The sequence below is a fragment of the Staphylococcus arlettae genome, from assembly GCF_025560845.1.
Taxonomy (GTDB): Bacteria; Bacillota; Bacilli; order Staphylococcales; family Staphylococcaceae; genus Staphylococcus; species Staphylococcus arlettae.
This window is the reverse complement of the sequence record NZ_CP094803.1, coordinates 1-230,686: the sequence shown is the minus strand read 5'-3', so window position 1 is coordinate 230,686 and position 230,686 is coordinate 1. Positions and strand designations below refer to the sequence as shown.

Genomic DNA, 230,686 nt, shown 5'->3' with positions numbered 1-230,686 from the left:
ATAGAGTTGATTGTTTTTAATTTCAACTTCACGAACGCCAACTTTTTGTACAATAATCTCCTCAGCAGTTTTAATTCTCAGCTCATACAAATCAGGTTGTTCTGCTGACCACAACAATGGGTGTGCTACATTAAAATGAACTGACTCATAAACTTCTGTTTCACTTAATAACTGTCCATTAGGATCATATAACTCAACTGTAGCATGCGTTAATCCTTCATATTTTAACTGTCCAATATTAATATGTGCATTTGCCAGCGAGTCATCTACTAACGTTTCTATTTTAAAATCAACGACATGCTGTGTTGCTCTTTCTAAAATATACACATCTCTAAAAATACCTGAATGTCTAAACATATCTTGATTTTCAAAATAAGTTCCATCTGACCATTTAAGCACAAGAACTTGTATTTTATTATCATTTGCCACTAAAACATCTGAAATATCAAATTCAGAAATAGAGTGGGAAATTTGACTATAGCCTATAAATTTATCATTAATCCATAAATAAAATGCACTATCTACACCTTCAAAATTTAAATGATACTTTTTGTGAGCATTATAATTTGCTATAGTAAAATGCTTAGAATAGAAACCACATGGATTCGTTTTAGGTACATGAGGTGGGTTGAAAGGTATAGGATATTCAGTATTTAAGTATTGCAATGTATCATATCCATGCAAATTCCACACTGATGGTACAAGTATTACATTAGTGTCCTGCTGTAAATATTTACGCTTTGCTTCAAATGTTTGTAGCGACTCAAAAAATTCAAAATTCCAATCCCCATTTAAGTTAGTGACACTTTTTCTCTCTAATCTCTCTGTGTGCTCACTCATATTTTCTCCATGCTCAAATGGTATATAATAAGCTCTTCTCGGCATTACATTAACATTTTGAACTGCCATATTTTCATGATAATTTTCTATAATCATTTTGTACCCTCACCTTCATTTTCATTCAACTTTTGTTGTAATGATTTTTGTCGTTTTAACTGTAATGTTTGCTGAATATCGTATAAAAAATCGCCTTTCAATTTGAATGCTTTATGATAAAGAAAGGCACTGATCACAATAAACACCACAGGCGCAATAATAATCATAATACGGATACCATTCACCGTAACGTCTGATTGAGCAACATTAGGCGTAAACCCTAAAATTGATAACCCTACACCAACAATTAAAGAAGCTACTGCTTGCGCTGTTTTAGTTAAAAATGTATTTGTGGAACTAATAACACTTTCATTTCGTTGTCCAAATTTTACTTCCCCATAGTCAATAACATCAGCTAACGCTACCGTTGAGATACCAATAATAAAACCTGAACCTATTCGCAACATGCCGCCACCTATAATAATCCATATTGCTTGTTTCGGATCAATATAACCAAAGAGTAAAATAATTAGTAAGCCGCTGACAATGAGTGTAATAGCAATACTAAACACCTTACTTCTATTCAATAAACTAATTGCATACGGTAATAATAATAATCCTCCCATTTCCGCCAAAATCATGGAATTAAATATGGCAAATAAATGTTCCGCATTTACGACATATTTAAAGTAATAAATAATCGTACCATTAAGTGTCTGTATACATAGATTAAACGTTAATAACACTCCCATAACAGCTAACAACTCTTTGTTGGAGAATATAATACGTTTCAAATCTTTAAAGCCTACTTTAATACTATTTTGTTTTTCCATTTCTTTATCTTCTGGGACAAAAAAGATTGTTACCGCTATAGTTATAATAAAAGTGAGACTACATAAAATAGCAAATACAAATATTCCAACAGAATCGCTACCATTGCCTAAACCGTCTCCTAATTTATGAATAAACATTAAGCCAAAAGTTCCGACTACAAATGCCGCTAGACTAGCAAAAAATCTAGGAATGACCGAAATTACTTCCCGTTCTCTAGGGTTATTTGTTAAATTAGGTAACCATGACCAATACGGAATATCCATCATTGTATAACTCATACCCCAGGCAATATAGATTATAGATATGTAAATATGCATAGCGACTGTAGGTAAATCAAAGTTAGTGAATAGTAAAATAGTAATAATCGCGTTAATGAATGTACCTATTGCTAACCACGTTTTAAATTTACCAAATTCATTTTTCGTATTATCTACGATCAATCCCATAACCGGGTCATTCAGTGCATCCCAAATACGAGCAACAAATAACAACACCCCTATAAAAGCTGGTGATAACCCTAATATATCTGTGCTGTAGAACATAAAATAAATACTTACTATATTAAATATTGCATCTTTGCCAACAGCACCAAAACCAAATGAAAATTTTTGAAAACCTGTTAATTGTCTTTCCATATGTGGCAGTCCCCTTCCTAAATTAAGCGCTTTCAATTGATGTATTAATACAATATCAATCTTAATAAAGGCAGAAAATAGACAAATGATGCTATTATATGTATAAATGTTTCCAAAGTTAATTAAAAATGTATTTTAAAAAACAGTTCGAAGTATTAACTAAATGCTGGAGGTAACAAATGCAACTTCTATGGAAAAAATTTAAAAAGATACATATTGACGCTAACGTTAGTGAGTGTGGCATTGAAGAAGGTGTGCCAAATACTAAATATCAATACCAAGTACATCAAGATGCTGTAGTGCATATTATTACAGAAGGTAGCGGTTATTTTTCATGCGGTGGTAAAACATATGAATTGCAAAAAGGTGATTTATTTTTACTGTTAAAAGGAGAAGATGTAGCATACTACCCTTCATATAAAGACCCGTGGACATACTATTGGGTTGGCATGAGTGGTAAACAAATATTAGATTATTTAAACCGTAGTCTATTATTTGATCAAAAAGTTATTACAAACTCAAATACACACGCAATTGAATCTATTATACGCAAATCTTGCGAACTCTCGAGTAGTATAGAAAGTAACAATTCTAATGATATTTTATTATTACAATATTTATACAAACTCGTATATCAATTACAAGAACAGTTCCCTAAAAACTATACGACTTCAGTAAACATTATTAATAAAGATATGCAAAAAGCGATTCAATATATAAATAACAACTACTATAAAAACATTCAAATTACTGATGTAGCGCAGCACGCCAATTTAACTCGCAGTTACTTATATAAATTATTTAAAAAGAACTTGGATGTTTCACCCAAATCATATTTAACGTATATTCGAATGTATCACGCAAGTGAATTATTAAAACAAACTAACCTATCAATTAAGCAAATTGCAGAAAATATAGGTTATCAAGATCCCTTGCTATTTTCCAAAAACTTTAAACAACACTTCGAAATGACTGCTACCAATTATAGAACGTATCACTGTTAACAATATCAAAAGAGAATGTTCAGTTACTCAATAATAGTGCTATGATGCATTTTGGAGTATCAGCCATATATTATAGTCTATGGTCAGTTGGCAACATTTATTAAATGATAATCTTATTAGTGCAATATTGGCAGTACTTTGGGCCGACTCCTGTGGAAATAGCACGTGCCGAAGACTACAGGCTGAGACAGTGCCCACGGAAAGCGTGCACAAAAAAACTGCCAACAAAGTCAGTAACCTTGTCGACAGTTTCAAGCTACCATCAATTAGTAAAGTAGCTCATGATCTTTATTTATTTGTCTGAATCTTGTTGGTCATTTTTACCTTCGATTTTCTCTGAGAATTTATTTAATTGTTTCTCAGCAAATGATTTACCACCGATACCAAATGCAATCGCAAATGCTACCGAAACTGCACCCAAGATTAATAAGAATGCTACATTTACTATACTTTGCGCAAAGTTTAACTGGTCTAATGTCATAAAGACAGATACGATAATCACTAAATATTTAACAATTTCAGCTAACATCGCATTGCCTGTAGACTTGTTAATAAGTTTAGCTAATAAATTACCGCCAATAAATCCTAATGCTAAAATAATTGCCCCGGAAATAACTAAAGGTAAGTAACCTATAATAGCTTCACCAATTTGGTTTAGCACTGATAAATTAACCGTGTTCAATGCTTGAACCGTAAAGAATATGCCGATTAGTGTTGTAATAACCCAACCTACTGCTACTGGAATATCAATACTTTCTTTATTATCGCCAAAATTAACATATTTGTTAAAGCGACTAACATTGAATCCGCTAAGTATATTTTTCACTAAAGTGCCCAACACTTTGGCAATAAAAATACCTAATACTAAAATAATTACGGCAACGATAATTTTAGGTGCAAATTCAAAAATACTAGTCATCATACCCTTGATTGGGTTTGATACAGACTTCATATTTAATTGATCAAATACAGATGGTAAAAAGAGTAAAAATACTAAGAAATATGCTAATTTACCAAATGTTTGAATAATCCCTTCGGACTCAGATTTACCACTATCGGCATCTACCAGTCCTTTCTTTTGTAACCAAGCTTCAAAACCTAAGGCACCTAAAGCTTTAACAATTACTTTCTTCACAATTACTGCAATAATCCATGCAATAAGTAATAAGATAATGGCACCTATCAGGTTTGGTAAAAATGCTATGATGCTATCTAAAGCACCCATTAAAGAATCTATTATTTTACTCATGAGAATTACCTCCTTTTTAAGACAAGATACCCTAGCAAGAAATAATTAATCATACAATTATAAAGTTTTTTACCCTTATTTCATTAATTATATAAAAATAATGGATTATGTTTATATTTTCAAACTTATATTGTTTATTTATATAAATGGATATTGAAGTTTAATAACTTGTTTGCTATTATCATATATTAATGCAATTTTAAATAAAACCTACTTTGTTTTTATAAAAAAAATAAAATAAAACAGTATTTTTATATAGAGCGTATGTCACAAGGAGGTATAACATGGATATTGATGTGCTTTATGAGGACAATCATTTATTAATGGTAGAAAAACCAATCAATGTGCCTGTACAAGCTGATAATTCGAGAGATGAAGACTTATTAACTATATTAAAAAAGTACATTAAAAATAAATATAATAAACCAGGCGCCGTATATCTTGGATTAGTCCATCGTTTAGACCGCCCAGTAGGTGGCGCTATGGTATTCGCTAAGACCTCAAAAACCGCTTCAAGATTAGCAAATGAACTAAGAAAACAAAAAATTTACAGAACTTATTTAGCGATTATACACGGTCAACCATTACAACAAACTGGCAAATTAACGGATTACTTATGGAAAGATCGTACTAAAAACATCGTCTATGTAAGTACACCGAAAAATAAACAGGCGAAACAGGCAATACTCGATTATCAATTGTTACGCACAGTCAACAATAAAAGCCTAGTAAAAGTAAAATTACATACGGGTCGATCCCACCAAATAAGAGTACAATTTGCGAACCAAGGGTTACCTTTATACGGTGACCAAAAGTATGGTCAACACGTCAATAAACACGGTCAACAAATTGCGTTATGGGCATCCGAACTTAGTGTTAAACACCCTACCAAAGATGAAATTATCACAGTAAACTCACGACCTTCCGGAAGATTGTGGGAACAGTTATTATAAAAGCGTATGTACAACAGTAAATGTTTGTACATACGCTTTTCAGATTGTAGACAGCCGTTAGCCTTCGTCAAGAGTATAACGGCAAGTCAATAACCGTATTTGTGGTGTGCTTTAGCCGTTTCTCAACTGTACTTGACTGTTAGAGATACGCTTCAAAGAACTTTTGACCTATAAATTCATTAAAATTTGGATAATCGCAATAACTATAAATACAATAATTATTAAACTTTGGATCTTACTTGGTGTTTTTTGGCCGACTTTCATACCAACTTGAGCGAAAATGATACTTCCGATAATTAAACCAAGTGCTTCCTCAAAAGGGATAAATCCTTGAAATAATTTAACCCCAAAGGCTCCGATTGAAGAAATAAAGGCAATAACTATACTATTAGCAACAACTTGTTTCATTGGCAGTTTAAAAATAACAAGTAATACTGGAATAATAATAAATGCGCCACCTGCACCAACAATACCTGAAATAAGTCCGATTACTCCACCTAAAAACATTAATAGTAATTGGTTATAAGACTTATGATATCGATTATGTTTAGGTTCTATAAACATTAAACATAACGCTAGCAAAGCTATAATAATGTAAACGATATTCACAAAATTTTCGTTTAATAAATTGGCACAAATCGCTCCAACGGTACTTCCAATAATCATACCCACACCCATCTGTAACACTAAAGAAGGTGTGAAATCGGGTCGTGTCGCTGCTTTAATACTGCCACTAAGTGTGCTAAAAAACACTTGGACAGCTGTTAAACCTGATGCTACATAAGCACTGTATTCAGGTAAGCCTAATAATGGTGGAATAAATAACAAAATAGGATAAATAATAATAGCGCCACCTATGCCCACTAAACCAGAAATAAATCCACCAAACGCACCTATAAACAACATCACAAGTATAATGGTCATTTATTGTTCACCAAAGATTGAATTGAGCTTTCCGATATACGTAAATGGGTCACAGTAATTTTATTATTTAATTGTTGATCACACTTCATTACTGTTCTCCTTTCTATATTGTTTCTAACATTACTTTAATTATATTAAATTGCCGGCACTTCATCAAATGCACACAGATTATTTTCAAATACTTTCGTGACACACAATAAAAGGGAGTGGGACAGAAATCTGATTTTGAAAAAATTGATTTCGTCGTCCCACCCCGGCAAGGATGACTAGCGTTGAAAAAAGCTTGGTTTGAAGCGCATTTTCAATGCAGTCAGCTACTGCCAATATGACAAGAGACTAGGACGAATCAATCTTGTCCCAGCCTCTTTTCTTTATTAGCTTTCATCATTCATATTGAATTTAGCATAAATATGTGCACTAATTTTATTTTCGCATTGTCTAATTTTATTAACTCGTAAAATACTGCTTGCTGTATTCACCGGTTTATAAGACTTCCAGTAATTTAATTGCTGAAATAGCTCGTTCAATGTAGACATGTTATTACCACCTAATTATAAATTAATAAAAATAGCTCTTCTATTAATAAGAAGAGCTTTCCACACATCTTCTTATCATTCAGGTTACTACCTGTTGGATTTGGCACATCGCATCAAATAATGCTGTTGCCGGAGTATCATAGGGCCAATTCCCTTCACTCACTCTCAATAAGACGAACTATATTTATTTATATTTAGCTTACATGAAATTTTATCTTTATGTAAGTTATTTGCTTGTATAACGCATTTTTCTATGCTTTACTCTACAGTTTGTAATCGGTGGTCTCCGTCTTTTATCCAATTTCGGCGCACACAAATAGAATAAATTGTATAGCTCACGATGATTGGTAAAACAATGTGAAATGCTAGAATTAATACCCATGTATTTAGTGAAGAACCCATCGTATGTATCGTCATAATTTGTCCTATTAAACCACTTGTCCCCATACCTGCACCTGCTGCATTATTTGTCATTGGAAACCATAAGGTCATGAGTGGAGCCACGATAGCACTCGCTAATGTTGGTGGTAATAAAATCATTGGATTTTTAATAATATTTGGTACTTGTAGCATACTCGTACCTATGCCAACAGAGATAAGTCCACTCCAGCGATTATCTTTAAATCCATTAACAGCAAAACCTACCATTTGTGCAGAACAACCAATCGTCGCTGCGCCCGCTGCCAATCCGCTCAAATCAAGCATTAATGCTAAAGCCGCACTAGAAATTGGAGCAGTTAACGTCAAACCAAATATTACAGCTACAATAATTCCCATCACTAAAGGTTGCTGACCTGTAGCAATATTTATAACTTTGCCTAATGATGTCATAAATTCATTTAAAGCTGATCCTAAAAATTTAGCTACCGCTCCTCCTATAATGAGTGTTAATAATGGAGTAATGATAATGTCAATTTTTGTTTTACTAGCATAAAAACGACTTATTTCTACTACTACCAACGTAGCAATATACGCTCCTACTGGGCCACCGCCAAATGTATCATATCCTAATGTACCTACGATGACACAAGAAAATATTACTAGTGGCTTAGATTTCAATCCATATGCGATGGCTGCACCAATAGCGCCCCCCGTCATACTCATTGCTACATCACCAATTTGTGCTAAAAAGCTCAAATCTACTTGTGGCCATACTGTCTGCTTACCAATTGTATTTAATAGTAAGCCAATGATGAGTGAGCCGAACAACCCGAGTGTCATATAGCTCAATGCTTCAATAAACCATCTATTTAAATATGCTTTCATTTATAATCCCTCTTTATTTATCTTAGACTGTATCTACGATTATAGCCCAAATCATCAATCAAAAGTGTGTTTTTAATGAAACGTAATTAAATCATAATATGTATAACTTTCGTAGGAAGTGACCTCTAATATTTCAACGAATTTTTGACAGAAACGTGGAAACATTGACATGTTGCTAACTCTTCAATAAACTTAAATAAGTGAGAATCACTATCATTAAAATTAGGGGTAAAATATTATGAAGTTGTTAAAACCACTATTATTAGTCCTTGGTATTTTGTGCACAATTTTAGGCTTTTTAGGTTCTATATTACCCTTATTACCTACCACTCCGTTTATTTTATTGGCTGTACTATGCTTTGCCAAAAGTTCAGATAAATTCCATAATTGGCTCGTAGCTACAAAAGTTTATAAAAATTATATACAGAGCTTCAAAGAGAATAAAGGTTATACGATGAAACAAAAATTGAAAATGCTCATAAGTGTCTATATTGTTGTTGGATTTTCTATTTTTGTCATAGACATTACACCGATTCGTGTCGGTTTAGCATTTATGTTACTGTGCCAAACGGTAGTCTTATTTGCATTTATTAAAACACTCCCTAAAGAGTATAATACTGATGACTAAACACAACAGTGTGCTTATTATGACCACCGTTGTGTTTATTTATATTTCAACATTAATGTCTGAGGTATATGACAATAATCATTAGGATATTTGGCCAAATGATGTTGATGTATTTCAGCACTTTTTACATAATTACTGAGTAATTGTACTTCCACTGCAATCTCCGCATAATCTGCTCTATTAGTGAGCCACTCAGTAGCACTTTGTAAATGGGTACTATCTTCACTATAGATACCTGTACGATATTTTTCACCTATATCATCACCTTGTTGGTTTACACTATAAGGATCGATAATTTCAAATAATTGTGAAAGTAAAGTTTCGACTGATGTTTTTGTCGGATCAAACGTTGTTTTTACACATTCGACGTAGCCATCATACGGGCTGTCTAACGTTTGTGTAGTGCCATTTGCGCGGCCCGCTTCCGTCTCAACGACTCCTGGTAATGTTTGTACAAAAGCTTGTACACCCCATAAACAACCACCCGCTAAATAAACAACTTCCAAATTGCCGTCCTCCTCTTAAGTTACTATGGTATATCTCCAAACGTTAAATGTTTGTTGTAAACTGTACTCAACTATTTCAACTTATTGTAAACTGAAATACATGAAAATCAAAATTATAGATGCTAGAGTAATAATTGTTGATAATGACGAATTTTTGTAATATTCGCACAAATTAGCATAAAAATTTCATCACATTAAACGAATAAAACTCCAAAACTATTCGTTATAATATATGATGACACAATTTAAAGAAAATGAGGTTTTAAACATGGATGATTTAAAAATCAACAAGAGATTAATTATGACTCCTGGACCTGTAAGCGTTGACCCAAGAGTGTCTCAAGCAATGTCTAATTCTATATTAGGACAATTTGATTATGAATTCGTAGAAATTATGAATGAAACGATGGAGCTCATCCGTCAGTCATTTTTAACAACAAATCAATGGTCATTTCCAATTGATGGCACGAGTCGTTCAGGCTTAGAAGCTGTTATTTCAAGCATCGTGAAACCAGGCGATGAAGTACTTGTTCCAATCATCGGCCGTTTTGGCTATTTGTTTACAGAGTTAGTTACCCGTGCTGGCGGTATTGTACATAATATTCACAAGCCAATGGGTGAAGTATTCGCTCAAGAAGAGATTATTGCAGCGCTTGATAAGTATCAACCGAGTGTGTTGGCAATCGTTCACGGCGAAACATCTACAGGTCGCTTACAGCCAATCGACAAAATTGGTCAAGCGTGTAAAGAACGTGGAATCTTCTCTGTCGTTGATGCTGTAGCTACCTATCAAGGTGCAGTCATTCCTGTTGATAAATGGCAGCTTGATGCTGTAGTTGGTGGTGCTCAAAAATGTTTATCTATACCTTCAGGCATCACACCTATCACTTTTAATGAACGTTTTAGTGAAGAAATTAATAAGCGTAAACGTGTTGAATTAGGTATTCGCTCTGGTGAAACTACCGAACAAGATCATTTTATACGTAGCAACTACTTAGATTTAACACAATTACAAGACTATTGGAGCCCTAAACGTTTAAATCATCACACAGAAGCTACCACAGCCATTTATGGTTTGAATGTTGGGTTAAAATTAGCATTAAAAGAAGGTGTTGAAGCACGTGCACAACGTCATGAATACCACCACCGTGGCTTAAAAGCTGCTTTAGAAGCATTAGGCTTAGAAATATTTGGTGATAGTGACAACGAAATGAAAATGGTCATTTGTGTCAATATTCCTGAAGGCATTGATGATGCTGCTTTTAGAGATGGTTTATTGCGTAATTATGGCATCGAAATTGCCGGCTCATTTGGCGACTTAACTGGTAAAATTTGGCGTATTGGCTTAATGGGGTATGCCGTAAACAAACAAAATATTTTAACATTCCTTTCTGTATTTTCACTGTATTTGAGTCAACAAGGGGTTACAGGAATTGACCCAACTAAAGCGATGGATACTTTAATAAACTACTACGACAATCATTAATTATTTAAACACACACTACATCAATAAAAGCTCAACTATAACTAATATCGTTGCCCTCAGAACGTAGACACCCCTTCGCATTAATTTGCGAAGGGGTTGTTTATTTTCTATATATAATTTTTTGTTAGTAAGCGACCTTAAATATTAGTTCACCTTTCTATAGATTAGCAGTAATTTATGCCAACTCCTGCGGGAATAGCACTAGCCGAAGACTACAGGTTGAGTCAGTGCCCTCGGAAAGCGTGCATAAAAAAACTGCCCACAAAGTCAGAGACTTTGTCGACAGTCTGAGCTCAACCATAACTAAATGTATGGTTGAGTTTTTTTCATTTCAACTCATTAATTATCTTCAACTACTCTATTTTTTGAGGCAGGGTAACCAAAGATAAAGAAACACAATGCCATTATTAATAAGGCGATAATGCCTGAATTCCAACCACCAGTAACGTCATGTAAATAACCTATAAAGAAAGGACCAATTGCCGCAATTAAATAACCGACAGACTGTCCAAATCCTGATAAGGCAATACTGCCATCACCTGTACGTGCTCTAATAGAGAAGAACGTCATACATAAACTGAAACAAGCACCCATTGCAAGACCTGCAATAATTATACCTATAACTAATAATACGAGCGACTGCGTAAAGAATAAGCTAAAGCCTATTAAGAATAACAACGTAATAATGACAACTAAAATACGTTGATCCTTTAACTTAGAGGCAATGATTGGGAACGTAAACGTCATAGGCACTTGTGAAAATTGATTGAGCATAAACAAGTAACCTGCTGTAGATGGATCAAGACCTCTATCAATTAAAATAGATGGTACCCACGCCACTACCGTATAAAAAACCATAGATTGAAAACCCATCGTTAAAGCAACCATCCACGCCAACTTAGAACGTGCAATATTGACTTTATGCGGTTTGCTTGTAGTAGTATGGTCTACAGTTGTGCGTTCCAACTTAGCACCATTTTTTGCTTTAGGTATCCATAAAATAATCGCAATAATCGCTAAGATTATCCAAAATGATAAAGATAATCTAAAGCCTAAAGGAGACATGTCTGATAATGGAACACTTAAACCACCACCTAATCCGGCAGTGAAATTCATCGTGCCACTATAAATACCTGTAGCTACTCCAATTTGTAATGGAAAATACCACTTCACATAGCTCGGTAATACTACATTACCAAAAGCAATAGCAATCCCTAATAATATTGTGCCAATAATAAAGATATTAATATCGCCTGCAACACGTAATATTAAGGCAATGATTAATAAAATCGTAGAGAACAATATTGTGCGAGACATCGTTAAACGTGCAGTTACTTTCGAAACCAGTGGTGATACAATAGCAAAAATAAGCAACGGGATGGTGGTTAAGACGCCAGCAACACTGTTATTGATGTCCAACACATGTTTTATTTCTCCAACAACTGGACCAACAGAAGTCAAAGGTGCACGCAATGTGGACGCAATAAAGATAATTGCTAAAATCACACCCCAATTTTCTTTTATTCTATGTACTTTATAGGGTTCACTCATCTTATACCACCTTTCTATAAAATATTACATTATTTTTTAACACTGCTAATAAAAGGCAACGAACCGAACAAACAAAAATGTTGATCGATTCGTAAGCTGCCTATATAAATAACTTAAACTGTTGCTTTTTCTAAGACAATACGTGTACCTGCTTTACCTTCTAAAGCTTCAATAGCTTCGTCTAGTGAGCAAATGATTGCCTCTTTACCCATTTCAGCAAATTGAATCGCTGCTTCAATTTTTGGTAGCATACTACCTGCTGGGAATTGATCTTCACTTACGTATTGTTTCGCTTCAGTAACTGAAATAGTTTCTAATTTTTGTTCATTTTCTTTTCCGAAATTAATGTATACATTCGAAACATCCGTTAACATCATAAATGTATCAGCTTCGACTTGTTCAGCTAATTTCAAGCCAGAACGGTCTTTATCAATTACAGCTTCTACACCTTGGATGGTACCATTGTCATCGCGATAGACTGGAATTCCTCCACCGCCAGATGAAATAACAATTGCTTGGTCAATAAGGTTTTTAATTTGTCTTACGCCATGAATAACAAGTGGTTCTGGTGAAGGTACTACACGACGATAACCTCTACCAGCATCTTCTACCATGACAAAGCCTTTCTCATTTTCCAAACGTTTCGCTTCAATTTCATCGAAAAATACACCAATCGGTTTCGTTGGATTATCAAAAGCAGAATCATTTTTATCTACTTCTACCATTGTTAACAATGTTACTACATCGCTATCCATATCTAAATCATTTAAATGATTTTTTAGAGCTTCTTCCATCATGTAACCAATAAATCCTTGTGATTCTGCGTTACATGCATTGATCGGCAATGGATTTACAATATCTTTAGCTGCTTCATTTTGGGCAATAATATTACCTACTTGTGGTCCATTACCATGAGTGATCACTACATTGTGACCAATTTTTTTCATTTCTGCCATTTTACGTGTAGCAGAGAACACATTATTATATTGATTTTCGTATGAAGCTTCTTGTTTTGGTTGTAAAATTGCGTTACCACCTAAAGCAAGTACGACTCGCTTATCCATACGTTTCACTCCTTAAAGTTAATGATATATAAATGCCATACAAAGTGTCTTTACCAGAAGATGAACCAACTTCAAGCAGTTGGTTCAAACGGACGATAGATGGCTCATCTTGTAAAATTTTGACTTTCGAACTAAATAATCCATTGAGTGCACAGTGTAGAAATGTTTCTGAAACGCGTGTCGTTAGTGATTCATCCAATAATTGCCTTAACGTTTCTAAATGAAGCGTTTCTATATACGGTTGGATGGAATGGATGAATAAAATACCTGTTAAAATATCATCACCAGTAGGAGTTAGCCCTTGGCCTCTTCCAATAACATAGCGTAACATTTGTTCAACAGTCATTTTATCTGTTGTTGTTAAGGCGTTAATGAATCGACGCATCGTTGCAAAATCAAAATCCGAATCTTCATACTCCGAAAAATAGAAAGTAGTTATATTTTCTGTGAGGTCTTCTAAATATTGATTGTGGGGTGGCTGTTCACTTAATATCGTTTCGAGACGCCAAAAGAGTTGGTAGGCTGAATTGAATTCTAGCGTACTATAGCCTACCTTAATCTCTTGTCCTACAACAATTTGGGCGAGGAGTTCATCTCGCGTTTGGCTATCCACGACAATGCCAAACGGAAATGTTCCATTTTCTGTTGTGCCGATAAATATTAATTGATTGTTTTTAGTAATTATATTAAAACCCTTATTGAAAATACTATGCACTGTCCATGTATTACGTTGTACTAAATAATCATAAGCTACTCGTCCAATTGATTGTGCGCGTAAAATCACACACTAAGTCCTAACTTTTGTGCATAGGCTGTGATTGCTTTTTCGAAACACTCAATTGGAGGATGTACTGTACCTGCTCCAATTTGACCGTAACCAGCAATTTTATGTGCAATACCTGTATTGATTACAGGAGTTATTCCAGTTTCAACAACTTTGCGTGCATCAATACCTAAACATGCACCTTTAAAGTTCCATGTTGGGATTGAGAAGTTAGGATTTTCACCGATACAAATTTCAGTCATTTCGTTACTAATACTTAATGCATCATCAAATCCACCAGTACCTACAAAGCGTGTTACTGCAGGTGCTGCAATCATAGCCATACCACCGACACCGATTGTTTCAGTAATTGCTGAATCTCCGATATCCGTATTAGCATCATCTGCAGAGTAACCTGTAAAGTATAATCCTTCTGGTGTATTAACAGGTGCAGTAAACCACTCATCACCCATACCTGCAATACGTACACCAAAGTTTTCCCCATTACGACACATAGCTGTTACTACAGTACCGTGTTGGATTTGTCTTGCTGCATCCATCATTGCTTTACCAGTTGCCATTGCAACATTTAAGAAGAATTGATCAGTATCAGCTAAGAATTGAATAACTTCGGTACGTTTTGTTGGTTCAACGTCTTCTAATTCTGAAATGATAGGTGCTAATTCTTTAAGGAACGCTAATGATGCAGCAATATTACGTTGATGGAATTCGTCTCCCATAGCAATTGCTTTGGCAATTAATACGTTAACGTTTAAACCACTTTCCATTTGTGCTAATGCTTTACTCAACACTGGACCTAAGACATCTTTCATCCAATGCAAACGATTAACTACTGTTTCGTTATAAGCACCGAAACGTAGCACAGCACCAATACCTTCATTCATTTGGCAATATGCTTCGTTGCCACTTTCTCTATTCTCTACTACTAGAACAGGCATATTAGCAGATGTAATACCACCCATTGGCCCTACTGCATTTACATGGTGACATGGGATAAAAGTAATATCGCCATTTTCCAATAATTTACGAGCTTCTTGTTCATTGCTTGCCCAGCCTTCAAATAGGATTGCACCTACACATGAGCCTTGCATTGGGTCTGTCATGTTCTCATATTGAATTGGCGGACCAGCATGTAATAGTACATGGTCAGTAAGTTCAGGAATTTTTGATTTTGCTGGTACCACATCTACTAAAAATGGCGCTGCAGCAATCATTTTGTCGATAACAGCCTGATTCGCTTCATCTATAGTTTTGTATCCCATGTTAAACTGTCTCCCCTTCATAGTTATTTAAAAACTGTAGTACTTTCATTAATTTTTCGTCTCCACCGGCAATTGGACGCCAGTTAAATTGCACTACTTCTGCGTCACTCGCTTGAATCGCTTCTGTGAAACTTTGTAATCCAATATTGATAACACTTGGTTTCGTATTAATTAAGTTCATTACTTTTTCATCCACAGTTAAGTCTACTGACTGTGCTTCAAATGAACGTAGTTCACGTTGTGGTTGTGCCACATCTTTACCGATTAAGTGTAATGCAGTACGCACCATTTCATCGTTTGTTGCACAAACAACAGCGCCTGCTTCTTTTAAGATATCAATTTGGTCTTGGTAGCCTTGTTTATCATGCTCTGTACCAACTACTGTAGCTAAAATCGCAAGTGATCTTCCTGCTTCTTGAACTTTTGCAAGCACACTCTTGATTGTAGGTGCTAATTGACTTGCCATATCATCATGACTGCCATAACCTATTACATTATCCAACATAATTACTGCAGTTGCAGGATCGTCAGATGAAGTTTCTAACATTTCGATACGCTTAGAAGGATCAATCATAGGGTGTGGTTTACCTTGAGTGTACATGTCATCACCTAAGTCGATAATTTCATGATTACCACCTTTATAAGAATAACCTTCTGGTGTTTCACCTTCAGAAGCGTCTCCTAACGTATCTTTAACTAACATTGCTGCTTCAGATGCTAATGTTCCACCTGAATAGTAGCCTTTAATGCCATCTTGTTGTGCAGATAAAGTTAAAGAAATATTATCTAATACTGATGGTTTAAAGCTTGGTGTTTCATCGTTAGCTAATTGTACAGATACTTGTGCTGCTTCATCTAATGTATATGCGTGATAAATATTTTCTTCAGTATATGTTGGTTTAGCACCTAGGAATAATGTCACTACTGGTTTATCAATATTTCTTAAAACATTTAACACTTTTTCTTCCACTTCTTTAGCTGGTGGCTTAGAAATAACTGTAATAACTTTAACTTTAGGGTCATGATTTAATGCTTTAATACTATCTAGCATCGTAATAGCACCAACCTCAGTAGATAAGTCTCTACCTCCAGTACCTAGAGCGTTTGTAACACCTTTATCCATACGGTCGATAATTGTTGTTACTTCTTGAATACCTGTACCTGAAGCTCCTACAACACCAATATTGCCTTCATTCACAATGTTTGTGAATGCTAAAGGTATACCGTGAATAATACCTGTACCACAGTCTGGACCCATAACTACTAAACCTTTGTCATTCGCTAATTGTTTTAAACGAACTTCATCGTCTTTAGCTACATTGTCACTAAACATAAATACATTTAAATTATTGTTTAAAGCATTTTCCGCTTCCATTGCTGCGTATTGACCAGGTATAGATATCAATGCCAAGTTAGGGTTTTTCGCAACTTCTAAAGCACGTTTCCAGTTAGATACTTCGTCTTGCTTTTGACCACTATCTGCACTTTCTGCTTTACCTTTTAATTCAGCATCTACTTGTTCATTGACCTCATCAACTTTAGCCGCATCTTCAGTATCAACAACGATAATGATGTCGTTTGGTTTAGCTGCAGCCATTTCATCTGTACCTAAACCAGATGATTTGAAAATATCTTTATTTGCTGGTGTTCCCATCATAATAGATACTTGATTGATACCTTCAATTGAAGATAATTTGTTAGATAACAACATTAAAACAATTGAATCTTGGTACGTATTTTCTTTAATTATTGTGTGTAACATATTGTTCCTCCAATATTATTCTGCAAATCTATTTTTTCCATGATAACGATCGTAGTGTACATCCTCAGAAATCAGATAATCATAAATATCCTCTACAATTTCGATGCCTTCTTTATCATACTTTTCACTACGTAAACGTCCGCGTTCTCCTGGGTAGAAAATTTCTCCGTAACCTTCTGCCGCTGGTTGTGCTTTAAGTTCATCTAGCATTGTAGTCATTTGTTTTTTGAATTGAGTCAAATCAGTGAAATATGCAGGATTGATTACTATGTGTAACTGACCTAAATCACGACCTTTAGTTAAATCTTTATACATAGAAGAAACGTGAACACCGTGTGGTACACCTAACAAACTACCTGATAAAATGTCTACCATCATCATTAAACCGTAACCTTTAGGACCAGCAACTGGTACTAATGCATGGACATCTCTTGAATCTGTTGTAGGCTCACCGTTTGCATTAACAGCCCATGTATCAGGAATCGCTAAATGTTTCGCACGAGCGTCTAACACTTTGCCCCATGCTTGCACTGTTGTTGCCATATCAAAAGTAACGATACGATCGTCATTTGTCGGTGCACTAAATGCAATTGGGTTAGTACCAAAGTATGGTTCAGTACCTCCAAATGGTACGACCATTGGATCTGATTGACACATACTTAAACCAACCATATTTTCTGCGGCTGCCATTTCTACAAAATAGCCTAAAGCTCCACTATGTGAGATGTTTTTAACACCAACAACAGCAACACCATTTTCTATAGCCATTGCAATTGCTTTTTCCATTGCTTGTTTTGCCGCTTGATGACCCGGGCCATTATCGCCTTCAAAAACGGCAGTAGATGGACCTGTTTGTTCAAAGTGGTAATTCGGATGTGCTGTAATACCACCTTTGGCGATACGTTCAGAGTAATATTCAACTCTCACAGCACCGTGTGAATGAATACCGCGATGATCAGCAAAAGTTAAAACATCTGACACATCTGCAGCAGCATCTTCATTTAAACCAGCTTTGACTAGTTTGTTTTTCATTAAATCAAATAATTGTTGTTTTGTTACACGCATATCCATTCCTCCTTAGTTGTACTCAATAAATGTTGCCAAATGCTAAATCATCAGAAGTGTTATGCATGGTACTAGATGCAATTTACATGTAGTTTCGAGTCTTTACTCTGCACTATTAATAAATATCATCTGACTGTAAATAGTCATATATACTTTGAGCAACTGGAATGCCACTCTCTTTATACTGTGCTTTCACTTCTTCTTGTATTTCACCTGGGTAGTATACTTGGTCAAAACCTTTAGCCGGTTTAATCGCATGTAATTCTTCTACCATTTCTGAAACTTGTTTTAAAAATTGGTCTTTATCACCAAAGAATGCCGGGTTGATAACGATATGGAATTGTCCTAATCTTCTATACTCAGATAAATCTTCATACATAGAAGTAACGTGCTTACCAAATGGTAAACCTAGAAGGCTGCCGGATAGAATATCAATCATCATCATTAATCCATAGCCTTTAGGTCCTGCCACTGGCAATAATGCACCAACTTCAAATGGATCCGTTGTAGGCTCTCCATTTTTGTCTACAGCCCAAGTGTCTGGGATTGATTTATTTTTAGAACGTGCGTCTAAGATTTTGCCCCACGCTTGCACTGTTGTTGCCATATCAAATAAGATAGGTTCACCATTTTCACGAGGTGCGGCAAATGCAATTGGGTTAGTACCAAAATACGGTTCTGTACCACCAAATGGTACGACCATTGGGTCTGATTGACATACAGTTAACGCGACCATACCACGTTTTGCTGCTTGTTCTGCAAAGTAACCAATGGCACCACTGTGGCCAATTTCTTTCACACCTACCATGCCAATACCACTGTCTTCTGCAAGGGTAATTGCTTTTTCCATCGCTTCATATGCTACATAATGACCGACAGTATTATCACCAAAGTACGTACCTGTTGAAGGACCTGTTTGCTCGAAGTTAAATTGTGGATCAAGGTTCAGCCCTTTTTTAGCAATACGTTCAGCATAATATTGCGTGCGGACCGAACCGTGTGAATGAATACCACGCTCATCAGCAAAAATCATTAAGTCAGCAGTCTTATCAGCTAAATAATTAGGTAGACCCGCATTGACTAATTTGGTTTTAAATAACTCGCGTAGTTCATTACGTTCGACATATACTAATGCTTCTTCACTCATGCTTAACAACCTTCCTTAAATTTCGATATCTCTATTAGCATCTTTTGAGTAGATATACGCAAATGGTTCATCAAGACCTACAGCATAAGTTGCTTGTGGTGCATAAGCTCCCATAAAGATATAGTCGCCTTTATCTACTGGTTGCCATTCGTTATCTAAATTGTACATGCCACGACCGCTCAATACGTAAGCACCATGTTCTTGTACGTGAGTTTCAATATAGCCATGTGAAGCTCCTGGCTCAAATGTTAAAATATGAATGTTCATATCATATGCCAACTCTTTTGGTAATAAGTCTAAAATACGTACCTCTGCCATACCTTCATATGGTTCTTGTGTCATTTCATTCACGTTACCTGAAACAACTTCTGGTGTATAACCTTCAAGAGGTTGGTAACGTTTTTTGTATAAGAATACACGGCTATCTTCATTTTGGTTATTGTTTTCAAATGTCATTACTTGATGTGCTGGCACATATAAATAGCCACCTGCAGATAATTCGTATTTTGTATCATCTGCATACGCGTTAATATTTCCATATTCAACATAAATAAATGTTTGAACACCATCGCCACCAAATCCTTGAGTATTACCACCTTGGTTTTTTAATGTAACGATGTAATCTACGAAACGTGCACCTAATCTAGGCGTACCTAAAATTGTTACATCACAGTCTTCAAAACCTGGAACAACATTATTAACTAAGCCATCTGGCGTAATAACAGCATAGTTGTCCTTTTTAATAACTGAACGTGTTTCTAATAATCCTTCTCTATATCCTTGATTATGATTTAAGTAACCCATAAATATAATGCTCCTTTATCTTATTATTTATTATTGTTGCATTAAAAATTTGTGTATTAGTAGCTCAAACTCATGCGCTAACTAATTATTCTTCGTAAGCCAGTTTATATAAAACGTGTTTTAACACTTCTACACCTTTGATTAAATCTTCAATACGTGTCTCTTCTTCAACATTATGACTAATACCATTAATTGATGGCACAAACATCATAGCTGTCGGCACATATTTGGCAAAGATTTGTGAATCGTGACCTGCACCTGAAGGCATTGTTTTATAGTCTGTTTCACCTACAACGTGTGTTGCAGCGTCACCAATTGTTTGCACTAACTTATCATCCATAAGTGTTGGTGCTTCGTCCATCCATAAGTCGATGTCAAAGTTGACGCCTTCTTGTTGTGCAACATCGCTAATACATTTTTCTATTTCTTCTGCAAATGCATTTAATGCATCTTGGTCGATATGACGACAATCAATCGAGAATGTAACTTCACCAGGGACAACGTTAACAGTATTCGGTACTGGGTCTACACGTCCAAATGTTAGTACTAATGGATCGCCAATTTCTCTTACTCTGTCTGTGAGTTGGCTAGCAATTTTACTAAATGCTACGACAGCATCGTTACGTAACCCCATAGGTGTAGTTCCAGCATGATTAGCTTCACCTTTTAAGTTCACCGTATAACGCTTTTGACCTACGATGCCATTAACTACACCGATAGATTTTTCTTCTGTTTCAAGCACTTTACCTTGTTCAATGTGCACCTCAACGAATGCTTTAATATGGTCGTAGGTGTTGTCTGTTGAACGGAAATCAAAACCACATTGACGCATTGCATCTACAAAACCGACGTCATTACCATCTTTAATTGTTTCGACGTCAGCATTATTAGCTAAGTTGAAAAAGTTTTTACTTCCCCAAAAAGCGTATGGGAATCTGCTACCCTCTTCTTCTGCAAGTGCTAAAAGCTCTAATGAACGTAACGGTTGACCATACTCTGCTTTCAACGCTTGCATTGCTGTCAATGCAGCAAGAACGCCATATTGCCCATCAAGATGTCCACCTTCTACTACAGTATCAATATGAGAACCTGACATGATTGTTTCTTCAGGGTACTTACTTCCAACCAATTTCCCTTTTAAGTTCCCAATACTATCGAATTCTGCTTCGAATCCGTCTTGCTCTAATGTTTCTTTTAATGCTTGTACAGCATTTGACCATTCAGTTGAATATAGGAGACGTGTAATTCCGCCGCCTTCTAAACCACCAAATGCAGTAAATTTTTTATCTAAAGCTTCAAAATAGGATTTGATATCCATCAAATTCAACTCCCTTTCTATTGCATATTCTATTATAAGCGTTTACATTTTAGTTATCATTCACATAATTAACAATAATAGATCCTAGTTTTATTCGAATTACACAAATACTTAGAAAATTTAATTTGAGATAATAAATTTAACAAAATCTATTTAGGAGGACTTGTTGTGTATCATCAATATATCACTACAAAAGATAACTTTGAATTACCTATCACTATCATAGAAGCAACAGGCTCACAAGCTAAAGGTGTCGTCGTCTATTACCACGGTGGCGGATTAATCTTTGGACAACCCAATGATTTACCCCAAGCTTATCAAGACCTAATTACAACTGACTATCATCTCGTTATGTTGTCTTATCGCTTAGCACCAGAAAGTAATATCGATACGATTATTGCTGATGCGCTTGCTGGTCTAGACTTTGTAGCACAACTGTATCCTGAATTACCTCTAATACTTTTTGGGCGCTCTGCTGGTTCCTACCTTGCATTACAAGTTGCAAGTCAACGTCAAGTCGCTGGTATAATGGACTTTTATGGTTACAGTCGAGTCCATGTACCTAGTTTCTTAAGACCACATCCAACCTATCAAACACTATCAACTCAAGTGTCAGCTGATATGTTGCAGCAACTAATACAAGATTCACCTTTAGTAACTGGACCTATGCAAGCACGTTACCCTATTTATCTACATGCACGTGGTGCAGCTCAATGGCTTAACTATTTAGGAATTCAAACCTCTACAGATAGTGCCTATAATTTAGCACCAAAGCAATTGCAACAATTGCCACCAACATTTATTGTGCATTGTTCTGGTGATCCTGATGTACCAATAAGTGAAAGTGATTATCTCGCGCAGCATATCCCAGTAACACAAGTTAAACGATTAGCATTAGATGAGCATGATTTCGATCGCACTGTGAATGATTACAATATTGCAATTTATCAAGAATGTTTGGATTTTTTAGCTACTTTAACTAATTAAACAAAGAGGTGATGTGTCATGGATATACAAAATGTCATGGCAAACTTTAAAGGATTTAATGATTTCGGCCGTAATCCCGTAAATGGAGGGATTAATCGTTTAGCATTTACACATCAAGAACGTCTTGCTGCTTTAAAGTTTTCGATGCTATGTCAAAAAGCTGGACTTGATGTCTATTTTGATTTCTTTGGTAATGTTATTGCACGACGCGAAGGGCGTTACCCTGAATTACAACCAGTCATTGTTGGCTCTCACATTGACACCGTGACAGACGGTGGTCAGTATGACGGACTACTTGGAGTTATCGCTGCACTAGAAATGGTAGAGCATCTCAACCAGCATCAAATCGAAACAGATCATCCTATTGTTATTATTGCATTTGCTTGTGAAGAATCTACTCGTTTTAATGAAGCTACTTTAGGTAGTAAATATTTAACCGGTAAAATGACAAGGGATGATATGAAAGATATCCAAGACAATGACGGTAATATTTTATATGATATCGTTCAACCACTTGCTCAAGATATGCACGGTAAAGCTGCTTTATTTGAACGTAATAACATTAAAGCATTTTTAGAATTGCATATTGAACAAGGACCCATTTTAGAAAACAAAGAAAAAGACATCGGCATTGTCACTCATGTAGCAGCACCACATCGTTTCAAACTTACGCTTCATGGTGTCACAAGCCATTCTGGTTCCACTCCTATGCCGATGCGTTCAGACGCCTTAACAGCTGCGGCAGAAATCATTTTACAAATCGAAGCCATTGGCAACATGTATCACAATCAAGGCATCGTCACAACTGTCGGTTATGCTAATGTCTATCCTAATTCTATGAATGCTATACCTGGTGAAGTATCATTGCTTATTGATATACGAGGGAAAGAAGTAGCTATACGTGAAAAAGTAGTAACTAAAATCCAACAACAAATTACTGCCATCTGTGATAATCGTAATATCACTTATGACCTTAATGATTTAGGTCAGGATCAACCAGGTACCTTTAACAGCACTATTGGTGCTATTTCCGAAAAACATTGTGAAACATTGCGATATAGTTATCGTTATATGTATAGCGGTGCTGGGCATGATGCGATGAATTTTGTTGATATTTGCCCTACTAGCATGCTCTTCATTCCATGTAAGGCAGGTATTAGTCACTCACCAGATGAATCTGTCACTACAGAACAAATTGCTAAAGGTATTGATGTTTTAATCGCAACTACAATTGAATTAGCACAAGCAGACACACAGTTGATTTAAATTTATATATAAACAAAAAACAGCTTTCTATGACTTACATCATAGAAAGCTGTTTTGCTTTAAGTTATATTATTTTTTAAATAAAGCGACCAATTTTGTTGTCTGAAATGCCATTTTCTTTGCTGTAAATTTCTTGGCCTCTTAGAATTGTTCTTGTTACTTGCGCACCAATTTCACGGCCAATATAAGGACTCATTTTATTACGATAAGCTAAATCTTCAGCTTGTAATGTATAAGCGTCATTTTGTTTAATAAATACGAAGTCAGCATCTTTACCTAAAGCAATACTTCCTTTATCAGTTAAGCCGAAGCGTTTCGCTGGTGCAGTAGCAATAATATCAGCAAATTTCGCTAATGACATATTACGTTTTTGCACACCTTCATCAAATAACACATCTACGTTATTTTGTAATCCTGCAATACCGCCCCATGCTTCGAAAGCATTTGTAGTATCTTTTAAATCAGGCGTACATGGAGAGTGGTCTGATGTTACAAAACCGATGTCACCGTTAAATACGCGTTCCCACATACCTTCTAAGCGTGATTGTTCACGAATTGGTGGAGAACATTTAACAACTGGACCAATGGCATCTAATTCTTCTTTGTAGAAGTATAAGTAGTGTGTACATGTTTCACATGTAATATCGACACCTTCTTGTTGTGCTTTGACAATTTCATCTACGCCTTCTTCACAAGCAACATGTACGATATGTACACGACAACCAGTTTCTTTAGCAAATAAAATAATTTTACGGATAGGTTCTACTTCAGTAAATACTGGACGGCTATCTACATAAGCACTCAATGAAGTTTCACCACTTGCTTTAGCAATTTCACCTAAACGATCTGTAATTGTAGCATTTTCAGAGTGAATAGATAAAATTTTGCCTGTTTTCGCAATTTGTTTCATACCTTCGTATAATGAATAATCATCAACGTTTTCAAAATCACCTTCGATTGAACGGTCTCCACAAGTAGCTAAGAAGGCTTTATATGCAACAACACCCGCTTCATCTAATTCTTGGATACCACCGTTTAAGTTATATGGTACTAAACCGCCATAACTTGCAACGTCCACAGATAATTCATCTTTACCTGCATCAAATTTTTCATCAATTGACGCTTTATCTGTTGTAGCTGGAACTTGGTTTAAAGGCATTTCTACAAATGAAGTTACGCCTCCTTTTGCAGCTGCACGTGTACCAGTATCATAGCCTTCCCAGCCATCACGATAACCTCCACCTGGTTCAGTAATATGCACATGCGCGTCAACCATACCTGGAGAAACAATTTGATTTTCAGCATCTATAATTTGAGTAGCTTCGCCTAAATCTTGTCCGATGGCTGCTATTTTTCCGTCTTTCACACCAACTTCAACGTTTTGAGCACCATCTTCTAAAATGACTACACCGTTTTTAATTAATAAATCATACTTCATGATACTTCACTCCTTTTTTATTTTTAGGAAAATTCTTTAATGCAAAATGCAATACAATATACACAATGCTAGCGATGATAAATCCAATAAACCATGAGAAATCTGAAATCACTGTAAAGCCAGGTAAGAAACCAAGCAGTGAAATTGCTACACCGACAATCGTTGCAATATATGCTGAAATATTAAAACGCTTTATTTTTATGTTTTTATCATAAAGGTCAAAATACAACGCATCGATATCGATCTGGCAACGTTTGACGATAAAGAAATGGACAATCATCACACCAGCAACTGGTCCTAGTATCGCTCCGATTGCATTCAAGAATAGGAAGATACTATCTTCTTCTTCCATTAACTTCCATGGCATTATCAACACACTTGCCACAGAAGCAATTATTACTCCGCGCTTGTAATTCACCAATTTTGGCATTAGTGCACTCAATTGATAAGCAGCTGGAATAATATTACTTGTCGCATTGGTAGAAATAGTTGTCATTAATAGTACACCCGTTGAAATTAAAATTGCCCAGAAGTTATCCCATTCATTAATAATAACTAGGATATTCCATTCTTGGTGTCCTAAATAAATCGAGCCACCTATAATAATAAACACACTCGCTACGGCAAATAAAATATGTGCGACTACAATACCTGAAATTTGCCCAACGACTTGTGCTTTAGTCGATTTCGCATTTTGTGTGAAATCAGCAACACTTGAACCTGGTCCTGCCCAAACACCCAATAATGAGTTAAAAATTAGGAAGAACGATAAAATAGCTGGATAAATAATGCCTGTTTCTTTAGTCGCAATATCATAATCCATAATATTGTTCCAACCGCCAGCTACCATAAAGCCCCATATTGCCATACCGCCAAAGACGATATATATTAATGGGTTTAATACTGCAGTGAATTTATTTAAAATATCTCCACCGCCGAAACCGATTACAAAACTAATCGCCCAAAAAATCAAGAAAGCAATTAATCCTGGAATTGAAATACCGAGAATTTGTGCACCGTTACCAATATCACTAAATCCCGGAATCATTTTATTTAACAAAATAAGTAGTGCTTGTGACCCAGCAAAAGTTTGTAAACCAAACCAGCCGATACCAGCAATAACACCACGTAAAATACCTGGTAATTTTGCACCGTACTCGCCGTATGTTTCACGTAATTGCATCGCAAATGGTATGCCATATTTTGAACCAGCATAGCCATTAACCACGAGTAATAATGCAATAATAAATGAACTGAATATTAAAGCAAACATCACCTGAAGTGGTGATAGTCCAATTAATAAGAACCCTCCAACAGCGGTATAGTTAGGTATATTATGTACTGCTCCCATCCATAACGTGAAGAAGTTAAAAGCAGAGTTATTTCTTTGATCAGCCATTTTCGGCATAATATCCTTGTTGTAGCCACGACGTTCGAAAAACGCTTTATCGTAGCGCTCTTGGTTCCCCTGTCTTTCCATTAGCTATATCTCCTTTGCTTTAGCAAGCTATTGACTATATAATCTTTATCTATTAGTTTATTACGATTGTAAGCGCTTTTCTTTGTCCGCTTTGACATTTCTTTGAAAGAAAATTATGTATTTCGAACAAAACAGGTGTAAAATTCATTTTATATAGCATAATTTTTTATCAGTTCTCACAAATATGGTATATAAATTATTTCATGATTAAAATTAATAGTGGAATATTGCAACATTAAAGTATATAACTAATAGAGAGGTTTTATTAGACAAAGTCACAAATTATATTCGTAAAATATTTCTACGTTAAATCGCTGTTATAACATACAACTTTAGATTTAAGTGGAATTCTTATACTGACAATTACATGCGTTTGCGCTAATTTATTGTTAAAATTACACAAGTTAACAGGGAGGGCTAGTAATGACTACATTAGAAGAAATTTTAACAGTCCCACAGTTTGAAGGGCTTAAGTTAATTAATCATAAAGGCGACTTATCTTCAGAAGTAACAACGTTGGATATTACAGAGAACGATGATATTAAAAATTTTACATCAGCACATACCTTTATTCTTACAACAGGCGTACTGTTTCAAGAAAGCCAAGAAGGTTTAAAACAATTAATCAAAGACTTACACGATATACGTACGGCTGGACTAGGTATCAAAGTATCACGCTTTTTACATCAAATTGACCAAGATGTAATCGATTATGCGAATAGTTTAGAGTTCCCTTTGATAGAAATACCTGAAAATTGGAATTTAGGAGATATCACACATCATATATCTGCTTACGTGTCCGACTCTGAAACGGGTAAATTAAATTACGCTTTAAATATTCAACAAGAGCTCAATCAACTCATTATGAAAGGTTTTAGTGTTTCTACAATGATTGAACGCATGAGTAAATTATTAGGTGTACCGATCATTTTATTTGATCCATTTAAAAAACCAGAAGCACAAAGTCATCATTATCAACAAAATAAAGCATTAGCCGATGAGCACATTGCGTATTTCCAAAACCATCATCAAGAAGCAGAACGTTATGAAAAAGACAAACAAACTTTTGAAAGTGAAAATCATGTTATTTTCAAAGTGCTGAGCTATACTTATTTTCCATACTATCTAATGGTGTCAGAAGTGAATAAATTATCATATCCTTTCAGTTTACTGACGATCGAACAAGTCGTTAGCGTCCTAGGATTTGCAATTTATAAAAATATTAAAATTGATGAAGCTGCACAAAATGATATTAATCGCTTTTTCGAATCATTGGTTAACAATCAAGGTGATCAAACACTATCAATCAAAAAACATTCAGAGTTATTAAAGCAATATTATATTTACCGCTCAGATTATTATCAAATTATCATCGGTGATCTGGATGCCCAAGATACGCTACAAAACAGTCATTATTTGAATGAACGTCATCAACTTACTTATTACTGGCTAAAAAATGAATTTGCATTGCTAGATCCTGCCATTAGTGTTTATAAATTACTCAGTAGTAATCGCTTTGCGATATTATTACAAAATAAAAATGATCATTATATGGATGATTTGCAACACATTCAACAAAAATATAACACTTACTTTGATGGCACCCTATCCTTTGGTATTGGTAATGAAGTAATTGAATTCACGCAACTAGCTTCTTCGTTCTTTGAAGCTAATGAAGCTTATGAAAGTTCGGTGCAGGAAGGTCAAAAATCGTTTATTACATTTTATCAATCTAAAAATATCAATGAATTATTACAAATGATTCCACAGGAAAAACTTTTACCATTCACTAAACATATTTTAGGAAAATTGTATCAACCAAAAACTAAAAAGGATTCTGAACTTAAACAGACATTGAAAGTATATATGGACAATCAGTGTGACATTACTAAAACGGCTGAAAAAATATACATTCATCGTAATACGGTAAAATATCGTATCAACAAATGTAGTAACATTATCGGCTCAGAAATTGAAGATCCAATGAACTCACTTAACATTCGTATTGCTTTATATGTATCTGAATCTATAACTTTTGATTAATAACAAACAACGGTTAACCTCTTTAAGAAGCTAACCGTTGTTTTTATGTTTAATATTTATATGGATCGTCGCTTTTACGTCGCTCTACCTCATCTAAGCTTTTCATTGATTGATGTTCACTATCATTATTCTCAGTTGGAATATCATTATGATTATTAGCAGTGTGCTCAGCTCTTGATATATCACTAGATAAGTTCGGTGCAGGCTTTCTAACTAATAGCATAATACCTGCAATAATCCACAGAATTGCACTAATCCAATTAAAAATTAACGAAATAATACCAAAAACTAATAATAAAATTCCTGCTAATTTGTTACTTTTACCAATTTTAATAGCACCAATAATAGTTCCAATTAACACAATCAAACCAATTGCAAGACCTACACCCATGATTATAAAGAAAACATTAGCTGATTCGCTTGCTTGACTTGGTGAAAGCGTTGGATTATCTGCACGTAGTTCTTCTTTAAACCCAGATGAACCCATGAATAGTAGCAAACCTCCCCATATTAAGACACCAAGTAGCTGGATGCCTACGCCAATCCACGCTAGAACACGTTCTCCAGTACGTTTTATCATTATATAAACCCCTTTCTAAATTATTAAACTTTCAATAGAGTTTCTTTGTAATATTTATTTTTATATTACTATATTGCACTTTGCATTAATAGTGTTATTTAGTAATTTACATAGACTTCACTTTTAATTTTATACTAATTATTTTATTTACTATTTTACACTCTTATTAGACAGACTATAACTTTCATTCTTCTAAAAATTCCACCCTTCTCTAGAACGTTTATATATCAATTTAATAAATCCTGTTTGCCTATTGTGTTAGTCTTCAGTTTTATAATTAACTGCATTTCAACAAATCAAACATTCTTCATTACATTAGCAATGTAATGACACTTAAAAACATAGCATCTAAAATTAAAAGAAAATATATATCTTAATTTAACATTATTATATTGTGCAATTTAGTGTATAATTACTAATAACATGACTAGAAAGGGAGATATATTACTTATGAACAATAAAATCATTGTAGCAACTATTTTATCAGCATCCTTATTTTTATCAGCATGTACTATCAATATTGGCACCGACTCAGAAAAAGATAATGATAAAGATAATAACAAAACACAATCTCAAAAGAATAATGAGTCTTCTAATAACGACCAAGATTCTACAAATGATGATTCAAATCAAGCAAATAATCAAAATGAAAATACTCAATCAAAAGAACATTATGCCAAAGTTTGGATTACTGGCATTGAAAAAAATGGCGGTAGTACAAATGATGTTTCAGACACAGAGCTAGAGCACGTCGATGTTTCTGGTCAACCTATTAATCCATATAATACCTCTGCTTCTAAAACTTTACCTGAGGGAACACAACTAATAGCAGCTTCTCCTACTGCTGCTGGCAGTGTTTATTATAAAGATAATGATGATGGTACTATTACAATTTATGATGTCCCTAGTCATTTTCAAGATAGTAGTTGGGATGAAGATGATTTTACTGTGAAAGAGACTTCTAAAATTTTAAATAATGCCCAAACAGTAACATTAAAAAATCCGTCTCAAAGTAAAGTTGATAACGTAAAATATATTATCTCCGAAGGTAATCCTGAAGACTACGAATTTGATGCCAGTGACAGTACGGCTGACGAAGAAGTTACACGTGATAATGTTATTGATAAAGTTGAAGAGTATGAAGGAGAAACACTTGATACTGATACTTACACATTCAAAGAACCAGAAAAAATGGAGGATGGACGTTGGGGCTTCTCATTTGAAGATAAAGACGGTAATTTAGCAGGTTCGTATATTATTGATAGTGACGGAACAGTAACCAAATACGATGAAGATGGTGAAGAAATATAATATAGGGATTTGTCCTTAAACCTTTGCAACTCAATATATTATATTAAAATACTCAATTAAACATCCCTTTAGTTTAGGAAAATTAAAGGGATGTTTTTCCATAGTTTAATATGTAAATTGATATAGATTTGTTCAAATTGAATTATGATTTCGATTCATTTTTATATGTCGTTCTACTATTTGTTTTAACAACTTCAACTTCTTTTAGATTAGGTTCAAAAATTTTATGATTATATCGTTTGTTTGCAAAATTTTTCAACTTATTGATAAATTCATATACTTCTTTATCTAATGTAATTTTAGACCTCACAATGTTAGCCGTATCATGCTTTTCATCTCCATAGCAATCCACATAAATATTATAAGCAATTTTAAATGTATTAAAATGACCTTCAAAAGGTTCATATCTTCTCAGAAAATCTTGTATCGTTTCATTTGAACTGTTGCTATGGTGACTTGTAGTTAAAATAAAATCTTGTATTTGTCTATCCAATGAATGAAATGCATCCTGAATCTCTTCAAAAATCTCAGTTGTTCGTTGTTTATTTAAGAACGCCGTATTTTGATTTAATTTAATATTTCTAATGCGAGCTACTTTATAAACTATTAAATCTATCATGCTGACCAAGTCATTTTCATAATCTTGCATCTTTTCCTTATCTTCACGTTTGAATTGTAACCAAACACCTAATAATGCAATACATCCACCTGCTAATGCTGCAATAAACTCCGTCATTTGAATACACCTCTTTTTATTTATTAAATTATTATAAATATCATACAATAATTGTCAAAAAATTAAAATATAATTCATTATTTTTTTAATATATATTATTTTTTATTACATAAATACAGATATTACTATTTGAAAGATACTGCGGTGTACTTAACTAACTTATGATTGACTTCTAGTTATATAGGGAACAATATAATTACAGTATTGAGGAGGAGATAAGATGCCAAAAGTAAATAATCGTATGCATAAAGATTTAGTAGATAAAGAGTCACGTATTGAAGCTAGTGTAAGTTCTGAAAAAGAAATAGAATTAAATGCTTTTGAACGCTTAGGCAAAGACGTCGTCATTATTGAAGTATTAGCGATTATGAATATTATTTTTGCTGTTTGTACTGTTGGTCTTATCGGTGCTTTAATCTATAGTAATCAAAAATAATACAAATTTACATTTTATATACAAAAGCGATGGTGTTATAACCATCGCTTTGCGCTTATTCTTGCTTATCTATTATCAAACCAAACTTGACTTTGCAATGGTAAATCGTTACATTGAAGATAATTAAATACACGCACTAGGGGTGTTTTCAGACTGAGATGAGCTGTAGCTCAAACCCTTTGAACCTGATCTAGTTGATACTAGCGTAGGAAAGTGTGAATCAACACATGTATGATATCAAGGGGTTAGACTACCCTATTATATATTTGATTTTATTTACACAACTTTCCTATGGAGGGTTGTGTATTTTTTTATTTAAAAAGGAGTGAGCACGTATGACAACAACAGTACTTATTACAGGTAGTAGTAGAGGTTTAGGTGCAACTATTGCACAAACTTTAGCAGCACAAGGTTTTCAAGTCGCCATCAATTATCATAAAAGTAAAGATGCAGCATTGGACTTAGTAAAAAGCATTGGGGAATCACAAGCAATCGCCATCCAAGCTGATGTCACACAACGTGATGAAGTCGATCGCTTAGTTGCTACTGCAACAGAACATTTCGGTCAAATTGATGTAGTGGTCAATAACGCATTAGTTGGCTTTAAATTTGATCCCAACGCACAAAAAGCTTTTACTGAATTATCTTGGTCAGATTACCAACAACAAATAGATGGTACTTTAAAAGCCGCTTTCAATACTACACAAAGTGTAGCCCCTCAATTTATAAAACGTCACCATGGGGCAATTATTAATATTGGAACGAATCTTTTTCAAAATCCAGTCGTACCTTACCATGAATACACGACAGCTAAAGCAGGATTAATTGGTTTCACACGTAATATTGCTGCCGAATTAGGCCAATATGGTATACGTGCCAACGTAGTGTCCGGCGGTTTATTGAAAACAACGGATGCCAGTGCTGCCACTTCTGATGAAGTGTTTGATTTAATTAAACAAACTACCCCACTCAAAAGTGTCACATCTCCTCAAGACGTCGCACATATGGTGGCCTTTTTGGCAAGTGAACATGCAACTGGCATCACAGGTCAAAACTATACTGTCGACGGCGGTCTAACAATGAATTAATCTATTCTATAACAACTGAGGTGTAAGTACATGACACAAACAAAACAACTTAATATTGGAGTCTTACTGTATGCTTGTGGACATCATCAAGCTGCTTGGTTACAGCCAAATTCTAGTGTTGAGCGTATTGGAGATAGTAGTTATTATCAATCATTAGCACAAATAGCTGAACGAGGCTTGTTTGATGCAGTCTTTTTTGCTGATAATCAATCTTTCCCAGCGCAATCTGCAAGTGATATGCCAGCATTTTGGTTTGATCCGTTGATCAATTTGGCGGCTATCGCACAAGTAACACAACATATCGGTCTTGTTTCTACAATTTCTAGTACTTTTGCTAATCCTTTCACTGCAGCACGACAATTACTAAGTTTAGATCATTTATCTGGTGGTCGTGTAGGTTGGAATCTTGTGACTTCGATGACTGATAATGAAGCACAAAACCATAGCTTGCCACAATTACCTGCCCATGATGCACGTTATGCCAAAGCACGAGAATTTGCAGAAGTGATGGACAAATTATTAAATTCTTGGAACACTTCTAATTTTATTCATCAACGTGAACAACATGCACTTATTGAACCAGAACACATACAATCCTTTAATTATCGTGGGGATTATTTTAATGTGACTGGGCCATCAACTACACCCAGCAGTATACAAGGCGATCTTGTAGCAATGCAAGCCGGTGCCTCCGAACCAGGTGTGACATTGGCTGCCGATTTTGCAGATGCAGTTTATGCTGTAGCTTGGAATATGGAGCAAGCACAAAAATATATTCAACGTTTACATGAAAAAATAGCTCATAGTTCACAACCGACAAGAACAATCAAAGTGTTTCCAGGTTTAGTCACTTATGTAGGTGAAACATATGAAGCTGCACTTGCAAAGAAACAAGCTTTAGATGACTTACTCCCTATTGAAACTGCACTCAATCAACTGAGTGGTTTTATTCGGCAAGACTGCTCTGAGTGGGAGCTTGATGCACCAGTACCTCCCCTTCCACCAGTAGAAGATTTTACCGGACCAGTCGGTCGTTACGAGACAATATTGCAAATTATTCAAGATGAACAACCTACTGTCAGAGAACTCTTAGGTTACTTAAATGCCGGTGGTGGTCATTTGACTTTAATTGGTACACCATCCATGATTGTCGATGAAATGGAGCGTTGGTTTGAAGCTGGTGTTGCAGATGGCTTTAATTTAATGCCACCTACATTACCTAATAGTTTGGACGATTTTGTAACGTTAGTCGTTCCTGAATTACAACGTAGAGGTTTATATCGTACTACTTATACAGGACATACTTTTCGTGAACACCTCAATTTATCTTAGTTATCCGTTTCATGTTCACATAATAGTGAGCTTTATCACTCGTGACAAAGTATTTTTATAACATCGTATCATATTAACATATGTAAATTTTATTACTTAACTTCTTATCTATAACTTCTTATCTTTCTCAAACTAACATATTGAATAATTTCCCTTTTTTGTTAGAATATAGTATGGATTGTTTTGTCGTAGAACTAATGAAAAACGACATATAAACTTAACTTATCACTGAAAGATTAGCTAGTGCTTGCACTGACTATTTCAGTCTTATATTTCAATATGATGTACTAAAAGACTATATAGAGGAGAATCGATTTATGGATTATCAAGTATTATTGTATTACAAATACACTACCATTAATGACCCCGAAACATTCGCATCAGAGCATTTAGATTTTTGTAAAGACTTAGAACTAAAAGGGCGTATTTTAGTATCAACTGAAGGTATTAACGGTACCGTTTCAGGTACAACAGAAGCGACAAACAAATATATGGAAGCAATGCAAGCTGATCCTCGTTTCAAAGACATTACGTTCAAAATAGACGCAGCAGAAGGTCACGCATTCAAAAAAATGCACGTACGTCCACGTAATGAAATAGTCGCGCTTGATTTAGAAGAAGATGTAAATCCAAATGAACTAACAGGAAAATATTTATCACCCATTGAGTTTAAAGAGGCACTAGAATCAGACGATACAATCGTAATCGATGCACGAAATGACTATGAATATGATCTAGGTCATTTCCGTGGTGCCGTTCGTCCTAACATCACTCGTTTCAGAGACTTACCAGACTGGATTAAAGAAAATAAAGAACAATTTATGGATAAAAAAATTGTTACGTATTGTACAGGCGGTATTCGTTGTGAAAAATTCTCTGGTTGGTTATTAAAAGAAGGCTTTGAAGATGTTGCACAATTAAAAGATGGCATCGCAACATACGGCAAAGACCCAGAAACACAAGGCGAATTATGGGATGGCAAAATGTACGTTTTCGACGAACGTATCAGCGTAGAAATTAACCAAGTTGAAAAAACAGTAGTCGGTAAAGAATGGTTTGATGGTACACCATGCGAACGTTACATCAATTGCAGTAATCCTGAATGTAATAAGCAAATTTTAGTTTCTGAAGAAAATGAAGCGCGTTATTTAGGCGCTTGTTCACACGAATGTGCAACACACGAAAGAAACCGTTATGTTGCCAAACATAATATTAGTGAAGAAGAAAAAGCGCAACGTTTAGAAAACTTTAAACAATTTGCACATTAATTTTTATAACAGAGCAAGAAGATCAATCACTTTACATAGGTGATGACTTCTTTGCTCTTTTTTTATTGCACAATATGCCATATTGCCACCTAGCGACTTACTATAATTGCATTTGTTCAAGCAATTGGCAATTAATCAAAAATAGTCAAACTTTAATGTTGACTAACTTTGACCATTGTCTTATAATATAGTTGTAAGGTTAAAGAAGAGATCAGTGCTGAAGTCATTGCATATCTTCAATACTGGTACTTCGACCTAATTTATTATGATTAAGGAGAGATGTATGATGGCTTTTGATATGAGACCATTCAACAATTCATTTTTCGATATTAATCAAGGTGATTTCATTAAAGATTTAGGACGTCAAGTTTTTAACCAGTCCCCTTTTAGTGCTTCTAGTATTACAACTGATATTAAAGAATTAGACAACGCTTATGTAGTAGAAGCAGAACTTCCTGGCATGGATAAAGAAAATATTAGTCTAACATTTGATAATAATATTTTAACTATCGAAGGTAAACAATCTATCGAAAACAACCAAGAAGACGAAGAAGGTCGCGTAATTCGTAAAGAACGCGGTTACAGCAATGTCCGTCGTCAATTTACTTTTAATGGTGTAGACCAAACAGCAATTAAAGCTTCTTATGATAATGGCATGTTAAACGTTACACTGCCAAAATCAGAACAAGATAACTCAGATAGTCAAATACAAATCGATTAATTACTAACAATCACTTATATAGAGGTAGAACAGAAACCTATTTTTAATCAATAATTTTCATTCTCCCACCCAATCAAGGGTAACTGAACTAAAAAAGATGCTAGGACGAAGCAATTATGTCCTAGCATCTTTTTTTATATTATTGAAATTGGTAACTGTGATGTCCTGATGCAAAGCCATTCACTGTATATATCCATGATCCACCATTTTGTTCAATGTCGTTGGCACATATTAATAACTGATTGGTCTCTGGAATAAATGCAGGATGTGTTGAACGTAACATATGACCCTCGTCACGACCTGGAATTAAAATTTGACCTATAGGATAACCTTTTTTATTAAATACTAACACTCTACCTTGACCATACATCGCTACATATAAATTATCATCACTATCGATACAACAAGAATCCGGACCTTCATGACCTGTAAAATAATATGGGATAGTAGCTCCAAACGGCGCGATCGTTATGCCATCTTCTAATAATTCAATACGATGCAAACGATTGGTTGTCGTTTCTGTCACCCACAAAATACGTTCATCTGTACTAAGTGCTACACCATTGGCTACCGCTATATTTTGAATCACTGGTGTTACTGTCTTGAAATCGGGCGAGACATAATACACGCCACCTTGTGGATTAGTGGAATACCCTCTAAAGTCAGTAAAATAAAATCCGCCTTTACTGTCAAAGACTAAATCATCTACACAATATTCTGATGTAATATCAGAAATAATCGTTTCAAAGTTCTCCCCTTGTTCATCAGACGCAAATATACCGCCCGTATTTTTAAAGTCCCCTAAATAACAAATAAACAACCGTCCATCTTTATGTATCTTAACCGCTGCCGGATTATCTTTAGTAGACTGAAAAGGATTAGTAATCGTTTGTGTTGCCATATCTACTTTAAAAATGTTGCCCCCAAAAACTTCGCATAAAAAAAGATTTTTTTGTCTATCAAAACACAAGCCTTCTAACTGTAATCCCTCATCCGATATTTTCAACCACGGTTCTGCTGTCACTGTTTGTAAATCACTTTCACTAATAATAGGTACCGCACTCTTTGAAGCACCTGTATACGTTAATGTTGGTAAATTATTATTTGTCATAACTAACTTCCTTTCTGTTATAAGTTTATTTATCCATTGTATGATAGCGTTTTCTCAAATGAAAGTAAGAACACGTCACACTTTTTACATAGTATTCCTACGACTGTAGCATAAAATCTTACTATTCAGTCTGACCTAATACTAGTGACGCATCGTCATCATATGAAATTGCTGTGATAGCTGCTGTTAAACCTGTCACTATAGTAGCTAACGACAATGACGGTGTAGCTGTTTGTACATTGCATTGTTCAGATATGTAGGGCACATGAATAAAGCCAAATAACAATTGGGGATATTGTGTTGCTTGTAGATAACCTGATTGATAAAAAATATGATTACAAACAAAAGTTCCTGCTGTATTTGATAACTTTGCCTCCACGCCACTTTGTTGAATTGCTGCAGTCATTCTTTTTACTGGCATATTTGAAAAATAAGCCGGTGCACCGTCTTGTTGAATAGGTGTATCAATAGGTTGCTGCCCTTTATTATCAGGAATACGTGCATCGTCTATATTTATTGCTACGCGTTCTGGTGTTAATGCGCTACGGCCTCCCGCTTGCCCGATTGTTAATATCGCATCAATATCTTTTTGTTGTACACATTGAATCAGTACATCATTCGCTTCATAAAATACTGTAGGTAATTCTAATTTAGTTAACTTATGCTTCCCTATTTCATGTGGTAATTGTCTCAGTGCTTCTAAAGCTGGATTTAGCACTTGACCATCAAATGGTTCAAAAGCTGCAACTAAGATGTTCATAAACTATCCCCCTTCTTATTTCACTCATTAATTCTACAGCGTAATTTAATGAAAGTTCAAAATCTACAGTTCGTTTTTTAATTCTAAACTCTTCAACAGCTCCATTATAATATATACATTAAATTTTATAGAAAATAAAATTTCTAACCTTAATTATTTCATTTCCATACACTTTAGAATAAAATTACAACACTTAGGAAAAATGACACACAATAAAATATACTTATTGCGTAAAACCAAATAACATTAAGGGAGTGGGACAGAAATCTAATTTGATAAAAAGATTTCGTCGTCCCACCCCGGCAAGGATGACTAGTATTGAAAAAAGCTTGATTTAAAGCGCATTTTCAATACAGTCAGCTATTGCCAATATGACAAGAGACTAGGACGAATCAATATTGTCCCAGCCTCTTGTCTCATTAATTTGATACTAAATCATTTTTGTATAAGCAATATTTTCAACACCATATCGGCAGGAATTGGGGTCGGCTTCTGTGGGAAGAGTACTAGCAGGAGACTACAGGCTGAGGCTGTGCCTGGGAAAGCGTTCATAAAAAAACTGCCAACAAAGTCAGAGACTTTGTCGACAGTCTTATTCCTATCTCAAAAGAGGTAGGGATATTAGTGTGGGTTTAAAATGAAATGCTTAAATTAAGCAGTTACCCATTGTGAAGCACCTTCAGTTTCATAAAGTTCCATTGCCGCTGCATCTTGTACTGATTCTGGTGCAGATGCTGCTGGTTGACCTTGATATTCAGCTGGTGCTACTGAATCCCATGTACTTTGTAAGAATTGATATTTACCTGAAGCACCTGATGAAGGGTTAGTAGCATGAATGTCGCCACCTGATTCACGTTGTGCGATTAGTTTTAAGTGATCGTTCACTTCTACTGATGAACCACTTGAAGCTTCACTTGAGCTAGTGTCTTCAGAAGATGCTGAAGTAGACTCTTGTTGTGGTTGTTCAGTTTGCTCAGTTTGTGGTGCAGCTGTTTGTTGTGGCTCTTCAGCTTGCTCACTTTGTTCTGTTGAAGCTGTTTGTTCTGTATTATTAGTTGCTTGTTCAGCTGGTGCTGATTGCTCAGTACCTTGAGTTGATTGAGCACTAGTGTCAGCTGCTCCTTGACCATAGCCATTGTAACTCCATGACCAATAAGTACCATCTGAATCAAAGTTATAATCTACTTTATCATGATTAAAATCATAGTTATAAGAACCTTCATGAACTGGTGCATCATTTAATTGTTGAGGGTTATTTTGTGCTGTATTTGCTAATTGTGCTTTATCTATATTTTGTTCTGATGCGTCTGCTTGTCCTGACGCTACTCCTGTAACTCCTAGTCCAACTGCTAATGTTGATGCGATAATTGTTTTTTTCATTATTAATATCCTCCTAAAAGGTGAATGTTTTAAGTTTAATATAAATTAAAATCGTTTTTTGCTATCAATTTCAACTACAAGAGCCACTTTAACACTTATAAAACCCTAGTAGGTTACAGTGAGATAAAAAAAACAAGCTTTTTTTTACATCCCAATGACATTCAAAATGACCAAATCCCCTTCATTAAGCTCATTTATAAACTGGCACTGTCCTTTATAGTTTAATTATTTGCAATTCAACTTTGTAATATTCATGTAATTAGTGCGAAAATAATGCATGTTAACACCTTTATATAACTTTATTTTTAGCATTATTATATAAATTATTTTTAGAAAAGTAATAACTAAATAATTAGGATAGTTTTGTCTGTTTTTATTGTGCTATCCGTACTTATTGTTCATCTTCAGTTCATAAATAGACATTATAGTAAAACTATTCAATTAACACATAGGAGGATAGTACAATGAAAAAGTTAATGTATAGCTCAGCATTTTATACAATTTTAGGCTTACTTAGTGGCATATTTTATCGAGAAATGACAAAAGCAGAAGAATTTAGTGGTTATTCGCAATTAAATGTAACACATACACATTTACTCGTTTTAGGAACTATCATGTTTTTAATATTTATGATTATTGAACTTCAACTCAACATAACGAAGCATAAAACTTTATTTAATTACTTCTTTTATCTCTATCATTTAGGATTATTAATCACTGTTGCTATGCAATATGTTAATGGTATCGCAACAATTAAAGGATTCAGTGCAGGACCAGCTATTGCAGGTATTTCTGGATTAGGACATATCACATTAGCCATAGCACTTATTTGTTTCTTCAACTTATTGCATAAACGTATAACTAATGTGACTAATAAATAACATTACTATATAACAAATGGGTCAGAAATCTCCGTACTCAAAATAAAGGACTAATCCGTATTAAATGGATTAGTCCTTTTTATATAAAAACCAAAATCAATTTATTCTATACTTAAGAATTGGTTTGTCCTACATTATTTGGATAATGTTCAGGTGCTTTATTTTCTAATTTCTTCATTTTAAATGGTGCATAAATTAAAACACCTATTAACACTAATCCTAAATAACCAATAACAGGATAGAAAAATGTCATGAGATCTTTAAATCCTGCAAAACTTACAACAAACCCAATTAATATCATAATCGTATAAAAAGCTTTGAATTGCTTCGTATCGTTTTTAGTAAATCGTGTTGCTAATGAATAAAACATACCCAGGCATGTATTAAAAATCATGAGGTAAATGACGATCGACATAAAGATTCCAAAAATTGGAGAAATATCATTAACAAGACCTAACATTGGTAAAGCTAAATGCCCAACAGTATCAATATTCGTTAAAATAGCAAAATGACTAAGCATAATCATGATTCCTAAGATTAGACCACCAATTAAGCCACCCCAAGCAGCTATTTTTGGGTTTTTCTCACTACCACCCATTACGATGGACATAGAAGCACCTAAACCGACATTAAGTGACACATAGTTGACCCCTGCTAAAAACCAATTAGGCACAGCAGGTTTATGACTTTGAGCGAGTTGGTTCAACTCACTAAATGAACCTGACATAGTTATGATACAATAACCGGCAATGATTAAAATACAAATAATCAATAGCGGTGTAATGTTACCGATAACTTTGACAACTCCATCAATTTTCATCATACCAAATAAAAAGACTAAGATTGCCATTAATGCTGTACCGAAAAATGCCGGGATGCCAAACTGCTGTTCAAAACTTGATCCACCACCAGCAAGCATAACAACACCAAAGCCAAATAAAGCAATGATTAACACAATATCTACAATTAAAGCTATTGCTTTACCAGCCACACTGTCTCCAGTAATTTTGCGAATGACGACAGTATGACTTTCTGCTTTTAATTTACTGCCTAACCACACTAACATCATCCCTACATATGCAAATAAAATAGTAGAAACAACAGCAGCTAAAACCCCTAACGTTCCAAAACTCGTAAAATATTGTAAAATTTCTTGTCCTGAAGCAAATCCTGCACCAACGATAATACCAATAAATGCACTTCCGATTAACATTATTTTCTTCATTATAAATCCCCTTTATTTATCACGTAACCACAAAAAATTGAATTATTTAATGCATGTTTACAACATTATGTATGCTAGCAATTGCCTGCAATCATGCAAAACAGTACTAAATACGCCAAAAATGAAAACGCTTGCACTTTCTATGCTAACTTATATTACTAGAAGAATCAATAAAACCTATAATATGAAGTCCGATATAGACCGAGTCATAATAGTGTTGCAGTCCCTATTTTTACACAAAAAATCCTGCTTCTCACTAATAGAAGCAGGATCGTCATTCAATTTATCGTGTCTTTTGTTGGAGCTGAAGTACTTAAACTTAAGCAGTTACCCATTGTGAAGCGCCAGCTGTGTTATATAATTTAACTGCTGCTGCATCTTGAACTGATTCTGGAGCTGAAGCTGGTGATTGTCCCACATATTCTGCTGGTGCTACTGAATCCCAAGTGCTTTGTAAGAATTGATATTTACCTGCTGCACCTGAGCTTGGGTTAATTGCAGTAATGTCACCGCCAGATTCACGTTGAGCGATTTGTTGTAAATGAGAATTAACGTTTACTGATGAACCGCTTGAAGCTTCAGTAGATGTTGTAGTTGTTGTTGTAGAAGTTGACGTTGTAGTCGTTGCTTCTGTTTGTTGTGGCGCTGATTCTTGTTGTGGTTGTTCTGCTGCTACTGATGCTTCTGCTGGAGCAGATTGTTCAGAACTTGATTGTGAACTTGCGTCTGATGATTTTTCACCTGATCCTTCACCATAACTCCATGAGAAGTTTTGACCATCTGATTTGAAGCTATAGTTCACACCATCAACTGTAAAGTTATAATTATAAGCACCTTCTGCAATTGGAGCTGCATCTAATTGTGCTGACCCAGATTGTGCTAATTGTGCTAATTGTTCTTTATTAATATCTTGTTCTGCTGCGTCTGCTTGTCCTGACGCTAATCCTGTTACGCCTAATCCTAACGCTAAAGTTGAAGCAATTACTGTTTTTTTCATAAAATTAATACTCCTCCTAAAAAGATAATTCGTCGTAATGATTGATTTGCAATACAGGTAATACTGTAACATGCATAAATCCTTAGTAGGTTACAGAGACATGAAAAAAACAGGTGTTTTTTTACAACTTAATTACAAGAAAATTCTGAATAAAAAAGCAAAAAAGTGCTAAAAACACGATTAAAATAGTAAATCAAGGGAATGTGATATATGTATGTTTGTAATATTCGTGTAACTTAATCACAAAATGTGCAGGTTTTTACCTTTTTAAAATTCTTTTTGTTTTTAAATAAAACAACAAAAGAATTATTATTCAATATTTATTTTCCTCATCTATTCAATATCCACTTTAGACTATTCAATCTGACTTGCTACGTTGATATTCCTGAAATTCATAAAATACTTGAAATAATAGTAGTAACATTGCTGGATTATAAACACCACTTTGAATATCGATATCATGACGTGACGCAATTTTGAATCTTTCTGATTTGGTTGTCATTAACGTTTGATTTTGGTCATTCGTAACATTGACACTTCGTGATATAAATCCGGACTGGAATGTTAAGGCATCACCTTGTACACCTTCAAAAATCATTTTAGGTTTAAACCCTATCTTTGTACGAAACGTACCAATGGCTTCATTATTTTTTTCTACTTCCCATACCGTCTTAAATGGCGTTTTAATTTTACCACTGACTGAACGTTCTTGACGCACACGAAATATATCTTGACCATCGGTGATTTCAAAATTATGTTTCTTTTTACCTAACCAAGCAAAAGTTTCTTGTGCCGTAGACGCATAATATAATTTCAATGCAAAAACAGCTTGATTGTGCTCATCATAAATATCGATTGCTGTCGTTGAAGTACTAAAAAAGTTTTCTTTAAAAGAATATTTAGTCATATTGTTTAGCTCCCATCACTTTCTTTTCTATTATTGTACCCCATCTAAAACTGTAACTACCATTATATAGTGTCTCATTTAACTGTACATTTTTTGTCTTATTAGGTTCTGTTAAATACATTTCCCATTGTTATCAAGAACAATAAAATCATTCAAAATTAAAATAACTTTGAATGGTTTTATCCTTATTGTGATAATGCAATTTTAATATGCTCTAAATGATGTGCTTCGTGCCAAGCCAATTTTGCCACTTTTGTAGCGACATCGATTTCCCCACTACCTTGTAACGTAAAGACACGTGTTAATTGTGCTTCTGTTAAAGTTTGACCAAGTGCGACGATACGTTCATTAATGCCTTCTAACATACGGATAGACGGTTCAACCGCTAAGTTGGTATCTGGTTGTACTGCCCATTCATCTTGAATAAATGGTGTCACCTGAGGATTATCATCGGTTAACGCCAACTTTAAACGTTGGTACATATTTAATTGTGAATCAGCAATATGATGGACAAGTTGACGCACATTCCAACTACCATCACGATAGGTTTTCGCCAATGCTTCATCATCTAAGCCATCAACTACAGTACGTAATTGATAAGTATATTCCTTAATATTATCTAACCATTGTTGTACATCGTCTAATGTCACATCTTCCGGTACTGCTAATTCACCAATTGGAAATCTAACATCCATATAGCTTCACCTATGCTTTCTTTTTAAATAAAGTTGTTATGTTATTAATATTCTCAGTTTTTACTATATTAAACATAGTGTGCTGCTATATGACACTATTATAGGTGCTCTGATGTGGTATTTAATATTTCTTATATTTGTTGTGTTGTATTATTAAAATCATCCAACATCATGTTCCACGCTTGTTCGATATCCGAATCTAAACCGAACAATCCGCTTCTACCTAGTATATATATGTCAGGGTTAGCCTTTTGTATTTTGTTAAATGTATGTTTATTAGAAGAACCATCCATTTCAATCACATAGTTATAGTCATTGCTTGCCCTTAATTCACGTAACGTCACGATTTTATCTAACGTACTATCAATAAACTTTTCTCCTGCGAACCCCGGATCGACTGTCATGATTGTTACTTTATCTACTAATTCAATGTATGGAAATATTGCTTCTAGTTTTGTTTCTGGATTTAACACTACTCCAAACTTCAAACCCGCATCTTGAACTTTATTAATTAAACGATAAGCTACTCCATTCATGACTTCAGCGTGAACACAAATCCATTCACTTTTAATATCTATCAGTTGGTCAACCCACTGTGCAGGATTGGTAACCATTAAATGTGTTGAAATTGGCGCGTTTGAAATTTTCTTCACTTGTTCTACAAACCAAGGTGATAATGTAATATTTGGCACATAATGACCATCCATAATATCAATATGATACGAATCTACATGATTATCCAAAAATGAAATTTGCTCCTTAAATTTATCTAAATCCATGGTCATGAGTGACGGTGAAAATCTTGTTTTGGTCATTCTTGATTCCTCCTATGATATTTTTAAATCACTTAAATCGATATCTTCTTCTTCCATTTCATCTGTCATTTCTTCAGACTTATCAACTTGTTTCTTCAATATTGCTAACATAAAGGCTGTAACAACCATATTTGCTAACACCGCTAGGACAAAGACAAGTGGTTGTGACATTGTAGGTAAGACCAGGAAACCTCCAAATGGGACTTGTGCATTGCCACCGAGTACCATAGAAATAGCACCACCGACTGCACCACCAACACCTGTAGCTATAACACATCGTACAATGTCATTTAAGACAATCGGTAAGACACCTTCTACAATTTCAATAAGTCCCATTGGAAAGGCAGTCTTTAATGTTTCTACCTCTACTTGTTGATAAATTTGTTTTTTAAATAATTTACTGACCCAATGCGCCAAGGCAAAACCGAGTGGCGTTGCAGTGTTTACAACAATCAATGCCGTAATAGGTTCATGGATTCCTTGTGCTTGTAGTGTTAACACAAAAGCAAATACCGTTTTATTAATTGGTCCTCCATAATCAATACTGGCTAACACGCCAATCAATATCCCATATAATAGTTTAGAAGTACCACTAAGCGACTGTAGGTATTCTGTTAACCATTGTGTAAACAAACCTATCGGAGCACCAACGACGTAAACCATAATTAAACCTCCAATTAAAGAAGCAATAAATGGTATAACTAACATAGGCATTAAGCCCTTTGCCCAGTTTGGTAATTTCACATACTTGATAACGCCTAACACTAAATAACCAGCGATAAATCCACCGATTAATCCTCCTATAAATCCTGCGCCCACCCCATTAGCTGTCAATCCTATAATCACACCTGGTGCAATACCTGGCTTATCAGCAATTGAATACGCTATTCCAGTAGCAATAATTACAGGCAATAAACCTAATCCTAAACCACCAATAACTGCTAAGACATCCCAAAAACTATATCCTGCTTTTGTTAAATCTGCAGAACTATCTCCACCTAATGCCATACCAATAGCTATTAAAAAACCTGCGCCACACACTACAGGTATTAAATAGGATATCGCCGTTAATAAGTGTGTTTTTAAATTTAATTTATTCATTATAGATATCATCACTATTCATCCCCTTTAAGACGTTAGTATTTGAATAATTTGTTGTGTATTTTGAGCCTTTAAGAGTTGGGCATTTATCTCATCATCGCTTAATTTCCGTGCAATTTGTGCCAATAATGACAAATGTGCTTTCGAATTTTCAACCCCAACTGCGATCAAAAATACTATTTGTGCGCCCTCTTCATCGAGAGACTCCCAATTTACTTTATTATTTAATGTAGTAATCGCAATGCCTGGTTTTATAACGTGTTCACTTTTACCATGAGGAATAGCTAATAAATTGCCAATGCCAGTCACGCCTTCATGCTCTCTTTCATACACTGATTCAAGAAAATCAGCTGAACTATCTATATAGTTTTCTTTATTTAATAGCTCCACCAAACCATTCAATACTGCTTCCTTAGTGTCAAAATTTGATCTAGGATATATAATGTTCTCATCTAAAATATTTATCAGTTTCATGTCTCCACCCCTTTTTAATTTTTAGTGGCAGATATTTCTGCAATTTTTTCCATTAATTTATTAGGTGATTTGATGGCTATATCTGTAGGGACTTCTATTGTTTTTTTGCCTTCAAAACGCTCTTTATTAGCAACTTTCACATCGACTGCCAATAAGACGACATCTGACTGCTTAATGTCCTCAACAGTCAACTCATTCTCAACACCAATTGTTCCTTGAGTTTCTACTTTAATATTGTGTCCATTTTTGCGTGCTGCCTTTTCTAGTTTTTCTGCTGCGATATAAGTATGTGCGATACCAACTGTACATGCACAAACGCTAACGATATTCATATTACATAGCTCCTTTAGTAATTAATTTTTGTATATACGCTTCATCTGCTAAAGATTTGATAAAGTTTCTAATATATGTCTGTGCTTCTTCTGAAACATCCATTGCGACTACAACAAATATGATGAGTTCAAAGTGTTGTTTATGCTGAATGGCTATGTCAGTAGATCGAGTTATGACTATAATCTGAGATGTATTAATGTAACTTTGTTTTAAGTGCGGCAAGTATACTGCTGGATATATTTCTAAATCTCCTTGCTCACTGCGACTGTGAACATCCTTGATAAACGTGTTGTTTTCTTTTAACACACCATTACTTTTCAATAGTTCTACAAGTTCTTCTGTGACTTCAGCAAGAGTCAATTTATTCGTTGCATAGTCGTTAATTATTTTTTTCATATTAAACACCCATTTTTTCAATCAGCTGTTTCAACTTTTGCTGATCACTCTTATTAAACATTGCACTAACAATAATTACTGGTGTGCGTTCAAATTTTTCTATATTAACTGTAGAAATAATTAAATCTATTTCTTTCAATCTTGTTTCATCTACAAAATCCGTCGATATAACATCCACAACTTCAATTTCAGGTAAATTCTTTTCTACTTTTACTCTTAGAAGTTCAGATGTACCAATACCAGTTGTACTCGTAATTAGTGTCTTTACCTTTTTAGGATTTCGTTCTATTTCTTTGGCAAAATATAAAGTTAAAAAGCCAATTTCATCTTCTGAAATAGCTGGAAGCATTTGTTGCATTACTTCTGTAAGATTCATAAAAATATCATAATATTCATATTTTATTTGGTTCAACAAAGTATTTTTTATCACAATGCCATTATTTAAACGATTGCTCATGGGTTGTATATGTTTCATTAAATCAATATAAAATTTTGGATTATCAAAATTTTGATGCATTGACTTACTCATGCGTTTGAGCAACTGTTTCGTCAACATTTGAACTTCTGTTGGAAAATTTTGTTCTTTATAAATATCATCTACGTGCTCAACTCTGTACGAAATTAAATACTTGTATAGATGCTCTTTTTCCTTGTCGTTAATGTCTGATGATAAATATTGTTCAAAGTTTTTAATTATCATGTCACACACACGATAATAGCTGTGGTCAAAGCTGATATTAGTAAGTTGTTTATCACTTTTTTCTTGCTTTAATTCGGCACCATGTTTTCTAAAACGCAGAATTAAAATATATAGATGGGAAACAATATTTACATTATATGGATACGTAATTTTTACGTTCATGACCTTTTCAATAATATTGAATTGCTTATGGACAAAATTCAGATCCTTTTCTTTTAAATTTTTAGGAATGCTATTTGAACTGTCCATTGCTATATTTAATGATTCCATATATTGCATTAATGCTGTTCTAATATTATTTTCATCGCCTACAATAGACAAATTTCTATTTTCTCTTATAAGCTGTAAGTCAAAGCACTTAATAGCTTGAATGATGTATTTTTCGTCAGACGTCAAAATACTTTCACTAATATAATGTTGATGAATAATGTTATTTACCGTTATTGGCTGTGGTGAATTTATTAATAAATCTTTAGTTATTTCATTTCTTCTTTCAATAGGAGAAATCGACGGTCTATGTTCATCATTATTTTTGGCTAATAATGCATCCTGTCCACTAAATTGTGGATTAATGTAAAATCCTTTGCCTCTCTCTGCACATATCTGATTGACGCTGGCTCGACTATTTATTTCTTTGATTAACCGATAAATACTTTTCGTTGATGTTGTTAATAGTTCTGCCATCTCTTCTGCTTTGATGTAGCCCGTATTATTTAATAAGTGATTAATGATTAAACTTATTTTGTCCTCCTTTTCCACATTGCATCCCTCCTAACAATTTCAGTATATTACACCAAAATGTAACCGCTTCACTAAACTTTGTCCATTACATAGGACAATTATGAATATGAATGAGGTAGAAAATAAAAAGATTTCATTGGCCCACCCCGACAAGATGATTAAAATTAAAAAATTTAATGCGAAGTGCATTTTCAGTGCAGTCATCTACTGGCAATATTAAAAGGCTAGGACAACGTAATGCTGTCCCAGCCTCTTATCATAGTATTCTTCTTTTCTTAATCAGTTAAAACGGACTGCGATTTAACCAGGCACCACCATCCATTGTGATGCATTCGCCATTAATGTATGCTGCTTCATCAGAGAACAAGAAGTGTGCTAAACCAGCAATTTCTTCAGGTTGTCCCATACGACCGACTGGTACACTGTCTATCGTTTGCTGGCGTGCCTCTTCTGATATCGTCAATTTCTTGGAGCCACCTGTATGTTCAATCGGTCCAGGTGCAATGGCATTAACACAAATCCCATATTTAGACCCCCACTCTACTGCGAGTGTTTTAGTCATTGATAGTACACCTGCTTTGGCACTTGCAGAATGAATAACGCCTGGCCCTGCCGTCCATGCGTATGTTGCGGCCATATTTAAGATTCTTCCAGATTCTCCACGTTCTATCCATGTTTTTCCGACTGCCTGTGTACAATACCATGTACCATTTAACACAATATCAATGACCGCATTCCAACCATTAATCGATAAATCCTCCGCCGGACAAATAAAGTTACCTGCTGCATTATTGACTAAACCGTCAATTTTGCCAAAAGTTTCAATTGCATAATCTACAGTGTATTGTACCCGCTCAGGATCACGTACATCCATATCTACACATAACACTTGTCCCGCATAACATTCGATTTCTTTTTTGGTTGCTTCCAATTTATCCATATGTCGTCCAGTAATCACTACTTTTGCACCTTCAGCTGCAAAGCGTTTCGCCATTGCCTTACCCATACCACTACTACCGCCAGTTATCATAATCACTTTATTCTTCATTTGCATGCTCCTTCATGTTAATAATAATCTAACTCCAAACAGAAAACGCTTACATTCTTATTGCAAGTATAACAAAATAGTACAATTATCTGGAAGTAACAATACTTTTAAAACATAAAATGCTAAGTCAGTTTCTGATACCATAAACCAAGCGCCCCTGACTCAAATGTTTGGCTATGTCTCAGTGTTAAGTTTGTTTGATCAGCAATATGTTCAAACAAGCGTAATCCTTGTCCAACTAATACTGGTGATACTGTTATTTTAAAAGTATCAACCACGTTTAATTGCATCAAATGATGCGCAAATCGTGGACTACCAATCACCACAATGTCACCACCGGGTTGTTGCTTCAAATCTGCAATAGCTGCTTCCACCCCATCATTAACGAGACGAGTATTGTTCCAATCTACGGATTCTAAAGTCGTTGAAAAGACTACTTTTTCTACTTGTTCAATCCATTGAGCATGATTTCGTTCGTGTTCTGATGCTGTGGTCTCTGTTTTTACCGATGGCCAATAATCATGCATCATTTCATATGTTTTGCGTCCCCATACTACGGTATCTGCCGAGCTTAAAACTTTATCAGCAAATTGTTCTAACTCTTCATTATAAGCAATCCAACCTATATCCATAGCACCATTCGGTCCTTCAACAAAACCGTCTAATGATGCATGTAAAAATACTACTAAATGCCTCACATCTAACAGCCCCTTCACTTTAATAGTCATTACATTAATTAGTATGAACAATACTTCGTTTTGTTATACCCTATTTTGTAATATATGTTAATTTTTTCTCTTTAATTTAACAAAGCAAATGTACTATTAATATAGATCAACAGCTGTTTTATAGTTTGAAACTATTAATAGTTAGTTTATTAATATTGGTTGATAACATTTTACCCTTTTACAATAGATATAAGATATCTTACGTAAGTTGATGTTCACTTCTCTACAATAAGTCATATAGGGGATGATATGATTTTGTATAATTTATGGTGTATCTTTCAACTACGTTATTCATATCAAACAAAGGGGTGTCACTATGATAAAAGAAGAAGCGATTGCAGTTGGCAATAAAGGGGCATGGCGTTTTTATATTTTTAGTTTAATCGGCATATTTTGTTTCTTCGTACCTATCACTATTAATGGAACAAATTCAATTTTTGTTGATCATGTCCATTTAGCGATTAGAGCAGTATTAGGTGACGTTATGCCATATATAGCGTTATTAATGATTTTAGCAGGAGCCATCTTGCCTATTATGAGACAAACGTATAAAAAGTCAGCCACTGATTTTATAATCACACTGTTTAAAGTCATCGGTGCGGTTATTGGTGTGATGTATGTTTTTAATTTTGGCCCAGCACTATTATTTAATAAAGATTATGGTCCATTTTTATTTGATCAACTGATGATGCCATTAAGTGTACTTATTCCTGTCGGTGCCATCGCACTGTCTTTACTTGTCGGTTACGGTTTGCTTGAATTTGTAGGTGTCTTTATGGAGCCAGTAATGCGTCCTGTATTTAAGACACCGGGGAAATCTGCAGTTGATGCCGTAGCTTCATTTGTTGGTAGTTATTCTTTAGGGCTATTAATTACCAATCGAGTTTATAAAAAAGGGATGTACAACAAGCGTGAAGCAACGATTATCGCTACAGGGTTCTCTACAGTATCAGCGACTTTTATGATTATCGTAGCGAATACGCTCGGCTTAATGCCACATTGGAATTTATATTTTTGGGGAACGTTAGTCATCACATTTATCGTGACCGCTATTACTGCTTGGTTACCTCCTATCGTCAATGAATCTACAGAATATTATAACGGACAAGAAGGAGAGCAGGAGGTAGCTATTAAAGGTAGTCGTTTACAAACAGCTTATAATGAAGCTATGAAACAAAATGCTGCCACACCATCACTATTAAAAAATGTGTGGGATAATGTTAGAGACGGTGTTGAAATGACCATCGCTATACTACCTTCCATCTTATCGATTGGATTTTTAGGTTTATTATTAGCGAACTTCACACCACTTATTGATTGGCTTAGCTATATTTTTTACCCAGTCATTTATCTATTCCCTATACCTGATCAGGCTTTATTAGCTAAAGCCTCAGCCATTTCAATTATCGAAATGTTCTTGCCATCATTACTTGTAGCTAAAGCAGCATTAAGCACGAAGTTTGTCGTTGGAGTTGTCAGTGTATCTGCGATTATCTTCTTCTCTGCTTTAGTACCATGTATACTAGCAACAGAAATTAAAATACCAGTGTGGAAACTCATAGTTATTTGGTTCATACGTGTCGTTCTTACGTTATTAATTACTATACCATTAGCACTATTACTATTTTAAAAGGGAGTGGGACAGAAATCTGATTTTGAAAAAATGATTTCGTCGTCCCCCCGGCAAGGATGACTAGCGTTGAAAAAAGCTTGGTTTGAAGCGCATTTTCAATGCAGTCAGCTACTGTCAATATGAAAAAAGACTAGGACTCCTAGCCTCCTAATGTAAACAAATCCTTCGCATTAATTCGCGAAGGGTTTGTTTATGTTCTATTTATATAGTTTTGTCAAAATAGTAGTGCATTTTCGCTACATTTACTTAGTAGGAGATAATGTCGACCTATCAAATGATCTGATACGTAAAATCTATATCCTGTTGGCAGTGATTTATGCCGACTCCTGTGGGAAAAGCACTAGCCGAAGACTACAGGCTGAGTCAGTGCCCACGGAAAGCTTGCAAAAAACTGCCAATATGAAATGAGATTGGAACAACTCAATATTATCGCAGCCTCCCCTTATTTTAAGTATCAGGATTTATATTCCGTCCTCTTGTATGCGAATTATTGATTGTAACTATTTTCCTTGTCTGATTTACGCTCTTTCCACATATTATAAATAAAATAAGCTGTGAGACTTAAGTTGATTATGATAAGCACACCTGTTGAAATCAAAATCACTGTATCTTTAGACGAGCCACTTAAACTAAAAACTAGTCCTATCAAATTAGGCAAACATATAACAAACAAAATTACCGCGAATAATTTTTGTTTAATGATAATACAACCGATACTGACAGCTATCAAAATGCATAAACCTATAATGACACTTTGCGTTTGATTCAACGTTACTATATTGTAAATTGGATATTTCCGTCTTAAAAATTCGCCCAAAATAATTAAACCAAAGATGGCAATACCTAAACTTATGAGTAGTATGTATGTTATTTTTTGATCGCCATACCTAATAATCGTTTTCTTCCATACATAAAGTTGTAATACGCCACCGATAATAATAATGAAGCCTATATAAAGCAATAAGCTAACAGATATCGTAAACGAGTCATCAAACATACGTGGCACGATGATCAATACAAACAAAAACACAAACAAGTACATAATGTATTTATAAATACCTTGAGTAATATTGAGTTGTTGGGCAAAATGATCTGCATATTCAGCAATAGGTGTATTAGTAATATCCGAAACGTCTTCACCATTTTCTTCAGCTATAGTTAAATGATCACGTAGTTCATCATCAATTTCATTAACCTCCTGCTCTTTCTTGCCTCTAAATAATAACTCTACTCTTAACTTCGTTAAAAATTGTTCTGATTGTTTACTGAGCATTGTTCCCCTCCTCAAATAAATTGTTCATACCTACATTAAGGTAGCTCCACTTGTCTTTAAACACTTGCAATTCATGTTCACCACTTGCAGTAATAGCATAATATTTCCGTTTAGGACCGCCATTATCTGATTGACGTACAGTTGCTGTAATGTAACCTTTTTTATTTAAGCGTAGTAATACTGGATAAATACTACCATCGCTAATTTCTGGAAATTGATGCGCTTTTAATTTCTCTAAAATTTCATAACCATACGTTTCACCCTTGGCAATCAACCCTAATATTGCACCATCTAATAACCCCTTCATCATTTGATTGGAAACTGACATTAAATTCTCCCTTTCAACTATCTTACTATATAAGGTAGTTGAAAATTACAATTATGTCAAATCTATTTTTTATAAATTTTAATTATCTTTTAAACATTAATTTGCACTCAAAAAAGACAGAGCATACTTGCCCTGTCTTGCGATTTTACTGTTCTACTAAATATACTTTCTCTGCATAACAACGAATGCTATTGATTTTATCAGCTAAAAAATTATGCCATTTCATCATTCTCACATGTACTGTTGCTTCTGTTAAGATATGCAACGGCACTTGTAAGTTTAAACAACGTCCAGAAATATTGAAACGTGTCACACCTGCTGGTACTGTCTCACCTCGTGCCACAACGGCTTCAATTTCTGTAATATTGAGTGGTTGATATTTTAACAACACTTCTTCATCAGACAACTCATTTATTTCTCCCTGTGCGATACGTTCGACTGTGTAGCTCTTACTATAGCTGGCAACGACTTTAGACCAGGCAGCTAATTTAGACTGCCTTAAGTCATCGGCGTATAAATATTGTTCATGGTGACGTTGGCATACTGTAATGAATGGTGTTTCTTGTCGTGCTTCAGTAGTCCAAGGCAAAGTCGGATCTTGTTGTAAGTTCTGCCACCATTTACCAGCCGACACACAATGATGCCACGTCGTGATCCCATACTTACTCTCATCAATGACTTGAACAGGAATAACATTACAACCTAAAGCTTTTAAACTCGTAAAGCGATGCACCCCATCTATAACCATATACCTTCCTGATTGCAGTTGCACTACTAGAATCGGATGTCTAATAAATTGATCTGCTGCAATTTGTGCTTGCGTTTTAGTTAATCTACTAGGTTCAAAGTCTTCATGTAAATCGATGCGTTCGACGGGCACAAGCTGCAACTGTTGATACACTTCCTGCATAAAACTCCTCCTTGTTATTCAGTTAAATAAATAAATGTTGGATGAGGGTGGCTTAAAAAGTCATGATGTGAAATCGACCAACCATAAGCACCAGCATAATTAAAAATAATGACATCACCTGTAGTTAAAGAAGGTACTGTTATGTCTTTAGCTAAGACATCTTTTGGTGTACACAACTGTCCGACAAAAGTGACTGGTTTTTGAGCCACGCTAATACGCTCAAAAGCATAAGGATTATGGCTTACAGGATATATTTCAAAAGGATGATTGTGTTGCCATGATACTGGCAGTCTAAATTGTTGTGTCCCTCCTTTAAGAATCGCATAATATGCTTGGTGCACGCGTTTAATATCCAACACTTCCGTCACATAGTAACCAATATGCGCCACTAGATAACGACCACATTCAAAGTTTAATGACACATCATGCATTACTTCGTCATCGATGACTTGATGAAAGCCATCGATAAATGTTTGCCAGTCAAATTGCTGTGTCAAATCTGCATAATTGACACCAATCCCACCACCTAAATCAAGGTGCTGTAAGCGAAAATCATGCTGTTGTGCCCATGATTTAGCTTTTTGGAAATACAAGCGCATTATTTCGACGTGTAACTGTGCGTCTAAATTATTTGATATAGAGTGGAAATGAAAGCCTTCCAACTGAATATGCGGTAGCTCCAATGCTAAAGCTATCGCTGCATCTATCTGATCTTCTGAAATACCAAACTGTGTTGGTCTACCTGCCATGTGTAAGGTTGCATTAGGGAATGGCCCTGCTAAATTCACACGTAATAACACTTTCATCTGTTGTTGTCGTGTTGTTAATAGTGCATTCAAACGCTGTAATTCATAAATACTTTCTACGTGAATACGCTGAATAACTTGATCTATAGCATAAATTAACTCATCATCAGTTTTTCCAGGACCACCAAAGATAATGTGTTGTGCTGACTTATGGGCCAAACCTTTAGCAATCTCACCTTGAGAGGCTACTTCAAAGCCAGTTACATCTTCACTTAATGCTGCTAAAATAGATGTTTCGCTATTCGCTTTCATCGCATAATACATGTCACAATTTGCTGGTAATGATGCTGTTATTGCTTGTACATGTTTGTGTAACGCTGGTAAATCATAGATGAAATGGCACATTGTTGTGCCGTTTGTTTTCAAATGTGCTATTGTGTCATGTAATCGTGTCATGTTGTATGCGCTCCTTTATGTACAGATAATTCTGACTTTAAATGACGATACAGTTTACCACGCTCATCACCCAAGACAAAGGCGTTTACACCTCGTTGTAACCACATCTTTTGTTGTGCTGTATCTCTAGGTAAGGCACAGAAATATTTATCAGCTGCTTGTGTCACATCATGCATATAACGTAGTGCAGATTGTACGGTATCACTCGTCGTTTCCCACGGAATACCGAAAGATTGTGAAAGATCTGCAGCACCTTCGATAATCATATCTAATCCTTCAACTTGAACGATATCTTCTAATGCTGCAATACCTTCTTTATCTTCAATCATCGCAATCACTAAAATGTCATTATTTGCATCATTCATATACTCAGTTAATGGAATCTCGCCAAATTTCGCCATGCGTCCACCATTCAAACTGCGCAATCCCTGTGGGTAATAGCGACTTAATTGTACGACTTGTTCTACCTTTGCTTTATCAGTCACGTGTGGCACAACAATACCACGTGCCCCCATATCTAATACTTTGATAATATCGCGTTCGATAGCTTGCGACACTCTTACAATTGGGGTTATCTGTGCCGCTTCAGCTGCACGAATCATGTGTTCTAATGTTTCATCATTAATGGCAGTGTGTTCACTATCAATGATGACAAAGTCATAGCCACTCGCGGCAATAATCTCAGTTACCAGTGGATTGGGTATAGAGTTAAACATGCCGTATAATTGAGCGCCTTGTGCTAATTTATTTTTGAGTGATAATGTCATCATATGCAATCACTCCTAACGGGTTTGAGACATGGTGAATTCTAAGTTCCGTATCTTCTAACAAACGACGTGTCGTTAGTTTTTCTACTTGAATGGTTGTTTCACATAAATCAAAATGCGCATAGTTTGGCAAATTGGGATGCTGACGCTGATATGTTTCCAACACTGCATAAACATATGCCCATTGACTGTGTTCATCTAAAGCGTAGTATTTCTCAATAAACATAATGATTTCCGAAATGTTAATAAAGAAAAATGCATCTAATACGAAGTCGCGTACTAAAGCTACATTCTCGGTTTCAATAAACGAATTGCTATTAATCTTTTTATGTTCTTCTGGCGTATCTTGTAATTGTGGGTCACTCGCCATATCACTCAGTAAATCTCGCTTAAAACGTATACCATCATGAAAATCCTTAATAGCAACACGTGTCGGCCAACCATCTTCATGAATCAACATCATATTTTGCGCATGTGATTCTAACGCAATGCCGTGATAGTACAACATATGAATAATAGGTTGTACTGCTACTTTGATAAATTGTTGTGTCCATGTTGCTACACCATAGCGTTGCATCCATTCATCAATGAGTGGTCGCCCGTTTTTCTCCTTACTATAAAGTGCATTAAAAGGAATCGCGTCTTCTTGTGCACTTAAATAGTGGTGTAAATTCTCACGCCAAATCACAGCTAACGCACCGTACGTTGCTTGTTGTTTAGCAGTATTAGCTGTAGGTGATTGATAAGACATACCCATAATTTCACCTAAAAAGATAGTTTGTAAGTCATCTTGTAAATAGCTATCTACTGCTTGAATTTGTTTTAACCAGTCCGTAATTTGAGCTGCATTTCCAATCGTATGTGGCGCTAAAATTCGTTTCGTTGACGTATTAGTAATGCTTAATGGTACTTTAATATAGTATTTTGTTGTGTCTACGGGTGCTAAAGTACGTATCGATTGTTGTGGTCTATATTGTTCTACGGATTCACCTAAATAAATAATGTCTCCATTTAGCCATTCCTCTGCTAAGTCAGTGGCGATAATGTGTTCAAATTGCCATGGATGTACAGGTAGCCATCCATAGTCGGTAGTTTCATTCCCCTGTGCTATGATTGTTTGTTGAAATTGTCTAAACGTTGCTGCATCCAATTGTTGTGCTAATAACTGTTCAGGTTCTATTCCTGTAGCTATTGTGCGTTCAATATGTTGATGTGGAATAGCTAGCCATTTAACATTGAATTCGGGTTTAAAGTCTGGACCATAGCGCAAGTTGTCTTCTAAAGTAAAGCCGAGACGCGACTTATAACTTGGATGATATGGATGTCCTTCACTCGCATATGATTCTAGAGCATCAAACGTTAAAGTTACATCTCCCTCAGATGCCTCCTTATATTGAAGCGCTTGACGGTCCTTCAATTCTGTCTGTAACAACTCTTGAATAAACGCTTCAATTTTTTCAGTGTTTTTGGGGAAGGTGTATTCCACTTCGCGTAATAATTGTGCGTAATTCACAGTTGCTTCATATTTACCTTTAGCATTACAACGTAACACTGATGATTGTAAGGTTAAACGTTGAAAACTAAATGCTTCCTTCACAGTAGCATGGTACGTAATATCTCCAGCGTCAATAATTATCGTTGCTTTTTGGTCATTTTGACTCACTTTATAATGCACTATATTTTCGTATATTAATGATGTCACCAATTGATTCATAATACGTTGTTTCACTAGCTGTTCAGTGTTAGGTATCATATTGTACCTCCTTAGTCATTGCGATTGGGTTTGGTATATCTGTATAAATAGGGTTTTCGCCACAATCATGAATTTTACTAATTAAGTTAGCTTTTGCCGCGAACACTGGACTATTATATAAATCCATAACATAAGCAGACCATGCTGCTGATGTTGCCTCTTCTTGTGACCATGATTGTAAAATGTCGCGTACGTAAGACCATAACGTTAGTTCTTCACCATTATGTTTTCCAACAGTCGCTACAAGATGCCCTAAATGATTGACAATAATGTAATATTTGAAACGTTGCCAAGCAGCCTCATCACTGTAGACTACTGGACTGTTGTTTGCGACTACTTGTGGGACGAGCTGTGCTGCTTCTGCTTTCTTACGTGATAGACATACACCTTCTAAGTCACGCACATAATAGGCAATAGGACGACCGTCTTTTAGTTCAATCAAGGAATTTTGTACATGACCTTCTAAACTAACACCTGTATTTACAAACAGTTGTAACATCGGTTTTAGTGTTAAGTTCAAATAGTCTGTCAACCATGTTTCTACCGTTAACTTACTCAACGTTATTTGCTTACTTAATAAAGATTCACAGCTATGTGGCATAGTCTCAAATAGACTTGCTAATACATGAATGTTTTTCTGTGGTTGATAATTTTCTATACCTTCACGCACGATCATGGCACTGTTCGCTAACAGGTCAAAATCCTCTGTTGTCTTGCGCGGTCTAAGGGCACGATAGCCTTGTTCAAACATTAATTTAAATTGTGCGGATTCATACTCTGTTTTAATAGCTGCAATCACTTGTGCTGCATCAATTGTGCGTTCAACTTGTTCGTAATCATTCGTTCTGACAAAGTTAGTAATTTTTACTTGGATCGGTAATTTCAAATAAATATTTAACTCTTTAGCAAAAACGGTCCTCACAGATGACGTCGGATATAATACATGACCGCGCTCTCCTATAAGTTTAATTAACCCTTGTGTAACCCATTGTTGAAAATCTGCATTATCTTGTAGGACAATAAGTTGAAATGGGTGTAGCGGTAATAACGTATAGCCTTCAGTCAGTTCAGACGTTGATAATTTAGCCAACGCTAAGAGTGTGTCATTGACACTAACTGCTGTGCCTGTCACATAACGCTCGACGATGAGTTCATTTGCGACTTCAACATAATAAAGCTGGAACTTAGCTTGGCATTCAGGCGCATAACGTTGTAAATCCGCTTCACTAAATCCTACTGAACTCTTTGGCGTTGGATGAAATGGGTGCCCTAAATATAATGATTGTTCAGATAGTATATACGGGTTGAGCGACTGTTGTTGCTCTCGATATGCTAAATAATGCGCTGTGCGTGCTATACTGTTTTTAATATCGTTACTAATTTCAGACATGCGCTCACTTAACACCGCATCACCTTGTCCTAATTTGTCACATAGTTTAGTAATAACTTCTAATGGTGCTAATGACGTCGTCACAGCTGTTTGTTGTAGTTGTATCTCTGGTTCATACGCATGATGCCCCATGGCTGACCAATAGTGAAATTGGCCAGTTAATTGTTGGGAGTCATCAATGGTAATGTGCCACATATTGTCTTCTGGCTGTCTATGATATAACTGATGTTCTCTAAAATAGACATTTAACATTCGTTCTACCGCAGCATGCGCTGCTATATTTTTATTTTGCACGTCTGTCATTCAACTCCCATAACTTCATTGATATTTGATATTCTGACATTTCATTGACTCGTGAAAAGAGTAAGATTAGACTACTGCCGATAAAAATAACTCCCATTACTATAAAAGTTATGCTCGGGTTATAACTACTTGTCACCACAGCACCAAACATACTACCAATCACTTGTCCTACCACCAACATGCTATTGGTTGAACCAACGAACGTACCTTTTAAATCACGATGACATGCTTTAACAACTACATACATCACGCTTTGAATTAAGGCACTGTACGTCAATCCTTGAACAATTCTAAAAATCATAAGCATCCATATATTAGTAGCCAAACCTTGTAGCACTACACTGAAACCGCAAATTAATGCCGTTAGTAAATAAACTTGTTTGACATAATTTTTATCATTTAAGCGTCCCCATAACGGCGCACTGAGAATTGATGCTGTCCAAAATACTGACTGCACTATACCGACAGCTGATTTGTCATCTAATAGAGTTGTATTTACACCTGCCGTTAAAGGCGCTAACGCTGTCATCATGCCATACATGGCTAAGTTGGCTAAAATACCTACGATAATAAAACGGCATGTCGCTTGTGTACCAAGTAAGCAGTGAAAAGATTGAATAACGCCACATGATACAGGTGTTTGCTGCTTAGTACGTTGCTGATGTGACGTTTCAACTAAAAATTTCACACCGACCATGCATACAATAAACGTGATTATCGCGATAATAAGTAAGAGTGATTGAAAGCCAATCATCGCTGCGACTATCCCACCAATTAATGGTCCTACTAAGGAACCTGCACTAATCGCGCTTTGTAATCTTCCTAGCACTTTACCACGCATATCATCAGGTGCTTCACTCGTCGCAAAGGCATTTGATGCGTCAACGACACCGCCAAATAATCCTTGCAATAAACGCACTACAACAAATTGTAATGGCGTTGTACAAAGTGACATCAAAAACAAGCAAATCGCTAAGCCTAGTAGCGCACGTAACACCATCCATTTACGGCTAATTTTATCTCCTAATTTCCCCCATAGGGGTGACGAGATCATAGTGGTAATTGCTGGGGCGGCAATTGCTAATCCACTCCATAATTGAATTTCAGTAACTGATAACGATTCAAGTGAGGCAATGTAAATGGGTAACAATGGCACTAAAATCGTTAAACCGGCAATAGAAATAAATTGACTCAACCATAAAAGTCGAAAATTACGATACCAAACTGCTACATTAGTCATAACGTTTCATAGGGTTCGCTATAGTCCCAATACTAGAAGGCATGCTTCCACCACCAGAGCCTTGCTGTTGTAATAACGGTAAAAGTATCCGTTTAAAAGGCCAAGTGTCTGCTGTAAACAATAATGTAGTTATTTGTTGTTTGGTATCAGGGGCAAAATTAAGCGTTTCGACTTGCTGTTTCATAGCGTGTTTAATGCGTGTCATCAATTGAGCTTCTTTAATGTTAAAAGTATGATGCAGAGCATCGACAATTGCATATAAATTTACTGAAACACCCAACGTTTGGAAGTACGTAAAAAATGTTGCTAAATCATCATTAATCAACGTATTCGGTGAGTTTTGACTAATTGTGTACTCTGGTATATTGATGTCATTGGCTTGCATCAATGGTGGATAAATACGCACAGTATCATGATCACGTAACACACACTGTTGAACGTGCCCCTCCTGAAATGATAGTAAGACATTTTGTCCATGTACCTCTGGCAACACACCATACTGCATAAATGTCATAACCGTTTGGATAAAATGTGCCACAATATCATCAAATAATGCTAGGACATCATCTTGTGTAATCTCTTTGACTGGTTTATCTATGATTAATGCATATAATTTTGTGTCATGTGCGGCAAGTGCTGCCATAGACACTAACTGTGTATGATCTGCCATTACACTCTCAGGATAACTTCTGAGCTGTGCGGTTAAATGCCCTATTTTATCTGCAAAAATATTGCCATCAGCCTGCATAAATGACCACCATTGCCGTTCATTGCATAAAGTTACCGTATTGGCTAAGTTCTTATCTTGTGCTATCACTTGTCTTAAAAGCCCTTCTGCTTTTTCGCCATTTAATAGATATCGCGTAGGCGTCAGTCTGAGGGCACCTAATGACTGCATGGCAAAAGGTACTTTAAGATGATGGAACGGGTCTTGCACATCAATGAGTGAACGTATCGACGATGATGAGACGTAATTTCCAAACTTATAATTGAGTGGCACGATAACACCTGTAGCTAATTCCCCTTGGAACATAGGTCGAATAATATGTTCCCATTGCCATGGATGTACTGGAAACACCATATAGTCAGCTGCCGTCACCTCATGTTCTCTTAACAGTTGTTTCACTTGAATATCGGTTAATCCTAATGTCTCCATCAATGCCGCTTCTTCCGCGACATCACCTGCAATAAGGTAATCGCGATGAATAGCTACAGTTTGTAGTGCAAACGATTGACAATATTCGGCTTGATAACGCTTATAGTCTGTTTCTGACAATCCACGTTTTTCCTTTGCTAAAGGATGAAATGGTCGATCCTTTAAACTGGCTAACTGTTCTGCTTGGATGAACGTATTATCAGCTAATGTTAAGTGCGTCAATTGGTCTGCTAATTGTTGTTCGGCAGTCATCAATCCTTCTGCAAAACGTTGCACATTCAAGTTGTCGCAGCGTGCTGCATTCATTGATACTAGTGCCTGCCATAAAGTCACAGCATCAGCTATATGCTGCGCTGTCTTTGAATGCAATACCACAGTGTCACTTGCCAAGCGATATGTATTCAAGCCACTTAAATATACAGGTATCGATAACGTTTGAGCTGCCTGCTGATAATGTAAAATAGTTGCAGTTGGTGTCTGTTCTAGTCGACTTTTGGACCATAATTCAAAAATATCTTCACACAACATACTATCTACCAAATCTCGCAGTATGTGTAGTTGTGCTTTCTGTTGCTGTTGTTGCGCTGTAACTTGCATCATTGCATGACACTCCTTAATACAGGTTTAATGTTGTACCAATCTGTTGTTGTTGCGCGCGTTTGTACATATGGTAGGCACTGCTAATATCTTCAATTGCCATCCCCATAGGATTAAGTAAGATAATTTCATCATCATGTTCACGTCCAGGTTTGTCTCCAGTCAACAATTGTCCTAACTCAGCATGCAATGCATCTTCACTAAAACGACCTTCTAGTACGAGTTGATTCAACGTCTTTTTCTCTCTATTTGCTTGCGACCAATCATCGACAATGACTTTATCAGCTTGAACAAAGACTTCTTTTTGAATATCCATAATCGAAATATTACTGATAAACACGCCTTTTTGAAGCCATTCATATTCAATATAAGGCTGGTCTGTCACAGTACAAGTAATTAATACTTCCGCATGTTCTACTGCTTCACGCGCTGTACTGGCCTGGACAAAATTCACATCAGGATATGCAGCTGCCCATTTACTCACAAACTTATCGCTCGCTTCCGGAAATTGATCATATACATAAACTTGCTGTATATGGTCAAATTGTTCCAACATACTTTGTAGTTGGCGATCACCAATTAAACCACAACCAATAATTGTTAAATCTGTAAATCCTTCTTTTGCCAAGTGTTGTGCTGCAATGACAGACACTGCCGCAGTTCTCATACTACTAATTAAACTTGCTTCCATTACGGCAATAGGATAATTCGTTTCTGGATCATTTAAAATAATAACGCCACTTGCACGTTCTAATTGTCTTTTTGCTGGGTTATCATGTTTACTGCCAATCCACTTAATGCCTGATACTGGATCTTGTCCACCAATGTGACTAGGCATAGCTATGATACGATCTGCAATGTGACCCTCTTTGCCTTGTGCACGTAGATACGGTTTTAGTGGTTGGACAAAATCTTGTTTTGCATGTGCAGTTAAGGCTTCAGATAATGCTGCGACATAGACATCTGAATGGTCACCCCCTGCTTGTGCTACATCTGTTCTGTTTAAATACAATAATTCTCTATTCATCGTAATAATGCTCCTTTGCTCTCTTTTATATGATTAAACCAGTCGTCCGAATATACTAAATCTAAATAACGGTCACCACGATCCGGTAAAATTGTAACGATTGTTTTATTGTGGTCGATACTATCGATAATTTCGGCGATAGCCGCAATAATTGAACCAGTTGAACCACCAGCGAAAATGCCTTCTTCGTCAACTAAGCGCTTACACCCAAGCGTAGATTGATAATCATCGACATGAACAACTTGGTCGATTTCTTGCTTATTTAATATTTCTGGCACTCTACTCGCACCAATACCAGGTAATTCTCTATTTGTAGGTGTATCACCAAAAATGACTGAACCTTTTGCATCAACGGCGATAATTTGTGCTTGGGGATGATGTTCTTTGATCTTACGACTCATCCCCATAATGCTTCCTGTTGTACTTACAGGAGCAATAAAATAATCAATCGCTTCTGTTATTTGGTCAACGATTTCAGTACCTGCACCATGATAATGCGCCTGCCAATTCAAATCATTAGCATATTGGTTAATCCAATATGCGTTTGCTGTTTCATCGAGCAACGTCTGTACCCGATTAATACGCGTCATTAAATAACCGCCATTTTCATCCGGTTCAGTAACCATATCGATGTTTGCACCATAACTTTTAATAATTTTTAAATTCGTTTCAGAAATTTTAGGGTCAACGACACATGTTAGTGTTAATCCTTTTATTTTGGCTATCATTGCCAAAGCAATACCTAAATTTCCAGAGGTACTCTCAATTAAATGCGTATCTGATGTAATTGCTCCACTTCGCAAGCCATCTTCAATAATGTATTTGGCCGGCCTGTCTTTCATACTACCGCCTGGATTCATATATTCTAACTTCGCGTAAACATTATGCTTCGGAAATAAGTGTTTGAGCTGAATCATCGGTGTATTACCTATACATGAAAGTAAAGAATCATTGCTGTTCTTACGTGCTTCGTTCAATTGAATTCCTCCTACAATAATTTAAAATGAGTAACACAATCAATTGATAACGATTATCATTATCAATGGCTGTATTATATTTTTTCCGACAATATATGTCAACTCACAATTTAATCATTTAAAAAATCTAAAATTTTTATTGACTTATTCATAAAGTTATAAGATATTTATATATGAGAATGATTATCAATAGCAAATGGGAGGTCTCATTCAAAACGATGAAACATTTAACAAAATTATTAGTAGTTGCTTTAGCATTAGTTGTGCTATTAGCAGCTTGTGGGAATAACAGTTCAGATAAATCTTCAAATAATAAAGAAGATAGTAAGACAGTCGAAGTGAAACATGCTATGGGGACGACTGAAATTAAAGGAAAACCAAAACGTGTCGTGACATTGTATCAAGGAGCAACGGATGTCTCTGTCGCGTTAGGTGTTAAACCTGTTGGTGCCGTTGAGTCTTGGACACAACAACCCAAATACGATTACTTAAAAGAGGACTTAAAAGATACAAAAATAGTCGGTCAGGAGCCTTCTCCTAACTTAGAAGAAATTTCTAAATTGAAACCTGATTTAATCGTGGCGTCAAAAGTACGTAATGAAAAACAATATGAGCAATTATCAAAAATCGCTCCAACAATTACGCATGATACTGTTTATAAATTTAAAGATACGACTAAAATGATGGGGAAAGCATTAGGGAAAGAAGACAAAGCTGATGAATTATTGAAAAAATACGATGATAAAGTAGCTCAATTTAAAAAAGATGCACAAGCAACATATGGAAAAGAGTGGCCGTTATCCGCTTCTGTTGTCAATTTCAGACCGGATCATGCACGTATTTATGCGAGTGGCTACGCTGGGGACATTTTGCATGATTTAGGTTTCAAACGCCCAGAAGAACAACAGAAACAAGTAGACAAAGGAAAAGACATTATCCAGTTAACTTCTAAAGAAAGTATTCCGTTAATGGATGCTGATCATATCTTTATGTTTAAATCCGATACAACAGCAAAAGATGCTAAATTGACTGACAAAACTAAGCAAGAATGGACGAATAGTAATCAATGGAAAAACTTGTCAGCTGTAAAATCTGACGATGTTTCCGATAACGTTGATGAAATCACATGGAATATGGCTGGCGGTTACCAGTCATCACTCAAATTAATTGATGATCTATATCAAAAATTAGATATCGAAAAACAATCTTAATGCATAAGGAGTTACATCATGTTACTTAAACCTCAGTATAAGTTAATGCTCACTGGTTTATGTCTAATCGTTGTAACCATCTTAAGTTTAATAGTTGGGAATACGCTTGTACCACTATCTCAGTTGGTACAGGCGTTCTTCCACTTTGATAGCTCAAACGATATACATATTCTCATTATCGAATCACGTGCATCCAGAACTATTATCGCATTATTAACTGGTGCAGCATTAGCAGTTTCCGGATTACTCATGCAAGTTTTAACACGTAATCCCATCGCTTCTCCAGGCCTTTTTGGTGTTAATGCTGGTGCTGTCTTTTTCGTCATCGCAGGCTTAACATTATTCAGTATTCAATCATTTGAAGCACTCATTATACTAGCATTTATAGGCGCTATTTTAGTCACTGTGGTTGTTATTATGTTGGGAATGTTCAAACAAGCACAATTCTCACCTAAACGCGTTATCTTAGCAGGCGCAGCAATCTCTGCCCTCTTCAGTGCTTTTACACAAGGTATAATGATTATGAATGAAAATAATTTACAAAGCTTTTTATTTTGGTTAAGTGGTTCTGTTTCATTTCGCAATATTTGGGAAGTCCCATGGATCATTCCACTGATTATTATCGCTTTAGTAGTCGCATTGGCCCTATCATCCCGTATCAATATTTTAATGACTAGTGATGATATTGCGACTGCTTTAGGTCAAAATATTAAAGTAACGAAATTTATAATGATAGTATTAATTAGTGTTTTAGCGGGTGTATCAGTAGCCATTGCAGGTTCTATTATGTTTGTAGGGTTAATCATTCCTAACATCAGTAAAAAATTATTACCGCCTAATTATAAATATTTAATACCATTTAATGCTATAAGTGGCGCGATACTCATGTTATTATCCGACATCATTGCACGTATCATTATCCAACCACTTGAACTACCCATCGGTGTAATTACTGCAATTATTGGTGCCGTGACATTGATTTATATTATGAGGAAGGGAATTCAAAGCATATGAATGAGTCACTTACAAAACAAGATTCTCAGCGTTTAATCTTCGCGGTGGTGCTATTATGTGTACTGGCAGTCATTAGTTTAATGTTGGGTTCGACGTTTATTTCACCCATGAAGATCGTCTCTTATATATTTGATCCTGCAAACAGTCCCGACCAATTTACGCTTGAAGTTTTGCGGCTACCACGTATCACTCTTGCTATCGTTGCCGGTGCAGCATTAGGTGCTAGTGGCTTAATTTTACAAAATGTCTTAAAAAATCCTATTGCCTCTCCAGATATTATCGGAGTAACTGGTGGCGCGACCTTTGGTGCAGTAACTTTTATTGCCTTTATCAGTAGTTTAAGTATCCAGTGGTTACCACTCTTTTCTTTAGCTGGTGGTGCCATAGCTATGTCGCTGCTTATTAGCTTTCAACATAAAGGAAATATGCAAGCAACAACGATTGTCATTATAGGTATCGCTCTACAGACTTTATTTACAGCGTTAGTTAACGGTGTACTCATCATGACGAAACAATTGTCTGCCTCTAAAGCCTATACTTGGATCGTCGGTAGTTTATCTGGGGCAACCTTTGATAGTAGTTTAATTTTAGCGATTATCATACTTTGCATGGTGCCACTGTTCGCTATCGTAATTCCTCGTATGAAGGTATCTATCATGCATGATGATGTTGCAACTGGCTTAGGTTTAAATGTGAATCAAACGAAATTAATTCAAATGTTAATTACAACTATTCTGGCAGCGTCAGCGATTAGTTTTGTCGGTAATATCGGCTTTGTCGGTTTAATTTCACCGCACATAGCTAAAACGCTTATTAAAGGCAGTTATTTAAAACGCTTAGTCATGTCAGCGATTTGTGGCGCTGCTTCCATTTTGCTTGCCGATTTAGTTGGGCGTACGATTTTCTTACCTCAAGAAGTGCCTGCGGGTGTCTTTATTGCCGCATTCGGCGCACCATTCTTCATCTATTTATTATTAACAGTTAAAAAAATATAAACTATATGTGAGTTCTAGGCTGGTACATTTATTCATGTTCCAGCCTTTTTATTTACCCCTGTATTTTCACAGTCATTACAGTTTTGTCACTTATTTTCGTCTTTCACTGTCTTAATGGACGACAATTGTCATCTTTTTTTGTTATTAAAGTACATTTTTTACTTGGTATGTTCATGCTATTGCTCCAATGTTGAAAAAATTATAACTTAGTTAAGATTAATGAACTAATTGGAGGACCTCAATGATTATACTTATTGTTTTCGGTTTTTTTATTTTACGCTTATACAGCTTAGTCATTTCAATTCGTCATGCTAAGCAGTTGCAACTTCAAGGCGCTACTGAATACGGCAAACGTAATTCAACATGGCTCGCACTTACACATATCGCCATTTATGTTAGTGCTACTATCGAAGCATGGTTGCAACAAACTACAATGAATAGTCTAAGTGTTATCGGTCTAATACTTATGATTTTCGCTTATATTATATTATTTATGGTAATAAAGACGCTGGGAGCAATATGGACGTTAAAATTATACATTTTGCCACAACACCCGATTATCAAAAGTGGATTATTTAAAATTACCAAACATCCAAACTATTTTTTAAATATCGTACCTGAGCTATTGGGTCTATTACTGCTAACACAAGCTGGTTTCGCTACCCTTTTACTGCTACCATATGCTTATTTATTATGGCAGCGCATTTGTCAGGAAGAACGTCTAATGCATATTTAAATACCCAAACTACTAATAGTTGTTGATAGTGAAAAAGCACCTAGAACATAAAATGATGTTCAGGTGCATTTTTCTTATCAAGAAACTACTTATCTATATGGAAAATGCTGATATTATGCCCAAAATCAGACTGCCGTCATAGTTCGTTCAGACAAACGGAAGCCTACTTGATGTTATTTGTGTTGGGCAATTTGTAAACCTCGGTAACGATTAAGCGCAGCATAAAACTCTTGTGGTCGTGGTAACGCTAAGTTTCCTGGATGACCTTGATATGGTGATATAGCAGCTAAACCATGCGTATCAATGTGTTGATATAATTGCCTAACAGCTTGAGAAAGTGTTGTTGTATCATTCAACAAATGCCGTTGATAATAAGCTAACATTAATGCTAAACAATTTGTTTGGCTCGTATCCACTAACTGTTCAACAGCTGCTAAATCGATCTGTTCCTTATTGTATAAAATTGTTGTACGACCTTTCACTTTAAAACGCCCATCCTTACCTTTACTGTTAAAACTCGCAGTTAATGGCGTACGTTGAGTTATAGTGTCAAAGTGTTCTGAATGATGATACGGCTTTTGTACACCTGTATTCTTGGCTATGTCATGCGCTTTGGTAGTCACATCTTGTAACACGTATTCGTCCATCATTAAGACATGATCTGCTACATCAAAATAATCACCCGATCCACCAACAATTAAAATAGTCGACACTTGGTAGTCATCATAAAGGGGCTTCACTTTATGTGCAAAAGGAGTAATAGGTTCTTTTTCCGGTGCAATAAGCTGTTGCATACGGTCATCGCGAATCATAAAATTTGTGGCAGAAGTATCTTCATCAATAAGTAACACCGAACTACGTGCCTCAAGTGCTTCCATAACATTTGCTGCTTGTGACGTACTACCACTCGCATTTGGCGTAGTAAATTGAGTAGTATCTTTATTTCCTGGTAAATTATCGATAAAGGGCTGAATATTTACTTGGGCAATACTTCGTCCGTCCTCAGCACGGATTTTCATCGCGTCATCACGGGTTATAACGTATTCACGGCCATCGCCTACAATATGAGGATACACACCCCGTTGTAATGCCTCTAGTAATGTCGATTTACCATGATAACCTCCCCCTACAATAAGAGTAATTCCCTCAGGTATAACCATACCTCTTACTTGTTTGCCACTAGGTAAAGTTAAAGCCTGTTCATATGTTGCTGGGCTAGTAAATGATACAGCGTGTGTTAATGGTTGCTGTGACACCCCACTTTGACGAGGTAATATTGAACCATTAGCCACAAAAGCGATATAGCCTTGTTGTACTAAAAATTCACGTATATAATGTTGGTCTTCCATTAATGTCACTTGGTCAGCTAATGCTACTTGATCTATATTTTTATAAGACAGCGCTCGCGCTACAATTTCAGGCACTAATGTTGTAAAAATATGTGTTGCTGTTTTACCTAAAATCTTTCGTCCTTTAGCAGGCAAGCCTATTTCTAAGCATACTTCAATACTGTTATCCGTAATCGTAACAGCGCTACGCTCCAATATTTCAGGACCACAGCTATCTATCATAATATTCGAATGCTTATGTCCTTGTTGCTTAGTCAGATTATGAATTTCACTATAAATATTGCGTGTTAAAAAATCTGACACTGCGATACGTTTTAATTTACTATCGACAAGATGTTCAGGTATGCCTGTAGTTGCTTTATCTTGGATAATACGTACTTTAGATGGTGACGCATAAGGATCTGCTTGAATGTGATCTATTGTTAAACGAAAATTATCATAAGCATATGTATCTGTTAAACGTTTATACGCGCCGTACTTTTGACCGTCTAATGATTTCAAAATCTGAAAAAGCGTGTGAGCTTGTTTCATGGTACAACCTCCTTGTAAGACATTTCTTATACTCATTATAGTATCTTTAATACTTGTCACACAAAGAAGAGTAGTTAAAATATCACTTAGAATAACTAGGATATCTAACCACTCTCTTTACTGTTATAACCTTATTGTTGCTATTTGAATTACTACTATCTTATGCAAAAATAACGGTAACAATACGTAAAAATGACTCTATCAATTGTGGAATCGTGCCTGTCATCTCGCTTCATCCTTTCTTTAAATATTAAGCTTGTGCAGTAATATCTTCATTACGTACTAAATCTGCAGCAATACCATGCCAAAATTGCTGTAATTCTTCTGTTGTTACGACAGATTGCGTTACATCTGAACCGATAAAGTCTTCATGATCCCAACCGTGTTTGACTGGTGTAACTTGCCATACACCTTTTTGGACGTCATCCGTAGCTGTCACGAAATCTTGGTTAAATGGATGTTGCGCTGAGACAACAGAAACAAGACCATCGTTTTCTCGCCATTCAGTTTCAGCTGCTTTGCCAATCACATTACCTGTAAGTCTAAAAGAAAGTTTCATATTAATATCTGATACTTGTCGTCCTGTAATGCTAGCACGAGTGGATTCCCCTGTGTATGTTTTATACACTACGTTTGGATCAAGGGAAGTTTGTTCATTTAATGCTGCGGCACCTTTACGTGTCAAATCATAAAAGCCATTATCATCTGTTAACCAAATGTTACTTTCCGCTTTAACACGTTTGACATAATCGATATATGTTTCATTCGGACGTTGTTTTAAGCCCCATTGAGAAAAACCATAATCTACTTGTGTTAATTTATTATTTTGAAATTTACTATAATCATAGGCGACTTGGCGAATCAATTGTTCGTTACCAAGTTGATCTGCAGCATGTGTACCATTATGAGGTGTCACTATCGTTGTCACGGAAGTTATCATATCATCATTACCACCTTGATATAATGGCGAAATTTCTCCGCCATGTTGCTGATGATACGCAATTTCTTCTTGATTACCTTCACGTAACATTGTGTCTAATAAACGAATCGTTTGTCCACCCATACTGTGCCCTACTAAATGTACTTGTTGACCCGGTTGCCAGTCTTTGTAGACCCCTTCATACGTTCTACCATAACGCTCATGCCCATATTTATTCGCATGCGCTGCACCATAATCTACTGTTCCACCTTTAATATAGTAATACAATTCTACCGCACGATCATAATTACTACTTAAAGCACCAACACTTGCTTCATAGGTTTCATAGCCGCTATCTCGTAAATCTTGACTAATACTAAGTTTATCTCCGCCCCAGTAATTACCTTCAGTTGTTGGTTTGTTGTCTCCAGTAAAGCCATTAAAACCATGTACCAGTATAATAGGGTCTTCATTTTTAAATTGTCCTTGTTTCGCAACTTTTGTAGGCTGGTCATCTGTTATTGGCGTGGCTTCTTGAATTGTATTGTTTGTACGTGTCGCTTGGGTATTACCTTCTAAAGCAGCTAAACTTTTTTGTTCTTCTGGTGTCGAGTTACGTGAAGAACCATGCACTAATAATGGCGCACCTATTTCTGCTAATGATGTAGTTGTATTATTTGTAGTAGCTACTGACTGATGATCTGTATACTTCTGTTGTTGAGTAGTAGCATCGGTATAAGACTGGTCTGTCACTTCATTTATTGTTGCTTTCGTTGGTTTGATTGTGTTATTACGTTGTTGTTCAGGCAGTGTAGACCTTTGTTGTCGGTCTGGTTTAGGTTGCACTTTCGTCCAATTATGTTGTGTTGCTTTTGTCTGTTTGTCTGTAAGTTGGTGGTCAGACAGTATCTCAGAAGACTGATGATGCGCCACAGGTTCCCTTTGTTGAGCTGCTTTTACTGGTGATGGCGATGTTGTTGATGACGTTGTATCATCAGTAGTCACTGAATGTTCAGCTGTAGATACAGACGCCTTACTCTGCACCTGTTTGTCGCTACTTTGCTTCTTACTAGCAGTTTGTTCAAATTGATTATGTTGTGTTGTGTCAGTGGTAGTTGCTGCATTTGATTTGTCTACAGTTGCTGACTCTATGTATTGTTCACTGTTGTTCTTTTTGTTTGTTGACTTGGGTGAATTATTATCAACCTCTGCTTGCGTAATTGTTACCTGTGCATCTTCACTAGTTTTAGGTCGCTCGAACTGCCCTGTGTCACTTTTCTGGGTTGTACTCTGTTTATGATCTTCAGTTGATGTCACTGACTTTTCTTCAGAATTTTGTGCAACAGCCTCAGTACCCTGTTGTTTTACTGAAGCATCAGGTTTTTCAGAGTCTTGGGCAGTTGTACCCTTATCCTTCACCTCTGTAGTCTCAGTTGTAGCGCTGTTTTGTTGTTCTGCTGCATGTGCCGAATCATGACTTACAAATAACAATACACCAACCAATGCAGAAGCTGCCCCTATGCTTAATTTACGAATACTATACTTCGGTTTCCTTGTGTCCATTTCAACCACCCCTTATTTTGTTTTCACTAAGATTAACCGACTCATCAATTAAACGATACAATTTATTTATGACTTGCACATGCTGTTATTTTATCTTTAATATATCAAACTATTTAATTTTTTCAATATTAATTTTGCGCAACTTATGTAAATATTATTAATTATGCTGGAATATCTACTCCAAATGTTTCATATGAAACACAAAAATGGTAATCAAGAAAAATATTTAGTGCAACTCTGAATTAAGTTAGTCGTTGAGTCTAACATCGATTTGTATACCATATTAGTCTTTTTGACTACTATACTTGTCAAATTGACTACTTTATTATATATTATGAAGAAGGAGTTGATATATATTGCGCAATCGACTAAAAGAACTGCGTGCACGTGATGGCTATAATCAGACCCAACTCGCTAAAAAAGCAGGTATCTCTCGACAAACTGTTTCTTTAATAGAACGCAATGATTTTATGCCATCTATACTTACAGCAATTAAAATTGCACGTATATTTAATGAACCTGTTGAAAAAATATTTATCATTGAGGAGGAAGAAGTATGAAAGTAGGTCGATACCTATTACTTATTTTACTTGGTGCAATAGTTGGTGGTGTCATTGGAGCATTTTTTGGAATGTTTGAAGACCGTAATTTATTTTCTATCATTCAATTTTCAAATAGTAGTATTGAAATTACGATTATTACATTAGCATCTGTCATCAACATTGTGCTTACATTTGTATTATATCGAGTGCAACGAAAAGCATTACAATACAAAAAGCAAATGAATAAAGAAATAGCAGATCATAGTGCAGATGACTTAGAACAAAAAGCCAATTTAAATTTCTTAAGAACAAGTTTTATTTATTACACTCAAGTATTAGTCAGTTTATTGACTTTATTTTTCATCGTGTTAGGCAATGGTACTAATCAATTAATAATTTTCGTCTTGCTTCCTTACATCATTACTATCATTCCATCTATAATGATAGGCTTCTTTGTCCGAAAATATGATGCACGTTACCCTAAACAAGGTGAAGCAAAATATACTGAAAAGGTATTAAATCTTATGGATGACGGAGAACGCCATATTACGCTAGTTTCAATGTACAAAATTTATAATATTAATATGGCAATAATCATAATTGGTGGGATGCTATTAGGGTTATTTTCACTCATTTCTGGCATTAATCAAATCTTAGGTTTAGTCATACTCATCGTGTTGTTCATTTATAACGGGTTCGGTTATTTATTCAAAGTTCGCAAGTTTTATTACTAATTTATACAATGAAAGCTAATTTTAATATATAAAGAGAGGTTATGTATGGAACAATTATTAACAGTTAACGATTTAAATAAAAGCTATAAAAAGTCTGAATTTCAACTTTCGAATATTTCATTTTCTATAGATCCACAAGAAGTTGTGGGTTTAATTGGAAAAAATGGTTCGGGCAAGTCCACTTTAATCAATACTTTAGTTGGTAATCGCTTTAAAGATAGTGGCAGTATCAAATTTTTTGACCAGGACATATCTCAAAATAATAATCATTATAAAGAATATTTAGGCGTGGTATTCGATGACTTGCGCGTACCTAATAAATTAACGATTACCGAAATGGATAAAGTTTTTTCCAATATTTTTACAACATGGGATCAACAGAAATTTTTTGATACTATACGGTATTTCGATTTACCACTAAAACAGCAACTCAGCTCATTTTCACGAGGTATGCGGATGAAAGCGGCACTTGCTATCGCCTTGGCCCATGATACTAAATTATTAATCCTTGATGAAGCTACAGCGGGTATGGACATTTCCGGACGTGAAGAAGTGCTTGAACTTTTAGAAGATTATATCGCTCAAGGTCATGGTGTTATGATGTCATCTCATATTTCAGAAGATATTGAACAAATCGCTACAAAGTTGATATTTATGAAAGACGGCGAAATCGTTTTAACAGAAGACAAACACCGCTTGTTAAACAGTTACGGTATTATAGAACAAACTGAGGAAACAGTAAATATTCCAGATGACATTGTAGTTGCGTCTAGAGTTCGAAACAATACACGTACTACACTCATTAATGATCGCTCTCGTGTATTAAATGCTCAATCACTTCAGTCTATAGATGATGCAACGAAATTAGTTATGCGAGGTGATATCTAATGAAAGGCTTAATGTTAAGCACATTCTATGCATCAAAAAAATCAATGATCACATATTTTATTGTCTCTATATTTGCGAGTATTTTATTCGCCATGATAAACCCAATGATGACATGTTTTCTACCTATGATGTTTCTCATTTCACCTATCACAGATAATTTCAAGAATGAAAAAGAATCCAAATGGATGCATTATATTTCTACATTACCTACAGGTAGAACGACTTACATCAATAGTTACTTTGGATTATATGGTATTGCATTATTACTTGGCTTAATTATAGGCATTATTGCAGTCGGTATTGCTACACAAGTTTTCAGTATGGTATTAATCTCTGCACTAGTAGGTATTGGTGCTGCAGGTACTTATGCTTTAGTGTTTCCACTAACATTTAAATTTGGTCCTGAAAATTCCAATGTCATCTTAATAACCACTTCAATCTTTGTTATTGTGTTATTCTTTATAGTATTCTTTGGATTTTTAACACCTGCTATGGCAACTGCAAATTCTTTTACTGCAGCAGCCAACATACAAAGCATTATTGTTACGACGATATATGGCGCAGTGGGACTATTGTTACTCTTAGGATCCTATTTAATGTCACTTAAAATATTTAATGGTCAAGAATTTTAATCATCAAAAAGAGGGCTAGGACGACTTAAATGCGTCCTAGCCTCTTTACATATTGTGGGTTGGTTATCGAACTAAAAATACGCTTCGAATCAATCTTTTTTCAATGCTCAGCATCCAAGTAGATTTCTACCCCACTTCTCTTAATTTTATGATGGTACTTCTGTACGTTTTGTACTATGTTTTCTCAATGCTGCAGCTATAAGTGCTGATACTGCACCAAAAATCATAAATCCAATAAGCATCCACATTGTTGAGTCTAATTGGATACTACCATCCAAGTAAAGTATCTCTTTGAGTGAATTCGCATAGTGTGCAAATGGGTTCCAACCAACGATATATTTTTGGTAGAACTCTGGTAACATTTGTTGTGGCAATGTTACTAATTGCATGCTGAAAAACATTAATATAAAGAAGATTGGTACAGATTTCATACCTAACCATGTCATCGTTCCTAAAATCAAGCCGACAAATCCCATAATCGCAAATGCGATAAACAATGCTGTCATATTGGCATCATTGAAATCAAATCCTAGTGCTTCTTTCATAAAATAAACATAAGCAAATGCGCCTATTAAGGCAGTAACAATAGTCATAGCTATTTGACCTAGCGCCGCAATGAGACGATGGTGAATGGCAATGTTATTACTTGTTCTAAAAGCAAAAAATAAGAGCACTGAAATAACAATTGAACCCATCCATACTGGCATAAACATCAAGAATGGTCCATTACCTCCAGCCTGATGATCTCCAACTTTATTCGCTTGTTGTGTATCTACTTTTACCGGTTGTGTTAGTTTTTGAATGTCTTTAGCTGGCACATCTACATTTTGTTTTTCTAGAGTTGTCAAACTTTGTTTCGTAATGTTTTGATTAACATTGTCCCCCATACCATTCAATACTTGAGACACAATTTGTGAGGCTTGTGTACCTGCACCTTGGTTAACGATTGTTTTAAAACTTGCTTGTTCAGGTTTTTCCGTGTTGTTACTTCCAGCTTGTGCCATTTTTTGTTGCATTTGCTTAGCTTGAGCTAATGGCACCTCACCAGATTTTACTTTATCTTCCATTTCTTGCTTTTTCGCAGTCATCGCAACTTGCTGTGTTTTACTCATTGCATGTTGCGAAAAATCTTTTTCAATTATTGCTGCTCCAAAGTATTTTTGGTCTTTCATACCTTGTTTCAAATCATCTTCATCATCAACTTGAATCCATTTTACAATGTCTTTATCACTATTCAGTAACTTATCTTCTAATTGCTTTCCTATATTGATATTTTTCCCTTGTATGTCAGTGCCTTTGTCATGATTAACGATAGCAATTGGTATATCTTGAGGTTTAGGATTAAACGCAGGATAAAAGGCGATTGAAAATATCAAAAATAAAATAATCGCAACTATTGGTGCTAACCATAATAGTTTATTTTTAAAAATATTCATTCTTTATACCTCCTTATTCATGAACACAGTGTTGCATATCCATTACTCAGTCTATTATAATAGGTGGTATAAATTATACAATATGCAATATACAGCTATTCGTCCTTTATTGAACATGTAGTTCGGAATTGTCTATTAACTACAAAGAGGTGTTAACTATGGCCGAAGATAGACGCGTCAGAAAAACACGTACTGCCATTAAATCAGCCTTTATCGACCTATTACGTCACAAAGACTTAGATAAAATTACAGTACGTGATATTACCACTGCCGCTGATGTGAATCGTGGTACATTTTATTTACATTATGAAGATAAATATTTATTACTGAGTGATATGGAAAATGAATACTTTGCTCAACTCTCTTCAACATTACTTACTACCGACGACTTTTATGTAGGTATGGACGTTACGGAATTTGCGCGCGTCTTTACAGAAAAGAAACTCAAGAAAGTTATTTACCACATTAATGATAATGCTGAATTTTACCAAACCCTGTTCCGACTCGAACGCCGAAGTCAGCTAGAAGAGAAAATAAGTCAACTGATGTATCACAATATGTCCACTAACCTCGCACCGAATGGCAATATCGACGGTATTCCTGTCGATTACTTTCACAGTTATGTGGTTGGCGCTTTACTATCCTTTATTAAATACTGGGTGCAAGACGATATGCGCATGCCACCCAATGAATTAGTAGATAACCTATTTAAAATGGTCTTTAATGGACCATTACGACTGATGGCTAAAGAACAATTCAAAATTGATGGTATTTAAAAACACGTTATGTAACATTAAAAGACTTAAAACAATTAGGAATTGCAGATAAACACGGCTTAATAGACTATCAAGAATTTAATAAATTTAAGCTAGAAAATAAAGATGAAGGAGTTAATTTAAAAATAGGTACAAACAACATATTTAAAAGAGGTATAAATGTTATAGATAATAGCCCAATTAATTACAATGGAAAGCGTTACGATAATAAAATTGGTATAATTGATGAAAATAAAAAATATAAAGGAGCAAGGATATGTTTACAATTAATGACTATTATAAAAGTTTATCTGATGAAAATAAGAAAGACGAAATTATTAATTTAGAAGATATTATTAACACTTTGAAGTTATTAGATGTAATGGGCTATGATGAAACGTTTATTAAAATAATTGATGTTATTATTATTGATAAACTTAAAGACATAGACACTTCAGATAATATTCATCTTAAAATTCATTATGCAATCGTTAAGGAAAATGATATCCAAAAAGAAGATTTTGAAATTATATTACCGCTAGAAATTATTAAAGTTGAAAAAGGAACAGAAGTAATTAAGCCTCAAAAAACTTTTGTATCAGTTGAAAATATAAATATGATAATAAGTAAATTATTTGAAAAAATAGCGGAATATAAGCGTTATTTAAAAACAATAATAGACATAAGTAATATTGATGGTTTTCAACATACTGGGCTGTATGATGAAGAACATAGAATAAATACAATTAGTAAATTAACAGTGATGAAAACATTAGATGGCGATATTTTAACACGCTATATTTTTGGTAATGAAGATTATGAGATAGAGCGGTCGGTTATTTATAGAATATTTGAATTAGATAAGCAGATTTTTCCTGAAAATATTATCGACGAATTTTTAAATCATGTAAGAAATGCGACGATTAAATTAGGCATAAAAAGCCCACAAGAACTTATGCAATCTTTAAGATATAATGGCAAAAATTCTATAACAATAGCACCCTCAAAAGATTTAGAAGGTGCAGAAAGTATAGAAATTAAATTGCCATAAAAAAATAACCCCGTTTTAACGGTGTTATTTCAGAACGTGGACAAACCCTTCGCAAGTTAATGCGAAGGGTTTATTTATTTTCTTTTTTTATAGTTTTTTTCAAAATTGCAGTGGTCTTTCAGACCATTACTGGGCCTTTTATTAGCCACATTGCGATTTTTTTAAGATTCATGGCAGCACAAATTAGCGTGGTATCCATGGAAACTTTGTCATGTCCTCTATATCTCGTCCATCTCATACCATGCTGTTCTTTTGCATCGCCAAATTTTCTCTCTATTGTTTGACTTCGCATTTTATATTGTTTTTTAATTGTATCCACAAACCTTAAATCTTCAACTATATCTAAATCATCTTGCCAAACATGTCTTCTAATTTGTTTTATGGCATCTTTACTTTCAGTACATTTATTTAGTAGTGGACAGTCTCGACATATTGAAGCATCTGATACATATAATCTGTGTCCTGTTGGCATTGTTCTTTTATATAGTAAAGTTTCATCATTAGGACAAATATAAGTATCATAATGTTCATCGTAGATGAAATCTTTTGTTCTGAAAAAACCAGGTTTTCCTTTAGGTCTCGTATATGGCATTGCTGGTACAATTGCTTTTTCAAGCAAAAAGTGTGCATTAAAAGGTGTTTTATAACCTGAATCAATTGCTAATGTGATAGGCAACATCTGCTTGGTTTCCAATCTTTCAATCATTGGTTTGAGTTGTGTACTGTCGTGAATATTACCAGGTGTCACGTGCTTATCAATAATATAACCATTTTTATCTACACATGCGTGTAAACTATAAGCAAATTGCTTTTCTCGTTCACCTTTAACGTAGTACCCAGCTTCTGGATCAGTCGTACTTACTTTTTTGGTTTTATATTCCTCCTTGCTTTTATTTTTTATTGGCTTTTTTCCTTGTGCTCGCCTTTGTTCATTTATTTCATTATCCAATTCTTCTTGGAAGTGAAGTGTATCTTTTTTTACAATTTTTTTGATGTATTTATTCTTATTTGCATTTGCTTTAATATGTGTAGAATCAATGAATAAAGATGAGTGATCTATTAAGTTATTTTTGATAGCTATTTCTAGTATTTTCTCAAATATTTGTTCAAATAAATCTGTATCATGAAAACGACGTGTATAGTTCTTACTAAAAGTTCCGTAATGAGGTACTTTATCTAAAAAGCTATATCCTAAATACCAACGGTAAGCTACATTTGTTTCTATTTCTTTAATTGTTTGTCTCATTGATTTAATGCCAAACAACCTTTGTATGAGTAATATTTTTACTAAAATAACAGGATCTATAGATGGTCTACCATTATCAAGGCAATATTTGTCTTCGACAAGTTCATACACAAAATTTAAATCTAATATCGCATCGACTTTACGTAATAAATGATTATTAGGGACTAATTCAGAGATAGAAATCATTTCATATTGATCTCTTTTATCAATTGATTTATTCAACATAATAAACACCACCACTGTTTAATTTACATATATTATAATGTTTTTGTGTAATATTGGCAGTAATTTATGCCGACTCCTGCGGGAATATCACTAGCCGAAGACTACAGGCTAAGGCAGTGCCCGCGGAAAGCGTGCATAAAAAAACTGCCAACAAAGTCGGAGACTTTGTCGACAGTCTGAAATAACCCCGTTTTAACGGTGTTATTTAATCAATACTATATATATGAGGTAGCGGAATGACTATCATATTATTTTTATCATTGTAGATGTATAAAGTATTATCTTTAGAATTTATTTTATGAATAGTTCCTGAAAAATTTTTTATTGCCGTTGTGATAATATTTTTTGCGCTAGGTTTATTAAACATTTTTTCTATTATAGTATTGTTAATATCAAGTATTTGATCTTCACTTTGAGAAGGCTTAGGCACTTTACTTTGATCTTTTATGAATTATTCAAGCTGTTCATATTGTTCAGGGATTGTGGCCATAGGTAGCCATTTTTTCATTCCTCGTCCTTGTCGGGTATTAGGGTTTAAATACTTACGTGGTATTTTTCTATAATCTGTTTCATTAGCATAGTTTTCAGGTAACATTTCAACACCTCCTTAATATTACAGGACATATATTCTGTTTTGTGAAGAAGGAAGGGATTATATGAAATTAAATTGCAACGATTATTCTTTGTATACCTTTAATTCAAAAGTAATGGATTATAGCAGTATTTTAGAGAAACTAGACATAAGTAAATATGAATATGTATCAAAACTAAATAATGATTGGGTTAAGGTTATATCAAATTTAAATGAATTATATGATGAAAATACATTGTTAAGTGAATTAGACAAAATAGATGAAAATGAGGTTTACAGTGTTCCTCGTGGTAATCATTGGGCTTCGTTTATTTGTGATATTGCTTTTAATGTTGGCGCTATAAATGATTATGTAAAAAAGCGTGGCACTGAACCTATTAAATTGAGTTATAAAATTTTTGGTTCTGAAAATAATGATTTAGTTAATTTCAGTTATGAAGGAAACAAAGATGTTAAATTATCAAAAGATCCTATTATAGTAGTACCAGATTATGTTACTACCAGAGGTTCATTTTACCCTAAGCAAGAACCTTCACAAGCATTATTAGTAGTCGACGGTAATCATAGAGCTAGTAAATTAATTAATGAATTTGATGAAGAAATTAAAGCTTATTATGTGTCGTTAGAAGAATTACTTGATGAAAATTTGTTCATTACTAAATTAGATGGTGCTTTATATAGTCAATTTGCAGATTTTACAAATATTTTCAGGGAAGTTCAAAACCCTAAATTGAAGCATATTTCAAGAAAATATTATAGAAAAAGCTATTTAACAAAATACTTTAGTGAGTTTATATAATGAGGGGGATTTTTATGTATAGTATGAAATATGAAGAAGAAAAAGAAAGTTTAATAGAGTTACTTTTGTCTAACTATAGCCAATATAATGAAGAATTGAAATCGTTATTAGAACAGATTAAAGCAGACAAAAAAATGTATGTAGATAGTGGTAGAGATGTAACTAAAAATAAAAGTGCTGTTAGAAGTTACATAGACAATGTAAATGGTAAGAATAGAACGAAAGACGAAGAATTTATGATACAGTGCAAGAATATAAGTGATCGTTTTAAATATATTCAAACTTATCAAAATAAATATAATGAGGTAAAAACACGCTATAATAATTTAATAAAAAGTGTCAAGAAGCTATCAAGCTTTATAAGTATTACAAATGACGGTCTAGGATATAGTAAAAAAGGCGATAAAATATTAAAACCAATTTACACAAATAAATTTACTATACATTCTGAATTTCATTCTATGAATTTATTAAAGTCAAATATTGATACTTATATAAAACATGAATTTTTAGATAATAATAATGGCTTTGCATATGTAGAAGAAAATAATAAATATATAGATAATAACAATTTGAAGCAAAGAGAACGTGAATTTTTCGAAGATTTAATACATGTAATGGAATTTCAATTAGAACAAGTAAAGAGTATAGAGCAGAATATAGATATAGAAGACGTGCAAAGTTATTTAAAATACTATCTATTTTATAAATAATAATAGAAGGTAGTTATATGGAAAATAATAATCAATATAAAAGAGCTGATAAATATAAGTATCATAAAAATATGCTAATAATCGTACCTATAATTGTTGTAATGCTTATGTTGGCAGGATTAATATATTACTTTATAACAAGTAATAACGCACAAGCGCAACTTGATGAATTAGAGCAAGTTATAAAAAGTAAGTAATATGAAAAAGTAGATAATATTTTATCTAATAATAGTACAAAGGTATCAAAAAAAAAAGAAAGAAATAACATAAAAAGTTATATCAAAAATAATGATAGTAATACGGTTGATTTTGGCTGTATAACGGACAAACAGAAACGAAAGCTTATAGAAGTAACTATGAATGACAACAAGTTTATATTTATTGGTAAATTGGCGTTTTAAACCTATATTTCATTATATATAGAAAATTAACTCATATTCAAATGCTAAATATGAATTTAATAATGTTGAAGATAAACAAAAACAGAATTACAGCCCCTAAATAATAATATACCAAATATCAGAAAGTTTTTTGTAGATAAATATAATTTAGAAGCCGAAAAAATTTTGATGATGATAATTCATTGATTAAAGGCAATATTCGCTTTGATACAAATAACCAAAATAATGATTAAAAAATCATTGCACATGCTAGTTTTTAAGGACACGAATTTTAAAGTGAATTTAATAAGCAGTGAAAAAGTAGATGACTATATAAAACTTTATATCAATAATAAGGCTATTGAATATAAAGATAATAAAGTATATGGTGCATATTCAGTAAATAAACCTTTAAAAGTTTATGCTAAAGGTAAAATAAGTGATAAAAATTTTAAAACTAATACGGTTACTTTAAATAGCGATTAGGGGAAAACTCAAAAGATAAGTTTGAAATTTAATGAAGGTACTATTAATGACTATTTAAAGAGTATCAACGATATTGAACTAGGTGCTAAATCGTTTATGAAAGACTATACTAAAGATTTGAATAAATCCTATAAAAAGAGTGATTATAAATTCATAGTCAAATATATTGAAAGTAATAGTGATCTATCGAAATACATACGTTCAACGGTTAAAAGTAAGAAGAAAAAACAATACAGACGACCAAAATTTGAAAGTGTTAATTATCAAGATGGAAACGTTAATGTCACTTTGAAAAAGGAAAATCAGAATAAAGATAGCATAAAATCTAAATATGTACTGAAGTATTATAAAGCAGATGAAGGTTATACAATACAAAGCCATGAAGATATAAAAAATTTTACAAACAATAATAAAGAGGATATACTGTAAGTAAGTTGAGAAATAATTATTTCAACAGACATGTTGAAGCACCAAACGCCATCTACTATTGCCGTAGTAGATGGCGTTTTTTAGTGCTTGGTTATTTAAAGCCATCAACGCTTACGCTTATTCAACCAATGTTTATAAGTCGTAAGAACTATGCCAATAACTATTGGCGCAATAAGTGTTGAGTAAATAATTGTTAATACAGTCATGTTGTTAGCACCTCCTAACTTGTCCAATTTCAACAGTTAGGTTTGTTGATGACATAAGTCATTATATCATCAAAGATAGTGTATAATTAATAATAAAAAAGCTTATGGTAAGGGGAAAATAAATTGATAAACATAGAGCAATACCAATACAATGACATTGATGATTTAATAGAAAGTTTTAAAAAGACGCTTGAACCAAAATTTGAAAAAGCTAACCGTTTTAGATATTCAGATTTTACTATTGCAGATGAAAAAGAGTACAAAGTAATTTTAAAATGGCTATTGAGTAATGGTTATTACATTAAACAATTTCCTAATGTAGTAAATAAACAAACCCCATTAAATAGATTTGCTTATGATGAAATAAAGGCCAAAATAAGAGCAAATAAAAAATACAATACTGACGACAGTATACCGTGGGCTGATCGCAGGGAATTAATTAATGAACTGGAGATAGTTAAAAAGACTAATGATAATTTTTTTGAAGTTAAGAAAGATTTAAATATCACTATTAATGAAATTGCTAATGGTAGGGGTGGCCTTGAACATCAGACAATAGACGATCAATTGGCAACTTTGAATAATTGTATAGAATACTTATTGAAAGAAGAAGGTAAGTTTAATGATGTATCAGCAAGTGTATTTTATGGTTTTATTAACAACGAAGATATAATAAAGTATAGAAAAGATACACATATATTTAGACATTCGAGTACTGAAACGTTAAAAGAAAAGCGCAAATGGAGTAAAGAGAAAAAGCAGTTTTATATTCGGTTAGGGATTATTATTATTACAGCAATATATAATGATATGTATTGGTTTTAAATATATTGTTAAATCAGAACATACCCTAGTCAAAAACGATAGTATTTAACACTAACAACTTTCGATAATGATTTCGTTACCGAGAGTTGTTCATTGATACCTTTCAAAAGTGTGAACGTAATTAACAATAAAAATCACTAAATCCACTAGACCATATAGATGACTTGTTAGTAGCCTTCTATAACTAAAACTTCTAACTGAATAACGTACTTATGTCACCTTAACTTTTCCACTACATGTAACTCTACTAACACATAGACTCATTTAACATGTATTACTTATCAAAATTTTTCTCTTGCAAAATGATTCTGAAACATTTATTATAGACATTAAATATCTATAATAGTGAGGTATACACATGAAAATTACGAAAGGTTCAGACTATGCTTTACACGCACTAGCCTATTTAATTACTACCCAATCATCACAAGCAGTCAATGTACAAACATTAGCAGAGAAATTAAATGTATCGGTAACATATTTATCTAAAATACTGACACAACTAACAAAAGCTAATGTCATTAAATCATCATCTGGTGCTAGAGGTGGTTATTCGTTAGTTCAGCAGTGGGAAGATATTTCGATTTATACGATTATCACTGCCATAGATGGCCATCAAAGCGCCTTTGAAGACAGTTTTAATCATGGTCCTGAATGTAAGATTCAAAAAATCATTGTCTCTGCAGAAGATGAAATGACTAGAGCATTACAAGAAAAAACTTTAAAAGATTTAATATAGGTTAAATCTTTTTTACCTCTATTATAGATATTAAGACTCTCTAATATATAAAAAGGTGGTTATACAATGTTTGATGTTATTATTATAGGTGGTGGCCCTGCAGGTTTAGCCAGCGCGCTCACTTTAGGTCGCGCCTTAAAAACAACATTAGTGATAGACAATAATAATCCTAGAAATAAAGTGACGCAAGCATCTCACGCATATCTTACTCAAGACGGTATCTCACCGGAAGCATTACGCAGCAATGCCGAGCAAGATGTTGATAAATATGAACATGTACAACGTGTATTAGACACTGTGACACATGTCGAACAAGTAACTGATTATTTTATAATTCAAACTGAATCAACAACATATTATGCACGTAAAATTATGTTAGCCATGGGCTTAAAAGAAATATTACCTGATACCCCAGGTACACAAGCGTGTTATGGCACATCTCTATTTTACTGCCCTTGGTGTGATGGCTATGAATTACGTAACCGTTCACTAATTGTTTCTGTGCCAGCTGCTCAAGTTAAACATATGAGTAAGCTCGTGCTCAATTGGTCTCAAGATGTTGTAATACACGTAGCTGATAATGCTTCCATAGATGATGAAGATAAAGCTTATTTAGATCGTAAAGGTATCCGACTCATTACTAGTGCTATAACAGAATTCCAACATACTGAAGGTCACCTTACAGCTGTTTCGTTCGCTGATGGTACGTCAATCAATCGTGACGGTGGCTTGATTAGTATTGAAGTTAATTCCTATTTCGACTTTTTACACCCACTACAATTACAACGTGAAGACAATGGCCGTCTCACAACTAACAATTTCGGTGAAACTTCTGTTCCCGGTGTTTTTATAGTAGGCGAATCTAAAGACATCATGCCATCGCAACTTATTGATGCCGCTTCGAGCGGTAATACAGTAGCCAAATTCGTAGCAATGCAATTGATTGAAGACAATGATTAATCCCGCTAAAAAACCAAGACAGACACAGTTCATGTGTTTATCTTGGTTTTGTTCTACTATAATGATTATCACCGCGTGAAACAATATCTAAGCAACTATATATATCAAACTCAATAACGAAGCATATCATTGTGTCGATGATTTATATTTATAATAAACTAATACTATATCAATTCAAAAACACTATAAAAGAAGGTAAAACAATGCAAATATTAGATAATTATTTCAAGCTTTTTGACGAAGCACGTTACAATGAAGAAAGTTTTCAACAACTAACTGACTTGTTTAGTGACGACATTGTTTTTGTATTAAACGGTAAATCATTTCAAGGGAAAGCAGCTTGGCAAAATTTCGTCTGCAGTGTCTATCAAACCAATGAAGATTTAAATCACATGCACAACGGCTGGGTCAAACAAGAGGACGGCTCATTTCAAACCCAGTGGGCGATTTGTGGTAAGCGTTTTGAGTCAGGTGTCTATACGCAGGAAGGACTCGATATTGCCCGTATCAATGAAAATGGAAAAATTGCCTATTTAGAAAATAAACCAAATGACACACAATTATTTTCTGGGCAATAATACAGTTATAATTATTTAACTACATAAATGAGGTGTGAAACTGTGAAAAAACATATTGAAGTGGTAGCGGCTGTCATTATCGCTGACCAACAAGTACTTTGTGCCCAACGCAGTGACTCGATGTCTTTACCCTTATTATGGGAATTCCCAGGTGGCAAAGTCGAACCTGGAGAATCTAAAAGTACTGCTTTGAAACGTGAAATTAAGGAAGAGCTATTATGTGACATTGTGGTCGAAGATAAGATTACCACCACTACTTATGACTATGATTTTGGTGTTGTACATCTCCATTCATATCATTGTACTTTACAAACACAAGCCCCTACTTTAACTGAACACAAAGCGATGAAGTGGCACAATACCACCGAACTTCAACAATTAGCATGGGCACCCGCAGATATTCCAACTGTGAATATGATCAGTCAGTTTTATTAGGTTGTATATGTTCATCGTATTAATATTATCTTGCTATAGCAAAAGACTGGGACAAAATGGATTCGTCTCAGCCTCTTTTCATTTTGGCAGTAGCTGACTGTATTGAAAATGCGCTTCAAATCAAGCTTTTTTCAATGCTAGTCATCCTTGCCGGGGTGGGACGACGAAATCTTTTTATCAAATTAGATTTCTGTCCCACTCCCTTTGTTCAGTCTATAATCACATCTTTACCTGCTGCACGTAATGCTTCTAAACCTGCTAGCATCTTATTGATTTCTTCATCAGAGTGTCTTTCCCAATCAGCTAATTCAGCTACAATTTTAAGTGGTGCTGTTGAACGATATGAACGAGTTGGGTTGCCTGGGAATTTTTGATCAGTCACATTAGGATCATCTTCAAAATCTCCCAAAGGCGTTACAATATATATCCGTTCTTGGTCTTCTTCACCTATAGTCGTAGCTAATTCTGCTCCCCACTTTGCTGCTTCCAATGTGCCAGTAAAATAAATATGCTTTAAGGTAATATCTTTAAAATTCGACTTAAATCCAGGTTGCAATAAGTCGCCGACAGCTAACCTCGCTTTAGTTCCGTGAAAATACAGCGTGTTTTCAAACGCTTTAAGTTGCTCATCCATAGCACCACTCCTTAATACTAGATGGCATCCAGTATAGTATGTAACTGAGACAAATAGTAGACTGCAACTTTCTACATATTTATAGTATAATTAAAGTGAGGAAAGATACCTTTTATTTATTTGATAATTTGTAACCATTTTTGATAGTCGCAACAATGTATATTAGCTATGACTGGAATGCTCTACTTCCGTCATTACTACGTCTTGCGCTGCCACGACTTGGCAACTTCCACCTGCTCCATATCTATTTGGCTTTTTATTCCCACGCATAATCAATACTATCCATGTATAAAGTGTAACCACACCTGCAAACAACGTACCAAACACACCAGCCAACATTATAGCTTTAAGCACACCCATTGTTTCAGTTTGAGTTGCAATTGTGATAATGATTAACCCAAAAGCTATAGTTCCAACAGCTGTAATTAAACCACTGATATGTGAAATTATAGCTAACAGCATAGTACGATTGGTGTCATGTAACCGTCTCACTTTTACTGTGAAAGTTGGAATAATTAAGAAGAGTGCAAAAACACTACTGAGTGTGCCAACTGAAAATATCCCTAACAATGAAGTTATTAAAAAGTTAATCCAAAAAGGATGCCAAAAATCAGAACGTGATGCTCTCCCTTTAACATCTAAAAAACGTGTCCAAAATGCTGTGTAACTTTGCATAATTTGCATTGGTAAACTGTTCATCGCTTGTCTCCTTACAACTTGTTAGTAACAGTATACAAATAATAATTATTCATTACAAATTAATTTAAAAATTTTTATATTTTAATAACAATTAAATTTAAATTCATATTAGCATGGGGTAATCCTTCAACATTTTAGCTTGGTACTGCTTTATTTTTGTCTGTAATATTTTCACATCATTTTCTAAGTCTAGAACATGCATTTTTCTATGACATGTAGGGTCTAAAGCAACGGCATTATCAATACTATCCTCGCCTTGGTTTGCTAACCAAGTTACATGATGACATTCCAAATAAGGTTTGCCATTTTTATCTTTAAAGGGCGCAGGCTCTCCACACAAATCACAATAACCTTCTGCACGTTCTTTCACATGGGCAGCAACATAGTTATTTCGTTCATATACAGTCGTATATGCTTTCCTCTGGCCGACCTTTTTAGCTTTTTTCGCACGTTGATATAATTCTTCACTTCCTAGCTTATAGGCCTGTTTTTCTTGGCGTTCCTCTTTTTCTTTATACAGTTTTTCTGATATAACATATTCATTGTCGTTGAAAGAGAGTGGAAAAATATAAACCATTCTGCCGTTTTGTTGCTCTGTATAAGGGCTAGCACATAATTTTACTTCACCTCGAAAAGTATGCTCACCTGCTTTAAATGTTTCAAATAAATACACTTTTGTACTGAGCTCATTTGAATCATATAATGTTCTATTTTGTTTTTTAAGTTCTTGATCTTGATTTCTCTTTTGTCCCTCACCTGTATAATGCATTATTTGGTTTCCATATTTATCTATATAACTTTTATCTTCATAAATAGGTTCTTTTTTTAATTGATCTGAAAATAATACGAGTGAATTTGTTAAATGTCCGCGTCTCATACCTCCTTGACCAGAACATTTAAAAGTTTCTTGAATCGTTTTATTATTGTATATATTTCCAACTTGCATTTTGCTTATTGCTTTTCTGTTCTGTTCTAGCCACTGATTAATTTCTTGTTCATCATAGTAATACTTACGTGATTTGACGGTTATAATTTTTCCATGTTCGTTCCATTTTTTAAATGCCCCATCATCAATTTTTAAAGCTTTTTTTACTTCTTGTTTCGTTAGCCATTGTTCCACACTATACGCCCCTTTATCTATAAAACCATCAATTGTCACCATTTAATTAATCGAACTTCTAAATGATTATAATAATATTTAATTTCATTTAAAAAGTCTTTTATTACTTAGGATTTTAACATATAATTTAACACTTTTTTCTACTTCTAAATATAATACTTAATGTCATGGAAAACTTTTATCTTATTGCATAGAACTCAGGGTATACACATTAACATTGCCCCTCACATAAAAAAACTAGAATACTTATCTCCTGTATAAATCTGGAAATAAGTATCCTAGTACTTGGACTCTTTATGAAATTATTTGTCTGTAGAGAATTACAGCGCTCCATTTAAGAATTGGGCTTCACCATTAAAGAAGCTCCAATCATCATCTGTATTTTCTACTAGGCTAAACATAATATCTTCTTTACGTATGCCTAATTGACTATGCAGTTCAGTTACTAATGTTTCGTAGAATGCTAATTTTTGTTGTTGTGTTCTAGGTCTAGTAATAATAGTAAAAACAACAATATTATTTGTACGTGTTACGCCTAAGCCTGTATCCAAAATTTGCATTTCGTATGGTTCATGTTGATTTACGATTTGATATCTGTCTCCTACTGGGGCATTAAATGTTGTTAGCATGACATCATAAGAAATATCTAGTATTTGTTGAATTTCTGTTTGTGTGCGACCTTTTATTAAATCAATTTTCATTAATGGCATAGGGCACGTCCCTTCATTTACAGTTTTTATACACGATTTTGTGAAGTGCATTTATGGATAATAGATTTAACTGTTGCTTTTATAACTTCTTTGCTGGGATTTAAAATTTGTTGTGGGTTAAACAACGATGTATCATCATTTAGTGTTTGTCTTAATTGATTACTCCATGCAATATTAATTTCAGTATTAAAATTAATTTTGGCATGACCTAAATGTATGGCTTTTAATAAATCTTCATCTGAGATGCCTGACGCACCGTGTAATACTAAGGGTAGATCTAACGCATTTTGTATTTCTTTCATTTCTGCAAAGCCCAAATTGGGTTCACCTTGATACTTTCCATGTACAGAACCTAGTGCTGGCGCCAACGTATCTAGCTGTGTTTCTTTTGCCAATCTCAAACAGTCATTAAAATCTGCATATTTAACATTGCCAATAACACCATCTTCATTACCACCAATTGCCCCTATCTCACCTTCAACTAGAACATTATGTTGATGTGCATAATCGACAACTTCTTTAGTTTGTTTTATATTTTCTTCAATCGGTAACTTCGAACCATCAAACATGACGGAATCATAGCCTGCATCTACTGCCTTTTTACAGTTGTCTACGGTTAAACCATGATCTAAATGAATAATAACAGGGACAGTTATGTTCATAGCCTTCACTTTGTCTTTAATGACTGAACATATAAATTGATATCCACCTAGAAATTCAATAACTTTATCGGTAGTTCCTACAATAATAGGTGAACGTGTATCTTCAGCAGCTTGCAAAATACCTTCAATCCAAATTAATCCATTGACATTAATTTGAGGTATCGCATATTGTTCATCCTTGGCTTGTTGTATAAATGACTTCATTTATGAGCGTCCCACCTTTCTACCTGTTTATAATTTTTGGGGTTGATTCGTTTTTAGTGACTCTTGACATTTTAAAGCGATTTGTTGTGCTTTATAGCCATCTTCAATTGAACATAAAACGTCTGTATCATTGAGAATAGCATCTATAAAATCATTCATCTCTACTTTATATGCATCGCTATATCTTTCTAGGAAGAAATAAGGTGGACTATCTCTTCTAATACCATCTACACGATGATAATTTAACGTTGAAGATTGCTCGTTTCCTACATCAATCGCGCCATTATCACCTAAAATTTCGATACGTTGATCATAGCCATAAACGCTTCTACGACAATTTTCAATCATAGCAATTGAACCATTTTCGAATTTCAGTGTAATTAGTGCCGTATCAATATCGTCATATTCTGCAATTTCAGGATTAACCAAGGCGTCACCAGAAGCATACACTTCTACTATTTCTGATTGCATTAAGTATCGTGCCATATCAAAGTCATGAATCGTCATATCCATAAACAACCCACCAGAACGCTTAATATATTCAATTGGAGGGGGCTCTGGATCTCTAGACGTAATTCTTAATGTTTGAATTTGACCTAATTCACCATCACTCAATATAGAATGTAGTTGTTTAAAGTTCTTATCAAACCTTCTGTTAAAGCCCATTTGAAGCTTAATATTAGATTGCGCTACCGCTGCTACCGCTTCTTCTGCTTCTTCCAAAGATAGACTGATAGGTTTTTCGCAAAATATATGTTTACCTTGTGCTGAAGCCTCTTTAATAATATCAACGTGTGTATCTGTCGGAGAACAAATAATTATCGCATCAACTTCTGGATCATTAATAATGTCTCTATGATCTTTAGTTTTATTTTCAATACCTGCTTGTGCAATCCATTCTGACATCTTGTCGCAGTTTAAATCTGAAATCCATTTAATCTTTACATCGTTGTGTGTCTGCAAATAGCTGATATGCAACTGTCCAATTCTACCAGCACCAATTACTCCAAATGTAAGTGTCATAATTTTCCTCCTTTTAAGCTATACCTAGTGGTGAAAATAAGATATAAGTACCAATTACTACTATTACGATAATCGCACCAACTACATATCTATATTTCCACGGTGTAATATCTACTTTTGCGTAATTTACATTGAAATCAAATTCATCCGATGGTTTCCATTTGTTAAATAACAGAACGATGAATAAATCAATAAAGAATAATACACTTAATACATATAAGTAGTGTATGTCTGTTAACAATACTTTTGAAAGCGCATACATAATAATGTGTAAAATAAACATCACTTTAGCACCTTGCTGTGATGTCCGCTTAACGAAAAATCCTACTAGTATCAATACTAATAATGGCATATTGTAAATACCGTTAAATTCTTGAACAACAGCGTATAATCCTTGTGGGAAGATTGAAATCATTGGCGCTATGATTACTACAACAACGCCGACAATTATCGTTACGATTCTACCCATTCTAGACACTTGCTTATTTGTAGCTTCCTTATTAATAACTGATTTATAAAAATCTAGAGAGAATAAAGTTGCTGTACTATTTAAAGATCCTACAAATGAACTTAGAATTGCACCAAAAATCACTGCACCAAACAACCCATAAGCCCAACCTGGTAATACTTCATTTACTAACATAGGATATGCATTATCAGGATTTGTAACTTTATCGCCTAACATGTTGAACGCAAGAACTCCGGGGAATACTAAGAATAATGCACCAAAAATTTTAAATATACCGACAAACATAGCACCTTTTTGCGCTTCTTTTAGATTTTTACCTGCTAATGCTTTTTGAACTATCATTTGGTTCGTACACCAAAAGAATAAATTATTGAAAAACATACCAAAGAATAACGTTGGCCAAGGTACGATATCAGAGTCTATTGCACCTAGTGAATTTAATTTCTCTGGTGTGTTTTGCACAACTTTATCAAATCCATGTAACAGACTACCATTACCAAAGAGAATCAAACCTAAGACAGGTATGGCGAGTCCTCCTATAATGAGTCCAATACCATATATAGAATCACTGTGTGCACTTAATGACAGACCACCGATAAACAAATAAATTATTCCGAAAATCCCGATAAATGTTGATATAAGTACCACAGCCGTCATATCACTTATATTTAACATTTCACTAATATTGAATATTTTATTAAATACAAGTGCACCTGAATATAAAACAACTGGTAAAAATGACACAACATATGTAAATATGAATAATAATGATACCAATCGCTTAGTAAACGTATCAAATCGCAGTTCAATAAAATCTGATATCGTATCTACACCGTATCTAAAATACCTTGGTAAAAATACCAGCGCCAATATTACTATGGCTACTGCTGCTGTTACTTCCCATGCCATAACTTCCATACCGGCCATAAAACTTTGACCGTTTTGACCGACTATTTGTTCTGTAGATAGATTTGTCATAATGATAGTAGAAGCAATTGTAAAACCGGTTAAACTTCTACCACCCATGAAGTATCCATCAGAGTTTTTAGTGTTAATTTTTCTACTTCTTAAAGATGCATACAACCCTACTAACAGTATTACTACTATAAATGAAATCCCTGCAAATAAACTCACGGCAATTTCCCTCCCTTGAGGTATAGATCACTCTAACCTGTTATATAACTACGTTATTACAAATATTAGACATGTATTCTTTTGCTTTTTTGGCGTATTTAAATGGATTAGCTATTGATGGATCTTGTTCGGCTTCAACTACAATCCAACCACTATAATTTGAGTTGTATATTTTATTTAAAATGGGTTCAAAATCAATAATGCCGTCTCCTGGTACAGTGAACATACCTTTTCTTACACCTTCTAAAAAACATTGTTGTTCTTTTTCTATTGCTGCTTTTACTTCTTGTCTCACATCTTTAAAATGAATATGCTTAATTCGATCTTCATGCTTGTTAAATATTGCTAGAGGATCTTCTCCAGATACCAAAAGGTGACCAGTGTCAAATAGTAGGGAAACATTATCTTTGCTTGTTCTCTTCATTAACTCATCAATTTCTGCTGTTGTTTGTATACCTGTCCCCATATGGTGGTGATACACAATTTCCATATCTTTCTCATGAGCTAATTGTCCTAATTTTTCCAAACCGTCTATCAAGCGTATCCATTCTGCTTCAGTAAAAATCGGCTTATCTTTAAATAAGGCTTTATCTAACTTTCCTTGAATACTGTTACCTTGCTCTGACACTACGATTACTTTAGCACCAAGTGCATGTAAGAAATCTCTATGCTCAATAAATGCCTGTCTCGTTACTTCATAAGGAGCAGATGTTAAATATAAGCTAAGCCACGCACTTGCTACTGATAATCCCCGTGCCTCTAAATAATCCTTTAATACTTCGGCATCTTTCGGATATTTATTGCCTATTTCAGTACCTTCATATCCTGCTAATGCCATTTCGCTAATACATTGTTCAAAGGAATTTTCGTTGCCTAATTCAGGCATATCATCATTTGTCCATGCGATTGGAGCACATGCATAACGAATGTCTCTAGTCATTCTGTTCACCTCATAACGTAATAATCTGCTTAGTTTCAAATGATTCCTGCATAGCAATGGCAACTTCTGTACTTTTCAATCCATCCACACCAGTAATCGTTGATTGTTCTTTATTGTTAATTGAATTAACAAATGTATTTAATTCATTCACGAAAGCAAATCTAAATCGTTCAGGAAAATGTTCTGAAGTCGGTCTGACAACACCATTTTTGTCATAAAGTGTTACCAAGTTTTTTTCCGGTGCATTACCAATTCGAATCATACCTTCAGTACCAATAATTTCCGTTTCGACATGATAACCGTGCTGCGCATTACAACCAGCTAAAAAGTAAGCAATGGTTCCATCTTCAAGTTCTGATAAACATGCTCCTGTTTCCAGCTCTTCACAATCAGATAATTCAGGTGCGGCGATGTTATTTCCTAGGGAATAAACGCTTTTAAATTCCGATCCAGTGAACCATCTTACTAAATCGATATCATGGATCGACATATCTAAAAAGATCCCACCACTGACACTGTTTTTGGCAAATTGAATAAAGCTATCAAGACCTGCACTTGGGTCAATACCATAACAGCGCATTGCTGTAATTTTACCTAGGTCACCATTGTCTACAGCTTCTTTGGCATATAAATACGATTCATCGAAACGGCGCATAAAGCCTAATTGAAAGACTTTATCTGGATGCTTATCAATCTCAGTTACGACTTGTTTAATATGTTCTAACTCTAAACCAATGGGTTTTTCAGAGAACACATGCAAACCTTTTTCAAGTGCTTGCGTGATTTGCACGGCATGAAAACCACTCGGTGATACTATAACGACAGCATCTAATTCATCATTTTCAATCATTTCATTGTATGATTTATAACAATGTTGAACACCTAATTGATCTTTTGCATATGCGAGTTCCGCATCCACTACACTTGCGACGGCATATAATTCCGCATTTTTAACATGATTTACTATATTGGAAGCATGCACTTGCCCTAACCTACCAAGACCGACTTGTCCTATTTTTATCTTTGTCATAGTTGTACCACCTATCTTAATAATGTTTCGCTGTTTTCATTGTTTGTGCTTTTTGTGAAAATGCTTCTTTTATTGAAGGCTTGTCACTATGCTCAGAAACTCCGACATTCCAAAAGGACTCATAGCCATCTGTCATAGTTTTAGGCAACGTTTTAATGTCAATCAACGTAGATTTAGTCTCTTGCTTAGCCTGCTCAATCGCTGTTGCTAACGACTTCGTATCATTCACCTTATAAGATTTGGCACCATAACCTTCAGCCACTTTTTGATAGTCTATATTTAGTGGTTGACCGTTATAATCTGTGAACTCTGTGCAGAAGCTTTCACTTCCGTTGCCCATTTGTAAGTTGTTAATACAGCCAAAGCCACTATTATCAAATAAAATAATATTGATTTTATAGTTATACTGCAGTGCTGTTATGAGTTCGGTATGCAACATAAGGAAGCTACCATCTCCGACAAGCGCATAGACTTCTTTATTAGGTTCTGCAATCTTTGCACCTACTGCGGCAGCAATTTCATAGCCCATCGTCGAATACCCATATTCCATGTTATACGTGTTGAACGTATCTGTTTCCCACAATCTTTCTAAATCTCCTGGCAAGGAACCTGCTGCGGCAACAATGATTGCGTCTGGTGCAATCGTGTTATTTACTTCAATTAATGCATTTGTTTGTGGCAATTCAGTTTGTAATGCTTCCACATATTGATTCATTTTGGCTTGGTCAAACTGATCCGCAATTTCAGGTGTAAAATCCCCACTGTTAATATTGACAGTCGCCAATCTTGCACGTTCATTTGACCATTGCTGTTTAATATCAGAAACTGTGTCTGTGACATCGAATTGATGGTCGTTTAATGCGTCCTTGAGTTTAGACACCGACACTTTCGCATCACCGACGACTTGTGTTGCATCTAACTTGTATGCATCCACCCTATTGATGTTAATATTTATCAATTTTGCAGTGTCGAAATTAATAGCAGTCTTGGAACTCGTAGTAAAATCAGAGTATCTCGTGCCTATACCAACAATGACATCAGCCTCTTTAGCATAGACATTAGCCGCTAAATTACCTGTCACACCTAATCCACCTAAATTTAATGGATGAGAAGCCTCAATTGTTGATTTACCAGCTTGTGTTTCAGCCATAGGAATGTTGTGCGTTTCAATCAGTTGTTTGATTTCTTTTTGTGCTTCTGAATACTTAGCACCACCGCCAACGATGACTAATGGCTTTTTAGCAGTTTTCAATGTGTTACTAGCAAGATCAATCGCTCGTTCAGACGGCTCTAATCTATCTACATAATGGACACGCTTTTCAAAGAAGGTTTCTGGAAAATCAAACGCTTCACCTTGCACATCTTGACTTAAAGCCAATGTAACTGGTCCTGCCGTCTGTGGGTTGGTCATTACTTCAAATGCTCTAATAAGTGCTGACATAATTTGTTCTGGTCGTGTAATGCGATCAAAATATCTAGATAATGGTTTAAGCGCATCATTTGTTGTTATACCAATACTTTGAGGATTTTCTATTTGTTGTAATACTGGGTCTGGTTGACGTGTCGCAAACGTATCTCCAGGAAGAAATAGTACAGGGATATGATTGGCAGCCGCAGTACCTGCAGCTGTTACAACATTGGCAGAACCAGGACCAACAGAACTCGTCACTGCAAAAATTTTCTTTCTTAGCCTTTGTTTACTAAAGCCAATCGCCGTATGTGCCATACCTTGTTCATTTTTACCTTGTATAATTTTCAATTCTTGTTGATATTTTGATAAACCTTCACCCATACCAAGCACATTACCGTGTCCGAAGATATTCATTACACCTTCTACAAAGCGTGTTTCTTCGCCATCAACATAAATATATTGTTGTGTTAAAAACTTAACGATTGCTTCTCCTGTCGTTAATCTCACCGTATTGACCATGTTTGCACCACCTTAAGATTGTTCTTTAATTAAGTCTTCGATTTTTTCTACAGTAGGCATAGCTTCTGATGAACTGTGACTACTAACTACGATTGCTGCTGATGCGGCACCATATTGCAGTGCTTCCTCTACACTTTTGCCCTTAACGTATGCATAAATAAAGGCTGCGGCATATGAGTCTCCTGCACCAAACGTTTTGACAACATTTGCTTTAAAGGCTTTACCTTCATATATATTTCCGGCTTTATCAAATGCATATGATCCTTGTACACCATGTTTGATGACTACTAAATTAGGGTTTTTAGTGAATAGCAAGTTGCTAATCTCTTGGTCTGACAATGCTTGATAACGTTCAACCATGTCGAATTCATCTCGCGTACCAATCACAACATCTGCTTGTTCAGCAATTAATTCATAGTAGATTGACGTTTCTTCTGTATTTCTCCAATTATATGGACGATAATCTAATTCAAAAATCACTTTAACATCATGTTTTTTAGCAAGTGCTAGTGCTTTTAACACAGATTCTCTCGAAGGTGATTGTGCTAAAGCCGTTCCAGAAATGAGCAAATATTCCGAATTTTTGATGTATAACTCATCTACATGTTCTGGAGCTAAAAATAAGTCTGCAACTGCTTCTCTATACATTAAAATGCTAGATTCTGTAGGACTTTTAATTTCAGTAAAAGTTAAACCAATTTTATGTCCTTCTTCATCGACATGAATTTGTGATGTATCAACACCGACTTCATTAAAGTAATTTGTGACAAATCGACCATGTTGGTCATCAGAGACATTGGCAATCATGCCAACGTCTAATCCTAGCTTTGCAGCACCAATCATGATATTTGCTGGAGAACCACCCACATATTTACTAAATGTTGATGTTTCTTCCATGGGTCTATTAATTTCTTTTGCATTTAAATCGACTGCAGCACGACCTATTGCTACGATATGTTTCTTATTAGCCATTTACGAGCACCCCTTTTATTTACGATCAATAATCCATTCATGGTCTGGTTGATTATAAAATTTCCAAACCTTTTTAGGCCCTGCCATAATATTTAAATAATAGCCATCATAACCATCTGGGACAGCTACTGGATGATAGCCTTTAGGAACTATCACTACATCACTATTTTCAACTGCCATTGTTTCATCAAGTGATAAATCATCTGTATACACTCTTTGAAATACAAAACCAGTACGTGGATTCATTTCATGATAATAGGTTTCTTCTAATAATGACTCATTAGGTAAATTATCCTGGTCATGTTTATGTGGCGGATAGCTAGACCAATTACCTTGATCTGTATACACTTCTACAACTAATAATTTCTCACTCGCTTTATGTGTATCTGGTAAAATGTTGTGTACATGACGTTTGTTGGAATATTTCCCTCTATCTTCAATTGAATTTTCACTTGCAGGTATCAATTGTGTCTCTCGAACTTCATCCGCAGGTGCATAGCATAAAATGACTCTTGCATCTGTAACAGCCTCTATTGTTATATTATGCTGTTTTGAAATGTAGACACTATCTGTTGGAATTTTTTCAAATACAGAATCTCTCGTGCCGATATGTTCAAATGTATTAGTACCATCTGACACTGTAACTTTACCTGTTAAGGCTACAATGCATAATTCAAAATCTTCTGTTGCTTCCTCATAATTGCCACCGCTTTTAATATCTAGTACTTTCAAGCCGATATAATCTAGATTAATATCATTTGGTTGCAAATCGTGAATGACTTGTACATCATCACTTAATGGATGATGTACAGGTTTATTTAATAAATGAGCCATTTCTATCTTCACTCCTTAAAATTGTGGTTCTCCGTGACGTGCTGTAACAACTTTTCTGTGAGTATAAAATTCAATACTATCCTTACCATTAGCATGTAATGAACCGTAGAACGAAGATTTCCAACCTGAGAATGGGAAAATCGCCATTGGTGCAGGGACACCTAAGTTAATGCCTAACATGCCTGCATCAATATTTTCTCTAAAGTATCTGATTGATGAAGCACTATCAGTAAATAAGCAAGCACCATTGGCAAATTCAGATTGATTAGCTAAAGCAATGCCTTCTTTTAAACTATCTACTTTAACAAGCGATAATACAGGCGCAAATATTTCATCCTGCCATAACTTCATATCCGTTGTAACATCTTCGAAAATGGTTGGTTTAACGAAATATCCATCTTCATTGTTACCATCTCTACCATCCAGCACTAATTTAGCACCTTCTTTTACACCCTCATCTACATATTGTAATGTCTTCGCTTTATTTTCTTCTCTGATAACTGGACCTAAAAATACATTGTCCTCAATGCCATTACCAATGACAATATCTTTAGATGCCTGCACTAATTTTTCTTTAAATTCATCATAAACATTAGATTGTACTGCAATGACAGCTGCAGCCATACAACGTTCACCTGCTGAACCAAATGCTGCACCGATAACATCTTTAACAGCTGTATCAATATCGGCATCGTTTAAGACAATCGTATGATTTTTAGCACCTGTTAAACATTGCGCACGTTTTAAGTTCTCTGTTGCTTTTTTATACACATACGCGCCAACTGGTTTAGAACCAACGAATGACACGGCCTTAATATGTTCATTTTCACAAATGCCATTAACCACATCATGTGCGCCATGAACAACATTGAATACACCTTTAGGGAAGCCTGCAGCTTCAACTAATTCAGCTAGTTTGTTAACTAATAACGGTGTTTTTTCTGATGGTTTAATTACAAAGGTATTACCTAACGAAATCGCCATCGGGAACATCCAACATGGCACCATCATTGGGAAATTAAATGGCGTAATTCCACCAACAACCCCTACAGGATATTTATAGCTTGTACCTTCAATATTCGTTGCAATACTTGATAACGAATCACCCATCATTAATGATGGTGTACCTGCTGCAAATTCAACATTTTCAATACCACGTTGTACTTCACCTAATGCTTCAGTTGTATTTTTACCATTTTCTTTAGTAATGATTGCTGCGAGTTCATCTTTATTATCTATGAGTAATTGTTGTAACTTAAATAGCAAACGCGCACGTTTCGGAACAGCAACTTCTTTCCATTCTTGAAAAGCCTCATGTGCTATTTGTGCCGCTTCATCTAACTCTTTACGTGTAGATACGGGTACTTTTGCAACAACTTCTTTAGTTGCAGGGTTTAATACATCCAAAGTTTCTGTACTCTCACATGTTTTCCACTCACCATTAATATAGTTCTTTAAGATTTCTGCCATTATAAAATCCTCCAATCATTTTATGAGTAACCGCTTACAAAAATAGTCAGACAATAAGTACTTTTGGGTTAACTATTGGTTACTTGTTGAAAATATCTTATAATAACGTTAGAATAATGTCAACTTTTGAGTAACTGTTTTAGTTTTAGGTTGTTTATACAACTTAAATTGGGTATATTGTAATAAATGGGGGAATCATATATGAAATCTAAACGTATTTATGAAATTGAAACTTTCATAAAAAATAATAAAACAGCGTCAATAGATGAGTTGCGTGAGACTTTTAATGTTTCAACCAACACGATTCGACGTGACATTAATCAACTTGTGGATATGAATGTCGTAAAAAAGGTATACGGCGGTATCGAATTTATTGAAGAAAATCATAGAACTGTGGATTATTACCAACGAAATGTTAAAAACTATAAATCTAAAAAACGTATCGGTAAACTTGCAGCTAAAGAAATTGAAGCTTATGACATTATCTATATTGATACAGGTACTACAACAATACATATATTAGATTATGTCGATAAAAACTTACCGTTTACGATAATAACTAACAGCTTAGACATAATGAATAAAGCATCACAGTTTGAGTACGTCACATTATATATTATTGGTGAGAAATACAAACCTATCACGCGATCCTTTATAGGTATTAGCACTAATATGCTGTTAGAAAAATTCAACATTAGTAAGGCCTTTATGGCAGCAACGGGTATCAATGTCCAAAATGGACTATCCAATTCTGAAATGGAAGAAAATTTAATCAAACAATATATTACAGGTAAATCAAAAGAAACTTATGTCTTAGCTGATTACAGTAAAATGGGAAAATCCACTTTATTAACCTACTGTCCTTTAAATAGTATTAGTAAGATTTTCACTGATAAAATCCCTCCCAATGATATTAATGATTATTGTCACGACCAAAACATCACAGTTCACTTTTAGTCCTAATAATTTAAATACTTTAAACGTTTGTAACTATAGGGTTTTACTATTACAGAATTTTAGTCACTTTTCAAAATTTTAACTATAATACAAGTGAACAATAATGATAGTTGTTTCTCATGAAACAACTATCATTATTAAATTACTCCCTATTATCAACCATTAAAAATGTATATTAACTTGCCGTTAAACTAAAAAAGAGGAGACTATGAAAGTCTCCTCTTAGCTCGTGTATTATGTTGCTGAAGATAATGTCCTATCAAACACTTAAAAACATTGCTTGTTTAACTCCACATTTCACTTAATACTTCGGCAAAATCTACGGGTTTTTGAACATATCCTAAATGCCCACCTGGACTTTCAGTTATGTTTAGACCAGTTTGTTCAGCGATATAAAAATTAACATCTTGTGGAAAAGAACCTTTAGAATCGATACCATTTAATAAAGTGATGTTATCCTTATGTCGATTTAAATCTGCTAAGCCGATATTTGATTGCGTATATTGGCGCATTTCGTATTTTGCCCAAAATATCATACTGTCGTATTGTTCTTTTTTCTTAATATCTATTATTTACACCTTCTCCAAAACAACAAAAATATAAGTTGACTGTAACCTTTCAGTTAATAGTTCAATCACATAGATGAATTGCGCAAAAGGTTTGTAAGCGAGTTGCCTGTGGTACATAAATAAAGACTGGATTCTTTATCCCAATACCAGTAGGAGGTAATTCAATGGGAAAATTAAACAATTTAAAAAAACAAAAAAACATTGATTTAAATTTTAATACATCCTCTCAAACTAACCGTGTTACGCTAATTTATAAAGCTTTATATCAATTAAATGATGTTATACTTGGCTTAATATTTTTAATCGGAAGTTTATTATTCTTCAGTTCTGAAACGGTAATAGCTGGTACGATACTTTTTGTCATAGGCAGTATTCAAATGACAGTTAGACCTTTAATTGCTTTAGCACATGACTTACATTTAGCATCTTATTATAAAAAACATGATCAAGACCTATAATAAAAAGGGGGGGGCAGAAAGCTCATATTATTACATAGATTTCGTCGTCCCTCCCCGACAAGGCTGACGAGCATTGAAAAAAGTTTGACTTGAAGCGCATGTTCAATACAGTCAGCTACTGACAATATGAAACGAGACTAGAACTTCATTGAGACGTCCTAGTCTCGTTTTTGCTTTATAGTCTCGTGTACATAGCACGAATATATACGTCTCCACTACAATATTATTTGTTAATAGCACATCAATTTCGCTATATCTTTATCTTATTTTAATGATGCTGGAAAATCTTGATAGCCTTCGCTAATATTCACGACATTTTCAAATCCTTTGTTTTCTAAGATACCCACGGCGATTGAACTTCTAACGCCTGACTGACAATGTACGTATATTTTATCCTCTTTATTAAATGGAATACTTTCATTTAATAATTTACCATGTGGAATATTGACTGCTTGATCTAAATGCCCATTATGCCACTCTTCATCATTACGTACATCCAGTACATGTTCTTCTTTACCGGTTATATCCATACTGTGAATGGATTGTGTTTTAACTTCTGGTTTTGGCAAACGGTAACCTACTACATTATCAAAACCAATTAATTGTAAGGTATGCGCTGCTTGTTCAACGGTAGATTTATCACCAATCAAATCTATACTTTTTTCATAGTCTAAATACCAACCGATTTGGTTAATAAAGTTTTTATCGTAAGGAATATTGATTGTTCCTTCAGTATGACCACCATGAAAGGCTTCTTTACTACGAAGATCAAAGGCTATTCTTTCATTATCTAAACTAGGATAAACATTGTATGTTTGATACAAGTTCATACCAAATTGATTAATCTGTTTCATCTGTGCAAAGTGATGGGGTGGCGCTGGTTGATTTGATGTTAATGTTTCAATGAACTTGCTTTCATCAGTTTCATTAAATGCCCAGTTATTTATTTTTTCATAACCTAGCGTAGACATTGGTACCGCACCTAATGCCTTACCACAAGGACTGCCAGCACCGTGTCCTGGCCAAATTTGAAGATAATCTGGTAAATCTTTAATACTTTCTATAGATTGATACATTTGTTGCGCACTAACTTCTGTAGAGCCTTCCATTTGAACTGACTTTTCTAGTAAATCCGGTCTCCCAATATCACCTACAAAAACAAAATCGCCACTAAACAAGCCCATTGGAACACTTGAGCCGCCCCCTTCATCAGTGAGTAAGAAACTAATACTCTCAGGGGTATGACCAGGTGTATGCAATACTTCTAATTTAATATTACCTACTCGAATAATATCTTGATTTTTAACAAAATGTGTTTGTTTAGGCATATTTTTATAACTTAATTGCTCATCGCCTGCGCCAGACACATATATATTGGCGTTTAAACGTTTTGCCACATCTCGAATTCCAGAAGCAAAATCAGCGTGGATATGTGTTTCTGCAGCTTGTGTAATTTTAAAACCTTCGCTATCTGCAACTTCGATATATTTTGTTAAATCACGAACAGGGTCAATTATTATTGCCTCTCCTGTACGTTGACAGCCAACTAAATAAGATGCTTGAGATAAATGATTATCATAAAATTGTTTAAAAAACATGAAATGAACTCCTTGTTTAAATAGATTTAATTAGATAAATAAATTGTGACTTGCTTTTTCAGTATCACCAATATAAGTCCCTACGCCACCGTATCCTACTTCGTCTCTGAGCTCTTCTTTCTGAATGCCCATAACATCCATACTCATCGTACAAGCGATTAATTTGATATCTTGGTCGATTGCTTGGTCAATGAGTGATGGTAATGAATCAACATTTTTCTTTTTCATTACGTAGCGCATCATGATATTACCTAAACCAAACATATTCATTTTAGATAGCGGCATGTGTACAGGTGTTTTTGGCAACATCAAGTCAAACATTTTTGCGATACCTTGCTTTTTAACATGAACGGATTGGTTCTTTTTCAACGCGTTGAGTCCCCAAAACGTAAAGAAAATAGTTACGTCTCTGCCTGCAGCCTTAGCGCCATTCGCAATAATCATTGCTGCCACTGCTTTATCTAACTCACCACTAAATAGCACAATTGTAGTACCTTTGGCAGTATGGTTCACTTCCAAGTCTTTTGGTTTTTCTTTTTGAATAATGGCATTAATTCCATGATTACTTTCATCCAGTTTAACTAACGTATGTCCTGTTTGTTTGACCCAGCTTTTAATGTCACTAAAGAACCCAGGATCTGTAACTGTAACCTCTATTTGCTCGCCTACTTCAATATTTTTCACTTCTTTACTGATGTTTACAATTGGACCTGGACATTGAAGACCACTATAGTTAAATTGTTTACGCTCTGCTTTAATTGCTACATTAGTATTTTCTTCTAATGTATTATCATCGTCGTTTTTTGCTTCATACGCTTTATAGCCACCGTCTAAATTAACAATGTCGTAGCCTTGTTCAGCTAAATATTCGCTCGCTTTAGCACTTCTGGTACCACTTTTACAGTGTACAAAATAGGTTGTGTTTTTATCTTTATTGAACGATTCAATCTTATCTACAGGATGTAATTTCGCACCATTTATGTGTGCAAGCTCATATTCTTCTTGTGTTCTAACGTCAATCAGTTGACCTTGTGCGCCTAATTTTTCTAATTCTTGTTTACTGAAATTATTGATATGCTTTTCGTTATATTGTTTCATAGTAACCTCCTAATAAATACCTATAGGGGTATATTAACTAATCATTTATATTATGTCAAATACCATAGGGGGTATTTGACATTTTTGCTTTTATCGCTTATTATGATTTTATTCAATTAAAAGTGGAGGAAATAACTATGAATTATGATAAAAAAATGATTAATCGTATTAATAGAATACAAGGACAACTCAATGGCGTTATTAAAATGATGGAAGAAGAAAAAGATTGTAAAGATGTCATTACTCAAATCAGTGCATCAAAAAGCTCAATCCAACGTTTGATGGGGATTATCATTAGTGAAAATTTAATAGAATGTGTGAAAACAGCTGAGGATAATGGTGAAAGTTCTGAAGAATTGATTAATGAAGCCGTTAACTTATTGGTAAAAAGTAAATAATGGATATTTTAACTGTTATTATTATGTTACTTATTGGGGTATTCGGAGGCTTTATTTCGGGTCTAGTAGGTATAGGTGGTGCTATCATTATTTATCCGGCCATTTTATTATTACCACCACTATTTGGCGTTCCTGCATACAGTGCATACATCGCATCAGGACTTACTTCCAGTCAAGTCTTTTTCAGTACTTTAAGTGGGTCACTAAAAGCGCGAAAAAAACCAGAATTCTCCCCACCATTAGTGCTTTACATGGGTAGTGGCATGATTATAGGGAGCATGTTAGGTGCACTGTTAGCGAATGTATTTAATGCTACATTTGTAAATACGATATATATTATCATTGCTTTACTCGCATTAATTTTAATGTTTATTAATGTAAAACCGAGTTTAGATCAATCTTCCTTTAACAAGCCATTATTAGTTATGGTTGGTCTTTTCGTTGGTATCATTTCTGGTATTGTGGGCGCAGGCGGTGCTTTTATTATTATTCCCATATTGTTAGTTTTATTCAAACTATCAATGAATACAGTTGTTACTAATAGCATAATAATTGCTTTTATCTCTTCCATTGGTGCCTTTGTTATTAAACTTGTACAAGGATACATTCCTCTTGAAGACGCATTATTTTTAATCATAGGCAGTATCATCTTTGCTCCTTTAGGTTTAAAATTAAGTAAAAAGGTCCCCAGCTTCATACAAAAATGGATTATTAGTATTTTAATTATTGTTGCAATTATTCAACTTATTATATAACTAAGCGAGGTTTGGGGATAAAACACTCATGTTAGTAAAAAGTTTTCATCGCCCTAGATCGGCAATAATGACTCGCATTGAAAAGCTTAATTAAAAGACATTTTCCTGTCACTTACTGACAATATGACAAGAGACTGGGACGCATCAATGTCCCAGTCTCTTTCCTATATAAAAAATGGGAGTGGGACAGAAATCTGATTTTGAAAAAATGATTTCGTTGTCCCACCCCGGCAAGGATGACTAGCGTTGAAAAAAGCTTGGTTTGAAGCGCATTTTCAATGCAGTCAGCTACTGCCAATATGAAAAAGGATTTCGACTAAAACATGAAGTGGGACAGAAATCTGATTTTGAAAAAATGATTTCGTTGTCCCACCCCGGCAAGGATGACTAGCGTTGAAAAAAGCTTGGTTTGAAGCGCATTTTCAATGCAGTCAGCTACTGCCAATATGAAAAAGGGTTTCGACTAAAACATGAAGTGGGACAGAAATCTGATTTTGAAAAAATGATTTCGTCGTCCCACCCCGGCAAGGATGACTAGCATTGAAACAAGCTCGGTTTGAAGCGCATTTTCAATGCAGTCAGCTACTGCCAATATGAAAAAGGTTTCGACTAAAACATGGAGTGGGACAGAAATCTGATTTTGAAAAAATGATTTCGTCGTCCCATCCCGGCAAGGATGACTAGCGTTGAAAAAAGCTTGGTTTGAAGCGCATTTTCAATACAGTCAGCTACTGCCAATATGAAAAGAGATTTCGTATAAAACATGATGTGAAACAAAAATCTGATTTACTAACAAAATTCTATCGTCCCACTTCGTTCAAGGATAACTAGAAGAACTTACATTATTTAACAATAATCACAGGTATTTGAGCATGTTTAGCTACTTTATGACTAACACTACCAAGAACCATTTCCTGCAAACTGTTTAACCCACGTGTACCTAAAATAACGGCTTGATATTCTCCGCTATTCGCAACTTCTGTCACCTTTTCAGATGGCGTACCATGAACAATCTTAATATCATAATTTACAATATGTTCATCAAACAATTGTATAATGGACGAAAGTTTTTGCTCTCTTTCTTGAGTTAAGCTAACGCCCTGTTGTCCATGTAAAACATCCGTTTTTGATTCTTCCACATTTACAATAGTAAGGATTGTGACAAATGTATTTTCATCTATAAAGTTTAGTGCCTCTCGAGCTGCACGCTCACTGTTTTCTGAACCATCTGCGGCAAGTAAAATTGATTTATACATAAAAACACTCCTTAATTTAAATGGTTTTCATTTAATTTACTTAATTCTGAAACGATTTTTCGACTGCCTGTGTTTAATTTTTCGACATAAACAATGTTGTTTTTTTCTTCAAATTTTCTAACAATTGTATCAATGGCATCTACTGCCGTATCATCCCATAAGTGAGCATGCTCAAAATTCAATTCTATGATACTATCTTCAATATTAAGATTGATTTGACCCATCATAGAGTCTATTGACACAAAGAATATCTGTCCCTTAACAGAAAAAAGGTGTTTTTCATCTAAATCCTCATGAACCACTGTCACTTGAGAAATCTTAGTTGCAAAGAATAAGGCACTGAAAACAACACCTACTAAGACACCAATAGCTAAATTATGTGTCATTAATACAATAATCACGGTTAAAATCATAACAAAAGCGTCAGTTTTGGGGGCTTTCTTAATATATTTAAATGAATTCCAATCTACAGTCCCTATAGAAACCATGACCATAATTCCTGCAAGAATAGGCATTGGTATTTGTACGACTACGCCACCGAGTACAATAATCATAAATATAAGTACAATACCCGCTGTAAATGTAGACAGTCTACTATTTGCGCCTGACTTAACATTAATAACTGATTGTCCAATCATGGCGCAACCTCCCATACCACCAAAGCAACCAGTAATAACATTGGCAATCCCTTGACCACGAGATTCTTTGTTTTTGCTACTATACGTATCTGTCGCATCATCCACAATTTTAGCTGTAAGTAAACTTTCTACTAAGCCTACGATAGCCATTGACAATGAATATGGGAAAATAATTTGCAGTGTTTCTAAATTATATGGAACATTAGGCATTAAGAAGTGAGGTAAAGTTTGCTTAATACTGCCTAAGTCTCCTACAGTCCGTACGTCAGAGCCTGTATACATATACAGAGCGGTTAAAACGATTATCGCTATTAACGGAGCAGGAATCGCTTTAAAGAACCTAGGAATAATATATACAATTAATAATGTGATAATTACATATATATATGTTGATATAGATATACCAAAAATATGTTCTATTTGAGACATAAAAATCATAATACCTAAGGCATTAACAAAGCCAATCATGACAGATCGTGGAATAAATTTCATTAAACGGCCAACTTTAAGTATACCTAATAATAATTGAATAAAGCCCATCAAAATAGTCGCAGCAAAAAGATATTCAACGCCATGTTCGTTAACTAAAGGCGTAACTAAAAGTGCTACGGCCCCAGTTGCGCCAGATATCATTGCAGGCCTACCGCCAACTATCGCGGTCACGGTAGCAATGATAAATGCTGCATACAACCCTACCATGGGATCTACACCAGCAATAATTGAAAATGCAATAGCTTCAGGGATTAATGCTAATGCTACAACAATACCAGCCAGTATATTCTTTCCTGGCTGGTTAAGCCATTCAGATTTTAGTTTTTCAACCATAATTTCCTCTCCTTTACTTGTATTTCAAAGTATAACAGAAAAGTTTCATATGTATACCCCTTAATGAAACTATATGTTACAATTTTTCTATATAGGGTGGTGTATTAAAATGAAATATGGCTATATTAGGCCTGTTACAATAAACGATAGTATGAACGAACAAGTAAAGAAAATAGAAATCTATACAACTAATATTATTGAGGAAATACATGCTAATAATAAAAACAGAACAGAACTAGACGTTTTACTAAATTTAAAATTAACTGCTAATGATATTTTGTATATTACGGATTTGTGTATCATTGCAGATTCTACAAAACATTTGATGGAGATATTAAATAAACTTTTAACCAAAGGGATTTCGCTATATGTAATTAATTTAAATAGAAATATTATGACCGCTGAAAATGAAAGCTTTATAAAAACATTACAAGATATTACTGATTTCCAAAGCGACATTGTGAAATTCAGAACACGTATGGGATTAGAAAATTATACAAGGGAAGGAAAAAACCTTGGTAGGCCTAAACGGGATGATAAAAATTTAAGAAATGCTATAGAAATGTATATGAGTAAAAAATATACGCTAGATGAGATAAAAGAAAAAACTAATATAAGTAGAGCAACGCTATATAGACATTTAGATAGATAACGGTATTTGACTAAAGAAGAGAGTAAGTCAGAAATCAAATTTTATTAACAGATTGCTGGCGCAACCTAGCATAAATGACATGCTTTGAAGTGTATTTTGAGTTCAATCATTTACTGATAATATGACAAGATAGTGGGACGTATCAATTGGCCCCATTATCTTATTAGCTAACAAATTCGTGATGTTCACCGTGCGTGCTTGCCTCGAGCATGGCTCGAGCCTGTAGTCTCTTACGCATACTATTCCCTCGGGGGTGAGCACGTTCAAAATTATGTGTTTTAGTACAAAAATCAGACGCTTTTGTAAAATTAATACCATCACTGTTTAATTTATATATTATAATCTTTTTGATGTAATATTGGCAGTGGTTTATGCCAACTCCTGCGGGGAAAGCATTTGCCGCAGACTAAAGGCTAAGGCAGTGTCCGCGGAAAGCATGCGCCTAAAAAATGCCGGCAAAGTCTAAGACTTTGTCGACACTCTATGATGTACTGAACCCCAAAAGTTGGACTTTGGTTTAGTATAATATTTTGAAGGTTTGTTTCCTAAAATTTTTAGGAGACAAGCCTTTTAATTTTGATTTAATTCTTTCATTATTATAAAAATTCCATATAGTTTTGAATGGATTGCTCTAGTTGATGAAAATGATCAAAACTTTCTCCATAATACATTTCTTGCTTCAATAATCAAAAAAAGTTTTCCATAACGGAATTATCGAGACAATTACCTTTTTCATAGCAAATCACTCCTAATTTATAGTATCGCAATTGCCGAAGTGTAATTATCCACCTTAATCGTACTCTTATTTGCCATAATTGCAAGTATATATAAATTTTCAAAAACATTTTATTTCAATGTTTTGAATGAAATGCGTTGTGCCTTGATATCAATTTATTGATAAAGTATATACAACAAATTGTAGTGATGGTTGTTAACGATTGTTGTTTTAGAGAGATATTGAAAAACACACTGTGAGATGTTATAGTGATGTCATTACATTACAGGAGAGGAGAATTAAAATGACAGCTTCTATGAGACTAAGACAAACTTTTTTGAATACAAAACTAAATTAATTCAAAAAAGGCTGTCCGCAATACACACTCATAGGTGACGTATGTCATTTTTTATTCTTCACTAGGAATAATAACACTTTCAAACATGATAACAGCGCAATAATTTTATGCGATCGAAAGTGTGATGTGAATGAGACGGGAGTAGCCTGTCTCATTTTTTTGCGTACACGTCCTTTAACATTACAAGGAGTGTATCGACATGGAACAATATACAATTAAATTTCACCAAATCAATCATAAATTGACAGATTGGCGCTCACTTAACATTAAGCAGCTTTATGCTTATCAATTTGAAAAAATAGCACTTATTGGAGGTAATGGTACAGGCAAAACCACATTACTAAATATGATTGCGCAAAAAATAACACCAGAATCAGGAACTGTTGAAACTGATGGTGTAGTTCAATATTTTGAACAACTTAACATGGACGTGGACCATGATTTTGATACCTTAGACGGAAGTTTAATGAGTGAACTTGGCATCCCTATGCATACCACTGACAGTATGAGCGGTGGAGAAAAAGCAAAATATAAATTAGCTAACGTTTTATCAAATTATAGTCCAATATTACTTTTAGATGAACCGACTAATCATTTAGATAAGTACGGTAAAGATTATCTTTATAATATTTTAAAATATTATTATGGTACGTTAATTTTAGTAAGCCATGACAGAGACCTCATTGATCAAATCGCTGACACCATATGGGATATACAAGCAGACGGTACAATCAGAGTGTTCAAAGGGAATTATTCACAATATCAACAACAGCGCGAACAAGAACATTTAGAACAACAGCGTCAATATGACCAATATGTAAGTGAGAAGCAAAGGCTATCCCAAGCAAGTAAAACTAAACGAAAACAGGCGCAACAGATGTCCCAAGCATCTTCAAAACAAAAAAACAAAAGTATAGAACCCGATCGTTTAAGTGCTTCAAAACAAAAAGGATCAGTGGAGAAAGCTGCTCAAAAACAAGCGAAACACATTGAAAAAAGAATAGAACATTTAGAAGAAGTCGAAAAACCACAAAATGAACACGGCTTCCATTTTCCACACAATAACATTTATGATATTCATAATAATTATCCAATCATTGCACAAAATCTAACATTAAGACAAGGCAATCAAACATTGTTGTCGCATGTACGCTTTCAAATACCTTATGGCAAAAATATAGCGTTAGTCGGTGCAAATGGTGCCGGTAAGACAACTTTACTTGAAGCTATTTATCAGCAAATAGAGGGTATTGAGTGTTCTCCCAAAATACAAATGGCCTATTATCGTCAACTTGCTTATGAAGAAATGCGTGACATTTCATTATTACAATATTTAATGGATGAAACGGATTCATCCGAATCTTTTAGTAGAGCTATTTTAAATAATTTAGGGTTAAATGAAGCACTTACGCGTTCTTGTAAAGTTTTGAGTGGTGGCGAACGCACTAAATTATCGTTAGCAGTGTTGTTTTCAACACAAGCGAATGTATTAATTTTAGACGAACCCACTAACTTTTTAGACATTAAAACATTAGAAGCATTAGAATTGTTTATGAATAAATACCCAGGTATCATTTTATTCACGTCACATGATAGCAGATTTGTTGAGCATGTAGCAGACAAAAAATGGGAACTAACAAAACAGTCCATTTATGATGTAACTTAATTTATAATATTGGCAGTGATTTGGCTCACTTCTGCGAGAAGTGCACTAACATAAAATTACAGGCTAAGGCACATACATTTTGTATGTGCCTTTGTTTTATTTACTGACACGATATTACTACCTCCCTTAAGCATAATTAGAAATATTCAATAAGCGCTTGCTTGATATCGCGCTCTAAGGTTTATGCTTGTAATATATTCAAAGGAGGTTATATAATATGGGCAAATTTAATAGCTTAACAGACAAAGTTGTAGTTATTGCTGGTGGTGCTAAAAACCTTGGTGGCTTATTAAGTACTACGTATGCTAAAGCAGGCGCTAAAATAGTAATCCATCATCACGATGAACATTCGTTAGCCGATGCAAAAGCTACACTGTCACAAGTCGAAGATTTAGGGGGTCAAGGCACACTATTCTCTGGTGATTTAACTAAAGTTGATAATGTCCAGGCATTATTTCAACATGCTGAAAACACCTTTGGAAAAATTGACATCGCAATTAATACCGTAGGAAAAGTACTGAAAAAACCGATTGCTGAAACGACTGAAGCCGAATTTGATAGCATGTCAGACATCAACGCAAAATCAGCGTATTTCTTTATAAAATACGCTGAGAAGTCGATGAATGATAATGGTAAAATCATCACCATAGCTACCGCATTGCTAGCTGCTTATACAGGTTTCTATTCAACTTATGCTGGAGGGAAAGCACCTGTCGAGCATTATACTCGTGCAGCATCAGCAGAATTTATGGATAGAGGGATTTCTGTTAATGCAGTAGCGCCTGGTCCAATGGACACACCTTTCTTCTATCCTCAAGAAGGTGAAGATGCTGTGGCATTCCATAAATCCCAAGCACTCCATAATCAACTGACTAATATCGAAGACATTGCACCGATTATTACTTTTTTAACTTTAGATGGTTGGTGGATCAACGGACAAACCTTATTTGCAAATGGTGGTTATACGACACGTTAGATAATTTTAAACACTAAGGAGGCCATTTTGATATGAATTACTTTTTAGCACTATATAAAGGAAATGAAACAGAGATCAAAATTATTTCAGAAGAAAGTGTGCTAGACGACAAAAACGTATCTTTATCGAACAATGATTACGTGAAATCTTTAGCTAATGAAATCATAGAACTATCTCATCAAAATAATTTATTCCACAATGATATTCAACGCATTGGCTTACAAATAGATGACCCTGAACGCATAGGTTATATCACTGTAGAAACATTAAAAGACGATATGGAATCAACATTTGGCTTTGAAGCTATCATTCATAATAACTATGACGATTTACTTTCCCAACTTATTAAATAAACACAAAGGGGTTGGGACAGAAATTAAAAAGATTTCGTCATCTCACACTGATAAAATGACTGGAATTAAAAAAGCTTAATTTGGGGCGCAATTTTAGTACTGTCATCTACTGACAATATGACACGCGGCTGGGACGAATCAATGATGTCCTAGCCTTTTTTAGGAGGAAAATTATGCGAGTAAAACAAGTAGCAGATAATTTAGGCATCAGCGAACATACCATTCGCTACTATGATAAAGCAGGACTTTTTCCATTCGTGGCGAGAAATAAAAATGGCTATAGAGACTTTTCCGAAGAAGACTTATATTGGATTGAATTTATAAAATGCATGCGTCAGACACATATGCCTATATCAAAATTAAAAGAAATTGCCGAATTGTATCATCAAGGAAGCTCTACCAAAATGAAGCGTAGAGACATTTTTTTAAAACATCAAAAAAATTTATTAGAACAAAAAAAACTTATAGATGAAGCACTTCAAGTGTTAGATAAAAAATTCGAATTATTGGAAAGCGAATAACAGCAAAAGATTTAGGAGTGAAAAAATGAAGAAAAAAGAAGTCAGCATGACAGAATTATTTTTTGATTTAATATTTGTTTATGTTTTAGCTACTATCAATCAAACTGTTGAAGGTATTTCACATAATATAATGTCATTAGAAGAATTAGGGAAAAGTTTCATGCTTTTTCTTGTCTTTTTCTCTATATGGATCTATCGAACACTTTTAGTTAACAGGTTCTTCAATCAAAAATGGTATCAATACGTGTTTGTATTTATAGATATGTATTTAATCATTATCTTGTCTAAAGCGATAAATAGTGATTTTCAACAAACATTTTCACCATTTGTTTTAACGACTGCCTTAGTGTATCTAAGTGTATTCATACAATACTTTATTAATTATAAATTTACCGAAACAGAAGTAGATTTCAAATTGGTCAAAGTTTACACAAGTGGATTATTATTAACAATTATCCTTTCTGTAATATCAATAATGTTGCCTGCACCGATTAATTTTTGGTTATTTTTCATAGGCATTCTAATTGTAGCAGTCTTTCCACTACTCTTTTATATGGTTTCATATCACAATCCTATATTTTTTAATCACTTGACTGAACGCTTAAGCTTACTCATCATTTTATTATTTGGTGAAGGTCTCGTGCTATTAATCCAAAATATTGAATTAGCCCATTTAAACAGTTTATATACATTATGTTTTGCCTTTATTTCACTGTTATTTATTATTTATGTGTATCACTATAAAGCAACTGACAAAAATACAACTAACAAAACTGGTTTCACCACAATTTATATACATTTATTATTACTCTTTTCATTAGATATGATGTTTTTAATGATTAATAAACTATTATCCCATGGCCAGTTGAATATATTTGAAATATATGGTTTCATACTGTTCTTGCTGTTATTTATCATTAGTACATTAACCAATATACGATTCCATAGAGCGCATGTGTAAATAAATTTTTGTGCTGAAACATAAAGGAAATCATAAAATTTTCATCCTAATACACGCTGTAAAATCCTTCAATTCTACTTGAAGGATTTTTTATTTTATATAATTTATAAATGCACTTATAACAAAAGAAAGTGGCAAATCAGAACTTTACTCATTTCAGACTTTTAATTAATACACTTGTATTAAAATATGTTAAACTAGGAGTATGCCAAAAATAATTAATCACGAACACAAGAAAACCGAAATCATTCAATACGCTTTCGATTCAATTGTAGAAAATGGTGTAAAAGGCTCTACCGTAAGACAAATTGCGCACATAGCGCAAATGACCCCTGGTCAGATTAGATATTATTTTCCAAATCATTCTGAGTTACTAAACGCCGTTATGTCTACCGTAGAAGTGAAAATAAGAAGGAGAATTGAAGCTATATTTACGTCCAAAAACCTTAATACCATTGATAAAGTTAAAGCAAGTTTGCTAACCGTCTTACCCTTAGATCAAGAAAGACTCGCTGATATGGAAGTTTGGATGGCTTTTCGTTATGACATTCATGAATATGGTCAAAGTACGCTAGACGATGGACTAGATCAACTATGTCATAGCATTTTGACTTTATTAAATAATGAACAGCTACTACAAACTAATTTAAATATTCATCTTACTGCAATGAAATTACATGCTTTAATTGATGGTTTAGCTCTGCATAAATTACTTAATCCAAACGACACCTCAAACGAAGATATTCAATCAATAATAGATGAAGAAATAGCGACACTCACATATAAGGGAGGAAAAACATGAACTTTATTGTCTGGCTTATCATTTTTTGTGAAGTTGCCTTTTGGGTAGTCATATTACTCGGACTAGTCACAAGATATATCTTCAAGCTCAAAAAGTTAGGTCTATTCTTTCTAGCACTCACACCTGTGATCGATTTAATACTACTTATAACAACAGCTATAGACCTCATGAATGGTGCAACAGCAGAAACGCCACACGCTATAGCTGCAGTTTATATTGCAGTATCTCTTGTTTTTGGGAAAAGCATGATAACTTGGGCAGACGATAGGTTTAGATATTATGTGATGAAACAAGGTGCCAAACCTTATAAACCTACAGGACTAGACTACGCTAAAAACTATGCCAAAAATTGGTTAAAGCATCTACTTTCTTACCTCTTAGGAACAGGTGTTTTACATTTAATTGTTTATTTAATTAATGATGCAAGTCGCACAGCAGCTTTAGACAGTGTCATTCATATTTGGACAATCGTCATTGTTATTGATTTAATTATTTGTATATCATATTTTGTGTGGCCACCCAAAAAAGAAAGTAAGTCATAATAAGTATAAAAAAGACTTCTTATCAAATAAGAAGTCTTTTTATCGTTGTAAAATAAAGTTTTTGAATAACTTTTGATTATAAGTGATTGCTTTCCTCAATTATATTTCTTAATTCTTCAATAGCTGCCTTGGTTTTATATTCATCTACTGAAAAAGAAGATACAATATTATCTATTCTTTGTTTATAATTTTTAGGCTTCACTGGGAATGTATTAATGAGTGCTACAGCTTTCTTTTCATTAATACAATAAACCTCATTTTTTGCAAAGATTACTTGATTCAAACAAGACAAGCATCGGAATAAATGGCCTATTAAATACGAAATATCATCTTTATCAACGTTGTCCTCGATAAACATTAAGGAGAAAGAAGCTTCAAACGCAAAAAATTGAGTTATGGACTGTTTGACTTCGGGAGGATATGGATATGTTTTTGTTTTAAGCTCATGTAATGTATTTTGAGGATCTGCTAATATTTCACAAATATTTAACTCACCCATATACATAACGTTTAAAAAGCCATGTGGATGACCAGTCTGATAATGAATCGTTACTTTACCTGCTAAACAATCGTTTATCACATCATTTACTTTATTAATATCACGAAAAATTAAATCTACATGATAACCATCCACAATTAACCAGCCACCACCGTTAATCCATTCTCCCCAATCTCCTAATGCTGTAATTAACTGTTCTTTTTGCTCGTCGTTAAGTTTACCTGCTGCTGTTTCGATATAGTCTGTATTAAACCCTTGTGTTTCATCATAATAGATACCTATATCTATATCGGAATCTGGTCTATGATTACCTTTGGCTCTAGAGCCACCTAGCACAACTCCTACCACACCTGGTAATCCACTTATTTCTGTTACTATTTTGTTAACTATATGATCTACAACGCCCATTTAACTCACTCCTACATTTTTTCAAATGATGTTTTATACGAATAAACTTTATCAAATTTTACTATGTATCAAACTATTCAAGCTTTCCCTGTACTATAACACATTGACAAAAGACACATACAGCTGATGTATGTGCCTTTTGACCAATATTATACTCACTATATACCTAACTTTCAAAAGCATTCTTAGCGAGCTTTTAGTTCATCGCCCGTCATCCATTTATGATTTTTGACAGTTTTGCCGTTGTCTTTAGATTTGTAATCGACCATATACACAGTAGTCTCCTCGACATCATCTATGTCTGCTGTGGCACCTTTCATGCCAGGCATATGGTCCGCTTCTAATTTGACTGTATCACCTGCGCTAAAGCCATGTTCCGGTGCTTCTTTAATTTCTTCATTGACAACCCATTTATGATTATTTACTTTTTTATCTCCATTTGTGGGTTCATAACTTACAACATACGCATGTGTTTTGTAGGCACCTTTAACTGTAGCTTCTGCACCTTTCATGCCGGGCATATGACCTGCAGTAATAGTCACTTTATCCCCTTTTTCAAACTTACCTTGAGCCGTTTCTGTCATATCTTCTGGAGCCTTACTTTCATCATTATGCTTCATATGGCCCTCATGATTTTTAGCTTCTTCACTTTGCTCCTCTTTATTTGAACAAGCGGATAATACTAATGCTGATGCTAATATAAGAAAGATTACTTTTTTTATCATGTTAAAAACTCCTGTTTGTTATTTTAATTTCAATGTAAAGGCATTAATTGCAACAATAATGGTACTTAAGGACATTAATACTGCACCAACTGCTGGTGAAAGAATAAGGCCAAGAAATGCTAAAATACCGGCAGCTAATGGTACTGCAATAATATTGTATCCTGCACCCCACCATAAGTTTTGCACCATTTTGCGCATTGTATTTTTGGACAGTGACAAGAAATGAATAATGTCTGACGGGTTACTTTTAACAAGAATGATATCACCTGAATCAACGGCGACATCCGTACCTGCACCTATGGCTATACCAATATCAGCTCTGATGAGACTCGGTGCATCATTGATACCGTCACCGACCATCATTACTTTTTTATCATTTTGTTGGTAATCTTTTATGATACTTTCTTTATCTTCTGGCATAAGTTGCGCATGTACATCTTTAATCCCTATTTGTTGTGCAACTGCTTGCGCTACCTCTTTATTATCACCGGTCAGCATAACTGGTGTAATGTTTCTTGATACTAAATCTGTTACCATCTGTTTTGAACTTGCTTTAATTTTATCACCTTGCGCAATAATACCTATAACTTGCTGTTCATCAATTAAATAACTAATTGAATTACCTTGTTGTGCTAATGATGTAAACAAATCACGATCATAAGCAAAATCATGTTTATCAAGATACGAAACATTAGTGATTTTATACTTTTTCTGATCAACTATGCCTTCTAAACCTACACCTGAAATGTTATTCACATCTTGAGGATTAGCGTATGAAATATCTTTCTGCGTTGCAAAATCAACGATACCTGTCGCTAAAGGATGATTAGATTGACTTTCTAATGATGCAAACAAGCTTAATACCGTGTCATCACTCCAGTTATCTTTAAAGCTTTCGTAATGATTTACTGAAAAATTCCCTTCAGTAAGTGTGCCAGTTTTATCCATCATTACATAGTCGATATGTTGTGCAATTTCGACAGCTTCTCTGTTTTTAATAATCAAACCATTATGCGCACCTATTGACGTAGAACGTGCAGTAACTAATGGTATAGCCAATCCTAATGCATGCGGACAAGCAATGACCAATACAGTTACTAGGCGTTCTAACGCAAAATCAATATTATTTTGCACCAACATCCACACAATAAATGCAATCACACCAATACTTACAGCAAAGTAAAATAAATAACCTGCTACCTTATCTGATAATAATTCAGCTTTAGATTTATCATTTTGTGCTTGATTCACTAGTTCCATAACTTGAGAAAGGTAACCGTCTTCACCTACAGCTGTAACCTTAACTTGTATCGTGCCCGAACCATTAATCGCACCACCAATAACAGCGTCATTTTCAGATTTTTGTATTTTTTTAGATTCACCAGTAACTAATGATTCATCCACTGATGTTTGTCCTTGAATGATAACGCCATCTGATGGAATACTTTCTCCAGCTTTTACTTCAACAATATCATCAATAACGAGGTCTGAGATTTTAACTTCTTCACGTTGGTCATTATTCGTTACTTTGATAGCACTATTAGGTAACAACTCAGCCATCTTTTTCAATGCATCTCCAGCATTACCTACCGCATTCATTTCAATCCAATGACCTAACAACATAATTAAAATTAATGTAGCTAACTCCCAGAAAAAGTCCATTGTATGACCTGTCGAACTACTTATATTATTCATATAAAAGGCGTACAAGCTATAAATATAAGCAACTGAAATCCCTAAAGCCACTAATGTCATCATCCCTGGTTGTTTAGCTGCTATTTCGTCTTTCCCACCAGCTAAGAATGGCTTACCACCATAGAAGAATAATATTGTAGCCAGTATTAAAACAATCCATTCAGACCCTGCAAATGTAAATTGAAATGGCAGTTGAACGCCCATCATCGGCGATAAAATGATAATAGGTATGGCAAAAATTAATGACACAAAAAATTTAACTTTAAAATTACCATGATGGTGATGTGCGTGACCACTTCCGTGATCATGGTGTTCATGATGACCTTGATGGTCGTGATGTTTATGAGCTTCATGATGATTGTGGTGATCATGGTGGTCATGGTTTTCGTGATGATCATGGTGCTCATGATGTTCGTGCGCTTCATGATTAGTCAAAGTAAAACCCCCTACATTTCTATTTTTATTATTACACCTATAATATACCCTGTTAGGGTATATGAAAACATCTTATATGCTCATAAGTTCATCTAATGCCCATGCATTACTTATCTAAAGTTGCTTAGTCATTATTATAAGTTTTTATTTTATTTTGAATAAGTGCGGCGAACTATTTCATTGATTTACAATAAGATTGTTTATTGTAAATCATACATACATACTTTTATTTATATAATTAAGAGGTGGAAAATAACCCAATTAAAATAGTAGTGAACAAAATAAAAAGTCAAAAAGGCTCCTCATTACAAGGAGCCTTTAAATCGTTTCTTAATCAACCTTTGTCTTAGTCATGATACATTAAGAAATTATTTCAATAAATTTATAATCATTAACGGTATAGCCATAACTATATATCTTGAGCCAGAAGTTACGCTATTTCCTCAAAAAGTTGGGCCATTGTTTCAGCACCATTGTCCGAGAAAAATATTGCCAAATTATCTTGAGATTCTTGTGCATGAACTTTCGCAATTTCAAACATTTGTTGCTCATAGCTGTTCAAAATTTCAGTAAGATCATCATACATATGGAAGGCCTTGGCTAAAAGATAAGCATCATGTAAAGCCATATTAACACCTTCACCTGCAAATGGACTCATAAGATGCGCAGCATCTCCAATAAGTGTCATATTCTTTTGGGTTTCCCAAGTCAATCCTATAGGAAGTTTGTAAATACGGCGGAATTTAACATCATCATAACTATACGCAATATATTTTTTCAGATCTGCTCCCCAATCATTAAATTCGTGCATCAATCTTTCTTTTAATTCGTCTAAAGAAAGATTACGGTATTCATCAAGAGTGTCATACATCATTTTAAAACTAATGTATGCCATAATACGTCCATCTCCATTGCGTTGACCTAATATCGCTTGATGTCCACCTAAGGCCATTACTTTCCCATTTTTATTAAATTTGAGAAGATCTGGATGTTCATTTTCATCAGAATTCATTTCAATCATAGAAATACCAGTATACTCAGGCATAACATCGGTTAAATGTGGTCGAATTTTAGAAAATGCTCCATCTGCTCCAATTACTAAATCTGTAATTACTTTTACACCATTTTCAAATGTGAGTTCGGCGTGGCTATTATCAAGTTGTTTCATATTTTCATATTTATAACCATATTTTATGTGTTGTGGATTGATTTGTTCAACTATAATATCGCATAACTTCCCACGATCAATTTCAGGTCTACTACCCTCATCCTCTGCATCTTCATCGTATAGTATTTTACCGTCTTTACGCACGATACGGGTATCTTCGCCATCGAAGCGTGCATATTTACGAAATACTTCAAATATACCCGCTTGTTTCAAAGCGAGTTGTCCACTATCGTCATGAATATCTAATGACCCGCCTCTATCCTTGTGGATATTTTTGTGGCCACGTTCATAAATGGTAAAGGGTAACCCTTGGTGTTGCAAAAGTAAACCAAGCATTAATCCTCCTGGTCCTCCACCAATAATTGCGATATGTTGTAGATTTTGCTTTTTCATCACTATACCTTCTTTGACATATTTTATTTTTCTTCTCTTATATTTAAGAGTTGTGCTTTAGTATCCTTTATTAATTGTTGAAATTGATCATATTTATTTTCATCTTTTAGGGCACTTTGTCCTGTTACCATAAATTCTTTGAATAAATCTTGGATTTGATTTCTTAAATCATTCATTTTCTCCATATCCATATTTTTAAATGCTTCCATACGTTTTGTAAATTCATTGTGTTGGCTATGCTCTTTTAAAAATTCCGACCCTTTTGCCGTAACGGTATAGACCTTTTTAGTTCCTTCTTTTGAAACTGACACGAATTCTCGATCTTCTAACATCTGTAAAATAGGATACACACTACCTGGACTTGGTGAATAGAAACCTTTAAATCGTGCTTCTAAATCTTTAATAACTTGATAGCCATGTTTCGGTTCTTCTTCTAACAAACTCAATATGCTTAATTGTAAATTGCCTTTTTTAAAGAAACGGTTTCTTCCTTGCGCAGAGGCAAACATTTTGTCAAACCCATCAAACCCACGGCCACCACCTCTATTATCTTGTTGCATTAATACATGTCTTCTATTATGAAAATGTCTATTAAACATAATGATCACCCTTCTTTTTCGATATATCGAAACGTGTCAAATAAATAACTATTTTTAATTATCATTTTTTGCTTATGCTTATATAATGAGGCTTTTAAGTATGCTGTATCATTTATTGATCGTGATGCCCTAGTCAACAGAAGGCATACTAAAAAAGCCACCATTTAAAAGGAGGCTTTTTTAGTATTTTGCAATTAAATTTAAAGAAAATTGATAGCAATTGCTGATAATATTTTAGATAACACCTAAGAATATGGTAATATCTATTTTAAAAACTCATGCTTTTAAAGTCGAGATTTCCAGCAGGTAATACCACTCTTTCAGATAACATTCTATATCTTGTTGGTGTGCTAAAACGATTACCTTCTTTTCCACTAGGTAAGTATTTCATAACTAAAGCTTTCGAAGATTTTTTATACACTTCATCATCATCAATTTTTTCTATAGTTTTGATTTCTTCTACTAATTTAGTAATATCTTCAAGCATCAGTTCGAAATTGATTTCTAAATTTTCTGACTTATTTATTTTCAAACTATTCCCATTCTCAATCAACCACTCGAACAAAAAGTATCCTGTCCCAGCATCAAAATTAGTTAATGCATCTGGCTGTCCTGGATATCTTATCAATCTTTCAAGAATTACAAATTCTAGTAATTCATTTTTATAAGGTAATGAATATTTATCTAAAGTTAAAATTGATTCGCAGTCTACTTTAATTTCTTCTAAAATACCTGAATGAAAATTCATTTTAGACTGTAAATTCTCATTCAAAGGTCGAGGTCCTTTGTGATGAAAGTAATCATGTAAATACCCCCAAATTGATCGAACCGTATAACATTCTTCAGCGGTTAATGTGGTGGAAACCCAATGACTTTGGTCTATTAAAACGTTTGCTCTTTGTATTGTTTCATTCATCCATATTTTTTGAAACTTATTAAAAAAGAACACTGCAAAAGATTGATTATTAATCTTCTCTTTAGTAGAAATATTTTCTGGGAAAAAAACTATACAATTTCCCTCTATTACTCCATTAGATCCGGTTATCAACTTAGTTGATTGGCAACCTGATCCTGGATGTGGTAATAATTTTTCAATTTCATTTAATAATTGTGGTTCATATCGTTGAGCAAATATTGCTTCAAAAAAATACCCTGTAGGTTTAGGACCATTTGGACATTTAACTGGACCAACAAACATTACTAATTCTTTATTGTTAGGTGCTTTTAAGTTTTCCAGGGTATTTATAAAATCTGGTTTAAATTCTAAACCTGATTTTATCCAGTTTTGAATATCTTGTTCAAAAGCTTTAGCCATTAACTCATTATTTGTTGCTTTATAGATATAACTTAACTTTTCATTTAATTGATAAAGTGTTTTTTCTATAAAAAATTTGTCGCCAATTATACTGCCATCTTTTGATTGATGTGCTTTAATGATAGTTGTATATGGTATTATCTCTTGTTCAAAATAAATTGTAATATTTTCTATAGATTCAATGTATTTTTTCATTTTTATACTCCCTCTTTACCATCTAATAATGTATTGTAAATCCCATTGGAACTTCACCAAAATCTTTAATTACTTTCAAACTATACTTTTGAGCTGCTGGTAAAGTCGTAATACATGCATCACTTAACCCCTTTGAACACTGTAAAGCAGCTTGAGAATTTGAGTTAACTAACTTAATATTTTTCGAGACAGTAAAATCATATGCCAATCCTGATGGAGCTGGATGTGTAGCTATGATACTATTTCCTAAATCTTTCGTGTCATTATTTGTCGCTAAAATCATATTATAAGTGGGCATTATGAAGCAATCTACTAGTGATAAATCATTTAAATTGGAAAATACAATTTTATGCAAATCTGGATAAACCACGCAACCTAACAATGCTGCAAAATCATTCTTTTTAACTTCTAATAGTGCATCTTCAAGTGTATTATGTAAAAATACTTCCCCTTCTATTTTATTTTCTTCTAACCATTTATATGCAGCTTGCTCACAGTTTGTGTTGATTGGTCCCAAAGTATGAATGAATTTGATATCTTCAATAGCTTTCATCATTATCCTCCGTTTATTTATAATTTATTAAAATTTCATCATCTAACCATTTGTAATAATTAACGCAGTCATCGTAATTATTATGAGTCGTCAAAACAAATCCCGGATATCCAGAGAAATTAGGGTATGGTTCGACAATATTTCCTACTTGCAAAAATTGGAGAATTCTATTAGTTTCTTCTTGCTTCAATACATTATTAAAACCTTTTAAACTCGTTATTTCTCCATGGCCCTTTGTTGGCACTATATAGTTCCCTGCTATACATTTTGCCACTTCATTGCTGTTTAGTATTTCAACTTCTTGACCTAGCGCAGCAAATAAAGACCATTTAGCTAGATTAAAACCGGTACTAGCTTTAACAATGAAATGTGAAACACCGGACCCTCCTATACGTGCGCCAACTTCCAATATATAAGGCTGATTAGCATTATCAACTCTTAATTCTGTATGTGTAGGACCATTTATAATTCCTAAAGCTTTATTCGCATGTATTACTTGTGCTTCTATTGCCTCTTTTAATGAGTACGATATTTGGGCTGGCGCAATATAAACCCCTTCTTCAAAATATGGACCTTGTGGATTACCTTTATAACCAATAGAGAGAACAGTCGTTTTCCCGTTGTTAACAAAAGATTCTGCCACATATTCTGGACCATTAATATATTCTTCAACAATAATGCCACTAAAAGAATTCCCTTCATTATGCGACATATAATTCAACGTTTGTTCATTAATTGCTTGTACTGTTTCTATACCATTTTTCGCCTCTTGCTCATTATTTGCTTTGATAACGCCTAGACTTGAAAATCCAGTTTTGGGTTTAATAACTATCGGATAATTCATAGCTTTAATCACATCTATATCACTAATATCATCAATTTCTGCGTATTTTGGGTTATTTATATCATACTTATTAAACTGCTTTCTCATAGCACTTTTATCACGCAAATGTATATGTGAATGCTCTCCAGATTTAGGTAGATTTAATTCTGCTGCCAAGAGAGATGTAAAGGTTACCGCACCATCAAACAAGGTCATGACGCCATCAATAGGATCATGTGAATCCAGGTGTTTTAATTCATTTATTGCCACTTGTTCATTAAAAATATCTATTGATAGTTGTCTTTTAACTGCTGGTAAGTCAACGGGTTGCTGCTTTGGTCTATTCACCAATGTTAATCGAATGCCTAATTTTTCTGCCTCTTCAAATATAAAGGGGATATCAATATTTTGATAAATTAATACAATGTGCTGTCCCATATTTAATTACTCCTTCGTTAAGTATTAGATCTATTTTTGTGAATATTAGTGCTAAAATATTGGAAAATTGTAGTTATAACCTTAGGGCTTATGTTTATGAGCATAACACCGCATAGTATTAAAGCCGTTCCTACATACGTGTAAATATTTAATGTTTCACCTAAAAACAAGGAACCTAAATAGAGCGCTATTGCCGGGGAAATAAATAAATGTGCACTTGCTCTAGATACATGCCAATGCTTTAACAGTGTCATATATAATGCTAGACCAATGACTGATCCAACAGTTGATAAATAGAGTAATGCATATAAACTCGGCCCATGAAAAGTTCGATTCCCATTCTCTAGTAGTAAGCTAGCAAACCCTAATCCGATACCACCTATAATCATTGCTACAGCATTAAAGTTAAATATAGGCATATATGATAAATGGTCTCTTACTTTAATCGTGACTAAAGCACTACCTAGACCACTTGTTAAAATAAGCAACATAGATACAATACTTAATAGAGAATAATCAATTTGAAATGTTTGCCAAAATATTATGATAATTCCAATCAAGCTGAACAAAACCCCAGATATTTGCATCTTTGTAGCAGGTATTCCACCAAAAATTTTATTGAATATTAACAGCATTACAGCAAGCATAGACATTAACACAGAAACTAAACCACTAGATACATATTGCGTTCCCCAGTAAACAGTACCAAAGGGGACACTAAAATAAAAAATGCCATAAAATAAGGCAAGCATATAACCTTTAGGCGGCAACTTCCATTTTTTAAATATTAGTAAAATTATACATATAAGTGATCCTGAAATTATAAAACGCATAGATGATGACCAAAAAGGCAGACTATTTTCCAATCCTATTCTTTGTGCTCCCCACGTCGTTCCATTTACTAAACATATAATTACAAAAAATAACCACAGTAATGATTTATGATTCAATATTATGCACTCCTTTAAAAATACATAATTTATATAATACTATAATATTTTCTTATTACAAGAAAATTCTAAAATTTCTAAATATTTTTAAAATAATAAATTTGTTTAACATGTAAATAAGACCAAAAATGAACTAACCCTTGTTAAAGGATTAGCCCTTGCTATATTTAAAATCTATTTTGTCTCAAAAAGGACGCCTTACAAATAAGGCGTCCTTTTTATGTTAATAACTATTATATTTATTTATAGCCAAAAGCTGAAAGTGCTGAATCAAGCAAAGTTACAGCACTATTTCCTACATTTGAAACTTGCTCTCCAAGAAAAGAAATTGCATTATCTTCTACTCCACTAATACTATCAACAAAATCTACGATAGCTTAGTCAAAATTATTTTGCTCTTCTATAATTGCACCTACTCCTTGTCTCTATTTCAGAGCCCACTTTATCAGTCAGATTTATCACCTTACTTAATCATTACGCAAAATATTATTCATGTTCATCTAAACTAATGAAGACGTTTGGAACAATTATCATTCAATACATTTTACAAAAATCGATAAATCAATACTTCAAACAAAAGATTTTTAGGCATAGTAAATTGCAATAAATCTTTATTTATTTCGTGTTTACATACAGTGTTGATAAGCGTAGATTAATAGTTGTAAGTAGTAATATTGTGTAGAAGGAAGGAACGTTTCATCATGAAAAATTCAATAAAATACCGTAAATTTATTTTACCCCTAATTATCGGTATACTCATCTGTGCATTTACCCCTATCAAACCGGACGCATTAAGCCTACAAGCTTGGTATATGTTCGCGATATTTGTAACAACGATTATTGCTTGTATTACACAACCTATGCCAATCGGCGCAGTATCTATACTTGGGTTTACAGCCATGATACTAACAGGCGTAACTGACATCAAAACTGCAGTAGCAGGATTTGGTAATAACAGTATCTGGCTGATTGTCATTGCCTTTTTTATCTCGAGAGGTTTCGTCAAAACTGGTTTAGGCCGTCGTATTGCACTGCAATTTGTAAAATTATTTGGTAAAAAAACTTTAGGATTGGCCTATTCACTTGTCGGCGTTGACCTTATATTAGCCCCTGCCACTCCAAGTAATACAGCACGTGCGGGTGGTATTATGTTCCCGATTATCAAATCACTTTCTGAATCCTTTGATTCGGATCCAAAGCAAGGAACAGAACGGAAAATGGGTGCGTTTCTTATCTTTACCGAATTCCAAGGTAATTTAATTACTGCCGCCATGTTTTTAACTGCAATGGCAGGTAATCCATTAGCACAACACCTTGCCGGAAGTACTGCTAACGTAAATATAACGTGGATGAACTGGTTTTTAGCCGCCTTAGTGCCTGGCTTAATATCTCTAATCGTTATACCTTACGTTATTTATAAAATATATCCCCCAAGCACTAAAGAAACACCAAATGCTAAAAACTGGGCTAATAAAGAATTAGCAACAATGGGAAAAATATCAACCGCAGAAAAATATATGATTACAATCTTCATCATTTCATTACTGCTTTGGATAACAGGAAGCATGATTAACATAGATGCCACGTTAACAGCATTTATTGCCCTATCGTTATTATTGTTAACAGGCGTACTAGAGTGGAAAGATATTTTAAATGAAACAGGTGCCTGGAATACATTAATTTGGTTCTCAGTGCTCGTACTCATGGCAGATCGGTTAAATAAATTAGGCTTTATTCCATGGTTAAGCAAACTCATCGCCACAAGTTTGGGTCACTTCAATTGGCCCATTGTTCTTGTTATTTTGTTGCTATTCTATTTTTATTCTCACTATTTATTTGCGAGCGCAACCGCACACGTCAGCGCAATGTATGCCGCGCTATTAGGTGTGGCAGTTGCTGCAGGCGCGCCACCGTTATACAGTGCATTAATGCTAGGTTTCTTTGGTAACTTGTTAGCTTCAACGACACATTACAGTAGTGGCCCAGCACCAATCCTATATTCAGCTGGCTATATTTCTCAAAAACGTTGGTGGACTATGAACTTTATCCTGGGAATTGTATATTTCATTATTTGGATAGGTTTAGGTTCCGTTTGGATGAAATTAATAGGTATTTTATAAATTTAAGAAGGTTCAATACAAATGCCACACTTATCGATATAGCTAATGACTCTAATTAACCTATGACAAAGTAAGAATTGATGTTTATACTTTATAACACAAACGAATCTGATTCATAAACAGCTCTGACTAAACAGAAAACGACAATTTCTCTTGAAATATTGGAGAAATTGTCGTTTTCTTTATTTTTAATAGTGTTTATTAAATGTTACAAAAGGGACTTATTTTTAGCATAACAAAAGATTAATTGTATCGATTTTGTAATGTGCTGACGCCCGGAGGAATAATATGCGTGAGAGACTACAGGCTCGAACTATACCCCAGGCAATCATGTACAGTCAAAATCGTTGATTTTAAATATAAAAGAAGTGGGACAGCAATCTAATTTAATAAAAAAGATTGCGTCGTCCTCCCCCAGTAAAGCTGCTTAGCATTGAAACAAGTTTGAGTTGAAGCACATATTCAGTTCAGTCAGCTACTGAAAATATGAAAAGAGCTTGGGACCAATCAATGTTATCCCAACCTCTTTTAGCAATAATAATTTTCTAAAAACATAAACAGTATTTATTTTATATTTTGAAATAGTGTCATTAACCATTATTTGAAACTACAACACTTAATGAAACTAGAAAGTACTCATAGTTAAAAAGTAATCGCAATAGTTAATGTATTTTAAAGTGCTTATTGACATTAAAATGAAAATTACAGTACGTAATTAAGACAAATAAAAGGTTAAATATTTAATTTATACTTATCCAATTCTTTCTCTATTTTTTTGTTGAATTCATTATATTTTTCATACACTTTTACTATTTTGTACGTAAATCTGGCAGTCGCAATACTAGTCCCCCAGAAAAAAGAATATCCTTTAGGTACTCCAAATAAATTAAAGTAATCACTTTCTAAATACTCGGGGAAAGTTGAAACTACTAAATAATCTTCAATTTTTGAATCATCAACAATACTATTTATATCTCCACCAAATACAGAATAAGCATTACTTATATTCATAGAATAAGAAGCAATATTTCCACTAAAGTCTTTAGAAGTAACTACATAAATATAACCAGTTTGCTGATTAAAAATATTATCCTCTTGCGCTCTATTACCACTTGATGCTACTACAATAATATTTTTTATATATGCAATCTTAATGAGGGTTTTGATTTTTTCTTTTTGTTTTTTTGTAGTAAGAGAATTGTAGATAGACAAGCTTAAATTAATTATATTTACTTTTAACTCAATAGCGTATTTAAATGCTTTTAAAAAAACATTTATATTAAAATTCATCTCGTTTGTGATTTTACAAACAATTATTTGTAAATCTTTCTTTTCATCGTCAAATAAACCATCGTAAATTATAATACCTGCTATAGCAGTTCCATGCCCAAGATAATCTTTTATATCTTGATCAATGAAGCTTTTAGAAGAATCAAAATTAATATATTTTCTTAGTCGTTTATGGTAAATGTCAATTCCTGTATCTAAAATAGCAATTTTTGTCATTTATTTTGTTCGGAGCAATATTCCAAAAATTCAGATAATTCTTTCATAGAAGTATCACTATATTTATCGACTTCCATTACTTTTGCCACCACTTTCTCATCAGCTTCAAAATAGTTTTGATTCTCTTCATACAATTTTTTAATATTTCTATCAATATTACTTAACTCTTTAAATTTTTTTCGCGCTTTACTTACCATAATAAATTTTTTTATTTCATTCTTTATATACATATATATTTCTAATAATATTTCCATTATGTTCACTCCTTCATTAATCAAAACAATTTTGACTATCAATAAATAATTTATAAAGCCTATGAGATTCATATAACTCTTTATGATTACCAACACCTGTTATTGTGCCCTCATCCATAAACAAAATACAATCAGCATTTTGAATTGTAGACATTCTATGGGCAATAATTATACAAGTTTTTTCTTTCATAAATTCATAGATATTTTCAATCAGAGCATTTTCACTTCGGCTGTCTAAATTAGAAGAAAACTCATCAAGTAAATATATATTACTATTTTTCATTAATGCTCTAGCTAAAGCAATTTTCTGTTTTTGTCCTCCTGATAAAAACACTCCATTTTCACCAGTTATAGTCAAGAATTTTTGAGACGAATTTTGGAGCATAGCAGTTAAATCAGATTTACAACAAACATCTAAAATTTTATCGAAACAAACTATACTTTTTTCTCCATAAACTATATTTTCTAAAATGGTACCAGTCATTACATTATTTTCTTGAGGAACATAACTAATAGAATTTCGTAAATCGGTCACATCAATATCTTCAATGTTTTTACCCCCATAAAAGATATCACCTGAATAATTTTTGTGAATACCTAATATTAAATCAAATAAGGTGGATTTTCCTGCTCCAGAAGGTCCTACTATAGCAACAGTTTCTCCCGCTTTAATTGTAAAATTAATATCTTTTAGTAACGTTGTTTCTCCATAACTAAAAGACAAATTGTTAATTTCCAAGTCTCCGAATAACACTTCTGTTGTATTAATATTTTCTAAACTCTTAATCTCTAGATTATTATTACTAATTAAATCTCTAATTTTTTCATTTGCTCCTCTTACTTTCTGAATATCACTATATACAGTAGTAAAAGAAATAATCGCAGGGATCACTTGTAAAACATAGTAAAGAATAGCTATAAATGTCCCCGTTGATAAACTACCATTACTAATTCTGAAACTAGCATAACCAATAATAAACAGTATTGTTCCTATAGTTATTAATGACAAAATAGGTGCAACTACAGCTTTTAATTTGGCGTCTTTTAGTTCTAAAACAAATAATTTTTTTAATATTCCTTTGATTCTTCTATACTCATAGCATTCTGAAGTATAAGCTTTCACTAATTTAATATTTGATAATACATTATTTAATTTAGATGTAAAAATAGATAATTGATCTTGCAACTTTAATGATAGGTTGTAGGTAATGTTGCCTATCGGGAAAATAACCAAACAAGTTACAGGTATAAATAAGACAGTAATCATCATTATTTTATAATCTAAAATAAATAAAATTATTAATGCTCCTATAAATGTTAGTAGGTAATTAATCGCATTTGGTATTGTATTGGTTAGAAATAAATTAATTTCTTCAATGTCATTCTTTAAACGACTTATTATTTCCCCACTGTCATAAGAATATATAGTTTCTAGATTTAACTTTAATATATTCGACCAGATGCTACTTCTAATTTCAAACATAGATTTGCTACCAATGTATTTAAATAAATACAATGATATAGAGCCCATTATTACACTGCTTAAAAAAATAATTATGGCTGTTATGATATCCATAAATTCTATTTTTGAACTTTGAAACTTATCGATAATATTCTTTAAATATATTGGCATTGACAATCCTAAAATAGTTGAAATTATTGATACTATCATACTAACAGCAAATGTTTTTCTCGATATCGATGCAAGCTGTATTAAATTTCTTATTTTCACCTTAATCACATAATTAGATTTAACAATCCAACATGATCTTCTAATCCAAAATATAAATCTATAGCATAATAGATACCTAAAGATCCAGTTAATAAATTGTTTTTATCTAAATAATATCTCCTTCCATCATACTTTTCACAATCTCTGAACTTATAAATATAGCTTTCTTTGTAATCTTTGATTACATTAAAAAATGCTAAATTTACATTTCTAGGTCTATGAATTTTTCTGAAATGCAATAATTGTAGTAACACTCCAGAGTTCCCATGGCATAATGTGGGCGATAATAATTTCCTATATTTAATGTTTATCGCTTCAAAAAACTCTAAGCATATTTTTTTATAAGATTCATTTTGAATAATTAGCGCTGCGTTGTAAAAAGTTTGCATCATTACTAAATCACCATAACACCAAGTATAATTTCTATCGCCAAATTGTATTTTTTCGTTTTTATATATTTTTTTGACGTAAGTTTTTTTCCTATCACTATAGAACTTGTATACAAAATTGCATATCTTTTCAATACATTTTTTCGTATCTTCATCTTCAAAGATTTTATAATAATAATTTAAAGAACTTAATATTCCCATAATCCCATGACTGTGTGATAAATTTATTAATCCTTTTTTAGAATTAATATACGGATTATTTTCATTAGGAATATAGAACATTAATTCCTCGATATTATTAAAATTCTTGAAATCAAAATAATTTTTTAAACAATTAGCAATGTCATGGATTATGTTATTATTCACAATATGTTTATAAACTGACTTATTTAAATAGCATTTTAATATACCACTCAACCCACTTATTAGATCATAATCAGAATCTTTTACGCACCTATTAATCCGGTTTTCATAGCATTCTTGAATTTTACTATATGTTCTGTTTTTCAAATATGGGAGTATCCCGTGTATTAAATTCAAATATCTTTCATCTTTTGCAGCATTCGATAATACGTATAAAATCCCTGCTAATCCATTAAATAAACCTGGATCAAATATCTGTTCCACGTTATTTCTGGTAACTCTATTTTTTATTAAATTATGAATTTGTAACTCATAATTTTTAAAGCCATTCAATTGCCTGTTATTCATAATTATAATCCAAGAAATCATACCATTTGCTAATGAATAAAAGTCTGGACTATAATACATGTTTGTTATAATTTCTGGGTTATTTTTCAAATTGTTTCTGTAAACGTCTTTGAAATTTTTTAGGGGAGAGTCTATATTCAAGATTTTTTCCATCTATAGTATTCCTCTTTCATATATAAGTATATACATTTGTTAATATAACTCTCTTTTTCATTATCAATACCTAAACGGTTATAGGACATATGAATAAAACTAAATACAATATTTAGATACTTTGAAGTTAATAAAGATTCATTTAATTGGTTTTTATAAATTTTAATATTCTCTACAATCATACTGTTGTAAAAAATATTTTCTACAATTGGTTTGTTTAATAAAAAGTCTTTATTACATTTAATCCATTTTCTATAAAAACTGTAGTCCTCTCTATCCACATTAACTTTTAGCATATTATGAACTTGTTCTCTATTAAAATCTTCATAAAAAATAAGCAAATAATTCAAACCTAATATAAATGCACATTGGATTTTATTTTTATTATTTATAAGCTTGAAACTTATTTCCGAATCTTTTTTAAAAATATTTTCTGCATTTTCTATATTATTGATACCGCCGTATCGTTCCAATTCACGCTCATATTCAGCTATTTCTATATTTTCAACAATATCCAATTCATTTAGATGATTTATTATTTTTAAATCATTTTGTATTTTTTGAGAAAATGAAAAAATACGCAATCTAATGTGTTTATCCGGTTTATAATATCTAATAAAAAAGTAATCTGAAATATTTTGCTTCAATAAATAGGTTTGTATTTTCTTCAAAACTTCATCACAAAAATCATAACTATAGTAAATTTTTAAATAAATCAAATCATTATTAATTGATAGAAATCTATCTTTAATATTTTCATACATTAAAACGTTATTATTGGTTGCTTGATTACGTTTTCCTTGAATATTAACTGGAATTACAATTTCGTATTCTTTATATTTGGACTTATTACAAACAAGATGGTTTGCTTCTTCAAATTCTAAATATTCTTTCATTGAATTTTGTTCTTTTTTGATTAAATCCGCTGTATATTTTGCTTCAAGGTCTAACAAAATAAAATTATCTAACTGTACTAAACTGATATATCTATCTAAATTTCCACTATTATAAGATTCAATAATTTTACTATATGTTGAACTGTTTAATTTAAATTTCCATTTTTTTAATCTTAAAACTATATTGCCATATGAAATTCTCGGATAATAAATAAATCTTTCTAACTCTTCACTATTGATTGGGTAGGCTTTAACATAATTATTTTCAGAGTTATTTAAAAGAAAACTGCATATTTTTGAAGAACTTGCTTCATGATTCAACATGTTATTAGTAGCCAAGTGAAGTTTCCTCTTATTTTTATTATCAAAATTTCTTATTACTCCATTTTCATCGCAATAAACTGAAATATTAGCTAACTGATAATCTTTTTCGTAAGAATCAAAAAAGAGATTTCTTTCAAATAGTATAGGTGTATCCATAACATTTAATCCTTTAAAGTCTAATGGTTTAAAAGAAACACCACATACTGATATCCCTTCTAATATTTTATTTAGCATCTGTCTCTTTTCACTATATATTTTTTCTTTAATACTTTCGAAATATCTAATAAATCTCCCAAAAGTCCTATGTGATTCAATTGTAATTATATTTCCAGAAGGGAAATACATTTTATCCCCTTTTTCATCTTCGAAAATTCTAAAATAGAGATCAAAGCTTGCTGGTACTGTGTACTCTATTTTATTTAAATCAAGTACATCACTTAAATCGAAGATTTCTTTGTTAACATTTCCTAAACCAAAAACTAACCCTGATAGTAATTGATTTTCTCTTTTCACTGTCAATGATTTTTTCAAGCCTAAATGTCTATTTTGATATGCTAAATCTTTAATATTAACTGCTACGTTTATTCCATATTTTTCCATAAAATTTTCATTGTAATCACTAGTTTCTTTCCAATATTGATTTATATAATAGTAAACTTTTGCAATCTCTTTTATATCACTTTTTATGTCATTTTCAAAATTAATATTACTCTTGAAAATTGAATTTATTTTAAATGGGATTACATTGGGTATAATCTTATTTGTTTCTTCTATGCAATTTTTATAATCAACTAAATCTATACTTTTCTTTTTTATTATATTTTCTAATTTTCTCAAAACACTATTGTATTTATAAGGTAACTTTTGTTCTCTTATCAACATATAAAGATTTTCGATATCCATACATTTAAAATTAGCCAACTGTAAATCTGTTAAAATAAATCCTCTTCTAATCAAACTTTTAAGATAATCCATTAATATTGTTTCGTTTATTTTTATATTGTTATTTCTCAACACATTATATAGCTCATAAAATGAACGTTTCTTAGTTAAATAATTTAAGACAAAATTATTTAACTCATTTTGGATAGTACTTATAGATGTTTCTTTCATTTTACCAGGAATAAAATCCACATACATTCTTCCGTTTTTTATAACTATATTTTCATTAGTCTTTAACGATAACTTTTTGATTATATTCGTTTTTTCTATAATTTCTCGAATGAATTTTTCTATCCACTCTTCACTAAGAGAACAAACAGGTATCAAATTATTTTGGGGGTCTGAATTACCACTATTATTAAAAACATTAATTATAGAGCACCCTGAAAAAATACCAAATGGGGTGTTTCTAGTACACATTCTAATATAATATTTAATTAAACTTGAATGTATATTTTTAATATCTTTTTCATTTTTTGATTCTAACTGCAAACATGAATTATATAAATCTAACGATGCAATACAAATTGCCTTTTCAAACATTGGTATCTTCATCAAAGTTTGTATTTGCTGTTTTAATGATAATTTCTCAAAACTATCGCTTGATAATATAAAATATTCAGAAAAACTGAGCCCCGGTTTTCTTAACATTGCATAATTGCTTAAATATATCATCAACATCATCCTTAATTGCTTAATTTTATAAAAGAGAGGGGGGCTTAAGTTTTTTTTGATATAGTATTTTATTTAAGCAAAACAAATAGATGTACAATTACACGTGCATGATCCTCTACATGTTATTTTAGTGATAAACCTTCTTGTAGTAGTTATTGTTCTAGTATCCATATCTCCGACCAATTCTTTTTGATCATTATTTATTTCTTTTTCTTCAAAATCTAATTTAAAGTCATCTATATTGATAGGTTCAATATTATTATTTTCCATTATTGCTAGCCTCCAATCCCCCCCTCTCCAAATACATCATACAATATTTTTCTGATTATTTGGTGCGCTTTAATATAATTTTTTTATTTTTTTACAAATATATATGATGTTATTAGTTATTAAAATTAACAAAATTTTATGATTCAAACTGATTCTTCGCCCTTGCCCTCTACAATATTGCAGTTGTCATCTTATTTTAGATAACTGACAGACCACCCTGCATTAAGGCTATGACTATCAAAATACTTTTGTGTAAGTTGACAATTTATGGTAATATCATCATGGATAAAAATTCGAGATAATTATAGATAAGAAGGTTTAAATATATTATGACTGAAAATTTTTGGCGTGAATTACCACGTCCATTTTTTATTTTGGCGCCTATGGAAGACGTTACAGATATCGTCTTTCGTCATGTAGTTAGTGAAGCAGCGAGACCTGATGTATTTTTTACAGAATTTACAAATACTGAGAGCTTTTGCCATCCAGAAGGTATACACAGTGTTCGTGGACGCTTAACATTCAGTGAAGATGAACAGCCGATGGTCGCTCATATATGGGGTGACAAGCCAGAGCATTTCCGCGAAATGAGTATCGGTATGGCAGAGATGGGCTTTAAGGGCATTGATTTGAATATGGGTTGTCCTGTAGCTAATGTTGCGAGTAAAGGTAAAGGGTCTGGTTTAATTCTACGACCTGAAACCGCAGCAGAAATTATTCAAGCATCCAAAGCAGGTGGACTACCGGTAAGTGTTAAAACACGACTCGGTTATTATGACATAGACGAGTGGAAAGATTGGTTAAAACATGTCTTTGAACAAGACATTGCCAATTTATCTATCCATCTACGTACACGTAAAGAGATGAGTAAGGTTGATGCACACTGGGAATTAATTGCAGCAATCAAACAAATGCGTGACGACATCGCACCAGATACACTGTTAACTATTAACGGTGATATCCCAGATAGAAAAACAGGCCTTGAGCTTGCTGAAAAGTATGGCATTGATGGTGTAATGATTGGCAGAGGCATTTTCCATAACCCTTATGCTTTTGAAAAAGAGCCTCGTGAACATACGAGTGAAGAATTGTTAGGTTTGTTGAGATTACATCTTTCATTGTTCGACAAATATTCCAAAGAGGAATCTCGACTATTCAAACCCCTACGCAGATTCTTTAAGATCTACATTCGTGGCATCAGAGGGGCTAGCGAACTGCGTCATCAATTGATGCAGACCAATACAACCGATGAAGCCCGTGCATTACTTGATGACTTTGAAGCTCGCATGGACGACGAAGTAAAATCCTAATACGTTTGCGTATTGGGATTTTTTTATTATACAAAATTACTTCATTTATAATGGCAATACTTTAATATTACATCCAGCCCATTAAAATTTTGATATGACACCAAAACGTGTTACGATTAATATAACACCTTTTGGTGTCATATTTTTTCTGGAGGTCTTTGCATGTCTAATAATTCTGAGTTAACGGAAATTAAAAAAGTTGTCACCTTAAATGCCAATCAAGATAAAGTTTGGGATGCTGTCGCAACAGCTGAAGGCATCACAGCTTGGTGGATGCTGAATGATTTTGAACCTGTAGAAGGTAAAGCATTCACCTTACATGCAGGGGAATTTGGAGATTCTCCTTGTAAAGTAACTAAGATTAAACCCAAAACGATTGTCAGTTTTGATTGGGGGAAAGATTGGAATCTTACTTTTAAACTCAAAGCAATCGATGATCATACTACTGAATTCACCCTTATTCATTCAGGTTGGGACGACAATAAAGAAACAGAGTTTGGTCAACCTCATTCTGTTGTCCAAGGCTTTATGGACGATGGTTGGGATGAAATCGTAAATACACATTTAGTAAATTACGTGACGTCATAATGCAATCGGTACAACCAAAACACGATGTATTTCATGCCATCGCTGACCAACATCGTCGTAAAATTTTAATGTTGCTTGCTAATGATGAAAGATCAATTACATCAATCACTGATGAGTTTTCAATTTCAAGAACAGCGGTCAACAAACATTTAACCATACTCTTTGAATCCAACCTTGTAACTAAAAAAACATCCGGCAGAGAAACCAGATACAAAACCCACGCGCAAGAACTGAAAAAAGTGAGCGACTGGTTGCAGTATTTCGATGTGTACTGGGATAATAAGCTGGAAAACCTTAAAAATTATGTGAATGACAATTAAGTTAAATTATAAAAAGCCTGCTCTTATTATTTGCTATAAGAGCGGGCCTATTTTTATCTTTTCAATAAATCTACTTGCTTTCACTTTAATTTACAATGAGTTATAAAATGCTTTTGTTACTTTATGTTTACAATTAATAACTGTTTAATTTTTATATTCAACATCTAATGATAATTGGTCATATGATATATTATATTTTTCGAAAAACTTGTTAATATAGTTCATTTTTCTTTCATTGGATAATTGTACAAATAAATATACACCTGGGACTATTTCCTCAGTATCATCTGTTTTTTCGCTAAATATAGCTGATTCAAAGCCAATTTTTGTGTCTATTTTTGTACATTCAATCAATGGATTCAAATCAATTTTAGCCAATAATTTAAATAGCTCTACAAATAAACCCTTCCATGTTTTTACAGGAATATATTCATCATTAATAAATGTAAATCCATGTATTTTATAATTAGAAAAAGTCCCATTACCATCATAGATATACATTTCTTTTTCTTCTATCATTTCATGTATTGTCGATTCAGGAAAATCCCAAATTTCTAATGCAGAAGTAATTAGCTGATTTGTTCTCTCAATTATTTCAGCTTCACCCCATTTGTCACTTCTAGCTGGTAATTTGTTTAAATTAACAAAATGACTTTCTTTAAAACCTTTTTCCATATTTTGTTTATCTTGGAAACTTCTATTGCTATATTTTGAATTATATCCAGTTATAGTCAAGTTTCCTAATGAGTTGACATAATTTTCATGAATTCTTTGGTAATTATTTCCTAATTCATTTTTCCAATCAGAGCTTAATTTTTGTGGCATAATATGTTCAATACTATAATCTTTATTTTTTAGTCCCTCGTAAATTGATAATGATTCAATGTGGTTATGGTTTTCTAACCTTTCAAATATATATGAACGATATGATGAATTAATATTATACCAATCATTATGTTTAAAGTTTCTAATTAGTTCTTCATCCGTTGGTACTCTTCCAGACCCTTGTTTTTTAAGTAGTAAAAATATGATAACTTCTGAATCTTTATATTGATTGTTATGTTTATCTTGAAACTGCCTAAAATCTCTATACAAAGTTGCTATAACTTTATTTAACGCATTCGAAGGTGTTTTGGTAATTATCCTTCTTGCTATATATTTTTCAACTAGTTCTACTATTTTGATAGCTTCTTCTTCGACAATTTTATTAGAAACAAAATCATTAATTATAGCCATTATAAATGGTCTAATTACAGTGACATTTAATTCTAAAAATCTATTTAAAATTACATCTATTTTCTTTGTCCCTGTATTACACTCAAGAATCATTTTATAAGTATTAGAGAAGTCATTAATGTCTTCAAATAAATTTTGTTTATCAAAATCAAGATTATTATAAGTGGTCTTAAATTCATCATACACATTTGATATCTTTGGAAATTGTGCATTTTTGATTGTTAAAAAATACCTAAAAAATTTACTTACTTCGAAATGAGTATTTTCTTCTAATGGTTGCCAATAGTTTTGAAAATACTTATTTTGTTCAGACAAATTCTCATTCATAAGTAAGAAGTTGCGTATTTTATCTGCATCTGTTAGAGCGACCCCGGTTGAATTGAGACTTTCAAAAATTAATTGTGGGTCATCATCAGGTGAATTTAAATTAACTACCATAAATTGAAGCTTTTGTATTGAACTCATTAATTGATCAATTGAGATATTCATATTATCAATACATGAATAAAAATACTCATAGTTTAAAGTAATATTTGAAGATTTGTCATAAAATTTTTCATTCCCAAATAATAATTTATATGACTTATAATCTCTTGGATTAGGTTGTAAAATTAATTTATCTGTAGTATTTAAGTATTGATCTTGTAAAAAAGTATTTAAAACATATTCCGGTGTTAAACGTACTTTTTTAGCTTCTTCTTCATTTTTGTCCAACCAATTTTTTATAGCTAACATTAAAAGAGATAACGTTGTCAATCTTTGTTGCCCATCTATGACAATTATATCTTGCGCATAATTACCTGGTTTTACAACTATACTACCAAAAAAATGTGTTTGTTTATTGCTTGTTTCTAAATCAATTAAATCCTCAAACAGCAATTCACAATTTTCTCTCTTCCAATCATAGTTCCTCTGATAAACAGGAATAATAATTTGTATTGCTCCCCTTAAAAATTCTATCGCAGAGCGGACGTTTCCATCCATAAATAATCACCCTTATTTTTATTTATAGTTATATACAGATTAACATATACCCTATTAAAATAAATTGTTTCATAAATATTTTGTGATTTTAGAGTATATACTTTAGTTAAATGAAGAAGTTAGAATTTACGTACCACCCATCTAATAATTTCAAGAAAAGCACCTAATACTATGTGACTACGTTAAACTCACTTCAAAATTTCATTTGGCAGTCGTTTTGAAGGTGACGGCATAGTGGCGTCACACAACCCGATGACTCACCCCACCGTATTTTTATATGCCTGTTATCTTTCAAGTAAATGTTAATATAAAAGCTTGCCCCTTTTATTAAACCAAAGGGAGCAATCAGCAATAAAATGTAAGATTTAGAACCCGGCGTCGTAAATCCATTAAAAAATGGATATAACATGCCGATACAACTATTAAATATGACCGCAAACATAACGACTGACATTAAAATATCTATCAGTGGATGAATGTCAGTCTCCAATAATAAAGCTTAGATAAGCAGGGGCAATCCCTATCGACGCTTTGTTGCCTTTACTAAACATGATATAAATCCCCCACTAACATGAATTGATAAATGGTTTTTAAATTGTGCAAATTACAAGGAAGTATGATATTAATCACTTGTAACTTCTAATTTTGTTTCAAACTTACTTTTCAAACAAAATATAAGCACATTTGAATCCTGCAATACTGCCAAAAATTATTAACACCAAAATAACAGACGCAATATTATTTATAAAAAAATATAAAATGCTATAGTGGAGATATATTAAACAATTGTTTTTTAAATCAACATGACTAAGGGAGTGTTTCGATGTATAAAATAGGTATAGCCGGAGCAGGCGCAATGGGTGGACGAATTGGTGTTTCCATAAAGGAAGCAGGGTATGATGTTACACTTATAGATTATTGGGAAGCACACGTCAAACGTATTAATACACATGGTATGGACATTAAAACAGAGACGGAGAACTATACTGTCGACATTCCTGCTATATTAGCGCAAGATGTAACAACTGAATTCGATCTGATCATTATATTGACGAAAGCGATGCAGTCTGAAGCAATGTTAAAACATTTACTAGCAGCCGGCTGCATCCACGAAGATACAGCGATTATGAGTATGATGAATGGATTAGGTCATGAAGAACGATTATCACAAATCGTCCCGTTATCACAAATATATCTTGCCGTAACGATGTGGACTGCAGGACTACGTGCTCCAGGACAGTTGTTACTAGAAGGAGAAGGCACTATCCATTTACAAAGAGCTGATGGCGAAATGGATAGTCATACGAATACCATACTTCAAATACTTAACAAAGCAGGACTAAATGCACAAATTAGCGACAATGTGTTCGAAGCGATTTGGTCTAAGGCGACCTTAAATAGTGTGCTAAATCCATTATGTACCATTTTAAACAAAACCATTCACGAATTTGGTAGCTACCCGCATTCAGCTGATATGGTCAAGCCTATCATTGATGAAATTGTCGCAGTCGCACAAGTCAAAGGTATCGAATTGAATAGCGATGAACTTTTACAAAAAGTCGAAGCAGCTTATCCCAAAGAAGCGCAAGGCCTGCATTACCCTTCCATGCACCAAGATTATGCAAACGGACGTTTAACTGAAGTAGATTACCTTAATGGTCAAATAGCTGCGTATGGGCAAGAAGTCAATATACCGACACCTCGTAATACCATGCTCACCCAGATGATCCATCAATTAGAAACAAAATTATAATAACAAGTGGCAGTGATTTGACCAATTGTTTTCTCAATGAAGTGTGGAAGCACACTTCATTTTTTGTGACTATTAATTTACTTTTTAAAACTATTCTATAAAATATTAACCTTCATCAAAAACTCTATATAATATTAACTATATGTAGAGTGAATGTAGGACATACAATGCAAATTTGAAATGAATAGGTGATGTATATTGGATATCCAATTAGCACAGTTAACTATAAACTTTAAAACAGAAGAACCTGCTCCGTTTTTTCAAGTAAATAACGACTATAGAGTAAGATTCGATATAGACAATATTAATCGTTCGAATCTTACTCACATCATAGATATGCTTTTTAATGACACGGACAATATTAAAATTTCTTATTACTTCGGTACATTAGTTCCATATATTTTCAAAGAACCCACTCGCATAGGCAAATATATTTCAATTAATAGTTGGGAAGAGCGATTATTTGAAGCAGAAAACGAATATGATAGTAAAGACATATATAAGATTGTCACCATTAAAAATGTTAAAAAAGCTGAAATAATTAATTATCTGTTGTACTTAAAATATGCGTTAAAAAATCCATATATGTGCATTTATAATGACTACCATTTACTCAGTAATAGTACGGATGTCATAGATATTGTGAGTAGTTCTACGGGTATGATCAATAACTTAAAAACACGCTTCGCCCCCATTGTAGACCACTTTTATGATGACCATACGAAATGAGACTGGAACATATCAATAATGTTCCAGTCTCTTATTATTTATATATTTTGTTTTAGCAATCTCAATTCACCATTAGTCATTGATTTTAAAATCAGTTCTAATGAAGTCACACAACCCGACGGCTTATTTTAGTGGTATTGTTATATGTTTAGCAATGTCTTAAGAGTCACACCTTTAACTTAATCATGATTTTATATCGATCCAAAACCTACGAATACACTTACCATTATCCTCTATATATGGCGTTCCTTCTAGACCTCCAGCATTTTGAATTACTTTTGCTGAAGCAATATTATCTTCATCACAGGTTACCAGAACTTTTTGGATACCCAGTTTCTGACAAACTTTTAAGGACTCTAATAAAATTTTTGTCGCATAACCTTTCCTTCGAAATGAAGGTGCAACACCATAACCAATATGTCCGCCTCTTTTCAAAAATGCTTCCGTTAACTCATGTCGTATATTTGCAGCACCAATAATCACATTGTCTTCTATATAGAAATACGTTGAATTTTTCATCCAATCCTCGTTAGATTCTTGATATTTCCAATCACTCAACATCTCTTCAAAATTCAAATAACGATTAAACCTAGTAGAGAATGGAACAATTTTATCAGTATGCTTCCAGTCATCCCAATATTTTAAAAATGCTTGTTTATCTGCTTTAGTCAATTTACGGAACGTCATTATCTCATCACTCCCTATTTGATGGTTTTAATAAATCATCAACAAGATTTTATGTTTATGCATCCTACTCCCTGTTATTTATTACATTATAACGCTACTACGTATCAGGTAATAGTTATAAGGCTATATCGTGTGAATTGGTACAAATACATACCACAAGATAAACCTATGTTCACATGTGTGAGTCCTCTTTAATTTAAGCATGATGTTTTTATCTCTTTTTTCCATAAAAAAGAGTATATCCTACTTTTCAACGTAGAATATACTCTGTCAAAACCATCTTTTTAAATATATATTGTAATCAATTTTGATATTAATGACACGTTAAACTTAATAGTTCTCGGTGAACTTTTTTACTTTTCCCACCATTTATTTTTCTCTTTAGCATAAGTGATCGATAAAGTACGGCGTTCTTTTTCCTTATATTTTCTAGAACGTTCTTCAAGTTTTATCCGATCATTACTTAAGATTTTCATAAACGATATCATCAACATAATAAAGATAAGAATTAAAGGTACTCCTGCAACAATAGACGCTGTTTGCAAGAGATTTAATGCATCATCTCCACTGATTAAAAGTAACGAAAACGGCAATAATGATAGTGCAAAAGCCCAGAATAAACGATTCCAACGATATGGTTCGTCCTCTATAGATGTTTGCGTTGCACCTGCTAAAATATAAGATCCTGAATCAAATGTTGTCGCAAGATAGAGAATCGCAACGATTACAAAAATAGCAGTAACTAACTTACTTAACGGTAGTTGATTCAGTACAGACATGATAGCTACTGGTCCACCTTCATTCTGCAGTACTTCAGTAACTGAGAAAGTGCCAGAAAGTTCTAACCACAAACCATAATTACCTAGTATGCCGAAGAATAAAACACTACCTAATGTACCATAGAGAATTGTACCTAACACAACCTCTTTCAAGTTTCTACCTTTAGAAATTCTAGCAATAAACAACCCAACAAATGGGGCATAAACTAACCACCATGCCCAATAAAACACAGTCCAAGATTGCGGAAACGACTCTTCTGGTATGTCTTTGCCAACACCACCAAAAGGTTCTAGCCATGTCGCCATTCTAAAGAAATCACTGAACATTAGCCCTAAACTAGAGAAAGATGTTTCCATAATAAATACAGTTGGACCGAATATGAAAACAAAAATCAACAAGCCAAAGGTCAACCATATATTGATATCACTTAGTATTTTGATACCATATTTTAATCCTGAATATGAGCTAATAGCAAAGATTAAAGTTGCAACTACTAAAACGCCAATTCGAATTGCTAAACTATCTCCATCGATATTAAAAATCGAACCGATACCTGCGGCAATCATTGGTGTCCCAAGTCCTAAGGTAGTACCGGCACCACCAAGTAAGCCAAATATGAATAATACATCAATTATTTTTCCAATCCAGTTATCGGAATATTTGCCTAATATCGGACGACATGCGTGACTGATTTTAATAATCGGTACCTTTTTTACATATAATGAATATGCAATTGGCAATGCTGGTAGTACGTAGATTGCCCAAGCAATAGGTCCCCAATGAAAAATACCATATGTCGCAGCAAAATTAATTGCTTCTTCACTTCTAGGCTTCAAGTAAAAGGGAGGCGACTCAATATAATACGCCCATTCAATAACTCCCCAATATAGAATACTTGAACCAATACCAGCACAAAAAAGCATAGCAGCCCAACTCAAAGTGCTAAATTCTGGCTCTTCTGATGCTTTACCTAATGTGACATGCCCATACTTTCCAAAAGAAATGTACAATACAAATATAAGTACAGCAAGCCCCATACCTAAATATAAAGCACCAATTTGCCCAGTCACCATATCATTTAAGGTGAGAATAATTTGTTCACTGACTGTTGGAAAGAATATTAAAGGAATGACAACAGACAATAACACAATAACTGCTAAAATAAACGTTCCCCAGTCCATAGCTTTAAAATGTTTCATAAAAACCCCCAATAGTTAATAGAAGATCACTCCTCTTTGAACATATATAAGGATAACAAAGTATCTGACTATGTCAAATGGACCTTAAACATAGCATTTAGCTCAAATCACTACACCTCCAGGGTTACTTATTACAATTTCGTAATCATATTCAAGGTTACACTTTATAATATAGTTGCTAATTCAATGATTCAACTGGTTAGCTGCGGTGGTATGGTGAAAGTAACTTAAATACCTAGATAACAATGTACAAAAGATCAAGAAGAAAACAATAACACTAGCTTGCAAAATAGTACAAGAAATTTAGCCATTCTGTTGCATATCTAAGATTATCAATTTTACTACTAGTTATGGTTCATCCCGTGAATTTTACTATCTAAAACCTTTTTCCAATAATTTTCACGATCCAAAATAACATCTACTTTCGATTTGGTATCAAAAATTTCTAAAATTGAATATTGAAAATGGTTAGTAATATGTTTGCTATAGACCAATTAGATGGTTACAACTAAAATTAAAAGGGAGTGTGACATCTAATTTAATAACAAAGATTGCGTCGACCCACTCCGGCTAGGCTGACTAGCATTGCAAAGAGCTTGATATGAAGCGCATTTTCAATACAGTCAGAGTCAGCTACTGCCAATATGAAATGATACTGGGATGAATCAATATTATCCCAGGCCTTCTTAAAATTCATAGATATTTAGTGTTGCTACACCATTATTATACTTACAATTTATCTAAGTTATTATGTATTTGGTATTGAGCTTTGTTCTTCTGCCAATAAAACGGATTCTATTTTGGGTAAATCATGTGTTAAGAATTCATGGAATTTTTTCTCCACTGCTCTAATTATATCCTCATATTCAAGATGTTTATTATTAGAATAAAGTTCTTTGGTAAAGATACTATTATAAACAGGTGTCATTATCTTTTTAACTTTCTTAAATACATCTGGATGTTCTAATGCTTTAGCATGTAAGTTTTTGCGGGTTGTTTCATCACTTGGGCCAATCAATAAATGTAGACTTTTCCGGTCATAGTTGTTTCTAATTTCAAATAGTAAATATCTATTAGATGAAGTCCATTTTGAATCATAGTTATTTCTTCCCATTTTCTCATCTAACTTTTGTGAAGTGAAACGAATTAAACTTTTACTACTATCATCTAAAATCAAATTATCGTCTTCTTTAATAATACTTTGTATTTTGTTAGAAATATCACTATGTATATCTGGTTTATATTCGAATATTAAATCTAATGCTCGTTTATGTTTAAAATAAATTTCTGTACATAATTTTTCTAAATTTTCGTCTTTCATTATATATCTCCTTAATATATCTATATATTGATTAATAAAACTACTTACTTTAGGATTTATTGTATCTTTTTTTAGAGCTACTATTGTCTCTAGACAAGTAATAACATCTATATAAGACATACTTGTCCAAACCTCGGTATTACTTGAATCCTCTGCCTCTGGTGTTAAAAAGCAATAAATCTTTTCATAATTTAAAAACTCTGATTCTATTACATTTTGATATCGTTTCAATTGCCCTTTACTTTCTTTACTCCAAATCTTATTTTCAATAGCTATGACAACCTTATTAGCTTCGGAGATAAGCAAAATATCAATATGATTCCATTCTCTACGCACTGTAACATCATCAAAATCTTTTAATAATATTTTTAGAATAAAGCTATCAGCTTTTTGTACTGTTACTTTATTCAAATAAACCTCAATAAACTTTTTAATAAATAGATCCTTCAACCCATGGACTTCATTTGGATTGAATAACCAAGCAAGCATGTTACTATGTCTAATTTCTGTATTAACGGTTCCCAATATCTCAAAAACACTAAAATTATCTATATTTGCTTCTATTTCATTTAATCTATCTACATCCTTTATAAATTCAATCAATAATTTTTCATCATTATTCATCTAACATCCTCCAACACTATAATAAGCAAAAACGCCACATTTTCTATAAAGTGCGTTGTTCATCAATTTATTACTATCATGACATTGAAATTCTTACTAATCCTTATTCTATTCTAAGTAATACTTAACTGAATTGAATTAAAAGCATAAAGAGCACCGCTCTATATAAGCTACATGGGTTATCCCTACCTTTTCACACCATAGAAGAACCCGAGACAAATCCATGTCCCGAGTTCAAAATTAATTTCAATTTATGTTATTAGGTTTACATAATAGGCCATTATCAGAACTACACAAACATCTTCTGTAAAAAGCCTTTTTTACGTTGTTTTAATACTCCTATTTTACTCGACTGTTTTTCAATCAGTTCATCGAATTTAGTAAAGAAATTACCAATCTTTTCTTGTTCTTCTTTAGTATTAGAAATATTCATCATTTTATTTTTTAAAATACTGTAATGGCGTTTATATCCTTCTGGTTTTACATTGAAATATTGTAATAATATATAAAGATAGTGAATTAAGCTACCATCATTACTTTCTAATAATTTAACTCCATCTCCTCCAATTATAAACGGTTCCTTTATGTACTTAATTATGGTTGTATGATCTCCATACACAATCACATTATTAAAATCTTCTATGGCTTTATCCTTTTCGTTGGAATATCCTAAAAAAATATCTTTTCCTTGATCAACTACAGGTATAATTCCATTTTCAACTACTTCAGAAGATTTTATTTGATTATTTTTCGAAGGTGCTAATTTAAATATGTCTAAAAACTTTTTGCTTTCCCATTCTGGATAATCGTTCCCATTATCATCTTTAAAACAAATCTTTTGTGAGAAAATTTGTTGCATATATCCCTTTTTCTGTTCTTCTAACTTCTCTAATTTTTGTTCTTCTAATTCAATTTGGCGATCAAGTTTGCTGAAAAAATCACCAATTTTTTGTTGTTCTGTCTTAGAAGGTGAATATATTATTAAACTTCTTACTTCATTACCAGATATAGATTCAAAAGTGCTCCCTTGGGAAAACTTTTTCCATTTATTTTCATTATTAAAATAATCTAAAAAATAATATATAAATAAATTTGAAGTTATAGAACATACCCCTCTGCCAATACAAACCGGCATTTGTGAAATACCAATTTCTCCCACTGGAGCTCTTACTGATAATAATATGTCACCTATATTTGCTAATTTAGTTATCTCTTTAGTGAAAACACGTGGGAAAACTTTTCCATTTTTTAAATCTGCATTACCTTGAACTAGAATCATTTCTTGAGAATCATCTGTATAGTTTTTACTGTTTGGACTTTGGCCCATTTGAACATTAGCTATTTCATTTAACAACTTTTTTTCCCATTCATCTACAAACCCAGCAAACCTCCACTCAGGTACATTCTTCACATCATTAGTCATGTTTCAACACTCCTAATTCTTTTAAATACTCGTTAATTTCTTGTTCTACATCTGTGATTTCATCATCGATTTGATTTAAGTCTTTTTGAACTTGGTCTAGATCAATAGGTTCTTCTTCTTCAAATGTATCAACGTATCTTGGAATATTTAAGTTATAGTCATTGTCTTTAATTTCTTTAAGACTTGCTGTATAACTGTATTTATCAACAGTTGCTCTGTTTTTATACGTATCGATGATTTTTTCGACTTGTTCATCTGTTAAGTGGTTTTGATTTTTACCTTTTTCAAAGTCATTCGAAGCATCGATAAATAAGACGTCTTTGTCTTCTTCACGACACTTCTTAAATACTAAGACACATGTTGGAATTGAAGTACCATAGAAGATATTCGCAGGTAATCCAATCACTGCGTCTAAATAGTTTTTCTCTTCAATAAGGTATTTACGTATTGTACCTTCAGCTGCACCACGGAATAAGACGCCATGCGGTAAGACTACCGCCATTGTTCCTTCATCGTCTAGATAGTGCACCATATGTTGGATAAAGGCGAAGTCTGCTTTTGATTTAGGCGCTAATTTCCCATAATTACTAAAGCGTTCATCATCATTAAATTTACTGTCCGCAGACCACTTCGCACTATACGGAGGGTTGGCTACCACAGCGTCAAACTTCTCATCTAAAAATGCTGGATTTTCGAGTGTGTCATCATTTTGAATGTCAAAATTTTCGTAACGTACATCATGTAACAACATGTTCATTCGAGCTAAGTTGTATGTTGTATTGTTACGCTCTTGACCATTATAACGATAGACAGTTGTTTCTTTACCGACACGTAAAAGTAACGAGCCTGAACCACATGTAGGGTCATAGACATTTCTTAACTTGTCTTTACCTAATGTTACAATTTGAGCTAAGATTTTTGACACTTGTTGTGGTGTATAGAATTCCCCTGCTTTTTTACCGGCATTGGCCGCAAAACGCCCAATTAAGAACTCGTAGGCATCACCTAACATATCTATTTCCATATCACTATGTACAAATGGTAAATCACCTAGATTAACCATTACTTTACTGATGAGTGCTGTACGCTCTTTAACCGTATTACCAAGACGTGTAGAACTTAAATCCATATCGCTAAACAGACCGATGAAATCATCTTCACTGTCTTGGCCAAGAGTTGATGTTTCTACTTTTCGAATCGCTTGTGCTAAATGTTCAATATCAAAGCGTTGGTTTTCAATTTCTCTAACCATGCTACTGAATAAATCTTGTGGTTCGATATAGTAGCCCACATTTTCAATCAATTCAGCCTTTATATCTTCTTGGTACTCGGCATCTTGCCAAGCTTCTTCATATGTTAAATCTTCACCTGATAATGCTTCTGCAACTTCTGTTTCTGCTTTTTCTGATAAAAAGCGATAGAAGATAAGCCCTAAAATATAATTACGGAACTCGCTGGCATCCATATTCCCTCTTAAATCATTAGCGATAGACCATAATCGTTTATGCAATTCAGCCTGTTGTTGGCGTTGTTTTTCTGTAATTGACATGTCATTTCCTCCATTTATTAAATCGCTGTATACTTTTTTATATCATTGTAGTATGTGTTTACGACGCATATCAAAACCTCTGCAATATTTATTATTACAAAGGTTTCCTATATTTGCTAGCTACTATATTTTTCTGTTACTTCTTCGATAAATGACGTCACTGCTTTTTTCGTTTGACGTTTTTCTCGTAATTTTTTATCGCCGACAAGTTCCTTAAGGTGATCTTGATTCACAATACCACTATATTCAAACTCACCTGTAATTGCCTTCAATATTTTCTCATCAACAGCTTGTTGGTGGGCAAAGTGGTTAAATTCCGCTTCACGTTTTGCCTTTTCAAACAACATGTAGGCTTCATCTATATTATCTTCTTCCGTCAATTTAGGTATAACTTCATCGATAAACTCACGAATTAAATCACGTTTTAAGCGGAGTGTTGGATCATCTGCATTATCAAGTATACGTCTGATTTGTTCACGATTCCGTTGTTGTTCAACTTTGTCTTTTAAATCTATTTGACGCACAAGGTCCATAATATATGACACATTAATCATATCATTACGTAGGATCTCTATTTCGAAATCAATATCATTCAAGATAGAGACTTTTTCAACTTCACCACGTTTAGGTTTTACTTCGTCATATATCGCAAAGTATTTACTCTTATAATCTTCAAATTCTTGCTCATCCATACCAATACTTGCTGATGTGAAATCAAACTCATCGAATGCTTTCAATCTCAGCACAAGTTTTGAGACTAAACGGAAAGCTTCGACAAATGCTTTTTTCTCATTTTCATCTTGAACACTATCCATATCTTGAGGTTTAAGTGCCACAGCTTTTAATTCGGCTAAAGCGTCCACAAACTCTGCTTTATATTCATCATAATCTCTCATTAACACACGATCTGTATCTTCAGTTTGCGAGAACAGTTTTAAAGCGTTATCTGTATTTTGTTTCAAGTCACGGTAGTTCACGATTTTACCAAACGGTTTGGTTTCTTTTTCCACGCGATTCGTACGTGAATAGGCTTGAATTAAGTCATGATATTTTAGATTTTTATCTACATATAACGTGTTTAATACCTTACTATCAAAGCCAGTTAAGAACATGTTAACCACAATAAGTACGTCAATTTTATTGTCTTTAACACCTTTTTTCACATTTGTAGAAATATGATTAAAATACTCTTGGAAGGTATCAGTCGAGAAGTTAGTGCCAAAATTAGCATTATAATCTTCAATAACATCCTTTAATTTATCTCTAGAATGTTTTTCGTCAACGCTACCTTCTTTACCATCTTCATTTGCGGCATATGAAAACACACCAGCTACTTTTAAAGGATGTTCGTAGTCCTTACTAATTTTTTTAAACGCATCATAATATTTAATTAATGCTGGAATACTCTGTACCGTTAAAATAGCAGAATATTGTCTATTTCTTGTATATTTATCATGATTTTCCGTAATATGTCGTGCAATGAGTTCAACACGTTTATCAGATAACCAGACTTCATCGGTATTAATCCCCTCAACGAGTTCTTCTGTATTTGTCTCTATGTTTTGAGCTTTAATAGTATTGATATAATCTACTGAAAAGCCTAATACGTTACCATCATGAATCGCATCTTTAATAAGATACGTATGTAAGCATCTCCCAAAGATGTCTGCAGTACTTCTGCCATCCTGGCTTTGATTCTCTTCAAAACGAGGCGTTCCTGTGAATCCAAAGTATTGTGCATTATTAAAATGTTGTCGCACAATGCGATGCATATCTCCAAATTGACTCCGGTGACATTCATCGATGATGAATACTACTTTATCTGTCTTATATTGATCTAATGCTTCTGCATTATTTTGAATCGCTTTAGACATTTTTTGAATCGTTGTAACGATTAGCGGTAAACTCTTATCATTTAATTGCTTAACAAGTTGCGTCGTATTTTTCGTCTTATCTACTGAACCTTTAGAGAATTTATTAAACTCCTCTTCTGTCTGGCTGTCTAAATCCTTACGGTCGACAAGAAAGATGACTTTTTTGATATCATCTTGTTCTGACAATACTTGACTTGCTTTAAATGACGTCAATGTTTTACCACTGCCGGTTGTATGCCAAATATAGCCATTATTACTCGTTTCCGTTGCTTGATGAATCAACGCTTCAACAGCATGAACTTGATATGGACGCATCGCCATAAGAATATGGTCTGTTTCATTGATAATCATATAACGTGAAATCATTTTAGCTAAATGACACGGTCTTAAAAAGGTTTCCGTAAATTCATTTAACGTATTGATACGATTGTTATCTTTGTCGCTCCAATAAAACATATGGCTTTTATATATTTCACCATCGTTGTTAGAAATATAGCGCGTTTCAATACCATTACTAATAATGAACATCTGTATGTAACGGAATAAGCCTGTATAATTTTGTTTACGATAACGCATCACTTGATTAAATGCTTCATTGATATCGATACCACGACGTTTGAGTTCAATTTGAACTAAGGGTAAGCCATTAATTAAAATCGTGACATCATATCTTGCTTTATATGAGTCCTCTACGGATACTTGGTTGGTAATTTGAAATTTATTTTTACACCAATGTCTCGTATCTAAAAATGATAAATACACTTCTGATTCATCATCTCGTTTCAAAGGCATTTTATCACGTAATATACGTGCACTCTCAAATATTCCTTTACCATCAATCATTGTTAACAAGCGCTGAAATTCTTTATCTGTTAAAGGTTCCCCATTTAATTTATTTGCATGGCGTTCATTTAATATTGTACGAAAATTATCTAATAACTGTTGTTCATTTCTAATTGTTACAGTTTCATAGCCATTTGATTTTAGCTGTTCCATCATTTCAGTCTCTAACGCAAATTCACTTTGATATGCCATAACATCCCACCTTTATCTCTGTTAAAACCAATTATAATATATAAAGCTATTTAGGTGGTGTGGATTTTTATTTTTTTATATGATTATCACAATATTTTAATAGCCTAAAACATAAAAAGAATGAATTTTACTAAATTTCACAATCTCCTCAATATCAAAATGATCAATTATATTTATAAGCACTATCTTCACCTTTATACAAATCCTACATTGCATTTCATAAATACAGTTATTTAAGTGGCTGGAAAATCTTTTTAAAAACAACTGTAAGAATACTTAGATTTTATCTTTATTAACTTCAATATTATAAATAAATTTATACACTCCTGGTATAGCAAAAAGTTGGTCTTCATAGTATGAGCCACCATAATAACTAATTTTTTGAAAGTCACTATAACAAAAATTGGGATGTTCAATACTTTTTATTCTAACATTGGAGAGTTCTTTTTTTTGCTTTATTATTGTCATATCTCATCTTTATATTTAACAAAGCACTAAATGTAAAAATCGTTATAGTAATCATAAGAATATAAGTTGTTATCTCAGAGGTAATCTCTGTCATTTGATATTGATAAAAAATATCTCTTATAGTATTTACAAATTCCTGATTTGAAAAGATAATTTGAATATCATCAGGAAGTTTAGAAAAATTAGGATCTTCTTTAAAATTAAGTGAAGGTTTTTTATACTATTCATTAATAGTGTAATAATTAATAAAACAATATTGGGTATACCATTAATAAACAACTGATTTTTATGTAGGTTTCTAATAACATAAGGCTGCGCACTAAAGCATATGAAGGTGTAAGATAAAACAGAAAATAGAATAAATAATACTTTCAACAAAATTAAATTTTCTATTGCTTTAGTCTCATGTAAAAATAATACAATGAAAAAAGAAATGAAAGGGACTATTAAAGTGATAGCACTCGGAAATTTATAAAGTACAGTCTGTAGTAAACAAAATAAGAGGGCAATTAAAATGATTATCAAAAGTATATTAATCAATGGCTGAATTATAGTTGTTACATTTAAAAGAAAAGTAATAATAAATAGAAAAATCAAACTAAAAACATACATTACCGTGTTTAATTTCTCATGATAATTTCTAACTAATTTTTTATGCTGTTCTTTTTTATCATCTAGTATTACCCAATATTTAAGTAGATTAGCATATTTTCTATCTTGATACACATTTAAGAAAAAGTTTTGTAAGTTCTTATTTTTAATATTTATAAAAAGTAAAATGGAAATAGTTAACAAGAAGTAAACTATAGTAATAATAAAGGGTCCATAAACTATTTTTTGTAATATTATCATCCATATAATAATAAAAAAAGCATATAATAGTGGTTTAAAATTCAATTAATTTCATCTCCAATAAATAGCAATTATAAAGATTAACTTAAGAGACACTATAATACAAACATGTCTTTGTTTCATCATTAAAATGTTAATATTATATTGAAACCAAGGCACTCAGTGATATGTTACTACCTAAAGCCATCTCTATATGTCATTACTAACGAATCCTGTTCATTGCAGAGTTCATATTTACCATATCTACTTAATGAGAGGTCGTTTTGTTCAACTATTTCTTTAATATCAACTTCTTTAGTTTCGCTTCATCTGTAAATACTTTGATATTTTTGTTGTCCGATACAAATAATATTTTCATAAAAACCTTAACATTACTTCTTATTTGTTCTTTCACGTCATTTTCTTTTGACACATTAAAAAAGCAAGGCTCATAATTGCCTTGCTTTAAGTATGAAAAATTCAAGTGAATGCTTTTATACTTTTTAGTTGTTTACTTCACATCTACAACTCTAAATTCTTGGCATACTAAATCTATATCAAATGAAAAATCTATATTATATGAACTTAGTTCTTTACGGAAGAATCTTTCATGCTTATTATACCAGTACTCGTAGCTTAAATCACCTTCACCTTCTAAAGCGGCAAATGCTTCCGTAACTTCATTCATCGGTGTGATACTAACTTTTGTGAATTGTATAATACATAATGGTTCACTTTTACCATTTAAAACAATCCCATACTGTCCTACTGCTGGTAAATCTTCTCCATCTATATCATGTAAACATTTTGCTGAACAAGTTGCTCTTTTCACACCTTGAACAACCAATGCTCCTAAGTCATTGCCCATTGCTTCTGAGCCATCTCCAAACATCCATGCTTCAGGCTGACTTTGCGATAACTTATGCTTCTTTTGAAATTGTTCCCAATACGTTTTTACACTTTCCATTATTATCCCCTTTCTATTTGAAACCTAGACAAAAGTGATATTTCAAAAAATCAAATTCCTTTAACTTTCACGTATACATATTGATATATCTTTTCTAAAGCATACTTAATATTCTCTCTACTTTCAAATGTATATGAGAAGTAAAAAATACGGTTATAAACTTATGTCTATAACCGTACTTTTATTTTTATCATTTTGTATCCATTATCTTCCTTCTTTGCGTTCTCTTTCTTTTAGTACATAGCTTAATAAGTCTAACATAAGACGTGCGGCAGTCTGACCTGTCATGCCAGTTGGATCATATACAGGTGCCACTTCTACTAAGTCAAAGCCAATGACTTCATTGTGTTTGGCTACGGCTTTTAATAATTCATTTACTTCATCATACAGTAAGCCACCTGGAGATGGTGTTCCTGTCCCTGGAGCAATCGAAGGATCTATGCCATCGATATCAATCGTGATATAGAGTTTTTCACCTTCTGGGATACGTGCAGCTAACCCTTCTGCCCCTTGATCACGCATTTGTTTGGGTGACAAAATGGTTGCACCGTAGTCGCGTGCAGCGTCAACATCTTCTTTTAAACTACTACTTATGCCACGGATACCGTATTGATATATATTTTTCACGTGATCCATTTCAGATAACCGTCTAATACAACTGCCATGACCATATCGTTGTCCTGAACGATGATCCGCCCAATCTAAATGGGCATCAATTTGTAATACATGGAATGGTCCTAACTCTTCAAGACCTTTACCAGTAGCTGCTGTAATTGAATGATCGCCACCGATAATGACTGGCATCACACCTTTATCAACAATGCGTCGCAATGTTGCTTCGGTATTATCATGACTTTGCATAAGGTCCCCATGGACGATATCCACGTCACCTACATCAAATACTTTCCACTTAGGTCCTAAATAAGTGATGTCATTTTCAATATCATAAGCACCATCCAAGCCAAAGCTATATAATGTAGAACCTTCTCTGACACCTCTAGGTCCCATACGTGCACCTGATTTCCATTGTGTTCCCATATCATTCGGTACACCAATCACTGCTACATCTGCATTAAGTTCCTTTAATTTGTCAATATCATCACATACGGGGTATTTACCAAACGTACAAATTCCGGTAAATGGTAAATTTAATGTTTGTTTTTCTTCTGGATTCATCATAATAAAATACCTCCATTTATTTAAAAGTTTAGATACAATTAGGCTTCAAAGACTTTTCATACATGGTTGCAATTAAGATAGCGATTGAAATGATGCCAAAAGCTAATGGGGTTAACATACCTAAGGCACCTGCTAAATGTTCATTGTGAAACAATTCCACAAATGAACTATATACCGCAGTAGAAATCGCAATACCAAAGGAATAACCTAACGAACTCGCCATTTTATAAATACCTGAGCCGATACCTACTTTATCGTCACTCACATTAACTAATAGTGTATCTAGTGACGGTGTTGCGTATAAACCAATACCAATACCTGCAATTAAAAATCCGATAAACACTACAATGATGTAGGGTAAATTAGGTAAAAATGTAAAAGCCCCAAAACTCATACCAACGCTGGCAATAATAATTGAAATAAACATTGGTTTATATGGTCCAATCTTTTGTAATAAGCGCTCACCTACACGAATCATTAATAACAAGGCTACAATATTACCTAATGTTAATAACCCTGTTTCAAATGCTGTAAAGCCTCTCCCAACTTGAATATAAGTATTCGCTACAACGATTGTACCTGCGATACCATTTTGTAAAAAGTTCGTCAGTACCGCACCGGTAAATGGTTTGGACTGAAATAATTCAAAATCTATAAACTGATGTTTTCTCGTTCTTTCAAAAAAGATAAATGCAAACGTTAATACGATAGACGCTATAAACAAAGCAACAATAGGGAAGCTTAACCATCCTAAGTCTTGCCCTTGGGTAACAATAATATTAATCACTAATAGTGTTACTACGAAAATTGAAAAACCGATGATATCAAATTTCTCTTTATTCACTTTAGCTACTTTTGTTTCTTCAATATTTTTCAGTAAAAACATTGCAATAACTGCAATCACAATCGACAGTACAAATATCATTCGCCAGTCAAAGTAAGTTGCGATTAAACCACCAACAAATGTCGTTATACCACCACCACCCCAAGAACCAAAGGACCAATAACTCAAAGCCCGTTGACGTTCACTTTCTTGAAAGGTAGTTTTTATCAAGGCTAATGTGGCAGGCATAACAAGCGCTGCTGATAATCCTTGTAGTACTCTGGCAACAATGAGTAACACCGGTTCTGTTGCTACAATGACAAGCAATGAACCAACGATACTTATCACTAAGCCAACATACGTCATTTTCTTTCTCCCAAGCCTATCAGCAATACCGCCACCAACGACAATAAATAAGCCACAAAACAGCGAGGTTAAACTTGTGGAAATATTTAAGATACCTGATGACACTTTGAGATCTTTTTGCATTGTCGGTATGATATTAATCATTGATTGTGCAAACAGCCAAAACGTTAATATTGCTAAAACCATGCCTAAAATATACAAATCTATTTGTCTTTTAGCTTTCATGGCAATCCCCCTTTGATTTGAAGGTTCCTTCAAATTAATTGAAGTTTAGCACCATGATTATCATTCGGCAAACAGATTTCTGAATAGTCTGATATTTATAACTTTTATAATTCACTAACAAAACAGGATAACATCAAGGTTTAGTTACATTATTTTGCGATAATATGTCAGCAGTTATAAAATTTATTTATATGCTTATAAAAGTACTTAACTTACAACAGAAAAAAGCATTAAGTAGCTCAAGGTTACTTAATGCTTGGACTTATTCTACGTCAAAATAAGTTTTACAAAATGCGATAAAATGCTTGATATCCGTATTCAGCGTTTCTTCTCTATAGAATAACCATGTGTTCCTCATAATATCCTCACCATTTTTAAATTTTAAATCTTTCATATAAAATTGGTCATCTTCTACAATGCAAGACTTAGGAACAATGGCATAGCCCATCCCTTTTTCAACAAATTTTTTACAGATTTCAATTTTATCAGTTTGGCAGATATTTCTTGGGTACGTATCGTAACGTTCATTCCACCAGTCGTTGCTTAATTTCGTAATAGAATTTTCTAATTCAATATAGGTATTAAAATTTTGATGTGATTTATAAACAATGCGGTATTCTTTTGGCAATTGCTTCAAATTGATTGGTTTATTACTAATTATAGTTAACGGATCTTGTTTCAACAACATTTTTTTGCCGTACCAATCGTAGTCTCCTGTTAAAATACCAACATCCAAATCATTGTTTTCCAACTGCTCTAAAATTTCTACACTCCAACCACTCGTCATAGCAATATAAATATCTGAATATGCTTCATAGTACTGTTTCATTAATTCTGGCATCGTATATATAGCAAAATTAGTATTCGCTCCTAATTTCATGTTCCCTTTGAGTCCTTCTCGCAGTTCGTTAATATGCGACTTTAAGTTTTGAATTTCAAATAGCACTTTGTTTGAAAATTGAACGAGATATTCACCCTCTGGCGTGAATTTAAATTGATTCCCTACTTTTTCTATAATTTTAATCCCAAAATCTTTCTCAATTTTCTTCAATCTATATGATAATAACGGTTGAGACATAAACAAACGTTTCGCAGCCTTAGTAAAACTTTGTTCCTGATTGAGCATCGCTAAAATTTTATAATCTTCTTCTTGCATCATAAATCCCCCTTATTCAACCCACTCATATTCATTTTACACTAGAATTAATATATTCCATATCATTACTTGTGTGCATTTTATTCACTTTCAGAATTAACTTTAATTGCACTTCCACATAATCATTCGTGTATTTGTTTATTTAATACCTATAAAGGTTATTTCTTACATATAAGCTGAGCATACAATTATAATGTTATATGTAGTTTTCAAATTAATATTTAGGAGTGATATGATGGATAAATTAAAAAATAAAGTAGCACTTATCACAGGTGGTGCTTCGGGTATTGGTGAAGCAGTTACAAGACGCTTTGCTGCAGAAGGTGCAAAAGTTGTTATTGCAGACCTTGATATTAATAAAGGTAATCAAATTATCGATTCTATTAAACAAGATGGTTATGAAGGCATTGCACTAGAGGTAAATGTCGCAGAAAAAAGTTCCGTGGATCATGCGGTGAACTCAGCACTAGAAGCATTTGATACCATTGATATTTTATTTAATGGTGCTGGTATTCACGATGGTTATAAAAATGCATTAGAAACTGATGAAAATATGTTTGATAAATTAATGGCTGTCAATGTTAAAGGTCCTTACCTATTTGCGAATGCAGTGTTACCCATTTTCTTAAAAAACGGTGCAGGTAGCATTATTAATGTGGGCTCTCAAGGTTCAAAAATGGCAGGTGTAGGTGGTAACACTTATGTAACAAGTAAACATGCGATTGCTGGTTTTACAAAACAATTAGCATTTGATTTTGGTGACAAAGGCATTCGTGCTAATTTGTTGTCACCTGGATTTATCAACACACCAATGACAGATAATATTGAAGATCCACGAATTAAAAACATTCCATCTCAACGTCAAGGTGAACCTGAAGAACTCGCTGCAGCAGCGCTCTTCTTAGCATCTGATGAAGCATCATATGTTCAAGGTGCAGAATTAAATGTAGATGGCGGTTGGACAGTAGGAAGATAACCAACATTATACAACACTATCAGTTGTTATAACTGAGATTTACCTATACTTAAATAAACTCAAAACAATGGACTAATCTATGTAAAAATAGATTAGTCCTTTTAAATTAACATTGCAGTATAGATGAAAACTTCTTTAATTTATAAAATCAGCTTATGATATCGAAAGGCAATTTTATTGTTAAAAGTTTAGTAAACCGCTTCACTTATATGCTTATCGGATTGTAATTTTGATGGCCCACAGACAATGAGTGACTAAAATCCCAACATATTGGAGCCGAAATTGGAAAAGAATAACAGGATTCAAAGAATCAGACACATAAATAGTATTCTCAGATGCTTCCTATATTAGTTCAGACATTTCATTAACAATGATTTCATTTCTATATCCTTTATATAATAATATGCCATCTTTCCCTCTTTATAAAAATTAAGCACACCTCTTTTATACAAAGTTCTCAAATGATGAGATGTTGTAGCAATACTTAAGCCTAACGTTATAGATAAATCACAAACACATAATTCCTGTTCTTTAATTAAAGCTAAAATGATTTTTAACTTATTCTCATCACTAATCTTTAATAATGTATCAATAAGATGCTGGGGTTTTGCTTCTTGTAAAAAACTCATAGCATTATCCACTTTTGCTTCGTGAACACAAATGACGTCACAAATTTTATTGCTACTCATAATTAATCACACCTTAATTTAGAATATAAATCCTAATATGGTTTGAATCGTCTCATTTTCAATAATAATAAATAATCCTAATACTATATAAATAATAGCCATAATCCAACGACTCAATTTCTCAACGATTTCACCCACTCCAGGAATGCTAGATAATTTTTGTGCTGTGAATACTAAACAGAAGATTAAAACTAAGAATACACTTAAAGTAGTAAGTAATTCTACAATATCTAATGTTACAAAATAAGGAACAAATAAACCAATATTATCGGCACCACAACTGGCTATCGTGACTATGGCAACAGTGCCTACTAATTTTGATAGACCTTTTTTGCTTAATTCTTTTTTAGCTCTTTTTTCTCCTTCACAATCATCATAAATAGCAACTTTTATACCTAAGTAAATTGGAATTAAACCTAATAAACCGAGTATCCATTGCTCTGGAACATAATTTAGGACAAATGCTAAAAATAAGCTGATTAAAATTAAGATAACAGATCCTAAATACTGACCTACATAAATATCTTTATATTCTTTTTTAGTCTTTGCTCTCGCAAAAAATATTAATAATATCACTAATAAATCTACCGCAGTAGCAATGTAAAGTACTGCTGCAGTTCCAATAGTCTGAATCATAGTGCACCTCGTTCAAATATGTATTTGAATGAATTGTATCATGTTTGGTGTTCATTTATGAATTGTTAAAATTGGGAAAGCGGAATTTTTATAGAAAATTATATAAAATTAGAGAAACATTGCCCATAGATAAACAATATTTCTCTAATTCGCTATTTATTAACAAAATAATGGGAAGTTACGGTTTGCGTTGCAAATGAATTATTTTGATTTATAACTTGCGCTTGTGATTTGACCTCCGTCAACAATCACATCTTTATCTTGGAATGGTTCATTATTAAAGAAACGGTTTAAAATATCTTTTGTACCTTCTTCAATACGTTGTTGTGCTTCTAAAGTCATACCTGAATAATGTACTGTCATCGCATTTCTAGGCATTGTTCTCCATGGATGATCCGCTGGTGCTAGTTGTGGATACCATACATCTCCGGCATATCCTTGGATATGTTTGGCATTTAAAAGTTCTACTAAATCATTTGTGTTTACTATTTTACCTCGTGCAGTATTAACTAAATAACTGCCAACTTTCATACGGCTTAATACGTCATAATCAAATAAATTATCTGTATCTGGTGTAAGTGGTGCATGAATAGTAATGGCATCACTTGTAGACACAAGTTCGTCGAAATTAACAAATTTTGAATTTTCATTGTCTTTTTGATTTATTGGATCATAATGTTGAATCTTAACGTTAAATGGTGCTAAGCGCTCAGCAACTAATTGACCAATTCTACCAAAACCAAAGATACCAATTGTTTTGTTTTGTAATTCGTGTGCATGATTTCCCACTTTAGATAGATTCCATTCACCTTCAACAGATTGTCGGTGACCTTCTTCATAGTTACGTAATAAAATTAATAAATCCATAACTGCATGTTCTGCAACACTAACTGTATTACTACCTGTTACTTCTACAACGCCAACATTATTTTCACTAGCTGCTGCTAAATCTACATGGTCAGAACCTACACCAGCTGTAATTGCTAATTTTAAGTTTGGTGCCTTTTCAAGACGTTCTTTCGTCATATAAGCTGGATAGAATGGTGCACTAATCACAATCTCCATATCTGCTAAATGTTTATCTAAATCTGCCTCATTATCAGTTAATATAACAAGTTCATGGCCTTTCTCTTCTAAAAATGGTTTTAAACCAATTGCTTTTTTAGTATTTAATGTTTGATTTTCTTCGCCTTCTACATACTCTGGAAATAATGCTACAATTTTCATCACCTTATACACTCCTATAATTGTTTTTAAATTACCTTACTGTCAATGCAACAAAAAATACCTGGCACTATTCGCATATACTACCCCCTTGAATAAATGATTATTCAAGCGTAGTTAGCAAACAGCACCAGGTAACTTACACCAGCACGCTTATTCTATTGATTTATCGAAAACAAATATTGACACTACTTCATCATCAGTAAAATCAACATCTGTAAATAACTTTACATAATTGGCTCCGACCAATTTTTCCATTTCGTCGGTATTAATTTCGTCATATAGATTTTTCACTTCTTGTGTCCGTGCATGACGTACCATTTCTTCATTACGTTCATCGCGTAAGTAAAAGTTTTCTACTTTACTCAACGCGCCAGTCATAAACGCTATTGCCCAGTTTCCTTTAAAATCTACTTCGATTTTTTCAGGTCCTTTAGTAACATATTGTTTACGATAGGCCCGAACAAGATTTGCAAAAGCTTGCTCTTTTTGTCGTTTATCTATTTTAGCTCACATTTTCTATTTAAGAAGCGTTTTCAATTAGGTTACATTTTAAATTTTTCAAGAGATTCGCTCATATTTTAGACAAAAGTACTTTTATTACTTAGTTGAATTAATTTCGATAAAAATTAACAAACCGTATCATTGTATAGTCCTTCTACCATATTTGTTATTTTTTCACATAAATCATTAAAAAATAAAGACCATATAATATAGTCTTTATTTTGCAATACAATATTATTTTTCATCGTCTATTGAATTATGCAATACATTTAGTACAAGCCCGCTCACTGGTACGAATGTTTTACGTTTTGTAGATTCTGTAATCACTGAAGTTAAATCTTTATAAATTGCATCTAATGTTCCGTTATTTTTATATTCAATGACTATGCCATTCCATAAAATACTCATATTCTTGAGTTTCTGCTTCAAATTCCTTAGATCTTATTTCAAAATGGTGTTTGGTATAAAAACGCATAGCTCCTTGATTTTTCTCATATACATGTAGGTTAAGTGCATTATAATCTTTTTTTAATCTTTCCAGAATTAACCTTCCTATACCTTTATTGCGGTAATTTTCTATAATAAAAATACCTGCAATGTATTGTTCATATAAGCCAGCAAATCCGACAATTTGGTTATCAGCATAGTACACATAAATTGTTGAATCTGGGAACATTGTTTTTACTTTAGTAAAGTTATCAACCCAATAGTCACGTTTTATAAAGTCATGCGCATCTAAATTGGAGTTCAACCATATATATGAAATCTTTTCTATTAACTCAGAATCCATATTTTCTAATTTTTTAATCATAACATCACCCCTAACACAATATAATTAAATTTCATCTATGATAGCAGACTTAATCCATTTATTAAATGCTAACTTTATAATAATTCCGAATTACTATGATTTATTTTGTATATCATGGTTTTTAATCCCTTAATATGACGCTGTTAATTTAAAAATGAGCTGATACTCATTATAAGTATCAGCTCAGGTAATGGGATATTCTACTACTTTAATATTGTTATACGAAGATCATGATTTTCTTTCTCTGAACATTAAAGTTAATGTTTTTACTTATTGTTATTGTTCTTCTCCAACTACTGTAAAACGTTCGTTTTTATGTTGTGCATTTTCAACTTCGTCTATAATTGCAATTGCAAAGTCAGCATAACTAATATAACTATTACCCTTTGAGTTAACTAATAGATTATCTTTACCTGCTTGATAACTACCTGTTCTGGCACCTTCTGCATTAAAGTCAGCAGATGGGCTCACGAATGTCCAAGTTATATCTTGTGCCGCTTCTAAATCTTGTAAATTTCTGCCTTGGCCTGTTGCTGTTGGTACAAATATTTCAGGAAATTCTGGTGTCTCAATCAATTTAGTTGTTTGTGCTTCATCTACATATAAGCTACCAGCGCCACCTACGATAATTGCTCTTGTATTTGTGCCTTGTAATGCTTCAATTAATGCACGACCTGCTATTACATGTGCTTCTTCTTCACCAAGTGGTGCACCAAAAGCATTTACTACTACATCTAAATCTTTTAAGTCTTCTGAAGTAATATCATATATTTCTTTTTCTATGACGTTTACATTATTATTTGATACTTTTGCAGCATTTCTAACAATTGCCGTTACATCATGACCTCTGCCAATCGCTTCTTCTAATACAAGACTACCTACTTTACCAGTTGCTCCAATAATTCCAATTTTCATAATAAATTCCTCCTAATTTTGTAATTATAAAATATTTAAAACAAATCCAAATTTGATTTAAATAATGATTCTCACTGTTTAGCTCACACTCTAACAAGAAGTGGCATCAAGACCACATTGCAAACCTTCAGTAATATTGTCTTGAACTAAGGTGGTTACTGCATTTTTCATAAAATTTATTGAACACTTTTGATTGTAATTGTAATGGTTACAGTTACATGTTGGTTATACGGATAAAATTATCCGTTATTCATTAGGATTTTATTAACAATATTGTCTAGTGTTACACTTTTTAATACAGCTTCCATGGCATCCTGAGCATTTTCTAAAATAACTTCCAACACAATTTGAATATTTGCACCAACCGTACAATTGATATTAGTATCTTCATGTATTTGGAATAGATGTCCTTGTTCAACAACTTCCACAGCTTTATAAACATCAAACAATGTAATCTCATCTAGTGATTTCAATAACCTAACGCCTGAGTTACCACGTGACACTTCAATAAAACCAGCATCTTTAAGTTTCCCCATCAATCTTCGAATAACTACAGGATTCGTATTAACACTATCTGCGATTTGACTCGATGTTAAAGTATATTCTTTTTCTATCTTTAATAAAGCTAATATATGAACAGCTACAGTAAAACGACTGCTTATTTTCATTATTAACCACCTCATGTAACCATTATAGTTACAACTTTAGTTACAGTCAATAGAATTGTATTGAGTATTTTAAGTTACATATGATATGCTCCTCCCTATCAGTGATTTTACTAAACCTTTTATATTGCTTAAAAAAATAGGCAAGTTAGTATTTAAATAACTCACCTATATGTTTATAAGGATATTCATTTGATTCAAAATTTGTATTATTTTAATTCTAAACTAATATTAAATGATAGGTTTCTGTTTACAATAGATTTATCAGCACCTTGCTTGGTTCCTCTATTTTTATGGGATGCTTTATATTCCTGAGACGCTTGCCAATGTTTGTAAGCTGCTTCGTCTTGCCAAAACGTAATGATAACATGATGTTCATGTGTACTATGTGGCTTTAGAAATAATAGATTTTCAAACCCTTCAGTATTCTCTAGATGTTTATCTCTATTTAAGAACACACGCTCGAAGTCTGCCTCTAAACCAGGATTAGCATATAAATGGTTTAAAACTGCATAACCATATTGTGGCAAATCATTAATTTGTTCTAATATAGTATAGTGATATGTCACATTAAATCTATTAATAGTTACCTCATTATTATTTTTGTCTAAATAAATACGATGTATTTCATTTTTCAACAAATGAATCACTCCTTTTTATTGGATGATATGTCAAAATTGCTTAAATTTATCCATAACATAATCTCTACTATTTTTATGATTCACGATAGTCTGTGGATAATCTTTTCCAATTTCAATATGATAAATTTCTTGTAACTTGTCTTTATATTTAGTTGGATCATGAATGTATTTACTGCTCACATCATTAAATATTTCTAGCTGTGTTTTAATAAAATACCCTTGCCCATCAAAACGCTCACTTTGACGTATAGGATTAAACATTCTGAAATAAGGCACTGCATCTGTTCCAGTTGATGCTGACCACTGCCATCCATGTACATTAGATGCATTATCATAATCTATCAAATACTGTCTAAAGTACTCCTCCCCCCAAATCCAATCAATAAATAAATTTTTCGTTAAAAATTGTGATACGACCATTCGTAAGCGATTATGCATATATCCTGTACGATTCAGCTTCTTCATTGCAGCATCAACGATTGGAAAGCCAGTTTGGCCTTTTCTCCATACTTCAAAATGTGTTTTATTATACGACCATTGCATGTTTCGATATTTTTCAGAAAAAGATTTAGTTGCCGTTTCTGGATACTGTGTCATTAACACATAATAAAATTCACGGAATAGAACCTCTCTTATAAAAGCTTCATAATTTGTTTCATCACTATCGTAACCTTCAAGTAAATCATTTATAATTTCACGAATATCGAGTAGTCCATATGCTAAATATTTACCTAATCCACTTACAAAATCCTGCGACACATCGTCAGTCAATTTATCATAATGAGCTATGTCACCATTTAAAAAATCATCCCAAGCTTTACGCGCTAACTTTTCTATATCTTTATTATTTTCAAATTTTAAGTCACTTTGATTTGAACCCTTTTCCGCAATTTGAGACAACTGCTTAACTTGATAACTTTTTTTAGGGGTGTGTACTAAGTCCTGACGATTTGCTTTATAAAAACTAGTAAATACTTTATAAGGCTGTTGCTGTTTATTAAAAGTCTTTGTTGGCTCAAAATAATGATTCACGCGCTGTCCAATTACTGTAACTTGGTGATTTTTAAAAGCCTTTTTTACATGAGGATAGTCATATATTTCTTTGTGATAACTCATAATATCTTTTGCTACTAATACGTGAGATAACGCCAATGTTTCTGCTAATTCACCTAGCTTTTCGTATGTGACAATATAAGGTTGTATATCATGCTTATCTAAAGCATTTACAAATCCTTTTACAACTTTATAGTAATAGTCACGTTTTACTTCTGATGCGTCAGTTAAATCTTCTAAAGGTAAGATAAAATACAATTTATTTATCTCATTTTGATGCTTCACTATATATTGAAAAAGTGGATTATCTTTCGTTCTAAAAACTCTGTTAAGTATGACTCCTAAATGCATTTTATTGCCTCCCAGCTTGTTTCATACAAATTCACTTTATAATTGTCCTTTAACTTAAGATTGTGTTTTAAATCATATACCCGTTTTAACTTTTGTATAATTCACTAAAAAATAAAATAAATTTTAATACCTTACATATTATAGGCAACTTCAGGGTATATTATTATCAGAGGTGATTAAATTATGAATAACGAACAATTACAAAATGAAATTGAAAATATATTAAATACATCAAAAATAGGTGTCCTATCTACTGCACATAACAATACACCTAATAGTAGATACATGGTATTTTATAATGATGGACACACACTTTATACTAAGACAAGCATTGAGTCTAAAAAAATTTCTGAATTTAAAGATAATACCAAAGCTCATGTACTTATAGGTTACGATGAAACGAATAATCGTAGTTTTCTAGAAATTGATGCTAATGTTGAAATACTGAAAGATCAAGAGACCATTGATTGGATTTGGAACAAACAAGATAAGTCCTTTTTTGACTCTAAGGATGATCCAAACTTGTGTGTAATTAAAGTAATACCAAAATCCATAAAAATTATGAACGATAAAAAATTAGACACACCACAAACCATTACGTTCGATTAGTTAAAAAGGCGCTTAAAATCACTTTATCAAAAAGTAATTTTAAGCGTTTTTTATATACCATTATTAATATCTTCTAACATAGCATCAACTGTAATTTTAGCACTCGTCAGTACAATTGGCACTCCTGCCCCTGGATGAACACTAGCTCCAGCAAAATACAAATTTTTGTAATCTCTGCTCACATTAGGCGGTCTGTAATAGTTACTTTGCGCTAAAGTAGGCATTAAACCAAAGGCTGCTCCAAATTTAGCATTATAATCTCCTTCAAAATCCTTAGGCGTATAAATAATTTCTGTCACAACTTGCTTTTTCAAATCTTTTAACGCTTTAATCGTAGAAAGCTTATTGTAAATAATATCTTTCACTTGTGTGATTGTTGACTCATCAGACCAATCCGTATCACCTGTTTTCAATTCTGAAACGGGCATCAGCACATAAATACCTGTTTGACCTTCTGGCGCTAACGACTGATCTTCCACACTAGGAGCGTATACATATATTGATGGATCTTGGGATATTGCCCCGGAAAATATTTCATTGATATTATTATCAAAATCCTTTGAAAATATAACATTATGTAACAAGATATCTTCAGATAAATCTTTATCAACCCCTATGTACATTAAAAAGGCTGAGCAAGAATAGTCCATATTATCAATTTTCTGTGTCGTATACTTCTTAGGATGATGTTCATTTTTAATTAAAGATGAAGTAGCATATGGGAAATCAGCAGTACAAATTATCTTGTCATACTTTTCTATATGTCCGTTTACTTTTAGTCCCTCCGCACACTTATACCTACCATCAATGATAATTTCTTCAACGTTTGCGTTGGTATAAATTCGAGTACCTAATTCTTCATTTAGCGTTTGAAGCGCTCTGACAAAGCTATACATACCACCTTTTATAAAGTGAACACCAAACATTAACTCTATCATGGGTATAATTGAATACAATGACGGGCTTCGTTTAGGGTCGATACCTATATATAATGTTTGAAACGCTAAAATCTTTTGGATTTTTTCATTATCAACATATTTTTCAATTAAATTATCTGCTTTATCAAATGTTTTGAGTTTCATACCTTGATATATAGTAAAAGGATTATAAAAATCTGTAGGTTTCCTAAACGTACGTTCTAGAAAATATTTTCGTGCTATTTCGTATCTTTCGTATATATCTGTTAAAAAGGACATAAAACCATGTGTAGAGTTAGGTTCAATACTTTCAAGCATATCTCTTAATTGAGCAAGATCTGTAGGAACGCGAATTTGATCTGTTTCACTAAAATAAACATCATATATATGTGATAATTGTTTAATTTCCAAGTAATCATTCATATTTTTTTGAGCGTAATTAAAAACGTCTCGATAAATCTCAGGCATCATTACGATGGTTGGTCCCATATCAAATGTAAATCCATCTTGCTTGATCTGATTCATCCTGCCACCTATTTGTTGGTTCTTTTCATATAAATCTACTTGGTGACCGTTTGCTGCTAATCTTGAAGCTGCAGCTAAACCTGAAACACCGCCGCCTATAACTGCAATCTTCATAATGTTTCACTCCTATTATATTTCGCACTAAGTTCACGATAAATTTTCATTTTTTTCAATTTGCTTACATATACTTTCTTATGCAACGTATAGTTTGCCTTCCTTACTTCCACAAGTATTTCATGATAAGCTATCGCAGCTAATTCGATAATGTAACGAACCTCTTCGTCAAAATAATTAATACCGTTTAATGCAATATCATATAACCTAACTGCCTCTGTAGCGTAACTTTCCCACAGTTCTATATAATTTGGCGTAACTCCTTCATAATATATAGAATGTAGATTAACTCGATATTGAGCTAATTTTTCTACACTTAGATAAATTCTTCCATTTTGAAAATCTTCGCCGACATCTCTTAAAATATTAGTTATTTGCATTGCCTTGCCTAAAGCAATCGCAGCTTCTTCAGCTTGCTCGAAATTATTTTCATTTGATGAAGTTAATATAGGAGTTAACAATTCACCGACAGTACCTGCCACACCATAGCAATACTCATATAAATCTGAATCAGTTTTCATTTCTTTTAAAACTAAATCTTCCTTCACATATTGAATTAAAGATTCAAAAGGTTTTTTAGGTATTGAATATGTATTCAATGTATTACTTAAAGCATTCATAATAGCTGCATCACTTTGATACGCTTGAATATAATCACAATCGCTATAAATCACATCTAAATCTCTAGCTATGCCGTTTAATTGCTCAAGGTCTTTGTATTTATCAATACTGTCATCTATAATTCTGCAAACTGCATAAATAGCCCAAATTGCTTTTTTCCTTTTTAAATCCAAAAAATCAAAGGCATATGAGAACGTTTTTGAATGTTCTTTCATTATATTGTGACAATGGTTATAATATCTCTCTAATTGATTCATTTATTGACCTCCTCAGTAAGCCTAGAACTTCTTGACATTTGTATAAAAAACTAAGCTATAAATCTATTCTACGGCCTTTCCAATATATACGTTTGAATACATTGATATCTAACCATGATTTAAAAAATATCACGACAAAGCATATGAAGAGCAGTGGATGACATAAACTCGCAACGATATTAAAATTTCCTGTTCTTCGAATAAATATATGAAATTGTATCGCATATATAAAATATAGAGTAATAGCTAATAATATATATAACGAGCCTAAATTAATTGAAAAAATTATCGCTAAAACTGTTGTAAGTGAACCAAATAGCCATAAAAATACAAACGTAAGCGTAGACTTTTTAGTTACTTGAGAGCCAAGTGCAAAGTGTTTACTCCAACCCTCTAAGAGCGCTTTATATCCTTGAGAATACATTCTAAAATTCACTACGCCTTGGCCTTCATGCAAACTAACTGGCAAACCTTGCTGATTATATGCTTTACTTATTGCAAAGCCTTCAATGATTTGATTTTTAGCTTTCAAATGTCCTTGTGTCAATTTATAATCTTGCTTATTTGTCACAAGGACTGGTCCAAACGCGCCTTGCTCATTATTTGCTGATTTCGTGATTGAAAATTGATTCATACCTACGATTGTCATTAAATTAAAAATCGCCGATATATTTTCATATAGCTTTTTTATCTTGTGATAAGGTTGTATTGACAACAAACCTTTACCACCTTGTAAATCATATTGATTGGCTATATTTTGAATACTATCATCACAAGCAAACTGAACATCAGCATCAACAAACATTAATAAATCATGCGTTGCATATTTGCTACCTTGCCAACAAGCATGTGACTTACCTTGCCATGTAGTATCATTTTCAACAGTATATACGCTCGCACCATAATATCTAGCGACAACTTGTGTCTCATCAGTTGAACCATCATCCATAACAATTACTTCTATTTCTTGCTCTTTACTTATACTGTTAAGTAATTTAGGTAAGTTCTCCGCTTCATTTCTAGCAGGTACAATAACACTGACGGCTGTCTGACTTCTTCCTTTTCCGGAGTTATTTATAATCGCTCGACGCGCATACATACACATTCCACTTATTAGTGATAGTATCGTCAATACTATTGCTATTATATAAAGTATCATTCAGCCTCAACTACTTTCTCCATTAATAATAGCTTCTGCTACTTGCATACCACTCAAAGTAACCATAGGCATACCAGCGCCAGGATTTACAGAACCACCTACAAAGTACAAATTTTTGAAGTACTGACTTTTTTTAGGAAATTTAAAACCTTTATTTTTCTTCTTATTGGATACTACGCCATATATAGCTCCTTTATTAGAATTGTATGTATTTTCTATATCATGTGGTATCCATACGTCTTCATATACAATGTGCTTTCTCAAATCTTTCAAGCCCATGGACTCTAATTTATCCAATATACGTTCTTGGAATTGCAGATATTCTGCTTCACTAAATGACTTACTCTGAATGTACGGTATGTGTGGCAATATTTTTATATTCTCGTGTCCCTCTGGCGCCTGTGTCTTATCTGTTTTATTTGTATTCACTACATAAATAGTCGGATCTTCAGGCAAAACATACTGGTGAAAAACTTGATCATAATTAACTTTAGAATTACTTGAAAAGAAAAAGTTATGATGTTGAAGCTCTGGATAACTTTTGTCCACACCAAGATGCATGACATAACCTGAACTAGCTGGCTCAAATTTACGTTCCAATTTGTTTATTTGGTTTGCATCAAAATTCAATAAATACTTATAAACAGGGATTACTTCCATATTAGATATAATGTAATCTGCATATATTTCCTTATTACTTTCTATTGTTATCCCTGTCACCTTATTTTGACTATTATAATTGATACGTTTTACAGGGGTGTTAAAATGTATGCCCACACCTAATTTTCTCGCTAATTGTTCCATCGCTTCCGCTAACTTATGAATGCCACCATCTACGTACCACAAACCTTCCTCATGTTGCATTTGAGGTAATAAACTCAATACAGCCGGAGCATCATAAGATGAGGAGCCGACATATTTTATGAAATAACCTAGCATTTCTCTTAAATATGGGTTATCTACCCTTTTATTAATGGCTTGTTGCATTGTATGAAAATAATCGAATTGCTTTAAAGCTGAAAACGGACCATGATAACGAATAATTGCAAACATCGTATCTAATCCCTTATCAAAGTAGCTTTTTTCAGCAACTTGATGTATCTTTTGTGCGTAACTAAAAAACGAAGAAAGTTGCTCTATATCTTTATTTGTTAACGATTCATTATTTGTTAACATATCTTCCATGGATTCATATAAATCTAAAATTTGGCCATCTGGATAAACGTTTCTAATCTGTAAACTTAACTTACGAATGCTAACATAATCTTCTAGCCTTTCATCACATCGTTGAAATAAGCGTTGAAATACTTTAGGCATGGTTAAAATTGATGGACCGAGATCAAATCCATAGTCATCTATGTCTAACCTATTTACCTTTCCACCGATATGCTTATTTTGTTCATATAAATCCACTTGATAGCCTGCTTGAGCCATACAAATTGCGCTAGCAATCCCTCCCAAGCCTCCTCCTATGACAACCACTTTCTTATTTCCCATTTAATCACCTTTTCTTTTTTGTAATTTATTATAAATACGTATTAACTTAGGGCGATTATAGCGCTGAACAATCATACAAGGCACATTAGTTATAATGACATATATAAAATTAATTATTTTAACACTTTTTGACGCTTTAAAAAACGCAATAACAGGAAATATGGATAGCAGATGAACCACCTCTGCACGTCTAGTTTCTAATATAAATCGCTGTATATCATTCATATTTTTAGATAAATCGAAAGTCGCTTTACTACTGATATTAGGGTTAAGATTTTGACCGTCTGGCAAATGATCTTTCCAATATTGCACTTTAACTAATTGTTGCCATAATTGACCCTCTTGTTCAAAATTCCAACTTCGAAAATACTTATTATCTTTTTCTAAGAACTTATAACTAATACGAGTACCAAGTTGAGCAATAATCATTTGAACTATAAACCAATATAGCGCAATATATATAATCTTTTTCATCAATTTAATTCTCAGATTTCTCTGTATAGCTTGGGTTATCTTTATTTAAATACCAATTACCAGCTGTTAAATAAGTAGCAAAAGCGCTCCAAAGCATATATGGAACTAGTAAAATGCCAGCAACTTTTTTTACATTGAAAAATTTTACAGTTGTTGTAACTACTGCGCCCAGTAATACAACACTCTCTATCAACGCACTAAAGCGTAATTTATATTTAAAGTATAATATCGACCATAGATAATTCAGGCTTAATTGCGTGTAATAAGCACCTTTGAAAGCCTTACTAGTAGATTTATTAGTCACTAATGCATAAGCTACGCCCATCGTTGTATAAAGTATTGGCCACACAATTGGAAAGACGTAGCCGGGTGGTGAAAAAGGTGGTTTAACATTATTTTTATAATCTTTTCTCGCATTTTTCACTGCAAATTTCCCTATAAATTTACCGCCTGTAATTGGTGTTATAACTTTTATAATTGTTTTAATTATCTCGTTTGCTTTCATAGTTAATCCCCTCTTTTTTTGTAAAAGTAACTAGCCTTTATTTTAGCCGTTACAATTCGGCATTGGACATGTTATTTTTTCTAGCTAAATACTTTTTCAATCCATATACTTTCAAAACAATTGCACCTGTAATAACAATTGGCAAAATAAACTTCTTTATATTAAAGTATTCTCCTTTATTAGTTTTTTGGCTATTAATCTTGAATTTAAAAAGATTCATTACACTTTTATGAACTTTTGCTTGGGTATACTTATATACCCACCAAGGTAACGTCGGTTCATATTCTTGTAACGCTATGATACATGCGTCACTATTAGGTAATCTTCTAAACTCTAATCTCGCATTACCACCATCTGAATCTAAAGCGAAATCTCCACCAACAATTCGATATAAAATTCTCTCATTATTAGAAGCTTTAAAATCTTTACTTAATAATAGTAAGTCCTTATTTAAACACGGCACACTAATCGTAAAGTTATCTTCGTTAAAATCACTATTAACGACATTTAATGTAATTCTATTTAAAAAATTTGCATATGATTCTGCCAATTGAATCATATTTACATCTTTAGGTAAGACTACCCTTGATATTGCTCTAACATCTTTAATATCGTCCTTACGTGATGACTTCCCTTTCTTTTGTGTCTTAGTTTCTTCTTCCAAGGCATTACGCACACTTTCCTTATAATCAATCTTGCCTATAGAAATGTCTTTCACAATATTTTCATCATTTCTAATCATATCATGAATTAAGCTATCCATTAACGGATAGACCATTTCTTTTGGGACACCTGAAATAAGTTTCACCCAATATTTACTTAGCCAAATGGGAATAATAGGCAAATCTATCGTAGGTAATCGTTTATCTAGTACCTCTGCAGTTTGCTTGAATAGATCTTTATAAGTCATATGACTAGGTCCACCAATATCTATCGATTCGTTCTCATTTGGATTACGCTCTACAATTTTATATAAACCATCAATCACGTCGTCTATTGCAACTGGCAATGTTGTATTATAAGCCCATTTTGGTAGTAACAGGCCAGGTAATCTTTCTACTAATTTTTTTAATATAGGGTAAGAACTTCCTTTAGAGCCTATAATCAAACCAGCTCTTAAAGTACTTACTGGTACACCATATGATCCTAAAATCTGTTCGCACTCTAAACGGCTTCTTAAATGTGGTGATAATTCATTTGTATTAGGTATCAAACCACTCATAAATACAATATGCTGAACTTTGTTATAACTTGCGGCTTTAGCAAAATTATCAGCTAATAATGCATCCATATCTTCAAAGCTCGCCTGCGTCAACTTAGCTGAAGGCATCATAGAATGGACAAGATATATAGCGATATCAATATCCTCCATTACCTCAGTGATTTCATTTAAATCAAACAAGTCAGCTACCTTCCAAGTAACATTGTGTTCATTTGATTTATTTTCTATATTTCTAGAAATAGCTATAATTTCATAGTTATCTTTTAATTTATTCATTAAGTGACTACCGATATATCCCGAAGCGCCTGTTAATAATATTTTTTTCATATATTTAGCCTCCAAATAGAAAAAGATGGGCAGGTAAACTTTACCTCAGCTCATCTTTAACTTAACGAGCTCACTTGCTCATCATCTTAATTGACAAGAGCTCCAAGTCTCTTACTTAATATTGTACCCTTCTTAAAGCTTTTCAATCTTTATTAGCAAGAATTATGAAATAACTCTACGAATCATCAAAATTGTCTAAAAAAAGGGGATAGTCTTACTTGCTTTAATGATGTCACTAGTAAAAAAAACTCTTTCCCTTTTCCTGTATAAGCTGGAATTAGTATCATATTTGCTTTAGCGCTATATAACCATTCTGGATTTAAACCAGAATTCAATATATCTTGATATTCTTGAAAAGTATTTTCCCAATTTAAGTTTATTTTCATTAATTTACCTCCTGAAAAAGCTCCCATTCGATTGTCATCAATTTCTACACTCACTTACCTATTTCCACTACATAAAAAATTCAAAACAGAAATGAACATTTTTTCAAAAAAGGTTTTCCAAAACCTAAATAAATGTAATAATGGAAACAATTCATTTTCAAGGAGTAATACGTATGGAAGCGTCAAAAAATTATAATATAATAACATTTGTTTTGTTTATTTCTGGTATCTTAATTATGTTTAATCTATATACCGCAATACCTATAACAGAGCATTTAGCAAATGATTTTGGTATATCTCAGTCAGTTGCAGCAATGAATGGTGTGGTTTTTTCAGTCACTTATTCCATTAGCTGTTTATTTTATGGTACTATTTCAGAAAAATTTGGAAGAATACGTGTCATTTTACTTTCACTGATTGGTCTAATTATAGTTTGCTTTTTGATTGGATTTGTAACTTCTTTTAATACGTTATTGATTTTACGAGGCCTCCAAGGGATATTTGCAGCTGCATTTTCTCCCATAGCTATTACTTACACTACCGAAACTTATCCACTTAAAAAGAGGTTAACAGCAGTAAGTTTTATTAGTACAAGTTTTATGCTATCTGGTATTTTAGGTCAAAATTTTTCAGAAATATTAATCAGCCAATTCGATTGGCACATTATTTTCTTTATACTTTCTTCACTATACATCTGCTTAGCTATTATCATCTTTAGAAATGTCCCAGAAAGCCCTGTAAAAAATTCAGATGTTCAAATCCTTAAATACTTTAGCAATTTCAAAGACTTTGCTAAAAATCGCAAAGTATTCATTTGCTACTTTATCTCTCTAACACTGCTTACAATATTCATCTCTATGTATGCAGTAATGAATGAATTCATACTGTCAGATTTTATTAACGGAGATAATCACACATCATTTCTAGTCAAACTATTTGGTGTTTTTGGTATGTTAAGTTCATTAGTGTCGGGACGTATTAGTAGTAGGTTTGGTGTCAAATTTGTGTTAAATATTGCTTTAGGCGTTTGTGGCGTGACATTAATATTAATGCCTTTTACACATAATATTCTGCTAATAACATTTTTAAGTATTTGCTTTGTCGCTGGAATTTCCTTTGCAGTTCCCTTAGTGATCGCAAAAGTAAATATGATAGTTTACGGAAATAGAGGTTTCTTCTTGTCTGTTAACACATTTATTCTGTTTTTAGGTACAGCAATAGCGCCCATATTATCAATTCACCTTACATCTCTACAGAATTTTATAAGTATGTTTGTAATCCTATCTTCTATTGCATTCTTAGCATTCCTTGCTTCATTATTCTTGCCAAGCGATGAACAAACAACTTATTGATGCACTTTTCATTGTTCTATAGTTTGAACTAATAAATCAATTCAAATTTAGTATTAGACGTTTACATTAATTACAATTATTCTTGCAGTAGTTTCAAAATTTTTGAGGAGTGATCATGTTATGAATTATTCACCAAAACAAGGTACACGTAGCCATGGTTTACTACACGATCCTTTTAAAAGCAGTACTGTTCCTAGACCAATTGGATGGATTTCAACAATATCAAAGGATGGTAAAGATAATTTAGCACCTTATAGCCAATACCAAAATTTAACATGGGATCCGCCTATGGTAATGTTTGCAGCTAATCAATCTGTTTTAGGAGAACACGAGCGTAAAGATACAGTTAAAAATGCAGAAGAAACAGGATGGTTTGTTTGGAACATGGCAACTTATGATTTAAGAGAAGCAGTAAACTTATCTGCTAAGGCATTGCCACCAGAAGAAGATGAATTTGAATTTGCAGGTGTAGAAAAAGAGAAATGCATTGAAGCGCCTGGTCACAGAGTCAAAGCATCTCCTGTACATTTTGAGTGTGAATATGTCCAAACAGTGCGTATCCCTACTGGCGATCCAGTATCAACTGTAGATATGGTAATAGGCCGTGTAGCACAAGTTCATATTGATGACGAAGTTATTCTAGATAATGGGAAACTTGATATACAATCTATTAGACCTATTGCGCGCTTAGGTTATTATGACTATACAGTTGTCAATCAAATTTTTGAAATGAAAGCACCATCTGCATCAAAAGAAGAGTTAGCTGGTTTAGAAGGAAGAAATTTTGATAACAAATCATAATTATTTCTTTATAAACCCCATTATTTACTAATAAAAATGCCTACTTAATTTTATAAGTTAAGTAGGCTATATTTATATTAATTTCGAATCTAATATTTATTAATTAGTAGTACCTTGAATTAATTATTAGCGTTAAAACATTAGACTTGAGCTTGCTCTAATACTCCGTCTTCCATATGATAAACCTTATCACAATATGACGTAAGTCTTTCATCATGTGTAACTACTATACAGGTTTTGTTTTTTCTTAAAGTCTGTTCCTTTAAAATCTTCATAACTTCCATAGCATTCTGGGTGTCTAAAGAGGCCGTCGGTTCATCTGCTAAAATGATTGAAGGTTGCGTATATAAAGCTTTGGCAATTGCCACACGCTGCTTTTGTCCTCCAGATATCTCACTTGGAAGCTTATTTTCAATTGTTTCCAGATTAAGCTGTGACATAAGTTGATTATACTCATCTTCACTTAGCACATTTTTCTTTTGTTTCTTTAGTAATTTAAATTGTTGTTTTACAGTTAAAAAAGACACGAGATTAGTGGCTTGCAGTATGAATCCAATTTCTTGCATTCTTGTGTGTGCTAGTACTTTCTGAGACATACCGGACACTTCGCTCTCATTAATTATAATATCACCCGAACTGGGCGTTTGGAGCGCCCCCGCCATAGTTAAAAACGTCCTTTTTCCAGAACCAGAAGGACCAATAATAGCAATGAGTTCTTTTTGATTAAATTTTAGTGAGGTAGGTTTTACGGCTTCTATTTTTTGATTTCCGTCTTGGAAATATTTAGTAACATTTGTAAATTCTAACATTTAATTACACTCCTTATTTACCCTATCGCTTTAAGTGGATCCACTTTTCTTATCGTTAATATAGAGAACAGACTACCTAATAGTGAAACAACAATCAGTACAATACCGTATATCGTTAGAGTTGCTATACTAAATTTAATAGGCACTGCACTTGGTAAAAATAATCCTGTTATTAATGTCAGTATTAATCCAACAATTGTTCCTATCAAAGCAATAATAAACGTTTGTGATATTACTACCTTTGCTAAATAACCATTTGTAAAGCCTTGAGCTTTTAATACACCAAATAAATTTGTCTTTTGCAGTGTAATCACGTATAAAAATATACCTATAACTGTTGCTGAAATAACAAATAGAAATGAAATCATAAAATTGAGGGTTAAGTTTTGTGCTTTATAGCCAGGTAAATTCTCAACAAAATTTTCAATTTCAATAGCTTCTAAATTGCTATCTAAATTCTTTTTATTCCATTCTTTATCTTTAACAACTACAGCGTTCGTCATGCCTTCTTTTAAGGATGGATTAATTTTTTCTATTGTACTATTACTTGAGAAAATCACAGGCGAAGCATTATATTTTGCACTCTCACTAAATCCTACTATTTTCAATTCTTCATCAGACTGTGATAATGACAGTTTATCACCAACTTTGAAACCATTTTCTTTAAGCGTTTCATCAGCAATAACTTCATTATCAGAATTAAATTTCTTTCCTTCAATCATATTGGGTACTAAAAAAGAATTATCTTTAACACCAAATAGCAATGCATTCTCTTCGGTATCTCCGTTAGAAACAATAACACCCGTCTGCTTTAAACTTGCTTGTTGCTTATATGTGTTTTCTACTTTATCTAAGTTAAAAACTGATTGTTCAACCGTTTGATTTGCATCTTTATTTAACACAATTGCATCAGCGCCCCATTTATCAATACCCTCTCTGTTCATATTCATTAATCCACTGGCTAAACCAGATAATAAGAACAGTAAATAACTTATCATTATCAGAACGCCAACGATTAAACTAAACTTCAATTTATTACGTTTAATTTCATTCCATGCTAAAAACATGGATGCCCTCCTTTTATTTAGTACAATAATATGATTAATTGATTTTCTATTTATGTGCAGTAAATGCCTTAACATAGATTTTAACAATTTAATATAATATTTCATAGTATATGATTCAAGATTTAAATTAGATCCAACGCAATTTGACTAATTAACACAAGTACCCCCTATTCCTTAATTAAGAAATAAATATAAATTAGAGGTGGTTCAAGGATATTTAAATAGTTCATTAACTGCCTAGATAAAATTAATACGAATAGCGATAAGACACCTATTAAAAGTGGTAATCTAAAATCATTAAGACTTTCTATCGATTTCATTCTAACTGTAAATCCTCCTGCCATAAACATCGCCATCCAAAAACCCGCCAAAGATTGCAAAGTTTGTGTAAACTATGCCGATTAACAAACTAAAACTACCTATTATTTGTATGACACCTGTTAAATGCATAAACTATATTAGTATATTTAGATTTTTAAATTTAACCTTTGCATTTTTACTACTAATAATGTTTGTAACTGATAACCCTGTAAATCCAGTTCAGAGAATAAGTTGAATAATTATTTCTATCATTTGCTTTCCTACTTTCTATTAAGTAATAACTATCGTATTATAATTTAAGTCGATAGTTCCTTCCTGAAGTATTAATTTTCCACTTATATTTCACTATTAACATGTATAATTGTCGACAACAAAGTGTATTTCTATCTACTATATTACACATTTTTTAAATTAACTTGCTAATTAAATTATTATTATTATAGGTTAAGTGAATACAACAGCATAATTAATTAGATGCCGCAGAAAATATATTTTCTTTTTAACGAAACTAAATGCTAAAGCTATAGTGCTTAATACATTCTTCCTGTACCTTTTGTTCTTGTGTGTTAATATCATCATTACTAGCTTCATTTTCACGATTTGCATCATCTATTTCGTTGTTTTCTTTTGTATCTAATTCATTATTATTATCATCCTATTTCTGCAATTCTTTTTTCTAATTCTACTTCTTGATACTTGTTGTATTCGAAGGCTGCCACCGTTGCTAAAATACCTAAAATACCTAAAATACCTAAAATACCTAAAATAGCAATTACCGTGATTATACTTAGTAATTTTCTCATAATATATTCATCTTTAAGTTTAATAATTGCCTCCTTGACCATTGGCGCGTGCTTCAACCTGACCTCTTAAATATTCTTTATATGCTGGATTTTTAGATAATTCATCTACTGCATCAGCATCTTCGCTTGACATGCCTTCTTTATATGCATCTAAAAAATCATCATCAGACATGTTTTTAGCATCTTCAGCTGTATATTTAGGTGAGCTTTCTTCTGTATTTTCTCCATTTGTAGCTCCACCACCAGATTGGGCCATAACACCTTTTTCAAACTCTTCCTCTTCTTCAGGAGAATCAAATTCACCAGTATAGTCTATGCCATTCTTAGTTTTTTTAATTTCTTCACCATCTTCTGTTGTTCGCACTTCATTAGTATTGAGTTCTTCATTAGAATTATTATTTGTGTTTGTTGGTTCTTGAATTTCTGTTTGGTTTGTAGTTTGATTTTGTTGTTCTTTTTTGGAAGTTTTGTTTTTACTATCTTTTTGTTTGTTTTCAGTTACTTTAGTTTGTTCTTTTTTAAGTTCTAAATCTTTGTAACTTCCATATGCAAATACAACTGCAACTCCCAATATTGCAACTAATAAAATAACTCCTAAACTTGCTAAAAATTTTTTCAACTTAATATCCCCATTCTTTCTAAAATCGCTTTATATTATTATATTAATCTATTTTTCTACGCTTTTATATAATTATTATTAGAATAATTAAAAAAGACATACTTTTTAGGTCAATATGTCTTTGAAAAATATTACTTTCTTATTGTTCTTTAATTTCTATCGGCTGACCCAATTTACTTTCTATAATTTGTGAAATTTCTTTTCCTAATGGCCCTTTGATTACAAGTGTACGTCTTGCAACTGAGGTAAGTATTCCAAATACGGCTCCGATGGCTAGTATACTTCCACCAGAAGTCAAAGCAATTACTGATCCTAATGCAATTTTCCCCAATTGTTTAAAAGGTTTTTTGTTAAATATAACTGTTATTCCAATAACATTAGGTGTCTTTGTCTCTCCAATAATAATTAAATAATTACTTTTATGACTCTTAAAATGATATGTTATTATTTGTGCATTATCTTTAAATACTTTTAATAGTTCGCGCTCATGGCTATTCGATTTTTCAAGAATTTCTTCTTCTTTAAGGACTTCGGTTTCTTTACTAAATGTATATTTTTTATTTAAAGCAAGTGTTTTTAGTTCATTTTCAAAATCATTTAAAGATTTCGCTTCATAATATGCAAATTCCATTTATTTCACTCCCTGTTATTTTTCCCATTTGTTCGTTTCGTGATTATAAGTGAATCCTCTCTCTTGTAATAAGGATTTAGCCGCAATATAAGTATCATAATCCCCATCATCTTTCTTCTGTATCTCATATATTTCCATTAAGTCTTGGTTAGAGCTATCACTTAAAGCGTCTCTCATCAAACCTCTATCGCCTGTTGTTTCCCAAATCGCACCTATGGCAGCGCCAACAGTCGCAACTGAATAATATGCTGCTGCACCGACACCTTTCCCAATACCTTTACCTATCGTTTTTATTATGTTGCCCATGATTCCCATTCCTTTCGTATTTAATAATTTATAAAATATTGTAAATTATGTTTATTCTTGAACCTGTTGTTTTAAATATGTTGACTGCAATAAAAGTAATTCATCCATCACTTGTTCTCTCAAATCAGGGGGTGAAATAATACGTATATTGGATCGATACATAAAACAGAGTTGAATCGCTTCGAGTCTTGTCATCTTAAAAGTGACGATAAGATAATGTGCATCAAATTTTTCTATTACATGAATTTGATAATATCGATGCATTTTTAACCAAACATCTTTAGCAATTTCAAAAGTAATATAGGTTAGTACCTTTGATTTTTCTTGTAGGTCCATAGATTTTTCAGACAAACTCAGATTCATTTGATTAATATCATCGATATAAATTTCATCATCCATTCGATATACTAAGTAAAAAGTATACATTTGATAGTACATCGATAAAGGTAATAATAGTTTTTGGTTGTATTGAAGATATTTATTTTCGTTCATTGCTTGAACAGCTAATGATGACGTCAAAATACCTGTTTGATTTTTATCAATTTCAAAGCGGTCAAGATATTTTAATAATGTAGTTCGATGATCTGAGTGGTGTTTAATGATTAATAATTTAAGATATTGATAAAAGTAATGGCTTAATTTTGGTGTAGTCAGGTATAAAGCAGTCAAAATATCATACATAAAATACATATTTTCACTTTTATTTTGTTCGAACTTATAACTTTCTGATTTATAATCGTACGTAATTTCTTTAGGTGCACTTATCCATGATTTACTTTCATATAAGAAGTTTCTGATATCATCGATATCTCTTTGTATCGTTCGAGGACTTGTCTCAAGTTCTAATGTAAGTGATTGCTTGTTGACGGATTTATTTTGTAGTAACCGATTGTATATTGTTAATATTCGAAATGCACGATCCAATATGTCACCTCCTTTAAGTTATATATTACAAAATAGGTTTGTCACAATAAGTCAATACTCCGTATATTTATTAAAAGTTGTGAAAAATATTTTTCAGATAAAAACATTGATATAAAGGGATTTTATAAATGTTGGAAAGTGACAAAGTAACGGTAGTGACAAAATACGGCTATACCTCTACCTTGAAATCATGTTGTCTAATGGAATAGGTATGACTATCTGAGAAAATAATATGGTCATAAAGTAAAATGCCCATCATTTCACTGATGAGCATTAACCGTTCGGTTACATTGATATCTTCAGGAGAGGGTGTCAGATCTCCACTTGGATGATTATGGCCTAAAATAATACTGTTGGCGTTACTGAGCAGTGCTGTTTTGAATATTTCTCTAGGGTGAATCACTGTTTGGTTAATAGATCCAATCGATAGTGTTTGAATATGTGTAGGTTCATTTTTACTGTTCATACATATAAGAATGAGATGCTCTCGGTCACTGTTTCCAATGAATGAACGCATGATTTCTGCCGCATCCTCAGGGTTTGAAATACGAGCTTTTAGATAACTTAATGTATTTGTTTTTATCATTTGTAGTGAAACGATATTGATTTCTTTCATAATTTACCTCCATCCTCCATATATAGGTTACGCTTTCAAAGTCCATTTCTGTCTTGCTTTCGGATTAAGGGGATGCATGATTTCATTGGTGGCTGGATTAATGAGTCGTTTCACTTTCTTTTTATGTGGTTTTAACATTTCCAATATTTCATTGACTCTAGACTCAACAACTGATTTTTTAGCGTATGCACCCCAAGCTAATATAACTTCATCTGCTTCTTTAACAGCTTTCATGATTTGAATGTCAGTGTGCTTATCATGACTATTTTCTATATGCTTTATATTTGTGGTTGTTATCATGTTTGAATATAGGTTCACAAAATTAATTGATCCGAAGTCTTTCATTTCAGATACTTTATTTAGAATTAATTGAGTCGTTAAATCTAATTTTTGGGTTCCTTCTAAATTTGGATAACAAGTTATAACTGAAATTATCTTTTTATCTTTGTCCCACGTTTTTTTGAGTAAATAACGATGTTTATTATCATCACTAAATATTGCTTCAGTTTCTAATATACATTGTATATTCTGCATGATTGATGCCTCCTATTAATATTCTTCAGGTAGTAACATGACGTAATAAGAAAGGTCTACATCATCTTCTCGGATAATATAGACCTTATTTATATTGATAGCTTTTGAATAATTAGCTTTATGTGTTTTGACATACTCAGGGCGTTCTTGTTGGTGTTTGACAAATAATTGATTATTGTACATGTTGAACTGGAAAACATGAAAGTAATCTATTGCTTCTAGTTTCTTGGACTGTTCGTTTTCACGTTGCGCTACAAGTTGCCATAATTGATGTTGTAATGTGGTAGGTAAGTTTTGGGCAATACCACGAGTGATATATCTATTCATAAGAGACCTCCTTTCGTTCTGATTCTTTCATCCATATAATGATTTCGCTTAGAATAGTGACGACTAATTGTGTGATTTTAATGTATTTATACATATTATTGTCCTCCGGTTAGTAAGTATCGTTGATCTAACAGTGGTATAACTGTGTTGTGTAGATATAAGAAATCCATGTCATTGTTTTCGTCGATATAGCCGATAGCTATGAGTTGTTTCTGATAATAGAGAATGAACGGATATATATTGCTTTTGTGAAGTGTGTCAGAGTAGTAGGTATTAGTCTGAAGCATTTTTTTACTAAGTGGCCCAAGTCTTACGTATTGGTCAGGTAGAATATCATCAGCGATTTCCTCGATAGATTCACATTCCCACTTTTCATCCTTTGGTAGTTTGAATAAGTTGGTTATATAGTGCTTGAGTTGTTGTTCCAGTGTCATAATTATGACCTCCTAGTCTATTTGATTGATGCATACATTTGTTACATCATTTTGATAATATATATTTGATATTCAGTTCATTTCTATCACTTTCATCACTCATGATTAAGTGGCAAAAGTGGTGATTTTGTCGATAGAATATTTCTGTGTACCATAAATAATAAAGTGAATTTTGGGCATAAAAAAAGACCCCCAATCTTTTTTCAAAGATTGAGGGATAAGACTTTCGTCAATTTTATACCGTACGAGCTTCACTTTTTTATCTGTAGTAATTTCAATAGAGTCAATCAACATCTTCATAAGTTGATTTTTTGCTTCTGGTGTAGCTTCTCTTAAGTAGACACTAAATCGGCTAATCATCATGGTTAAACGGCTTTTAAGTTTATCAAAATTTGGTACTTCAGCTTGTGATTCAGTAGCTTGTTGCGCTTCTTTAATTTGCTTATCTAGCATCTCTAGTTGTTCATTCATCTGACTTTGTTTTGCTTTTAACATTTCGCTATCCATTTGGTCATCTAAGAACAATTCCAAAAGGCGTTCTTGTTGCGTTTTGATTTTAGACTTTTGTTTTTCTAAACTATCAATATCAATCATAATGTTACTTTTAGTATTATGCTTTCCCTTAAGTTCAGCTATAACATTAGTGGCAATATCTTTAATTACGTTAGGTTGAGAAAGAATACGATTAAGATGAACGTTAATAACTCTTTCTACAACTTCTGCATTAATAGCGTTACTATGACATGCCGAACTGCCGGAACGATTGAACAATGAACAAATGTAATAACGTTTGATTGTCCGTTCTTTTGATTTCTTTGTTTTGTAGTAGGTACGTCGACATACCATATTATTACCGCATTCTGGGCATTTGATAAGGCCACGAAGGTAAAAATCTCCACCTATTGGTCTGCCTGGTTTAAAACTTTTAGAAGCCAATTTCTCATGAACTTGATCAAATACGTCTTCACTTATAATGGCTTCATGTTTCCCTTTGACCAATATCACATCATTTTCATCACTTTTACCACCTCTTCGCTGAACTGCCCAGTTTTGATGGTTATTAAATCTAACAAAACCTTTATAGACTGGATTATTCAAAATATATTTCACGCCGAACACTGAAAATGGTTTTTGATTAATAGTGCGATATCCTTTTTGATTTAGAATTGTCGTGATTGCTTTAAGTCCTTTATTGTGATTCAAATATAAATCAAAGATTTCCCGTACAATATTAGCTTCATTTTCATCGATAACCAAATCATTTTTTTGTGTAAGTGGGTTAAGTGATAACTTATATCCCAGCAACCTGCCTGTGATAGCCTCTCCACTGCGTGCTTTAGAATTCATAGAAAATTTCACATTCGAAATCAAAGTCTGGCGTTCTATAGATCCTATTAACCCAAACATTGTAACTAAAACTTCACCAGATGCATTGGATGTATCAATATTCTCAGAAATCGATTTATAACCTACGCCATGCTCTTTGAATTCATGAATAATATTAAACACGTCTCTCATTGAGCGTGAGATACGATTCAATTTCCAACTTAACACCATTTCGATTTTATTATCCTTAACATCTTGTAATAGACGTTTCATTGCTGGTCGACCTTCAATATTTTTACCTGATATACCAGAATCGATATAAGTTTCATAGTCATAACCTGGATAGTTTTTCACAACCTCTTTGATAAGTACTTGTTCTTGTTCATGGATTGAGTACCCATGCTCCGACTGCTCTGACGTACTAACGCGTGAATAAAGTGCAATTTTACCCTTCATATCATACCGCTCCTTTTATTAGATTATTGCTACAGACCATCGGTCTTGTAACATCATATGGATAATATATATTTATAATTTCGTTTCATTTTTTATCACTTTTACCACTTAATCATATGAGTACTACAGGCAACTGCCTGTAGTACGTAATTAGATTACTTACCTTTATTGATACGTTCTTCTATGATAGGCACAAGCACTTCTACAAATGCTTCAATTTGTTCATTATTCATCGTCAAAGTCCTCCCATTCAAAGTCTAAATTCTCTTCATCTAATGCCTCATCGTCTGTTATATTTTCATTTTTATCTAATGAAATAATATTATCTTTTTCAGAAATATCATGAATCTCTTTTTTATCGGCTTCTTTCCAACCTAAATCAATCCAATAATCGTAGCCATTGTATAGTTTGGTTTGAGTATCAAAGTTTGCTTGAATTAACTGTTTAATAACCTGAGAACTCACCTTTATTTCTTCATTAATAACTTTATTTAACTCGGATACTTTGATTCGTGATCCTGGTTTGATTTCTATAAGTTTTCTGAGTAAATTAATACACGCTTTCTGATTTGCAATACTTGCGGACCTGCTAGAAACAAATTCATATCCAAAATTTAACCAATCGTGAGTAATTTCAGTGACACGACTATTTTCAAGGTACTCGATATCTGCTTTTACAATCTGTTGATACACATACATCAAGTAAAGAAAGATTTCTTTCTTCTCACTCTGGAGCTTATCAATTAATGAAGTATCCGCTTTTTCAACATAATATTCACATGGAATAACATTAATTCGACGCTCCAAAGCTTTCGCATGTTCAGCAGGAAAATTAAGTACCGCATTTGTACCAAAAACAAGTTTCAAATCCAAAGTGACCTCCACTTGAGTTTTTCCTTTACGATCAACATGCATTGATTCTACAGATAATAACTTTTTGAAGTCATTTACAATCTTTTCTTGAATCCTAGATTGTCCAATTTCATGACTTGCCATTAGACTTTTGTCAATTAAACTTTCTTTGTCAAAGCGACCTTCAAGCTCATTAAGTGCCTTAGACACAATATCTTTACTATAGAAAAATGATTTAACTAGTTCAATATATACAGATTTACCATTCTTAGCTCCACCGTATAATATGAGACCCCTACGGTATTTAGTATCAGCTGTAAGTAACACTGCTGTATGTTGGAAAAGAAAGTATTGTAAATCATCGTCATAATTCGCAAGTTGTAGCATATATTGATTAAAATATGGCGGTATCTTATCAGTAATTACATCATTTGTACTTAATGATAAATTCAATCGTGTTTTTGGAAAGATATCGATTGAATTTTTAACGACTTGAAACGTATTAAGATCGAACATATTTTCACCACAACCAATATAGTGCTCATTCTCAACAAGTTCTTCTACATCTGTTGATTTTTGCAATCCATCTACGACATTTTTTAGAGTGCTTAGTGAAGGCTTATAATCTACAAGCAATACTTGTATCATTTTAGATATCAAGTCTTGTAATTCATCTCCATTTATCTTTTGCCACTCGTTAGCTTTGAAAATAAACAGTTCTGAATTAAAGCGTTTGATATGAAAAACCTTTATCATCATTTCCATGAGTACGGTGTCATTAGGATTCTTCTTAATACCAAAATAACTATAGATGTTATGTCGATAATCCGTATCTTTTGGGATATTAAGTCGTAACTGATCGATAAGTTCGTTATACACGGTTTCACCTTGAGCCGTTTCTTCTATTTCATCGTCATTATTAACAGGAATAGTTAGGATAGCAATCAGACCTTTACGGTCGATTGCCTCCTTAGCCACACTTATTATTTTAGTTAACATTTCGAATATACTGTTCATTATAATATGCCTCCAGTTTCATTTAATGGTGCTACATCGTGTACATAATAATTACCGTTATATTGACCAATAAAGATTAAATGCTTTCGGTCAATGTAAGGTTCATATATTTTGTGACCCACGCTATAGTTGCTATGATTCTTTAGCCAATCATTAATTGACACCTGCTTAGCTGTCGCATGTGTTGAAATATTACGATTCGCGTATACAATCTGATTGTTCACTTCAATTTCATACGTGAATTGGTGTTTTACTTCACCTGAGAAATCTGTTTGGCTCACAGAATGTAACGTAGCTACATATATATTATTTTCTTTAAGTGGTGTAATACTTGGAATGTGTAGGCTTTGTCCTCTATCATTATTCATGGTCTACGCCTCCTATTTCTTCCACTGTCACATGTGCAAATTCACCATTGAACAACTGGTTAGCCGTATCTTTCATTAACTGACCCACATTTTGTGCAATTTCTTCATCTTCACATTCAATCATAATCGCATCGTGTATCGGTACTATAATCTTGAACGTTTTTTGTTCGCACTGTGCTTTGTACACTTCCAACAAAATGTGCTTGAAAACATAACTCGCTACAGTTTGTACGTAGATTGCCATGATACTGCTACCTTGAAATGCGCTCATATCATGCTCAATACCATAAGGCATAGTCATGGATTTATTCTCTTCGACTTGTTTCTTCAGATTCCACACTTTTGTGAATTGGCTGACTGCATCCAACCATTGCACTTCACTTACATATTGATTCAGCTTGAATTTAGGTTTTTTGAAGTTGCCGCCAAATAGAAACGAACCAATAAATGCAAGTTTAACAAATACTCTTAACTCATCTGGTAAATCTAATTTGCTTAGTAATGCGTCATACAAGCCTTCTTTTTGATTCAAGTAATTTATCAATTTTGGATCTTGTGTAATATGTGCTACGACCGATGGTTCAAATGACTTGAAATCGATTGTATATACCTTTTTAAATTGTGAAGGTAAAATCGTATGTTGAACGACTTTAGGTAAACCTTGAATATTAAAATTTTTAGTTGTGATTCGATGTGTTCGTGTACCAATCAACGATAATTGCGTATATAATCGATTCGTACCATTTAATGCCTGTTCTAACCTATCAAATAGCTTTTCGATTTTATCAGAATGTTCATCATTCTTGGCTCTTTCAAGCATTGTTGCTTTGATATCTGGTAATTTTTCGATATTAAATTTAATGGATTCTGATTCAATTTCTTCCTTTAATGCTTCCAATCCTTGATGTACTTCCACATATTGGTCTAACTTAGCTTGTTCGTCAGCTAAAAGTGCATTATATTTTTGATCTAACTGCTGGCTGAATTGTTGCTGCAATTGTTGAACATCAGTTTGGTTAGATGATTTGTCCATTAACCATTGTTGTGCTTTATTGCTTAGAGCCTGCAACATTATTTTATGTCTTGTCTCCATTTGAATCTTCTCCTTTATGGTTGAAAGTGGCGCGCTCACATCAACTGAAATTTTTATTTGTCTTGGCCTCGACAATGTTTAATTTAGCAAATCTAGTTAAAAAAATATCTGAGTATCTGAAAAAAAAGCAAAAATAAAAAACCCAACAACCACTGTTATAACAACGGTTGTTGGGTTAAAAAATAATTTTATTGCTTCCATTTCTCTTAATTCACATATAACTGAATCTATTTTGTTTTCGATAAAAATTTGGGTTGTCTAATCGCTCTTCTAAAATTTTCCACTAGAGGGTCTACTATAAAATTACCAAAGTGAAAATCAGATCCTTCTACCTTTGACAATACATTCAAAGTTTGTGTTACGAAATAACTGCCTTGCTCCATTATTTCATTTCTTACGACCATTTGGGCATTTGAATAATTCAACTGCACTGCATCAGTGCTTATATATCTGTCAATTTTAATAATTGCATTATGTACATCTTCGATAGCATACCTTATAAAATCATCATTAATCTTATTTATATAGGTTGGGTTTATGCTGTATTTCATCAATTCACTTTCTAGGTTCTCTAAATCAAATTTGGCTTGTAAAAAGTAGTTTAAATAGTTCGGCTGTTTATTAGCATCTTCTAAATTCGCCTCGATCGTTTTGATTTTCTTAATAATGTTGCTTTGATTTTCAATAGTTAAAGTATTATTTTTGTAATATAAAACATTATATTTTGGGATATCTCGATTCAGTTTGACATTACTCCAAAACTGATACCTTTTATAAAAAGATAATATATCCCATTTACAGTTGGTCTTTATCAATTCATGATCAATAAGCTTGGATATATTCTTAATGGATTCTTTATGGATATTTTTTCTAAATTTGTTTTTCTTATCTAGATTTTCCTTAAATTTACCATCAGCTCTTTGTGAACGTTTCAACATATCTGCAATCAACCAATCAAGTTTAATATGTTCTGTTTCATCATAGTCCCATTCATCTTTAATTAAGCTAGCTACAGGCAATTGACTCTTCTTATATAAAAGATGATTCAATTCATAATCATTTTTTGGATTCCTATCTTCTTTTATCGCTTTTGTATAAGTTTCAAATTCATTTTTTTCCTCAATTTGGTTCATTCTTTGTTCTTTTGCCATAAATTGAAAAATCGTTTCATCTATAGATTTTAATACCTCATTTTGTAGTTCAATTCTTTTATGTAATGGTAACGTTGACATATATTGGTATAGCTCTTGTTCTTTTTTATTAATGGATTCACCTACACTTAGCCATGCTTTAGTATTTTGATACACATCTTTCATATGTATGTGTGAAACTAGTCTCTTGTATTGAATTTCATTAATTGATTTCATTAATTGATGAATATACTTCATGTAACTAGAAGTATCAATATTATCAATCTTTTCTTTTTTAATTTTTCCATTTTGTTTAAACCCTTTGGATGTGATATCTACTGGGTAATAATCAACACTTTTTAATAGTACTTTTATTAACTCTTTTGCAACGCCGTTAAATGTATATTGATTGTTCCTATCTTGACCTTTATAGTCATGAAATTTTCCCATATCAATTTTAAATAATTTTATAATCATATTCATATTTTTATTAAATTTATATGAAGTGAATCCTAGTTCTGTACGTATATCTTCTTTTGAGTATAGTGTTTTTACAATATCATCTGATGACATAAATACTAGCCTCCTCTTTTAAAATTTAATAAATTACCAATCTGCGACATTAGTTTTTCATCCTTCAAATCATTTTCAAACTTTAAGGGTCAAAACCTAATCATTATTAATATTGACTTTATACTTTATAATAATACAAATTTAGTGATTCACGATGATATAGTTTCAATTATTAATGCCAACATTATTTTTTTCGGTTCCTAGTATAATACGTTGTATATTTTTGGAAAATCTAGGTTTATAGTAATGATGTAATTTTATAATTCTATCGTTTTTTGATTCGCAAATTCTACGCCACAATAGCTGCATTTTATTAAAGATACTATATATTCAATCAATTTCAAAGTGAGTTACATACAACTTATTTTTTAGTTTTATTTGTGATACGCTTCGCCTTTCATAATCTTAAATGCTCTGTAGATTTGTTCGATGAGCATGACGCGCATCATTTGGTGTGGGAAGGTCATGGAACTGAATGACAAGGCGTAGTTGCTTCTACTTAAGACGTCTTGGTGGAGACCGTGTGAACCGCCTATGATAAAGGTAAAGTCGCTTTGGCCTTGGGTCATTCTACCTTGGAGTTCTTGTGCTAGGCCCTCGGATGTTAACATTTTGCCTTTGATTTCAAGGGTGATGACTGTGGATTGTGGTTTAACTTTAGCAAGTAGACGTTGTCCTTCTTTCGCTTTGACTTGTTCTACTTCTTTGTCGCTCAGGTTTTCCGGTGCTTTTTCATCTGCTACTTCGATCAGTTCAATTTTAGTGTAGCCACCTAATCGTTTTTCGTATTCTGCTAATGCTTGTTTCCAATATTTTTCTTTTAATTTACCAACTGCGAGTATTGTAATTTTCATAATTTCCTCCGATGTGTTTATAAGTTATTATACTTATCCACAAGTTATACACTTGTGCACATGATACCCTCTTATTATAACAAGAATGTATACGATTTTTGTACAAAATTTACGATTTATAAACAAAAATGACTGTATAACTTGTTAATTTGTGGATAACTCTGTGTATAATGTGGGTATCCACATGTGAATTGTGCACATCTCTGGATAACTATGGACAAAACAGTGGATAACTACCCTTCTGTCTTACATAGTTATTCACAGTTATTTACACTTTCTTTATATCCCTTTACATCAGCTTTATAGTTATCCACTGTGGATTATTTCTGCTTATTCTTTGATTAAGACCAACACAACTTGCTCATACTAAAGTAATATTTTACTCTTACTATTCGTCCAATATTAAATTTACAGCATATGCTTTAACGCAAAAAACACCTTTACGATATCGTAAAGGTGTTCTAGTTACTTATGACTTATTATAATGTATAAATTGGTGTGGCTTGGGCTTTATCTGTATCACATAATAATACTTCTCGCTCAGTATCAATATCACGCTCATTCAATACTTGTGACACACTCATACGTGCTAAATCTTTCATATTATTATCTTGAGATAAATGTGATAAGTAAATACGTTTTGTACTGCCTGTAATCACATCTGACATAGCTAATCCGGCATCTTCATTTGAGACATGCCCTGTATCTCCGAGAATACGTTGTTTTGTTTTCCATGGATAGCGACACATACGTAACATATCCACATCATGATTACTTTCAAACATAAAGGCATCGCTACCTTGAATCATACCTTTCATGCGGTCTGATACATAACCTGTATCGGTCAACATCGTAAATTTCTTATAGTTGTTATGGAAAATATAAAACTGTGGATCAATTGCATCGTGAGATACGTTAAATGACTCAATATCAAAACCTGCTAAAGATTTCGTTTCATATGGATTAAAAATAAATTTCTGATCCATCGGAATTTTGTTGTCTTTTTTCTCAATCGCTGACCACGTTTTTTCATTGGCATAAATAGGCAACTTGTACTTGCGTGCTAAAACGCCTAATCCTTTAATGTGATCAATATGTTCATGTGTGACTAAAATACCATTTAAATCAGCTATATTTTTATCAATCTGACTAAATAGTTCTTCCATCTTTTTACCTGTAAGACCTACGTCTACTAGGATACTACCTTTATCGCTTTCGACATACGTCGCATTTCCTGTACTACCACTCGCTAAGACACTCATTCGTATCAAGCGGTTTCACCCTTTCTACTAAGAACACACTGCTGCATCTACATTAGACATCTCTAAACATGTCTATCGTCTTCACAGTTGCTTCAAAAATTTAAATTTATCACGTTGCTCATCAGTCATATCGTTGTTACTGCTATACTTCACTGACCGTTTACAGTAACTCGTATGACATTCATATGTACGTTCTACGTGCTGTGAGTTGATTCATCGTCCCGTTCTTGAATTTCACTATTACATTATACTATAACAAGTAGTGTTATGCGTCATCAATTACTCTGATTTTGAAATTCTGTCAAAATCATGGTCGTAGGACTTGTGGGAAAACAAAGTTTCTAAAATAATTCACTCAATCCAAAGTTGTTGCATATCCACTATATCCTATTAACATTATAGCCCGGGAAATAGTGCACGCAGACAACCGTTACTGTGCCTCTAGCATTTTCTTGTTAACAGCGCCCAAACTATATTACTATTTTTTGTTATTCACTGTTGATATTTTACCTTGTGCGCTAAACCACTAACTATATTTTAAAATAGTGCTACAATCACTTTAGGAGCAACTTAAAGTTGCTCTATGTAATTACAGTTGCAATAATATCTTTGATAGTTTTATATAAATCATAGTCATATTCGCTTTCATTATCACAATGGCTATGTTAAGTGCTTTAAATAATATTCAACACACTCCCGCGTTACATATACGATTGTTAGGTCCCTCTTTCACTCATGATGTGTAATGCTTTAAAATAACACAACTAGTTTCTTATTAATAATTATTTAGCGCTTGATGGCACTTACTCCTCTATAATACTATCAAGATATCCACTTCCTTACTTACAAATTTTATATTTTCAATTTGCAGTTGTGTATTTTATATACAAAATGAGCGCCTACCGTCTGGGTAAGCGCTCATTATTTAACTTTCCTCGATTATTTTAGGACTTTTTGAGACGGCTTCAACGTAGTATGTTTTTACTTTGTCCTCGCCGGCATGTTTAACTTTGATTTCCCAATTACCTTCTAATACTTGCACATTAGGTTCTTTAACTACGGTGTAATAACCAAGGCGTAATTTCGTCACTTCGTCATCTTGTTTTAAATAACGATTGTAATACAGTGCTTCAATTGCTGATCGTGCACTGATGACTTGTTTTTTGCTGTTATTTTCACCTTTAGACGGTTCTATTGTCTGCATAGCCGTTTGTCTATAATCTGTGGCCTCTTCATCGTCATTAATATTGAACGTCAATTGTGCTTTATTATTATTCATAATCGGAAATGATTGATATGTTTGTTCGAAGGTTACTTTATCATCGCTGACATCTCTCATTTGATATTGTGTACCTTTATACACATCATCGACAATGAATTTTTTTAAATCGGTAAAGGCATCATTTTTAATACTGATGGCGTCTTTCATATCTCCTTTAGCTACACGTCCAGATGACTCCGCAGATACATCATCTTTGTCCTTCGCATAAGACGAAAAATCTTTCGAGCGTGCAGTCAGTAACTGCATTTTTACGCCATCGACGGATTGAAGATGTTGCGGAATAGTGATTTCTTCTTGTTTGAAATCTACTTTATTTTCGTCCTTGCTTTCATTGATATGTGATTTATTTACTTTGTCGATATAAATCACAATCAGGGAGATATTGACTAGAATAAAGACGATGATAAATAATGTTTTTGCACGTTTCCAGTTCATTATTCTAGCCTCCCATCTTTATACGGATGCCATTTGCCGTCATATTCAACATACCATTGTGGCGTAAATTCACTATTACGTTGAATTTCAATATCTTTATTATCCGGTTTATCATTCATCGTATAACCAATTGCTAAGTCTGTAACTTTCTCAAAATCAATAGTTCTGTTATTTGCTAAAGACGATCTCACTTCTTCAGCACCCGGTAAATCAGTTTCACTGTCACCACTATCAATCGTAACATTTGTTTTTAATAAGGAACGAGCATAACTAAATATGCCTTTCTCACTCCATGACACTTTAATTTGATTTAAGTCGTTTTCATTAAAGGTTGGTCGTCCATTTAAAAATAGTTGATACGTTAATTCGCCACTATCGTTATTTGTACTAAATAGACGGAAATCATCTGTGAAACCACCGTGGCTATTAATATAGTCAAATGTACTTGGAATCGTATCTTTCATATTGTTCGAGCGATCTTCATCCTCTGACAAATTAGTATAACGATAACGTTCGGTTTCATCATTGTAATTTGCAACGCCAGTATTATTATTGTAAGTCGTAGTTCCACTTTTCGCACTACGCACAACTAGCGAATCATTAAAGAGAATTGCATTCATCGCATCAACACTAATACGATTATAAATCGTGCGATATGATTTTAATCCTTTAGGATCATCTGGTGCATAAATATGTGTCGCTTTATCGATAGTGTCCTTACTCGTAATAATTTCAGTGTAAGGTTGCATTTTTTTGTTTAAGCTACTTAAAGCTTGTTTCAATTTACTTGTTTTTGCTGTTGTCGTCATGCGAACGACATCATGTCTATCTTTACTCACCGCATATAATTGCACTTTGCCATTGTGACTTTGGTCAATTAATAAGCGATTAAATTTAAAGTTATTCGGTATTTTCGCACTGATATTTAGTGATTGTCCTAAATATGTTGCTAAAGGCATATCATACGTAAAATCAAGTACCACAAAATCATCACTTAAATCTGGAATAATCAAATTATGTTGACTGTGCATACGTTCAGCTCGTGTGACACGTTGATCCATTAATGGGTCCAACATTGTTTTAACGTTATCTTTAGTCGCTGTGACGCCTTCCGTATCTTCACCTTTTGAATGGATGATTTGATACGGCGTCACAACTTGCTCCATACCTTGATTAAGTGGTTTACCGATAGCATGTGTTTGCTTGTCTTTATCTGTCTGATTATCGACATTAGCTAAGTCTGGCGAGAAATTCCAAGTCATATAAGTGAGGACGCCACTCATAAGCACTAAGATAACAAGGATAATCGTTTTAATTAGTTCTTTATTCTGCATCCCAATCACCATCTTCAATGACTTCACAAGGAAGTGTAATAAAGATTGACGTACCTTGTCCTTCGACACTGTTCGCCCAAATGCGTCCATTATGAGCTTCAACAATCTCTTTGGAAATTGCGAGTCCTAAACCTGTACCACCCATCTTACGCGTTCGTGCTTTATCTACTCGATAGAAACGATCAAATATTTTATCCACATTATTGATTGGAATACCAATACCATTGTCTTTAATACGAATCGTCATACGATTATATAATGCGTTTTGTTTCACGTGAAACTCGACGCGTTTATTACCACGAGAATATTTTATAGCGTTGGTAATGACATTATCAAACACTTGTGTCATTTTGTCTGGATCAAGTTCTGTAAAGATAGTGTTGTTTGGAATTTCACGTACAAATTGTGTTTCTTTCGCTGACATCTCATGTCTATTAATAATTTTATTAATAAAGGAATTAAAATCTACAATTTCTTTTGTAATTTGTTCTGATTCATTATCCATTTTCGATAACTGTAATAAATCATTAACTAAACGTATCATACGTTCTGTTTCTTCGCGTGTAACAGAAAGGAATTGCGGTGCCAATTGTCCATCTTTCCACGCACCTTCTTCTAAGGCTTCAATATAACTATTCATAGACGTTAATGGTGTCCGTAATTCGTGTGACACGTTGGCCACGAATTCGCGACGTTCACGTTCAACTTGTTGTTGTTCTGTAACATCATGCATTACGGCAATATACCCTGTAACAAAGCCTGTTTCTTGGACAATAGTACTGAAATTCACGCGGGCAATAATATCTTCTACTTCATTAATATCTAATAAGAAACTTTCATTATTTTCTTGAATTTCATCTAGTGAAAATTCATCTTCCAATTTCAAAATGTTTAACATGAAATAGCCGATAATATCTTCTTTTGTAGTCCCCATCATCTTCAATGCCATATCATTGACAATACGAATACGACCACGACGATCTGTGGCGATAATACCATCACTCATATGCGTGATGACGGAATCTAAGCGCCGCTTCTCACTTTCCGTATTAGCTTGTGCTTCTTGTACACGTTTCGACAAGTTATTAAATGCTAATGCGAGCTCTCCAATTTCGTCGTTACCATAAATTTTCACACGTTGCGTATAATTACCTTTCGACATTTCAATCGTTTGGTTACGCATATCTGTAATTGGTTTCGTGATAGTACGTGCAATAAAGAACCCGAGTATTACTGTAATTAACAACGAAATGCCCGTACCAACAATAAAGATTTGATTAATGCTGCTTAACTGATTATATACATCATTAATATCAGCCTCTATGTAGATATCGCCAATTACTGTCCCGTCAGACGTTTTGACTGGCAAATTGTAAACCCACATACGTTGTTTACCATTACCATAATCTTTTAACATAGTATGACTGTTCGCTTCACCAATCGACAAAGCTTTTTGGATGGAATTATCATTCGCTCGTTGGTTAATTAGACTACGCGTAGACTGCTTAGACGTAGCCATAATAATTTGATCGCGATCAATAAAACGAATTTCTTCGATTTCTTGACGGTTCGCATACTCATTCAACAAGTCTTGCACTTCTTTTTGTGCGTTTACAGAACCGTCACTATCGTATACTTTTTCGATATTTATTTCGATTTGTTTCGCATACTGCGTAATATTATTTTTAAAACTTTGAGTCAGTTCTTTCTCAAGACTATTGGTAAAATACAAACCGATAATTTGCATCCCGATGACAATTAGTAATACATAGACAATAACAAGCTTCGTGTGTAGAGATTGAAAATGTTTAAGCCATTTCATCTACGTGGCCTCTAATCATGTTGTTGGAGAAAATATCCAACGCCTCGACGAGTCACGATATATTCTGGATGTGAAGGATCATCCTCGATTTTTTCACGTAAACGACGAATTGTTACGTCTACCGTACGTACATCACCAAAATAGTCATAGCCCCAAACTGTTTGTAATAAATGTTCACGTGTCATAACTTGCCCCATATGTTTAGATAAATAATGGAACAATTCAAATTCACGGTGAGTCAATTCGATATCATCACCACGTTTTTTAATCGAATAAGCATCTGGATAAATTGTAATATCTTTAATCACAATTTCATTAGTCTCTTCGTTAACTTCTTGTGCTGGTTGTGAATAATGACGACGTAAGTTCGCTTTCACACGTGCAATTAACTCACGTGTACTAAACGGCTTCGTCACGTAATCATCTGCACCTAATTCTAAACCTAAGACTTTATCAATTTCTGAATCTTTAGCTGTTAACATAATGATTGGCATTTCATATTTCTTACGTACTTCACGACATACTTCCATACCGTCACGCCCAGGTAACATAATATCTAGCAAGACAATATCTGGCTCTTCGTCATATATTAAGTCCACTGCATCGTTACCATCGTACGCGCAGAATACTTCATATCCTTCTTTTTTTAAGTTAAATTCTAAAATATCAGCAATTGGTTTTTCATCATCGACTACAACAACTTTTCTAGCCATATTATAAACCTCATTTCTAAATTGTGTATTTTATTCAATAATTACACAGTACTCTATTATATAATTTACCATTTATAGCAAGCGAATTCTATTTATCCAAATAAAAAATAATTTGAGTGCATTGTATAATTATACCATGTTCCGCTACAATTCTGAATTTTTCTATTTTCCCACATACGTACTTTTATCTTAACTTAAGTTGCAGGCGAACAAAAGAGCTTGTGACGAGAACTATAAAAAGAAGACTGAAACAATTTTCTGTTCCAGTCTTATAAAACATATTAGCAATAAATCCCATTTCAATATTACGTTCGTTCTTCTCATGTTCTTCACAGCAATTACTTAAGTCTTACACTTGTTTCTGTTTCTTTATAAAGAGTGCACAAATAAAACCTATGACAGTTATTGCACAAATGAAGATAAAGGTAAACTGAATACCACTAGAGACAATTGCTTCTGGGGCTAGTTGTGCTTTTGCTGCAGTAACTTGTTGCATATGATTCGTATAAATAGCAATCGCGATAGCTGTTCCTGCTGAGCCCCCGACTTGAATTAATGTAGTAATCGTTGCTGAACCATCTGCATACAATGCTTGTGGTAGCTGATTTAAGGCATTTGTTTGTGCTGGCATCATTACCATTGAAATACCGACAAAGAGTAGCATAAAGGCACAAATAATGATCCACACTGGTGTCGTTGTCGAAATCGTTAACGTAAAGATTAATGTAGCGATAAACATAGTCGCAAATCCAAAGATACAGAAATAGCGTGCACCATAACGATCAAATAATGAACCAACTACAGGTGACAATAATAAATTCACAGCATTACCCGGTAGCAATATAAGTCCTGCTATAACTGAACTAAATAATAATGCTCCTTTTAAATATAATGGTAATAAAATACCTGTAGACAAAATACATAAGATAACTAAAAATACTAGTAACGCTCCCAACGTAAACATTGGGTATTTAAACACGCGTAAATTGAGCATTGGCTCATTTAAGCTAAACTGACGTAGTGTGAATACGATCAAACTAATAATACCAACAACTAATGGCACCCAGACAATCCATTGTGTTAATGATGCTGTGCCCATTGAACTTAAGGCAAATATTAAGCACGCAAAGCTAAGTGTCGATAGTAAGATTGAGATAATATCAATACGTGGTCGAGTTAACTCTGCCACATTTTCTACTGTAGTCAGTGCAATACATAGCACTACGATGTATAACAGTGCACTAATCCAAAAGATAAAATGCCAGCTTGAAGCTGAAATAATAATACCTGCTAAAGTTGGACCTACGGCGGGGCCAGCTGTAATTACGAGTCCCATTATTCCCATTACAGCGCCTCGCTTTTCTAGCGGAAAAATTAACATTAATACTGTAATCATAATAGGTAATAATAGCCCCGTACCTAATGCTTGAATCACACGTCCGGCTAATAGCACTCCAAAATTAGGTGCTAAAGCACCACTAATAACTCCTACTAACGATAATATTAAGCCTGCAAAAACGAGTGTTCTAGTACTAAACCATTTCGTTAAATATGCTGAAATGGGTACCATACAAGCCATCGTTAGTAAATAACCTGTCGTTAACCATTGTGCCAATGCTGCTTCGATTTGAAAGTCTGCCATAATATCTGTTAAAGCCATATTTAGAGCTGTTTCACTAAATAAGCCCATAAATCCACCAATCATTAAGACAAATGCAAATAGCTTTGGTCTTTGTACTTCTACTTGTGTTGCCATTGTGACATAATCTCCCTTTTTCTTTATGTTATTTCCGTATTACTTCGTCTAAACTATGTAGTCGAACTAAAACACTCCGACTCATAGCCTGAGACATCATGCCGTCTAGCACACCTCCATAATACTAACTTTGTTACTTTACCAAAATATATATAAAATTGTCAACTAGGTTGACAATAATATAAAAAATAAGAGCGCGTGTGAAAGCATTTAATATTGTCGCTTTCCTGTACTCGCTCTAATAATGGTCAGTCAGCATAAGACAATACACCGACGATTAATATATCTAAGACTCAATTAAAAGTTTAACTCAGTCATTTTTTAGCTATAGTAGGTAAATCCCAATCTGTTTGAAGTAATGCTTTTAATTGCTCAAATTGAGCTACGCCTATCTTTGTTTTAATATGTTGTTCTAATTCTTGTTGATAAGCCTGATTGCGTTGCCATAAATCACGACCTAATGTTGTAAGGTTTACACATTTTTCTTTTTTATTACCTGTGACTGCTTTTAGTACTACAAGCTCTTTTTGTTCTAGTTGTTTAACCGTTTTGTGTATCGCTTGGCGCGTCAATTTCACGAGTGCTGTTAATTCAGACAAGGTATATGTTTCGGCACCAATAATAGAGATGATATACCACTCTGAAGATGATATTTTGCTTTCCTGATCCACATTAGCTGCTGTTTCAGTTAGCTGTCTCAATTGCGCATGACGTTCGCTGAGTAAATCAATAAAATCTAACTCATGTAGTTGTTGGTTACCACTCATAACTTTGCCTCCTCTTACTCCTCATCATAAGCTATTTTCTAGTTAAACGCACAAAAAAATGCCCATCCTATTGGATGGGCAATACGGTCTCGACGGGAATCGAACCCGCGATCTCCTGCGTGACAGGCAGGCGTGTTAACCGCTACACTACGAGACCTAAAAAATGGTGACTCCTACGGGACTCGAACCCGTGTTACCGCCGTGAAAGGGCGGTGTCTTAACCGCTTGACCAAGGAGCCTCTCTTAAGCACAAAAATAATTATAGCAACTCTTCGTAATGAAGACAAGCTATTTTTTAAATTTTTTTAGTATAATTTTCCTTATTAATTGTATAAAGTGTGAATTCGTTTGATTAACCGTTGTTAGTAGCTAAAAAAACCGTTAACTCGCTTAACAAATAACCTTCAATATAATGATTTTCTCTGTCGAGCGATACGCAACATAGAGAACGCATTATCTTATAATCTGCATGAACGTTCTATTCACTACTATGCTTGCGAACAAGCAACGACTAACGTCTGCACGCCATCACTTAATAGTTATTACCTGCTACACATAGCAACATTATTGTGCTAACACTAAGTGCGCATCCTAGCTTCTTTTTTACCGTTACTATATAAAGCCCACTGTAATATGTTAGCTGTAAGCCTCTCGGATAGACAACCCGCACAATCACCCTCATTTATAGCACAAAAAAGTCCTTATCGACAGACAGAAAACTGTTGTCGATAAGGACTAACTATATTATTACCATAAAGGTGCAATTAAGTTTGTTTGATTACGATCTGGACCTACTGAGAAGATTGAAATGTTAACATTACATAATTCAGAAATACGCTCTAAGTATCTACGTGCGTTATCTGGTAATTCATCTAATGTACGACATTTTGTGACATCTTCTGTCCAACCTGGTAATTCTTCAAAGATAGGTTGGCATCTTTGTAAGTCACTTAAGTTTGCTGGGTACTCAGTAATTTCTTTACCATCTAGCTCATATGCTGTACAAATTTTCACTGTGTCTAAACCTGTTAAGACGTCGATTGAGTTAATAGACAGATCAGTAATACCACTTGCACGACGAGAATGACGTAATACTACAGAGTCAAACCAACCGACACGACGTGGACGTCCTGTTGTTGTACCGTATTCACGACCAACTTCACGGATATGATGACCATCTTCATCAAAGAGTTCCGTTGGGAATGGGCCGTCACCTACACGTGATGTATAAGCTTTACATACACCAATAACTTTAGAAACGAATGTTGGACCTACACCGCCACCTACAGTTACGTTTCCAGCAACTGGATTACTTGATGTAACAAATGGATATGTACCATGGTCAATGTCTAACATTACACCTTGTGCACCTTCGAATAATACTTTTTCTTCTGCAACAAATGCATCATCCAATACTTTAGCTGTATCTGTAACGAATGGTGCTAAGCGTTGTCCAGCTTCATAATAAGCATCGAAAATTTCTTCAAATGTAGGACATTCTTTATCGAACATGCCTTTGAAATACGCTGCTTTATGTTCAAGGTTTTCTTTTAATCTTGTTTCAAACGTTGCTTTGTCTAATAAATCGGCAACACGAATACCAATACGTTGAGCTTTATCCACATATGCAGGACCGATACCTTTTTTCGTTGTGCCTATTTTATTGTCTCCACGGCGCTCTTCTTCATATTCATCTTGTTTTAAATGATAAGGTAAAATAACTTGCGCACGGTTTGAAATACGTAAATTATCTGTAGAGATACCTCTTTCATTTAGTCCATCTAATTCTTTCAATAATGCGATTGGATCTACAACTACACCGTTACCAATAACAGCGAGTTTGTCTTTATAAAAAATACCAGATGGTACTAAGTGTAATTTATAAGTCTCTCCATCGAATTTAATTGTATGACCTGCGTTATTACCACCTGAAAAACGTGCAATAACGTCTGCTTCTTCTGCTAAGAAATCTGTAATTTTACCTTTACCTTCGTCTCCCCATTGTATCCCAACTACTACGATTGATGACATATGAGCACCTCCAAGTTTTTCTCAATTAACCATTACGTATTCTACCAAGAGATGAGCTATATTGCAAACAAAAATCGAACATTGATTTGACGAAAACACAATGCTATCCCTGTATTTTTATTTTCTGATAATTTAGAGTTAATCATTGTCATATCAATGTTTTATCGCTGTTATAATCAAAAATACAACACATACTTCCATTAAAAATATTGTGAAAATAATAAATAAAAAACGTACATTAAATACATGTATCAGTTTAATGTACGGTAAAAATAATTTTATATTTTTTTCTTATCCCATTTCGGCATGCGCATAATCAATGTCAGTAAATTTATTATATTGCTTCATAAAGTGCAATTTAACAGTACCTGTCGGACCGTTACGCTGTTTGGCAATAATAATTTCTATTTCCCCATTGTCGTCGTTTGTTTGTGGCTCAAAGTTTGTGTTATCATCGTCTTCATCATCTTCGCCACGATTATAATAATCATCACGATATAAGAAAGCGACGATATCCGCATCTTGCTCGATAGACCCTGATTCACGAATATCACTCATCATTGGACGCTTATCTTGTCGTTGTTCCACGCCACGTGATAACTGACTTAATGCGATAACTGGGCACTCTAATTCCCTGGCAATGGCTTTCAAGGTACGTGAAATTTCAGAGACTTCTTGTTGACGGTTATCTGAAAAGCGTGAACCGCTACCTTGAATTAATTGTAAATAGTCTATTACTATCATATCTAAACCATGCTCTTGTTTCAGTCGACGGCATTTAGATCTTATATCAGTAATACGAATACCTGGCGTATCATCTATAAAGATTTTCGTACGTGATAACTTACCGACAGCAATCGTAAAACGATTCCAGTCTTCTTCAGTCATCGTACCCGTACGTAAACGGTTTGAATCAACATTTCCCGAACTACAAATCATACGAGTAGCCAATTGGTCAGCACCCATCTCGAGTGAGAAAATGCCTACCGAATAAATGTCTTCATGCGTCGCGACTTTTTGTGCGATATTTAAAGCAAAGGCAGTCTTACCTACCGATGGACGTGCCGCTAAAATAATTAAATCATTACGGTTAAAACCTGCAGTCATTTGGTCTAAATCACGATAGCCTGTTGGTATACCAGGTGTTTGACCGCTATTTTGGTCTAGTAACTCTGCATTCTCGTACACGTCTCCTAAGACATCTCGAATATCTTTGAAGCCATCACTTTCACGTGATGATGATAACTCTAAAATGCGTCGTTCAGCATCATTTAGAATCGTATCAAGTTCTAATTCATCGTTATAACCATCGTTCGCAATACTATCAGCTGCTTGGATTAATTTACGCTTTGTGGCGTGCTTAAAGACAATTTCAGTATAGTATTGAACGTTACGTGTGGTCGGAACGTTGTTTGTTAATTCTGCTAAATACTGCGGACCACCTGCTTCACTCAATCGGCCTTCTTGCGACAGCTGATCCATAATAGTGACTACATCGATATCTTTATTATCTTCATTTAAGTTCATCATTGCTCTGAAGATATGTTGATGCGCCCCTCTATAAAAGGACTCAGGAAGCAACACTTCCTGAGTAGTATTAATCAATTCTGGATCGATGATAATGGCACCTAAGACAGATTGTTCAGCCTCGTTACTATGTGGCATTTGATTTTGTTCATACATTCCATCCATTTTTCCAATTACACCTCATATCTCAATCCAAAATTATTGTTCAACCGTGTGCACACGAATCGTACCTTCTACTTCTTTGTCTAATTTCACTGGTACATTTGTATAACCTAAAGCATGGATACCATTTGGTAAATCCATTTTACGTTTATCTAATTTAATGTCGTGTTGCGCTTTTAAAGCTTCAGCGATTTGTTTACTACTTACTGAACCAAACATTTTACCGCCTTCACCCGTTTTTGCAGAAACTTCAACTTCGATGTCTGCTAATTGCGCTTTTAGTTGTTTAGCATCGTCAATTTCTTGTTGTCTTTCCGCTTCAGCAGCTTTATTTTGTTGTTCTAATTGTTTTAAATTTCCAGCTGTTGCTTCGACAGCTAATTTATTTTTGATAAGGTAATTATTTGCATAACCTACTGGTACATCTTTAACTTCGCCTTTTTTACCTTTACCTTTAACGTCTTGTGTGAATATTACTTTCATGCGTCTTCACTCCTACTCATTTGTTCTGTTATTGCTTGTTGTAATTGTGCAATGGCTTCTTCTACGGAAACATCTTTCAGTTGTGTCGCCGCATTAGTTAAATGGCCACCGCCGCCTAATGCTTCCATTGTTAATTGCACATTGACTGCACCTAGAGAGCGGGCAGACATGCCAATTAAGTTTTCTTCTCTACGTGCTACGACATAAGATGCCTCTACACCATCTAAACTTAACAGCTCGTCGGCTGCTTGTGCAACTGTCACCGGATGATAAGTTTTATCGTCTGGACCGTGTGCTATAGCTACACCGTTATCTTGTAATTCGACCGTACGAATTAACTCTGTTCGATTAATGTACGTATCAATATCATCTTTTAAGAAATGTTGCGTTAAGATAGTGTCTGCACCGTGTGCGCGTAAATAACTTGCAGCATCAAACGTACGTGAACCCGTACGTAATGTGAAGTTACGTGTATCGACGATAATACCTGCAAACATGACCGTCGATTCTAAACGTGTTAACCGTTGTTCCGTCGGTTGATACTCTAGCAGCTCTGTGACTAACTCTGCTGTCGAACTAGCATATGGTTCCATATATACTAATAGTGGACTTGAAATAAAGCTTTCTCCACGTCGATGATGGTCAATGACTACTTTACGGTTTGCTTTGTTTAAAATATTTTCATCAATGACCATTTCTGGTTTATGCGTATCAACAACGACTACTGTTGTTTTTGAAGTCATCATATCCCATGCGTCATCCGAATTGATAAAACGATTTTTTAATTCTGGTTTTTCATCAATAGCATCCATAACACGTCTTAGTGTTGGATCAATATCTGAATCATTTAACACGATGTAAGCATCTAAGTTATTCATCATCGCAAAACGTGAAACCCCTATGGCAGCGCCAATAGCATCTAAATCAGGTCGTGTGTGACCCATAATAATTACTTTATCGCCTTCCATTAAGATGTCTTTTAACGCATGTGAAATAACACGCGCTCTAACACGCGTACGTTTTTCCATCGGGTCAGTCTTACCACCATAAAATCGAACGTTACCGTTCATATTTTTAATAGCGACTTGGTCACCACCACGGCCTAAAGCTAAATCAAGGCCAGACTGTGATAATTCACCTAAATCGATTAAGTTTTCCGAACCTTCACCGACACCGATACTTAAAGTTAATTGTGCACGGTAACCGACACTCTTTTCACGTAATTGACTAAGAATATCGAAGTTCGTTTCTTCAATGTCATTTAAAATACGTTGGTTTAAATATGCTACGAATTGATCTGTACTATAGCGTTTGAAATAAATATCATATTCTGATGCCCAACGACTAATAACACGCATCACCATAGAGTTAATTTCAGATCGTTGCGTATCGTTCATATTTTGCGTAATCTCATCATAGTTATCTAAGAATAAAGTCGCGATAATCGGTTTTGATTCATTATATAGCTCATTCGTATGTACTTCTTCAGTAATGTCGAAGAAATACAATACGTGTTCTTCTTCTGAATATCTCACACGATAGTAATATTCATTATCTTGGATTTCAATTTCTTTGGTTTTTTCTAGTTGCTTTAAAATATTAGGATATACTTCATTAATCGGATCAGAAATTACGTTTCTAGCTGAACGCTCTAACATAAACTGGTTCATCCACTCTATGTTTTCATTTTCATCTATTACAATCATACCAATAGGTAAGTGTTTAATAGCAGTATTGCTACCAGCTGATATGTGTCCACTTAGTTCGTCTACATAATTGTCCATCTTGTGCAACGCTTGCCTCACCATTAATGCTGTGAGAATAATAATCACAATTAATATTGCCCCAGCAATACCTGCAATGAGTTGGCTGAAAATAAACCATACTACTACAAGTGCAATTGCCGTGAGCGCCATAATAATAAATGGTAAAACTAACGCTTTCTTAGTGGATTGACGGTTCATTTTTCCACCTCAAATCATTTTTTAATGATACCTTTTAAATTAAATGCTAAATCTATAAAACCGATTAAAACTACAATATGTGTTAATGGTGTTAATATTGTCCCTATAACCATTAATAACACTGTTAATATAGGCGGCATTGACTTGGCTTTGCCGAAGAAATGAATCACACTTAGCCCCTGAATATACATACATAATGATAACACAATTTCAAAATTTAATACGATACTTTGAAATGTACCCGGTTGGACGGCAAACATAACACAAATAAGTACAATTACATACATGAATAGTAATGACTTTCTCATTTGCCATGCGAATAGTGGTTTGAAAATTGGTGTCGCTACTTTAAATTTACGTAAAATTGGAAATGTAATCAGCAAGTTAATCAAGATCAATACAAATGCCGTTACAATAACGTAACTTGGTAGTTGAACTGCCATTTGACGAAAGCTTTCTTCTAACATTTGTTTATAATCGCCTTCGACACCACTACTTGTAATTACAGTATGCATTTGATCTTTTAGTGGTTTCGTTAATGATGCTGCACTAGGAATTTTATTAAATGCTTGTAATAACATAAATGCGACTAACGTTATGATACTGACAAACGTTGTCGTAATATATAAGATACGTTCTTTAGACGTACGTTCGGTTAATAGCTGACCGATGATAAAACTTAACACAAGTATTAAGACCATTACGCTTAATACAAAAACATTTCCTAACAATGTCGTTAGGATTACTGTTATCACAGCCGCTAGACCAAAAGATTCTTTGGATTTCTGCCATAACACGATGCCTGGTATCGTCGCAAAAAGACATAAAACAAGACCAAGCGGCGGTAATATATGCAAGACTAAAGCTACTATAATTAATGCTAAAATACTCAATATAGTTGCTTTAGGTTTTATTTTTGAAAACAAATTCGCCACTCCTATACTTTTTTGACTGTATTACTATTCTAACCTCTTTAAAAGTTTTATACAATTATAGGAAATATATTATAACTGTATTTCTTAAATTCTACTAGAAACGCGACACGTCACTACTTTTTGTAGATTTTCATCTATCACAAAGACACTTTTATACACATAGTTTACTCAAACTCACTGTACACATCAAAATGCCTTAATTTTAGCAGCTTACACACTAAAATTAAGGCATCAGTGTTATTTACGTTTAAATTGCGATACTTTTAAGAAATGATACAAGTTTGGCGCCCAATCATTGAAATTTAATAAGAAGCCATCATGTCCTACATTATCAGGCACAAAGAAATGACGATGATATTTGAAACGCTCCCCTACTGCACGTACTAAATCATCTGGATACAGTAAATCATCAGTAAAGCCCATTGTTAATACTTTTGTTTCTAATGAACTTAGCACCTCGGTAACATCATCTCGACCACGGTCAATATCATGACTATCTAAGACATCCAGCAGTGTTAAGTAACAGTCTAAATCAAAGTTTTTTTTGAATTTGTTTCCTTGATGTCGTTGATATGCAACGACTTGATCTGGTGTAAAGCGTTTATCATAACTTTTAGACGAGCGATACGTTAAAAATCCTAACTGTCGTGCAATGCTGAGACCATCCGTACCACCAAGATGTATCGCTTGGCGTGATATTTCATTAAAAGCTCTACTATATGACGACGTTTTGTCAGTAGCTGCTAAAATAACTGCTTTGTTGACTTCAAACTTTCGATTGTACAATAACTCCATAGTCTGCATACCACCAAGTGAACCACCGATTAAAATATCTATCCGGTTATATCCCAATGCTGCAATGCCCACTTCAATTGCACGCACAATGTCTCTTAAAGTTACTGATTTAGGAAAATCTTCATCTATTAATGCTGAACTAGAACCAAATGGACTCCCAATAACATTGAATGTTAAAAACTGATAATCATTGACTGGCATATAACCACCATCGATAATTTCACGCCACCAGCCCGGATCGTCTTCTGTCCCATAAGTAAGATGATTGCCTGTCAATGCATGACAAACTACTACGAGTGGTTGACCTTTATACCCTACGTGTTCATATCTTAATTTTAAATTATTAATCGTTTCTCCCGATTCTGTTGTAAAGGGGCCTAATTCTAATGTATCAACTGTATAATTTGTCATTGTTTTCCTCCTACCAAAAATTAAAAAACCTCTTACCCGATATAAGTAAGAAGTTCTTAATTACTTATCATTCGAATAGCACTCGTTGGTTTTAGCACCGTGCTTAACAAGTCGGTTGCTGAAGCGTCATCGGGCCAAGTCCCTTAGCTTCTCAGAATAAGATTTAATTTTATTTAGTATATCGCTATGTCTTTAGACGAATATTGCGTATAAGCATCTCAAAAATCTAAATTTTCTAATTACTTTCATTCTAACGAATAACGTTTACTACTTCAATGCTAAACATCAAAATAATAAACGAATCATCGCCATGACAAAAATACCTGCCAAGATGGTTATAGTTAAACTACGTGTTACTAATGCTACGAGTACAGTGGGAATTATCGTTACTAAAAATGGGATGTTTAGACTATAACCAAAGCTCCCACTCTGTTGTTCAATCACACCATCGATAATTAATGCGGTGAATAAAGTAATCGGAATAAATGACAACCACTTAACGACTTGCTCTGATAGTTGAATCTTCGAAATTACAATAAATGGGATAATACGTGTTAACCATGTTACTAAACCACATATCACAATAATAATTAACATATGTACTGAAGTAGTCATCGTGTCATCACCACCCCTAAACACGCTGCAATTACTGAAGATAAAATAATTGCTACATAAGTCGGCATGATTAGACTGAATAGCAACATCATGACAAGAACACTAACAATCAATATTAAGTAAATTGAAATATAAGAACGTTGAACCGTCTCAAATTGTGACACTGCTAAGAAAATAAACATGCCGACAATCGCAAAGTCGAGTCCAAAAACATCGGGATTTTGTATGTATTTACCAAAGACTGCACCTACAACACTCGCAAGCGTCCAAAATAAATACGCTGTAATGTTCAGTCCATGCAACCAACGATCATTGATTTTCTCGCCTTTTAAATGTGGTGTGATAGCTACACCAAATGTTTCATCTGTAACTAACGTTGATAAACCTATACGATTCCACAAGCCATAATTTTTATAACTTGGCGCCAATGTCATACTTAATAAAAACATTCTAGAATTGACGATAAATGTAGTAAGTACGATCGCAGAAATTGGTGTACCAGCTATAACTAAACTACAAATAATAAATTGTGCTGCACCTGCATATATTAATAAACATAACAAGATTATTTCGAGCAAACTAAAACCAGATGCTACAGCCACAATGCCAAATGATAAGCCTACACCCGCGTAGCCTAATAATGTAGGAATACATTCTTTCACACCTTGCTTAAATGTCACACGTTCAGTCATTTCATCCCTCCTAAAGCGTAAAATAATAGTAACAGTCTAATATAGAAATAAAGGAACATCAACAAGGCTAGACTTAGGTTTGTGCGAGGTCAGACTACCGGTATACTAAAAACCGCTTTGTTTCCCCTCTTTTATCTGTGCTATGCAGTATTGATTTTATGTTTTTTTACTCCCCCTACCCTGTTAAAATTTTCAAAAATAGTTATTAATTATAACTTTTAATATTAAATTTCCATTTATTACAGTATTATTATATATGTTTATGTTTATATTTTTTATATCTTGAATGCATTTTATATTTTATTGTTTCTATCTTTTTCGGATAATCTTTTGTTATTTTATCCATTCTTGTAGACTCCCCTACCCTCTTCGGTGGCCGCTAAAAAGCGCACCATTATGCTTAATGGCGCGCTTTAATTCTATATTGTTATTATTATTATTGCGTTACGGGACCGATAACTGTTTTGCCGCCCATAAATGGTACAAGTACTTCTGGAATAGTCACTGAACCATCGGCATTTTGATAATTTTCAACGATGGCAGCAAACGTACGTCCTACTGCTAATCCACTACCATTTAGTGTATGTGCTAATTCTGGTTTTGCTGTTTTATCACGTTTAAAACGAATATTAGAACGTCGTGCTTGGAAATCTGTGATATTTGAACATGAACTAATTTCTTTATAGTCATCATAGCTTGGTAACCATACTTCGATATCATAAGTTTTACTTGAACCAAAGCCAATATCACCTGTACATAAAATGACACGACGATATGGTAATTCTAATTCTTCTAAAATGGCTTCTGCGTGATTTGTCATTTCTTCTAAAGCATTCCAAGAATCTTCTGGTTTTTCAAATCTCACCATTTCAACTTTATCGAACTGATGGAGACGAATTAAACCACGTGTATCACGTCCAGCTGAACCTGCTTCACTACGATAACATGCTGATTGCGCAGTGAATTTTGCAGGTAACACATCTGGTGCAATGACTTCATTGCGGTAATAGTTCGTTAATGGAACCTCAGCTGTTGGGATGGTATATAAACCTTCTTGTTCTACTTTGAATAAATCTTCTTCGAACTTCGGTAACTGACCTGTACCATACATAGAATCAGCATTCACCAGTTGAGGCACCATCATTTCTGTATAGCCATGTTGAGTTGTATGTTTTGTTACCATGTAATTCATTAACGCACGTTCTAATTGTGCACCTTCACCTGTTAAAAAGACAAAGCGGGCACCAGACACTTTAGCAGCACGTTCGAAATCGACCATTTTTAATTCTTCTACTAAGTCCCAATGTGCTTTTGCTTCGAAGTCAAACGTTCTTGGTGTGCCCCAACGTTTTAATTCCACATTGTCTTCATCTGATGCACCTTCTGGCACATCGTCATGAATAAGATTAGGAATACGAGATAAAGTATCAGTTAATGATTTATCTACTTTAGTTAATTGCTCATCACTTGCTTTAATTTTATCTCCCAAGTCACGCATTTCAGCAATGACATCATCAGCATTTTCTTTATTACGTTTTTTCTGTGCAATCTCTCCACTTACTTTATTACGCTCAGCTTTCATTTGTTCAGCTTCCCCAATCAGTTGGCGGCGTTGTTCATCTAATGCTAATACATCGTCTACAACTTGTGCATCCATGCCTCGTTTAGCAACTTTAGCTTTTACTAAGTCAGGCTCTGTACGGAATAATTTAATATCTAACATCACTCATCTATCCTTCCCATTTATATTTGAATGGACGCAAAAAAGACCACATCCCTGAACAAGGGACGTGGTCTACGCGTTGCCACCCTATTTAACAGTCTAATTAGACTGCACTCTCACTAAAATAACGGTTAAACCGATTGTTCACTCTCGTAGGTAGATTCGTACTAAGACGGATTACTTGTTCACAGCAACCACAAGCTCTCTGAAATCTCGTCATCAATATTACTTAGCCTACAAACAATACTATATGAAGTTAAATTTAATATAGCAAATTACTTAAATCTTTTCAAGCGCGAAACGATTGTCGCGCGTATTTTATTGTTGGTATGAGACATCACGTAAATATTGTGCGACCGCTTCTATATCTTTGTGGAACTGACGATCTTCCGTAATAGACGGTATAATTTGACGGAGTTCATCGTATTTAGCTTTCGTTTTCGGCGATAATTTATCCACATCTTTATGTTCTACTGCTTGTAATGCAATAATACATTCAATTGCAATCACTCGGCGAGAGTTTTCAATCATTTGATAACCATGACGCGAAGCAATAGTTCCCATAGAGACATGGTCTTCTTGGTTAGCTGATGATGGAATTGAATCAACACTTGCTGGGTGTGCCAATGTTTTATTTTCTGACACTAAGCTTGCCGCAGCATATTGCATAATCATAGCGCCACTTTGTAAACCCGGTTGTGGACTTAAAAAGGCAGGTAAGCCATTATTTAGTTGCGGATTTACTAAGCGTTCTAGTCGACGTTCGGCTACATTTCCAAGCTCACTAACACCCAACTTTAAGAAGTCTAACGCAAAAGCTACGGGCTGTCCGTGGAAATTACCACCAGAAATGACTAAAGTTTCATCATCTTCATCAAAAATTAATGGATTGTCATTAGCTGCATTCATTTCACGTTCTAACTGCTCTTTCACATATTGGAATACTTGGAAGCTTGCACCATGTATTTGTGGAATACAGCGCAAAGTATACGCATCTTGTACACGAATTTCTCCTTGTCGTGTCGTCAACTCTGAACCTTCCAACCAATCTAACATACGTTCAGCTACTGCTGTTTGTTCATCAAAATTACGTACTTTATGTACATGCGCATTATATGCATCTGTAATGCCATTTAATGCTTGATGTGTGAGCGCTGCAATCCACTCTGCCTGATAACCTAAACTTGCCGCTTCAATATAATTAATCACACCTTGTGCCGTCATTGCTTGGGTACCATTAATCAATGCAAGGCCTTCTTTAGCTTGTAATTGTAATGGCTGGCGATCTAATTGTTGTAAAACATATCTACTATCTACTTCTTTCCCTTGATAATACACAGATCCTTCACCAATTAAAGCCAGTGCTAAATGTGACAACGGTGCTAAGTCACCTGATGCTCCTAATGATCCTTGTTGTGGGATTATTGGGATAATACGTTGATTAATATAAAATACTAGTTGTTCTACTAATGCGACGGTCGCACCAGAGTGTCCTTTTAATAAAGTATTTAAACGTAGTATCATCATTACTAATGAGACTTCTTCTGAAAATGGTTGACCCACGCCACAGGCATGCGAACGAATTAAATTCGTTTGTAATTGCTCGTATTCACCTTCATCTATACGTACATCACTAAATAAGCCAAAGCCAGTCGTAATACCGTATATTGTTTCTTTGTTATTAATAATACCTTCTACAATAGCACGACTCTGTTTTACACGTGCTAATGCATCTTCTGTAATTACTACATTGTCCTTATTATTTAAGAAATGTTTAATATCGACAATCGTTAATCGTTCACCGGTTAATGCTAATGTCATGTTCCCATCTCCTCTCAAAATACATCCATGCTCACACAGAGTATACGCTTACATTTTCGGGAGAACAATAGCTTTTGCAATACTCGTAATATGGTATTAAATTAGTATTTTAATAGGATAAAGTGCAAAATTTTGACATGACATGAATTTTACTAAAAAATGTCTAATTTTACCTGTTGACTTAACTGCTATGCAGGTATATCATTTTCTATTGTATTTAAAAAATTCTTACGAACAAACAAAGTTATAAACACGTCATATTGTGCGATTTATGTAGCGTAAATATAAAGTGAGAAAAGGAGGTTTCACATTGGAAACATTAGCATCTGTCAACATACCTAAACGAGAAGATGATACACATAAAGGTGATTATGGAAAAATTCTGCTAATTGGTGGCAATGCCAATTTAGGTGGAGCAATTATTTTAGCTGCACGCGCTTGTGTCTATAGTGGCAGTGGTCTTATTACCGTTGCAACACATCCAAATAATCACGCAGCATTACATTCCCGTTGTCCTGAAGCAATGGTAATTGATATTAACGATACAAAAATGTTAACAAAGATGATTGAAGCAACGGATTGCATACTCATCGGACCTGGTCTAGGTTGTGATTTTAAAGGTAATAATGCGATTACTTTTTTACTGCAAAATATTCAGCCACATCAAAAATTAATCGTGGATGGTGATGCTATTACGATTTTCAGTAAATTGAAACCAGACTTACCAACGTGTAATGTCGTCTTTACACCACATCAAAAAGAGTGGGAACGCTTAAGTGGTATCCCTATTGATGAACAAACTTATGAACGTAACCGTGAAGCGGCAGACCGTCTTAATGGTACGATTGTCTTAAAAATGCATGGCACAGAAATCTATTTTAAAGATAATGAGTATAAACTACCTATCGGCACGCCAGCAATGGCAACGGGTGGTATGGGTGATACTTTAGCTGGTATGATAACGAGTTTTGTAGGTCAATTCGATAATATGAAACATGCAGTAACGAGTGCGACTTATACACATAGCTATATAGGTGAATCATTATCAGAATCAATGTATGTAGTACCACCATCTAAATTAATTAGTGAAATACCTTACGCTATGAAAACATTAGAACAATAAAATTACCCCCTTGCTTAACTTCTTACATAGATGCTAAGCAGGGGGTTTCTCGTTGTTAATATAAAATAACACCAGCAATTATTCCTAAAAGTACAATACACCATGACGGCACTTTGCAATATGCTAATAATACAAATAGAATTGCAGCAATTACAAAATCTAGTTGAGACTTAATTGTAGAAGTTATGATGGGATCATACAGTGCTGCAATTAAAATACCTACAACGCCTGCACTAACCGCTTTTAACATAGCTTGTGCATAACGATTAGACTGAACATGTTCCCAAAAAGGTAAGACACCTACTAATAATAAAAATGCAGGTAGAAAGATTGCTATCGTTGCAACAATACCTCCTGTAACACCAGACATCACTGTTCCTATATAAGATGCAAAAGTAAACAATGGTCCAGGCACTGCTTGTGCTAACGCGTAGCCTGTTAAGAAATCAGTCGTACTAATCATTTCAGTCGCCACAAAGGATTGCTCTAATAATGGTAAGACGACATGACCTCCACCAAATACTAATGCTCCTGAACGGTAAAAAGCATCAATCATCGCTATCCATTGAGAAGTCGACGCATAGTTCGCAATAGGCAAACAAATTAATAATATAAAAAACATAATCAGTGCGCTAGCGCCAACTTTCTTCGGTATATTAAAGATTTTCACCATTTTTTGAGCATTATGGTGAGTTCTAAATAATACTAGACCTGCTATAGCAACAATAATCAATGCAGCTAATTGCGACAGTGAATGACTTATTAAGACACTTATAATTAATGTAAACAAGGCGAGTAACTTCGTTTTGACGTCTGGTACTAGCTTTGTAGCCATACCTAAAATAGCATTTAACACAACGGCAACAGCTACTAATTTCAAACCATGCGTCCATGTTAAATTATCACTGTATGACAATAAAAATAGCGCACACAGCATCAAGACAATGACAGAGGGTAAAGTGAAGCCAAGAAATGAAATGACGCCTCCTAATAGACCTCCTTTAGCCACCCCGATACCAAAGCCAACTTGACTACTTGCCGGTCCGGGTAGGAATTGACATAGTGCCACTAAATTAGTGTACTGGCTTTCTGTCAACCATTGCCTCCGCTTAACGTATTCATCATAAAAATAACCTAAATGTGCAGTTGGGCCACCGAATGATGTTAAGCCCAATCGTAGTGATACTAACAATATCTCTAAAAATTTCATATGCTTTCCTCCTTACCACACTTCTCGAGTTAATTCTTGCAATTTTTGCTGACTTTTTCTTAACATAGTACGTCCATAATCTGTAATAGTATATTGCTTTCGCTGTTTACCTTCGACAACTATTTTCTCACTGTGCAATAAACCTTCTGCTTCCATATTATGTAACATTGGATACAACGTCCCAGCACTCATTGAATAACCATGCGTTCTTAATTCTTCTATCATCCAGCTACCATATATTGGGTGTTCATGCGCATGATGTAAAATATGAATATAAATAAATCCAAGAAACATACGGCGTTCTAATTTGGATTCCATTGGAACACTCCTTTCTTAATATCGTTTTTCGATATCGAAATTCGCTTCTATTTTAACATGAAATAAATTCTGTGTACGGACATTTACACAATCTTTATAAACTGTAATATTAGCTATGTCTGAAGAGGGCAAACCGTCTTATAATATATTGCTGAAAAACACCAAAATATAACAAAAAAACAGACTACACGTTACTAGAAAGTAACTCATGTAGTCTGTTCGCTCTATAATATTAATAAATTAAGTTAATGTTTAGGATTCTGAATCATCATTATCTGCGTTATCTATATCTTCATTTACACGATCCATAAAGTCTTGACGTAATGCTTTTGGCTCATCATCTGATGGCGCTTCTGCATTGTCATCACTATCTGTTTCAGTGTGAATAGCGTTACCTGGTGCATCATCAGCAATGACTTGTTCCGAATTATCACCTGTCTCTGTAGCTGATGTTGCTTCTTCTGTTTCTACTGCTTCAGACGCTTCGTCTTCCTCGTCGACTTTTGCTACTGTAGAAACGAATTGTTCGTCTGATAATTTAATTAATCGTACACCTTGTGCCGCACGACCATTTTGTGAAATATCCTGTACATCAATACGGATAATCACACCAGAATTTGTTACAACCATTAAGTCTTCTTCACCTGTCACTGTCGTGATACACACAATGTTACCATTTTTCTCTGTAATAGTGGCTGTCTTAATACCTTTACCACCACGGTTAGATAAACGGTATTCATTCACTGGTGTACGTTTACCGTAACCATTTTCAGTCACAACGAGCACCTCATCATCACTGGCATCATCAGCAACATCTAAGCCAACAACTTGGTCGCCTTCACGTAAAGTGATACCTTTCACACCTGATGCTGTACGTCCTAATGGGCGTAGAGATGTTTCATGGAATCGGATTAATGATGCATGTGCTGTACCGATTAAGATATCTTGCTCACCATCTGTTAAACGGACTGCAATCAGTTCATCGTCATTTTTAAAGCCAATGGCAATTTTACCGTTTTTATTAATGTGTGAGAAGTTACTTAATGCTGAACGTTTGACGATACCTTTTTTCGTTGCAAAGACTAAGAAATCATCTTCACTTTCTAAGTCTTTCACTGCAATCATCGTACTAATGTTTTCGTCATTGTCTAGTTCAATCGCATTGACAACTGGAATACCTTTAGACTGACGTGATAGTTCCGGCACCTCATAACCTTTAAGCTTGTAGACACGGCCTTTATTCGTAAAGAATAGAACGTTATCATGTGTACTTAATGTTACCAATTGACTTACAAAGTCTTCTTCAAGTGTATTCATACCTTGGACACCACGACCACCACGGTGTTGCGCGCGATATGTAGATACTGGCAAACGTTTAATGTAGTTATTGTGACTTAACGTAATGACAATTTGTTCTTCTGGAATTAAATCTTCGTCTTCAATATTATCGAAGCCACCTAACTGAATTTCCGTTAAACGATCATCACCAAAGCGCTCACGAATATCAATTAATTCATCACGCACTATTTGTAAGAGCTTTTCTTCATCTGCTAAGATTTCTTGTAATTCTTTAATATAAGCAACAAGCTCATTGTACTCATCTTCAATTTTGTCACGTTCTAAACCAGTTAAACGTCTTAAACGCATATCCAAAATCGCTTGTGCTTGACGTTCACTTAATTCAAAGCGTTCTTGCAAGCTTGCCATCGCGACTTTATCTGTTTCAGATTCACGGATAGTTGTAATAATCTCATCAATATGATCTAGTGCTATACGTAAACCTTCAAGAATATGCGCACGATCTTGTGCTTTCTTCAAGTTATATTCCGTACGACGACGTACGACCACTTTTTGATGTTCTAAATATTCAACTAATGCTTCTTTTAAATTAATCAGTCTTGGACGACCATTAACTAAGGCAATCATATTCACACCAAATGATGTTTGTAGCGGTGTTTGTTTATATAAGTTATTTAAAATAACACTTGCGTTTGCATCTTTGCGGATATCAATAACAACTCTAACACCTGTACGTAAACTTGTTTCATCACGTAAATCAGTAATGCCGTCAATTTTTTTATCACGTGCTAATTCCGCAATTTTTTCAATCATACGTGCTTTATTCACTTGGTAAGGTACTTCTGTGACCACGATACGTTGACGGCCACCACCTCGTTCTTCTATTTCAGCACGTGCACGCATTTGAATGGAACCACGACCTGTTTCATAAGCACGACGTATGCCACTTTTTCCCATAATTAATGCTCCTGTTGGGAAATCTGGTCCTTGAATGTCTTCCATTAATTCCGCAATTGTAGCATCTGGGTTATGACTTACTTTTAATACACCGTTAATCACTTCTGTAAGATTGTGTGGTGGAATATTAGTAGCCATACCTACTGCAATACCAGACGCACCGTTCACTAGTAAGTTAGGGAATCTTGCAGGTAAGACTGCCGGTTCTCTTTCATTACCATCATAGTTATCTATAAAATCAATCGTATCTTTATTGATATCTCGTAATAACTCTAACGTAATTTTAGACATACGCGCCTCTGTATAACGCATCGCTGCAGCTCCATCGCCGTCCATAGAACCAAAGTTACCCTGACCGTCGACTAATGGATATCGATAGCTGAAATCCTGTGCCATTCTTACCATTGCTTCGTAAATAGATGAGTCACCGTGTGGGTGATATTTACCCATAACATCCCCAACAATACGTGCAGATTTTTTATATGACTTATCCGGTGTCATACCTTGCTCATTTAAGCCATATAAGATACGTCGATGTACAGGTTTTAAACCATCTCTAACATCTGGTAAGGCACGTGAAACAATTACACTCATCGCATAATCTAGAAATGATTCTCGCATCTCATTTGTTATATTTCGTTCATTAATTCTTGATTCAGGTACTTCAGCCATCAAGATATCCTCCTTCAAAATTCAGTTCATTGTAATTAGAAATCTAAGGTCGCATACACTGCGTTGTCTTCAATAAACTGTCTACGGTTTTCCACAACGTCTCCCATTAACATTTCGAATGTTTGGTCTGCACTAATCGCGTCTTCTAATGTTACTTGTAACATTGAACGATTTTCTGGATTCATCGTAGTTTCCCACAATTGATCCGCATTCATTTCACCAAGTCCTTTATAACGTGCAATAGACCATTTTGGTGTCGGTTCTAACTCTGCTTTAAGTTTGTCTAACTCTCGCTCATTAAAGACATAATATTTTTGCTTGCCTTGTGTCAGTTTGAATAATGGTGGTTGTGCAATATACACATAACCCGCTTCAATTAACGGTCTCATAAAGCGATAGAAGAACGTCAATAACAAGGTTCTAATATGCGCACCGTCTACATCGGCATCGGTCATAATAATAATCTTGTGATAGCGTGCTTTGCTTAAATCAAATTCGCCACCAATTCCGGTACCAAATGCTGTGACCATAGAACGGATTTCATTGTTATTTAAAATTCTGTCTAAACGTGCTTTTTCCACATTTAAAATCTTACCACGTAGCGGTAAAATTGCTTGTGTTTCAGAATCACGGCCAGATTTTGTAGACCCTCCGGCAGAGTCACCCTCTACGATGAAGATTTCACTCTTTTCAGGATCCTTACTTGAACAATCTGCCAGTTTACCTGGTAAACTTGATACTTCTAATGCCGATTTACGGCGTGTCACTTCACGTGCTTTTTTCGCAGCAATACGCGCGCGTGATGCCATAATTCCTTTTTCGACAATGACACGAGCCACATTTGGATTCTCATATAAGAAACGTTCAAATAATTCGGCGAACAACTTATCCACTACTTGACGTACTTCGGAGTTGCCTAATTTTGTTTTCGTTTGTCCTTCGAACTGAGGATCTCCATGCTTGATAGATACGACGGCAGTCAAACCTTCACGTGTATCTTCACCTGATAGTCGGTCTTTGTCTTCTTTAATAATTTTACTCTTTATTCCGTAACTGTTTAACACACGTGACAACGCACGTTTGAAACCATCTTCATGCGTGCCGCCTTCATATGTGTGAATATTATTCGCATATGTTAATAAGTTAGTTGCAAAGCCACTATTGTATTGCAATGCAATTTCAACTTCGATTTCGTCTTTAGATTCATGCACATAAATCGGTTCTTCATGTAACGGTTCTTTATTTTCATTTAGCATTTCGACATAAGATTTAATACCGCCTTCATAGAAGTAATTGTCTTCTCTGAAAGAGCCATCTTCTAATGTTTCACGCTCATCTCTTAATGTGATGGAGATACCTTTATTTAAGAATGCCAACTCTCTGATACGTTGCTCTAAAGTCTCGTAATTGTATGTTGTTGTTTCAGTAAAGATTGTAGAGTCTGCTTTAAAGCGAATTGCTGTACCTGTTGTGTCACCGTCTGTTTCGCCAATGACTTTCAAATCAAACTGAGGTATTCCGCGTTTGTATGCTTGGTGGTGTATTTTATTATCTAAGTATACATAGACTTCTAAATCTTCGGATAAAGCATTAACTACAGACGAACCTACACCATGTAGACCACCTGATACTTTATAACCGCCACCGCCGAATTTACCGCCGGCATGTAGTACAGTTAAAATAACTTCAACGGCAGGACGTCCCATTTTTTCTTGAATATCAACAGGAATTCCACGACCATTATCTGTTACTTTTATCCAATTATCTTTTTCAATTACTACTTGGATCTCATCTGCATAACCTGCGAGTGCTTCGTCGATACTGTTATCAACAATTTCCCACACAAGGTGGTGTAAACCTTTTTCTGAAGTTGAGCCGATATACATACCTGGTCTTTTTCGAACCGCTTCTAGACCTTCTAAAACCTGAATCTGTTCAGCACCATAATTTTCCGTGTTGTTCACGTCTGACAATGCGTCCACCTTCACTTTCTGTTACTTAATAATTTTGCCTTGATTAATACGATAGAGCTTGGCATTCGTCATTATTTCATGATCGATACCGTCTACGGACGTTGTTGTCACAAACGTCTGTACTTTATGTTGAATCGTACTTAATAAATGCGTCTGTCGTGAATCATCTAATTCACTCAAGACATCATCCAGAAGTAAAATGGGATACTCCCCTACTTCGATATTCATTAATTCTATTTCGGCAAGCTTAATCGATAATGCCGTCGTTCGTTGTTGGCCCTGTGAGCCATAAGTTTGTGCATCCATGTCATTAACATCGAAACCTAAATCATCTCTATGTGGACCGAATAAACAAACACCTCGATCTTTCTCACGTTCCATATTGTCATTTAACGTTGTTAAGACTTCCTCAAGTAGGACCGCTTCATCCTGCTCAATATCTGAGAGCTTAATACTGGGAACATAGCGCAACGATAAAGCTTCACGGTCTTCAGTGATACCTGCATGAATGGGTTGTGCTAAAGTTTCCAATTCTTTGATAAAATGTTGACGCCGTATCGTAACTTTAAGCGCATATTCAGCGAATTGTTGGTTTAACACTTCTAACATTGTGGCATCTGTCTTTTGACCATATTGCAATTGCTTTAAATAATTATTCTTTTGTTTTAAGATACGTTGATACTGTGCTAAATCATTTAAATACACTGCCGATATTTGTCCAAGTTCCATGTCAATAAAGCGTCGTCTGATTTGAGGTGAGCCTTTCACTATATTTAAATCTTCAGGTGCAAATAACACCACATTTAAATGACCAACGTATTGCGTTAGCCGACTTTGTTCTAAGTGATTGATTTTGACTTGCTTACCCTTTTTAGTGACATACATTGTAAGTGGCATTTCACCATATCTGTAACTTAATTCTCCCTCTATTTTAGCATACTCACGGTCAAAACGAATCAATTCTCTGTCGTTTGATGTGCGATGGCTTTTCGCTAATGCTAATGTATAAATAGATTCGAGAAGATTAGTCTTCCCTTGTGCATTTTCCCCAATTAGGATATTGACGTCAGGATGACAATCTAAGGCAATTGCCTCATAGTTACGATAGTTTTCTAATTGGAGTGTCTTGAGTTTCATTCTTCACCTTGATGCAAAATCACAAATGAACCCACTTCAGGTATTTCTGGTATCTCAATTGTGTCACGATGGCTTAACTTTTTACCACGGCGTGTTTCACGCGTATTGTTTAACAATACTTCAAACTCATTTAAGAACCATTTCGCTTGCCCGCCAGATTCGATAATACCTTCCGTCTTTAGAAATTGTCCTAATGTGATGTCGCCATCTACAACTACTTCTTCAACCAAACCAATCACTCCATTTCTATATAGGTCATCTATTTATTATACCTTTTTTCACGAAAAATTTCATGTAAAACAAGGGTGAAAACGTTTACTTATAGTGAATTTTTTTCATAGCTTATTTAATTGCGATTTTCACCACAATACAAACGCTGTGACTGCTACTTAATACGGTTTATAACAACTAAAAATAAGCAGCTTGTTTTGTAGAATTATGTACTTTGTTAGTAACATGATTATCCCAATAGTTATGTATCATGCTATTTCAAAGGTGACTACAATATTAATTATAGCCTGTATTGCATTTTAAATACTCTATTTGCTTATTGTATCTAATTCTAGAGGAAAACCCAACTTTATTCCTAATTCCTTATATAAAGCTTATGAGTAGCTTTAAAATGCATATGGCTATCACAGTTGTAACTTTAGTGTGTTAGCCATTAACTAAGAGCACAATGTTATCCACAAGTTAGGCAGCTTTGAGACGCAAAAAAAGCACTTCAAAGCGCAACTTCGAAGTGCAAATCAGTGCTATAGATTCTTAGTATGTTCTGATTGGCAAAATTAATTGCGTTACAGAATCATCGTCTTTTGGTTTTAAAATAAATGGTTTCATTGTTCCAAAGAATTCGACTTCTACTTCATCATTATCAATGGCTTTTAATGCGTCCATCATATATTTTGAGTTGAATGATATTTTCAAGTTGCCACCTTCAACATCACTTGCTTCTACTTCTTCTTTCACCGTACCAATTTCTGGTGATGTTGATGATAATTCTACTAATTCATTACCCGTACTTAGTTTAATAACGTTATTACCACCTTCACGTGCTAATAATGACGCACGATCAATAGCATGATAAAAATCACCGTTGTTAATGCCTAATTTTATTTCGTAGTTTTCAGGGAACAAACGTGATGTGTCTGGATAATGCCCTTCTAATAGACGTGAAATAAAGTTGACATTGCCGACTTTAAATAACACTTGGTTAGACGCAAAGAAAATATCAATATCTTCATCGCTGTCACTCATGATCTTATTTAATTCTGATAATGCTTTACCAGGAATGATGACATTTTTGTTTTCACAATCATCTTCTAAACCAACTTTTCTTACAGCCAAGCGGTGTGAGTCAGTTGCTGTGCATATTAATTCATTTTCTTGTATAAGCCAGTTTACACCAGTAAGTACCGGGCGTGTTTCTGAGGTGGACACTGCAAAATTTGTTTGCGCAATAATGTTTTTCAATACTTTTACCGATAATTGAATTGCATCATCACGGGACACTTCTGGTAATAATGGATATTGATCTGAATCTAAACCACTCAAATTAAATTCAGAATGACCTGATGTAATAAGTGTTTGGAATTGATCATTTGTAGATAATTTAACTTCTTTACCTGGAAGTTTTTTAATTATATCAACAAAGAAACGACCAGGGAGTACAACTGAACCTGTTTCAGTTATTGTAACTATATCTTCACCATCTACTTGTTTTGGAATAGTGATTTCGATAGATATTTCTGAGTCAGAACCTGTTAGTATCACTTCGTTGTCTTTAGCATCAATTTTTATACCTGTAAGTATAGGTAATGTTGTTCTTGGTGAGATGGCTTTTAAAGTGTCATTTAATTGATTTATAAAATAATCTCTTCTAATTGTGAATTCCATCTGTAATTTAAACTCCTTCCAGTCGTTTATATATAAATTATATATGTTTTAAATCCGTAGTAATAGTAGTAGGGCCTGTGAATTAGTGGATAACACGGAAAATGCTACTGTTGCCAAGTTTTTAATGGTGTGGATAACTTGTGCACTGTGTGTATTACTTTTACACATTATCCACAATTAACTATTTTTTCCACATTGTACTATTCCTCAAATTTACTACTTTCAATCTGTTATAACACAGTTTTTTTAAGGATTACGAATTTCTTTTTCTAAGTTTTCTACTTCTTGTTTAAATGTTGGATCATTTTTTATATCAGTACTAATTTTTTCATGAGCGTGAATGACAGTTGTATGATCACGGCCACCGAATTCTTCACCGATTTTTGGTAATGAAAAATCCGTTAATTCTCTGGATAAATACATAGCGATTTGACGTGGATATGCGATAGATTTAGTACGTTTCTTCGCACTAAAGTCCTCGATACGCACACTATAATATTCGCCTACAACTTTTTGAATATCTTGGATTGTAATTTTTTTCGATTTTGGTGCTTGTATAATATCTTTTAAAGCTGCAGCCGTCAGTTCAGTAGTAATAGGCTGCCCTTGTAGTTTTGAAAATGCAAGCACACGCGTAAGTGCGCCTTCTAATTCACGAATGTTTGATTGAATTTGATTCGCAATATAAGTTAAAGCTTCGATTGGAATATCTAAATTCTCTTCTTCAATTTTCTTTTGCAAAATTGCCATTCGTGTTTCATAGTCAGGAGGCGTAATATCAACGATTAAGCCCCATTCGAAGCGTGAACGTAAACGGTCTTCTAACTTAGCGATTTCCTTCGGTGGACGATCACTTGAAATAACAATTTGCTTATTAGCTTGATGTAATTCATTGAACGTATGGAAAAACTCTTCTTGTGTTTGTTCTTTATTTTGAATGAATTGTATATCATCAATCAATAAAATATCGATGCTGCGGTATTTCTCTCGGAATTGTTCCCCTTTATTATCACGAATTGATTTAATAAATTCATTCGTGAATTTTTCACTAGAAGTATAAATGACTTTGGCGTCGGGTTTATTGGCTAAAACGTAATGACCAATAGCATGCATAAGATGCGTTTTTCCTAATCCTACACCACCATAAATAAATAGTGGATTATAAGCTTGGGCTGGTGCTTCAGCTACGGCAAGGCTTGCTGCATGAGGGAATCTATTGCCCGGCCCAATTACGAAAGTATCAAATGTATTATGCGTATTGAATTGTTCTCCATTCACTTCAGCTATATTCGTACTTGATTCATCAAGTGCCTTTGTTGGTTCTGGTTCACTCTGCGTTTGGAGATTTTCAAGTTGATCCTCTGAGTAAAATACAGGTGTAATTTCATGGCCAATAGCTTTATATAATAAGGATTCGATAATTTGAGCATAATGCGTTTTCAACCAATCGGCAACAAACGGATTATCGGTAATTACTATGGCTTCATTGTTTCGTAATGAATAAAGTTTGGTATCTTTTAGAAAAGTTTTATAACTTACTTCACTAATTTCTTCTTGAGCTAGCGTAAGTACTTTTTCCCAGATTTCTTGTTCTGACAT

General features: G+C 33.8%; 215 protein-coding genes, 2 tRNA genes, 3 pseudogenes, 3 riboswitches and 1 other annotated feature (1 of these 224 cut by a window edge). Of the genes and pseudogenes, 58 read left to right on the top strand and 162 right to left on the bottom strand.

From position 1 onward, the window contains the following. Together MUA37_RS01095 and melB are read right to left on the bottom strand one after the other, a co-directional pair. Positions 1-936, bottom strand: partial view of a glycoside hydrolase family 2 TIM barrel-domain containing protein gene (locus MUA37_RS01095; RefSeq protein WP_262624746.1) — the start only. It extends 2,061 nt beyond the left edge of the window; only the first 936 of its 2,997 coding nucleotides appear in the window; the start codon lies at positions 934-936; its stop codon lies off the left edge, out of view. Next, entirely contained in the window at positions 933-2,345 is a 1,413-nt protein-coding gene (gene melB, locus MUA37_RS01090; RefSeq protein WP_002509911.1) for a melibiose:sodium transporter MelB, read from the bottom strand. The genes MUA37_RS01095 and melB overlap by 4 nt, the downstream gene beginning before the upstream one ends. 179 nt (positions 2,346-2,524) lie before the next feature. On the opposite strand from melB, the gene MUA37_RS01085 reads away from it, so the two are divergent. Then, complete coding sequence (locus MUA37_RS01085) at positions 2,525-3,349, top strand: AraC family transcriptional regulator (RefSeq protein WP_002509912.1); 825 nt, start codon at positions 2,525-2,527, stop codon at positions 3,347-3,349. Between the two features lie 292 nt (positions 3,350-3,641). Here MUA37_RS01085 and MUA37_RS01080 read toward each other — a convergent pair whose 3' ends face one another. Continuing rightward, entirely contained in the window at positions 3,642-4,598 is a 957-nt protein-coding gene (locus MUA37_RS01080) for a mechanosensitive ion channel (RefSeq protein ID WP_142019269.1), read from the bottom strand. A gap of 284 nt (positions 4,599-4,882) precedes the next feature. Between MUA37_RS01080 and MUA37_RS01075 the strand changes: the two genes are divergently transcribed. Next, positions 4,883-5,551: an RluA family pseudouridine synthase gene (locus MUA37_RS01075; RefSeq protein ID WP_262624745.1), complete on the top strand. Its 669-nt coding sequence runs from the start codon at positions 4,883-4,885 to the stop codon at positions 5,549-5,551. Between the two features lie 168 nt (positions 5,552-5,719). On the opposite strand, the gene MUA37_RS01070 is transcribed toward MUA37_RS01075, so the two are convergent. The 3 genes from MUA37_RS01070 to MUA37_RS01060 all read right to left on the bottom strand — a co-directional run bounded on the left by MUA37_RS01070 (position 5,720) and on the right by MUA37_RS01060 (position 8,277). Then, positions 5,720-6,475, bottom strand: coding sequence for a sulfite exporter TauE/SafE family protein (locus MUA37_RS01070; protein ID WP_002510695.1), 756 nt, complete (start codon positions 6,473-6,475; stop codon positions 5,720-5,722). Between the two features lie 374 nt (positions 6,476-6,849). Next, positions 6,850-7,011, bottom strand: a complete 162-nt coding sequence (locus MUA37_RS01065; RefSeq protein ID WP_021459471.1) for a hypothetical protein — start codon at positions 7,009-7,011, stop codon at positions 6,850-6,852. A 69-nt stretch (positions 7,012-7,080) separates the two neighbouring features. Continuing rightward, positions 7,081-7,186, bottom strand: a riboswitch (SAM riboswitch). A gap of 83 nt (positions 7,187-7,269) precedes the next feature. Next, positions 7,270-8,277 (bottom strand): PTS sugar transporter subunit IIC, encoded by a 1,008-nt coding sequence (locus MUA37_RS01060; protein WP_107373712.1) that lies wholly within the window; start codon positions 8,275-8,277, stop codon positions 7,270-7,272. 238 nt (positions 8,278-8,515) lie between these two features. Here MUA37_RS01060 and MUA37_RS01055 point away from each other — a divergent pair, with 238 nt between their 5' ends. Beyond that, positions 8,516-8,905, top strand: a complete 390-nt coding sequence (locus MUA37_RS01055) for a YbaN family protein (RefSeq protein ID WP_002510697.1) — start codon at positions 8,516-8,518, stop codon at positions 8,903-8,905. Between the two features lie 35 nt (positions 8,906-8,940). Here the strand turns inward: MUA37_RS01055 and MUA37_RS01050 are convergent, their stop codons facing one another. After that, positions 8,941-9,411 (bottom strand): peptide-methionine (S)-S-oxide reductase, encoded by a 471-nt coding sequence (locus tag MUA37_RS01050; protein ID WP_002510698.1) that lies wholly within the window; start codon positions 9,409-9,411, stop codon positions 8,941-8,943. A 268-nt stretch (positions 9,412-9,679) separates the two neighbouring features. On the opposite strand from MUA37_RS01050, the gene MUA37_RS01045 reads away from it, so the two are divergent. Further along, positions 9,680-10,897 carry a pyridoxal-phosphate-dependent aminotransferase family protein gene (locus MUA37_RS01045; RefSeq protein WP_262624744.1) on the top strand — a complete coding sequence of 406 codons (1,218 nt, stop codon included), beginning with the start codon at positions 9,680-9,682 and terminating at the stop codon, positions 10,895-10,897. 339 nt (positions 10,898-11,236) lie between these two features. Here MUA37_RS01045 and MUA37_RS01040 read toward each other — a convergent pair whose 3' ends face one another. The 9 genes from MUA37_RS01040 to allC all read right to left on the bottom strand — a co-directional run bounded on the left by MUA37_RS01040 (position 11,237) and on the right by allC (position 21,654). Continuing rightward, positions 11,237-12,448, bottom strand: a complete 1,212-nt coding sequence (locus MUA37_RS01040) for a CynX/NimT family MFS transporter (RefSeq protein ID WP_002510700.1) — start codon at positions 12,446-12,448, stop codon at positions 11,237-11,239. A 113-nt stretch (positions 12,449-12,561) separates the two neighbouring features. Then, a complete protein-coding gene (arcC, locus tag MUA37_RS01035; RefSeq protein WP_021459473.1) occupies positions 12,562-13,512 on the bottom strand; it encodes a carbamate kinase in 951 nt (316 codons plus the stop codon). Further along, positions 13,505-14,296, bottom strand: coding sequence for an oxamate carbamoyltransferase subunit AllH family protein (locus MUA37_RS01030; RefSeq protein WP_142019265.1), 792 nt, complete (start codon positions 14,294-14,296; stop codon positions 13,505-13,507). Before MUA37_RS01030 ends, arcC begins: the two co-directional genes overlap by 8 nt. After that, positions 14,293-15,558, bottom strand: a complete 1,266-nt coding sequence (locus MUA37_RS01025) for a YlbE family protein (protein WP_142019264.1) — start codon at positions 15,556-15,558, stop codon at positions 14,293-14,295. Before MUA37_RS01025 ends, MUA37_RS01030 begins: the two co-directional genes overlap by 4 nt. 1 nt (position 15,559) lies before the next feature. After that, positions 15,560-17,320: an acyl-CoA synthetase FdrA gene (gene fdrA / locus MUA37_RS01020; protein ID WP_002510704.1), complete on the bottom strand. Its 1,761-nt coding sequence runs from the start codon at positions 17,318-17,320 to the stop codon at positions 15,560-15,562. A gap of 15 nt (positions 17,321-17,335) precedes the next feature. Continuing rightward, positions 17,336-18,385 (bottom strand): ureidoglycolate dehydrogenase, encoded by a 1,050-nt coding sequence (allD, locus tag MUA37_RS01015; RefSeq protein WP_262624743.1) that lies wholly within the window; start codon positions 18,383-18,385, stop codon positions 17,336-17,338. Positions 18,386-18,500: 115 nt separating this feature from the next. Beyond that, the gene (allD, locus tag MUA37_RS01010; RefSeq protein WP_002510706.1) at positions 18,501-19,532 is read right to left on the bottom strand and encodes an ureidoglycolate dehydrogenase; all 1,032 of its coding nucleotides are present in this window, start codon (positions 19,530-19,532) and stop codon (positions 18,501-18,503) included. A gap of 15 nt (positions 19,533-19,547) precedes the next feature. Then, entirely contained in the window at positions 19,548-20,336 is a 789-nt protein-coding gene (allE, locus tag MUA37_RS01005; RefSeq protein ID WP_002510707.1) for a (S)-ureidoglycine aminohydrolase, read from the bottom strand. Positions 20,337-20,421: 85 nt separating this feature from the next. Beyond that, complete coding sequence (gene allC, locus MUA37_RS01000; RefSeq protein WP_142019261.1) at positions 20,422-21,654, bottom strand: allantoate deiminase; 1,233 nt, start codon at positions 21,652-21,654, stop codon at positions 20,422-20,424. A 168-nt stretch (positions 21,655-21,822) separates the two neighbouring features. Between allC and MUA37_RS00995 the strand changes: the two genes are divergently transcribed. Together MUA37_RS00995 and MUA37_RS00990 are read left to right on the top strand one after the other, a co-directional pair. Next, on the top strand, positions 21,823-22,641 hold the full coding sequence (locus MUA37_RS00995; protein WP_135023677.1) for an alpha/beta hydrolase: 819 nt from the start codon (positions 21,823-21,825) through the stop codon (positions 22,639-22,641). Between the two features lie 18 nt (positions 22,642-22,659). After that, on the top strand, positions 22,660-23,907 hold the full coding sequence (locus MUA37_RS00990; RefSeq protein WP_142019260.1) for a Zn-dependent hydrolase: 1,248 nt from the start codon (positions 22,660-22,662) through the stop codon (positions 23,905-23,907). Positions 23,908-23,983: 76 nt separating this feature from the next. On the opposite strand, the gene allB is transcribed toward MUA37_RS00990, so the two are convergent. Both allB and allW read right to left on the bottom strand, forming a co-directional pair. Further along, complete coding sequence (gene allB / locus MUA37_RS00985) at positions 23,984-25,345, bottom strand: allantoinase AllB (protein WP_193325200.1); 1,362 nt, start codon at positions 25,343-25,345, stop codon at positions 23,984-23,986. Beyond that, entirely contained in the window at positions 25,335-26,825 is a 1,491-nt protein-coding gene (allW, locus tag MUA37_RS00980) for an allantoin permease (RefSeq protein WP_021459482.1), read from the bottom strand. Before allW ends, allB begins: the two co-directional genes overlap by 11 nt. Before the next feature lie 423 nt (positions 26,826-27,248). Here allW and MUA37_RS00975 point away from each other — a divergent pair, with 423 nt between their 5' ends. After that, a complete protein-coding gene (locus MUA37_RS00975) occupies positions 27,249-28,868 on the top strand; it encodes a PucR family transcriptional regulator (protein WP_107373703.1) in 1,620 nt (539 codons plus the stop codon). Between the two features lie 49 nt (positions 28,869-28,917). Here MUA37_RS00975 and MUA37_RS00970 read toward each other — a convergent pair whose 3' ends face one another. After that, positions 28,918-29,448 carry a DUF4064 domain-containing protein gene (locus MUA37_RS00970; protein ID WP_107373702.1) on the bottom strand — a complete coding sequence of 177 codons (531 nt, stop codon included), beginning with the start codon at positions 29,446-29,448 and terminating at the stop codon, positions 28,918-28,920. A gap of 450 nt (positions 29,449-29,898) precedes the next feature. On the opposite strand from MUA37_RS00970, the gene MUA37_RS00965 reads away from it, so the two are divergent. Then, a complete protein-coding gene (locus MUA37_RS00965) occupies positions 29,899-30,759 on the top strand; it encodes a hypothetical protein (protein ID WP_262624742.1) in 861 nt (286 codons plus the stop codon). A 142-nt stretch (positions 30,760-30,901) separates the two neighbouring features. Here MUA37_RS00965 and MUA37_RS00960 read toward each other — a convergent pair whose 3' ends face one another. After that, positions 30,902-31,495: a type I secretion system protein gene (locus MUA37_RS00960; protein WP_107373700.1), complete on the bottom strand. Its 594-nt coding sequence runs from the start codon at positions 31,493-31,495 to the stop codon at positions 30,902-30,904. Between the two features lie 220 nt (positions 31,496-31,715). On the opposite strand from MUA37_RS00960, the gene MUA37_RS00955 reads away from it, so the two are divergent. From MUA37_RS00955 to MUA37_RS00935, 5 genes are all read left to right on the top strand, one after another. Further along, positions 31,716-31,931: a hypothetical protein gene (locus tag MUA37_RS00955; protein ID WP_262624741.1), complete on the top strand. Its 216-nt coding sequence runs from the start codon at positions 31,716-31,718 to the stop codon at positions 31,929-31,931. 128 nt (positions 31,932-32,059) lie between these two features. Further along, positions 32,060-32,160, top strand: a riboswitch (TPP riboswitch). A gap of 106 nt (positions 32,161-32,266) precedes the next feature. Next, positions 32,267-33,019 carry a 3-oxoacyl-ACP reductase gene (locus tag MUA37_RS00950; RefSeq protein ID WP_262624740.1) on the top strand — a complete coding sequence of 251 codons (753 nt, stop codon included), beginning with the start codon at positions 32,267-32,269 and terminating at the stop codon, positions 33,017-33,019. A gap of 30 nt (positions 33,020-33,049) precedes the next feature. Next, positions 33,050-34,351, top strand: a complete 1,302-nt coding sequence (locus MUA37_RS00945) for an LLM class flavin-dependent oxidoreductase (protein ID WP_262624739.1) — start codon at positions 33,050-33,052, stop codon at positions 34,349-34,351. A gap of 317 nt (positions 34,352-34,668) precedes the next feature. Then, a complete protein-coding gene (trhO, locus tag MUA37_RS00940; RefSeq protein WP_262624738.1) occupies positions 34,669-35,619 on the top strand; it encodes an oxygen-dependent tRNA uridine(34) hydroxylase TrhO in 951 nt (316 codons plus the stop codon). A 286-nt stretch (positions 35,620-35,905) separates the two neighbouring features. Further along, positions 35,906-36,340 carry an Hsp20/alpha crystallin family protein gene (locus MUA37_RS00935; RefSeq protein WP_002510721.1) on the top strand — a complete coding sequence of 145 codons (435 nt, stop codon included), beginning with the start codon at positions 35,906-35,908 and terminating at the stop codon, positions 36,338-36,340. Between the two features lie 139 nt (positions 36,341-36,479). On the opposite strand, the gene MUA37_RS00930 is transcribed toward MUA37_RS00935, so the two are convergent. The 3 genes from MUA37_RS00930 to MUA37_RS00920 form a co-directional block, all read right to left on the bottom strand. Continuing rightward, positions 36,480-37,451: an SMP-30/gluconolactonase/LRE family protein gene (locus MUA37_RS00930; RefSeq protein ID WP_204176757.1), complete on the bottom strand. Its 972-nt coding sequence runs from the start codon at positions 37,449-37,451 to the stop codon at positions 36,480-36,482. 121 nt (positions 37,452-37,572) lie between these two features. Next, the gene (gene pcp / locus MUA37_RS00925; RefSeq protein ID WP_002510723.1) at positions 37,573-38,211 is read right to left on the bottom strand and encodes a pyroglutamyl-peptidase I; all 639 of its coding nucleotides are present in this window, start codon (positions 38,209-38,211) and stop codon (positions 37,573-37,575) included. Between the two features lie 651 nt (positions 38,212-38,862). Continuing rightward, on the bottom strand, positions 38,863-39,591 hold the full coding sequence (locus MUA37_RS00920) for a transglycosylase family protein (RefSeq protein WP_262624737.1): 729 nt from the start codon (positions 39,589-39,591) through the stop codon (positions 38,863-38,865). A 464-nt stretch (positions 39,592-40,055) separates the two neighbouring features. Here MUA37_RS00920 and MUA37_RS00915 point away from each other — a divergent pair, with 464 nt between their 5' ends. Continuing rightward, positions 40,056-40,472, top strand: a complete 417-nt coding sequence (locus tag MUA37_RS00915; RefSeq protein ID WP_021459493.1) for a DUF2871 domain-containing protein — start codon at positions 40,056-40,058, stop codon at positions 40,470-40,472. A 112-nt stretch (positions 40,473-40,584) separates the two neighbouring features. On the opposite strand, the gene MUA37_RS00910 is transcribed toward MUA37_RS00915, so the two are convergent. From MUA37_RS00910 to MUA37_RS00855, 12 genes are all read right to left on the bottom strand, one after another. Beyond that, positions 40,585-41,697, bottom strand: coding sequence for a YkvI family membrane protein (locus tag MUA37_RS00910; protein ID WP_142019251.1), 1,113 nt, complete (start codon positions 41,695-41,697; stop codon positions 40,585-40,587). A 319-nt stretch (positions 41,698-42,016) separates the two neighbouring features. Continuing rightward, positions 42,017-42,694: a transglycosylase family protein gene (locus tag MUA37_RS00905; RefSeq protein ID WP_204172320.1), complete on the bottom strand. Its 678-nt coding sequence runs from the start codon at positions 42,692-42,694 to the stop codon at positions 42,017-42,019. A 358-nt stretch (positions 42,695-43,052) separates the two neighbouring features. Continuing rightward, a complete protein-coding gene (locus MUA37_RS00900) occupies positions 43,053-43,601 on the bottom strand; it encodes an LURP-one-related family protein (protein ID WP_262624736.1) in 549 nt (182 codons plus the stop codon). A gap of 185 nt (positions 43,602-43,786) precedes the next feature. Continuing rightward, positions 43,787-44,296, bottom strand: a complete 510-nt coding sequence (locus tag MUA37_RS00895; RefSeq protein ID WP_135023689.1) for a YfiT family bacillithiol transferase — start codon at positions 44,294-44,296, stop codon at positions 43,787-43,789. Between the two features lie 131 nt (positions 44,297-44,427). Then, the gene (gene alsE, locus MUA37_RS00890; RefSeq protein ID WP_262615308.1) at positions 44,428-45,111 is read right to left on the bottom strand and encodes a D-allulose 6-phosphate 3-epimerase; all 684 of its coding nucleotides are present in this window, start codon (positions 45,109-45,111) and stop codon (positions 44,428-44,430) included. Between the two features lie 12 nt (positions 45,112-45,123). Then, positions 45,124-46,212 (bottom strand): PTS fructose transporter subunit IIC, encoded by a 1,089-nt coding sequence (locus MUA37_RS00885; protein WP_262615306.1) that lies wholly within the window; start codon positions 46,210-46,212, stop codon positions 45,124-45,126. 27 nt (positions 46,213-46,239) lie between these two features. Continuing rightward, entirely contained in the window at positions 46,240-46,686 is a 447-nt protein-coding gene (locus MUA37_RS00880) for a PTS sugar transporter subunit IIA (RefSeq protein ID WP_021459498.1), read from the bottom strand. A gap of 14 nt (positions 46,687-46,700) precedes the next feature. Then, entirely contained in the window at positions 46,701-47,018 is a 318-nt protein-coding gene (locus MUA37_RS00875; protein ID WP_107382459.1) for a PTS fructose transporter subunit IIB, read from the bottom strand. Position 47,019: 1 nt separating this feature from the next. Continuing rightward, positions 47,020-47,415, bottom strand: a complete 396-nt coding sequence (locus MUA37_RS00870; protein WP_107382460.1) for a PTS sugar transporter subunit IIA — start codon at positions 47,413-47,415, stop codon at positions 47,020-47,022. 1 nt (position 47,416) lies between these two features. Beyond that, positions 47,417-48,874, bottom strand: a complete 1,458-nt coding sequence (locus MUA37_RS00865; protein WP_262624735.1) for a BglG family transcription antiterminator — start codon at positions 48,872-48,874, stop codon at positions 47,417-47,419. Positions 48,875-49,139: 265 nt separating this feature from the next. Continuing rightward, the gene (gene fadH, locus MUA37_RS00860) at positions 49,140-49,904 is read right to left on the bottom strand and encodes a 2,4-dienoyl-CoA reductase (protein WP_262615303.1); all 765 of its coding nucleotides are present in this window, start codon (positions 49,902-49,904) and stop codon (positions 49,140-49,142) included. A 122-nt stretch (positions 49,905-50,026) separates the two neighbouring features. Beyond that, positions 50,027-50,602 carry a dihydrofolate reductase family protein gene (locus tag MUA37_RS00855; RefSeq protein WP_107382461.1) on the bottom strand — a complete coding sequence of 192 codons (576 nt, stop codon included), beginning with the start codon at positions 50,600-50,602 and terminating at the stop codon, positions 50,027-50,029. A gap of 346 nt (positions 50,603-50,948) precedes the next feature. On the opposite strand from MUA37_RS00855, the gene MUA37_RS00850 reads away from it, so the two are divergent. Next, positions 50,949-52,262: a YjiH family protein gene (locus MUA37_RS00850; protein ID WP_142019246.1), complete on the top strand. Its 1,314-nt coding sequence runs from the start codon at positions 50,949-50,951 to the stop codon at positions 52,260-52,262. Positions 52,263-52,752: 490 nt separating this feature from the next. On the opposite strand, the gene MUA37_RS00845 is transcribed toward MUA37_RS00850, so the two are convergent. The 11 genes from MUA37_RS00845 to sbnA form a co-directional block, all read right to left on the bottom strand. After that, positions 52,753-53,538 (bottom strand): hypothetical protein, encoded by a 786-nt coding sequence (locus tag MUA37_RS00845; protein ID WP_142019245.1) that lies wholly within the window; start codon positions 53,536-53,538, stop codon positions 52,753-52,755. Continuing rightward, complete coding sequence (locus MUA37_RS00840) at positions 53,528-53,866, bottom strand: PadR family transcriptional regulator (protein ID WP_142019244.1); 339 nt, start codon at positions 53,864-53,866, stop codon at positions 53,528-53,530. Before MUA37_RS00840 ends, MUA37_RS00845 begins: the two co-directional genes overlap by 11 nt. A 145-nt stretch (positions 53,867-54,011) precedes the next feature. Next, complete coding sequence (gene sbnI / locus MUA37_RS00835) at positions 54,012-54,776, bottom strand: bifunctional transcriptional regulator/O-phospho-L-serine synthase SbnI (protein WP_142019243.1); 765 nt, start codon at positions 54,774-54,776, stop codon at positions 54,012-54,014. 14 nt (positions 54,777-54,790) lie between these two features. Further along, positions 54,791-55,978: a type III PLP-dependent enzyme gene (locus MUA37_RS00830; protein ID WP_193325187.1), complete on the bottom strand. Its 1,188-nt coding sequence runs from the start codon at positions 55,976-55,978 to the stop codon at positions 54,791-54,793. Beyond that, positions 55,975-56,748 carry an HpcH/HpaI aldolase family protein gene (locus MUA37_RS00825; protein WP_103388285.1) on the bottom strand — a complete coding sequence of 258 codons (774 nt, stop codon included), beginning with the start codon at positions 56,746-56,748 and terminating at the stop codon, positions 55,975-55,977. The genes MUA37_RS00830 and MUA37_RS00825 overlap by 4 nt, the downstream gene beginning before the upstream one ends. Further along, positions 56,723-58,498 carry a staphyloferrin B biosynthesis protein SbnF gene (sbnF, locus tag MUA37_RS00820; RefSeq protein WP_262624734.1) on the bottom strand — a complete coding sequence of 592 codons (1,776 nt, stop codon included), beginning with the start codon at positions 58,496-58,498 and terminating at the stop codon, positions 56,723-56,725. The genes MUA37_RS00825 and sbnF overlap by 26 nt, the downstream gene beginning before the upstream one ends. After that, positions 58,488-60,182, bottom strand: a complete 1,695-nt coding sequence (locus MUA37_RS00815) for an IucA/IucC family protein (protein WP_262624733.1) — start codon at positions 60,180-60,182, stop codon at positions 58,488-58,490. The genes sbnF and MUA37_RS00815 overlap by 11 nt, the downstream gene beginning before the upstream one ends. Continuing rightward, positions 60,172-61,431, bottom strand: a complete 1,260-nt coding sequence (locus MUA37_RS00810) for an MFS transporter (protein ID WP_142019238.1) — start codon at positions 61,429-61,431, stop codon at positions 60,172-60,174. The genes MUA37_RS00815 and MUA37_RS00810 overlap by 11 nt, the downstream gene beginning before the upstream one ends. Beyond that, positions 61,424-63,187, bottom strand: a complete 1,764-nt coding sequence (gene sbnC, locus MUA37_RS00805) for a staphyloferrin B biosynthesis protein SbnC (protein ID WP_262624732.1) — start codon at positions 63,185-63,187, stop codon at positions 61,424-61,426. Before sbnC ends, MUA37_RS00810 begins: the two co-directional genes overlap by 8 nt. A 13-nt stretch (positions 63,188-63,200) precedes the next feature. Beyond that, complete coding sequence (gene sbnB / locus MUA37_RS00800; protein WP_262624731.1) at positions 63,201-64,211, bottom strand: 2,3-diaminopropionate biosynthesis protein SbnB; 1,011 nt, start codon at positions 64,209-64,211, stop codon at positions 63,201-63,203. After that, complete coding sequence (sbnA, locus tag MUA37_RS00795; RefSeq protein WP_262624730.1) at positions 64,208-65,188, bottom strand: 2,3-diaminopropionate biosynthesis protein SbnA; 981 nt, start codon at positions 65,186-65,188, stop codon at positions 64,208-64,210. The genes sbnB and sbnA overlap by 4 nt, the downstream gene beginning before the upstream one ends. A 218-nt stretch (positions 65,189-65,406) precedes the next feature. Between sbnA and MUA37_RS00790 the strand changes: the two genes are divergently transcribed. From MUA37_RS00790 to MUA37_RS00775, 4 genes are all read left to right on the top strand, one after another. Then, complete coding sequence (locus tag MUA37_RS00790) at positions 65,407-66,399, top strand: ABC transporter substrate-binding protein (protein ID WP_232198518.1); 993 nt, start codon at positions 65,407-65,409, stop codon at positions 66,397-66,399. Between the two features lie 18 nt (positions 66,400-66,417). Then, a complete protein-coding gene (locus MUA37_RS00785) occupies positions 66,418-67,413 on the top strand; it encodes a FecCD family ABC transporter permease (RefSeq protein WP_193325179.1) in 996 nt (331 codons plus the stop codon). Beyond that, positions 67,410-68,408 carry a FecCD family ABC transporter permease gene (locus tag MUA37_RS00780; protein ID WP_107374135.1) on the top strand — a complete coding sequence of 333 codons (999 nt, stop codon included), beginning with the start codon at positions 67,410-67,412 and terminating at the stop codon, positions 68,406-68,408. Before MUA37_RS00785 ends, MUA37_RS00780 begins: the two co-directional genes overlap by 4 nt. Before the next feature lie 241 nt (positions 68,409-68,649). Beyond that, a complete protein-coding gene (locus MUA37_RS00775) occupies positions 68,650-69,144 on the top strand; it encodes an isoprenylcysteine carboxylmethyltransferase family protein (RefSeq protein ID WP_107376536.1) in 495 nt (164 codons plus the stop codon). Between the two features lie 173 nt (positions 69,145-69,317). Here MUA37_RS00775 and MUA37_RS00770 read toward each other — a convergent pair whose 3' ends face one another. Next, positions 69,318-71,024 (bottom strand): ABC-ATPase domain-containing protein, encoded by a 1,707-nt coding sequence (locus tag MUA37_RS00770; protein ID WP_262624729.1) that lies wholly within the window; start codon positions 71,022-71,024, stop codon positions 69,318-69,320. A 250-nt stretch (positions 71,025-71,274) separates the two neighbouring features. Beyond that, a complete protein-coding gene (lip, locus tag MUA37_RS00765) occupies positions 71,275-73,506 on the bottom strand; it encodes a YSIRK-targeted triacylglycerol lipase (protein WP_193325175.1) in 2,232 nt (743 codons plus the stop codon). Positions 73,507-73,862: 356 nt separating this feature from the next. Between lip and MUA37_RS00760 the strand changes: the two genes are divergently transcribed. From MUA37_RS00760 to MUA37_RS00745, 4 genes are read left to right on the top strand one after another with little or no spacing between them, the layout of a single operon-like run. After that, positions 73,863-74,066: a helix-turn-helix transcriptional regulator gene (locus MUA37_RS00760; protein WP_002509954.1), complete on the top strand. Its 204-nt coding sequence runs from the start codon at positions 73,863-73,865 to the stop codon at positions 74,064-74,066. Continuing rightward, on the top strand, positions 74,063-74,782 hold the full coding sequence (locus MUA37_RS00755) for a DUF3169 family protein (RefSeq protein WP_002509955.1): 720 nt from the start codon (positions 74,063-74,065) through the stop codon (positions 74,780-74,782). Before MUA37_RS00760 ends, MUA37_RS00755 begins: the two co-directional genes overlap by 4 nt. 45 nt (positions 74,783-74,827) lie before the next feature. Continuing rightward, positions 74,828-75,670 (top strand): ABC transporter ATP-binding protein, encoded by an 843-nt coding sequence (locus MUA37_RS00750; RefSeq protein WP_107374142.1) that lies wholly within the window; start codon positions 74,828-74,830, stop codon positions 75,668-75,670. Beyond that, positions 75,670-76,302, top strand: a complete 633-nt coding sequence (locus tag MUA37_RS00745; RefSeq protein WP_002509957.1) for an ABC-2 transporter permease — start codon at positions 75,670-75,672, stop codon at positions 76,300-76,302. The genes MUA37_RS00750 and MUA37_RS00745 overlap by 1 nt, the downstream gene beginning before the upstream one ends. A gap of 146 nt (positions 76,303-76,448) precedes the next feature. Here MUA37_RS00745 and MUA37_RS00740 read toward each other — a convergent pair whose 3' ends face one another. Next, complete coding sequence (locus MUA37_RS00740; RefSeq protein ID WP_002509958.1) at positions 76,449-77,738, bottom strand: YhgE/Pip domain-containing protein; 1,290 nt, start codon at positions 77,736-77,738, stop codon at positions 76,449-76,451. Positions 77,739-77,896: 158 nt separating this feature from the next. On the opposite strand from MUA37_RS00740, the gene MUA37_RS00735 reads away from it, so the two are divergent. Then, positions 77,897-78,514 carry a TetR/AcrR family transcriptional regulator gene (locus MUA37_RS00735; protein ID WP_107377148.1) on the top strand — a complete coding sequence of 206 codons (618 nt, stop codon included), beginning with the start codon at positions 77,897-77,899 and terminating at the stop codon, positions 78,512-78,514. Between the two features lie 256 nt (positions 78,515-78,770). Then, positions 78,771-79,544, top strand: a complete 774-nt coding sequence (locus MUA37_RS00730) for a hypothetical protein (protein WP_262615283.1) — start codon at positions 78,771-78,773, stop codon at positions 79,542-79,544. A 118-nt stretch (positions 79,545-79,662) separates the two neighbouring features. On the opposite strand, the gene MUA37_RS00725 is transcribed toward MUA37_RS00730, so the two are convergent. The 3 genes from MUA37_RS00725 to MUA37_RS00715 all read right to left on the bottom strand — a co-directional run bounded on the left by MUA37_RS00725 (position 79,663) and on the right by MUA37_RS00715 (position 81,610). Then, positions 79,663-81,015 (bottom strand): IS1182 family transposase, encoded by a 1,353-nt coding sequence (locus tag MUA37_RS00725; protein WP_021459431.1) that lies wholly within the window; start codon positions 81,013-81,015, stop codon positions 79,663-79,665. A 205-nt stretch (positions 81,016-81,220) separates the two neighbouring features. Then, positions 81,221-81,463, bottom strand: a complete 243-nt coding sequence (locus tag MUA37_RS00720) for a YolD-like family protein (protein ID WP_262615951.1) — start codon at positions 81,461-81,463, stop codon at positions 81,221-81,223. 3 nt (positions 81,464-81,466) lie between these two features. After that, complete coding sequence (locus MUA37_RS00715; RefSeq protein ID WP_262615282.1) at positions 81,467-81,610, bottom strand: hypothetical protein; 144 nt, start codon at positions 81,608-81,610, stop codon at positions 81,467-81,469. A 61-nt stretch (positions 81,611-81,671) separates the two neighbouring features. Here MUA37_RS00715 and MUA37_RS00710 point away from each other — a divergent pair, with 61 nt between their 5' ends. From MUA37_RS00710 to MUA37_RS00695, 5 genes are all read left to right on the top strand, one after another. Further along, positions 81,672-82,406 (top strand): hypothetical protein, encoded by a 735-nt coding sequence (locus MUA37_RS00710; RefSeq protein ID WP_142019223.1) that lies wholly within the window; start codon positions 81,672-81,674, stop codon positions 82,404-82,406. 14 nt (positions 82,407-82,420) lie between these two features. Continuing rightward, positions 82,421-83,119, top strand: a complete 699-nt coding sequence (locus MUA37_RS00705; protein ID WP_142019222.1) for a hypothetical protein — start codon at positions 82,421-82,423, stop codon at positions 83,117-83,119. 17 nt (positions 83,120-83,136) lie between these two features. Next, positions 83,137-83,316: a hypothetical protein gene (locus tag MUA37_RS00700; protein WP_142019221.1), complete on the top strand. Its 180-nt coding sequence runs from the start codon at positions 83,137-83,139 to the stop codon at positions 83,314-83,316. 429 nt (positions 83,317-83,745) lie between these two features. Then, positions 83,746-83,985: a TcaA 3rd/4th domain-containing protein gene (locus MUA37_RS13345; protein ID WP_394371086.1), complete on the top strand. Its 240-nt coding sequence runs from the start codon at positions 83,746-83,748 to the stop codon at positions 83,983-83,985. A 21-nt stretch (positions 83,986-84,006) separates the two neighbouring features. Then, positions 84,007-84,414, top strand: a complete 408-nt coding sequence (locus MUA37_RS00695; RefSeq protein WP_172604807.1) for a TcaA NTF2-like domain-containing protein — start codon at positions 84,007-84,009, stop codon at positions 84,412-84,414. A 104-nt stretch (positions 84,415-84,518) separates the two neighbouring features. Here the strand turns inward: MUA37_RS00695 and MUA37_RS00690 are convergent, their stop codons facing one another. Next, the gene (locus MUA37_RS00690; protein ID WP_142019218.1) at positions 84,519-84,620 is read right to left on the bottom strand and encodes a type I toxin-antitoxin system Fst family toxin; all 102 of its coding nucleotides are present in this window, start codon (positions 84,618-84,620) and stop codon (positions 84,519-84,521) included. A gap of 123 nt (positions 84,621-84,743) precedes the next feature. On the opposite strand from MUA37_RS00690, the gene MUA37_RS00685 reads away from it, so the two are divergent. From MUA37_RS00685 to MUA37_RS00665, 5 genes are all read left to right on the top strand, one after another. Continuing rightward, positions 84,744-85,445, top strand: coding sequence for a hypothetical protein (locus MUA37_RS00685; RefSeq protein WP_142019217.1), 702 nt, complete (start codon positions 84,744-84,746; stop codon positions 85,443-85,445). 358 nt (positions 85,446-85,803) lie between these two features. Continuing rightward, complete coding sequence (locus MUA37_RS00680; protein WP_002509960.1) at positions 85,804-86,184, top strand: RrF2 family transcriptional regulator; 381 nt, start codon at positions 85,804-85,806, stop codon at positions 86,182-86,184. Between the two features lie 66 nt (positions 86,185-86,250). Then, on the top strand, positions 86,251-87,144 hold the full coding sequence (locus MUA37_RS00675) for an NAD(P)/FAD-dependent oxidoreductase (RefSeq protein WP_262624728.1): 894 nt from the start codon (positions 86,251-86,253) through the stop codon (positions 87,142-87,144). A 203-nt stretch (positions 87,145-87,347) separates the two neighbouring features. Continuing rightward, positions 87,348-87,722 carry a nuclear transport factor 2 family protein gene (locus MUA37_RS00670; protein WP_262615280.1) on the top strand — a complete coding sequence of 125 codons (375 nt, stop codon included), beginning with the start codon at positions 87,348-87,350 and terminating at the stop codon, positions 87,720-87,722. Positions 87,723-87,764: 42 nt separating this feature from the next. Further along, on the top strand, positions 87,765-88,157 hold the full coding sequence (locus tag MUA37_RS00665; protein WP_262615279.1) for a (deoxy)nucleoside triphosphate pyrophosphohydrolase: 393 nt from the start codon (positions 87,765-87,767) through the stop codon (positions 88,155-88,157). Between the two features lie 208 nt (positions 88,158-88,365). Here MUA37_RS00665 and arr read toward each other — a convergent pair whose 3' ends face one another. The 13 genes from arr to MUA37_RS00600 all read right to left on the bottom strand — a co-directional run bounded on the left by arr (position 88,366) and on the right by MUA37_RS00600 (position 101,988). Next, entirely contained in the window at positions 88,366-88,791 is a 426-nt protein-coding gene (arr, locus tag MUA37_RS00660; protein ID WP_142019214.1) for an NAD(+)--rifampin ADP-ribosyltransferase, read from the bottom strand. Between the two features lie 162 nt (positions 88,792-88,953). Next, complete coding sequence (locus MUA37_RS00655) at positions 88,954-89,490, bottom strand: DUF805 domain-containing protein (protein ID WP_142019213.1); 537 nt, start codon at positions 89,488-89,490, stop codon at positions 88,954-88,956. 103 nt (positions 89,491-89,593) lie between these two features. Further along, positions 89,594-90,652: an SRA domain-containing endonuclease gene (locus MUA37_RS00650; RefSeq protein ID WP_262615278.1), complete on the bottom strand. Its 1,059-nt coding sequence runs from the start codon at positions 90,650-90,652 to the stop codon at positions 89,594-89,596. A gap of 278 nt (positions 90,653-90,930) precedes the next feature. Then, entirely contained in the window at positions 90,931-91,320 is a 390-nt protein-coding gene (locus MUA37_RS00645; RefSeq protein ID WP_262615277.1) for a tautomerase family protein, read from the bottom strand. A 26-nt stretch (positions 91,321-91,346) separates the two neighbouring features. Beyond that, on the bottom strand, positions 91,347-92,186 hold the full coding sequence (gene fba, locus MUA37_RS00640) for a class II fructose-1,6-bisphosphate aldolase (protein WP_262615276.1): 840 nt from the start codon (positions 92,184-92,186) through the stop codon (positions 91,347-91,349). 27 nt (positions 92,187-92,213) lie between these two features. Further along, positions 92,214-93,212: an inositol 2-dehydrogenase gene (iolG, locus tag MUA37_RS00635; protein ID WP_262615950.1), complete on the bottom strand. Its 999-nt coding sequence runs from the start codon at positions 93,210-93,212 to the stop codon at positions 92,214-92,216. A 10-nt stretch (positions 93,213-93,222) separates the two neighbouring features. Beyond that, positions 93,223-94,812, bottom strand: coding sequence for a solute:sodium symporter family transporter (locus MUA37_RS00630; protein WP_262615275.1), 1,590 nt, complete (start codon positions 94,810-94,812; stop codon positions 93,223-93,225). Positions 94,813-94,852: 40 nt separating this feature from the next. Then, positions 94,853-95,752 (bottom strand): myo-inosose-2 dehydratase, encoded by a 900-nt coding sequence (iolE, locus tag MUA37_RS00625; protein ID WP_204172283.1) that lies wholly within the window; start codon positions 95,750-95,752, stop codon positions 94,853-94,855. A gap of 10 nt (positions 95,753-95,762) precedes the next feature. Further along, positions 95,763-96,782, bottom strand: coding sequence for a Gfo/Idh/MocA family oxidoreductase (locus MUA37_RS00620; protein WP_262624727.1), 1,020 nt, complete (start codon positions 96,780-96,782; stop codon positions 95,763-95,765). 16 nt (positions 96,783-96,798) lie between these two features. Further along, positions 96,799-98,712: a 3D-(3,5/4)-trihydroxycyclohexane-1,2-dione acylhydrolase (decyclizing) gene (gene iolD / locus MUA37_RS00615; protein ID WP_262615273.1), complete on the bottom strand. Its 1,914-nt coding sequence runs from the start codon at positions 98,710-98,712 to the stop codon at positions 96,799-96,801. A gap of 12 nt (positions 98,713-98,724) precedes the next feature. After that, positions 98,725-99,684: a 5-dehydro-2-deoxygluconokinase gene (iolC, locus tag MUA37_RS00610; protein WP_262615272.1), complete on the bottom strand. Its 960-nt coding sequence runs from the start codon at positions 99,682-99,684 to the stop codon at positions 98,725-98,727. Between the two features lie 15 nt (positions 99,685-99,699). Continuing rightward, positions 99,700-100,518, bottom strand: coding sequence for a 5-deoxy-glucuronate isomerase (iolB, locus tag MUA37_RS00605; protein WP_103388307.1), 819 nt, complete (start codon positions 100,516-100,518; stop codon positions 99,700-99,702). A 15-nt stretch (positions 100,519-100,533) separates the two neighbouring features. Next, complete coding sequence (locus MUA37_RS00600) at positions 100,534-101,988, bottom strand: CoA-acylating methylmalonate-semialdehyde dehydrogenase (RefSeq protein ID WP_262615271.1); 1,455 nt, start codon at positions 101,986-101,988, stop codon at positions 100,534-100,536. Between the two features lie 201 nt (positions 101,989-102,189). Between MUA37_RS00600 and MUA37_RS00595 the strand changes: the two genes are divergently transcribed. Then, complete coding sequence (locus MUA37_RS00595) at positions 102,190-102,945, top strand: DeoR/GlpR family DNA-binding transcription regulator (protein ID WP_262615270.1); 756 nt, start codon at positions 102,190-102,192, stop codon at positions 102,943-102,945. 284 nt (positions 102,946-103,229) lie between these two features. Here MUA37_RS00595 and MUA37_RS00590 read toward each other — a convergent pair. Further along, positions 103,230-103,496: pseudogene (locus MUA37_RS00590) on the bottom strand (alpha/beta hydrolase); the annotation flags it as partial. 182 nt (positions 103,497-103,678) lie between these two features. On the opposite strand from MUA37_RS00590, the gene MUA37_RS00585 reads away from it, so the two are divergent. Further along, positions 103,679-103,972 carry a YrhK family protein gene (locus MUA37_RS00585; RefSeq protein WP_262615269.1) on the top strand — a complete coding sequence of 98 codons (294 nt, stop codon included), beginning with the start codon at positions 103,679-103,681 and terminating at the stop codon, positions 103,970-103,972. Between the two features lie 263 nt (positions 103,973-104,235). On the opposite strand, the gene cstB is transcribed toward MUA37_RS00585, so the two are convergent. Beyond that, on the bottom strand, positions 104,236-105,570 hold the full coding sequence (gene cstB / locus MUA37_RS00580; RefSeq protein ID WP_262615268.1) for a persulfide dioxygenase-sulfurtransferase CstB: 1,335 nt from the start codon (positions 105,568-105,570) through the stop codon (positions 104,236-104,238). 30 nt (positions 105,571-105,600) lie between these two features. Further along, positions 105,601-106,668, bottom strand: a complete 1,068-nt coding sequence (gene cstA / locus MUA37_RS00575; protein ID WP_262624726.1) for a persulfide response sulfurtransferase CstA — start codon at positions 106,666-106,668, stop codon at positions 105,601-105,603. Positions 106,669-106,805: 137 nt separating this feature from the next. On the opposite strand from cstA, the gene cstR reads away from it, so the two are divergent. Together cstR and MUA37_RS00565 are read left to right on the top strand one after the other, a co-directional pair. After that, positions 106,806-107,066, top strand: coding sequence for a persulfide-sensing transcriptional repressor CstR (cstR, locus tag MUA37_RS00570; RefSeq protein WP_193325258.1), 261 nt, complete (start codon positions 106,806-106,808; stop codon positions 107,064-107,066). Next, entirely contained in the window at positions 107,066-107,821 is a 756-nt protein-coding gene (locus MUA37_RS00565) for a sulfite exporter TauE/SafE family protein (protein WP_002509973.1), read from the top strand. The genes cstR and MUA37_RS00565 overlap by 1 nt, the downstream gene beginning before the upstream one ends. A gap of 842 nt (positions 107,822-108,663) precedes the next feature. Here MUA37_RS00565 and MUA37_RS00560 read toward each other — a convergent pair. Together MUA37_RS00560 and MUA37_RS00555 are read right to left on the bottom strand one after the other, a co-directional pair. Continuing rightward, positions 108,664-109,077, bottom strand: a complete 414-nt coding sequence (locus tag MUA37_RS00560; RefSeq protein ID WP_002510372.1) for a universal stress protein — start codon at positions 109,075-109,077, stop codon at positions 108,664-108,666. Between the two features lie 11 nt (positions 109,078-109,088). Next, positions 109,089-110,540 (bottom strand): SulP family inorganic anion transporter, encoded by a 1,452-nt coding sequence (locus MUA37_RS00555; RefSeq protein ID WP_002510373.1) that lies wholly within the window; start codon positions 110,538-110,540, stop codon positions 109,089-109,091. Between the two features lie 109 nt (positions 110,541-110,649). Here MUA37_RS00555 and MUA37_RS00550 point away from each other — a divergent pair, with 109 nt between their 5' ends. Next, positions 110,650-111,192: a recombinase family protein gene (locus MUA37_RS00550; protein ID WP_002510374.1), complete on the top strand. Its 543-nt coding sequence runs from the start codon at positions 110,650-110,652 to the stop codon at positions 111,190-111,192. A gap of 517 nt (positions 111,193-111,709) precedes the next feature. Here MUA37_RS00550 and MUA37_RS00545 read toward each other — a convergent pair. Next, positions 111,710-111,923, bottom strand: a pseudogene (locus MUA37_RS00545) (IS3 family transposase); the annotation flags it as partial. Positions 111,924-112,464: 541 nt separating this feature from the next. On the opposite strand from MUA37_RS00545, the gene MUA37_RS00540 reads away from it, so the two are divergent. The 7 genes from MUA37_RS00540 (at position 112,465) to MUA37_RS00510 (ending at position 118,086) form a co-directional block, all read left to right on the top strand. After that, positions 112,465-113,931 carry an Msr family ABC-F type ribosomal protection protein gene (locus MUA37_RS00540; RefSeq protein WP_002510375.1) on the top strand — a complete coding sequence of 489 codons (1,467 nt, stop codon included), beginning with the start codon at positions 112,465-112,467 and terminating at the stop codon, positions 113,929-113,931. Between the two features lie 217 nt (positions 113,932-114,148). Further along, positions 114,149-114,907 carry an SDR family oxidoreductase gene (locus MUA37_RS00535; RefSeq protein WP_002510376.1) on the top strand — a complete coding sequence of 253 codons (759 nt, stop codon included), beginning with the start codon at positions 114,149-114,151 and terminating at the stop codon, positions 114,905-114,907. 32 nt (positions 114,908-114,939) lie between these two features. Further along, positions 114,940-115,260, top strand: a complete 321-nt coding sequence (locus MUA37_RS00530) for a hypothetical protein (protein WP_002510377.1) — start codon at positions 114,940-114,942, stop codon at positions 115,258-115,260. A 173-nt stretch (positions 115,261-115,433) separates the two neighbouring features. Further along, positions 115,434-115,781 (top strand): MerR family transcriptional regulator, encoded by a 348-nt coding sequence (locus MUA37_RS00525; protein ID WP_002510378.1) that lies wholly within the window; start codon positions 115,434-115,436, stop codon positions 115,779-115,781. A gap of 25 nt (positions 115,782-115,806) precedes the next feature. Further along, positions 115,807-116,742: a low temperature requirement protein A gene (locus MUA37_RS00520; RefSeq protein ID WP_262624725.1), complete on the top strand. Its 936-nt coding sequence runs from the start codon at positions 115,807-115,809 to the stop codon at positions 116,740-116,742. Positions 116,743-116,947: 205 nt separating this feature from the next. Next, positions 116,948-117,544 carry a TetR/AcrR family transcriptional regulator gene (locus tag MUA37_RS00515; RefSeq protein ID WP_002510380.1) on the top strand — a complete coding sequence of 199 codons (597 nt, stop codon included), beginning with the start codon at positions 116,948-116,950 and terminating at the stop codon, positions 117,542-117,544. Then, positions 117,541-118,086 carry a hypothetical protein gene (locus tag MUA37_RS00510; RefSeq protein ID WP_002510381.1) on the top strand — a complete coding sequence of 182 codons (546 nt, stop codon included), beginning with the start codon at positions 117,541-117,543 and terminating at the stop codon, positions 118,084-118,086. Before MUA37_RS00515 ends, MUA37_RS00510 begins: the two co-directional genes overlap by 4 nt. A gap of 76 nt (positions 118,087-118,162) precedes the next feature. On the opposite strand, the gene MUA37_RS00505 is transcribed toward MUA37_RS00510, so the two are convergent. The 9 genes from MUA37_RS00505 to MUA37_RS00465 form a co-directional block, all read right to left on the bottom strand. Then, on the bottom strand, positions 118,163-118,993 hold the full coding sequence (locus tag MUA37_RS00505) for a nucleotidyltransferase domain-containing protein (RefSeq protein ID WP_142019207.1): 831 nt from the start codon (positions 118,991-118,993) through the stop codon (positions 118,163-118,165). Between the two features lie 185 nt (positions 118,994-119,178). Beyond that, on the bottom strand, positions 119,179-119,718 hold the full coding sequence (locus MUA37_RS00500) for a YdhK family protein (RefSeq protein WP_002510383.1): 540 nt from the start codon (positions 119,716-119,718) through the stop codon (positions 119,179-119,181). Between the two features lie 18 nt (positions 119,719-119,736). Further along, positions 119,737-121,848: a heavy metal translocating P-type ATPase gene (locus MUA37_RS00495; protein ID WP_142019206.1), complete on the bottom strand. Its 2,112-nt coding sequence runs from the start codon at positions 121,846-121,848 to the stop codon at positions 119,737-119,739. 430 nt (positions 121,849-122,278) lie between these two features. Further along, the gene (locus tag MUA37_RS00490) at positions 122,279-123,409 is read right to left on the bottom strand and encodes an FAD-dependent oxidoreductase (protein WP_002510385.1); all 1,131 of its coding nucleotides are present in this window, start codon (positions 123,407-123,409) and stop codon (positions 122,279-122,281) included. Between the two features lie 23 nt (positions 123,410-123,432). Next, positions 123,433-124,008, bottom strand: a complete 576-nt coding sequence (locus tag MUA37_RS00485; RefSeq protein WP_107399466.1) for a PadR family transcriptional regulator — start codon at positions 124,006-124,008, stop codon at positions 123,433-123,435. A gap of 268 nt (positions 124,009-124,276) precedes the next feature. Next, entirely contained in the window at positions 124,277-125,518 is a 1,242-nt protein-coding gene (locus MUA37_RS00480; protein ID WP_002510386.1) for a DUF6421 family protein, read from the bottom strand. A 22-nt stretch (positions 125,519-125,540) separates the two neighbouring features. Next, the gene (locus tag MUA37_RS00475) at positions 125,541-126,071 is read right to left on the bottom strand and encodes a type 2 periplasmic-binding domain-containing protein (RefSeq protein ID WP_214336555.1); all 531 of its coding nucleotides are present in this window, start codon (positions 126,069-126,071) and stop codon (positions 125,541-125,543) included. A 13-nt stretch (positions 126,072-126,084) separates the two neighbouring features. Then, positions 126,085-127,332, bottom strand: a complete 1,248-nt coding sequence (locus MUA37_RS00470; RefSeq protein WP_193325250.1) for an ATP-grasp domain-containing protein — start codon at positions 127,330-127,332, stop codon at positions 126,085-126,087. A gap of 17 nt (positions 127,333-127,349) precedes the next feature. Then, on the bottom strand, positions 127,350-128,282 hold the full coding sequence (locus tag MUA37_RS00465; RefSeq protein ID WP_002510389.1) for a DMT family transporter: 933 nt from the start codon (positions 128,280-128,282) through the stop codon (positions 127,350-127,352). A gap of 701 nt (positions 128,283-128,983) precedes the next feature. Here MUA37_RS00465 and MUA37_RS00460 point away from each other — a divergent pair. Further along, on the top strand, positions 128,984-130,402 hold the full coding sequence (locus MUA37_RS00460) for an anion permease (protein WP_021459554.1): 1,419 nt from the start codon (positions 128,984-128,986) through the stop codon (positions 130,400-130,402). Between the two features lie 732 nt (positions 130,403-131,134). On the opposite strand, the gene MUA37_RS00455 is transcribed toward MUA37_RS00460, so the two are convergent. The 6 genes from MUA37_RS00455 to MUA37_RS00430 all read right to left on the bottom strand — a co-directional run bounded on the left by MUA37_RS00455 (position 131,135) and on the right by MUA37_RS00430 (position 138,254). Continuing rightward, positions 131,135-131,908 (bottom strand): S8 family peptidase, encoded by a 774-nt coding sequence (locus MUA37_RS00455; RefSeq protein WP_142019203.1) that lies wholly within the window; start codon positions 131,906-131,908, stop codon positions 131,135-131,137. Further along, on the bottom strand, positions 131,905-132,162 hold the full coding sequence (locus MUA37_RS00450) for a hypothetical protein (protein ID WP_002510393.1): 258 nt from the start codon (positions 132,160-132,162) through the stop codon (positions 131,905-131,907). Before MUA37_RS00450 ends, MUA37_RS00455 begins: the two co-directional genes overlap by 4 nt. A gap of 16 nt (positions 132,163-132,178) precedes the next feature. Continuing rightward, positions 132,179-133,834, bottom strand: a complete 1,656-nt coding sequence (locus MUA37_RS00445; RefSeq protein ID WP_262624918.1) for an ABC transporter ATP-binding protein — start codon at positions 133,832-133,834, stop codon at positions 132,179-132,181. 65 nt (positions 133,835-133,899) lie between these two features. Further along, positions 133,900-135,147: a lanthionine synthetase LanC family protein gene (locus MUA37_RS00440; RefSeq protein WP_172604805.1), complete on the bottom strand. Its 1,248-nt coding sequence runs from the start codon at positions 135,145-135,147 to the stop codon at positions 133,900-133,902. Further along, positions 135,132-137,984 (bottom strand): thiopeptide-type bacteriocin biosynthesis protein, encoded by a 2,853-nt coding sequence (locus tag MUA37_RS00435; RefSeq protein WP_172604804.1) that lies wholly within the window; start codon positions 137,982-137,984, stop codon positions 135,132-135,134. The genes MUA37_RS00440 and MUA37_RS00435 overlap by 16 nt, the downstream gene beginning before the upstream one ends. A 72-nt stretch (positions 137,985-138,056) precedes the next feature. Further along, on the bottom strand, positions 138,057-138,254 hold the full coding sequence (locus tag MUA37_RS00430) for a hypothetical protein (protein ID WP_002510688.1): 198 nt from the start codon (positions 138,252-138,254) through the stop codon (positions 138,057-138,059). 329 nt (positions 138,255-138,583) lie between these two features. Between MUA37_RS00430 and MUA37_RS00425 the strand changes: the two genes are divergently transcribed. The 3 genes from MUA37_RS00425 (at position 138,584) to MUA37_RS00415 (ending at position 140,472) form a co-directional block, all read left to right on the top strand. Beyond that, entirely contained in the window at positions 138,584-139,564 is a 981-nt protein-coding gene (locus MUA37_RS00425; RefSeq protein ID WP_142019200.1) for a tRNA dihydrouridine synthase, read from the top strand. A gap of 162 nt (positions 139,565-139,726) precedes the next feature. Next, positions 139,727-140,152 (top strand): SRPBCC family protein, encoded by a 426-nt coding sequence (locus tag MUA37_RS00420; protein ID WP_262615258.1) that lies wholly within the window; start codon positions 139,727-139,729, stop codon positions 140,150-140,152. Further along, the gene (locus tag MUA37_RS00415; protein WP_002510685.1) at positions 140,152-140,472 is read left to right on the top strand and encodes an ArsR/SmtB family transcription factor; all 321 of its coding nucleotides are present in this window, start codon (positions 140,152-140,154) and stop codon (positions 140,470-140,472) included. The genes MUA37_RS00420 and MUA37_RS00415 overlap by 1 nt, the downstream gene beginning before the upstream one ends. A gap of 144 nt (positions 140,473-140,616) precedes the next feature. Here MUA37_RS00415 and MUA37_RS00410 read toward each other — a convergent pair whose 3' ends face one another. Then, positions 140,617-142,692, bottom strand: coding sequence for a DUF262 domain-containing protein (locus MUA37_RS00410; RefSeq protein ID WP_142019198.1), 2,076 nt, complete (start codon positions 142,690-142,692; stop codon positions 140,617-140,619). Positions 142,693-143,515: 823 nt separating this feature from the next. Here MUA37_RS00410 and MUA37_RS00405 point away from each other — a divergent pair. Both MUA37_RS00405 and MUA37_RS00400 read left to right on the top strand, forming a co-directional pair. Continuing rightward, the gene (locus MUA37_RS00405) at positions 143,516-144,445 is read left to right on the top strand and encodes a ketopantoate reductase family protein (protein WP_142019197.1); all 930 of its coding nucleotides are present in this window, start codon (positions 143,516-143,518) and stop codon (positions 144,443-144,445) included. 198 nt (positions 144,446-144,643) lie between these two features. Continuing rightward, positions 144,644-145,174 (top strand): hypothetical protein, encoded by a 531-nt coding sequence (locus MUA37_RS00400; protein ID WP_021459559.1) that lies wholly within the window; start codon positions 144,644-144,646, stop codon positions 145,172-145,174. Between the two features lie 183 nt (positions 145,175-145,357). On the opposite strand, the gene MUA37_RS00395 is transcribed toward MUA37_RS00400, so the two are convergent. From MUA37_RS00395 to MUA37_RS00345, 11 genes are all read right to left on the bottom strand, one after another. Further along, complete coding sequence (locus MUA37_RS00395) at positions 145,358-145,861, bottom strand: GNAT family N-acetyltransferase (protein ID WP_262624724.1); 504 nt, start codon at positions 145,859-145,861, stop codon at positions 145,358-145,360. A 353-nt stretch (positions 145,862-146,214) separates the two neighbouring features. After that, on the bottom strand, positions 146,215-147,840 hold the full coding sequence (locus MUA37_RS00390) for a BCCT family transporter (protein ID WP_262624723.1): 1,626 nt from the start codon (positions 147,838-147,840) through the stop codon (positions 146,215-146,217). 748 nt (positions 147,841-148,588) lie between these two features. Then, positions 148,589-149,785 (bottom strand): PDDEXK-like family protein, encoded by a 1,197-nt coding sequence (locus MUA37_RS00385; RefSeq protein ID WP_262624722.1) that lies wholly within the window; start codon positions 149,783-149,785, stop codon positions 148,589-148,591. 289 nt (positions 149,786-150,074) lie between these two features. Further along, positions 150,075-151,208 (bottom strand): restriction endonuclease subunit S, encoded by a 1,134-nt coding sequence (locus tag MUA37_RS00380; protein WP_262624721.1) that lies wholly within the window; start codon positions 151,206-151,208, stop codon positions 150,075-150,077. Beyond that, entirely contained in the window at positions 151,201-152,757 is a 1,557-nt protein-coding gene (locus MUA37_RS00375; protein WP_262624720.1) for a type I restriction-modification system subunit M, read from the bottom strand. The genes MUA37_RS00380 and MUA37_RS00375 overlap by 8 nt, the downstream gene beginning before the upstream one ends. A 116-nt stretch (positions 152,758-152,873) precedes the next feature. Continuing rightward, a complete protein-coding gene (locus MUA37_RS00370) occupies positions 152,874-155,666 on the bottom strand; it encodes a type I restriction endonuclease subunit R (RefSeq protein WP_262624719.1) in 2,793 nt (930 codons plus the stop codon). A 276-nt stretch (positions 155,667-155,942) separates the two neighbouring features. Beyond that, positions 155,943-156,134, bottom strand: a complete 192-nt coding sequence (locus tag MUA37_RS00365) for a hypothetical protein (RefSeq protein WP_262624718.1) — start codon at positions 156,132-156,134, stop codon at positions 155,943-155,945. Between the two features lie 1,342 nt (positions 156,135-157,476). Further along, positions 157,477-157,932 (bottom strand): ASCH domain-containing protein, encoded by a 456-nt coding sequence (locus MUA37_RS00360; RefSeq protein WP_262615238.1) that lies wholly within the window; start codon positions 157,930-157,932, stop codon positions 157,477-157,479. Positions 157,933-158,136: 204 nt separating this feature from the next. Beyond that, a complete protein-coding gene (speB, locus tag MUA37_RS00355; protein WP_262624717.1) occupies positions 158,137-159,111 on the bottom strand; it encodes an agmatinase in 975 nt (324 codons plus the stop codon). A 28-nt stretch (positions 159,112-159,139) separates the two neighbouring features. Further along, positions 159,140-160,531 carry an MFS transporter gene (locus tag MUA37_RS00350; RefSeq protein ID WP_394371093.1) on the bottom strand — a complete coding sequence of 464 codons (1,392 nt, stop codon included), beginning with the start codon at positions 160,529-160,531 and terminating at the stop codon, positions 159,140-159,142. A gap of 256 nt (positions 160,532-160,787) precedes the next feature. Further along, a complete protein-coding gene (locus tag MUA37_RS00345; RefSeq protein WP_103388334.1) occupies positions 160,788-161,681 on the bottom strand; it encodes a LysR family transcriptional regulator in 894 nt (297 codons plus the stop codon). Between the two features lie 235 nt (positions 161,682-161,916). Here MUA37_RS00345 and MUA37_RS00340 point away from each other — a divergent pair, with 235 nt between their 5' ends. Further along, a complete protein-coding gene (locus MUA37_RS00340; RefSeq protein WP_142019192.1) occupies positions 161,917-162,657 on the top strand; it encodes an SDR family NAD(P)-dependent oxidoreductase in 741 nt (246 codons plus the stop codon). Between the two features lie 347 nt (positions 162,658-163,004). Here MUA37_RS00340 and MUA37_RS00335 read toward each other — a convergent pair whose 3' ends face one another. From MUA37_RS00335 to MUA37_RS00290, 10 genes are all read right to left on the bottom strand, one after another. Continuing rightward, complete coding sequence (locus MUA37_RS00335) at positions 163,005-163,346, bottom strand: ArsR/SmtB family transcription factor (RefSeq protein WP_214336547.1); 342 nt, start codon at positions 163,344-163,346, stop codon at positions 163,005-163,007. 18 nt (positions 163,347-163,364) lie between these two features. Further along, positions 163,365-163,982, bottom strand: coding sequence for a CadD family cadmium resistance transporter (locus MUA37_RS00330; RefSeq protein WP_167868202.1), 618 nt, complete (start codon positions 163,980-163,982; stop codon positions 163,365-163,367). A gap of 201 nt (positions 163,983-164,183) precedes the next feature. Next, positions 164,184-165,209 carry an NAD-dependent formate dehydrogenase gene (locus MUA37_RS00325; protein ID WP_262615949.1) on the bottom strand — a complete coding sequence of 342 codons (1,026 nt, stop codon included), beginning with the start codon at positions 165,207-165,209 and terminating at the stop codon, positions 164,184-164,186. 150 nt (positions 165,210-165,359) lie between these two features. Next, positions 165,360-165,710, bottom strand: a complete 351-nt coding sequence (locus MUA37_RS00320) for a Na-translocating system protein MpsC family protein (RefSeq protein WP_262624917.1) — start codon at positions 165,708-165,710, stop codon at positions 165,360-165,362. Positions 165,711-165,944: 234 nt separating this feature from the next. Continuing rightward, complete coding sequence (locus MUA37_RS00315; RefSeq protein ID WP_232198727.1) at positions 165,945-166,118, bottom strand: hypothetical protein; 174 nt, start codon at positions 166,116-166,118, stop codon at positions 165,945-165,947. Further along, complete coding sequence (locus tag MUA37_RS00310; protein ID WP_103388339.1) at positions 166,087-166,521, bottom strand: GNAT family N-acetyltransferase; 435 nt, start codon at positions 166,519-166,521, stop codon at positions 166,087-166,089. The genes MUA37_RS00315 and MUA37_RS00310 overlap by 32 nt, the downstream gene beginning before the upstream one ends. Positions 166,522-166,797: 276 nt before the next feature. Beyond that, the gene (locus MUA37_RS00305; RefSeq protein WP_262624716.1) at positions 166,798-167,436 is read right to left on the bottom strand and encodes an NAD(P)-dependent oxidoreductase; all 639 of its coding nucleotides are present in this window, start codon (positions 167,434-167,436) and stop codon (positions 166,798-166,800) included. Positions 167,437-167,675: 239 nt separating this feature from the next. Next, the gene (locus MUA37_RS00300) at positions 167,676-168,104 is read right to left on the bottom strand and encodes an Rrf2 family transcriptional regulator (RefSeq protein ID WP_262624715.1); all 429 of its coding nucleotides are present in this window, start codon (positions 168,102-168,104) and stop codon (positions 167,676-167,678) included. Between the two features lie 206 nt (positions 168,105-168,310). Then, positions 168,311-168,751 carry an antibiotic biosynthesis monooxygenase family protein gene (locus tag MUA37_RS00295; protein WP_232045969.1) on the bottom strand — a complete coding sequence of 147 codons (441 nt, stop codon included), beginning with the start codon at positions 168,749-168,751 and terminating at the stop codon, positions 168,311-168,313. A gap of 21 nt (positions 168,752-168,772) precedes the next feature. Next, positions 168,773-170,146, bottom strand: a complete 1,374-nt coding sequence (locus MUA37_RS00290) for a cryptochrome/photolyase family protein (protein ID WP_262624714.1) — start codon at positions 170,144-170,146, stop codon at positions 168,773-168,775. 183 nt (positions 170,147-170,329) lie between these two features. Between MUA37_RS00290 and MUA37_RS00285 the strand changes: the two genes are divergently transcribed. Next, a complete protein-coding gene (locus tag MUA37_RS00285) occupies positions 170,330-170,755 on the top strand; it encodes a pyridoxamine 5'-phosphate oxidase family protein (protein WP_262624713.1) in 426 nt (141 codons plus the stop codon). 50 nt (positions 170,756-170,805) lie between these two features. Here MUA37_RS00285 and MUA37_RS00280 read toward each other — a convergent pair whose 3' ends face one another. The 8 genes and pseudogenes from MUA37_RS00280 to MUA37_RS00245 all read right to left on the bottom strand — a co-directional run bounded on the left by MUA37_RS00280 (position 170,806) and on the right by MUA37_RS00245 (position 178,759). Further along, entirely contained in the window at positions 170,806-172,311 is a 1,506-nt protein-coding gene (locus MUA37_RS00280; RefSeq protein ID WP_262624712.1) for a phytoene desaturase family protein, read from the bottom strand. After that, positions 172,308-173,189, bottom strand: a complete 882-nt coding sequence (locus MUA37_RS00275) for a phytoene/squalene synthase family protein (RefSeq protein ID WP_262561546.1) — start codon at positions 173,187-173,189, stop codon at positions 172,308-172,310. Before MUA37_RS00275 ends, MUA37_RS00280 begins: the two co-directional genes overlap by 4 nt. 55 nt (positions 173,190-173,244) lie before the next feature. Beyond that, a complete protein-coding gene (locus tag MUA37_RS00270) occupies positions 173,245-174,348 on the bottom strand; it encodes a glycosyltransferase family 2 protein (protein WP_172604803.1) in 1,104 nt (367 codons plus the stop codon). 6 nt (positions 174,349-174,354) lie between these two features. After that, positions 174,355-175,845 carry a phytoene desaturase family protein gene (locus MUA37_RS00265; protein WP_071561843.1) on the bottom strand — a complete coding sequence of 497 codons (1,491 nt, stop codon included), beginning with the start codon at positions 175,843-175,845 and terminating at the stop codon, positions 174,355-174,357. Continuing rightward, positions 175,846-176,319: a glycosyl-4,4'-diaponeurosporenoate acyltransferase CrtO family protein gene (locus MUA37_RS00260; RefSeq protein WP_071561842.1), complete on the bottom strand. Its 474-nt coding sequence runs from the start codon at positions 176,317-176,319 to the stop codon at positions 175,846-175,848. 4 nt (positions 176,320-176,323) lie between these two features. Then, a complete protein-coding gene (locus MUA37_RS00255) occupies positions 176,324-176,824 on the bottom strand; it encodes a TspO/MBR family protein (RefSeq protein WP_071561841.1) in 501 nt (166 codons plus the stop codon). Between the two features lie 49 nt (positions 176,825-176,873). Continuing rightward, positions 176,874-178,373: an NAD-dependent epimerase/dehydratase family protein gene (locus tag MUA37_RS00250; protein ID WP_262561542.1), complete on the bottom strand. Its 1,500-nt coding sequence runs from the start codon at positions 178,371-178,373 to the stop codon at positions 176,874-176,876. Between the two features lie 195 nt (positions 178,374-178,568). Further along, positions 178,569-178,759: pseudogene (locus MUA37_RS00245) on the bottom strand (hypothetical protein). 173 nt (positions 178,760-178,932) lie between these two features. On the opposite strand from MUA37_RS00245, the gene MUA37_RS00240 reads away from it, so the two are divergent. Beyond that, the gene (locus MUA37_RS00240) at positions 178,933-180,111 is read left to right on the top strand and encodes an MFS transporter (RefSeq protein ID WP_262561540.1); all 1,179 of its coding nucleotides are present in this window, start codon (positions 178,933-178,935) and stop codon (positions 180,109-180,111) included. A 120-nt stretch (positions 180,112-180,231) separates the two neighbouring features. After that, positions 180,232-180,912, top strand: a complete 681-nt coding sequence (locus MUA37_RS00235) for a flavin reductase family protein (RefSeq protein WP_262561539.1) — start codon at positions 180,232-180,234, stop codon at positions 180,910-180,912. Between the two features lie 140 nt (positions 180,913-181,052). Here the strand turns inward: MUA37_RS00235 and MUA37_RS00230 are convergent, their stop codons facing one another. From MUA37_RS00230 to hutH, 37 genes are all read right to left on the bottom strand, one after another. After that, entirely contained in the window at positions 181,053-181,721 is a 669-nt protein-coding gene (locus MUA37_RS00230) for an ABC transporter ATP-binding protein (RefSeq protein WP_262624711.1), read from the bottom strand. A gap of 17 nt (positions 181,722-181,738) precedes the next feature. Then, the gene (locus MUA37_RS00225) at positions 181,739-182,788 is read right to left on the bottom strand and encodes an ABC transporter permease (protein WP_107386643.1); all 1,050 of its coding nucleotides are present in this window, start codon (positions 182,786-182,788) and stop codon (positions 181,739-181,741) included. 167 nt (positions 182,789-182,955) lie between these two features. After that, complete coding sequence (locus tag MUA37_RS00220; protein ID WP_262561536.1) at positions 182,956-183,144, bottom strand: hypothetical protein; 189 nt, start codon at positions 183,142-183,144, stop codon at positions 182,956-182,958. Between the two features lie 615 nt (positions 183,145-183,759). Then, positions 183,760-183,954: a hypothetical protein gene (locus MUA37_RS00215; RefSeq protein ID WP_262624710.1), complete on the bottom strand. Its 195-nt coding sequence runs from the start codon at positions 183,952-183,954 to the stop codon at positions 183,760-183,762. Continuing rightward, positions 183,932-184,531: a hypothetical protein gene (locus MUA37_RS00210; protein ID WP_107517905.1), complete on the bottom strand. Its 600-nt coding sequence runs from the start codon at positions 184,529-184,531 to the stop codon at positions 183,932-183,934. The genes MUA37_RS00215 and MUA37_RS00210 overlap by 23 nt, the downstream gene beginning before the upstream one ends. Positions 184,532-184,670: 139 nt before the next feature. After that, positions 184,671-185,162, bottom strand: coding sequence for a hypothetical protein (locus MUA37_RS00205; protein ID WP_107386471.1), 492 nt, complete (start codon positions 185,160-185,162; stop codon positions 184,671-184,673). Between the two features lie 15 nt (positions 185,163-185,177). Continuing rightward, positions 185,178-185,468 (bottom strand): hypothetical protein, encoded by a 291-nt coding sequence (locus tag MUA37_RS00200; protein ID WP_107386472.1) that lies wholly within the window; start codon positions 185,466-185,468, stop codon positions 185,178-185,180. 51 nt (positions 185,469-185,519) lie between these two features. Next, positions 185,520-186,392, bottom strand: coding sequence for a WYL domain-containing transcriptional regulator (locus MUA37_RS00195; protein WP_262561534.1), 873 nt, complete (start codon positions 186,390-186,392; stop codon positions 185,520-185,522). 169 nt (positions 186,393-186,561) lie between these two features. After that, complete coding sequence (locus tag MUA37_RS00190; RefSeq protein ID WP_262561533.1) at positions 186,562-187,008, bottom strand: JAB domain-containing protein; 447 nt, start codon at positions 187,006-187,008, stop codon at positions 186,562-186,564. Between the two features lie 27 nt (positions 187,009-187,035). Next, on the bottom strand, positions 187,036-187,542 hold the full coding sequence (locus MUA37_RS00185) for a DUF1643 domain-containing protein (protein WP_262561532.1): 507 nt from the start codon (positions 187,540-187,542) through the stop codon (positions 187,036-187,038). 15 nt (positions 187,543-187,557) lie between these two features. Further along, positions 187,558-187,869, bottom strand: coding sequence for a DUF960 domain-containing protein (locus tag MUA37_RS00180; protein ID WP_262561531.1), 312 nt, complete (start codon positions 187,867-187,869; stop codon positions 187,558-187,560). 95 nt (positions 187,870-187,964) lie between these two features. Next, positions 187,965-188,303, bottom strand: coding sequence for an SAUGI family uracil-DNA glycosylase inhibitor (locus MUA37_RS00175; protein ID WP_262561529.1), 339 nt, complete (start codon positions 188,301-188,303; stop codon positions 187,965-187,967). 105 nt (positions 188,304-188,408) lie between these two features. Then, complete coding sequence (gene ccrC / locus MUA37_RS00170; RefSeq protein WP_262561527.1) at positions 188,409-190,085, bottom strand: cassette chromosome recombinase CcrC; 1,677 nt, start codon at positions 190,083-190,085, stop codon at positions 188,409-188,411. Positions 190,086-190,310: 225 nt separating this feature from the next. Beyond that, positions 190,311-191,954: a DUF5906 domain-containing protein gene (locus tag MUA37_RS00165; RefSeq protein ID WP_262561525.1), complete on the bottom strand. Its 1,644-nt coding sequence runs from the start codon at positions 191,952-191,954 to the stop codon at positions 190,311-190,313. Further along, complete coding sequence (locus MUA37_RS00160) at positions 191,954-192,322, bottom strand: hypothetical protein (protein WP_002494603.1); 369 nt, start codon at positions 192,320-192,322, stop codon at positions 191,954-191,956. The genes MUA37_RS00165 and MUA37_RS00160 overlap by 1 nt, the downstream gene beginning before the upstream one ends. Further along, on the bottom strand, positions 192,315-193,415 hold the full coding sequence (locus MUA37_RS00155) for a DNA polymerase (protein WP_262561524.1): 1,101 nt from the start codon (positions 193,413-193,415) through the stop codon (positions 192,315-192,317). Before MUA37_RS00155 ends, MUA37_RS00160 begins: the two co-directional genes overlap by 8 nt. 227 nt (positions 193,416-193,642) lie before the next feature. Next, positions 193,643-195,118 carry a DUF6038 family protein gene (locus tag MUA37_RS00150; RefSeq protein WP_262561523.1) on the bottom strand — a complete coding sequence of 492 codons (1,476 nt, stop codon included), beginning with the start codon at positions 195,116-195,118 and terminating at the stop codon, positions 193,643-193,645. Positions 195,119-195,492: 374 nt separating this feature from the next. Then, positions 195,493-195,972, bottom strand: a complete 480-nt coding sequence (gene rlmH / locus MUA37_RS00145; protein ID WP_204172632.1) for a 23S rRNA (pseudouridine(1915)-N(3))-methyltransferase RlmH — start codon at positions 195,970-195,972, stop codon at positions 195,493-195,495. A gap of 479 nt (positions 195,973-196,451) precedes the next feature. Then, positions 196,452-197,234, bottom strand: coding sequence for an MBL fold metallo-hydrolase (locus MUA37_RS00140; protein ID WP_262624916.1), 783 nt, complete (start codon positions 197,232-197,234; stop codon positions 196,452-196,454). 925 nt (positions 197,235-198,159) lie between these two features. Then, positions 198,160-198,951, bottom strand: a complete 792-nt coding sequence (locus MUA37_RS00135; RefSeq protein ID WP_262624709.1) for a two-component system regulatory protein YycI — start codon at positions 198,949-198,951, stop codon at positions 198,160-198,162. Continuing rightward, positions 198,951-200,285: a YycH family regulatory protein gene (locus MUA37_RS00130; protein ID WP_107373651.1), complete on the bottom strand. Its 1,335-nt coding sequence runs from the start codon at positions 200,283-200,285 to the stop codon at positions 198,951-198,953. Before MUA37_RS00130 ends, MUA37_RS00135 begins: the two co-directional genes overlap by 1 nt. After that, a complete protein-coding gene (gene walK / locus MUA37_RS00125; RefSeq protein WP_262624708.1) occupies positions 200,275-202,107 on the bottom strand; it encodes a cell wall metabolism sensor histidine kinase WalK in 1,833 nt (610 codons plus the stop codon). The genes MUA37_RS00130 and walK overlap by 11 nt, the downstream gene beginning before the upstream one ends. 11 nt (positions 202,108-202,118) lie before the next feature. After that, positions 202,119-202,820, bottom strand: a complete 702-nt coding sequence (yycF, locus tag MUA37_RS00120; protein ID WP_002510630.1) for a response regulator YycF — start codon at positions 202,818-202,820, stop codon at positions 202,119-202,121. A gap of 349 nt (positions 202,821-203,169) precedes the next feature. Then, positions 203,170-204,576 (bottom strand): DHA2 family efflux MFS transporter permease subunit, encoded by a 1,407-nt coding sequence (locus MUA37_RS00115; protein ID WP_002510629.1) that lies wholly within the window; start codon positions 204,574-204,576, stop codon positions 203,170-203,172. A 314-nt stretch (positions 204,577-204,890) separates the two neighbouring features. Beyond that, positions 204,891-205,343, bottom strand: coding sequence for a MarR family winged helix-turn-helix transcriptional regulator (locus tag MUA37_RS00110; RefSeq protein WP_103388677.1), 453 nt, complete (start codon positions 205,341-205,343; stop codon positions 204,891-204,893). An 84-nt stretch (positions 205,344-205,427) separates the two neighbouring features. Further along, a tRNA-Asp gene (locus tag MUA37_RS00105) sits at positions 205,428-205,500 on the bottom strand. Between the two features lie 7 nt (positions 205,501-205,507). Next, a tRNA-Glu gene (locus tag MUA37_RS00100) sits at positions 205,508-205,582 on the bottom strand. Between the two features lie 508 nt (positions 205,583-206,090). Continuing rightward, the gene (locus MUA37_RS00095; protein WP_262624707.1) at positions 206,091-207,374 is read right to left on the bottom strand and encodes an adenylosuccinate synthase; all 1,284 of its coding nucleotides are present in this window, start codon (positions 207,372-207,374) and stop codon (positions 206,091-206,093) included. A gap of 291 nt (positions 207,375-207,665) precedes the next feature. Then, positions 207,666-209,066 carry a replicative DNA helicase gene (gene dnaB, locus MUA37_RS00090; RefSeq protein ID WP_262624706.1) on the bottom strand — a complete coding sequence of 467 codons (1,401 nt, stop codon included), beginning with the start codon at positions 209,064-209,066 and terminating at the stop codon, positions 207,666-207,668. A gap of 33 nt (positions 209,067-209,099) precedes the next feature. Then, entirely contained in the window at positions 209,100-209,546 is a 447-nt protein-coding gene (gene rplI, locus MUA37_RS00085) for a 50S ribosomal protein L9 (RefSeq protein WP_002510625.1), read from the bottom strand. Beyond that, positions 209,543-211,510, bottom strand: a complete 1,968-nt coding sequence (locus tag MUA37_RS00080) for a DHH family phosphoesterase (protein ID WP_262615188.1) — start codon at positions 211,508-211,510, stop codon at positions 209,543-209,545. Before MUA37_RS00080 ends, rplI begins: the two co-directional genes overlap by 4 nt. A 14-nt stretch (positions 211,511-211,524) precedes the next feature. Then, a complete protein-coding gene (locus MUA37_RS00075; RefSeq protein WP_172604836.1) occupies positions 211,525-212,451 on the bottom strand; it encodes a YybS family protein in 927 nt (308 codons plus the stop codon). Between the two features lie 231 nt (positions 212,452-212,682). Then, positions 212,683-213,651, bottom strand: coding sequence for a homoserine O-acetyltransferase MetX (metX, locus tag MUA37_RS00070; protein ID WP_262624705.1), 969 nt, complete (start codon positions 213,649-213,651; stop codon positions 212,683-212,685). A 61-nt stretch (positions 213,652-213,712) separates the two neighbouring features. After that, positions 213,713-213,814: riboswitch (SAM riboswitch) on the bottom strand. A 122-nt stretch (positions 213,815-213,936) separates the two neighbouring features. Then, positions 213,937-214,266: an AzlD domain-containing protein gene (locus tag MUA37_RS00065; RefSeq protein WP_021459420.1), complete on the bottom strand. Its 330-nt coding sequence runs from the start codon at positions 214,264-214,266 to the stop codon at positions 213,937-213,939. After that, on the bottom strand, positions 214,263-214,958 hold the full coding sequence (locus tag MUA37_RS00060; protein WP_262624704.1) for an AzlC family ABC transporter permease: 696 nt from the start codon (positions 214,956-214,958) through the stop codon (positions 214,263-214,265). Before MUA37_RS00060 ends, MUA37_RS00065 begins: the two co-directional genes overlap by 4 nt. Before the next feature lie 436 nt (positions 214,959-215,394). Next, positions 215,395-216,681, bottom strand: a complete 1,287-nt coding sequence (serS, locus tag MUA37_RS00055; RefSeq protein WP_262624915.1) for a serine--tRNA ligase — start codon at positions 216,679-216,681, stop codon at positions 215,395-215,397. Between the two features lie 58 nt (positions 216,682-216,739). Next, positions 216,740-216,931, bottom strand: a binding site (T-box leader). Between the two features lie 68 nt (positions 216,932-216,999). After that, positions 217,000-218,502: a histidine ammonia-lyase gene (gene hutH, locus MUA37_RS00050; RefSeq protein ID WP_262624703.1), complete on the bottom strand. Its 1,503-nt coding sequence runs from the start codon at positions 218,500-218,502 to the stop codon at positions 217,000-217,002. Positions 218,503-218,812: 310 nt separating this feature from the next. Here hutH and MUA37_RS00045 point away from each other — a divergent pair, with 310 nt between their 5' ends. Further along, the gene (locus MUA37_RS00045; RefSeq protein WP_002510617.1) at positions 218,813-219,625 is read left to right on the top strand and encodes an NAD(P)H-hydrate dehydratase; all 813 of its coding nucleotides are present in this window, start codon (positions 218,813-218,815) and stop codon (positions 219,623-219,625) included. Positions 219,626-219,680: 55 nt separating this feature from the next. On the opposite strand, the gene chrA is transcribed toward MUA37_RS00045, so the two are convergent. The 8 genes from chrA to dnaA form a co-directional block, all read right to left on the bottom strand. Beyond that, positions 219,681-220,835, bottom strand: a complete 1,155-nt coding sequence (gene chrA, locus MUA37_RS00040) for a chromate efflux transporter (RefSeq protein WP_021459417.1) — start codon at positions 220,833-220,835, stop codon at positions 219,681-219,683. Positions 220,836-220,847: 12 nt separating this feature from the next. Further along, the gene (locus MUA37_RS00035) at positions 220,848-221,153 is read right to left on the bottom strand and encodes a PadR family transcriptional regulator (RefSeq protein ID WP_002510615.1); all 306 of its coding nucleotides are present in this window, start codon (positions 221,151-221,153) and stop codon (positions 220,848-220,850) included. A 252-nt stretch (positions 221,154-221,405) separates the two neighbouring features. Next, the gene (gyrA, locus tag MUA37_RS00030) at positions 221,406-224,081 is read right to left on the bottom strand and encodes a DNA gyrase subunit A (protein ID WP_262624702.1); all 2,676 of its coding nucleotides are present in this window, start codon (positions 224,079-224,081) and stop codon (positions 221,406-221,408) included. Between the two features lie 35 nt (positions 224,082-224,116). Beyond that, entirely contained in the window at positions 224,117-226,063 is a 1,947-nt protein-coding gene (gene gyrB / locus MUA37_RS00025) for a DNA topoisomerase (ATP-hydrolyzing) subunit B (protein ID WP_172604835.1), read from the bottom strand. Positions 226,064-226,075: 12 nt separating this feature from the next. Then, positions 226,076-227,191: a DNA replication/repair protein RecF gene (gene recF / locus MUA37_RS00020; RefSeq protein WP_002510612.1), complete on the bottom strand. Its 1,116-nt coding sequence runs from the start codon at positions 227,189-227,191 to the stop codon at positions 226,076-226,078. Next, complete coding sequence (yaaA, locus tag MUA37_RS00015) at positions 227,188-227,430, bottom strand: S4 domain-containing protein YaaA (RefSeq protein WP_002510611.1); 243 nt, start codon at positions 227,428-227,430, stop codon at positions 227,188-227,190. Before yaaA ends, recF begins: the two co-directional genes overlap by 4 nt. A 526-nt stretch (positions 227,431-227,956) precedes the next feature. Further along, complete coding sequence (gene dnaN / locus MUA37_RS00010; RefSeq protein WP_002510610.1) at positions 227,957-229,087, bottom strand: DNA polymerase III subunit beta; 1,131 nt, start codon at positions 229,085-229,087, stop codon at positions 227,957-227,959. Positions 229,088-229,333: 246 nt separating this feature from the next. Next, positions 229,334-230,686, bottom strand: coding sequence for a chromosomal replication initiator protein DnaA (dnaA, locus tag MUA37_RS00005; protein ID WP_262624701.1), 1,353 nt, complete (start codon positions 230,684-230,686; stop codon positions 229,334-229,336).

What these genes read in the sequence shown, in the direction of transcription:
- recF (WP_002510612.1), bottom strand. Translation starts at nt 227,191, where the DNA reads ATGAAACTCAAGACACTCCAATTAGAAAACTATCGTAACTATGAGGCA.
- MUA37_RS00130 (WP_107373651.1), bottom strand. Translation starts at nt 200,285, where the DNA reads ATGCAGAATAAAGAACTAATTAAAACGATTATCCTTGTTATCTTAGTG.
- MUA37_RS00325 (WP_262615949.1), bottom strand. Translation starts at nt 165,209, where the DNA reads ATGAAAATTGTAGCATTATTTCCAGAGTATGTAGAAGGCGAAGAAAAT.
- MUA37_RS00895 (WP_135023689.1), bottom strand. Translation starts at nt 44,296, where the DNA reads ATGGATGTTAGATTTCCAATTGGTGAATTAGCAGTACCGGAAGATGTG.
- MUA37_RS00945 (WP_262624739.1), top strand. Translation starts at nt 33,050, where the DNA reads ATGACACAAACAAAACAACTTAATATTGGAGTCTTACTGTATGCTTGT.
- MUA37_RS00335 (WP_214336547.1), bottom strand. Translation starts at nt 163,346, where the DNA reads ATGAGTAGCAATAAAATTTGTGACGTCATTTGTGTTCACGAAGCAAAA.
- MUA37_RS00950 (WP_262624740.1), top strand. Translation starts at nt 32,267, where the DNA reads ATGACAACAACAGTACTTATTACAGGTAGTAGTAGAGGTTTAGGTGCA.
- MUA37_RS00230 (WP_262624711.1), bottom strand. Translation starts at nt 181,721, where the DNA reads ATGTTAGAATTTACAAATGTTACTAAATATTTCCAAGACGGAAATCAA.
- MUA37_RS00115 (WP_002510629.1), bottom strand. Translation starts at nt 204,576, where the DNA reads ATGGCAACACAAGTAGAAGTACAAAGACCAAAGCTATTTGCATTTGTC.
- speB (WP_262624717.1), bottom strand. Translation starts at nt 159,111, where the DNA reads ATGATGAATCCAGAAGAAAAACAAACATTAAATTTACCATTTACCGGA.
- allD (WP_002510706.1), bottom strand. Translation starts at nt 19,532, where the DNA reads ATGAGTGAAGAAGCATTAGTATATGTCGAACGTAATGAACTACGCGAG.
- dnaB (WP_262624706.1), bottom strand. Translation starts at nt 209,066, where the DNA reads ATGGATGGAATGTATGAACAAAATCAAATGCCACATAGTAACGAGGCT.
- fadH (WP_262615303.1), bottom strand. Translation starts at nt 49,904, where the DNA reads ATGAAGAATAAAGTGATTATGATAACTGGCGGTAGTAGTGGTATGGGT.
- MUA37_RS00300 (WP_262624715.1), bottom strand. Translation starts at nt 168,104, where the DNA reads ATGAAAATAAGCAGTCGTTTTACTGTAGCTGTTCATATATTAGCTTTA.
- MUA37_RS00735 (WP_107377148.1), top strand. Translation starts at nt 77,897, where the DNA reads ATGGCCGAAGATAGACGCGTCAGAAAAACACGTACTGCCATTAAATCA.
- MUA37_RS00655 (WP_142019213.1), bottom strand. Translation starts at nt 89,490, where the DNA reads ATGAACAGTTTACCAATGCAAATTATGCAAAGTTACACAGCATTTTGG.
- MUA37_RS00535 (WP_002510376.1), top strand. Translation starts at nt 114,149, where the DNA reads ATGGGCAAATTTAATAGCTTAACAGACAAAGTTGTAGTTATTGCTGGT.
- MUA37_RS00780 (WP_107374135.1), top strand. Translation starts at nt 67,410, where the DNA reads ATGAATGAGTCACTTACAAAACAAGATTCTCAGCGTTTAATCTTCGCG.
- MUA37_RS01070 (WP_002510695.1), bottom strand. Translation starts at nt 6,475, where the DNA reads ATGACCATTATACTTGTGATGTTGTTTATAGGTGCGTTTGGTGGATTT.
- lip (WP_193325175.1), bottom strand. Translation starts at nt 73,506, where the DNA reads ATGGACACAAGGAAACCGAAGTATAGTATTCGTAAATTAAGCATAGGG.
- gyrA (WP_262624702.1), bottom strand. Translation starts at nt 224,081, where the DNA reads ATGGCTGAAGTACCTGAATCAAGAATTAATGAACGAAATATAACAAAT.
- MUA37_RS00675 (WP_262624728.1), top strand. Translation starts at nt 86,251, where the DNA reads ATGTTTGATGTTATTATTATAGGTGGTGGCCCTGCAGGTTTAGCCAGC.
- MUA37_RS00285 (WP_262624713.1), top strand. Translation starts at nt 170,330, where the DNA reads ATGAATAACGAACAATTACAAAATGAAATTGAAAATATATTAAATACA.
- MUA37_RS00430 (WP_002510688.1), bottom strand. Translation starts at nt 138,254, where the DNA reads ATGGAAAATAATAATATTGAACCTATCAATATAGATGACTTTAAATTA.
- arr (WP_142019214.1), bottom strand. Translation starts at nt 88,791, where the DNA reads ATGGATGAGCAACTTAAAGCGTTTGAAAACACGCTGTATTTTCACGGA.
- MUA37_RS00480 (WP_002510386.1), bottom strand. Translation starts at nt 125,518, where the DNA reads ATGAAAAAATACATTGAATCTATAGAAAATATTACAATTTATTTTGAA.
- MUA37_RS00235 (WP_262561539.1), top strand. Translation starts at nt 180,232, where the DNA reads ATGAATTATTCACCAAAACAAGGTACACGTAGCCATGGTTTACTACAC.
- allC (WP_142019261.1), bottom strand. Translation starts at nt 21,654, where the DNA reads ATGGATATCAAATCCTATTTTGAAGCTTTAGATAAAAAATTTACTGCA.
- MUA37_RS00505 (WP_142019207.1), bottom strand. Translation starts at nt 118,993, where the DNA reads ATGGGCGTTGTAGATCATATAGTTAACAAAATAGTAACAGAAATAAGT.
- allW (WP_021459482.1), bottom strand. Translation starts at nt 26,825, where the DNA reads ATGGAAAGACAGGGGAACCAAGAGCGCTACGATAAAGCGTTTTTCGAA.
- MUA37_RS00970 (WP_107373702.1), bottom strand. Translation starts at nt 29,448, where the DNA reads ATGATAAAACGTACTGGAGAACGTGTTCTAGCGTGGATTGGCGTAGGC.
- MUA37_RS00255 (WP_071561841.1), bottom strand. Translation starts at nt 176,824, where the DNA reads ATGAAAGCAAACGAGATAATTAAAACAATTATAAAAGTTATAACACCA.
- MUA37_RS00205 (WP_107386471.1), bottom strand. Translation starts at nt 185,162, where the DNA reads ATGGAATTTGCATATTATGAAGCGAAATCTTTAAATGATTTTGAAAAT.
- MUA37_RS00175 (WP_262561529.1), bottom strand. Translation starts at nt 188,303, where the DNA reads ATGACACTGGAACAACAACTCAAGCACTATATAACCAACTTATTCAAA.
- MUA37_RS00215 (WP_262624710.1), bottom strand. Translation starts at nt 183,954, where the DNA reads ATGGTCAAGGAGGCAATTATTAAACTTAAAGATGAATATATTATGAGA.
- MUA37_RS00370 (WP_262624719.1), bottom strand. Translation starts at nt 155,666, where the DNA reads ATGGCATATCAAAGTGAATTTGCGTTAGAGACTGAAATGATGGAACAG.
- MUA37_RS00390 (WP_262624723.1), bottom strand. Translation starts at nt 147,840, where the DNA reads ATGAAACATTTTAAAGCTATGGACTGGGGAACGTTTATTTTAGCAGTT.
- MUA37_RS00600 (WP_262615271.1), bottom strand. Translation starts at nt 101,988, where the DNA reads ATGGCAGAAATCTTAAAGAACTATATTAATGGTGAGTGGAAAACATGT.
- MUA37_RS00670 (WP_262615280.1), top strand. Translation starts at nt 87,348, where the DNA reads ATGCAAATATTAGATAATTATTTCAAGCTTTTTGACGAAGCACGTTAC.
- MUA37_RS00110 (WP_103388677.1), bottom strand. Translation starts at nt 205,343, where the DNA reads ATGAGTGGTAACCAACAACTACATGAGTTAGATTTTATTGATTTACTC.
- MUA37_RS00225 (WP_107386643.1), bottom strand. Translation starts at nt 182,788, where the DNA reads ATGTTTTTAGCATGGAATGAAATTAAACGTAATAAATTGAAGTTTAGT.
- MUA37_RS00410 (WP_142019198.1), bottom strand. Translation starts at nt 142,692, where the DNA reads ATGGATGGAAACGTCCGCTCTGCGATAGAATTTTTAAGGGGAGCAATA.
- MUA37_RS01045 (WP_262624744.1), top strand. Translation starts at nt 9,680, where the DNA reads ATGGATGATTTAAAAATCAACAAGAGATTAATTATGACTCCTGGACCT.
- MUA37_RS00475 (WP_214336555.1), bottom strand. Translation starts at nt 126,071, where the DNA reads ATGAAAGCTATTGAAGATATCAAATTCATTCATACTTTGGGACCAATC.
- MUA37_RS00310 (WP_103388339.1), bottom strand. Translation starts at nt 166,521, where the DNA reads ATGATTAAAAAATTAGAAAATATGGATTCTGAGTTAATAGAAAAGATT.
- MUA37_RS00375 (WP_262624720.1), bottom strand. Translation starts at nt 152,757, where the DNA reads ATGTCAATTACAGAAAAACAACGCCAACAACAGGCTGAATTGCATAAA.
- MUA37_RS01055 (WP_002510697.1), top strand. Translation starts at nt 8,516, where the DNA reads ATGAAGTTGTTAAAACCACTATTATTAGTCCTTGGTATTTTGTGCACA.
- rplI (WP_002510625.1), bottom strand. Translation starts at nt 209,546, where the DNA reads ATGAAAGTAATATTCACACAAGACGTTAAAGGTAAAGGTAAAAAAGGC.
- MUA37_RS00915 (WP_021459493.1), top strand. Translation starts at nt 40,056, where the DNA reads ATGAAAAAGTTAATGTATAGCTCAGCATTTTATACAATTTTAGGCTTA.
- iolD (WP_262615273.1), bottom strand. Translation starts at nt 98,712, where the DNA reads ATGGTCAATACGGTGAGATTAACGACAGGAGAAGCAATCGTTAAGTTT.
- iolE (WP_204172283.1), bottom strand. Translation starts at nt 95,752, where the DNA reads ATGACTAGAGACATTCGTTATGCATGTGCTCCAATCGCATGGACAAAT.
- MUA37_RS00910 (WP_142019251.1), bottom strand. Translation starts at nt 41,697, where the DNA reads ATGAAGAAAATAATGTTAATCGGAAGTGCATTTATTGGTATTATCGTT.
- MUA37_RS00140 (WP_262624916.1), bottom strand. Translation starts at nt 197,234, where the DNA reads ATGAGTGTCTTAGCGAGTGGTAGTACAGGAAATGCGACGTATGTCGAA.
- cstA (WP_262624726.1), bottom strand. Translation starts at nt 106,668, where the DNA reads ATGAAACAATATAACGAAAAGCATATCAATAATTTCAGTAAACAAGAA.
- MUA37_RS00305 (WP_262624716.1), bottom strand. Translation starts at nt 167,436, where the DNA reads ATGAAAATTGGAATTATTGGAGCAACTGGTAAAGTAGGTAGTCTTGTA.
- MUA37_RS00420 (WP_262615258.1), top strand. Translation starts at nt 139,727, where the DNA reads ATGTCTAATAATTCTGAGTTAACGGAAATTAAAAAAGTTGTCACCTTA.
- MUA37_RS00345 (WP_103388334.1), bottom strand. Translation starts at nt 161,681, where the DNA reads ATGCAAGAAGAAGATTATAAAATTTTAGCGATGCTCAATCAGGAACAA.
- hutH (WP_262624703.1), bottom strand. Translation starts at nt 218,502, where the DNA reads ATGACATTAGCATTAACCGGTGAACGATTAACGATTGTCGATATTAAA.
- MUA37_RS00190 (WP_262561533.1), bottom strand. Translation starts at nt 187,008, where the DNA reads ATGAAAGAAATCAATATCGTTTCACTACAAATGATAAAAACAAATACA.
- MUA37_RS00885 (WP_262615306.1), bottom strand. Translation starts at nt 46,212, where the DNA reads ATGAATAAATTAAATTTAAAAACACACTTATTAACGGCGATATCCTAT.
- MUA37_RS00150 (WP_262561523.1), bottom strand. Translation starts at nt 195,118, where the DNA reads ATGTCATCAGATGATATTGTAAAAACACTATACTCAAAAGAAGATATA.
- MUA37_RS00165 (WP_262561525.1), bottom strand. Translation starts at nt 191,954, where the DNA reads ATGAACAGTATATTCGAAATGTTAACTAAAATAATAAGTGTGGCTAAG.
- MUA37_RS00395 (WP_262624724.1), bottom strand. Translation starts at nt 145,861, where the DNA reads ATGACGTTCCGTAAATTGACTAAAGCAGATAAACAAGCATTTTTAAAA.
- MUA37_RS00990 (WP_142019260.1), top strand. Translation starts at nt 22,660, where the DNA reads ATGGATATACAAAATGTCATGGCAAACTTTAAAGGATTTAATGATTTC.
- MUA37_RS00645 (WP_262615277.1), bottom strand. Translation starts at nt 91,320, where the DNA reads ATGCCATTAATGAAAATTGATTTAATAAAAGGTCGCACACAAACAGAA.
- MUA37_RS00500 (WP_002510383.1), bottom strand. Translation starts at nt 119,718, where the DNA reads ATGATAAAAAAAGTAATCTTTCTTATATTAGCATCAGCATTAGTATTA.
- MUA37_RS00750 (WP_107374142.1), top strand. Translation starts at nt 74,828, where the DNA reads ATGGAACAATTATTAACAGTTAACGATTTAAATAAAAGCTATAAAAAG.
- MUA37_RS00260 (WP_071561842.1), bottom strand. Translation starts at nt 176,319, where the DNA reads ATGAAAAAGATTATATATATTGCGCTATATTGGTTTATAGTTCAAATG.
- trhO (WP_262624738.1), top strand. Translation starts at nt 34,669, where the DNA reads ATGGATTATCAAGTATTATTGTATTACAAATACACTACCATTAATGAC.
- alsE (WP_262615308.1), bottom strand. Translation starts at nt 45,111, where the DNA reads ATGACCAAAACAAGATTTTCACCGTCACTCATGACCATGGATTTAGAT.
- MUA37_RS00330 (WP_167868202.1), bottom strand. Translation starts at nt 163,982, where the DNA reads ATGATTCAGACTATTGGAACTGCAGCAGTACTTTACATTGCTACTGCG.
- MUA37_RS01025 (WP_142019264.1), bottom strand. Translation starts at nt 15,558, where the DNA reads ATGGGATACAAAACTATAGATGAAGCGAATCAGGCTGTTATCGACAAA.
- MUA37_RS00525 (WP_002510378.1), top strand. Translation starts at nt 115,434, where the DNA reads ATGCGAGTAAAACAAGTAGCAGATAATTTAGGCATCAGCGAACATACC.
- MUA37_RS00220 (WP_262561536.1), bottom strand. Translation starts at nt 183,144, where the DNA reads ATGGCGATGTTTATGGCAGGAGGATTTACAGTTAGAATGAAATCGATA.
- MUA37_RS13345 (WP_394371086.1), top strand. Translation starts at nt 83,746, where the DNA reads ATGATTAAAAAATCATTGCACATGCTAGTTTTTAAGGACACGAATTTT.
- MUA37_RS00790 (WP_232198518.1), top strand. Translation starts at nt 65,407, where the DNA reads ATGAAACATTTAACAAAATTATTAGTAGTTGCTTTAGCATTAGTTGTG.
- chrA (WP_021459417.1), bottom strand. Translation starts at nt 220,835, where the DNA reads ATGAAATTTTTAGAGATATTGTTAGTATCACTACGATTGGGCTTAACA.
- dnaN (WP_002510610.1), bottom strand. Translation starts at nt 229,087, where the DNA reads ATGGAATTCACAATTAGAAGAGATTATTTTATAAATCAATTAAATGAC.
- MUA37_RS00905 (WP_204172320.1), bottom strand. Translation starts at nt 42,694, where the DNA reads ATGAAAAAAACAGTAATTGCTTCAACTTTAGCGTTAGGATTAGGCGTA.
- allB (WP_193325200.1), bottom strand. Translation starts at nt 25,345, where the DNA reads ATGAAGTATGATTTATTAATTAAAAACGGTGTAGTCATTTTAGAAGAT.
- iolB (WP_103388307.1), bottom strand. Translation starts at nt 100,518, where the DNA reads ATGGCTCATTTATTAAATAAACCTGTACATCATCCATTAAGTGATGAT.
- MUA37_RS00380 (WP_262624721.1), bottom strand. Translation starts at nt 151,208, where the DNA reads ATGACTAATGATGTGAAGAATGTACCTGAGTGGAGGTTTGCTGGGTTT.
- MUA37_RS00385 (WP_262624722.1), bottom strand. Translation starts at nt 149,785, where the DNA reads ATGAATAATGATGAAAAATTATTGATTGAATTTATAAAGGATGTAGAT.
- MUA37_RS00065 (WP_021459420.1), bottom strand. Translation starts at nt 214,266, where the DNA reads ATGACTACTTCAGTACATATGTTAATTATTATTGTGATATGTGGTTTA.
- yycF (WP_002510630.1), bottom strand. Translation starts at nt 202,820, where the DNA reads ATGGCTAGAAAAGTTGTTGTAGTCGATGATGAAAAACCAATTGCTGAT.
- MUA37_RS00315 (WP_232198727.1), bottom strand. Translation starts at nt 166,118, where the DNA reads ATGAGTATTTTATGGAATGGCATAGTCATTGAATATAAAAATAACGGA.
- MUA37_RS00955 (WP_262624741.1), top strand. Translation starts at nt 31,716, where the DNA reads ATGCCAAAAGTAAATAATCGTATGCATAAAGATTTAGTAGATAAAGAG.
- MUA37_RS00185 (WP_262561532.1), bottom strand. Translation starts at nt 187,542, where the DNA reads ATGCAGAATATACAATGTATATTAGAAACTGAAGCAATATTTAGTGAT.
- MUA37_RS00250 (WP_262561542.1), bottom strand. Translation starts at nt 178,373, where the DNA reads ATGAAAAAAATATTATTAACAGGCGCTTCGGGATATATCGGTAGTCAC.
- metX (WP_262624705.1), bottom strand. Translation starts at nt 213,651, where the DNA reads ATGACAAATTATACAGTTGATACATTAGAATTAGGCCCCTTTACAACA.
- MUA37_RS00810 (WP_142019238.1), bottom strand. Translation starts at nt 61,431, where the DNA reads ATGACTAATGTAGCAGTTTGGTATCGTAATTTTCGACTTTTATGGTTG.
- MUA37_RS00470 (WP_193325250.1), bottom strand. Translation starts at nt 127,332, where the DNA reads ATGGGACAGCACATTGTATTAATTTATCAAAATATTGATATCCCCTTT.
- MUA37_RS00745 (WP_002509957.1), top strand. Translation starts at nt 75,670, where the DNA reads ATGAAAGGCTTAATGTTAAGCACATTCTATGCATCAAAAAAATCAATG.
- MUA37_RS00565 (WP_002509973.1), top strand. Translation starts at nt 107,066, where the DNA reads ATGGATATTTTAACTGTTATTATTATGTTACTTATTGGGGTATTCGGA.
- pcp (WP_002510723.1), bottom strand. Translation starts at nt 38,211, where the DNA reads ATGAACATCTTAGTTGCAGCTTTTGAACCATTTGATGGTCAAGTGCTA.
- MUA37_RS00200 (WP_107386472.1), bottom strand. Translation starts at nt 185,468, where the DNA reads ATGGGCAACATAATAAAAACGATAGGTAAAGGTATTGGGAAAGGTGTC.
- MUA37_RS00080 (WP_262615188.1), bottom strand. Translation starts at nt 211,510, where the DNA reads ATGAACCGTCAATCCACTAAGAAAGCGTTAGTTTTACCATTTATTATT.
- MUA37_RS00155 (WP_262561524.1), bottom strand. Translation starts at nt 193,415, where the DNA reads ATGGAGACAAGACATAAAATAATGTTGCAGGCTCTAAGCAATAAAGCA.
- MUA37_RS00515 (WP_002510380.1), top strand. Translation starts at nt 116,948, where the DNA reads ATGCCAAAAATAATTAATCACGAACACAAGAAAACCGAAATCATTCAA.
- ccrC (WP_262561527.1), bottom strand. Translation starts at nt 190,085, where the DNA reads ATGAAGGGTAAAATTGCACTTTATTCACGCGTTAGTACGTCAGAGCAG.
- MUA37_RS00595 (WP_262615270.1), top strand. Translation starts at nt 102,190, where the DNA reads ATGAAATCTAAACGTATTTATGAAATTGAAACTTTCATAAAAAATAAT.
- serS (WP_262624915.1), bottom strand. Translation starts at nt 216,681, where the DNA reads ATGTTAGATATTAAATTATTCCGTACAGAGCCTGACTTAGTAAAAGCT.
- walK (WP_262624708.1), bottom strand. Translation starts at nt 202,107, where the DNA reads ATGAAATGGCTTAAACATTTTCAATCTCTACACACGAAGCTTGTTATT.
- MUA37_RS00275 (WP_262561546.1), bottom strand. Translation starts at nt 173,189, where the DNA reads ATGAATCAATTAGAGAGATATTATAACCATTGTCACAATATAATGAAA.
- MUA37_RS00365 (WP_262624718.1), bottom strand. Translation starts at nt 156,134, where the DNA reads ATGACAATAATAAAGCAAAAAAAAGAACTCTCCAATGTTAGAATAAAA.
- rlmH (WP_204172632.1), bottom strand. Translation starts at nt 195,972, where the DNA reads ATGAAAATTACAATACTCGCAGTTGGTAAATTAAAAGAAAAATATTGG.
- MUA37_RS00725 (WP_021459431.1), bottom strand. Translation starts at nt 81,015, where the DNA reads ATGTTGAATAAATCAATTGATAAAAGAGATCAATATGAAATGATTTCT.
- MUA37_RS00240 (WP_262561540.1), top strand. Translation starts at nt 178,933, where the DNA reads ATGGAAGCGTCAAAAAATTATAATATAATAACATTTGTTTTGTTTATT.
- MUA37_RS00775 (WP_107376536.1), top strand. Translation starts at nt 68,650, where the DNA reads ATGATTATACTTATTGTTTTCGGTTTTTTTATTTTACGCTTATACAGC.
- cstB (WP_262615268.1), bottom strand. Translation starts at nt 105,570, where the DNA reads ATGTTTTTTAAACAATTTTATGATAATCATTTATCTCAAGCATCTTAT.
- dnaA (WP_262624701.1), bottom strand. Translation starts at nt 230,686, where the DNA reads ATGTCAGAACAAGAAATCTGGGAAAAAGTACTTACGCTAGCTCAAGAA.
- MUA37_RS00425 (WP_142019200.1), top strand. Translation starts at nt 138,584, where the DNA reads ATGACTGAAAATTTTTGGCGTGAATTACCACGTCCATTTTTTATTTTG.
- MUA37_RS00280 (WP_262624712.1), bottom strand. Translation starts at nt 172,311, where the DNA reads ATGAAGATTGCAGTTATAGGCGGCGGTGTTTCAGGTTTAGCTGCAGCT.
- MUA37_RS00135 (WP_262624709.1), bottom strand. Translation starts at nt 198,951, where the DNA reads ATGAACTGGAAACGTGCAAAAACATTATTTATCATCGTCTTTATTCTA.
- MUA37_RS00755 (WP_002509955.1), top strand. Translation starts at nt 74,063, where the DNA reads ATGAAAGTAGGTCGATACCTATTACTTATTTTACTTGGTGCAATAGTT.
- MUA37_RS00440 (WP_172604805.1), bottom strand. Translation starts at nt 135,147, where the DNA reads ATGGAAAAAATCTTGAATATAGACTCTCCCCTAAAAAATTTCAAAGAC.
- MUA37_RS00690 (WP_142019218.1), bottom strand. Translation starts at nt 84,620, where the DNA reads ATGACTGTATTAACAATTATTTACTCAACACTTATTGCGCCAATAGTT.
- MUA37_RS00710 (WP_142019223.1), top strand. Translation starts at nt 81,672, where the DNA reads ATGAAATTAAATTGCAACGATTATTCTTTGTATACCTTTAATTCAAAA.
- MUA37_RS01060 (WP_107373712.1), bottom strand. Translation starts at nt 8,277, where the DNA reads ATGAAAGCATATTTAAATAGATGGTTTATTGAAGCATTGAGCTATATG.
- MUA37_RS00845 (WP_142019245.1), bottom strand. Translation starts at nt 53,538, where the DNA reads ATGCTCAGTAAACAATCAGAACAATTTTTAACGAAGTTAAGAGTAGAG.
- sbnC (WP_262624732.1), bottom strand. Translation starts at nt 63,187, where the DNA reads ATGATGCAAGTTACAGCGCAACAACAGCAACAGAAAGCACAACTACAC.
- MUA37_RS00270 (WP_172604803.1), bottom strand. Translation starts at nt 174,348, where the DNA reads ATGATACTTTATATAATAGCAATAGTATTGACGATACTATCACTAATA.
- MUA37_RS00455 (WP_142019203.1), bottom strand. Translation starts at nt 131,908, where the DNA reads ATGACAAAAATTGCTATTTTAGATACAGGAATTGACATTTACCATAAA.
- fba (WP_262615276.1), bottom strand. Translation starts at nt 92,186, where the DNA reads ATGAAGTCATTTATACAACAAGCCAAGGATGAACAATATGCGATACCT.
- MUA37_RS00770 (WP_262624729.1), bottom strand. Translation starts at nt 71,024, where the DNA reads ATGAAACAAGCTCACACGCTTTTTCAGATTTTGAAATCATTAGACGGT.
- MUA37_RS00900 (WP_262624736.1), bottom strand. Translation starts at nt 43,601, where the DNA reads ATGACTAAATATTCTTTTAAAGAAAACTTTTTTAGTACTTCAACGACA.
- MUA37_RS00875 (WP_107382459.1), bottom strand. Translation starts at nt 47,018, where the DNA reads ATGAATATCGTTAGCGTTTGTGCATGTACAGTTGGTATCGCACATACT.
- MUA37_RS00520 (WP_262624725.1), top strand. Translation starts at nt 115,807, where the DNA reads ATGAAGAAAAAAGAAGTCAGCATGACAGAATTATTTTTTGATTTAATA.
- MUA37_RS00840 (WP_142019244.1), bottom strand. Translation starts at nt 53,866, where the DNA reads ATGTCAGTTTCCAATCAAATGATGAAGGGGTTATTAGATGGTGCAATA.
- allD (WP_262624743.1), bottom strand. Translation starts at nt 18,385, where the DNA reads ATGCGTGTAACAAAACAACAATTATTTGATTTAATGAAAAACAAACTA.
- iolC (WP_262615272.1), bottom strand. Translation starts at nt 99,684, where the DNA reads ATGGCTAATAAGAAACATATCGTAGCAATAGGTCGTGCTGCAGTCGAT.
- MUA37_RS00830 (WP_193325187.1), bottom strand. Translation starts at nt 55,978, where the DNA reads ATGACACGATTACATGACACAATAGCACATTTGAAAACAAACGGCACA.
- MUA37_RS00730 (WP_262615283.1), top strand. Translation starts at nt 78,771, where the DNA reads ATGTTTACAATTAATGACTATTATAAAAGTTTATCTGATGAAAATAAG.
- MUA37_RS00265 (WP_071561843.1), bottom strand. Translation starts at nt 175,845, where the DNA reads ATGGGAAATAAGAAAGTGGTTGTCATAGGAGGAGGCTTGGGAGGGATT.
- MUA37_RS00880 (WP_021459498.1), bottom strand. Translation starts at nt 46,686, where the DNA reads ATGAAACTGATAAATATTTTAGATGAGAACATTATATATCCTAGATCA.
- MUA37_RS00785 (WP_193325179.1), top strand. Translation starts at nt 66,418, where the DNA reads ATGTTACTTAAACCTCAGTATAAGTTAATGCTCACTGGTTTATGTCTA.
- MUA37_RS00510 (WP_002510381.1), top strand. Translation starts at nt 117,541, where the DNA reads ATGAACTTTATTGTCTGGCTTATCATTTTTTGTGAAGTTGCCTTTTGG.
- MUA37_RS00360 (WP_262615238.1), bottom strand. Translation starts at nt 157,932, where the DNA reads ATGGAAAGTGTAAAAACGTATTGGGAACAATTTCAAAAGAAGCATAAG.
- MUA37_RS00445 (WP_262624918.1), bottom strand. Translation starts at nt 133,834, where the DNA reads ATGATAGTATCAATAATTTCAACTATTTTAGGATTGTCAATGCCAATA.
- sbnF (WP_262624734.1), bottom strand. Translation starts at nt 58,498, where the DNA reads ATGATACCTAACACTGAACAGCTAGTGAAACAACGTATTATGAATCAA.
- MUA37_RS00490 (WP_002510385.1), bottom strand. Translation starts at nt 123,409, where the DNA reads ATGAAAAAGCAAAATCTACAACATATCGCAATTATTGGTGGAGGACCA.
- MUA37_RS00620 (WP_262624727.1), bottom strand. Translation starts at nt 96,782, where the DNA reads ATGACAAAGATAAAAATAGGACAAGTCGGTCTTGGTAGGTTAGGGCAA.
- MUA37_RS00095 (WP_262624707.1), bottom strand. Translation starts at nt 207,374, where the DNA reads ATGTCATCAATCGTAGTAGTTGGGATACAATGGGGAGACGAAGGTAAA.
- MUA37_RS00435 (WP_172604804.1), bottom strand. Translation starts at nt 137,984, where the DNA reads ATGATATATTTAAGCAATTATGCAATGTTAAGAAAACCGGGGCTCAGT.
- MUA37_RS01080 (WP_142019269.1), bottom strand. Translation starts at nt 4,598, where the DNA reads ATGAGTAAAATAATAGATTCTTTAATGGGTGCTTTAGATAGCATCATA.
- MUA37_RS00975 (WP_107373703.1), top strand. Translation starts at nt 27,249, where the DNA reads ATGACTACATTAGAAGAAATTTTAACAGTCCCACAGTTTGAAGGGCTT.
- MUA37_RS00060 (WP_262624704.1), bottom strand. Translation starts at nt 214,958, where the DNA reads ATGACTGAACGTGTGACATTTAAGCAAGGTGTGAAAGAATGTATTCCT.
- MUA37_RS00960 (WP_107373700.1), bottom strand. Translation starts at nt 31,495, where the DNA reads ATGACGGAGTTTATTGCAGCATTAGCAGGTGGATGTATTGCATTATTA.
- sbnB (WP_262624731.1), bottom strand. Translation starts at nt 64,211, where the DNA reads ATGAATAGAGAATTATTGTATTTAAACAGAACAGATGTAGCACAAGCA.
- MUA37_RS00550 (WP_002510374.1), top strand. Translation starts at nt 110,650, where the DNA reads ATGAAATATGGCTATATTAGGCCTGTTACAATAAACGATAGTATGAAC.
- MUA37_RS00585 (WP_262615269.1), top strand. Translation starts at nt 103,679, where the DNA reads ATGGGAAAATTAAACAATTTAAAAAAACAAAAAAACATTGATTTAAAT.
- MUA37_RS00850 (WP_142019246.1), top strand. Translation starts at nt 50,949, where the DNA reads ATGATAAAAGAAGAAGCGATTGCAGTTGGCAATAAAGGGGCATGGCGT.
- MUA37_RS00460 (WP_021459554.1), top strand. Translation starts at nt 128,984, where the DNA reads ATGAAAAATTCAATAAAATACCGTAAATTTATTTTACCCCTAATTATC.
- MUA37_RS00825 (WP_103388285.1), bottom strand. Translation starts at nt 56,748, where the DNA reads ATGATGACATTATCACTCAAAAATAAATTAGCACAAGGCGCTCAATTA.
- MUA37_RS00700 (WP_142019221.1), top strand. Translation starts at nt 83,137, where the DNA reads ATGGAAAATAATAATCAATATAAAAGAGCTGATAAATATAAGTATCAT.
- MUA37_RS00870 (WP_107382460.1), bottom strand. Translation starts at nt 47,415, where the DNA reads ATGAAAAAAATAATTAACGACTATGCAACGAATAAATTGACTCTTGCT.
- MUA37_RS00920 (WP_262624737.1), bottom strand. Translation starts at nt 39,591, where the DNA reads ATGAAAAAAACAATTATCGCATCAACATTAGCAGTTGGACTAGGAGTT.
- MUA37_RS00560 (WP_002510372.1), bottom strand. Translation starts at nt 109,077, where the DNA reads ATGTATAAATCAATTTTACTTGCCGCAGATGGTTCAGAAAACAGTGAG.
- MUA37_RS00965 (WP_262624742.1), top strand. Translation starts at nt 29,899, where the DNA reads ATGAACAATAAAATCATTGTAGCAACTATTTTATCAGCATCCTTATTT.
- MUA37_RS00450 (WP_002510393.1), bottom strand. Translation starts at nt 132,162, where the DNA reads ATGGAAATATTATTAGAAATATATATGTATATAAAGAATGAAATAAAA.
- MUA37_RS01040 (WP_002510700.1), bottom strand. Translation starts at nt 12,448, where the DNA reads ATGAGTGAACCCTATAAAGTACATAGAATAAAAGAAAATTGGGGTGTG.
- MUA37_RS00530 (WP_002510377.1), top strand. Translation starts at nt 114,940, where the DNA reads ATGAATTACTTTTTAGCACTATATAAAGGAAATGAAACAGAGATCAAA.
- MUA37_RS00290 (WP_262624714.1), bottom strand. Translation starts at nt 170,146, where the DNA reads ATGCATTTAGGAGTCATACTTAACAGAGTTTTTAGAACGAAAGATAAT.
- MUA37_RS00930 (WP_204176757.1), bottom strand. Translation starts at nt 37,451, where the DNA reads ATGACAAATAATAATTTACCAACATTAACGTATACAGGTGCTTCAAAG.
- MUA37_RS00485 (WP_107399466.1), bottom strand. Translation starts at nt 124,008, where the DNA reads ATGTTTAATAGACATTTTCATAATAGAAGACATGTATTAATGCAACAA.
- MUA37_RS00540 (WP_002510375.1), top strand. Translation starts at nt 112,465, where the DNA reads ATGGAACAATATACAATTAAATTTCACCAAATCAATCATAAATTGACA.
- MUA37_RS01075 (WP_262624745.1), top strand. Translation starts at nt 4,883, where the DNA reads ATGGATATTGATGTGCTTTATGAGGACAATCATTTATTAATGGTAGAA.
- MUA37_RS00555 (WP_002510373.1), bottom strand. Translation starts at nt 110,540, where the DNA reads ATGGTTGAAAAACTAAAATCTGAATGGCTTAACCAGCCAGGAAAGAAT.
- arcC (WP_021459473.1), bottom strand. Translation starts at nt 13,512, where the DNA reads ATGGATAAGCGAGTCGTACTTGCTTTAGGTGGTAACGCAATTTTACAA.
- MUA37_RS00740 (WP_002509958.1), bottom strand. Translation starts at nt 77,738, where the DNA reads ATGAATATTTTTAAAAATAAACTATTATGGTTAGCACCAATAGTTGCG.
- fdrA (WP_002510704.1), bottom strand. Translation starts at nt 17,320, where the DNA reads ATGTTACACACAATAATTAAAGAAAATACGTACCAAGATTCAATTGTT.
- MUA37_RS00650 (WP_262615278.1), bottom strand. Translation starts at nt 90,652, where the DNA reads ATGGTGACAATTGATGGTTTTATAGATAAAGGGGCGTATAGTGTGGAA.
- MUA37_RS00035 (WP_002510615.1), bottom strand. Translation starts at nt 221,153, where the DNA reads ATGGAATCCAAATTAGAACGCCGTATGTTTCTTGGATTTATTTATATT.
- MUA37_RS00415 (WP_002510685.1), top strand. Translation starts at nt 140,152, where the DNA reads ATGCAATCGGTACAACCAAAACACGATGTATTTCATGCCATCGCTGAC.
- MUA37_RS00405 (WP_142019197.1), top strand. Translation starts at nt 143,516, where the DNA reads ATGTATAAAATAGGTATAGCCGGAGCAGGCGCAATGGGTGGACGAATT.
- MUA37_RS00340 (WP_142019192.1), top strand. Translation starts at nt 161,917, where the DNA reads ATGGATAAATTAAAAAATAAAGTAGCACTTATCACAGGTGGTGCTTCG.
- melB (WP_002509911.1), bottom strand. Translation starts at nt 2,345, where the DNA reads ATGGAAAGACAATTAACAGGTTTTCAAAAATTTTCATTTGGTTTTGGT.
- cstR (WP_193325258.1), top strand. Translation starts at nt 106,806, where the DNA reads ATGAATTATGATAAAAAAATGATTAATCGTATTAATAGAATACAAGGA.
- MUA37_RS00705 (WP_142019222.1), top strand. Translation starts at nt 82,421, where the DNA reads ATGTATAGTATGAAATATGAAGAAGAAAAAGAAAGTTTAATAGAGTTA.
- allE (WP_002510707.1), bottom strand. Translation starts at nt 20,336, where the DNA reads ATGGGTTACTTAAATCATAATCAAGGATATAGAGAAGGATTATTAGAA.
- MUA37_RS01065 (WP_021459471.1), bottom strand. Translation starts at nt 7,011, where the DNA reads ATGTCTACATTGAACGAGCTATTTCAGCAATTAAATTACTGGAAGTCT.
- sbnI (WP_142019243.1), bottom strand. Translation starts at nt 54,776, where the DNA reads ATGCAGGAAGTGTATCAACAGTTGCAGCTTGTGCCCGTCGAACGCATC.
- MUA37_RS01085 (WP_002509912.1), top strand. Translation starts at nt 2,525, where the DNA reads ATGCAACTTCTATGGAAAAAATTTAAAAAGATACATATTGACGCTAAC.
- MUA37_RS00180 (WP_262561531.1), bottom strand. Translation starts at nt 187,869, where the DNA reads ATGAATAGATATATCACTCGTGGTATTGCCCAAAACTTACCTACCACA.
- MUA37_RS00715 (WP_262615282.1), bottom strand. Translation starts at nt 81,610, where the DNA reads ATGTTACCTGAAAACTATGCTAATGAAACAGATTATAGAAAAATACCA.
- MUA37_RS00160 (WP_002494603.1), bottom strand. Translation starts at nt 192,322, where the DNA reads ATGAATAATGATAGAGGACAAAGCCTACACATTCCAAGTATTACACCA.
- MUA37_RS00680 (WP_002509960.1), top strand. Translation starts at nt 85,804, where the DNA reads ATGAAAATTACGAAAGGTTCAGACTATGCTTTACACGCACTAGCCTAT.
- MUA37_RS00935 (WP_002510721.1), top strand. Translation starts at nt 35,906, where the DNA reads ATGGCTTTTGATATGAGACCATTCAACAATTCATTTTTCGATATTAAT.